Origin of the sequence: Neolewinella antarctica, from assembly GCF_011927835.1 — a bacterium.
Taxonomy (GTDB): Bacteria; Bacteroidota; Bacteroidia; order Chitinophagales; family Saprospiraceae; genus Neolewinella; species Neolewinella antarctica.
In genome coordinates this window covers 111,656-342,341 of the sequence record NZ_JAATJH010000004.1, presented here as the reverse complement: position 1 = coordinate 342,341, position 230,686 = coordinate 111,656, and the positions used below count along the sequence as shown (strand labels likewise).

General features: G+C 55.8%; 204 protein-coding genes, 3 tRNA genes and 2 pseudogenes (1 of these 209 only partly in view). 96 read left to right on the top strand and 113 right to left on the bottom strand.

Annotated elements, in window-relative coordinates; translation table 11 throughout:
* Positions 1–651, top strand: partial view of a M16 family metallopeptidase gene (locus tag GGR27_RS13650; protein WP_168038215.1) — the 3' portion only. 594 nt of this gene lie to the left of the window's left edge; 651 of the gene's 1,245 nt are visible here — the last part of the coding sequence; its start codon lies off the left edge, out of view; the stop codon is at positions 649–651.
* A 324-nt stretch (positions 652–975) separates the two neighbouring features.
* Here the strand turns inward: GGR27_RS13650 and nqrF are convergent, their stop codons facing one another.
* The 7 genes from nqrF to GGR27_RS13615 form a co-directional block, all read right to left on the bottom strand.
* A complete protein-coding gene (nqrF, locus tag GGR27_RS13645) occupies positions 976–2,241 on the bottom strand; it encodes an NADH:ubiquinone reductase (Na(+)-transporting) subunit F (protein WP_168038213.1) in 1,266 nt (421 codons plus the stop codon).
* 161 nt (positions 2,242–2,402) lie between these two features.
* Positions 2,403–3,011, bottom strand: a complete 609-nt coding sequence (gene nqrE / locus GGR27_RS13640) for an NADH:ubiquinone reductase (Na(+)-transporting) subunit E (RefSeq protein WP_168038211.1) — start codon at positions 3,009–3,011, stop codon at positions 2,403–2,405.
* Between the two features lie 99 nt (positions 3,012–3,110).
* Positions 3,111–3,848 (bottom strand): NADH:ubiquinone reductase (Na(+)-transporting) subunit D, encoded by a 738-nt coding sequence (locus GGR27_RS13635; protein ID WP_168038209.1) that lies wholly within the window; start codon positions 3,846–3,848, stop codon positions 3,111–3,113.
* Positions 3,849–3,889: 41 nt separating this feature from the next.
* The gene (gene nqrC, locus GGR27_RS13630; protein WP_168038207.1) at positions 3,890–4,642 is read right to left on the bottom strand and encodes an NADH:ubiquinone reductase (Na(+)-transporting) subunit C; all 753 of its coding nucleotides are present in this window, start codon (positions 4,640–4,642) and stop codon (positions 3,890–3,892) included.
* 220 nt (positions 4,643–4,862) lie between these two features.
* Positions 4,863–6,251, bottom strand: coding sequence for an NADH:ubiquinone reductase (Na(+)-transporting) subunit B (gene nqrB / locus GGR27_RS13625; RefSeq protein ID WP_168038205.1), 1,389 nt, complete (start codon positions 6,249–6,251; stop codon positions 4,863–4,865).
* Between the two features lie 60 nt (positions 6,252–6,311).
* Positions 6,312–7,928 (bottom strand): Na(+)-translocating NADH-quinone reductase subunit A, encoded by a 1,617-nt coding sequence (locus tag GGR27_RS13620; protein WP_168038203.1) that lies wholly within the window; start codon positions 7,926–7,928, stop codon positions 6,312–6,314.
* Between the two features lie 410 nt (positions 7,929–8,338).
* Positions 8,339–9,010, bottom strand: a complete 672-nt coding sequence (locus tag GGR27_RS13615) for a hypothetical protein (RefSeq protein WP_168038201.1) — start codon at positions 9,008–9,010, stop codon at positions 8,339–8,341.
* A 155-nt stretch (positions 9,011–9,165) separates the two neighbouring features.
* On the opposite strand from GGR27_RS13615, the gene xerD reads away from it, so the two are divergent.
* Both xerD and GGR27_RS13605 read left to right on the top strand, forming a co-directional pair.
* Positions 9,166–10,089, top strand: a complete 924-nt coding sequence (xerD, locus tag GGR27_RS13610) for a site-specific tyrosine recombinase XerD (protein WP_168038199.1) — start codon at positions 9,166–9,168, stop codon at positions 10,087–10,089.
* A 332-nt stretch (positions 10,090–10,421) separates the two neighbouring features.
* Entirely contained in the window at positions 10,422–11,423 is a 1,002-nt protein-coding gene (locus GGR27_RS13605) for a hypothetical protein (RefSeq protein ID WP_168038197.1), read from the top strand.
* A gap of 88 nt (positions 11,424–11,511) precedes the next feature.
* On the opposite strand, the gene GGR27_RS13600 is transcribed toward GGR27_RS13605, so the two are convergent.
* Positions 11,512–11,584: transfer RNA gene (locus GGR27_RS13600), tRNA-Ile, on the bottom strand.
* Positions 11,585–11,850: 266 nt separating this feature from the next.
* On the opposite strand from GGR27_RS13600, the gene pyk reads away from it, so the two are divergent.
* The 3 genes from pyk to GGR27_RS13585 all read left to right on the top strand — a co-directional run bounded on the left by pyk (position 11,851) and on the right by GGR27_RS13585 (position 15,821).
* Entirely contained in the window at positions 11,851–13,284 is a 1,434-nt protein-coding gene (gene pyk / locus GGR27_RS13595; RefSeq protein ID WP_168038195.1) for a pyruvate kinase, read from the top strand.
* Positions 13,285–13,425: 141 nt separating this feature from the next.
* Entirely contained in the window at positions 13,426–14,976 is a 1,551-nt protein-coding gene (locus tag GGR27_RS13590) for a tetratricopeptide repeat protein (protein WP_168038193.1), read from the top strand.
* An 89-nt stretch (positions 14,977–15,065) separates the two neighbouring features.
* Entirely contained in the window at positions 15,066–15,821 is a 756-nt protein-coding gene (locus GGR27_RS13585; RefSeq protein ID WP_168038191.1) for a DUF4292 domain-containing protein, read from the top strand.
* A 108-nt stretch (positions 15,822–15,929) separates the two neighbouring features.
* Here GGR27_RS13585 and GGR27_RS13580 read toward each other — a convergent pair whose 3' ends face one another.
* From GGR27_RS13580 to corA, 3 genes are all read right to left on the bottom strand, one after another.
* The gene (locus tag GGR27_RS13580; protein ID WP_168038189.1) at positions 15,930–17,276 is read right to left on the bottom strand and encodes an HlyD family secretion protein; all 1,347 of its coding nucleotides are present in this window, start codon (positions 17,274–17,276) and stop codon (positions 15,930–15,932) included.
* Between the two features lie 58 nt (positions 17,277–17,334).
* Positions 17,335–18,786: a TolC family protein gene (locus GGR27_RS13575; RefSeq protein ID WP_168038187.1), complete on the bottom strand. Its 1,452-nt coding sequence runs from the start codon at positions 18,784–18,786 to the stop codon at positions 17,335–17,337.
* Positions 18,787–18,937: 151 nt separating this feature from the next.
* A complete protein-coding gene (gene corA, locus GGR27_RS13570) occupies positions 18,938–20,044 on the bottom strand; it encodes a magnesium/cobalt transporter CorA (RefSeq protein WP_168038185.1) in 1,107 nt (368 codons plus the stop codon).
* Between the two features lie 283 nt (positions 20,045–20,327).
* On the opposite strand from corA, the gene GGR27_RS13565 reads away from it, so the two are divergent.
* The 5 genes from GGR27_RS13565 to GGR27_RS13545 all read left to right on the top strand — a co-directional run bounded on the left by GGR27_RS13565 (position 20,328) and on the right by GGR27_RS13545 (position 25,002).
* Positions 20,328–21,119, top strand: a complete 792-nt coding sequence (locus GGR27_RS13565) for a porin family protein (RefSeq protein WP_168038183.1) — start codon at positions 20,328–20,330, stop codon at positions 21,117–21,119.
* Positions 21,112–21,822: a ComF family protein gene (locus GGR27_RS13560; protein WP_168038181.1), complete on the top strand. Its 711-nt coding sequence runs from the start codon at positions 21,112–21,114 to the stop codon at positions 21,820–21,822. Before GGR27_RS13565 ends, GGR27_RS13560 begins: the two co-directional genes overlap by 8 nt.
* A 210-nt stretch (positions 21,823–22,032) precedes the next feature.
* Positions 22,033–23,514 carry an IMP dehydrogenase gene (gene guaB / locus GGR27_RS13555; RefSeq protein ID WP_168038179.1) on the top strand — a complete coding sequence of 494 codons (1,482 nt, stop codon included), beginning with the start codon at positions 22,033–22,035 and terminating at the stop codon, positions 23,512–23,514.
* Between the two features lie 451 nt (positions 23,515–23,965).
* Positions 23,966–24,460, top strand: coding sequence for an FKBP-type peptidyl-prolyl cis-trans isomerase (locus GGR27_RS13550; protein ID WP_168038177.1), 495 nt, complete (start codon positions 23,966–23,968; stop codon positions 24,458–24,460).
* Between the two features lie 23 nt (positions 24,461–24,483).
* Positions 24,484–25,002: an RNA methyltransferase gene (locus GGR27_RS13545; RefSeq protein WP_168038175.1), complete on the top strand. Its 519-nt coding sequence runs from the start codon at positions 24,484–24,486 to the stop codon at positions 25,000–25,002.
* A 65-nt stretch (positions 25,003–25,067) separates the two neighbouring features.
* Here the strand turns inward: GGR27_RS13545 and GGR27_RS13540 are convergent, their stop codons facing one another.
* Positions 25,068–26,483 carry a tetratricopeptide repeat protein gene (locus GGR27_RS13540; RefSeq protein WP_168038173.1) on the bottom strand — a complete coding sequence of 472 codons (1,416 nt, stop codon included), beginning with the start codon at positions 26,481–26,483 and terminating at the stop codon, positions 25,068–25,070.
* A 320-nt stretch (positions 26,484–26,803) separates the two neighbouring features.
* On the opposite strand from GGR27_RS13540, the gene GGR27_RS13535 reads away from it, so the two are divergent.
* Positions 26,804–28,261, top strand: coding sequence for a peptidoglycan-binding domain-containing protein (locus GGR27_RS13535; protein WP_168038171.1), 1,458 nt, complete (start codon positions 26,804–26,806; stop codon positions 28,259–28,261).
* Between the two features lie 25 nt (positions 28,262–28,286).
* On the opposite strand, the gene obgE is transcribed toward GGR27_RS13535, so the two are convergent.
* The 3 genes from obgE to GGR27_RS13520 form a co-directional block, all read right to left on the bottom strand.
* The gene (gene obgE / locus GGR27_RS13530) at positions 28,287–29,324 is read right to left on the bottom strand and encodes a GTPase ObgE (RefSeq protein WP_168038169.1); all 1,038 of its coding nucleotides are present in this window, start codon (positions 29,322–29,324) and stop codon (positions 28,287–28,289) included.
* A 117-nt stretch (positions 29,325–29,441) separates the two neighbouring features.
* Positions 29,442–30,020: an adenylate kinase gene (locus GGR27_RS13525; RefSeq protein ID WP_168038167.1), complete on the bottom strand. Its 579-nt coding sequence runs from the start codon at positions 30,018–30,020 to the stop codon at positions 29,442–29,444.
* A 217-nt stretch (positions 30,021–30,237) separates the two neighbouring features.
* The gene (locus GGR27_RS13520; protein ID WP_168038165.1) at positions 30,238–30,870 is read right to left on the bottom strand and encodes an NUDIX hydrolase; all 633 of its coding nucleotides are present in this window, start codon (positions 30,868–30,870) and stop codon (positions 30,238–30,240) included.
* Between the two features lie 97 nt (positions 30,871–30,967).
* On the opposite strand from GGR27_RS13520, the gene pyrE reads away from it, so the two are divergent.
* From pyrE to GGR27_RS13505, 3 genes are all read left to right on the top strand, one after another.
* Positions 30,968–31,615, top strand: coding sequence for an orotate phosphoribosyltransferase (pyrE, locus tag GGR27_RS13515; protein WP_168038163.1), 648 nt, complete (start codon positions 30,968–30,970; stop codon positions 31,613–31,615).
* A 92-nt stretch (positions 31,616–31,707) separates the two neighbouring features.
* Positions 31,708–32,793, top strand: coding sequence for a M42 family metallopeptidase (locus tag GGR27_RS13510; protein ID WP_168038161.1), 1,086 nt, complete (start codon positions 31,708–31,710; stop codon positions 32,791–32,793).
* Positions 32,794–32,853: 60 nt separating this feature from the next.
* The gene (locus GGR27_RS13505) at positions 32,854–33,840 is read left to right on the top strand and encodes an alpha/beta hydrolase (protein WP_168038159.1); all 987 of its coding nucleotides are present in this window, start codon (positions 32,854–32,856) and stop codon (positions 33,838–33,840) included.
* Between the two features lie 114 nt (positions 33,841–33,954).
* Here the strand turns inward: GGR27_RS13505 and nadA are convergent, their stop codons facing one another.
* From nadA to GGR27_RS13490, 3 genes are all read right to left on the bottom strand, one after another.
* The gene (gene nadA / locus GGR27_RS13500) at positions 33,955–34,962 is read right to left on the bottom strand and encodes a quinolinate synthase NadA (RefSeq protein ID WP_168038157.1); all 1,008 of its coding nucleotides are present in this window, start codon (positions 34,960–34,962) and stop codon (positions 33,955–33,957) included.
* Positions 34,963–35,168: 206 nt separating this feature from the next.
* Positions 35,169–35,540, bottom strand: a complete 372-nt coding sequence (locus GGR27_RS13495) for a hypothetical protein (protein WP_168038155.1) — start codon at positions 35,538–35,540, stop codon at positions 35,169–35,171.
* A 623-nt stretch (positions 35,541–36,163) separates the two neighbouring features.
* Positions 36,164–36,556, bottom strand: coding sequence for a hypothetical protein (locus tag GGR27_RS13490; protein ID WP_168038153.1), 393 nt, complete (start codon positions 36,554–36,556; stop codon positions 36,164–36,166).
* A 331-nt stretch (positions 36,557–36,887) separates the two neighbouring features.
* Here GGR27_RS13490 and hemB point away from each other — a divergent pair, with 331 nt between their 5' ends.
* Positions 36,888–37,883, top strand: a complete 996-nt coding sequence (gene hemB, locus GGR27_RS13485) for a porphobilinogen synthase (protein ID WP_168038151.1) — start codon at positions 36,888–36,890, stop codon at positions 37,881–37,883.
* 28 nt (positions 37,884–37,911) lie between these two features.
* Here hemB and GGR27_RS13480 read toward each other — a convergent pair whose 3' ends face one another.
* From GGR27_RS13480 to GGR27_RS13470, 3 genes are all read right to left on the bottom strand, one after another.
* Entirely contained in the window at positions 37,912–38,334 is a 423-nt protein-coding gene (locus tag GGR27_RS13480; protein ID WP_168038149.1) for a CBS domain-containing protein, read from the bottom strand.
* 194 nt (positions 38,335–38,528) lie between these two features.
* Positions 38,529–39,452, bottom strand: a complete 924-nt coding sequence (locus GGR27_RS13475; RefSeq protein ID WP_168038147.1) for a nucleotidyltransferase family protein — start codon at positions 39,450–39,452, stop codon at positions 38,529–38,531.
* An 82-nt stretch (positions 39,453–39,534) separates the two neighbouring features.
* Positions 39,535–40,194 carry a hypothetical protein gene (locus GGR27_RS13470; RefSeq protein WP_168038145.1) on the bottom strand — a complete coding sequence of 220 codons (660 nt, stop codon included), beginning with the start codon at positions 40,192–40,194 and terminating at the stop codon, positions 39,535–39,537.
* Positions 40,195–40,393: 199 nt separating this feature from the next.
* Between GGR27_RS13470 and GGR27_RS13465 the strand changes: the two genes are divergently transcribed.
* Entirely contained in the window at positions 40,394–40,975 is a 582-nt protein-coding gene (locus GGR27_RS13465; protein ID WP_168038143.1) for an SH3 domain-containing protein, read from the top strand.
* A gap of 32 nt (positions 40,976–41,007) precedes the next feature.
* Positions 41,008–41,922 carry a DapH/DapD/GlmU-related protein gene (locus GGR27_RS13460; RefSeq protein WP_168038141.1) on the top strand — a complete coding sequence of 305 codons (915 nt, stop codon included), beginning with the start codon at positions 41,008–41,010 and terminating at the stop codon, positions 41,920–41,922.
* Positions 41,923–42,034: 112 nt separating this feature from the next.
* On the opposite strand, the gene mnmE is transcribed toward GGR27_RS13460, so the two are convergent.
* The 5 genes from mnmE to GGR27_RS13435 all read right to left on the bottom strand — a co-directional run bounded on the left by mnmE (position 42,035) and on the right by GGR27_RS13435 (position 47,371).
* On the bottom strand, positions 42,035–43,441 hold the full coding sequence (mnmE, locus tag GGR27_RS13455) for a tRNA uridine-5-carboxymethylaminomethyl(34) synthesis GTPase MnmE (protein WP_168038139.1): 1,407 nt from the start codon (positions 43,439–43,441) through the stop codon (positions 42,035–42,037).
* Positions 43,438–44,601 carry a sensor histidine kinase gene (locus GGR27_RS13450; RefSeq protein WP_168038137.1) on the bottom strand — a complete coding sequence of 388 codons (1,164 nt, stop codon included), beginning with the start codon at positions 44,599–44,601 and terminating at the stop codon, positions 43,438–43,440. Before GGR27_RS13450 ends, mnmE begins: the two co-directional genes overlap by 4 nt.
* A 150-nt stretch (positions 44,602–44,751) precedes the next feature.
* Positions 44,752–45,495: a ribonuclease III gene (rnc, locus tag GGR27_RS13445; protein WP_245184659.1), complete on the bottom strand. Its 744-nt coding sequence runs from the start codon at positions 45,493–45,495 to the stop codon at positions 44,752–44,754.
* A gap of 163 nt (positions 45,496–45,658) precedes the next feature.
* Positions 45,659–46,924 (bottom strand): beta-ketoacyl-ACP synthase II, encoded by a 1,266-nt coding sequence (gene fabF, locus GGR27_RS13440; RefSeq protein ID WP_168038135.1) that lies wholly within the window; start codon positions 46,922–46,924, stop codon positions 45,659–45,661.
* Between the two features lie 207 nt (positions 46,925–47,131).
* The gene (locus tag GGR27_RS13435; RefSeq protein WP_168038133.1) at positions 47,132–47,371 is read right to left on the bottom strand and encodes an acyl carrier protein; all 240 of its coding nucleotides are present in this window, start codon (positions 47,369–47,371) and stop codon (positions 47,132–47,134) included.
* A 234-nt stretch (positions 47,372–47,605) separates the two neighbouring features.
* Between GGR27_RS13435 and GGR27_RS13430 the strand changes: the two genes are divergently transcribed.
* The 3 genes from GGR27_RS13430 to GGR27_RS13420 all read left to right on the top strand — a co-directional run bounded on the left by GGR27_RS13430 (position 47,606) and on the right by GGR27_RS13420 (position 50,890).
* On the top strand, positions 47,606–47,743 hold the full coding sequence (locus GGR27_RS13430) for a hypothetical protein (protein ID WP_168038131.1): 138 nt from the start codon (positions 47,606–47,608) through the stop codon (positions 47,741–47,743).
* 576 nt (positions 47,744–48,319) lie between these two features.
* Positions 48,320–49,663 carry a glucosaminidase domain-containing protein gene (locus GGR27_RS13425; protein WP_168038129.1) on the top strand — a complete coding sequence of 448 codons (1,344 nt, stop codon included), beginning with the start codon at positions 48,320–48,322 and terminating at the stop codon, positions 49,661–49,663.
* 237 nt (positions 49,664–49,900) lie between these two features.
* Positions 49,901–50,890, top strand: coding sequence for a sugar phosphate isomerase/epimerase family protein (locus GGR27_RS13420; RefSeq protein ID WP_168038127.1), 990 nt, complete (start codon positions 49,901–49,903; stop codon positions 50,888–50,890).
* A 117-nt stretch (positions 50,891–51,007) separates the two neighbouring features.
* Here GGR27_RS13420 and accC read toward each other — a convergent pair whose 3' ends face one another.
* The 6 genes from accC to GGR27_RS13390 all read right to left on the bottom strand — a co-directional run bounded on the left by accC (position 51,008) and on the right by GGR27_RS13390 (position 57,669).
* Positions 51,008–52,357, bottom strand: coding sequence for an acetyl-CoA carboxylase biotin carboxylase subunit (accC, locus tag GGR27_RS13415; protein WP_168038125.1), 1,350 nt, complete (start codon positions 52,355–52,357; stop codon positions 51,008–51,010).
* Between the two features lie 95 nt (positions 52,358–52,452).
* Entirely contained in the window at positions 52,453–52,971 is a 519-nt protein-coding gene (gene accB / locus GGR27_RS13410; RefSeq protein WP_168038123.1) for an acetyl-CoA carboxylase biotin carboxyl carrier protein, read from the bottom strand.
* A 142-nt stretch (positions 52,972–53,113) separates the two neighbouring features.
* Positions 53,114–53,680: an elongation factor P gene (gene efp, locus GGR27_RS13405; RefSeq protein ID WP_168038121.1), complete on the bottom strand. Its 567-nt coding sequence runs from the start codon at positions 53,678–53,680 to the stop codon at positions 53,114–53,116.
* Positions 53,681–54,120: 440 nt separating this feature from the next.
* Positions 54,121–54,843: a RadC family protein gene (gene radC / locus GGR27_RS13400; protein WP_168038119.1), complete on the bottom strand. Its 723-nt coding sequence runs from the start codon at positions 54,841–54,843 to the stop codon at positions 54,121–54,123.
* A 282-nt stretch (positions 54,844–55,125) separates the two neighbouring features.
* The gene (locus GGR27_RS13395; RefSeq protein ID WP_168038117.1) at positions 55,126–57,075 is read right to left on the bottom strand and encodes an OmpA family protein; all 1,950 of its coding nucleotides are present in this window, start codon (positions 57,073–57,075) and stop codon (positions 55,126–55,128) included.
* Between the two features lie 132 nt (positions 57,076–57,207).
* A complete protein-coding gene (locus GGR27_RS13390; RefSeq protein ID WP_168038115.1) occupies positions 57,208–57,669 on the bottom strand; it encodes an SRPBCC family protein in 462 nt (153 codons plus the stop codon).
* Between the two features lie 397 nt (positions 57,670–58,066).
* Here GGR27_RS13390 and GGR27_RS13385 point away from each other — a divergent pair, with 397 nt between their 5' ends.
* Positions 58,067–58,435, top strand: a complete 369-nt coding sequence (locus GGR27_RS13385; protein ID WP_168038113.1) for a TraR/DksA family transcriptional regulator — start codon at positions 58,067–58,069, stop codon at positions 58,433–58,435.
* A 126-nt stretch (positions 58,436–58,561) separates the two neighbouring features.
* A complete protein-coding gene (locus GGR27_RS13380; protein WP_168038111.1) occupies positions 58,562–59,281 on the top strand; it encodes a lipoprotein signal peptidase in 720 nt (239 codons plus the stop codon).
* A gap of 65 nt (positions 59,282–59,346) precedes the next feature.
* Here GGR27_RS13380 and GGR27_RS13375 read toward each other — a convergent pair whose 3' ends face one another.
* The gene (locus GGR27_RS13375; protein ID WP_168038110.1) at positions 59,347–59,688 is read right to left on the bottom strand and encodes an ArsR/SmtB family transcription factor; all 342 of its coding nucleotides are present in this window, start codon (positions 59,686–59,688) and stop codon (positions 59,347–59,349) included.
* 450 nt (positions 59,689–60,138) lie between these two features.
* On the opposite strand from GGR27_RS13375, the gene GGR27_RS13370 reads away from it, so the two are divergent.
* Both GGR27_RS13370 and secG read left to right on the top strand, forming a co-directional pair.
* A complete protein-coding gene (locus tag GGR27_RS13370) occupies positions 60,139–61,074 on the top strand; it encodes a hypothetical protein (RefSeq protein ID WP_168038108.1) in 936 nt (311 codons plus the stop codon).
* A 6-nt stretch (positions 61,075–61,080) separates the two neighbouring features.
* Positions 61,081–61,338, top strand: coding sequence for a preprotein translocase subunit SecG (gene secG, locus GGR27_RS13365; protein ID WP_168038106.1), 258 nt, complete (start codon positions 61,081–61,083; stop codon positions 61,336–61,338).
* A 252-nt stretch (positions 61,339–61,590) separates the two neighbouring features.
* Here the strand turns inward: secG and GGR27_RS13360 are convergent, their stop codons facing one another.
* The 4 genes from GGR27_RS13360 to GGR27_RS13345 form a co-directional block, all read right to left on the bottom strand.
* Positions 61,591–62,847, bottom strand: coding sequence for a hypothetical protein (locus GGR27_RS13360; protein ID WP_168038104.1), 1,257 nt, complete (start codon positions 62,845–62,847; stop codon positions 61,591–61,593).
* A gap of 255 nt (positions 62,848–63,102) precedes the next feature.
* Entirely contained in the window at positions 63,103–64,482 is a 1,380-nt protein-coding gene (locus tag GGR27_RS13355) for a cryptochrome/photolyase family protein (protein ID WP_168038102.1), read from the bottom strand.
* A 98-nt stretch (positions 64,483–64,580) separates the two neighbouring features.
* Positions 64,581–64,979: a DUF4345 domain-containing protein gene (locus GGR27_RS13350; RefSeq protein ID WP_168038100.1), complete on the bottom strand. Its 399-nt coding sequence runs from the start codon at positions 64,977–64,979 to the stop codon at positions 64,581–64,583.
* Positions 64,980–65,031: 52 nt separating this feature from the next.
* Positions 65,032–65,613 (bottom strand): GNAT family N-acetyltransferase, encoded by a 582-nt coding sequence (locus tag GGR27_RS13345; RefSeq protein ID WP_168038098.1) that lies wholly within the window; start codon positions 65,611–65,613, stop codon positions 65,032–65,034.
* A gap of 163 nt (positions 65,614–65,776) precedes the next feature.
* On the opposite strand from GGR27_RS13345, the gene lysM reads away from it, so the two are divergent.
* The gene (gene lysM / locus GGR27_RS13340) at positions 65,777–66,232 is read left to right on the top strand and encodes a peptidoglycan-binding protein LysM (protein WP_168038096.1); all 456 of its coding nucleotides are present in this window, start codon (positions 65,777–65,779) and stop codon (positions 66,230–66,232) included.
* Positions 66,233–66,361: 129 nt separating this feature from the next.
* On the opposite strand, the gene GGR27_RS13335 is transcribed toward lysM, so the two are convergent.
* From GGR27_RS13335 to GGR27_RS13325, 3 genes are all read right to left on the bottom strand, one after another.
* On the bottom strand, positions 66,362–67,330 hold the full coding sequence (locus tag GGR27_RS13335) for a transketolase family protein (RefSeq protein WP_168038094.1): 969 nt from the start codon (positions 67,328–67,330) through the stop codon (positions 66,362–66,364).
* A gap of 100 nt (positions 67,331–67,430) precedes the next feature.
* A complete protein-coding gene (locus GGR27_RS13330) occupies positions 67,431–68,294 on the bottom strand; it encodes a transketolase (RefSeq protein WP_168038092.1) in 864 nt (287 codons plus the stop codon).
* Positions 68,295–68,565: 271 nt separating this feature from the next.
* On the bottom strand, positions 68,566–71,010 hold the full coding sequence (locus GGR27_RS13325) for an HRDC domain-containing protein (protein WP_168038090.1): 2,445 nt from the start codon (positions 71,008–71,010) through the stop codon (positions 68,566–68,568).
* 311 nt (positions 71,011–71,321) lie between these two features.
* On the opposite strand from GGR27_RS13325, the gene GGR27_RS13320 reads away from it, so the two are divergent.
* From GGR27_RS13320 to GGR27_RS13295, 9 genes are all read left to right on the top strand, one after another.
* The gene (locus GGR27_RS13320; protein WP_168038089.1) at positions 71,322–73,130 is read left to right on the top strand and encodes an acetate/propionate family kinase; all 1,809 of its coding nucleotides are present in this window, start codon (positions 71,322–71,324) and stop codon (positions 73,128–73,130) included.
* Positions 73,131–73,320: 190 nt separating this feature from the next.
* Positions 73,321–74,148: a carboxypeptidase-like regulatory domain-containing protein gene (locus GGR27_RS13315; protein WP_168038088.1), complete on the top strand. Its 828-nt coding sequence runs from the start codon at positions 73,321–73,323 to the stop codon at positions 74,146–74,148.
* A gap of 363 nt (positions 74,149–74,511) precedes the next feature.
* Positions 74,512–74,823, top strand: a complete 312-nt coding sequence (locus GGR27_RS19860) for a carboxypeptidase-like regulatory domain-containing protein (RefSeq protein WP_209037945.1) — start codon at positions 74,512–74,514, stop codon at positions 74,821–74,823.
* 29 nt (positions 74,824–74,852) lie between these two features.
* Positions 74,853–75,377 (top strand): TonB-dependent receptor plug domain-containing protein, encoded by a 525-nt coding sequence (locus GGR27_RS19855; RefSeq protein WP_209037944.1) that lies wholly within the window; start codon positions 74,853–74,855, stop codon positions 75,375–75,377.
* The gene (locus tag GGR27_RS19850) at positions 75,374–76,948 is read left to right on the top strand and encodes a TonB-dependent receptor plug domain-containing protein (protein ID WP_209037943.1); all 1,575 of its coding nucleotides are present in this window, start codon (positions 75,374–75,376) and stop codon (positions 76,946–76,948) included. Before GGR27_RS19855 ends, GGR27_RS19850 begins: the two co-directional genes overlap by 4 nt.
* Complete coding sequence (locus GGR27_RS20300) at positions 76,924–77,259, top strand: TonB-dependent receptor (protein WP_209037942.1); 336 nt, start codon at positions 76,924–76,926, stop codon at positions 77,257–77,259. The genes GGR27_RS19850 and GGR27_RS20300 overlap by 25 nt, the downstream gene beginning before the upstream one ends.
* A gap of 489 nt (positions 77,260–77,748) precedes the next feature.
* On the top strand, positions 77,749–78,474 hold the full coding sequence (gene recO / locus GGR27_RS13305) for a DNA repair protein RecO (protein ID WP_168038087.1): 726 nt from the start codon (positions 77,749–77,751) through the stop codon (positions 78,472–78,474).
* A gap of 193 nt (positions 78,475–78,667) precedes the next feature.
* On the top strand, positions 78,668–80,494 hold the full coding sequence (lnt, locus tag GGR27_RS13300; protein WP_168038086.1) for an apolipoprotein N-acyltransferase: 1,827 nt from the start codon (positions 78,668–78,670) through the stop codon (positions 80,492–80,494).
* Positions 80,491–82,281, top strand: a complete 1,791-nt coding sequence (locus GGR27_RS13295) for a BamA/TamA family outer membrane protein (protein ID WP_168038085.1) — start codon at positions 80,491–80,493, stop codon at positions 82,279–82,281. The genes lnt and GGR27_RS13295 overlap by 4 nt, the downstream gene beginning before the upstream one ends.
* A gap of 393 nt (positions 82,282–82,674) precedes the next feature.
* On the opposite strand, the gene GGR27_RS13290 is transcribed toward GGR27_RS13295, so the two are convergent.
* The 3 genes from GGR27_RS13290 to bcp form a co-directional block, all read right to left on the bottom strand.
* A complete protein-coding gene (locus tag GGR27_RS13290; protein WP_168038084.1) occupies positions 82,675–83,709 on the bottom strand; it encodes a DUF3500 domain-containing protein in 1,035 nt (344 codons plus the stop codon).
* 272 nt (positions 83,710–83,981) lie between these two features.
* Positions 83,982–84,611 (bottom strand): LysE family translocator, encoded by a 630-nt coding sequence (locus tag GGR27_RS13285; protein ID WP_168038083.1) that lies wholly within the window; start codon positions 84,609–84,611, stop codon positions 83,982–83,984.
* A gap of 105 nt (positions 84,612–84,716) precedes the next feature.
* Positions 84,717–85,178, bottom strand: coding sequence for a thioredoxin-dependent thiol peroxidase (gene bcp, locus GGR27_RS13280; protein WP_168038082.1), 462 nt, complete (start codon positions 85,176–85,178; stop codon positions 84,717–84,719).
* Between the two features lie 126 nt (positions 85,179–85,304).
* On the opposite strand from bcp, the gene GGR27_RS13275 reads away from it, so the two are divergent.
* Complete coding sequence (locus GGR27_RS13275; protein WP_168038081.1) at positions 85,305–85,508, top strand: hypothetical protein; 204 nt, start codon at positions 85,305–85,307, stop codon at positions 85,506–85,508.
* Between the two features lie 97 nt (positions 85,509–85,605).
* Here GGR27_RS13275 and der read toward each other — a convergent pair whose 3' ends face one another.
* Both der and GGR27_RS13265 read right to left on the bottom strand, forming a co-directional pair.
* Positions 85,606–86,907: a ribosome biogenesis GTPase Der gene (gene der, locus GGR27_RS13270; protein WP_168038080.1), complete on the bottom strand. Its 1,302-nt coding sequence runs from the start codon at positions 86,905–86,907 to the stop codon at positions 85,606–85,608.
* Positions 86,908–87,133: 226 nt separating this feature from the next.
* Positions 87,134–88,168: a hypothetical protein gene (locus GGR27_RS13265; protein WP_168038079.1), complete on the bottom strand. Its 1,035-nt coding sequence runs from the start codon at positions 88,166–88,168 to the stop codon at positions 87,134–87,136.
* A 189-nt stretch (positions 88,169–88,357) separates the two neighbouring features.
* Here GGR27_RS13265 and GGR27_RS13260 point away from each other — a divergent pair, with 189 nt between their 5' ends.
* From GGR27_RS13260 to GGR27_RS13250, 3 genes are all read left to right on the top strand, one after another.
* On the top strand, positions 88,358–89,323 hold the full coding sequence (locus tag GGR27_RS13260; RefSeq protein ID WP_168038077.1) for an energy transducer TonB: 966 nt from the start codon (positions 88,358–88,360) through the stop codon (positions 89,321–89,323).
* 59 nt (positions 89,324–89,382) lie between these two features.
* A complete protein-coding gene (locus tag GGR27_RS13255) occupies positions 89,383–90,492 on the top strand; it encodes a lysylphosphatidylglycerol synthase transmembrane domain-containing protein (RefSeq protein WP_168038075.1) in 1,110 nt (369 codons plus the stop codon).
* 66 nt (positions 90,493–90,558) lie between these two features.
* Positions 90,559–91,632: a M50 family metallopeptidase gene (locus GGR27_RS13250; protein WP_168038073.1), complete on the top strand. Its 1,074-nt coding sequence runs from the start codon at positions 90,559–90,561 to the stop codon at positions 91,630–91,632.
* A gap of 204 nt (positions 91,633–91,836) precedes the next feature.
* Here GGR27_RS13250 and GGR27_RS13245 read toward each other — a convergent pair whose 3' ends face one another.
* Both GGR27_RS13245 and GGR27_RS13240 read right to left on the bottom strand, forming a co-directional pair.
* Positions 91,837–92,715 (bottom strand): tetratricopeptide repeat protein, encoded by an 879-nt coding sequence (locus GGR27_RS13245; protein ID WP_168038071.1) that lies wholly within the window; start codon positions 92,713–92,715, stop codon positions 91,837–91,839.
* Between the two features lie 103 nt (positions 92,716–92,818).
* Entirely contained in the window at positions 92,819–93,745 is a 927-nt protein-coding gene (locus tag GGR27_RS13240; protein WP_168038069.1) for a phytanoyl-CoA dioxygenase family protein, read from the bottom strand.
* Positions 93,746–93,980: 235 nt separating this feature from the next.
* Here GGR27_RS13240 and rlmN point away from each other — a divergent pair, with 235 nt between their 5' ends.
* A complete protein-coding gene (gene rlmN, locus GGR27_RS13235) occupies positions 93,981–95,045 on the top strand; it encodes a 23S rRNA (adenine(2503)-C(2))-methyltransferase RlmN (protein WP_168038067.1) in 1,065 nt (354 codons plus the stop codon).
* 178 nt (positions 95,046–95,223) lie between these two features.
* Here rlmN and GGR27_RS13230 read toward each other — a convergent pair whose 3' ends face one another.
* From GGR27_RS13230 to GGR27_RS13220, 3 genes are all read right to left on the bottom strand, one after another.
* The gene (locus GGR27_RS13230; protein WP_168038065.1) at positions 95,224–95,715 is read right to left on the bottom strand and encodes a hypothetical protein; all 492 of its coding nucleotides are present in this window, start codon (positions 95,713–95,715) and stop codon (positions 95,224–95,226) included.
* A gap of 189 nt (positions 95,716–95,904) precedes the next feature.
* Positions 95,905–98,310, bottom strand: a complete 2,406-nt coding sequence (gene porZ, locus GGR27_RS13225) for a type IX secretion system anionic LPS delivery protein PorZ (RefSeq protein ID WP_168038063.1) — start codon at positions 98,308–98,310, stop codon at positions 95,905–95,907.
* Between the two features lie 286 nt (positions 98,311–98,596).
* Positions 98,597–99,010 (bottom strand): BrxA/BrxB family bacilliredoxin, encoded by a 414-nt coding sequence (locus GGR27_RS13220; protein ID WP_168038061.1) that lies wholly within the window; start codon positions 99,008–99,010, stop codon positions 98,597–98,599.
* A gap of 155 nt (positions 99,011–99,165) precedes the next feature.
* Here GGR27_RS13220 and GGR27_RS13215 point away from each other — a divergent pair, with 155 nt between their 5' ends.
* The 5 genes from GGR27_RS13215 (at position 99,166) to GGR27_RS13195 (ending at position 104,495) form a co-directional block, all read left to right on the top strand.
* Positions 99,166–99,552, top strand: a complete 387-nt coding sequence (locus GGR27_RS13215; protein WP_168038058.1) for a hypothetical protein — start codon at positions 99,166–99,168, stop codon at positions 99,550–99,552.
* Between the two features lie 66 nt (positions 99,553–99,618).
* Positions 99,619–100,503 (top strand): DUF5777 family beta-barrel protein, encoded by an 885-nt coding sequence (locus tag GGR27_RS13210; protein ID WP_168038056.1) that lies wholly within the window; start codon positions 99,619–99,621, stop codon positions 100,501–100,503.
* A gap of 185 nt (positions 100,504–100,688) precedes the next feature.
* Positions 100,689–101,699 (top strand): c-type cytochrome, encoded by a 1,011-nt coding sequence (locus tag GGR27_RS13205; protein ID WP_168038054.1) that lies wholly within the window; start codon positions 100,689–100,691, stop codon positions 101,697–101,699.
* 180 nt (positions 101,700–101,879) lie between these two features.
* Positions 101,880–102,848 (top strand): ribose-phosphate pyrophosphokinase, encoded by a 969-nt coding sequence (locus GGR27_RS13200; RefSeq protein ID WP_168038052.1) that lies wholly within the window; start codon positions 101,880–101,882, stop codon positions 102,846–102,848.
* A gap of 576 nt (positions 102,849–103,424) precedes the next feature.
* Positions 103,425–104,495, top strand: coding sequence for a WD40/YVTN/BNR-like repeat-containing protein (locus GGR27_RS13195; protein WP_168038050.1), 1,071 nt, complete (start codon positions 103,425–103,427; stop codon positions 104,493–104,495).
* Between the two features lie 166 nt (positions 104,496–104,661).
* Here GGR27_RS13195 and GGR27_RS20620 read toward each other — a convergent pair whose 3' ends face one another.
* From GGR27_RS20620 to GGR27_RS13175, 4 genes are all read right to left on the bottom strand, one after another.
* Positions 104,662–105,060, bottom strand: coding sequence for a transposase family protein (locus GGR27_RS20620; RefSeq protein ID WP_406603641.1), 399 nt, complete (start codon positions 105,058–105,060; stop codon positions 104,662–104,664).
* Positions 105,061–105,092: 32 nt separating this feature from the next.
* Positions 105,093–105,527 carry a hypothetical protein gene (locus tag GGR27_RS13185; protein WP_168038048.1) on the bottom strand — a complete coding sequence of 145 codons (435 nt, stop codon included), beginning with the start codon at positions 105,525–105,527 and terminating at the stop codon, positions 105,093–105,095.
* A 124-nt stretch (positions 105,528–105,651) separates the two neighbouring features.
* A complete protein-coding gene (locus GGR27_RS13180) occupies positions 105,652–106,491 on the bottom strand; it encodes a class I SAM-dependent methyltransferase (RefSeq protein WP_209037941.1) in 840 nt (279 codons plus the stop codon).
* Between the two features lie 291 nt (positions 106,492–106,782).
* On the bottom strand, positions 106,783–107,124 hold the full coding sequence (locus tag GGR27_RS13175; protein WP_168038046.1) for a hypothetical protein: 342 nt from the start codon (positions 107,122–107,124) through the stop codon (positions 106,783–106,785).
* Between the two features lie 394 nt (positions 107,125–107,518).
* Between GGR27_RS13175 and GGR27_RS20685 the strand changes: the two genes are divergently transcribed.
* The 3 genes and pseudogenes from GGR27_RS20685 to GGR27_RS20610 form a co-directional block, all read left to right on the top strand.
* A complete protein-coding gene (locus tag GGR27_RS20685; RefSeq protein WP_454557397.1) occupies positions 107,519–107,683 on the top strand; it encodes an IS1/IS1595 family N-terminal zinc-binding domain-containing protein in 165 nt (54 codons plus the stop codon).
* A 164-nt stretch (positions 107,684–107,847) separates the two neighbouring features.
* Positions 107,848–108,009: pseudogene (locus tag GGR27_RS20615) on the top strand (IS3 family transposase); the annotation flags it as partial.
* 62 nt (positions 108,010–108,071) lie between these two features.
* Positions 108,072–108,284: pseudogene (locus tag GGR27_RS20610) on the top strand (IS3 family transposase); the annotation flags it as partial.
* Between the two features lie 276 nt (positions 108,285–108,560).
* Here the strand turns inward: GGR27_RS20610 and GGR27_RS13170 are convergent.
* A complete protein-coding gene (locus tag GGR27_RS13170; RefSeq protein ID WP_168038044.1) occupies positions 108,561–109,325 on the bottom strand; it encodes an enoyl-CoA hydratase/isomerase family protein in 765 nt (254 codons plus the stop codon).
* 127 nt (positions 109,326–109,452) lie between these two features.
* Positions 109,453–109,896: an RpiB/LacA/LacB family sugar-phosphate isomerase gene (locus tag GGR27_RS13165; protein WP_168038437.1), complete on the bottom strand. Its 444-nt coding sequence runs from the start codon at positions 109,894–109,896 to the stop codon at positions 109,453–109,455.
* A 210-nt stretch (positions 109,897–110,106) separates the two neighbouring features.
* Between GGR27_RS13165 and zwf the strand changes: the two genes are divergently transcribed.
* Positions 110,107–111,639, top strand: coding sequence for a glucose-6-phosphate dehydrogenase (gene zwf, locus GGR27_RS13160; protein WP_168038042.1), 1,533 nt, complete (start codon positions 110,107–110,109; stop codon positions 111,637–111,639).
* A gap of 251 nt (positions 111,640–111,890) precedes the next feature.
* Here zwf and GGR27_RS13155 read toward each other — a convergent pair whose 3' ends face one another.
* The 8 genes from GGR27_RS13155 to GGR27_RS13120 all read right to left on the bottom strand — a co-directional run bounded on the left by GGR27_RS13155 (position 111,891) and on the right by GGR27_RS13120 (position 119,097).
* Positions 111,891–113,078 carry a hypothetical protein gene (locus GGR27_RS13155; RefSeq protein ID WP_168038040.1) on the bottom strand — a complete coding sequence of 396 codons (1,188 nt, stop codon included), beginning with the start codon at positions 113,076–113,078 and terminating at the stop codon, positions 111,891–111,893.
* Positions 113,079–113,540: 462 nt separating this feature from the next.
* The gene (locus GGR27_RS13150) at positions 113,541–113,987 is read right to left on the bottom strand and encodes a DIP1984 family protein (protein ID WP_168038038.1); all 447 of its coding nucleotides are present in this window, start codon (positions 113,985–113,987) and stop codon (positions 113,541–113,543) included.
* Between the two features lie 47 nt (positions 113,988–114,034).
* Positions 114,035–114,481 carry a DoxX family protein gene (locus GGR27_RS13145; RefSeq protein WP_245184658.1) on the bottom strand — a complete coding sequence of 149 codons (447 nt, stop codon included), beginning with the start codon at positions 114,479–114,481 and terminating at the stop codon, positions 114,035–114,037.
* A 38-nt stretch (positions 114,482–114,519) separates the two neighbouring features.
* The gene (locus GGR27_RS13140) at positions 114,520–115,452 is read right to left on the bottom strand and encodes a DUF5996 family protein (RefSeq protein WP_168038036.1); all 933 of its coding nucleotides are present in this window, start codon (positions 115,450–115,452) and stop codon (positions 114,520–114,522) included.
* A 6-nt stretch (positions 115,453–115,458) separates the two neighbouring features.
* Complete coding sequence (locus tag GGR27_RS13135) at positions 115,459–116,028, bottom strand: MliC family protein (protein ID WP_168038034.1); 570 nt, start codon at positions 116,026–116,028, stop codon at positions 115,459–115,461.
* Positions 116,029–116,354: 326 nt separating this feature from the next.
* Entirely contained in the window at positions 116,355–117,071 is a 717-nt protein-coding gene (locus GGR27_RS13130; RefSeq protein WP_168038032.1) for a pirin family protein, read from the bottom strand.
* A gap of 292 nt (positions 117,072–117,363) precedes the next feature.
* Positions 117,364–118,200 carry a helix-turn-helix domain-containing protein gene (locus GGR27_RS20465; protein ID WP_168038030.1) on the bottom strand — a complete coding sequence of 279 codons (837 nt, stop codon included), beginning with the start codon at positions 118,198–118,200 and terminating at the stop codon, positions 117,364–117,366.
* Positions 118,201–118,206: 6 nt separating this feature from the next.
* Positions 118,207–119,097, bottom strand: coding sequence for a pirin family protein (locus GGR27_RS13120; RefSeq protein WP_168038028.1), 891 nt, complete (start codon positions 119,095–119,097; stop codon positions 118,207–118,209).
* Between the two features lie 410 nt (positions 119,098–119,507).
* Here GGR27_RS13120 and GGR27_RS13115 point away from each other — a divergent pair, with 410 nt between their 5' ends.
* The 4 genes from GGR27_RS13115 (at position 119,508) to GGR27_RS13100 (ending at position 122,119) form a co-directional block, all read left to right on the top strand.
* Positions 119,508–119,960 (top strand): HNH endonuclease, encoded by a 453-nt coding sequence (locus GGR27_RS13115; RefSeq protein WP_168038026.1) that lies wholly within the window; start codon positions 119,508–119,510, stop codon positions 119,958–119,960.
* 19 nt (positions 119,961–119,979) lie between these two features.
* Positions 119,980–120,723 carry a tRNA (guanosine(46)-N7)-methyltransferase TrmB gene (gene trmB / locus GGR27_RS13110; protein ID WP_168038024.1) on the top strand — a complete coding sequence of 248 codons (744 nt, stop codon included), beginning with the start codon at positions 119,980–119,982 and terminating at the stop codon, positions 120,721–120,723.
* 125 nt (positions 120,724–120,848) lie between these two features.
* Positions 120,849–121,385, top strand: coding sequence for a type VI secretion system tube protein Hcp (locus tag GGR27_RS13105; RefSeq protein ID WP_168038022.1), 537 nt, complete (start codon positions 120,849–120,851; stop codon positions 121,383–121,385).
* Positions 121,385–122,119, top strand: coding sequence for a T9SS type A sorting domain-containing protein (locus GGR27_RS13100; RefSeq protein WP_168038020.1), 735 nt, complete (start codon positions 121,385–121,387; stop codon positions 122,117–122,119). Before GGR27_RS13105 ends, GGR27_RS13100 begins: the two co-directional genes overlap by 1 nt.
* 81 nt (positions 122,120–122,200) lie before the next feature.
* Here the strand turns inward: GGR27_RS13100 and GGR27_RS13095 are convergent, their stop codons facing one another.
* On the bottom strand, positions 122,201–123,400 hold the full coding sequence (locus tag GGR27_RS13095; protein WP_168038018.1) for an ATP-grasp domain-containing protein: 1,200 nt from the start codon (positions 123,398–123,400) through the stop codon (positions 122,201–122,203).
* A 195-nt stretch (positions 123,401–123,595) separates the two neighbouring features.
* Here GGR27_RS13095 and GGR27_RS13090 point away from each other — a divergent pair, with 195 nt between their 5' ends.
* Positions 123,596–124,153: a thioredoxin family protein gene (locus GGR27_RS13090; protein WP_168038016.1), complete on the top strand. Its 558-nt coding sequence runs from the start codon at positions 123,596–123,598 to the stop codon at positions 124,151–124,153.
* Between the two features lie 126 nt (positions 124,154–124,279).
* Here the strand turns inward: GGR27_RS13090 and GGR27_RS13085 are convergent, their stop codons facing one another.
* The 5 genes from GGR27_RS13085 to ribA form a co-directional block, all read right to left on the bottom strand.
* Positions 124,280–124,933: a hypothetical protein gene (locus GGR27_RS13085; protein ID WP_168038014.1), complete on the bottom strand. Its 654-nt coding sequence runs from the start codon at positions 124,931–124,933 to the stop codon at positions 124,280–124,282.
* A 449-nt stretch (positions 124,934–125,382) separates the two neighbouring features.
* On the bottom strand, positions 125,383–125,967 hold the full coding sequence (locus GGR27_RS13080; protein WP_168038012.1) for an Abi family protein: 585 nt from the start codon (positions 125,965–125,967) through the stop codon (positions 125,383–125,385).
* A gap of 252 nt (positions 125,968–126,219) precedes the next feature.
* Positions 126,220–126,855: a hypothetical protein gene (locus GGR27_RS13075; protein ID WP_168038010.1), complete on the bottom strand. Its 636-nt coding sequence runs from the start codon at positions 126,853–126,855 to the stop codon at positions 126,220–126,222.
* Positions 126,856–126,977: 122 nt separating this feature from the next.
* A complete protein-coding gene (locus tag GGR27_RS13070) occupies positions 126,978–127,499 on the bottom strand; it encodes a hypothetical protein (RefSeq protein ID WP_168038008.1) in 522 nt (173 codons plus the stop codon).
* Positions 127,500–127,868: 369 nt separating this feature from the next.
* Positions 127,869–128,501 (bottom strand): GTP cyclohydrolase II, encoded by a 633-nt coding sequence (gene ribA / locus GGR27_RS13065; protein WP_168038006.1) that lies wholly within the window; start codon positions 128,499–128,501, stop codon positions 127,869–127,871.
* Positions 128,502–128,699: 198 nt separating this feature from the next.
* On the opposite strand from ribA, the gene GGR27_RS13060 reads away from it, so the two are divergent.
* Positions 128,700–129,251 (top strand): DUF192 domain-containing protein, encoded by a 552-nt coding sequence (locus tag GGR27_RS13060; protein ID WP_168038004.1) that lies wholly within the window; start codon positions 128,700–128,702, stop codon positions 129,249–129,251.
* Between the two features lie 185 nt (positions 129,252–129,436).
* Here the strand turns inward: GGR27_RS13060 and GGR27_RS13055 are convergent, their stop codons facing one another.
* Positions 129,437–131,875 (bottom strand): zinc-dependent metalloprotease, encoded by a 2,439-nt coding sequence (locus GGR27_RS13055; RefSeq protein WP_168038002.1) that lies wholly within the window; start codon positions 131,873–131,875, stop codon positions 129,437–129,439.
* Positions 131,876–132,090: 215 nt separating this feature from the next.
* Here GGR27_RS13055 and GGR27_RS13050 point away from each other — a divergent pair, with 215 nt between their 5' ends.
* The 3 genes from GGR27_RS13050 to thiL all read left to right on the top strand — a co-directional run bounded on the left by GGR27_RS13050 (position 132,091) and on the right by thiL (position 134,447).
* Complete coding sequence (locus GGR27_RS13050; RefSeq protein ID WP_168038000.1) at positions 132,091–132,534, top strand: hypothetical protein; 444 nt, start codon at positions 132,091–132,093, stop codon at positions 132,532–132,534.
* Positions 132,535–132,571: 37 nt separating this feature from the next.
* Positions 132,572–133,249 (top strand): rhomboid family intramembrane serine protease, encoded by a 678-nt coding sequence (locus GGR27_RS13045; RefSeq protein WP_168037998.1) that lies wholly within the window; start codon positions 132,572–132,574, stop codon positions 133,247–133,249.
* A 154-nt stretch (positions 133,250–133,403) separates the two neighbouring features.
* Entirely contained in the window at positions 133,404–134,447 is a 1,044-nt protein-coding gene (gene thiL / locus GGR27_RS13040) for a thiamine-phosphate kinase (protein ID WP_168037996.1), read from the top strand.
* Positions 134,448–134,573: 126 nt separating this feature from the next.
* Here thiL and GGR27_RS13035 read toward each other — a convergent pair whose 3' ends face one another.
* Both GGR27_RS13035 and GGR27_RS13030 read right to left on the bottom strand, forming a co-directional pair.
* On the bottom strand, positions 134,574–135,674 hold the full coding sequence (locus tag GGR27_RS13035; protein WP_168037994.1) for a TlpA family protein disulfide reductase: 1,101 nt from the start codon (positions 135,672–135,674) through the stop codon (positions 134,574–134,576).
* A 715-nt stretch (positions 135,675–136,389) separates the two neighbouring features.
* On the bottom strand, positions 136,390–137,658 hold the full coding sequence (locus GGR27_RS13030; protein ID WP_168037992.1) for an adenylosuccinate synthase: 1,269 nt from the start codon (positions 137,656–137,658) through the stop codon (positions 136,390–136,392).
* A gap of 219 nt (positions 137,659–137,877) precedes the next feature.
* Between GGR27_RS13030 and GGR27_RS13025 the strand changes: the two genes are divergently transcribed.
* Positions 137,878–138,717, top strand: coding sequence for a DUF1206 domain-containing protein (locus GGR27_RS13025; RefSeq protein WP_168037990.1), 840 nt, complete (start codon positions 137,878–137,880; stop codon positions 138,715–138,717).
* Positions 138,718–138,979: 262 nt separating this feature from the next.
* Here the strand turns inward: GGR27_RS13025 and rpmH are convergent, their stop codons facing one another.
* A complete protein-coding gene (gene rpmH, locus GGR27_RS13020) occupies positions 138,980–139,135 on the bottom strand; it encodes a 50S ribosomal protein L34 (RefSeq protein WP_168037988.1) in 156 nt (51 codons plus the stop codon).
* A gap of 213 nt (positions 139,136–139,348) precedes the next feature.
* Here rpmH and GGR27_RS13015 point away from each other — a divergent pair, with 213 nt between their 5' ends.
* The 3 genes from GGR27_RS13015 to GGR27_RS13005 all read left to right on the top strand — a co-directional run bounded on the left by GGR27_RS13015 (position 139,349) and on the right by GGR27_RS13005 (position 146,082).
* Positions 139,349–143,740 (top strand): T9SS type A sorting domain-containing protein, encoded by a 4,392-nt coding sequence (locus tag GGR27_RS13015; RefSeq protein WP_168037986.1) that lies wholly within the window; start codon positions 139,349–139,351, stop codon positions 143,738–143,740.
* 139 nt (positions 143,741–143,879) lie between these two features.
* Complete coding sequence (gene dacB / locus GGR27_RS13010; protein WP_168037984.1) at positions 143,880–145,331, top strand: D-alanyl-D-alanine carboxypeptidase/D-alanyl-D-alanine endopeptidase; 1,452 nt, start codon at positions 143,880–143,882, stop codon at positions 145,329–145,331.
* Positions 145,332–145,425: 94 nt separating this feature from the next.
* The gene (locus GGR27_RS13005; protein ID WP_168037982.1) at positions 145,426–146,082 is read left to right on the top strand and encodes a class I SAM-dependent methyltransferase; all 657 of its coding nucleotides are present in this window, start codon (positions 145,426–145,428) and stop codon (positions 146,080–146,082) included.
* A gap of 129 nt (positions 146,083–146,211) precedes the next feature.
* On the opposite strand, the gene GGR27_RS13000 is transcribed toward GGR27_RS13005, so the two are convergent.
* Positions 146,212–148,479 carry an efflux RND transporter permease subunit gene (locus GGR27_RS13000; RefSeq protein WP_168037980.1) on the bottom strand — a complete coding sequence of 756 codons (2,268 nt, stop codon included), beginning with the start codon at positions 148,477–148,479 and terminating at the stop codon, positions 146,212–146,214.
* Between the two features lie 266 nt (positions 148,480–148,745).
* The gene (pdxA, locus tag GGR27_RS12995; RefSeq protein WP_168037978.1) at positions 148,746–149,876 is read right to left on the bottom strand and encodes a 4-hydroxythreonine-4-phosphate dehydrogenase PdxA; all 1,131 of its coding nucleotides are present in this window, start codon (positions 149,874–149,876) and stop codon (positions 148,746–148,748) included.
* A gap of 124 nt (positions 149,877–150,000) precedes the next feature.
* Here pdxA and GGR27_RS12990 point away from each other — a divergent pair, with 124 nt between their 5' ends.
* The 7 genes from GGR27_RS12990 to GGR27_RS12960 all read left to right on the top strand — a co-directional run bounded on the left by GGR27_RS12990 (position 150,001) and on the right by GGR27_RS12960 (position 154,286).
* Positions 150,001–150,267 (top strand): hypothetical protein, encoded by a 267-nt coding sequence (locus GGR27_RS12990; RefSeq protein ID WP_168037976.1) that lies wholly within the window; start codon positions 150,001–150,003, stop codon positions 150,265–150,267.
* On the top strand, positions 150,264–150,584 hold the full coding sequence (locus GGR27_RS12985; RefSeq protein ID WP_168037974.1) for a type II toxin-antitoxin system RelE/ParE family toxin: 321 nt from the start codon (positions 150,264–150,266) through the stop codon (positions 150,582–150,584). The genes GGR27_RS12990 and GGR27_RS12985 overlap by 4 nt, the downstream gene beginning before the upstream one ends.
* 90 nt (positions 150,585–150,674) lie before the next feature.
* Entirely contained in the window at positions 150,675–151,427 is a 753-nt protein-coding gene (locus GGR27_RS12980) for a CDP-alcohol phosphatidyltransferase family protein (RefSeq protein WP_168037972.1), read from the top strand.
* A complete protein-coding gene (gene purS / locus GGR27_RS12975; protein ID WP_168037970.1) occupies positions 151,424–151,675 on the top strand; it encodes a phosphoribosylformylglycinamidine synthase subunit PurS in 252 nt (83 codons plus the stop codon). The genes GGR27_RS12980 and purS overlap by 4 nt, the downstream gene beginning before the upstream one ends.
* Positions 151,676–151,853: 178 nt before the next feature.
* Entirely contained in the window at positions 151,854–152,255 is a 402-nt protein-coding gene (locus GGR27_RS12970; protein WP_168037968.1) for a methionine-R-sulfoxide reductase, read from the top strand.
* 15 nt (positions 152,256–152,270) lie between these two features.
* Positions 152,271–152,789: a peptide-methionine (S)-S-oxide reductase MsrA gene (msrA, locus tag GGR27_RS20605; protein WP_168038434.1), complete on the top strand. Its 519-nt coding sequence runs from the start codon at positions 152,271–152,273 to the stop codon at positions 152,787–152,789.
* 390 nt (positions 152,790–153,179) lie between these two features.
* Positions 153,180–154,286, top strand: coding sequence for a lytic transglycosylase domain-containing protein (locus GGR27_RS12960; protein ID WP_168037966.1), 1,107 nt, complete (start codon positions 153,180–153,182; stop codon positions 154,284–154,286).
* 61 nt (positions 154,287–154,347) lie between these two features.
* Here the strand turns inward: GGR27_RS12960 and smpB are convergent, their stop codons facing one another.
* A complete protein-coding gene (gene smpB, locus GGR27_RS12955) occupies positions 154,348–154,809 on the bottom strand; it encodes an SsrA-binding protein SmpB (RefSeq protein ID WP_168037964.1) in 462 nt (153 codons plus the stop codon).
* Between the two features lie 70 nt (positions 154,810–154,879).
* Entirely contained in the window at positions 154,880–155,299 is a 420-nt protein-coding gene (locus GGR27_RS12950; protein ID WP_168037962.1) for a DUF2141 domain-containing protein, read from the bottom strand.
* 295 nt (positions 155,300–155,594) lie between these two features.
* Here GGR27_RS12950 and GGR27_RS12945 point away from each other — a divergent pair, with 295 nt between their 5' ends.
* From GGR27_RS12945 to GGR27_RS12925, 5 genes are all read left to right on the top strand, one after another.
* Entirely contained in the window at positions 155,595–156,305 is a 711-nt protein-coding gene (locus GGR27_RS12945) for a ClpP family protease (RefSeq protein WP_168037960.1), read from the top strand.
* Between the two features lie 198 nt (positions 156,306–156,503).
* Positions 156,504–157,778 (top strand): ATP-dependent Clp protease ATP-binding subunit ClpX, encoded by a 1,275-nt coding sequence (gene clpX / locus GGR27_RS12940; RefSeq protein ID WP_168038432.1) that lies wholly within the window; start codon positions 156,504–156,506, stop codon positions 157,776–157,778.
* Between the two features lie 280 nt (positions 157,779–158,058).
* Positions 158,059–158,706, top strand: a complete 648-nt coding sequence (gene pdxH / locus GGR27_RS12935) for a pyridoxamine 5'-phosphate oxidase (RefSeq protein ID WP_168037958.1) — start codon at positions 158,059–158,061, stop codon at positions 158,704–158,706.
* Positions 158,707–158,852: 146 nt separating this feature from the next.
* Entirely contained in the window at positions 158,853–159,227 is a 375-nt protein-coding gene (locus GGR27_RS12930) for a hypothetical protein (protein ID WP_168037956.1), read from the top strand.
* Positions 159,220–159,699: a hypothetical protein gene (locus GGR27_RS12925; protein WP_168037954.1), complete on the top strand. Its 480-nt coding sequence runs from the start codon at positions 159,220–159,222 to the stop codon at positions 159,697–159,699. Before GGR27_RS12930 ends, GGR27_RS12925 begins: the two co-directional genes overlap by 8 nt.
* Here the strand turns inward: GGR27_RS12925 and GGR27_RS12920 are convergent.
* Positions 159,650–160,948, bottom strand: a complete 1,299-nt coding sequence (locus GGR27_RS12920; protein WP_168037952.1) for an MFS transporter — start codon at positions 160,946–160,948, stop codon at positions 159,650–159,652. The genes GGR27_RS12925 and GGR27_RS12920 overlap by 50 nt on opposite strands.
* Positions 160,949–161,107: 159 nt before the next feature.
* Between GGR27_RS12920 and GGR27_RS12915 the strand changes: the two genes are divergently transcribed.
* From GGR27_RS12915 to GGR27_RS12905, 3 genes are all read left to right on the top strand, one after another.
* Positions 161,108–161,965, top strand: coding sequence for an alpha/beta fold hydrolase (locus GGR27_RS12915; protein ID WP_168037950.1), 858 nt, complete (start codon positions 161,108–161,110; stop codon positions 161,963–161,965).
* Between the two features lie 292 nt (positions 161,966–162,257).
* The gene (locus GGR27_RS12910) at positions 162,258–163,787 is read left to right on the top strand and encodes a hydroxymethylglutaryl-CoA synthase family protein (protein WP_245184656.1); all 1,530 of its coding nucleotides are present in this window, start codon (positions 162,258–162,260) and stop codon (positions 163,785–163,787) included.
* A gap of 479 nt (positions 163,788–164,266) precedes the next feature.
* Positions 164,267–164,434 (top strand): hypothetical protein, encoded by a 168-nt coding sequence (locus GGR27_RS12905; RefSeq protein WP_168037946.1) that lies wholly within the window; start codon positions 164,267–164,269, stop codon positions 164,432–164,434.
* A gap of 27 nt (positions 164,435–164,461) precedes the next feature.
* On the opposite strand, the gene GGR27_RS12900 is transcribed toward GGR27_RS12905, so the two are convergent.
* The 3 genes from GGR27_RS12900 to pnuC form a co-directional block, all read right to left on the bottom strand.
* On the bottom strand, positions 164,462–164,911 hold the full coding sequence (locus tag GGR27_RS12900) for a cytochrome B (protein ID WP_168037944.1): 450 nt from the start codon (positions 164,909–164,911) through the stop codon (positions 164,462–164,464).
* A 68-nt stretch (positions 164,912–164,979) separates the two neighbouring features.
* Positions 164,980–166,047 carry an AI-2E family transporter gene (locus GGR27_RS12895; RefSeq protein WP_168037942.1) on the bottom strand — a complete coding sequence of 356 codons (1,068 nt, stop codon included), beginning with the start codon at positions 166,045–166,047 and terminating at the stop codon, positions 164,980–164,982.
* A 40-nt stretch (positions 166,048–166,087) separates the two neighbouring features.
* Positions 166,088–166,702 carry a nicotinamide riboside transporter PnuC gene (gene pnuC / locus GGR27_RS12890; RefSeq protein ID WP_168038430.1) on the bottom strand — a complete coding sequence of 205 codons (615 nt, stop codon included), beginning with the start codon at positions 166,700–166,702 and terminating at the stop codon, positions 166,088–166,090.
* 369 nt (positions 166,703–167,071) lie between these two features.
* Here pnuC and GGR27_RS12885 point away from each other — a divergent pair.
* The 5 genes from GGR27_RS12885 to GGR27_RS12865 all read left to right on the top strand — a co-directional run bounded on the left by GGR27_RS12885 (position 167,072) and on the right by GGR27_RS12865 (position 171,738).
* A tRNA-Asn gene (locus GGR27_RS12885) sits at positions 167,072–167,145 on the top strand.
* Between the two features lie 247 nt (positions 167,146–167,392).
* Positions 167,393–168,310 (top strand): PfkB family carbohydrate kinase, encoded by a 918-nt coding sequence (locus GGR27_RS12880; protein ID WP_168037940.1) that lies wholly within the window; start codon positions 167,393–167,395, stop codon positions 168,308–168,310.
* Between the two features lie 43 nt (positions 168,311–168,353).
* Positions 168,354–169,481: an aminotransferase class I/II-fold pyridoxal phosphate-dependent enzyme gene (locus GGR27_RS12875; RefSeq protein ID WP_168037938.1), complete on the top strand. Its 1,128-nt coding sequence runs from the start codon at positions 168,354–168,356 to the stop codon at positions 169,479–169,481.
* Complete coding sequence (locus tag GGR27_RS12870; RefSeq protein ID WP_168037936.1) at positions 169,478–170,578, top strand: beta-ketoacyl-[acyl-carrier-protein] synthase family protein; 1,101 nt, start codon at positions 169,478–169,480, stop codon at positions 170,576–170,578. The genes GGR27_RS12875 and GGR27_RS12870 overlap by 4 nt, the downstream gene beginning before the upstream one ends.
* A 62-nt stretch (positions 170,579–170,640) precedes the next feature.
* Entirely contained in the window at positions 170,641–171,738 is a 1,098-nt protein-coding gene (locus tag GGR27_RS12865; RefSeq protein WP_168037934.1) for a T9SS type A sorting domain-containing protein, read from the top strand.
* Positions 171,739–171,777: 39 nt separating this feature from the next.
* Here GGR27_RS12865 and GGR27_RS12860 read toward each other — a convergent pair whose 3' ends face one another.
* From GGR27_RS12860 to GGR27_RS12850, 3 genes are all read right to left on the bottom strand, one after another.
* On the bottom strand, positions 171,778–173,088 hold the full coding sequence (locus GGR27_RS12860; RefSeq protein ID WP_168037932.1) for a septal ring lytic transglycosylase RlpA family protein: 1,311 nt from the start codon (positions 173,086–173,088) through the stop codon (positions 171,778–171,780).
* 129 nt (positions 173,089–173,217) lie between these two features.
* Positions 173,218–173,916, bottom strand: a complete 699-nt coding sequence (locus tag GGR27_RS12855; RefSeq protein ID WP_168037930.1) for an NAD-dependent deacylase — start codon at positions 173,914–173,916, stop codon at positions 173,218–173,220.
* 71 nt (positions 173,917–173,987) lie between these two features.
* Positions 173,988–174,947, bottom strand: a complete 960-nt coding sequence (locus GGR27_RS12850; RefSeq protein WP_168037928.1) for a DUF4861 family protein — start codon at positions 174,945–174,947, stop codon at positions 173,988–173,990.
* Positions 174,948–175,405: 458 nt separating this feature from the next.
* On the opposite strand from GGR27_RS12850, the gene rpoN reads away from it, so the two are divergent.
* From rpoN to GGR27_RS12825, 5 genes are all read left to right on the top strand, one after another.
* Positions 175,406–176,905 (top strand): RNA polymerase factor sigma-54, encoded by a 1,500-nt coding sequence (gene rpoN, locus GGR27_RS12845; protein WP_168037926.1) that lies wholly within the window; start codon positions 175,406–175,408, stop codon positions 176,903–176,905.
* Between the two features lie 102 nt (positions 176,906–177,007).
* Positions 177,008–177,298, top strand: coding sequence for a GNAT family N-acetyltransferase (locus tag GGR27_RS12840; protein ID WP_168037924.1), 291 nt, complete (start codon positions 177,008–177,010; stop codon positions 177,296–177,298).
* 17 nt (positions 177,299–177,315) lie between these two features.
* On the top strand, positions 177,316–178,446 hold the full coding sequence (locus GGR27_RS12835; RefSeq protein ID WP_168037922.1) for a glycosyltransferase: 1,131 nt from the start codon (positions 177,316–177,318) through the stop codon (positions 178,444–178,446).
* A 98-nt stretch (positions 178,447–178,544) separates the two neighbouring features.
* Entirely contained in the window at positions 178,545–179,210 is a 666-nt protein-coding gene (locus GGR27_RS12830) for a GIN domain-containing protein (protein WP_168037920.1), read from the top strand.
* A gap of 235 nt (positions 179,211–179,445) precedes the next feature.
* Entirely contained in the window at positions 179,446–182,088 is a 2,643-nt protein-coding gene (locus GGR27_RS12825; RefSeq protein WP_168037918.1) for a DUF5916 domain-containing protein, read from the top strand.
* Positions 182,089–182,180: 92 nt separating this feature from the next.
* Here GGR27_RS12825 and GGR27_RS12820 read toward each other — a convergent pair whose 3' ends face one another.
* On the bottom strand, positions 182,181–184,694 hold the full coding sequence (locus GGR27_RS12820; RefSeq protein ID WP_168037916.1) for a CHAT domain-containing protein: 2,514 nt from the start codon (positions 184,692–184,694) through the stop codon (positions 182,181–182,183).
* A gap of 324 nt (positions 184,695–185,018) precedes the next feature.
* Entirely contained in the window at positions 185,019–185,453 is a 435-nt protein-coding gene (locus GGR27_RS12815; RefSeq protein ID WP_168037914.1) for a GNAT family N-acetyltransferase, read from the bottom strand.
* 508 nt (positions 185,454–185,961) lie between these two features.
* Between GGR27_RS12815 and treS the strand changes: the two genes are divergently transcribed.
* Entirely contained in the window at positions 185,962–189,264 is a 3,303-nt protein-coding gene (treS, locus tag GGR27_RS12810) for a maltose alpha-D-glucosyltransferase (RefSeq protein WP_168037912.1), read from the top strand.
* A gap of 205 nt (positions 189,265–189,469) precedes the next feature.
* On the opposite strand, the gene GGR27_RS12805 is transcribed toward treS, so the two are convergent.
* From GGR27_RS12805 to GGR27_RS12765, 9 genes are all read right to left on the bottom strand, one after another.
* Complete coding sequence (locus GGR27_RS12805; RefSeq protein ID WP_168037910.1) at positions 189,470–191,185, bottom strand: soluble NSF attachment family protein; 1,716 nt, start codon at positions 191,183–191,185, stop codon at positions 189,470–189,472.
* Positions 191,169–193,655 carry a hypothetical protein gene (locus tag GGR27_RS12800; protein WP_168037908.1) on the bottom strand — a complete coding sequence of 829 codons (2,487 nt, stop codon included), beginning with the start codon at positions 193,653–193,655 and terminating at the stop codon, positions 191,169–191,171. Before GGR27_RS12800 ends, GGR27_RS12805 begins: the two co-directional genes overlap by 17 nt.
* Positions 193,655–194,383: a hypothetical protein gene (locus GGR27_RS12795; RefSeq protein ID WP_168037906.1), complete on the bottom strand. Its 729-nt coding sequence runs from the start codon at positions 194,381–194,383 to the stop codon at positions 193,655–193,657. The genes GGR27_RS12800 and GGR27_RS12795 overlap by 1 nt, the downstream gene beginning before the upstream one ends.
* Positions 194,356–195,492: an AAA family ATPase gene (locus tag GGR27_RS12790; protein WP_168037904.1), complete on the bottom strand. Its 1,137-nt coding sequence runs from the start codon at positions 195,490–195,492 to the stop codon at positions 194,356–194,358. Before GGR27_RS12790 ends, GGR27_RS12795 begins: the two co-directional genes overlap by 28 nt.
* A complete protein-coding gene (locus tag GGR27_RS12785; RefSeq protein ID WP_168037902.1) occupies positions 195,489–196,133 on the bottom strand; it encodes a hypothetical protein in 645 nt (214 codons plus the stop codon). The genes GGR27_RS12790 and GGR27_RS12785 overlap by 4 nt, the downstream gene beginning before the upstream one ends.
* A gap of 429 nt (positions 196,134–196,562) precedes the next feature.
* Entirely contained in the window at positions 196,563–197,633 is a 1,071-nt protein-coding gene (locus tag GGR27_RS12780) for an App1 family protein (protein WP_168037900.1), read from the bottom strand.
* A gap of 317 nt (positions 197,634–197,950) precedes the next feature.
* The gene (locus GGR27_RS12775; RefSeq protein ID WP_168037898.1) at positions 197,951–199,147 is read right to left on the bottom strand and encodes a TlpA family protein disulfide reductase; all 1,197 of its coding nucleotides are present in this window, start codon (positions 199,145–199,147) and stop codon (positions 197,951–197,953) included.
* Between the two features lie 116 nt (positions 199,148–199,263).
* Entirely contained in the window at positions 199,264–201,156 is a 1,893-nt protein-coding gene (locus GGR27_RS20460; protein ID WP_168037896.1) for a GIN domain-containing protein, read from the bottom strand.
* On the bottom strand, positions 201,153–201,701 hold the full coding sequence (locus GGR27_RS12765; protein ID WP_168037894.1) for an RNA polymerase sigma factor: 549 nt from the start codon (positions 201,699–201,701) through the stop codon (positions 201,153–201,155). The genes GGR27_RS20460 and GGR27_RS12765 overlap by 4 nt, the downstream gene beginning before the upstream one ends.
* A gap of 219 nt (positions 201,702–201,920) precedes the next feature.
* On the opposite strand from GGR27_RS12765, the gene GGR27_RS12760 reads away from it, so the two are divergent.
* A complete protein-coding gene (locus GGR27_RS12760) occupies positions 201,921–203,480 on the top strand; it encodes a mechanosensitive ion channel family protein (RefSeq protein ID WP_168037893.1) in 1,560 nt (519 codons plus the stop codon).
* Positions 203,481–203,641: 161 nt separating this feature from the next.
* On the opposite strand, the gene GGR27_RS12755 is transcribed toward GGR27_RS12760, so the two are convergent.
* The 4 genes from GGR27_RS12755 to GGR27_RS12740 all read right to left on the bottom strand — a co-directional run bounded on the left by GGR27_RS12755 (position 203,642) and on the right by GGR27_RS12740 (position 208,088).
* A complete protein-coding gene (locus tag GGR27_RS12755) occupies positions 203,642–204,658 on the bottom strand; it encodes a LamG-like jellyroll fold domain-containing protein (RefSeq protein WP_168037891.1) in 1,017 nt (338 codons plus the stop codon).
* Positions 204,659–204,886: 228 nt separating this feature from the next.
* Positions 204,887–205,489 (bottom strand): hypothetical protein, encoded by a 603-nt coding sequence (locus GGR27_RS12750; RefSeq protein ID WP_168037889.1) that lies wholly within the window; start codon positions 205,487–205,489, stop codon positions 204,887–204,889.
* Entirely contained in the window at positions 205,486–206,031 is a 546-nt protein-coding gene (locus GGR27_RS12745; protein ID WP_168037887.1) for an RNA polymerase sigma factor, read from the bottom strand. Before GGR27_RS12745 ends, GGR27_RS12750 begins: the two co-directional genes overlap by 4 nt.
* Before the next feature lie 8 nt (positions 206,032–206,039).
* Positions 206,040–208,088 carry a formylglycine-generating enzyme family protein gene (locus GGR27_RS12740; protein ID WP_168037885.1) on the bottom strand — a complete coding sequence of 683 codons (2,049 nt, stop codon included), beginning with the start codon at positions 208,086–208,088 and terminating at the stop codon, positions 206,040–206,042.
* Positions 208,089–208,398: 310 nt separating this feature from the next.
* On the opposite strand from GGR27_RS12740, the gene lpxK reads away from it, so the two are divergent.
* The 4 genes from lpxK to GGR27_RS12720 all read left to right on the top strand — a co-directional run bounded on the left by lpxK (position 208,399) and on the right by GGR27_RS12720 (position 212,715).
* The gene (lpxK, locus tag GGR27_RS12735; RefSeq protein ID WP_168037876.1) at positions 208,399–209,466 is read left to right on the top strand and encodes a tetraacyldisaccharide 4'-kinase; all 1,068 of its coding nucleotides are present in this window, start codon (positions 208,399–208,401) and stop codon (positions 209,464–209,466) included.
* A gap of 13 nt (positions 209,467–209,479) precedes the next feature.
* Positions 209,480–209,962, top strand: a complete 483-nt coding sequence (locus GGR27_RS12730) for a GNAT family N-acetyltransferase (RefSeq protein WP_168037874.1) — start codon at positions 209,480–209,482, stop codon at positions 209,960–209,962.
* Positions 209,963–210,030: 68 nt separating this feature from the next.
* On the top strand, positions 210,031–211,029 hold the full coding sequence (locus tag GGR27_RS12725) for an NAD-dependent epimerase/dehydratase family protein (protein ID WP_168037872.1): 999 nt from the start codon (positions 210,031–210,033) through the stop codon (positions 211,027–211,029).
* 264 nt (positions 211,030–211,293) lie between these two features.
* On the top strand, positions 211,294–212,715 hold the full coding sequence (locus GGR27_RS12720; protein ID WP_168037871.1) for a TonB-dependent receptor: 1,422 nt from the start codon (positions 211,294–211,296) through the stop codon (positions 212,713–212,715).
* Between the two features lie 69 nt (positions 212,716–212,784).
* Here the strand turns inward: GGR27_RS12720 and GGR27_RS12715 are convergent, their stop codons facing one another.
* The 3 genes from GGR27_RS12715 to GGR27_RS20455 all read right to left on the bottom strand — a co-directional run bounded on the left by GGR27_RS12715 (position 212,785) and on the right by GGR27_RS20455 (position 216,986).
* Positions 212,785–213,306 carry a DUF421 domain-containing protein gene (locus GGR27_RS12715; RefSeq protein WP_168037870.1) on the bottom strand — a complete coding sequence of 174 codons (522 nt, stop codon included), beginning with the start codon at positions 213,304–213,306 and terminating at the stop codon, positions 212,785–212,787.
* 107 nt (positions 213,307–213,413) lie between these two features.
* A complete protein-coding gene (locus GGR27_RS12710) occupies positions 213,414–215,339 on the bottom strand; it encodes a CBS domain-containing protein (protein ID WP_168037869.1) in 1,926 nt (641 codons plus the stop codon).
* A gap of 234 nt (positions 215,340–215,573) precedes the next feature.
* The gene (locus GGR27_RS20455; RefSeq protein ID WP_168037862.1) at positions 215,574–216,986 is read right to left on the bottom strand and encodes a c-type cytochrome; all 1,413 of its coding nucleotides are present in this window, start codon (positions 216,984–216,986) and stop codon (positions 215,574–215,576) included.
* A gap of 216 nt (positions 216,987–217,202) precedes the next feature.
* Here GGR27_RS20455 and GGR27_RS12700 point away from each other — a divergent pair, with 216 nt between their 5' ends.
* The gene (locus GGR27_RS12700) at positions 217,203–217,418 is read left to right on the top strand and encodes a hypothetical protein (RefSeq protein ID WP_168037860.1); all 216 of its coding nucleotides are present in this window, start codon (positions 217,203–217,205) and stop codon (positions 217,416–217,418) included.
* A gap of 11 nt (positions 217,419–217,429) precedes the next feature.
* Here GGR27_RS12700 and GGR27_RS12695 read toward each other — a convergent pair whose 3' ends face one another.
* From GGR27_RS12695 to GGR27_RS12655, 9 genes are all read right to left on the bottom strand, one after another.
* Positions 217,430–217,777 (bottom strand): hypothetical protein, encoded by a 348-nt coding sequence (locus GGR27_RS12695; protein WP_168037859.1) that lies wholly within the window; start codon positions 217,775–217,777, stop codon positions 217,430–217,432.
* A gap of 20 nt (positions 217,778–217,797) precedes the next feature.
* Positions 217,798–218,388 (bottom strand): imidazole glycerol phosphate synthase subunit HisH, encoded by a 591-nt coding sequence (gene hisH / locus GGR27_RS12690; RefSeq protein ID WP_168037857.1) that lies wholly within the window; start codon positions 218,386–218,388, stop codon positions 217,798–217,800.
* Positions 218,389–218,560: 172 nt separating this feature from the next.
* Positions 218,561–219,697 carry a bifunctional histidinol-phosphatase/imidazoleglycerol-phosphate dehydratase HisB gene (gene hisB, locus GGR27_RS12685; protein WP_168037855.1) on the bottom strand — a complete coding sequence of 379 codons (1,137 nt, stop codon included), beginning with the start codon at positions 219,695–219,697 and terminating at the stop codon, positions 218,561–218,563.
* A 55-nt stretch (positions 219,698–219,752) separates the two neighbouring features.
* On the bottom strand, positions 219,753–220,808 hold the full coding sequence (gene hisC, locus GGR27_RS12680) for a histidinol-phosphate transaminase (RefSeq protein ID WP_168037853.1): 1,056 nt from the start codon (positions 220,806–220,808) through the stop codon (positions 219,753–219,755).
* Between the two features lie 150 nt (positions 220,809–220,958).
* On the bottom strand, positions 220,959–221,297 hold the full coding sequence (locus GGR27_RS20600; protein WP_168037851.1) for a type II toxin-antitoxin system RelE/ParE family toxin: 339 nt from the start codon (positions 221,295–221,297) through the stop codon (positions 220,959–220,961).
* Positions 221,276–221,551, bottom strand: coding sequence for a hypothetical protein (locus tag GGR27_RS12670; protein ID WP_168037849.1), 276 nt, complete (start codon positions 221,549–221,551; stop codon positions 221,276–221,278). Before GGR27_RS12670 ends, GGR27_RS20600 begins: the two co-directional genes overlap by 22 nt.
* A gap of 37 nt (positions 221,552–221,588) precedes the next feature.
* Positions 221,589–222,875, bottom strand: a complete 1,287-nt coding sequence (hisD, locus tag GGR27_RS12665; RefSeq protein WP_168037847.1) for a histidinol dehydrogenase — start codon at positions 222,873–222,875, stop codon at positions 221,589–221,591.
* Positions 222,876–222,980: 105 nt separating this feature from the next.
* Complete coding sequence (gene hisG, locus GGR27_RS12660) at positions 222,981–223,844, bottom strand: ATP phosphoribosyltransferase (RefSeq protein ID WP_168037845.1); 864 nt, start codon at positions 223,842–223,844, stop codon at positions 222,981–222,983.
* Between the two features lie 367 nt (positions 223,845–224,211).
* A tRNA-Phe gene (locus GGR27_RS12655) sits at positions 224,212–224,284 on the bottom strand.
* A 484-nt stretch (positions 224,285–224,768) separates the two neighbouring features.
* On the opposite strand from GGR27_RS12655, the gene GGR27_RS12650 reads away from it, so the two are divergent.
* Positions 224,769–225,593 (top strand): zinc-dependent peptidase, encoded by an 825-nt coding sequence (locus GGR27_RS12650; protein ID WP_168037843.1) that lies wholly within the window; start codon positions 224,769–224,771, stop codon positions 225,591–225,593.
* Between the two features lie 122 nt (positions 225,594–225,715).
* On the opposite strand, the gene GGR27_RS12645 is transcribed toward GGR27_RS12650, so the two are convergent.
* A complete protein-coding gene (locus GGR27_RS12645) occupies positions 225,716–228,610 on the bottom strand; it encodes an ATP-dependent Clp protease ATP-binding subunit (RefSeq protein ID WP_168037841.1) in 2,895 nt (964 codons plus the stop codon).
* Between the two features lie 302 nt (positions 228,611–228,912).
* Here GGR27_RS12645 and GGR27_RS12640 point away from each other — a divergent pair, with 302 nt between their 5' ends.
* The gene (locus GGR27_RS12640; RefSeq protein WP_168037839.1) at positions 228,913–230,040 is read left to right on the top strand and encodes an NAD(P)-dependent alcohol dehydrogenase; all 1,128 of its coding nucleotides are present in this window, start codon (positions 228,913–228,915) and stop codon (positions 230,038–230,040) included.
* Positions 230,041–230,686: the final 646 nt, after the last annotated feature.

Genomic DNA, 230,686 nt, shown 5'->3' with positions numbered 1-230,686 from the left:
ATCGCAGGCTTGGTGGATAAGCATTTTGGGGACATTCCCGCCACCGACGCATCGCTCGTCCGCCCTACCCTCCCCGAGGAACCGGAACAGACGGAGCCGCGCGCCAAGGTCGTCCGGGGCGACGTACCCAGCCCCGTCATCTACCTCTACTACCGCACGCCGGGCCGGTTAGACGATTCTTTTCACGCCCTCGACGTAGCCGCCTTCCTACTCGGTGGTGGCCGGTCGTCTTACCTCTACCGCAAACTCATTCGCGATAGCGACCTGTTCGCCGAAGTAGCCGCCGGGATGAACGACACGTACGACTATTCGGGCTTCATGATCGACGCACGACCTTCGGAAGGGGAAGATTACACCGCCGCCAGGACGGCGCTCTTCTCCGCCGTCGACGATTTCGTCCGGGAAGGCATCACGCAGGAACAACTCGACAAAACGATCAACCGGCTGGAACACGTAAACCAGTTCAAACAGCTCTCGGTAAGTAACCGGGCCAACGACCTGGCCTTTTACGCATCGTTCGACCGCCTGGAACTCGTCAATACGGAGACGCAGCGGTACTTGGACCTTACCGTAGAGAGAGTAAATGAGGTAATCAGAAAATACCTGTGTACCGACTGCCTTTCCACGATAGATTATCTGGTGGAAGACTAGCAACTCGTGCCACGCAGTTGATTTTACTACTCGTGATTCTTTAGCAATATAAATCTGAGGGCTATTTCGGACGATGCACCGTCCCGGCGCGAAAGAGATCAACAGTTAGCTAAGTAAGATTTACTCGCGCCGGGACGGCGCGTCGACCGGTGCTCCACCACAGAAAATATCGCTTTAGGAATAGGGTACGTACCGGTTGCCTGACGTCACACATCCCAACCGTTTAGCAACATATTCAATCCAACACTTTGTCCTGAAATCAGAAAACCCCGACAGCTGTTGCTGTCGGGGTTTTCAATGCTAGTGATTCAGAGGCAGTAATAATTAGCTACCGAAATCATCAAAGGCGATATTCTCTTCGGGAACACCCAAATCGTCAAGCATCGTTTGTACGGCGCTGAGCATCATCGGGGGCCCACAAAGGTAGTATTCAATTTCTTCGGGCTCTTCGTGGTCCTTCAGGTAGTTATCGAGAACAGCCTGATGGATGTAACCGGTTAAACCATCCCAGTTGTCTGACTCAAGTGGCTCCGAAAGGGCGACGTGGTAGGAGAAGTTGGGGAACTCTTCTTCAATCTCCGCAAAGTCTTTACCGTAGAAAAGTTCGGCTTTCGAACGGCCACCGTACCAGTAACTAACCTTGCGGTCCGTCTTCATGCTGTGAAACAGGTGGAAGATGTGACTACGAAGTGGGGCCATGCCGGCACCACCACCGATGTAAACCATCTCCTTCTCAGTAGGCTTAATAAAAAACTCACCGTAGGGGCCTGAGATAACAACTTTGTCACCAACCTCCTGGTCGAAAACGTAGCTGGAACAAACACCGGGGTTCACGTCCATCCATCCGCCTTTCTTACGGTCGAAGGGTGGCGTTGCGATCCGAATGTTGAGCATAATAATGTCTCCTTCACCCGGGTGGTTAGCCATGGAGTAAGCACGGAACTGCTCCTCGCTGTTGACCATCTTCAGGTCCCACATCTTGAACTTGTCCCAGTCCGCTTTGTACTTATCCATCACATCGTGGTGATCGGGGTGGGCGTCGACATTGAAGTTCTTAAAGTCGACGGTCACCTTGGGTACGTCGATCTGGATGTAGCCACCAGATTCAAAATCCATGTCTTCTCCCTCGGGGAGTTGAACCACGAATTCTTTGATGAAAGTCGCTACGTTGTAATTAGACTTAACCGTACAGTCGAACTTCTTGATACCGAATATTTCTTCCGGGATCTGCACGTCCATGTCGCCACGCACCTTTACCTGACAAGCTAGACGCTTGTGCTCGGCTACTTCGCGCCGGGTAAGGTGGTTGAGCTCAGTGGGTAGTACATCACCACCACCGGCCGTAATGTGACACTCGCACATTGCGCAGGTACCACCACCGCCACAAGCGGAGGGGAGGAAGATGTTTTGGTCGGAAAGAACGGTCAGCAGTGAGCTACCCGGCTGAACTAGGAGCGGTTTTTCGGTATCGCCGTTGACGGTAATTTTTACTTCCCCCTGGGGGACGAGCTTGCGCCGCGCCACCAGAAGTACGGCCGTCAGAGCCAGAACGATGAGTGAAAAAACGATAACCGCATACAGGATTACCATGTCGGTTGAATTTATAGTGTCCGGGACCGCCAAAAGGGAGGCACCGTATTTTTATTGTTACCCAAATGAAAGCGGAATAAGACCGCTACTGTTTAGGGAAATGTGTCATATTATTGAGATACCCAGCTTTGGGCACCCACCTAGAGTTAGCCAATCAATGACTACTCCGCAGGCTGCCAGCCGGCAAATACGGCGGGGTCGATACCGGAAAGGCTCAAAAACGCGAGCCCCATCAAGCCAGTTAGCAGGAACGCCATGCCGAGGCCACGCAGCCCGGGGGGGACTTTGCTGTAACGAATGCGCTCACGAATAGCGGCGATGGCAATGATGGCCAGGAACCAGCCGAAACCACCACCAAGACCGAAGGCTACGGATTCACTCAGCGAGTACTCCCGGCTAACCATGAATAAGCTACCACCGAGAATGGCGCAGTTTACCGTGATCAACGGAAGAAAAATACCGAGAGCCGCATACAAACCGGGGCTGAACTTCTCTACGATCATCTCCACCAACTGCACCATTGAGGCGATTACCGCAATGAAGACGATGAAGCGTAAAAACTCCAGTTCAAAACTCACCAGCAAGTACTCATTGATGAGCCAATTGATTGGCATCGTAATACCGAGTACGAAAATGACCGCAAGGCCAAGACCGAAAGCGGTAGAAAGAGATTTCGAAACGGCCAGGAAAGAACACATACCCAGGAAGTAAGCCAGGATCATGTTCTCGATGAATGCCGATTTGATGAAAATATTAATTAAGTCACCCATGGGGAGTAGTCTTTTAATCTATTAGAACGGTAGCCTCTTGATCCGGTAGCCTGCTGCGTCTCAACCTCGATCGGGCTAAAAGACGAACGGGCTAAACGACTAGCTTACGTCGACCAGTTTAGGATTGCGGGCGCGCTGGACCCAGATAAGCACGGCAATAATAAACATGGCCGCAACGGACATTACCATCAGGCCGTTGTTGGCGTACCAACCGAAGAAGGTGCTGCCCCACTGGTCCGGTGTAGTTGTGTCGATGGCGTAAGTCGAACCCGCACCGATGATCTTAAATTCAAGTCCGCTACCGGCGAATACGGAACCTTTGCCAAATACCTCACGGATGAAGCCAACGACAATCAGAATGAGACCGTAACCCAGGCCATTACCGATACCATCAACGAAGGAGCGCCAGGGGCGGTTAGCCATTGCGAAAGCCTCCAGACGCCCCATCACGATACAGTTCGTGATGATCAGGCCGATGTACACGGAAAGCTGCTTGTAAACGGGGTAGTTGAGCGCTTTCAGTGCTTCGTTCACCAGGGTTACCAGCGTAGCAATGATTACCAACTGCACGATCAATCGCACGGCCTTTGGGATGGATTTCCGAAGCAAGGAAGTCGTCAAGTTTGCCATTCCGCAAACGAAGACTACCGCAACGGCCATCACGATGGACGGGTAGACGAGCGACGTGACGGCGAGGGCGGAACAAACCCCCAGTACCTGGATGGTAATGGGGTTATTATCCAACAGCGGGTCGACCATCAGTTCGCGCTCTTTCGAGCCAAACCAGGGGTCTTTTTCCTCAATGCGGATTTCCTTCGTTTCAGTGGCGGTAGCCATGTGCTGATATTTTAATTTCGCGCGGTTAGGCGCGGGGTATTTTACTTGAAGTTCATGCTGGTGGAAGTAGTAGCGGACTCTTCCATAAATGGTTCGTAAGCCTGCAGGCCTTCGTACATCATTTTCGTTACGCCGTCGGCCGTAATCGTTGCGCCGCTGAGACCATCAACTTCGTGCTCCGCCCGGCTCTGTAGCGCGCCGCCTTTGCGAACGTAGACGGAGACGTACTTTTCGCCTTCGTAGATCTTCTTACCGACAAACTGAGCGCGCCAGGTAGCGTTGTCCTTAATCTCAGCACCGAGACCGGGTGTTTCACCCGCGTGGTCAAAACTGACGCCAGCGATGGTATTCAGGTCTTGCTCCAGCGCTACGTTGCCCCAAATAGCATCCCAAAGTCCGTTTCCACGAACGCTGAAAATGTAGTAGTTGCTATTATCGACGTTTGCTTTGTAGACGGGATAGTTCCGTTCCGCTTCAGGCTTTTTACGCTCCTTTGCGAGGTCAACGTTGACGGCCAATAACCCTTCCTGATTCACTAGTTCGCCCTGGCTATTGACCACACTCTGTTCGACGTTCTCGTCAAAAAAAGCAAGAACCTCCTCGTCGGTAAGTGCGGCGGCTGGTTGACCGGCCGCTTCGAGCGGGTTAGCGATGGCCAGCAACAACTGACGCTTGTTGAAAATATCCGCGTTCTTTTCGGCAATCGGTGCCAGCCCTACGGCCGAACCTGCAAGAAGGAGGGCCACGACAACCGTCATGGCAACCACGAATAAAATTACTTTCTGCGTACTCATATCGTAAGCTTGTTTAAAGTTTCCTAATTAACCACGCGATCTCATTGGTGGAGTTGGGCGCGGTCGCTGGTGCAGACTTGAATTCCGGGAGTAGCATGGTTTGTGCGATTACTATCCCCGCTCTTCCAAATTGTTTCGCACCCGCGGCCGCGCCCTTAAAATCAAAAGTTGGTCGGAAGCAATAGTCAAATGAAGATGAACCACCGACTAACGATTAATCTTAGTACCCACCGGCGTTTCCGACGGCTTTGTACTCAGAGTCTTCGTCGAATACTTCCATCTCACCGCGTTTGGTGATGATTTCGTCGCGTTGCTTGGCCATGGCGTGGGTCCGCTTAGCGCGGCGCTTCATGTTGGCTTCGTACACGTAGTGGTCGATCAGCGGCGCAAAGGTATTCATCAACAGGATGGATAACATCCAGCCTTCGGGGTAAGCCGGGTTCATTACGCGAATGATCAAACCGATGAATGCGATCAGGAAGCCGTAAATCCACTTACCCATTGGCGTATCCGCGCTGGAAACCGGATCGGTTGCCATGAACGTAATGGCGAACAAGAAGCTGCCCATCGCCATCTGCCGCAGTGGGTGAATGGCCATGAATTTGAAGATACCGGGCGTTTCGGCCGTTAGTTCAGCTGGAGCAATCGCGTTCATCATCAGCGCCGCAACCATGAAACCGATCAGACCACCAAAAATTACGCGGTAGCTGGCAATACGGGTCACGATCAAAAAGATCATACCAACTACGATCAGGGGAACGCTCGACTCACCAATGGACCCGGGGATGGTACCCCAAAAGATCTGAGATTCCGTGTAAACAGCCTCCACTCCGGACCAGCCTTCTTTGGCGGCGATACCGAGTGGCGTAGCGCCCGTCCAACCGTCAACGACGGCCTGGCCACCGAGCCCGAACTGGGTGTAACCGAAGATACCGGAGACGGCATCAAAAGCGTGGTGGGCAAAGTTGTAAGATGCCGCGTAGTATTCCGTGCCGATCTTCTCGATGCCACTCACCCATACCTCGTCACCGGAGATGGTGGTCGGATAGGCAAAGAAGATAAAGACCCTGGCCAGTAGGGCGACGTTCCAGATGTTCATCCCCGTGCCCCCAAACGCTTCCTTACCAAGAACTACGGCAAAGGCGATCGCCACGGCCAACCACAATAGTGGAATATCCGGTGGCATAATGAGGGGGATGAGTGCACCGGAGACAAGAAAGCCTTCCTCAACGGAGTGGCCATTCTTGGCGGCGTAGAGGAACTCGATACCGAGACCGACTACGTGCGTGACGATAAAAATCGGCAGCACTTGAATCAAACCGTAAACCACCTTCAGCAGGAAGCCTTCGAGCAGGCCGCTGTGCAGACCCAGCGCGATGAAGTGCTGGTGGCCAATGTTCCAGGTGCCGAAGACGTACAACAACTGCAACGCCAGGACCACCTGCACCATCAGGCGCTTGAGGTCCATACCGTCCTTGATGTGCGTTCCGTCAACGGTTACTGAATCCGGCTGAAAGAGGAAAGTGTAAAAAGCGTCATAGGTCGTATGCGCGATCTTGTTCTCCTTTGCGGGCTCAAACTTTTTAACGAAATCGTGTAATGCTTTCATATTTAGCGATATAGCTGAGCGTACCCGCCGGATTATCCACCGGGCGCGCGATTTTTTTTATTAACCCTGCTGCTGCATTAGGCGCAGACCGTCGCGCAGGATGTACTGAAGTGGTTGCTTAGAAACACAAGCGAACTCGGCCAGCGCAACGTCTTCCTCCACTAACTCATAAATACCCAGACCTTCCATTGCCTCGAAGTCGCTGATCATGATGGTCTTCATCAACTGAGTCAGGTAGACGTCCATTGGCATCACCCGTTCGTAGTCATTGTTCACAACGAATGCCCGACGTTCACCGTGGGAGTTCGTCGTGGGAGCAAGCTTACCGAAAGTGGGGATCGTACGGGAGATAGAAGCGCGTGGTTTAATGGGTAACAACCAACCGAAGATTTCGGGTTCGTTACCTTCCTCGATTACGGTAACTTGTGTGTCAAAGAAACCAAGGAATCCATCGAAACCTACCTTATGCCCGGTAAGTACGTCACCACTGATGGCGCGGACGTTTTCGAAGTTCGTCCCGGCGTAAAGCTCGCCAATGTTGGCACCGGCGTAAGTCCGTACGTGGCGGGGGTCGGCCATCTCGGCGCCGGTGAGCGCGATGACGCGGCTCGTGTCGTACTTACCCTTCAGAAATAGCGTACCGAGGGTAAGGACGCCGTTAACGTCCATCGTCCAGCAAGTATCCTGAGCGTTACCGATGGGGTGAATGTGGTGGGCCTGGATGCCGACGTTGCCGGCGGGATGTGGGCCTTCGAAATAGTGCTTCTGAGCGTTAGCCACGCGACCGTAGGCGGTGGGGCCATCTTCACGACCGTCGAGGCCGAGGTAGACCAGGCCGTCCGTCAATCGGTTCAGGATATTGATACCGAGTTGGAACTCTTCTTCGCGGCCGGCAATCGATAGTTTGCTGTCGTAGGCGAGGGGGGCGGTACTGAAGGTCGTCACGAAGATATCGCGTGGCGTCAGTTCGGGGTCGGCGACGGTATTGAATGGCCGTTGACGAATGGACGGCCACACACCGGACTCCAACAGGAAATCGACTAGTTCCGAACGCTCGGCGTGGGGGGACGGGAGTTCGTACTCACGGCTCACTTGCTCCTTATCGGCCAGGATGATGATGCTGTCGATCGAGCGCTTCAAGCCACGCTTCACTTCCAGCACCTCACCACTTACGGGGGCGACGAACTTGATCCGGTCTTTCTTCTTATCGTAGAAAACAACGTCACCGGCCTTGACCGCATCGCCTTCTTCCACCGTTACTTTCGGGATCGGCATGAGGCCGTCAAAGTCAGGGGGCATGATGGCAAACCGGGTAGCTTTGGTTTGCACGTCGATGGTCGCTGCCGGAGCGCCCTCCAGGGGAATATCGTAACCTCTGGTGAGCTTATGGTAGTTCTCCCCTTCCAGATACTCCGGGCGGCGCTTACCAAAAAGCTCACTCATGCGGGGATAAAGCCCCATGTTGACCTTGCTCTTATCAATCTTCTTATCACCCAGGTCGAGCACCATGAAGTTATCAGCGACACTGATGATGATGAAAAATAAAAGTAGCAACGCTACGGCGGCGATGCTGTAGATCAGCAAATTATTGCCGGAAGCAGATGCCTGAGATTGAAGTCCGACGCCGCCCACTAATAGTAGCAGAGAGCGTTGAAGTGTTTGCCTGGTAATTTTCATGCGCTAATGTGCGGTTGAAAGCTGGTTTAACGGGGCGGTACGGCCGCGGTGGGGTAAGGAAAGACGGAGATGTACCCCTCTATTCTATCGTCAATCGACGAGCACTCGTCCGGGTAGGTCCAACCTGACGGATGGCTCGGAAAAGTTTGGCAAAGTTACAACACGGTAGGGTACTAATCCAGTGGGCCGAATGACATGTTAGTTACCAAATAGTATTTAGACTTAATCTAATGTAGGTCTCTCAACCACTACTCAGCGCTCATACAACAGATCATTTGCCCTTTGATCTGATGGGCGCAACGAAAGGCTGATGAAACACAGCGCAGCGTCGGGAAAAAGCAACATCCGGCAATTACGTGGACCAACGACTGGTAAAATTCACCACTGCTGAGTTTACGGCCAAAACTTAATTACTCCCGGGGCAAACTACGCTTCACCAATTCACGCGTAGCTAGGCTGAGCAGTAATTGTTCCTCCTTTTCGTTAAGGTCGTCAGGGATGAACTCGAAGGCGCGCTGCCCGAGTGGGTCGCTGGCGGCGGACTGATCGGAAGTGATGGACCCTACCTCCCGGTTGCCGACGCTGATGGGCAAGTAATTTTCCTTTTGCTCGCCGGAAATGCGGGCAATGGGTTGGCCGGAGCGGGCTCCGAGCAAGGTATTGCCGTCGAGATTACCAACGGGCTGGCCGTCGATTTCGAGACTGGTCTTTCCGTCTTCCGTCCAGTACACGTAATCGTGGTCGGCGGTGCGGGCGTAGAGTAGTTCGTTGACTTTACTACCCAGGTAACGCCGGTAGCTGTAGCTGACGACGGGTTCGTGGAAAATGGTCGTAAAAGTGCCCTGGGCACTGGTGCTGGCGCCGGTTTTGACGACTTGCTTGTCCTGCGCGAGGCTAAACAGATCAAGTTCTTCCTTATTTAACGGGACGAGATCGGCACTCCACCCGTCCATTTCCGCCCTGAGTGCTTCGACCTCTTTTTGCCGCTTATTTTTGCCCGGCATCCGGTTGCTGGACCACATCCGGAAGAGCAGTAGCATACCGATGAGCAGAAGAATGCTGATGACGGTTAAAGGGATCATAGACGGGCGGAATTAGTTAGTAACAAGGTAGGTAAATTACGTTTGGGGGCGGCGCATGGTTCGCGCGGTCATTTGGCGCGAATGCGGGTGCCGGGCTTGTGGGAAAAGGAGCAAGGGTTACGGGGCACTACGAACCCGGTCTTATCTTGCCCCCCGTGGACAACTCACCCTGGACTAACACCTTCGAAAGCTTCGCCGCCTACCTGAAACTAACGCGTGGCTACAGTAACCATACGCTTAGTTCTTACCACTCCGACCTGAAGAAGCTCCCGGCCTACTTAGCGCTCCGCGACTGGGATCTTAGCCCGGCGGAAATTGATAATTTCCACCTCGATGGCTTCGTGGTCTACTTGGCGGAGTTGGGCCTGGCCGCCCGTTCGCAGGCCCGCCTGATCTCGGCCCTAAAAACCTACTTTGGGTACTTACTCGACGAGGGAGAGATCAGGGAAGACCCCACCGAACTCCTGCAGGCTCCTAAACTCGGGCGTAAAATCCCGGAAGTACTTACCTACAAAGAAATCCAGTCCCTCCTCGGGGTGATTGACCTGAGCACGGACCACGGCCTGCGCGACCGGGCCATCCTGGAAGTCCTCTACGCCTGTGGATTGCGGGTGAGTGAAGCGACCGGGCTTAAGCTCGGTAACCTCTACCTGGAGGAAGGCTTTCTGCGGGTTACGGGAAAGGGTAACAAGGAGCGCATCGTCCCGATTGGTGGGGAAGCGATTAAGCACGTAGAAATTTATCTCGATTACGTGCGCGCGCAGCAGCCAGTGATTAAGGAGACTGCGGAGAACGTGGTGTTCTTAAACAGAAGGGGTGGATCTCTGAGCCGGATAAGCGTTTTTACCGCCGTGAAAAAATACGCGGCGGCGGCCGGTTTGGTGCAGAACGTAAGCCCGCATACGTTTCGGCACTCCTTTGCGACGCACCTGATCGAGGGCGGGGCGGATCTGCGGGCGGTTCAGGAAATGCTGGGACACGAATCGATCCTGACCACGGAAATCTACACCCACCTCGATACGGACTTTTTGCGGGAGACAATTCTCAGCTTTCACCCGGCCAACGCGGGCACAAACTGATAGCGGACCGCAATCTTTAGAGTAGGCTGGCCAGATTGGGTAGCGTAAAGAGTGCCATTAGGATTAAGAAAAGCGTGACCATAAAAGTTACGCGGCCAAAATTTTGACGAAGTTCCATTATTTGTTTGGGTAAGGTCTTGTTGGAAAGAGTATAATTCTGCGCAGTTGCAATTGCAACTAACGTGGTAACAACATAACCGCTTGCGGGATTAAGGAGTTCGTTTTCGGTGGAAAAGTGTAACGCCTGGGTTTGGCCGTGTATTGAGGGGTGAACACTCCCACTACTGATTATTTCGTGGGGACTACGCTCACCAAAATAATTTCCCTCCACTATGAAGTTTCCTACCCTCCTCACGCTGCTCTCCTTGTTACTACTCTGCACCAGCGTTAGCGCCCAAAATGTCCCCCAGAAAGCTAAGACCCGGGCCACCGAGCGCGCCGAAAGAAAGGCCAACAATAGGGTCGACCAAAAAGTAGACAAGGCCGTCGATGACGCCTTCAACGCCGTCGGGAATCTGTTCAAAAAGCGGAACAAGAAAAAAAACCGCCAGGACTCGACCGGCAACAATGGATCCACGGTCCAAACGGGCAACGAAGAAAGCGGTACCGCGCCCACCAGCGGTGCGCAGACCGATGACGACCGGGCGGCAAACATCCTCGGCAGCCTGTTCGGGGGCAATAAGGATTTCGAACCCTTCACCAACGAAGCCACTTTCAGCGCGGACATGAACGTAATCAGTACCAAACGGAACGGCAAACAGGAGGTGATGAACATGCGCTTAGCCGTAGCCCCCACCCAAATCGGCCAACAAGTAAACATCGTCAAGAAGGGAGAAACCACCACGACGCTATCCATCTTCGACACCCAGACCGGCACGACCACCCTCGTCACGGAAGCCGACGGAGAACGCACGGCCATGCGCATGCGCACACCTAACCTGAGCGGCCTGATGGAAGAAATGGACACCGAAAATTATATGGAGGGCATCACCATCGAGGAAACCAGCGAGACCAAGGTCATCGATGGCTACAACACTCGCAAGTACCTATCCACCAACGAAAACGACGGAAGCGTGACCACCAGCTGGATAACGACCGAAATCCCCCTGCGGCACGAAGCCCTCGCTCAGTCGATGGCCGCCTTCACGGGCGCGAAAATTTCCGCGCCCGACGGTGCACCCGAGATTGGTTTCCCGCTGCGGTCTACGTCCATCACCAAAAAAGGCGAGCGAATTGAGATGACTTACAAAAACGTGAAAGTCGGCGAGGCGGCAATGGACACCAGCATCCTGAACCTGGATGGCGTGGAGATTATGGAGATCCCGGGCTTTTGATTAAGAGTTTACACTTTATTTACTAAGCAACCTTGAAACGAAGAACCCCATCCCGGCACACTGCGGGATGGGGTTGCTTACGTTTTAGTGGGCCCACTAGGATTTGAACCTAGGACCGACGGATTATGAGTCCGGCGCTCTAACCGCTGAGCTATGGGCCCGGAGGGGGAAGGAGAAAGTCTTTGGTCTGCGGTCTGCGGTCTGCGGTCTGCGGTCTGTATTCTTGGGTCATTGCAGACTACAGGCCCTAGACCACGGACCTAGTTTCTTTCTTCCACAAAGGTAGACCACGGGCCAAAAGTTACCTAAGCCATCGGAAAATTTAATCTTACAAACCTTTCCCGGGCGTAGGTACCTGACGTATTCCGCCCGCCATGCCCTACTTTTGCGCTATTATTGTAATTATTAAACTAACCCCCCTGCGCTTATGAAGATTACGGACCACCAGAATACCAAAATTGTCGCCACCGTCGGCCCGGCCTGTAGTTCCTACGACGGGTTGAAGGGACTGATCGAGGCGGGGGTGGACGTATTCCGCTTGAACTTCAGCCACGGCTCGCACGACGTACACGGGGAGACGATCCAGCACATTCTTGCGCTCAATAAGGAGCTCAATACGCACGTCAGTATTCTGGCCGACCTACAAGGCCCGAAACTCCGCGTCGGTAAAATGGAAAACGAGGGCTTGCCCGTGGAGGAAGGGCAGATCGTAACTTTTACCAACACTAAGTGCGTCGGTAACGCCGAGCGCATCTACATGAGTTACCCCGAATTCGCCCGTGACGTAGCCGTCGGTGAAAGGGTATTGGTGGACGACGGTACGCTCGTGTTTGAAGTAGTCGAGACGAACGGCACGGACACCGTAAAACTAAAAACGCTCTTCGGTGGTATCTTGAAGTCCAACAAGGGCGTCAACCTGCCCAACACGAAGATCAGTCTTCCCAGTCTCACCGAGAAGGACCTGAAGGACCTCAAGTACATCCTCACCCAGCCCGTGAACTGGATCGCGCTGAGCTTCGTACGGCAAGCTAAGGACCTCAAGGATCTCCGCGCCCGCATCGACGCCGAGGGCCACCCGGCCAAGATCATTTCCAAGATCGAAAAGCCCGAGGCCATCGAGAACCTCGATAAGATCATCAAGCATTCCAACGCCATCATGGTCGCGCGCGGTGACCTCGGTATCGAGATGCCCATGGAGCGCCTGCCGATCATCCAAAAGGAAATCATCCGCAAGTGCATTCAACGGGCACGCCCGGTGATCGTTGCTACGCAAATGATGGACTCCATGATTAATAACCCCGGCCCGACGCGCGCCGAGGTGACGGACGTAGCCAACGCCGTGCTCGACGGAACGGATGCGGTGATGCTTTCCGGTGAAACGTCCGTCGGCCGCCACCCGGCCCTCGTCGTCAAGGCCATGAACGCCATCATTCACGAAGCGGAGCAGATCTACGAGATCGGCATGAAGCGTCCGAAATCAAATAATAAATCCGGTACGTTCGTCAGCGACGTTGTCTGCTCCGCCGCCGCCTGGGCCGCGCAGAACGTCGGTGCCCGTGGCATCGTCGGGATGACCCGCACGGGGTACACGGCCTTCAAACTATCCAGCTTCCGCCCCAACAGCAAAATATACGTGTTTAGTGATTCGGACCACATGCTCAATACCCTAGGGCTTTGCTGGGGCGTGCGGTGCTTCCGCTACGACAAGTTCACGAGCACGGACGAAACGGTGTCGGACGTAACGCAGATCCTCAAGGACGCGGGCCACGTCAACGTAGGTGACATGCTCGTCAACACCGGCTCCATGCCCCTTAACCGGCGGCGGCGCACGAACATGATGAAGATCACGATCGTCGATTAATGCTGCACCACCCGGTCCCGCGCCGCCACCCAGAAACCCCGCCCCGTACGCAACGAGGCGGGGTTTTGTACGTTTAATGCATGGTCAGTCCAAAAATACCGGACGCCCCTACCCTACCCGGCTCCCCCAGAACACCCCTTCATGCGTCTTTCCCTACTTCTCCTTTTCGGTCTGCTTTCCCTATCCGCAGTGGCGCAGGAAACGTTGACCGTCGCGCAAGTCCAACGACAACGCGCGTTCATTGAAGCGAAACAACAGGCGCTGCTGGGTAAGACCGATGATGCCATCGCCGCTTTCGAGGAACTAGTTGATGCGGAAGGTGGGGATGACGCAATACAGTTCGAGCTGGGTCGCCTTTACCGCGCAAAAGAACAGCCTAACGCAGCCATCGAACACGTGCAGAAGGCGTACGCCGCCAGAAATAATGACATTTACGCCGTGTTTCTGGCTACCCTCTACCAGGAGGCTGGTCGGCACGGGGAGGGCGCGGCGCTGTACGGAAAGTTGCGCAAAGCGGACCCCACCAACGAAGCGCTGTACTTCGAAGAAGCCGCCTTCCTGGTCAGGGCGCAAGACATTAAGGGAGCCATCGGGGTGTACAACGAGCTGGAGGAGCGGACCGGCGTGAACGCAGAACTGGCCCGGCTCAAGCATTCTCTTTACCTGGGCTCCGGCGACGCTAAGCGGGCGGAGAAAGAGCTAGTGGCGCTGGTCGAGGCGCAACCCTACCTGACGGAACACCGGCACTTGCTCGCGGGCTTTTACACCGCACAGAATGATAAAAAGAGCGCGGAGAAGGTCTACGAGGAAATTCTTCGGCGGGAACCTTCGGACGTACGCGCGCAACTGGCCCTGCAGAACACTGCATCTTCGGCCAGCCCGGGTGGTGAAAGCGACGACGAGTTGATGGCCCTCCTCGGCCGCGCGGACGTGGGCATTGACCTCAAGATTGGCAAATTACTCCCTTTGGTGCAGCAGATTGCGCGGTCGCTGGTGCCGGGGGAAGTGGGTAGGGCCGTGAGCCTGGCCACGGAGCTCCGCCGCGTCCACCCCGACGAGCCGAAGGCAACTGCCCTGCTCGGTGATATTTACTTCCAAACCGACCAACTTAACGAAGCGGCTGACGCTTACATCGCCACCCTGGCCCTCGACGACAATGTTTACCCCGTTTGGGAGCAGCTGCTCGGAACGCTCTACTTGGCCAACCGGTCCGTCGACCTACGAAAATATGCGGAAGAAGCGCTCGATCTCTACCCCAATCGGCCGGCCGTTTACGTACACTACGCGATCGGTGAAGCCATGCGGGCGGATTTTGCCGAGGCGAACGCGTTGCTGGATCAGGCCAAGTTAATGGTGTCTTCCCAGGCGGAAGCTACACGGTCGCTGGATGAGCTTTCCCGGGCGTTTCTGGCGCTGGCGGGCACGAGTTCGACTGACGCCATTAACAAGAACGTTTTACCCGGGGGACCAACTGGGCCAGTAGCTTTACTAATCGATAACGGTAAAAACCTCTCCGAGCTTAAAAAATACGACTCCCCTAGTAACACCAACGCCCTTTACTTAGAATTGCTGGGCGATCAGCTATCCGCAGCGGGGGATAGCGACGCAGCGACGAGGGCTTACGGACGGGCGAAAGCGGCTGGGAGCACTTCTAAAGAGCTTGCCCGCAAGGCAAGTAAAATCGGAAGCTGAGCGAACGGACGCTGCTCTTCCCGGTTTCTCCCTGCATCTATCCCGATAGCTATCGGGGCGCTCCTTCCTGTCCATAAATTTCTGACTCCATGCGTAATTTACTTTTCCTGATGGCCTTTCTCACGCTCGTCACCAGTGGCTGCGGCGCGCGCAAGGGTGCGGGCAAGACCGGTGGCGCGGGCACTGCGAGCAAGGCGAAAGCCAGCCAGGTCATTAAGGCCATGGAGCAGAATGCTTTCACCACTCAGTATATGGAGGGCAGCGCCAGGATCAAGCTCGCAAGCGAAAAACTCAATATCAGCGGTACGGCTACCATCCGGTTGGAGCGCGACAAGGCCATCTGGATGAGCGTCAAGAAGTTCGGCCTCGAAGGCGCGCGGGCGCTCATTCGCCCGGATTCATTTTTTGTGTACAACCGCCTCAATGGCGATTACACGGCCGAGCCCCTGAGCTACATTACGGAGAAGTACAAAGTGCCCGCCCGCTTTGACTTGCTGCAGGAAATTGTACTCGGTAACGCCGTGTTTTTCACCCGTAACCTCGACCTGAAAACCGTTGATGGGTATTACGAACTGCGCGGAGCCGACACGCGCTACGTCACGGACTACGTCGTCGCGGCCGGTAATTATCAATTACAGCGCATGAGCCTGGCCGAAAAAGGAACGGACCGCCGCGTGAGCATTACCAATGCTGACTTTAAAGCCGTGCCCAGAGGAAAAGGCGCTTTTGCGTACGAGCGCAAAGTAATGGTTGACTCCGAAGATTCGGGCGAGGCGTCCGTAGAATTAGACTTCAATCGGATAGAACTGGGTGGCCCGTTTGCGATGCCTTTCCGCCAGCGTTAGTAAATTTTATTGTTCGCACTGGATACCTAACACGTTGACGCTACACGAAACCTTAGGCCCGTAGTAGCCCCAGGTCCCGGAGGGGCTTACCTTGGTGTAAATCAAAGATTAGTCCTTGCCTTCTTCGTAGTAATCTTCCTTGTCGACGACCGTTACCTTTTTTCCGCTCTTCAGATTACGTAGCTCCGAATAGGGCCCGGCCACGATTTTATCGTTGGCGGCTAGTCCGCTCGTTACTTCAATGACAGAACTGTTCTGGAGGCCCGTAGACACGATCACTTTCTGCAGCGTATCGCCGCGTACCAGGAAGACTACCTCATCCAAATCGTCAATTGACACTACGTCGGCGTCCTCCGTTTCTTTCTGCCGGGTAGTAACCGCTTCCACCGGTACCGTGACAACCCCGTTGGCGGCCTTGGTGGAGATGTCTACCCCGGCGGACATGCCCGGACGGAAGGGATAGACATTGCCCTCCCGGACCAGGTCGGCGTAACTCTCCGGCTCAATGCTGATTCTTACTTCAAAGTTGGTGACCTGATCGGAGTTGAGGACTTTGTCGGACAGCCCGGCGGTGGTACTCGAATTAGCAATCTGGGTCACAACGCCTTTGAACTTACGCTTCAGGTAAGCATCCACTTCCACTTCGGCGATGTTACCGATTTTGACGGAGGGCACGTCGTTTTCACTCACCTCCACGCGTACCTCCATGGCGTTCAGGTTAGCGATACGCATCAGTTCCGTACCCGTCATCTGGATCGTACCGACCACCCGTTCTCCTTCTTCAACGTTGAGGAGACTTACGACACCGCTCATGGGTGCGTAGATTGTGGTACGACGCAGGGCGGTACGTAGTTCGTCCAGCGTAGCCTGGGCGGATTCAACGCCGTACTGCGCCGCGCGGGCGCTTTCTTCGGCCGCTTTGATGTTGCTCTCGGCGGCACGGAGGTTAGCTTCCAAGCCACGCAGGTTAGCGGAACTTGCTTCCAGTTCCGCCTGGCTGACGGCTCCGTCAGCGGTGAGGCCCTTGTTGCGCTTGTAGATTTCCTGGGCGTTAGCCAACTGGGCTTCGATCTGGGCTTTCTGGGCTTCTTGGCTATTAATTTGCGCGCGCGCATTAGATACTTGCGCTTTGTTACTGTTCACGCCGGCGACCCCACGGGCTACCTGGCTCTGAAAAGCATCGGCGTCGATTTTGGCAAGCAGCTGACCGGCTTGCACACTATCCCCCTCCTCCACGTAGAGCTCGACGACTTCGCCGGAAACGTCGGAGGAGATCTTCACCTCCGTCTGGGGAAATATCTTTCCACTGGCGGAAACTAGCTCCTGAATATCCCGGCTTTTGGCTTCCGAGACGTAGACGCGCGTGCCCTCGGTGTCGTTATTGCCGAAAATAACGGCGGCAATAACGCCAATGATAACGAGGAGGAAAACGCCGATTACAATTTTACGTGCCATGGTGGAAGGGGTAGATAGTAGATATTAAGGGAGGAAAGAGTGAATTGCCGTTAACTGGCTAATCAAGCGTAAGACCGCGGCCGAGGTAAAATTCGATGACCTGACGGTTGAAGATCAACTGGAACTTCGAGCGCGTCAATTCCGTGCGGGCCTGATCGAGCCGGTTGGTGGCCGTCACGACGTCGAGGCTATTCGTCGCGCCGGCGCGGAAGAGCCGGTCGGTATTCTCGAATGCAGCTTCGGAGGCTTCAAAACTCACCTCACTTGCCCGGTAAGACTGACGGGCGGCACGCAGATCGGCCAGCGCCAACTGTACGTCGTTGCGCAGTTGGTTACGGGCTTGTTCGATGTCCAGCCCCGCGTTGAGGCGCTGCACTTCGGCGAGCTGAACGTTTAATTTGTTGGTACCCCGGTTGTATATTGGTACGTTCAGCACCGCGCCGACGGACTGACCGAAGTTGCGGTCGAGCTGATCTACGTAACTGAGGTTGGGGAAGATCAACCCCGACTGACTGAACTGGGCGATCGTTCCGGGCTCGCCGTTGATGACAACGGGCAGATCTGGCCCTTGTACAACCTCCAGGTTACTGTCGTCCGGATTCTGAAAATCTTTGGAGACGCTGGAGTAATTCGTATTCAAATTACCGAACAGCGAGACCGTTGGCCGCATTCCGCCCTTTGCTAAATCCAGCTCCATCTCCGCTGACTTCTGGCGTAACTCCGCCGCGCGGATAGTTGGCTGCGTATTTCTAGCGGATGTCATTACTTCCTGCAGATCATATTCTTGAAACAGTTGTTCTTCCGTCGGATTAAGCTCCGGCGTGGCGATGTCAAAGTCATCGTCTGGGTCCAGCTCCAGAAGAATTTGTAGCGATAGTTTACCCAGCACGACCTGGTTTTCTAATTCAACAATGGTACGCTGATTAGCGGCGACCTGGGCGACTAGGTCAAAACGTTGAGCCGACGCCACCGCACCGGCGTTGATGAGTTTTTCCGTGTTGGACAATTGGTTCTCCACCAAATCTAACTGAGCGCGGGCGTTGGACAACTGTTCTTGTACCAACACGATCGTCAGGTAGCTATTGGCGACCTGGAGGCCGATGTTGTTGCGGGTAACGAGGGCGTCCGTCTTCGCCGCGGCTAAGTCCAATTCCGCCTGTACGAGGCCATTTTTGATACGGCCACCGTTGTAGAGCAGGACGTTACCCTGAAGTCGGTAGTTCTGGAAGCCGATCGTTTGCTGGAGGAAGGTGTTCGTGGTCGGGTCGATGGTCCGGCCGAGTTGTAAGCCCACGTTCGTAGAGCCGTCAAGTGTCGGTAATCGGGCATTTTTTGCCTGCCGCCGCTGTAGCTCAACGATCTCAGTAGTGTTGTCGAGGCGGCGAACTTGCAGGTTGTTGTCGAACGCGTAGTCGACGGCGCGCTCCAGCGTCCAGGGGCCGGAGGCATCCTGCGCGGACAGGCCCGTACAGGACAAAAGAGCAAAGGCTAAGAAGGTTGAGAAGCGCATAGTGGGTCGGATGTAGGATACAAAGCTAAGCCGAAGGTTGGCGGGAGAAAATTATATCTATGAAAGGTGGCTATTTTTAGACGGAACGCCCCCCACCGTCTGCGTTCGGTAGCACCGTAGGCACCCGCGGGCGACAAAACACGGCGCAACGTCAGGCATCACCCGACTGAAGCCAGCCCCGCCGCCGGAACCAAAACAGCATGACGACGACAATCGTGACCATGACCCCCAGCAAGATAAAATAGCCCCGCCGCGCGTGCAGTTCCGGAATGTACTCGAAATTCATCCCATAGATACCCGCCAGGAAACTGAGCGGCATGAAGATGGTGGAGACAATCGTTAGCGTCTGCACCACCGAGTTGGTCCGGAAGCTGATCTCGCTCACGTAAAGGTCGTAAAGACCATTCGTCACGTCGCGGTACGTTTCGATGAGGTCGTTGACCTGGATGACGTGGTCTTTAAGGTCCCGCACGAAAAGCTGCGTGTCCTCGGTAATTAGTTTGTGGTCGGAATCGCCGAAGCTGCCGACCATTTCCCGGAGCGGGCTGATACTTTTGCGCATCGTGAGTAGCGATAGTTTAAGGTCGTGGATCTTCCCCTTCGTTTTCACCTCCGGCCGTTTCAGGATGCCGTCCTCGAGGGCGTCCAGCGTTTCTTCGATTTTGTCGAGCACGTTGAAGTAGCGGTCGGTTACGTTATCCACCAGGGCGTAGGCGAGGTAATCGGCGCTGCGGCTGCGGATGCGCCCGGATTTAGTTTCCAAGCGTTTACGGACGGAGGCGAAAAGATCGCCGGCGTCCTCCTGAAAGGTCAAAACGGTATTTTCGTAGAGGTAGATCGAAACTTGCTCTACGCTCAGTTGCCGTTTCTCTTCGTCGAAGGCGAATGCTTTTAGTTGGAACAGCACGCCGTCCTTATAGGCTTCCATTTTTGGGCGGGCCAGAACGTCAACGATGTCTTCGAGCGCCAGGGGGTGGATGTCGTAACGCTTACCGAGGGTCTCAATGAGTTCGACGTCGTGCAGGCCGCGCACGTCGTACCAGGTGGTGCCGAACGTTTCGTGCACATCGGGGATGGCGTCTTCCGCCATCTGGTGTTCGAACCGGTCCTGCGCGGGGCCATATTGCGTAAGGTGGACGTGGGTTTGGTCCATTTCCTTGCGGCCGGTGTAGACCATCGTCCCCGGGGGCGCACCGGATTTAGCGCGTTTGAAACCGATTTTTTCGGCCTGGCTGCGGAGGAGGTTGGTAGTACGCATGTGTGGTTGGGGTGGTTTTGCGGCGTAATGTAGGGCGCGGCCCCGATAGTTATCGGGGGGGTGCAAGGAACGTTGGCGAGATAAAGCCAGCGCTCATCCGTCATTATGCTTGTCTTTCTCGCTTTAGAATCGGCGCGATCCACCTTGCTCCATCCGCAGCTACCCGGCACTCCCGATAGCTATCGGGACCGCGCCAAAAAGCTACTACCTCGCGCCCAATTTTTGCCGGACCGCTGTTCCTGGCTTACGTACGCTAACTTAGCCCCACCAAGTCACTGCCCCCATGCTCCGTACGTTACCGCTACTTTTCGTCGTGTTCTGCCTGAGCATGGTTTATGGTTCCCCCTTAGCCGCGCAGGATTATGGTGAGTACGGCGAGTACAAAGTCGACTGGGGCGGGTATTTATTCGGCGTGAAGGGCGGCCCCGGCCTGGGTAATCAGGACTGGACGGGCATCGAGACGGAATTCGTGACCGGCTTTCACGGGGCCTTATTTCTGGAATCCATCCCCACCGGCGGCCGCTTTAGTTTTTACGGGCAACTCGGCTACCACACGCGCGGCAGTAAAATTAGCCGCCAGCGAGCGTTCACCTTTTCGGGCAACCGGGTGACACTTCCGGCGGACGACTTTCGGTTTCAAAACATCTCCCTGGGCGTCGGGGCCAAATCGGTGGTGGCCCGCACCGGCTTCACCGACCTTTACTACCTGCTCGGCGTGCGCGTGGAATACAGCGTGAGTAACAACCTGGGGGAGTACGACCAGTTGGCGAACACTTTCGGTAATTCTTTTCGCTCGAATTACCCCTTTGATAGCCCGAACTTCATCAACGAAATCACCTACGGCGCTACGTTTGGCGGCGGCGCTCTTTTCCCGGTGTCCGACAAGGTGGCCGGGTTCATCGAACTCACGGCCCACCCCGACCTCAACTTCCAGTACAACCAGGCGCCAATCGACAACGTCATCGACCCCTTCGGCGGCGGCACGCGCACGATCGGCGAGCGTATGATCCGCAACTTTACCATCGAGTTGTCCGTCGGCATCCGTTTCCTCCGCAAATGGGATTACCTTGATTAAGCGACTGCTCATCGACGCCTACCAGGGCGCGGCCAGCCTCCTCTACCCCACCCTGTGTCTGAACTGTCAGACGACCATACGGCCGGCCGCCGAGCCGCCCCTCTGCCTGCACTGCTTCTCAAACCTGAGCTTTACCAACTACTGGAACTTGCCCGAAAACGACCTGACCGATCGCTTCGCCGGCCGCGTGCCCCTCGTGACGGCCGTCGCGCTGTTGGACTACGGCCACGGCTCCGTTTGCCAAGAATTAATCCACGCGTTGAAGTACCACAACCGGCCCAACGTCGGCGAGCAACTGGGGAAGATGCTGGGCGAGCACCTGAGCAACCACGCGTTTTTATCCGACCTCGACGCCATCGTGCCCGTGCCCATCCACCGCAAACGACTACGCAAACGCGGTTACAATCAGGCGCTGCACATCGCGCGCGGGCTGGCCGCGAAAATGGACCTACCCGTCCGCGAACACGGCCTTATCCGTACGGACTTCAAGGGTTCGCAGACCACGCTCGGTAGTCTCGACCGGCTGAAAAATGTGGCGGACTTGTTTGCCGTCGGCAAGCACGATTTCACCGGCCAGCACGTGCTGTTGGTGGATGACGTGGTCACCACCGGCGCTACGCTGGATTACTGCGCGCAACCGCTTTTGGAAAAATTCCCCGGCCTGCGCATTAGCATTGCCACGCTGGCCGCGGCGCAGTTATGAAAGCAGTTTGGGGATAGGGGAACACAAAACGCACAAAAAGAAAAATACAAGCACGGTAAGGCGGAACTACGACGGGTACTACTAACTTCTCTTTTGTGCTTTTCTACTTCCTTTTGTGCTTTGTGTGTTCAAAACGCGACCCGACTTCGCGGATAATGAGATTAGGCGCTCACCGTTATTGAATAATAACGCGTTTGCATACCTTTGCGCATGGAATCCAACCAAAGCTACCCCGCGAAGTTTGCCGAGCCAGGGCTCACTTTTGACGACGTCCTCCTCCTGCCCGCCTACAGTGAAGTGCTTCCCCGCGAAGTCAGCCTCTCTTCCCAACTCACGCGCGGTCTTCGCCTCAACGCCCCCATCGTCTCCGCCGCCATGGACACCGTCACCGACGGTCGCCTCGCCATCGCCATCGCCCGCCAGGGGGGTATCGGCATCGTCCACAAGAACATGACGATCGCCCAGCAGGCCGGGGAGATTCGGATGGTGAAGCGGTCCGAATCCGGCATGATCGTCGACCCGGTGACGCTAAAGGCGGATGCCCTCGTCGGTGACGCCCGCGCGCTCATGCAGAAGCACCGGATCGGCGGTATCCCCATCATCAATGACCAGAATATACTCGTAGGCATCCTAACCAACCGGGATCTCCGTTTCGAGAAAGACGTCGACCGGGAAATTCGTCAGATCATGACGACGGAAAACCTCATCACGGCCCCCGTCGGCACTACGCTCGACCAGGCAAAAGACATCTTGCAGAGACACAAGATTGAGAAACTGCCCGTCGTCAGTGACCACGGTAAGTTGGAAGGTTTGATTACGTACAAGGACATCATCAAGGTCCAAGATTACCCTAACGCCTGTAAAGATTCCTACGGCCGCCTCGTCGTCGGTGGCGCGATCGGCGTGACGGCGGATATGCTCGAACGCGTCCAGGCACTCGTCAACGTCAACGTGGACGTGATCACCATCGACACCGCGCACGGCCACAGCCGGGGCGTGCTCGAAGCGGTGCGGCGGACGAAAGATGCTTTCCCCGATTTACAGATTATCGGTGGAAACGTCGCCACGGGCGCGGGGGCCAAGGCACTCGCCGACGCGGGCGCGGACGGTGTTAAAGTCGGTGTTGGCCCGGGGTCGATCTGTACGACGCGAATCGTGGCGGGCGTCGGCGTCCCCCAATTATCGGCGATCCTCAACGCGACCGAGGCACTGCGGGGCACGGGCGTTCCGGTCATCGGCGACGGTGGTATCCGGTATTCCGGCGACATCGTCAAGGCGCTGGCGGCGGGTGCTTCGACCATCATGGCGGGCAGTCTTTTCGCCGGGGTGGACGAGAGCCCGGGCGAAACGATTCTGTACGACGGGCGGAAATTCAAGGTGTACCGGGGCATGGGGTCGCTCGGTGCGATGAACCAGGGCAGTAAAGATCGCTACTTTCAGGACGTGGAGGACGACGTCAAAAAGCTCGTCCCCGAAGGCATCGAGGGTCGGATTCCCTACAAGGGGAGTTTGGCGGAGGTCGTCAATCAGTACCTCGGTGGGTTACGGGCCGGCATGGGATACTGTGGTGCGGCGACGATCGAGGAATTGGCCAAGGCCCAATTTACGCGTATTTCCGGGGCGGGCATGGCGGAGTCGCACCCGCACAACATTACGATTACCAAGGAAGCGCCAAATTATTCGCGGCGGTAGGTTGTTACGGGGAGAGTTACGGTACAAGAACCAGAACCGGGTTTAGCCTTTGCTGGATTTCACTTTCTTTTCAAAGCAGCTAAGGGAGTGGGCGCGGTCGCGGGTGCATGGTTGTTTAGTAGAAGCGCGGAGAGATGAACACCATCGCGAACACCTCACTTCACGCGTGTGTCACTGCTTTAGGCTGCTTCGGCAGCAGACCAATTAGATTAGATTGCGAATTTGACTGAGCATACTTGCCGCGCGAGTAGACTGACCTACGGGCAATGAGTAGACTTTGCCAATTCTCCCTGCTCCCCTCCGTCCCTGGCCCGGCACCTGCGTCCACGCCACCTGACACAACTAATGCGAAAAACGGTGATATTGACGGCGATTGTACCGGCGCACGAAAACAGCTACTAGGTGGTGCAGAAAGGAAGTACTTTTGCCGCCCCCAATAAACTGCGCTACTATGAAATACCTTTCTGCACTACTCTTCCTTCCCCTCCTTTTAATGATGGGTTGTGGTGGCGACGAAAATGACTGTGGTGGCGAAGTCCCCACGCTGGAAGAAGCGATTGCTGAAAGAAATACGGATAATCTTCCCGTACAAACTTTCGATGTCCCGAATAGCGACATTTCCTTTCAGTACATCATCGTAGCACCCGGCGATGCTCAGCGGCCTTCGCTTGCTGACAGTGTTACGGTGAACTACAGGGGCTCACTGACGGACCTGACCCAAGTATTTGATGAGACGAACCCCAGCGGTGACGAGCCGGACTCTTTCGGTCTTGGCGGTCTCATTCCCGGTTGGCAACTTGGCATCCCGCTGATCGGAGAAGGCGGCGAGATCATTCTGTTTCTTCCTTCCGAACTCGCTTACGGGGCCCGGGGCGTCCCTGAATCCATCATCTGCCCCGGTGCGGACCTCGTTTTTGACATCGAACTCGTAGGAATAATTAACTGATCCGCCAGCTAGAACACCACGAAGTGAAGACCGCCGCGCGGCGGCACCAACTCGAAATTCTGTGCGCGGACTTTTGCGACCCACGTAACGTAGGCTCCGCCTTCCGGTTAGCTGACGCGGTCGGTGCGTCGCTCGTGCTGTGTGGCGTGAGCCCGGTGCCGCCCAACAATAAAATCAACAAGACGGCGCGCTCCACGGTCCGGTCCGTTGCTTTCAAATACGAACCGTCGGCCGTGGATTACTTACTGGAACGACGGCGAGCGGGGGATTTTCTGCTCGCATTGGAACTGACGGACGAAAGTGTTTCTTTGATCGATTATAACTTGCCCGCAAGCGTGCGGCGGGGCGAACGAAAAACCATCCTGATCCCCGGTAGCGAGGCAAGCGGCGTTGCACAGGAACTACTCGACTTGGTCGACGCCTCCGTTCACTTGCCAATGTACGGGCAGAACAGCTCGCTTAACGTGGCGGTGGCGCTGGGTACGGCGGCTTATCTAGTAGTCGGGCAGCTCGGCAACGAGAACAACCATTCCGCTGGGTAATGAGGTTTTTAACGGAGCTAAAGCCGATTTAAGCCGCCAAACGGGCGATACTTCCCGACAATTCGCTACGACTTATACAGCTCAAAGATCGCATTGATCTCGTGGTCATTCCTCAGGTCCGGGTACCACTCCAGTAACATATCCTGGTCTTCCCGGTAACTGGCCAGGGCTTCATTCAGGTACTCCAAAGCTTGGGACCGCTTGTTGGCGACCAGGCAGACGGCGACCATGCCGTAGAGGAGATTAGCATCTTCGTACTCCTTCAACTTCGACTGCATCAGGTCCAGGCCTTCTCCTTCCCGGCCGTTGTCGACCAGGAAAATAGCGAATGACACGATGGCGTCGCTGTAGCGGGCGTCGGCGGCGATGGCTTTTTGGTAGGCGATCTCGGCGGGCTCCGCTTCGTTCTGGGCGGAAAGACACAGCCCGAGCCCGAGAAAACATTCGGCGGTGTGGCCGGGTAGCTCGACGGCGCGGCCGTAATTGTGGGCCGCCATGCCCCATTTCCCTTCGGCGGCGAAGCACTCACCGAGGTGTTGGAAGCAGTCATACATCTGGGGGTCCGCTTCGGCGGCGCGGAAGTAGGCCTCCTTGGCCAGGTCGAAGTGATCCAGCATCTGGTAAGAGCGGCCTACGCGCATGTAGGTTTCGTAGGTCGTCTCGGCACCGGGCAGTTCGAAGTAAGCTTGGTAAGCGGCCAGGGCTGCTTCGTGGCGGTTGAGGTCGAAGAGCTTATCGGCGTAATCCAGTTCGTAGCGGGCCTCTTTCTGGTTGAGGGAGCGGGCGTTGGCGAAGGCATCCATGGCCTTGAAATCGTTGCCGTAGTCATCGTACCACATTCCGAGATAGTACCAAACGAGGTGGTTGAAGGGGTTTTTGTCGAGGACGTTGCGTAGCTTCTCCCCGAGGCCACCCCGTAGGTGGTCGAACTCTCCGGCGTTGAGGGCTTCGTCGAGGGCGGGCTCCTGGTTGGGGTCGAGTTTGATGGCCTTGAGTAACGCGTGCCAGCTACCCGTTACGTCACCTTCCTGCAGTAGTACCAGCCCCTGAAAGAAAAACAGGAGGCTTTTCTTTTTCCTCCCTTCCACGCGGGCGTAGAGAACATCCAGCAGTTCTTTAGCTTCGGTCGTTTTCCCGAAATGCACATAAATTTCCAGGCGTAGCATCTGACATTCCTCGTCGTTGGGTGCGTAAATGGCCAGCTTTTCCAGGGCGGCGAAAGCCTCGCGTTCCTGCAGGTTAATCTTGTGAATCAGCGCTTTCCATTTGTAGAATTCCGGCGTGTAAGCGTGTTGCTCGATGGCCAGGTCGGCCGCGTGGAGGGTGAGGTCGAAATCATCCCGGTCGAAGTAGTAGCCGAGTAGGTCTTCAAATTGCTCCTGGGACAGGAAAGGCGTCTTTTGCTGACTGAGTTGCTCTTCGAAGTTAGCAACCAGTTGCTTCAGGGCCAGATCGCGCTGTTCGTTTCTTTTGTTGCTCATATAATGTAGGAACCGCCACGGCTTGGGTTGCGGGAGAGTTCGCCCGGGCGGTTGGTTTAAACATACGAATTGAGCGGCAGAAAAGTTGCCCGCAAATAAAATAGTTTGTTGGTTTATGTTTGAAAAACATCTTTCGAGATATTTGTACCTTCCTGCTTTATAGCCTACGAACTACCTTCCATTTGGGAGTAATAAGTTGGGGCGGCGGCATAACTCGCCGGCTAATTTTACGTTACGGTCGCGTTAAGCCGCCGGCTCACCAAAATTTACCGGCCACCACCGTCGTCTCCGCGCGGCACCACCAGAACATCACGATCTCCATGACACACGCACTCCTTCCCCGTACCCTTGCTTTCCTCTGTCTTACTTTTCTGACCGGGCAGTTATTTTCTCAGGATGCTTACACCGTGCGAGCGGGGGTTTTCCGCGACGTGCGGTCCGCCGACTTTGCCGAGATTGGAAATTTGGGCTACCTGTATAACCTGGAGGTGTCACCCAACGAGTCAGAAGTGTACGTCGGTCAGTTCACCGACCAGGCGAAAGCCGTCGCCATTGCGGACCAACTCAACGAGCTCGGTTTCCGCAACGCACGCGTGCTCAACTTACCGGAGGGCGCCGGGCAGACGCAGACGTTCATTCAATTTGCTTTCCAGGCCGCGAATAAGCCGACACCCTGGAAGAAGTACGAGCCCATCGGTTCGCTGCACGTCCAGTCACTCGACGGTAATCTCAAAATCCTGACCGGCCCCTACGATAACGCCGCGGAAGCGAAAGCGAATCTGGCCGTTGTCAAGAAAGCGGGCTACGGCGATGCCTTCATCAAGCAAGTTTCGTCGTTGCGGGCCATCCCGGTAGAAGCCTTTGAGACGGGTCTGAAAAAGCCATTTATTTCCATCCCCGCGGGCGAGCCGGCACGAACGAGTGGTTCAGCGTCAACTAACACCCCCGGTGATTCTCAAAACACCGTTACCCCAACTGCTGCCGGTACGCCTACTAAGCTAACGGGTACGGCAGCCACCCTCGGTGAGGCTAGCCCAAGTACTTACACCAAAGTCCCCACGGCTCCCTCCCCAACCTCCATTGCACCCGCGACCGCGCCCACCCCCGTCGTAAGCACGGCGCAAAAAACAACTAGCACCCTCGTTGCTTCCACCACCCTCCCGGCGGCTGCCGCAGGCGCGGAGCTACCCAAGCTCGACGGCGCCACCAAGCGCCACAGCGTGGCCGAATTGCAGGAAACGCTGAAGCTAAAGGGTTACTATACCGGAGCCATCGACGGCCTTTACGGGCCGGGCACCACGGCGGCGTACACCAAGGCGTGGAACGAACTCCCCGAGATTCGGAAATATCGATTACTCTCCAGCGCGGCCTTCGCACCGGCGGACGCACAGCGCAATGCCGTAAGCCAGTGGCCGGAAGTATCCGTCATGTTGACCATTGTGGAAGACCTTGCCGCCGGCAACACTAACGTCGAACGCGCGCGCCTCCTGGCACAACAACGTGCGCCACTTTTTGCCGCCACGGAGAAACTCAAGGATGCCCCAAGAAACGCCACGACTAAGTGGGCGGAAACAGTCTGGGCTAATTTGAACGACTGGGCGACGGAAGATCCGCTCCACGCGCAAATCGTTACCGCCTACCGAGTGAGTTACCACCAAAGTCAGGCCCGGTTGGAGCAACATTACGCCAACAAAGGACTTGGCAACATCGAGGCGCGCGACCTGGCCATCGCCATGATGGAAAACCTTAACGGCGCCCAACTCGACCGGTTTCTTTAGCTGATAATACAGAGCGGCGGATTCGCTACTCCCCCTCCATCGCCATCTTCTGGTCATCACCATCTTCGCGCTCGGCAATCACCTTCTCGTACAATAAGTCCTTTAGTTCGGTGATCCCTTCGCCGGTGATGGAAGAGATATAGAGGTGTTGCAAATCGGTCGGTATCTCTTCCTTACGCAACTGTTTTAGCTCTTCGTCGACCATGTCCGCCCGCGTCAAAGCGAGGATGCGGGGCTTATCGATAAGCTCGGGGTTGTACTGCCGGAGCTCGTTGAGCAGAATTTGGTACTGGCCACGGATGTCGTCGGCGTCAGCGGGGATGCAGAAGAGTAGCGTCGCGTTGCGCTCGATGTGGCGCAAGAAGCGGTGCCCCAGGCCTTTCCCCTCGTGGGCACCTTCGATGATGCCGGGAATGTCGGCCATGGCGAACGACTTTCCGTCACGGTACTGGACCATGCCGATGTTGGGCACCAACGTCGTGAATTCGTAATTGGCGATCTCCGGCTTAGCCGCAGACATGACGGAGAGCAGGGTCGACTTGCCCACGTTGGGTAAGCCCACCAGCCCCACGTCGGCCAGTAATTTGAGTTCGAGGATACGCCAGACCTCCTCCCCTTCTTCGCCCGGTTGGGCGTAGCGGGGTGTCTGGTGGGTAGAGGATTTAAAGAACGTATTACCCTTCCCGCCCCGGCCGCCGGGGACGATGACCGTTTCCTGGTCGTGCTCCGCAATTTCGAAAAGGACGTCGCCCGTATCCGGGTTGCGCACTAAGGTACCAACCGGGACTTCCAGAATGATGTCGTCGGCGTCCGCTCCGTACTGATTGTTCTCCCGGCCACCACCGCCGTGGGCGGCCTTGGTGTGCTTGCGGTACTTGAAGCCGAGGAGGGTCCAGAGGTTACGATTTCCCTTGAGGATAATGTCGCCACCCCGGCCACCGTCACCACCGTCGGGGCCACCCTTCAGGATGCCCTTCGCGCGGTAGAAGTGAGCGGACCCGGCCCCGCCGTCGCCGGAGCGGAGATAAATTTTTACGTAGTCGACGAAGTTCCCGTTTGCCATGACAGAATTTTACCCGCCGTGGGCGGGTTGCTGTTAGTTAAATTGCACTGCCTCCCCCGGCATAAGCCCGAGTGATAGTGACTGACTGAACGCGCCCGCGGCCACAATGCTCTGTTTCTACTTGAGTTTCGGTGAAACAATGGCGCTCACCGAGGCGCCTACTTCATCAATTGAAGCCATTCCGTTCACTTTGTGCGCCAGGCCGAGCTTATTGTAATACTCGTAAACGGGCGTCGTGTAGGCCAAAAAGTTCTTGAAGCGGGTGCGGATGGTTTCTTCCATTAGGTCGTCGGCGCGGCCACTTGTCGCGCCGCGGCCGAGAATGCGTTTTACTACTTCGCCTTCGTCGATTTCCAGCAGGATGAGGGCGTCAATTTGCGTTCCCATTTCCTCCATCAATTCGTTGAGGGCGACTGCCTGCGGGTCCGTACGGGGAAAGCCATCGAAGATAAACCCCTTGACGCCCGGGTTTTGCTCCACGCGTTTGCGCAACATTGCGACCGTCACTTCGTCCGGCACGAGATCCCCTTTGTCCATGTAGCTACGGGCTTCCTGGCCCAGCGGCGTGTTGTTACTCAGTTCGTAGCGAAACATGTCGCCGGTGCTGATGTGCACGAAGCCGTGCTTGGCTAGTAGTTTGGCGGCCTGGGTGCCTTTTCCGGAGCCTGGGGGGCCGAAGAGAATTAAGTTGTACATAGCGGTGGAGTCGGTTAAACGCAAATATAGCAACCCGTGGGCCGCTGAGGGATTCTGCTTAACGTAATTATTAAACTTACTTAAATGGTGTCCGTCCAGACGGTGGTGGAAGATGGTCCATCTCCGACCAGACTGCGGTGGATTCGCTTGTCGCGAGGGAAATGTTCGGCGATACTTACTGGCTTGAGTAGTGCTCCTTCGCTTCGGCAAGAGTTGCTTAGATGTTTTCCAGCAAATGCCTCAGACTGTGGTAGATGGGAAGCTCGTCGTCCAGGACGGAGCGAATTTCCCGCCATTCAGCCCGCTCAATGCCCTCGGCGGCTTCGGGCCGCAGCTCCAGTTGGTTGCTTTCCATACGGTACCAGTAGGTGGGTTTGAGCACGCGCGCTCCTTTCTTCTTGCGGTAGGTATGGTACGTCGTGGGTAATTGCTCACCCAGGCTTACTTCCTTTAACCCCGTCTCTTCTTGTACTTCCCGCAGGGCCGCGGTCGGGGCGTCTTCGCCGGGGTCGAGCTTGCCCTTCGGGAGGTCCCAAAAACCGCGCCGGTAGATAAACAGGACTTTAGCGCTGTTTTGACGGTTCACTATTCCGCCGGCGGCGGCGATCCATTCGAAATGACCTTTAAAGTCTTTCCAGAGCACTTCCAGGTCGTCGTGCACGATGTCTACCGACTTTACCTTGGGGCTTCCCTTCTCCAGCATGTCCACGTAATTAAGTAACGAGTGGGCCTTGCCGCCGTAGCGAGCGGTGAGGTGAGTACTCGGGGTCTCGACTAAGTCGGGGCTGGTGCTGGGGGTGGAACCGGAGAGCAAGCGAATCGGGCGGTCGTTGACGTAGATTACGTACATTTGCGGGCTATTTGTGTATTTGCTGGTGCGACGAGAACGCTTCATCACGCCCCATGATACTGACTTTCATTCGTTTCTTAGCCACTTACGCCACTAAATGACCACTGCAAAAACCATCGCTCGCCGCCTGCTGGAAGCGGAAGCCGTAAAACTTCGACCGGAAAATCCTTTTACCTGGGCCAGTGGCTTGCGCTCCCCCATCTACTGTGATAACCGGGTACTGCTTTCCTACCCCACCATCCGATGTGAGGTGCTCGACGGCTTCGTCGAATTAGCCAAGCGGTTCGAAAACGTCGAAGGCGTCGCGGGTGTGGCTACCGCCGGCATCCCCCACGGGGCGCTGCTGGCCGACCGCCTCGGCCTACCGTTCATCTACGTGCGGTCGAGCGCGAAAGAACACGGCCGCCGGAACCAGATCGAAGGCCGGCTCGAAAACGGCAAACGCTACCTCGTCGTCGAAGACCTCATTTCCACCGGTGGCTCCTCGTTAAAAGCCATCGAAGCCCTCCGCGCCGCGGGCGGCAAGGTTGCCGGCGCCGTGGCCATTTTTACCTACGAGTTTCCCGCCGCCGCCCGGGCTTTCGAGCAATCGGAAGTTCTTCTGGCGACCATGAGTGGTTACGGTGCTTTGCTGGAAGTAGCCGTCGATCAGGGCCACATTTCCAGTGAAGCGGCGACTACCCTAGCTGCTTGGCGACAGGACCCACGCACCTGGAGCGAAACTTTTACGCGCAGCGGGTCTTAGTAGCGAGTGGTGGACTTTTGCACAGTTAGTCCGCTCCTTCCCAAATCCGCTCGCACCCGCGGCCACGCCTTAAACTTTATACACCATACCATATGCCGATTATCAACCAACAATCAGAAGCCTTTCTTCACAAGTACCTCAATAACGCTTCCCCAACCGGGTTCGAAGCCCCCGGGCAGCAATTGTGGTTGGAGTACGTCCGCCCCTTCGTCGACGAGGTCGGCCTGGATAACTACGGAACGGCGTACGGCGTGATCAACCCCGGCAAAGACTACCGCGTCGTGATCGAAGGCCACGCCGACGAGATCAGTTGGTTCGTGCACCACATTAGCGACAATGGCTTCATCAACGTGATTCGTAACGGCGGTAGCGACCACATGATCGCCCCTTCGAAACGCGTCAATATCCACGGCGACAAGGGCATGGTGCGGGGCGTCTTCGGCTGGCCAGCTATCCACACGCGGCGGGGAGACGACGCTAAACTGCAGACCAAAATCGATAATATCTTTATCGACGTGGGTGCGAAGGATAAGGACGAGGTTCTGGAAATGGGCATCCACGTCGGTACCGTCATCACCTACCCCGACGAGCTCGAAATCCTTAACGACCGCTACTACTGTGGCCGCGCGCTCGACAACCGCATGGGGGGCTTCTGCATCGCGGAGGTCGCGCGAATGATCAAGGAGAACAACATCGAGCTTCCCTACTCCCTGTACGTGGTGAACTCCGTGCAGGAAGAAATCGGCCTGCGGGGCGCGCAGATGATCGCCCACAAGATCAAGCCGCACGTCGCCATCATTACCGACGTGACGCACGACACCGGCACCCCTCTGCTGAGCAAAAAGAAACTCGGCGACGTCAAGGCCGGCCACGGTCCGAGCGTAACCTACGCCCCCGCCGTTCACAACAAATTGCTGAAACTGATCATCGATACCGCCGCCGAGAAAGAGATCGACATTCAACGCGAGGCCAGCAGCCGGGCGACGGGCACCGACACGGACGCCTTCGCTTACTCCAACGAGGGCGTGCCCTCGGCGCTGATTTCCCTGCCGTTGCGCTACATGCACACGACGGTGGAAATGGCCGCAAAGGATGACGTGGAAGGGGTGATTAAACTGATCTACGAGACGCTGCTGAAGATTGAAGACGGGATGAGTTGGAAGTATTTTGAGGTGTAGCCTTCTTATACTGCAAACGGTAGATTAGAACATCGTTTTGGGTGATCCGGTAATAGCTCCATGAAGAAGCGTTACTGGATTCCTGGTGCCGTGGTCGTGGTTTTGGCGATCACTTATTTTACGGGCCCCAAATTGCCGGAGCCAGTGTACGATACGGCGCTGCCGCGGGTGCCGGGTAATTTGGCGGAAATAGCACAGTTGGTGAGTGAGCGCGAAGCGGGCCAACCCATCCGGGAAGGAAACAACGCCCACGTTCGTTTTCATGATTCCGTGCCCTCCAAAACCGAATACGCAGTAATCTACCTACATGGTTTCGGGGGCAGTTTCGGCGACGCTTACCCCGCTAACTACCACCTGGCGGACGGCCTCGAAGCGAACATCTACGTAGCCCGTTGGGGTGCTCACGGACTAGAGCCCCCACACTCCATGGTGGGCTTCACCGCCGAGTCGGCCTGGGCGGAAGCGAAGGAGGCACTGACGATCGGCAAAGCGATCGGCGAGAAAGTAGTCATCCTCAGCACCTCTACCGGCGGAACGCTGGCCCTGAAGTTAGCGGCAGAGTTTCCGCAAGACGTACACGCGCTGGTCAACTTCTCCCCGAACGTCAAGGACGACATGCCCGGGGCCTGGTTACTCGGTACCCCGTGGGGGGCGGAGATCGCCGCGCTGGTGGGGATGACCGACGGGTTGCGCGAAGTAAGCTACGAGGAGCCCGGTGCTAACCAGTACTTCGATACGCTCTTTACCACGACTGCCTTAGTCCATTTACAAACCCTAGTGGCTTCGACCATGACCGAAGCTACCTTCCAAAAAATCACCTGCCCCGTACTCACGCTCTACTATTACGAAGACCGCCTCAACGAGGACGAGCGCGTCGAAGTGGACGTTTATCCGAAAATGCACGCCACCTTCGCTACGGCAAAAGCAGAGAACGTACTGAAAGCACTGCCTACCCCAAAGACGCATTTTTTGGGCTCGGAAATTATGTCGGGGGATACGGAGACTCCGGTTCGGGAGGCGCTTCGCTTTCTGCGGGGGTTGGAGTGAGGCGGTAGGCGTAGAGGCGGTAGGCGGTAGGCAAACGTAAAACAGCGAGGGTTAGCATCGCTTGTTCGCTGATACTAACCCTCGCTGTTATGATTCTGTTAGGTGTAATTTCCTCTACAGACCGGCCCGGGCGGAGATTTCCAACATTCGGTCAATGCTAGCCCGGCCCTTCTCGATTACCCAGTCTTCCAGGTGGATCTCCGGGAGTTCGTACTTCATGCAGGTGTAGAGCTTCTCCATCGTGTTCCGCTTCATGTGCGGGCAGTCGTTGCAGGCGCAGGCATTGTTGGGGGGCGCGGGAATGAACGTTTTGCCGGGGCTATCCTTGATCATCTGGTGCAGGATGCCGGACTCGGTGGCAACGATGAACTCCTGGTACTTACTCTCGCGGGTAAAGCGGAGCAGGCTGGAGGTAGAACCGACGTGGTCAGCTGCGTCCAAAATGTGGGATTCACACTCGGGGTGGGCAATGAAGGCAGCATTGGGGTGCTTGATCTTCAGTTTGGTAATCTTCTCGTGGCTAAAGATCTCGTGCACCATGCAGGAGCCGTTCCAAAGTACCATGTCACGCCCGGTCTCCTTCACGAGCCAGCGACCGAGGTTGATGTCGGGCGCGAAGATTAGCGGCTGGTCGGCGGGGAAAGAGTCAATAATGTACTTGGCGTTCGTGCTCGTACAGCAGACGTCGGTCAGCGTTTTGAGTTCGGCCGTGCAGTTGATGTAACTGACGACTTTGTGGTCGGGGTATTTTTCCTTGAACTTGCGAAAAACGGGCGCGGGGCAGGAATCCGCCAGTGAGCAACCTGCTTTCAAATCGGGAAGCAATACTTTCTTGCTCGGGCTAAGCATCTTAGCCGTTTCCGCCATAAAGTGGACGCCGGCAAAAACGATGATGTCCGCATCCGTGGAGGCCGCCTGCTGGCTAAGACCGAGACTGTCGCCGATGTAATCCGCAACGTCCTGAATCTCCGACTCCTGGTAATAGTGCGCCAAGATGACGGCGTTTTTCTCTTTCTTGAGCTGATTGATGGCCGCGACGAGATCCAGCGAAGGGTCGACGTCAAGGTCGAGGTAACCCATTTTACCGAGTTGCTCAGCGGCGAGGTGGATATCTGCGGACATAATTCAGGGCTTTTGCGGTTCACTAAGGTAACGTCGTGCCGGGACATTGGTTGCTTAGCTTTGTTATTAAACTAAGTCAAACTTACTTGTCGTTATCGGCTTTGCTTTCTTAACACAATCTCGCCCCCGGCGGTTCCGACCCATAAATTATGGCTCACCATGGAAGAGATACGCCAAAACTAATTTACTGTTGACGCCAAACAAAGCTAGCGCGACAATCCTAAATAGTCACCAAGTTTTCGACGGATCTCCCGCTTCTCTTCTTCGAGAATTTCCGATCCGGAATGAGCGATCAGGTTTATTTTCTGAATCGGTAGAATACCATCGATGGCGCAATAATGCGTGCAGTCGAGTTCCGCGCTGCCACCCTCGCGGGGGCTCAGTATTTTGACCCGGATGTCGGATTCAACCGGGCGATTAACGGCGGAAAGGGGAAGAACGGAGAGGGTTTCTTGCTGTCGGCGGTCGGCGAATTGCGGAGCGGTGATGAGCAGGACGCGCTGGGGGCGGGTAGTTGACCCCAAAGATTTGCGCAGGGTGTAAACGTGAAACGGCTTAAAAGAAGTTAGCAAGGACATCGGGCGTAGTCGAGAAATAATGGTGGGCGTCCGCGCACATCCGCGTTGACTCCAGGCAATCTTCTTCGTACACTTCAAACTCCACTTTAGTCATACCGTACCGATTCTCGGTAGGTGACTCCCCAACTGCAACGGTATTAAAAATCGTTCGAGCTGGGGTAGAAAGACGGCGGGCGCCCTGCGGAGTAAATTTGTTCACTTGTTGTAACTTTTGCTGAATGCTCGTAAAAACTAACTCGGTAGAAAGAGATACCGAGCGCAAGCACTGTAGAGAGAACGTGAAAATAGACTTAAGTTTTTAAGCCTGAAAGCGTTACGCAGCCGATACGACCCGGCAGCGTTGAGCAAAATTCACAAATAAGTTACAAAAGGTGGTTGATACTGGGGTGACGGGGGAAGACAGTGTGGTTAATCGTGGATTATGTGCGCAGTAATGAACGCAAATTGTGAACCCTCAAGGAATGTCAAATAAATGAAAGAAGTTGCAAAAAGTTAATTTTTCTCAACTAAGGCCACAAATTTAGAGGCAGCCCGGCTTTTCACCCATCAGCAACGCTTCCATCGCCCCGCACGAGTCAAACGCTCAACAACGACAGATTTCCGTATTTCAAATGCGGATAGTACTAGAGTTCTTCCACTTCCATGGTCGGCGCGTTATCCACCGGTGGCGCTTCCGCGGGTGCCTGGGGGAGTTCGGTATTGAGCCAGCCGGAGAAGTCGGGGAAGTACACCTCGATGGCAAAATAACTAACTACGAGCAGCCCGATGATGACCAAAAACAGCGTCCCGTTCGAGCGTTTAACGCGCTGGTTGCGGTACGTCCCGGCCGCGGCACCACCAGCGCCCTTGCGAAATCCACCGGAGATACGGGTTTTCATAGCGTCGATGCCTCCGTTCTGTAATTGCTCGATCCGTGCGTTGCGCTGCTCGGCTTCCTCCTTTTTGGGGTTCCAGTAGCGGGGCTTGTAGGAGAACTGTTGGTGGGAAGGTGGTTTGAGAAATTTGAAGACACCCATGTCGCGGTAGTTTTTCTTCGGGGAGCTTAGTTCGATCGTGCATCGGTCAACCCCGGGGTGGTAAAAGTTAGCAATCCGTAAACGGTTTGTGGTGCTTTAAAGATGCGTCTTTTGGGTGACATGGTGGGTGGGGGCGGTAGGCGGTAGGCGGTAGGCGGTAGGCGGTAGGCGCGAATGTGGGGCTTGAGTCATAGTTTGTGGAATTATTACAAATCTCGTGTAACTATAATAACTTCCTTCTTCAACCTTGTTGAGTGATCGGGTTATAGTTGTGGGTTATCTACCGCCTACTCATCTACCGCCTAAAAAACTACCGCCTAAAAGCCTCTACATGCTCTCCCGCCCCCGCCGCAACCGCCACTCCGCCACCATCCGTGGCCTCATTCGTGAAACGGAATTATTACCCAGCCACCTCGTGCAGCCAATCTTTCTAATGCCCGACCCAAACGCGCGGCTACCGGTGCAGAGCTTACCGGGTACGTTTCGACTGGGTATCGAGGAAGTAGTGATCGAGGTTGGGGAGTGCATTAAGTTGGGTATTCATTCTTTCATCATGTTCCCCGCCGTCCCGGAAGAGCACAAGAACAAGACGGGGACGTACGCAACGAGCCACGAGAATTTCTACCTCCACGCCGCCACCCGCCTCAAGAAAGAATATCCGGATATCTGCCTGGTTTCCGACGTTGCCCTCGACCCGTACAGCTCCGACGGGCACGACGGCGTGGTCATTAACGGAAAAATCGACAACGACGAGACTTTGCTTTTGCTGGACGCCATGTCCGTCGCCCAGGCAAAAGCCGGCTTCGACATCATCGGCCCCAGCGACATGATGGACGGGCGCATCGGTAGCATCCGCCGGGCGCTCGATGAGGAAGGATTTACCGACGTGGCGATCATGAGTTACTGCGCTAAGTTTGCCAGCGCCTTTTACGGTCCCTTTCGCGACGCACTCGACAGCGCACCCCGCTTACTGGAAGACGTCCCAACCGACAAAAAGTCGTACCAGATGGACCCGGCCAACCGACGGGAAGCCCTCCGCGAGGCAGCGCTCGACGCGGCGGAAGGCGCAGATTACCTGATGGTCAAACCCGCCATCAACTATCTCGACATCATTCGTGACCTTCACCAGGCCCACCCACTGCCCGTAGCGGCGTACCACGTCTCCGGAGAGTGTGCGATGCTCCTGGCCGCCGCCGAGCGGGGTTGGCTGGATTACGAAGCCGCCGCCACGGAAGCCTTACTGAGCATCAAGCGCGCCGGGGCGGACGTAATCATCACGTACTTCGCAAAAGATTATGCTTCCTGGTGGAAGTCCGGGCGGGTGTGAACGGACGCCATTTAAAGTAAACGTGTACTCATTGAAGTCTTTTTCCGTAAAGAATGGGTTCCGGGTATTCCTTTTTAAAACTATACCGAATCACGTCGAAGGCCGTGACCACTCCCTTAAGTTTGTTGTCTAAATTCACTACCGGCAAGGTCTTGAAGCGGCGGTCCATGAATAACTCGGCGGCGGTACCAACCTTGTCTTTCGGCGCAAGTTTGACGACGTCTTTATTCATGAGCTGACCGACGAGCGTGTTCTCGTAATCACGCTGTTGGCAGTTCTGCCACAAATCGTAGGAGGTAATGATGCCAACCAGGCGCTGGTAGTCGTCGACCACGGGGAGTTGCTGCAGCCGCTTGCGCTGCATAATTTTAAGGACCTCGCCAACGGTATGTTGCGGCAGGACGGTGGTAACACGGGTAGACATAATACTCCGTACTTCTTCGTTCATCATAAGATTAAAGAATTTACGGCTCCTTGGGGTGGATGCCCCTAAACTACTCATTTTACGGCACTTGTGCAACCAAAACGCCGCAAATCATCTCCTTCGATACCCACTCACATAAAAATACCGTCCCCCGGAGTTCCTTGCACCTGCGACAGCGCCTGAATCCGGAGGACGGTAAGAGAAAATTTGTTGAATCTGACCTAGCTAAAAAGCGGCGTCGGGTAAGTGTTCTCCGCAACCAGCATCGCAAAGGCTTCCTGTACTTTCGGCTTGTCTTCCTGATAAGTCACGCCGTACCACTTGTCGTCGGTAACGAGGACTTTGACCTTGGCGGAGCCGTCCTTGATCATGCCGTCGATAAGTTCGGGGATGAGGTATTCCGCCCGGGGGTTGCCCGTGTTCTCGCGCGCGAATTCAGCGAACCCTTGCTCGATCGTGTCGAAGATAGAGGGATGAAAACCCCAGAAGTTCATGGAAACGACGTCCTTGTCAGCTAACTCGTAGCGGTGGCCATCTTCACCGAGGTAGGTGACTTTTTTGTCCTTACCACGGGAGATCTTGAGGCGCTCGTTGACGTCCTTCAGGAGGTAGTCTTCGGCCACGACGGCTACGCCACGGTTGACGGTGCCGTGGTCGGAGAGCGTCCGGTGCAGCACGTAGCCACACATGGAAAACAGTGTGGGCGTGGCTTCGGCGACGAGGAATGACGCCATTTTTTGGAAGCCCTTCACACCGTAATAATCATCGGCGTTGATGACGGCAAAAGGCTCGTTAGCGTCGATCACGGTTTTGGCCACGAGCATGGCGTGGGTCGTGCCCCAGGGCTTTTCCCGTTTGGTGTGGTCCACGTCGTTGGGGACAAAGCTATCCATTCCCTGGAAGGCGTACTCGACTTTGATCTTGTCGCCGAACTTACCGTCGAACTTCTCCCGGAAGGGCGCTTCGATGTCCTTACGAATGACAAAAACGACCTTGCCGAAGCCGGCGCGGATCGCGTCGTAAACGGAGTATTCGATGATGCCTTCCTCACTGGGGCCGACGCCGTCGATCTGTTTGAGGCCACCGTAGCGGCTGCCCATTCCGGCGGCGAGAATTACGAGGGCTGGTTTTTTTGCTTTGTCCATTAGTGTTGGGTGAATTTAAGGATGGGGCACGAAGGGTAGTCCCGTCGCGCGGATAGTGCCCTCATAATAGGTAGTTGCCGCCTTATTTGTTCTTTGCGGCCCGCTGAAATCCGTAAGCTGCGTAATGTGCTTTACTGTAGGCGTACCCGTAAAAACCCAGTAGGAGCAAGATGCCCACGGTAAAAGTCCCCGCAATGGCTAGCTGGGAAAACGCGACGAACTCGGGGTAAACGTTGCGCCAGATTAGAATTTCGGCCACGATGAGCGCCGCGGCCACTAGCAAACACGCCACAAAACCCGCCCGCCCGTACTGCAGTATGCGCCCCTGCTGCCGAAACAAACTCGCCCGCAGAAACCGCACGTTCAATTCCCGCCCGGGCAACATACGGACCAACTCCCGCGCAACGTGGCTAGAAACGTCGAAACGCTGCTCCCGAAAAGCGCTGGCGGCTTTCTTGAAAAGGAGGTGGTGAAATACGTCGCCGGTAATCCCTTCCACCTCGTGGATGCTGTGTCGCATGGAGGTCTCGATGACAAGGTCGACCATCATCAGGTGCTGCCGGTGCGCGCCAGTGGCGAAGAGGGCGTCGGCGTAATAAACCGTCAGCTGAAAATTCTCCAACACGTCGAGCCGACCGATCTCCGCCTCACGTTCCTCGTAGGTACGGATGATCCGCTGATAGTCGCGCGGATCATCGTCGCGGATCTGCCGGTAGGTTTGGGAGTAGTGGTTGGCGTGCATTAGGCTCTAATAAAGTTAACGACGGGGTATTTGTTTTTCCGGGTATCGTAATTTTTCCGGTTTTCGCCACGCGTTAAATCTCCCCTCTCACCGGTGTACTGCGGAGAGTGGGGAAAGGGACTGGGACAGGAGGGAGCGAACTACCCTAGCCCGCCGTAACTTCGCCCCACTTTATCCCTACTGATCCACGCCAAGCTAGATGTCAAAAACGAAATACAACAACGCCCGCCTCGTCCCCTTCATCCTCATGTCGATCGTCACGCTCATTTTCCTCTTCTGGGCCATGCGCCAGTGCAGCTCGGCCGATCCGGAATTTGCCCAGCAGACGGAAGAGGCTACGCGGCGCAGTTACTTGGATACGCTCCAGGAGCGCGACAACCAACAGTACTTTCAGCGTAAACTAGACAGCATCGAACAGGCCGCCAAAGCCGCCGCGGTGCTGCGGGGGCTGACGACGCCGATGCCCGGCGACTCGGTCGTGCGCGGCCAGGGAGTCCGGACGGTGATACAAAAGGTAACGACGCTTTACAGCACCATTGACGGGCTTAACGTGCGGTCGGGGCCATCCCTGCGCAACGGGATCGTGGCGCGGCTGCCGCTCTACGGAGAGTCAATTTTTCTGGGCGAGGTGACGGATTCGCTTTATCAAATCGACCTGGGTGACATCACGCCAACGGCGCCCTGGGTAAAAATTGAACTGCCGAACGGCAAGCGGGGCTGGGTCTACGGCGCCCTCGTTTCCTACTACAAGTACAAGCAAGGGGGCGTGATAACGGATTAACTGTTCTCACTCCGGTCCAAAATTCATCCTTCATGCGCCTTTCCCAACCCATCCTCGCCGCCGACCTCGCCGCCCGCCTCGGGGCCGAACTAATCGGTGACGGCACCGTCGAAATCACGGGGCTCAACGAGATCCACCACGTCGAAGCGGGCGATGCCTGCTTCGTTGACCACCCCCGCTACTACGCAAAAACATTGGCTTCGGCCGCTTCGGTGGTCTTGATCGACAAAGCGGCCGTGTGTCCGCCGGGCAAGGCGCTCATCGTCACCCCGAACCCGTTCGGTGCCTACAATGACTTGGTGGGCAATGAGCGGTCGGCAACGAATTGGACGGGCTTCGTGGACCGCAGCGCTTCCATCGGCGCCTTTACGCGGTTTGGTCCGGGCGCGGTCGCGGGTGCCGGGGTCGTGGTGGGGGAGCATTGTTACATCGGCCCCAATGCAGTGTTGTGCGAGGGCGTCCGGCTGGGAGACAATGTCTACGTGGGCGCGGGTGCCGTGATCGGGGAAGAAGCTTTTTACTTTAAAAAAGTCCAGGAGGGCTATCGCTCCTGGCGCAGTGGCGGCACGGTCATCATCGAAGACCACGTCGTAATCGGCGCCAACTGCAACATTTCTCGGGGCGTCTCCTCCCCCACCGTCATTGGCGAGGGAACGAAAATCGATGCCCTAGTCCAGATCGGCCACGACTGCAAAATTGGCAAACACTGTCTCCTCGCCGCTCAGGTAGGTATAGCCGGTAACACTACCCTCGGTGACTGGTGCGTACTGCTGGGTCAGGCGGGTATCGCCCAGAACCTTACCCTGGCGGACAAAACCGTCATCCTCGCTCAGTCCGGCCTCGGGGACGACACCGAAATCGGAAAATCTTACTTCGGCTCCCCGGCGCAGGAATCGCGGGTGGCTTTTCGGGATTTGTTGGCTTTGCGGAAATTGAAGGATTTGTAGGTGGTAGGGAAGCAGTAGGCGGTAGTCTGGTAGGCGGTAGGCGGTAGGCGGAGCTACTCCAACGCGTGTCATACGCGCCTACCGCCTACCCAACTACCGCCTAATCTTCCTACTATTTTCCGATACAGAAATTAGAAAAGATATTCCCCAGAAGATCATCCGTAGTAATCTCTCCCGTGATCTCCCCCAGCTCCCGCAGTGCCTGGCGAATGTCCATCGCTACGAAATCCTGGCTAACGCCCGCGCCCATGCCACCCTGCACCCGCGCCAGCGCCTGATCCGCCCGGTTCAGCACGTCGTAATGCCGCGCGTTGGAAAGGATCACCTGCCCCTGGTCCAGCCCCCCTACCCCGCCGGTGGCCGTCGCTAGCAAGGTTTCCTGCAGGTAGCCCAGGTTGCTCTTGTCCCGCGCGATCATAGGAATAAAGCGGCCCCGCGGGACGGAAAACTTGCCGCCGTAATCTTCCCCGAAGTACTGCTCGTACATAGTGTAGGGGTTCAGGTCCATCTTGTTCCCCACCACGATCAGTTCTAGGCCTTCCCGGTGAAGCTTATCCAAATCCGCCGTCAGAGTAGCCGGGTCCGTTTCCACCACGTCGAATACGTAGACCAGGATGTGGCTCGTCGCCACCCGCTCGATCGCCCGCTCGACGCCGATGGCCTCGATCGTATCCGTCGCCTCCCGGATGCCGGCCGTGTCGACCAGCCGGAAAGTGACGCCGCCGACGTTGACGGTTTCCTCGATCGTGTCGCGCGTCGTGCCGGGGATGTGGGAAACGATGGCCCGTTCTTCGTTGAGCAGCGCGTTGAGCAGCGTTGACTTCCCCGCGTTCGGCCGGCCCGCAATTACGGTGGTTACCCCCATCTTGATGGCGTTACCCAGGCGGAAGGAAGTAACCAGCGCATCGATTTTCGTACGAATCTTTTCCACCAAATGCCGTAAATCATCCCGGTCGGCGAATTCTACGTCTTCTTCCCCAAAATCCAGTTCCAGCTCGATTAACGAAGCGAAATTAATGAGTTGGGTACGAAGGTCTTTGATCTCGTTACTCACCCCGCCGCGTAGCTGCCCGAGCGCAATGCGGTGGGCGGCGGCGGACTGGCTGGCGATGAGGTCGGCAACGGCTTCGGCCTGGCTCAAGTCCAGTTTACCGTTCAAGAACGCCCGCTGGCTGAACTCACCGGGCTGGGCCATTTTGGCACCGGCGTCGATGCAGAGTTGCGTAACCCGGCTGAGAATGTAGGGGCTACCGTGGCAGGAGATCTCCACGGCATCCTCCCCGGTGTAGCTAGCGGGGTTGCGGTAGGTGGTGAGGACTACTTCGTCCACTAGCTCACCGTCGGGGGCGGTGAATTTTCCGAACAGTGCTCTTCTGGGTTTACTTTCTGCTAGCCCAGATTTGGAGGGGCCGGCAAACATGGTGTTAACTAGTTCGATGCACCCCTCACCGGACAGGCGGACGATACCGATGGCGCCCTCCCCGGGCGGGGTGGCGATGGCGACGATGATGTCGTTCATGACGAGACTTTTGGTAGAGAAATAGTGAAGGTCGTCCCCACCCCGGGCTGCGAGCGCGAAACTTGAATTTTACCCTTGTGGTACTCCACGATGATGCGCTTTACGAGGCTCAGCCCCAGCCCCCAACCCCGCTTTTTGGTGGTGAATCCGGGGTTGAACACTTTACGAACGTTCTTCGCTTCGATGCCCTTGCCGGTGTCGGTGATGTCGATGTACACCCGGTTACCGTGCTCACTGATGTGTCCGGAGATTTGCCCCTTCCCGTCCATCGAGTCGAGCGCGTTGCGGAGCAGGTTTTCGATGACCCAGTCGAAAAGGAGGGGGTTGATGGCGACCCGCAAATCGCCCGCGTCCGGCGCGGGAAAGTCGAACATCACTTTACGCGGCGCGCGTTTTTCCATGTATTCCCGGCACCGGTTCAGCTCCCGAAAAATATTGGTGGCCGTCAACTGCGGCGTCGCCCCGATCTTGGAAAACCGGTTGGCAACCATCGAGAGGCGTTCCACGTCGTGCCGGAGTTCGTCGCTCACCTCCATAATGTCCGCATCGTCGGCGTACATCAACTTCAGGTGCTCGACCCAGCCCAGGATGGCGCTGATCGGCGTACCGAGTTGGTGGGCGGTTTCCTTGGCCATGCCGACCCACACGCGGTTCTGCTCGGATTTCCGGGTCTGGTTGAGGCCGATGTACCCCAGTATGATGAAGGCGGCAATCAGAAAAAAGAGTACGAGGGGGAAATACCGCAGTTGGCGCAGTAACCTGCTTTCCCCGAAGTAAACCAGTTGCTGGTCCATTCGGACGGGTACGGTACCCTGGTCGATCCACCGCTCCACCAGCCGTTGTACTTCGTTCGTGTCCCGGGTCCCGATTTGCTCCCAACTGTCCACTTTTCCCGAACCGGCGCTGACCAGTACGCTGGGTACGGTACGCAGCACGGCCAGCAATTCATTTTCTAACGTCACGTCGCGGGAGATGCTTTCGTCGATCCCGAGCGAGTTGATTCGTTCCAGGGCCTGGCCGGATAACATGATCTGCCGCTCCTCGATCTCCGCCAGTTGGGTCGCCAGTTGGTTAGTGTACCAGACGGAAATCAACACGATCGCCAGCCCGGCTATTCCAAGGTAGAGCGGCCAGCGTGAGGGTGTTTTCAGAATATCCATAGCGTAATTTCACCTACTCCAAACGTCGACCCTGGTCGAAAATATACGGAGGCGCGGTCCCGATCCCGATAGCTATCGGGATTAGGAGTGCTGGGCTGATCTGGGAAAGGAGCAAACAGACGCTTAAAACATTACGCTCAGCGACGCCCCTTACTTGCTAACCTTCAACCCCATATCCACCAACGCGCGTTTACTGGCGATTTGCTCCGCTGCTTTCTTGTTGAAGTCTTCCCCCACCGCCAGTTTCTGCCCGTCCACCAGGACGGCTACTTTGAACCGGTCCCGCTTGTCCTGCTTGAAGCGTTTGACGACGGAGTAATCTACCCGCCGTCCGTTCTTCTGACAGTGCTCCAGCAACTGACTTTTGTAGTTGTCGTCGAACGTTTCCAAATGCGTGATATCGACGTAGTTACGCAGCATCTCCTTGACGACGAATCTAGTTGTTCCCTTATAACCCTGCTCGACGTAGATGGCTCCGACCAGTGATTCCACCGCGTTACCGAGCATGGATTTAGCAATGCGGACGTTGTTGTAGGTACTCAGCAACTCATCGAGGCCCATGTTGTCCCCGATCTTATTGAGGCTGTTGCGTTTGACGATCTTGGAGCGCATCTTGGTCAGGAAGCCCTCATCTCCGAGCGGATACTTCTTGTAAAGGTATTCCGCTACGATGGTGCCCAGCACCGCGTCGCCAAGAAATTCCAGGCGCTCGTTGTTCTGCCCACCGTAGGGGTCATTGGGGTCCGTATCTTGGTTGTTACTCTTGTGCTGGAAAGCGAGCTTGAACACCTTCAGGTAGGCGGGGGTGAAGCCGAGGAGACGACGCAGACGCCGGACGAGCTCGCGCTCCGGGGAAAGGTAATAATTGTAGAACCGACGTATTGCCTTAATCAATGGTTACTCGGGGGTTAAATTTCAGGAGCGCAGCGGGCTATTCTAAACGGGAAACAAGGAAAGCGCACGGAGTCATCGACGGTTGAGAAACTAGCAATGCTAATTGCGGTGAGCATCTATAATTCCTTAATCAGGAAAATTCTTTCCGTAAAATTGGTTTGAATCAATCCACGAAGCGCTTAAAAACGGTCGCCGAATTATGACCACCGAATCCAAAGGTATTACTTAATGCGACATCCACCCGCCTGTCCTGCGCTTTATTGAACGTCAGGTTCAGTTTCGGATCGATTGCCGGGTCATCCGTGAAGTGATTAATGGTCGGTGGGATGAAGTTGTGCTGGATGGCCAGGATGCAGGCGACGGACTCGATCGCGGCGGCGGCCCCGAGCAGGTGACCGGTCATTGACTTGGTCGAACTGATGTTAAGGTCGTAGGCCGCCTCGCCGAAAGCGAGTTGGATGGCCTTTAACTCCGCCGTGTCGCCGATTGGCGTCGACGTCCCGTGGGTGTTGATGTAGTCTACGTCCGCAGGCTCGAGCCCGGCGTACTTGAGGGCGTTACCCATGGCCATTTTCGCGCCGGCACCTTCCGGGTGGGGGGCGGAGATATGGTAAGCGTCCGAGCTGGCGGCGTAACCGACGACCTCAGCCAGGATGTTCGCGCCCCGGGCCCGGGCGTGTTCCAGACTTTCGAGAATTAGGATACCGGCACCTTCACCGAGCACGAATCCGTCGCGGTCGGCATCGTAGGGGCGGGAGGCCGTTTTAATGTCGTCGTTACGAGTACTCAGGGCTTTCATCGAGTTGAACCCACCCACTCCTACTTTCGTAACGACGGCTTCACTACCGCCACTGACCATGAAGTCAGCCCGGCCGAGGCGAATATCATCGGCGGCGGCGGCCAGGGCGTGCCCGCCGGAAGCGCAGGCGCTGACCGTGGCGTAGCTCGGGCCCCGCAAATTATGGGCGATACTGATGTGCCCCGCGCCCATGTTGGCGATCATCTTGGGAATCATAAACGGGTTGTAGCGCGGCACGCCACTTCCGTTGGTGAAATCAGTGATTTCCGTTTCCAGGGAACCGAGGCCGCCGATCCCACTGCCGACGATGGCGCCGGAGCGGTCGGGATCGAGCTCGAAAATCTTTTCTCCCGCGTCGTTGTAAATGCCGGCCATGCGCATCGCTTCGTCGGCGGCGTACAGGGCCATCGTGATGTACCGATCCAGGCGGCGGATTTCGCGCTTATCGAGCCGGTCGGTGGGGTCCCAGTCGCTTACTTCGCAGGCGAACTGGGTTTTGAATTGCGTGGCGTCGAATAAAGTGATGGGTTTGGCACCGCTCTTACCCGCACGCAGGCCGGCCAGGTATTCGGGGACGTTATTGCCGATGGCCGTCAGGGCACCAAGACCGGTTACTACTACGCGTTTCATAAGGTAAATTTTCAACAAGAATGGGCAAAAGTAAATGAGCCCGCAGGAAGCGCCGCCCATTTCACCTTCGGGCCGGTACTGGCTGGGTTTGGATGGCCACGGATTGCTATGCTAGCGCCCACGGAGGGCCGGGCAACATAAAACCGCCGCCCGCGGCCCGGAGGGCGCACCGAGCGGCGGTAGTTTTCGTAAAGCGGGCCGGGAGAGTTACTTCTCGACGCTGCTTTCCAGGTAAGTAACCGCCTGGCCGACGGTTTGAATGTTTTCTGCCTGCTCGTCGGGGATGCTGATGTCGAATTCCTTTTCGAATTCCATGATCAGTTCCACGGTGTCGAGTGAATCGGCGCCGAGGTCATTGGTGAAACTGGCCTCCGAGGTGACTTCCGCTTCATCCACGCCGAGTTTATCGACGATGATTTGTTTTACTTTTTCTTCTATGCTAGCCATAATGTAGTTGGCGATTTAATGAACAATTACGGCGCAAAGAAAGGCTTTGAACCTTACTTTAACAAATTTACCCGGCTGGGCGAATTTTCACCGTGGTTTTGATTAGAACGGCGTAAGTATAGGCAAAGATGTTTCGAAACAACCAGCGCTAGCGCGTTTCCCGCTGTTTTTTGAGCGGTTTTGAGTTTTTAAAAGCCGTTTCTTGTGTCGTATTTTTCTGACCTTCAATACTTTATGACGCTGCGCAAAATCCTGGAAGTTATTTTGATCTTCGTGCGTATTGTGGGGGCTGATACGCTTACTGACAGTTACCAAAAAGTAGATTTTGCCCTACGTACCGGCCGTAAGCTGGAAATCACTTTCTCGTGGTAGCCCGCAGACCGTTCGATTTAGTAGACTGGGGGCAAGCGGTCTGATCGCCACCACAAAGTGACGGTACTTTGCCGCTGCCCTGCTCCGCTAACAAGATACCCTTGCACCCGCGGCCGCGCAATCCAGCACCACCTTATGCAATCAGCGTAGGCTGGGCCACTTTACCGTGATTGGTCCCGCACGTGATTATGCTATTGAATCAGGTTACCCACCGCTAGCTGAATAACCAACTTCTGATGACTACCTCAATTACTAATATCACTTTTTTTGCCAGGACGCCACTGCGGAGGCCAACGTATTGACGCGATAAGTTTATACTAACTCGGCGTTATAACATTTTGCTGCTAGCCAAGCGTTTACAAAAATTATATTGTTAATAAGTTGTGGAGAAAATTTAATTTCCCCTTATTCTTTCTTTACTTCGCCTGGCGCCGGATATGTTTTGTTTGGTCCGGACCGTTGATGTTTTACGCGAGTAACCGTTTTAGCGAGCGGAGAAAGCCAACTTTTTAGGAATTTAGTTTTAAGCGCCAGCTCCGACACTCAATAACACACAGAATTTCAAACTTACTGATGATGCCAAAATTTCTTTGTTTGTTCCTGGCCTTGGTGTGCCTGGGCGCTACCGATTTGTCAGCTTCCTCCCGGGTGTACTCCGCGGACCAGGCTGCCTACGTAAAACGCTACAACAAGATTGCCATGCGTGAGATGGAACGCTCCGGCGTTCCGGCGAGCATCAAACTCGCTCAGGGTTTGCTCGAGAGCGACGCCGGCCGCAGCACGCTGGCGCGTACCGCCAACAACCACTTTGGCATCAAGTGCGGTAGAAACTGGAAGGGAGAAGAGTATTACAAAAAGGACGATGATTACAATTCTAAAGGCCAACTGATAAAAAGCTGCTTTCGCCAGTACCGGAACCCGGAAGCGAGCTTCGTAGCCCACTCCGAGTTCCTCCGTGACCCGGCCAAAGCATTTCGCTACGGTTTTCTTTTTCGCCTCAAGCCCACCGACTATAAAGGTTGGGCGCGGGGACTGCGCAAATCTGGTTACGCCACCAACCCGCGCTACCCCGAATTATTAATTTCTCTGATCGACCGGTACAACCTCACCCAGTACGACCGCCCCGGTGCCGTGGACCCGGTTAACGTTGAAGGCCCCGTCAACGAGGTCGTCAGCGGCATTCTCCGCACGAACGACGTCACTTATTTCATCAGCGAGGCACCCGTCTCGGTCGCCGAAGTAGCCAAGCAGGTTGACCTGAGCGTCGAGCGCCTACTTTCGTACAACGAGAACTTAAACAACAATGGCCAGCGCATTAATTCGGGCGAACGGGTCTACTTACAGAAGAAGCGCCGGGCTTACCGGGGTCGTGAAGCATACCACACGGTAGAATCCGGTGAAACCCTTTTCGACGTAGCGCAGCGCTACGGCCTGCGCCTGAAAATTCTGGCTCGCCGTAACCGGCTGAAAGAAAATGCCGACCCGAGCGCGGGCCAACGCATCAAACTACGCGGCAGCAAGGTTAAGGAAGCCCCCCAACTGGAGGGCGCCGCCCGCCAACCGGTTCTTAATCAGCCAAACGTTCCTACTACGCCCAGCGGTCAGGTGGAGATGGACAACAGTGACGGTTCGAATGCTGGCCGGCCCAGCCCCGACGCGGGTCAGGTCGTTACGCCCCGCACGACCCGACCGTCCGTTCCAACAACCCCGGAAACGGAGCCTCGCTTCACCAACCCACCAACCACGGCACCACCCACCGTTGTTACTCCAGGGAATAATCCGACTTACCACAACGTCCGCGCTAAGGATACCCTCTACTCCATCAGCCGCCAGTACGGCCTGACGGTTACCGCCCTGCAACGGTTGAACGGCATGAGCGGCACGAATATCTCCGTGGGTCAGCAGTTACGGGTTAAGTAGTGTAAGAGACTAATTTGGCTGGGCCAGCATTGGCTCAGCCGGGCGGAGAGCAGCAGCGGCAGTATCGTACCGTTTGCTTGTCGCTCCGCACAAAAAGCACTGCCCGAGAATCCGGTACGGGCCACAAATAGTGTACCACTTCCGGTGCAATAACCCGCAGTGGTACGTTAGCCAGCGGTGAGCCTCGCGCGCTGCGACCTCCAACGCGCCCGTGTACCCGAGTACAATTAAACGACTATGCAAAGAAGAAACTTTCTCCAAACCACCTCCCGGGCCGGCGCCGGGCTCTCCTTGCTCGGCCTCGGTTACGCGTGCACCTCAGGCTCCACCAAACCCGCCGTCGCCGACGCTACCGCGGACGTGCCCACGGTTAGAGACTGGTTTCCTACCGACACCTGGTTCGACATCAGCCTCGCCCAGTGGTCACTAAACGAGGCCCTGTTTGCCAAGCAGTTAGACAACCTCGATTTTGCCCGGACGGCCCGCGAGACCTACGGTTTGGGTGGTGTGGAATACGTTAGCCAGTTCTTTAAGGATCGAGCCAAAGACACGGCGTACCTCGCGCAAATGAAGCAGCGGGCCCGTGACCAGGAAGTCAAGTCGCTACTCATCATGATTGACGGGGAAGGCAACTTGGGTGACAAGGATAAGACTGCCCGCAACATCGCCGTAGAAAACCACCACAAATGGGTCGACGCCGCCGCTTTTCTGGGTTGTCACAGCATTCGGGTAAATGCCGCGGGGGAAGGCAGCCGGGCGGAGGTGGCGAAGGGTGCAAGTGAAAGCCTGCGTAAGCTTAGTGAATACGCGGCCAAAGCGAGTGTCAACGTACTTGTAGAAAATCACGGGGGCTACAGCTCCGACGGAAGTTGGCTGGCCGGCGTACTCAAGAACGCGGACGCGAGCAATTGCGGTTCTCTGCCGGATTTCGGAAATTTCTGCATTACCCGCGATGTATCCGGGGAGGGCTGTCGGGAAGAGTACGACCGGTACCTGGGCGTTCGCGAATTGATGCCGTACGCCAGGGCGGTATCCGCAAAAAGCTACGACTTCGACGACACCGGCAACGAGACGACAACGGATTACGCTAAGATGATGACCATCGTTAAGGAAGCGGGCTACAAAGGTTGGGTGGGGATTGAGTACGAAGGGAAACAGCTCTCCGCTGATGCAGGTATTCGCAGGACGATTGACATCCTCCGCAGGAACGGTGGACGTGTGGGGTAGAAAAAGTTGGTCTGTGGTCTGTGGTCTGTGGTCTGTGGTCTGTGGTCTGTGGTCTGTGGAGCTAGTAGCTCAAGACATTAGATCGCAGACCCTAGACCACAAACTTTAGACTGAAAATCACTTCGGTAAATCCTGTTTACCCAACCACGCTGTGTCGAAGTTTCCGGTCCGGAAGTCTTCTTGCTTCATCAGCCACTGGTGGAAGGGAACGGTTGTTTTTACGCCCTCGATGATGAATTCGTTCAGTGCACGCTCCATCTTGGTGATCGCTTCTTTCCGCGTCGGCGCACGCACGATCAACTTGGCGATCATGGAATCGTAGAAGGGGGGAATAGTGTACCCGGCATAAACGTGGGTGTCGACCCGCACGCCCTGCCCCTTAGAGCTGTGGAAACTCGAAATGTTGCCTGGGCTTGGGCGGAAGTTATTCCACGGGTCTTCGGCGTTGATCCGGCACTCGATGGCGTGAGACTTGGGGTAGTAATTTTCTCCGCTCAGCTTTTCACCGTAGGCTACCTTGATCTGTTCTTTAATCAGGTCGCAATCGATGACCTCCTCCGTCACGGGGTGCTCCACCTGGATGCGGGTGTTCATCTCCATGAAGTAGAAATTACGCTCGTCGTCGACGAGAAACTCTACCGTACCTACGCCTTCGTAATTGATGGCTTCACCGGCTTTAATGGCGGCCTGGCCCATTGCCTCGCGTAGTTCGGGCGTGACGAAGGGGCTGGGGCACTCTTCCACTAGTTTCTGGTGCCGCCGCTGAATGGAGCAATCCCGCTCCGAAAGGTGAACGACGGTGCCGTGCTGGTCGCCGATGATCTGGATCTCGATGTGCCGCGGCTTGGTGATGTACTTTTCTAGGTACATGCCGTCGTTGCCGAAGGCGGCCTTGGCCTCCGTGCGGGCGCTTTCCCAGGCTTTCTGAAATTCGCTTTCCGCGTTAATGATTCGCATGCCCTTACCACCGCCGCCGGCGGTCGCTTTGAGCATGACGGGGTAGGTCATTTCTTTGGCTTGCTGGCGACCGTCGTCGGCGCTTTTCAGCAATTCGCCGTTTCCGGGCACGACGGGTACGTTGGCCTTGATCATCGTGTCCTTGGCCGTGATCTTATCGCCCATTTTGCGAATCTGATCCGGGGCGGGGCCAATGAATTTGATTCCGTAGTCCGCGCAAACTTCCGCAAAATCGGCGTTTTCGGAGAGAAATCCGTAACCGGGGTGGACGGCGTCGGCGTTGGTAATCTCTACGGCGGCCATGATGCGGGGGATGCTCAGGTAACTTTCCGAAGATGGTGGCGGTCCGATACAGACGGCCTCATCGGCGAAGCGCACGTGCAGACTATCGCGATCGGCCGTGGAATAAATAGCCACGGTTTTAATCCCCATTTCACGACAGGTACGGATAACGCGCAGGGCAATTTCACCGCGGTTGGCAATGAGGATTTTCTTAAATTTCTCGGCCATTCGGTTGGCTTTTATTCAGGGAAGGGTGCAGGCCGGTGCGGGCCGCGCGTCACTCCCCACGATGTTGAACAGATGGTGGAAACCGGGTAGCTTGGTTAGCTAGGGTCAACGAGGAAAAGCGGCTGGTCGTACTCGATCGGCTGGGCGTCTTCGACGAGTACCTTCACGATTTTACCGGAAATTTCTGATTCGATCTCGTTGAACAGCTTCATGGCCTCGACGACACAAACCGTATCTCCCTTGGTGATGCTGTCTCCGACCTTTACGTAAGCGTCCTTATCCGGGGAGGAAGAACGGTAGAACGTGCCGATCATCGGAGATTTGACGGTCAGGTAATTGCCTTCGTCGTCTGCTTTCTTCTCAGCCTTGGGCGCGGCCGCGGGTGCAGGGTCCTGCTGAACGGCAGCGGCCGCCACGGGCGCTGGCATAGCCGCGTAAGTCGGTGCCGCGGACGGGACGTTAATGATGGAGGGAGGCTGAGCGCTCACGCCGCTACTTTTGGAGTAAGATTTACCCCGGATGTGGAGTTTAATTTCTCCGTTGCTGTACTTGAACTCGGAGAGATCTTTCTTGGCGACAAGTTTGATCAGTTGCTGGATGTCTTCAATAGTCATATTTCGCTTTATCTTGATAAAATTAGGCGGATGTATCTGGTTGGTTGGCGGCGTAGTGCGTCCGTTTGGTCGGAGCCGGCAGTCATAACCGGGTGCTTAATTAGCTTTTTATACGGTGCGCTAAGTTCCGGTAGCTCGCTACTTAGCTTTTAGCCCGCTCGACGTAAGAGTTTGTCCGGGTGTCGATCTTGATGCGGTCGCCGATGTTAATGAAGAGCGGCACGCGGACTTCCGCCCCCGTCTCCACCGTAGCCGGCTTGAGGGTGTTGGTGGCAGTGTCGCCCTTCACGCCGGGTTCCGTGTAGGTGATCTCCATTTCAAGGTAGAGGGGTAAGTCTACCGTTAGCGGCATGTTGTCTTCGGTGTTGTAGAGTACTTCCACCGTATCTCCTTCGCGCATCATGCCGGGGTTTTCGATCATGACCTCCATGATGGTGGCCTGCTCAAAGGTCTCGTTGTTCATGAAGTGATAGCCCATGTCATCTCGGTAAAGGAGCTGCATTTTGTGGCGCTCGACGCGGACTTCCTCCACCTTGTGTCCGCTCGGAAAAGTCTCGCTGAGTACCCGCCCGGTGGAGAGGCTCTTGAATTTTGTCCGTACGAAAGCGGGCCCCTTACCTGGCTTGACGTGCTGAAACTCGGTGATGGTGTACACGTCGTTATTGTGCTTGAAAGTAAAACCGTTCTTAATATCAGAGGTGGTTGCCATACTTAGTTTAATTTTCGATGATCGAGCCGCTTGCGACGGTAGCGACTCATTCATCGGAGCAGAATATTTTTATCCGGCCGCTAAGATAGGTGACCGGACGGTAATGCGTCATAATTTACCCAGCCGTTGTGGCGTACGCTCCGTAACGTAATCACCGCATTATACGCCAAAAATTACTTCCGGCCCGCCCAACAAACGTACGAATATAACCCGATAGATGGTAGGGCCACCCGCACCTAGCGGCTGAAATTAAACCCATCATCATCCTTTCTTATGCCGATGGCCTAACGTATTCGCCTTCGTTAATTGTAGTTGACCCGGGCCACCTCTCGAAAACAGAAACTTCCCCTCGCCAGCTATCCGAAGGCAAGCTGCTGGTTCGCTATGGTGGCACCTAGTGGTGCGGTGTGCCTCCACCGCAGCTTTTAACCAGCGCTGATCTACGAATTGTCACCGAGTAATCCGTCATCGGCAAAACTGTAGTACTTGCGCCCGGCGATGATGAGGTGGTCGAGGATGAACAAGTCTAAGTGCCGGGCGGCGGCGGAGAGTTTGCGCGTCAATTGAATGTCCGCCTCGCTCGGAAAGGGCTGACCGCTCGGGTGGTTGTGCGCCAAAACGACGGACGTAACGCTGGCGTGGCTGAGCGCCTTACGGAAGATGCGCTTCGCATCGGCAATCGTCGCCGTCACGCCGCCGTCGGAAATTTGGTGACAGCCGAGCAGGTGATTCGCCCGGTTGAGGCACAGAATATGGAATTCTTCGTACTCCAGGTCACCGATGATGGGTCGCAGAAAGCGAAACGACTGTTCACTATTTCCGAGGTAAGGCTTGCTAACCACGAAGGCGTTCTCCCGCCGCCGCCCCAACTCCAGGGCGGCGATTAAGCGAATAGCCTTGACTTCGCCGAGGCCGGGGTGGACGGTCAGGTCGTCGATGTCCCGCCGGGCGAGGTCGTGCAGGTCGTGGCCCACGGAGAGCAGGAGGGTGCGGGCGAGGTCCAGGGCGGAAACGCCCCGCTTACCGTTCCCCAGGATAACGGCAACGAGCTCTGAATCGGAAAGCAGCCGGCTGCCGTGCATCCGTAATTTTTCCCGGGGCCGTTCGCTCAGGCCCATGTCCTGAATACGGAGCGTCGGGGCGGGTGTACGATAATCTATCATGGTACTCGTTTGCGGTGGGCAGACGGGTACGCTTCAGTTTGTCCTGACGTGAAGGTAGGTTAAAAAGTTTTTATTTAGCCAGATTACTATTTATTGTTTGTATTTCGCTTGGAAGAATATAGAGAAAAGAGTATAGACGGGCACGCGTTAATGCATGCTGAGGGTCGCAAGTTGCGGTGCACTACGAAGCTCAGCTGAATTTGCGTTCGAAATGGTGTCTTATTACGGAATGCACTTGCTTTCACCGGTCGTATTATTCGTCCCTTCAGGAAGTGAGGTCGATTAGTCCCAGGCAATCACCTTTGCCTCGATCCGGGTGTTGGCGGAATAGTCCGTGGCCTGGCAATCCGTACAGGCATTGAGGCGAAAGCGGTTACCGTAAGCGACCGTACGGATCTGATCCGGGGGCACGCCGTTGACGACCAGGTGGTTGCGGAGGCGAACGGCGCGTTCCTCCGTTAATCGTTGCAGGGTAGATTTGGCTTCGGGGCCATCGGCATGGACGATTAGTAAGATACGGACGCCCGTAAAATTTCGTACGAAACTGACTAATACGTCGAGGTCGGGCGATCTTTCGGGAATGGGGTTGGCGGATAGGTAGGGATACTCGATGTCGGGTAGGGGTAAGACTGCATCCATTAGGTTCCCGTAGAGCGTGTTCCCTTCGCTCGGGAAGGCACCCCGCAGCACCTGACTCGGTACGGACCCGCCGGTAAAAGTATTTTCGGCGAGCGTCAGTACGTCGGAGGTAATGCCCCCTAACGTAGCGCTGGCGGTGTAAGCCCGGCCGGGTTGTAGGCAGACGGTGTAGTAGCCCCCCAGATCGCTAGTCGCTTCACCGGCGGGTTGTGGTTCCTCATTCGGTACTCGCCAAATTACCTTTGCACCCGCGACCGCGCCCATCTTCTCGTTGACGACGCGCCCCACGATTTCCTGACAATCACCGGGTTCCATCGCTAAATCCAGTAGCCCCGGAGACGTGTCTTCTCCCGGCCGGTAATAGAAAGCAAGGCCACGGTAACCGGGCCGGGTTACGGTAAGGTGGTAGCGCCGATCGGGCCGAAATTCGTAGCTGAGCTGGCCGAGCACGCCCGTGTAAAGGGCCTCTTCCGCCCCGTGACCCGGAGGCAGGGGCTGCTGAACGATCATTTTGCGCGCCCGACTTTCCTCCAGCGCAAACGTGGCGAGCGTGGCGGGCAGGCGTCCACTTTCCGACAATTCGGCAATCGTCACCCGCGCGTTATTTAACCGCTTACTGGTCGCCGCGTCGTAGATGGTGATAGGTTTAGTGCTGGCCCGCGAAGCCCGCAAGTCGGACAGCCCGTCACGCAGGGTGACCCGGTAGATATCGTCATTTCCGAGCCCACCGGGGCGGTTACTGGCCAGGTAAGCGGTCGTGGCGGTTGCGTTGAGGACGAACGTGATGTCGTCGGCGGCAGAATTAATCGGAGCGGGCAGCGAGACGAGCTCGCCCCAGGCACGGCCGCCGACGTCAATCCGAAAAAGATCGTACCCGCCCAAACCCGGGTGGCCGTCGGAAGCAAAAAAGAGGTTTCCGCTGAGGTGAACGTGCGGAAACGCTTCGTTACCGTCCGTATTAACTTCCGCACCGAGGTTAATGGCCGCGCCCCAGTTGCCATCCCGGTAGTCAGCAAAGTACAGATCGTACCCACCGAAGCCGCCGGGGCGATTACTGGAGAAAAAAAGGCGGCGACCATCGGGGGTAAGTGTGGGGTGCTGGTTCGTAAAATCAGGATCGTTATGGGGTAGCGGACGGATGGCGGCCCAGTCGGAACCATCGTCGTAAGCGGAAAACAGGCCGACGCTGGCCTTACCTGCGGCACCGTTTTCTGCGCCTCCCGCCAGGGTGCGAGTGAAGTAGATCACCCCATCGTCCTGGGTGAAACAGACCGGCCCCTGCTCACCACTGCCCAGTGCGTCCGTAAAGAGTTCGCCTTGCCCGGTCAATTGATTTTCTTTATGGGGGGCAGCGTAGAGCTCGAAGTCGGGTTGGCGCGAACCGAGGCTCACCCCGCGGCGGGGCTGAGTAAGGTAGACGAGGCGATCGCGGTAGAAGGCGGGGGCAAAGTCCGCACCGGGTGAGTTGATCCCCCGGCAGTTTTCGATGGTGATGGAGCCGGCACCCACGTCGTTCAGTAAAGTACCCTGCCCCGTCACGAATTGAAACGAGAGGAGGTGAAGAAGTAAGTAGAGAAAGAGGGAGCGGATCACGGTCGTAAAGATAGGGGGACGGGAATTCTCCGCCCGGGTGCGCGCCGCCCGCGTGGCGTCAGCAACTAACGGGTAACTCAGCGGCGCGCCGCTCCGTGCTAACACAAAACAGCGCATCAATCACCGTCCAATTTAGGGAAAGAGCCGCTTGATGGCATCTTCCCGCGCCTCAAAGATTCCGGCTACCTGACGGTGGACGAACAGCTTGTCGGCGATCGTCCCGAGGATACCGAGCGGGGCCTGGTAGTGCAGCACGTCACGCATTTCCGTGTGCCCATTGGGGAGTTCGCGGAAATGGTGCTGATGGTGCCAGAGGGCGAAAGGCCCAACGCGCTGGTCATCAATAAAGTGTTTGTGATGCTCGATTTGGGTGATTTCCGTGACCCAGTCGGTAACGAATAGCGGAAACGGACTGACGCGGTACTGGATAACCATGCCTTCGTACATCTCGACGCCCTGCACCGGGCTAGAAATCTTGAAACTCACGTCTTTGGGCGTAAGTTTTTCGAGGTTTTCCGGGCGGCTGAAGAAATCCCAGGTTTCGGACAGGGGGCGGGGGACGATTGAGGTGAACTCGAGGCGGCGGGGCGTCATGTAGCGGTGGCTTTGACTAGGTAAAGCGCGCAGCGGGCGGAAGGGTTGCGGTGGGCAACCAACGTAATTCGTGATGGCGCCGGACCGCCACGGAGAGAAATTTCGTTGCGTACCGCGTTTTCTTACCCGACGCAATATTTGGCCAGGCGAGAATCCTCACTCGTTAACCAAACTAATATTCGCCCATCGAGAATAAAGAAAAGGATAATTCTGCTAGAGCGCAGAATGTAGCACGGGAAGTCGATTTTTTCAAATAACAAATCCGTGAGCAATGGAGAAAGCTACGTCGCTGCCATTATCTTCGCGGTGCCGTAAAGGCAGTCACCGCTACTGCTACGGAGTGGGGCGATGCGAACCGTAGGGTGCCTCAATTTCAGCTTGTAGCTTCTATAATTCTATGCAGACCAAACCACAAACTAGGTACAGTGATCCGGAGCTCGCTGAATTTCGTGCGCTGATCGTAGGTAAACTCGCCGAAGCCAATAAACAGTTGGCGTTTTACGTGGACCAACTCACCGAGCAGACCGACAGTGACGATGGAAAGAAAAACGAGCTCGACGACGGCACCCACACCTCGGTGGTAGAGGAACTGCAAAACCAGGCCAATCGCCAGCGCAAACTGATTCAACACCTCGAATACGCCCTGATTCGGGTCGACAACAAGGCTTACGGGATCTGCCGCGCAACCGGCCTGTTGATTGCTAAGGAGCGGCTTCGCCTCGTCCCCCACGCAACCCTCAGTATTGCGGCCAAGAAGTCACACTGAGGAAGAAAATGCCCCCGGCTACGGCTGGGTTGGCCAACCGCCTACTAGTCGATTATGTAAATTTGTGGCCCTTCTACCTCGTGTGGAGGGGCCATTTTATTCCCCTCCCCTTGCGTTCACCAAGCTATGAACCGTAAAACCCTCGTCTACCTGACGCTCTTTTTGGTACTGCTGGCCGACCAGGCGCTGAAGGTCTGGGTCAAGACGCACATGTCGTACGGGGAGGAGATTCAGTTGCTGGGGTACGACCGCGCGCTGATCCACTTCGTAGAGAATAACGGGATGGCTTTCGGGCTTACGCTGGGCGGCCAGTACGGAAAACTGGCGCTGACCTTGTTCCGAATCGTCGCCGTGAGTTTTCTGTTCGTTTATTTGGCCCGCTTGATCCGCGAGCGGGCGCCCCGCTGGTTGCTGATTGGCTTCGTGCTCATTCAGGCGGGCGCGTTGGGCAACATTATCGACAGCGTCTTTTACGGGCGGTTCTTCTCGGAAAGCTCCTTTCACGGCGGCGTGGCGACTCTTTTTCCGGCAAATGGCGGGTACGCGCCACTACTCTACGGCCGGGTGGTAGACATGTTTTACTTCCCACTCTTCTACGGCACTTACCCCGCCTGGTTCCCGGTGGTTGGGGGGGAGGCATACCTGTTTTTCCGCCCGGTATTTAACCTGGCGGACGTAGCAATTTCGGTGGGGGTATTGATACTACTGGGGTGCTACTTTCGCCCGGGGCAAGAGACTATTCAACGTAAGAAGGGCGCCCCGATAGCTACCGGGGCGGGTGCAACGGAACTACCGGAGGGAGCAGCGTTGAATGAAGGCCGGGAACGACTTCTCACGAATCGCTGAATTCGCACACTACTGAAGCGAGCTAACCTACCGGTTTAGCGACGATTCACCGTGAACGACTTGACTTACGATGCGCTGAGTTCCCGAACAACGTTAGCTAAGTAACCCAGCCTGTTCTGGTTGAGGGAGTAGTAGATGAATTTTCCGTCTCGCCTCGTCCCGACGATGCCCGCCTTACGCAGAATGCCCAGGTGCTGAGAGGCAATCGACTGCTCCACGCGGATGGCAACGAAGATCTCCGTGACCGTCATTTCTCGCTCCGCCCCGAGTAAGTCGATGATCCGCTTACGTAGGTCGTGGTTGATCGCGCGCAGCACGAGCACGGCGGACCGCAGATCGTTAGAGCCGATGTTTATGGTTGCGTCTCCGTCCTGGAGAACTAAATTCTGTTGGGTGTCGTGTTCCATTACGCCTGATATTTTCAAAAAAAGTCAATGTTGTAAAATCTGTTGTTTAGTGTAATTCTGAAGCAAGACTAAAGTAAGTATAACGAATACATCCTTAAATGAATAGTAACTGAAACGCACCGTTCGTTAGTGCATTTCTTTAAAAAACCTTTTGGCTCAATCGCCAAAGATTACCTAAAAGACAATGTGAACTACACAAAGTTCTTCGGTTTGCGCCAGATAGTCGTGATCTTCCAGTTTCGCTGAAAAATCTTCCTTGACCGCTGCCTTTTCTACGGTGGGTTCAGAAAAAAGCGAACCTCTGTCACCAGCGGTAGCGGGCCTGACTGCTGAGTTCCGCTTTCTAACTTGACGCAGCCCCCCCCCGTACCGGAGGCAAGAGTTTTCAGTCGCACGCTAGGTTCCTGCGTAAAACAGCGACCTTTGGCCGGTAATCTAATTTCTGCACGCATGACCAACGTTGAATTCATCCGGCTTTTTCGCAACCCGGAGCTTTTGCTCAGTGCGGACTTTTCAGCCCTCGAACGCGTAGCGGGGCGCTACCCGTACTCCGCCAACGCTCAGTTGTTGCTCGCCATCCGCGCCGAACTTACCGGCCACCCCGAGAGCGGACGTTATTTGGAGCGAGCCGCCAGCACTACTTTCGACCGGGCGCACCTCTACGACTTACTACAAGAACTGACCACAAGCGACCAAGGTACCGGCGTGATTCTCCAAGAAGAGTCCCTCGAACTATTATCCCTCGATGAATTAGAGTCACCGGAAATCATCCTCTCCACGGTCGCGCCACCCGCCGCCGAGCAGCGCCTGGTCGAACCACTTTCGTACCCAAGCTTTGACTTGGAGGAAGCACCCCACCTTGGTCAAGAGCCCGAGCCAGCACCGCATAACACCAACGAAGATCAAATTTTTGCTGATGAACCCGGTACGAAACCCAAACCCGCGCCCGCCGTGGAGCACTCAACCGAAGCACAAGAAGAAGACTCCCCCACGTCCCCGATCGCTGAGATTACGAACCCGGGCTCACCAACACCCGCCGACACCGCTCTCGACCCCAAGGATACTAGACCACTCCGCCCGGACGATCCGGCGAAGTTTAGCGACCGCCAACCCATCAACAGCAAGGAAGAACTTCGCCACCGGCTGGCCATCATCCGCAAGCGGCAGGTAGCGGGAGAGCAGGCCAAGCCCCAATCCGTCAAGAAAGTCGCCCGGCGGAGCCTCGTCGATTCCGACGGTTTGATCAGCCCCACGCTCGCCCAAGTATTCATCAGCCAGGGGCAGTACCAGCACGCCATTCGCATCTACGAACAGCTCGCCTTGGCTAATCCGGAAAAAAGACCGACCTTTGCCTCCCTGATTCAGAATCTGAAGCGTAAACTATAATCCCCCATGGTCAATCTATTAACTATCCTGACCGGTGTTGTCTGCCTGCTCCTCATGCTCGTCGTGCTGATCCAAAACCCCAAGGGTGGTGGCATCGACTCTACTTTTGGTGGCACCCAGGCGAACCAAGTGATCGGCGCGAGCCGCTCCACGGCCGTCATTGAGAAAGTCACCTGGGGCCTCGCCGCGGCGCTTTTCATCCTGTGCATTCTTACCGCTTTAGCGGTTGGCGCGCTCGATGCGGGTGTCTCCGGGGGTATCTAAGACAACTTGGCCCCCCTCTTCGGGGATTAGTCAGTTGCCAAAATATGAAGGCCGAAACCTCCGACCTGGGGGTTTCGGCCTTTTGTCGTTAGCTGGTATTCAACAGCTCGTACGCGCCCACAAAACACTGCTCCTTCCGCACACCTTTGCACCCGTCCCGACTTAGTCGGGAGTAGTTAGTCCCGCACTTAGTCCCGGCGGCCGCACTTCGTGGTTATGACGCCCGGTTGCTGGCAGAGTAAAGCCGCCACCTTAGAGCCGTGTGTTGATGACGTTGTTGAACAGGGAGCCGAACGTGTAGCTCAGGCCAAAACTCAGCTCCGTCTCGAAGTTGGTGGCGAGCTGCGACTGCCCCAGCAGAACATCCTCCACCGAAGCTTCCCCCCGGCGCAGGCTGATCTGATCGTTGATGATCTCGTAGCTGCCACTCACATTGAACGACAGTCCCTTGATGAGACGGACGCTAGCGCTCCCCCGGACCGAGAGGCGGTTTTTCTTAAAGTCATCTAAATAGTTTCCGGCCGCGATGCCGGCAAAAATCTGTCCCCAACGCTGGCGGATTCGCAGGTCGACGTCAATCACCTGCCGCGCGAGGCTCTCTTCCATCTTCAAAAAAATGGTCTGTTCGGTATATACGTTGCGTACCCACCCCAGTCGGTAAGCAATCGTAAACTCTTTGAAGGGGACCTCGTCGTAGTTAAATATATTGTACTCGATCGCCGGGGCGAGCCAGAGGCCGTAGTCAATGTTTCTGAAGGTGGAGGAATTCATGCGGTTGAACACGCCGACGGACCAGTGGTCGCTGATGCTGCGCACGACGGAGGCGTTCATCCATAAATCCTGCCGCACCGAAGTGAGTTCCGAGCCATCACTCTGAGTCACGGCCCGTGTCCGGTACAGCAGATTGGGGTTGAAGCGAATGCGTAGTTTAGGGGTCGTCCGGTCCGCTTCGAAGCCGCCCCGCAGCCGCGTGCTGGAGCGCTGGCTTTCCTTGTCCGTGGAGAAGTTGGCGAAAACGTCAAAAATCCAGTTGTTCCAGTTGTCTTCATTAATGGTGGACAATACTGCGGTGGCTACCGTATCGCTCACCATTTCCGGAGCGGACTGAACGTTGAGCTCGGCCAGGTCACCGTAGGGCGTGCCCGCTAAAAAACCAGCCAGGCCTAGTTTGATTCGCCGGACCAACAACACGTCCCGCTCCATGCCGGTCATGATTGAAGTGGTGGCCACCTGGAACGTAAGCTGGTTACCACTCAGACTTTCCTGGCCTTTAAAGTCCAGGTTATACACCCTCCCGCCGTTACTGAGGTTGGTCGTGACGATGAACAGGTTCACGTCCGCGGTAGTGGGGTCGATCGTGTGGTTGACGTAATTCAGTTCCTGCTTAAGGTAGGTCTGACTGAAATCACACTCCGTGAAGAGATTGAGTCGCCCCTGGCCGGTGGCGGCTAAAGAACAACAGAGCAATAAAAATAGGGGGAACGATCGTACGTAACGGGTCAGAATCATCAGCTTAGCTTGGTCGGCAAAATTAGGCTTTACTTAAAGATTAAGACAACCCCATACCATGGGATGAACCTGCTTTTCAAAGATTTATTTTTAATCGACTGGTGTCATCTTACCTGCAGGTCTTGAGCAGCGCTTTCTTCACGACAAAGGACACGAAGAAAGGTTCCTCTCCGTAACCTTTTGCGCTCCGTAGTCGAATCTTTCGATTAAACCAGTTCTTGCGCGGAACGCGGGCTTAGGGCGGGCCAAGCAACTTTACTCCCGCGCCGCGGTGAGGGCGGTTTTGTACACGTCCAGCGCGCGTTCCCGGCCAACCTTATGCTCGATCAGCGGTTCGGCCGGGTAATCGGGCGTGCCGTATTCGGGCACCCATTCCTTGACGTATTCGTACTTCGCGTCGAATTTTTTCTGCTGGCTGTCGTAGTTGAAGATACGGAAATAGGGTTGCGCGTCCGTACCGCAACCGGCCGCCCACTGCCAGCCGCCGTTGTTGCTGGCGAGTTCGTAGTCGAGCAGCTTGTCCGCAAAATAGCCTTCGCCCCAGCGCCAGTCGATCAGCAGGTGCTTGGTCAGGTAACTGGCGACGATCATCCGGACGCGGTTGTGCATCCAGCCGGATTCGTTGAGTTGCCGCATGCCGGCATCCACGATCGGGACGCCCGTTTTACCGGCGCACCAAAGTTTGAATTCCGCTTCGTCGTTCCGCCAGGGAATATCGGCGTATTCCGGCCGGAAGGGTGCGTCGACTACGTGGGGGAAGGACTGGAGAATGTTGGAGTAGAAATCACGAAAGACCAGTTCCTTAACGAAGGTATCGTTGAGCGCGAGCGCCTTGCGCACTTTTTCGCGAATGGAGATTGTGCCGTGCCGGAGGTGGACACTCAGGCGGGTGGTCCCCTCCATATTGGGGTAGTTGCGCGTCTTGTCGTAGTTTTTGATTAGCCCGGTGGTGACGTGGTCGGGCGGGATGAAGTCGTCGGCGCGTTCGAAGCCCATCTCGTCCAGCGTGGGGACGGGCTGATGGTCTTTAGTCTGTAGTAGCCGGTCGGTGTACTCACCGTTCGGGTACGGCTTGAGGTAGTAGGACACGGGCTCACCGTTCGGTAAGGTGCTCATACGTTCAGCAAGGTTCTTTTTCCAGGTGCGGAAGAAAGGAGTGAAGACCGTGTAGGGGCCGCCAGCTTTCTTCTGTACTTCGTCGCTTTCGAAAACGATCTGGTCCTTGAAGTGGTGGAAGCTGCCGCCGCGGGCTTCGATGAGGTCGGCTACGGCTTTGTCGCGAGCAATGGCGTAGGGCTCGTAGTCGCGGTTCACATAGATAGCTTTTACGTCGTACTCATCGAGCAGTGCTTTCCAGATATCAAGCGGGTGGCCGTAGAATGCTCGCAAGTCACTACCCATTTCGCGGTAGTGATCGGCCAATTTCTGGACGTTATCACGGATAAACATCACCCGGGCGTCCGCCTTTTCGGGTAGCTTATCGAGGATTTCGCGGTCGAAGATAAAGATGGGGAGGACGGCGTTATCCGTATCACTGTCGTTACTTTCTACGGATTTTTGCGCGCGGTAGAGGCCGGCGTTGTCGTCAAAACGGAGGTCGCGGCGGTGCCAGAAGATGGTGACGGTTTGCTTCATGGGTGTTGAAAGATGGCGACTGGAAATTTGTTCGAGGAAAAGGCGGTAGGTGGTAGGCGGTAGGCGGTAGGTGGTAGATACTTAAGTTGGTTGGCGACTTAATTGTTATTCTGGTGAGTCCGTAGGGATTGAACCGCCCAGACGCCGAGGAGGATCTCCGCAACGGTTCCTCCGATGAAGTTGATGGAGGGGAGTCCGTCCACTAAGAAACTTAGTATTCTTCCGGCCGCCAGCCCCAGCATAAATACCGCCAGGCTTACCGTCGCAGCGTGCCAGTAGGCGGGGTTGCGGATGCCCGTCCACCACAGCCCGACCATGCCCAGGTAGAGGCCCGAGATGGCGCGGAAGATGTTTTTCTGGTCGGGCGTATCGGCAACAAAATCAAAGCCAAAAGCGAAGATACCGTCGGCCAGTTCCGGATTCAGCCCGTAGCCCAGGGCAATTGGGATGATGAGCACGACCGCCGTAATCAGTGGATAGTTTTTACGCTCGTTCATACTGCATTATTAAACACCCGCCTACCGCCTATTTTGCCTACCGCCTACCAGCCTACTCCCTCCGCACCCAGTCCCAGCCAACGACCACCCACTCCTGCCCCGTCGTCGCCGTTTGGATGCTCAACTCTTTAAAGCCGATCCGCTCGTGGACCCGGCGCGAGCGGGTGTTGTTGACGTCGATGGAGGTGATCAGGTAAGGATAGTGCAGGCTGTAGCAGGAGCGCATGTATTTATACATCCGGTCGACGACTTTTTGGCCCCGGGCTTCTTCGGCCACGCAGACTTGGCCCATGCCCAGGTAATTTACCCCACCCAATAATTCACCGTTCATCTCGGAGCCGTCCTGCAGCGCCCAGACGGGCGTGAGGGTCGGGATTTTCGCCGCGTAGGGGCGCAGCATGGCCAGGGCGTAGCCGACTACTTTCGTACCTTTCTTGGCGATCACGGCGGCGGTGTTGTTGTTCATATCTTCCAGCACGTCGTAATCGTGGACGGCGGAAAGGAATCCTTGCGTTTCAGCAACTTCGGCACCGACGCTGGTCTTCAGATTGGCGCGCTGTAATTCGATGATCTGCCTGAGTTCGGTCTTTTTGCGGGCCAGGGTGATACGGATCTCATCGGGGTCGTAATACATGTTGGTGTCTTGTGGGATACGCCCAAATATATTGCTCCTCCCCCACTCCCCTGGCATCCAGCGACCGCGCCAACTCCATTTCTGCACAATACCGCGATTTCTTTGTTGTAGGAGTGTACGCGGAACAACTGCGTTTTTAATTTTCTAATAAAAATAATTCCACATGGGACTCATTTCCTTCCTCAAGAACAAAGGCAAGAACATCTTCGGCAAAGAAGAAAAAACGGCGACCAAAGAAGTCACCGTCAGCAAAGAACAACAATTAAAAAAAGAGGTCGAACGCTTCGGATTCAGCGTCGATGACATGAAAGTCCAACTGCAGGGCGAGCAGGTCACCGTCACCGGCAAGGCCAAGGATACGGCAACCGCCGAACGCGTCTCGCTAGCGCTCGGTAACGTCGATGGCATCAGCTCGGTCGATAATCGGCTAACCGTTGCCGCCCCCACCGTGGAGGCGAAATACTATACCGTGAAGGACGGCGACAGTTTGTCCAAAATATCCAAAGCGATGTACGGCGACCCGATGAAGTACGAGCAAATCTTCGAAGCCAACAAGCCGATGCTGGAGCACCCCGATAAGATTTACCCCGGGCAGACTTTGCGGATTCCGCAGGCGTAGGTTTTAGGCGGTAGGCTGGTAGGCGGTAGTTGTACCGTACAGTATTAACCACCATTCAACTGCTGTTCGCTGAATTAGAAATGGCCTCTTTCCTTGCGGAGAGAGGCCATTTTCAATTTGTGGTAGTTGCTACGAACGCTTTGCGGCAACTACTTTTTTGGCGGCGGCGACGATGTCCTTGATGCCGAGGCCGTACTTATCGAGCAGTTGTTCGGCGGTTCCGGACTCACCGAAGGTGTCGTCCGTGGCCACGAATTCCTGGCGGGTCGGCTGGTTTTTGGAGAGGCACTCGGCGATGGCGCTTCCGAGGCCACCGTATTTGTTGTGCTCCTCGCAGGAGACGACGGCGCCGGTCTTTTTGGCGCTGGCGATGACGGCTGCTTCGTCGAGGGGCTTGATCGTGTGGATGTTGATCAGGTCGACGCTGATGCCTTCTTTTTCGAGTTGGCGGGCGGCTTCAACGGCGTACCACACGAGGTGACCGGTGGCGAAGATGGATACGTCGCTGCCTTCGTTCAAGTGCAGGGCCTTGCCGATCTCGAATTTTTGACCTTCAGGAATAAAAATTGGCCAGCTCGGGCGACCGAAACGGAGGTAAACCGGGCCGTGGTGCTCGGCAATTGCCTGGACGGCGGCCTTAGTTTGGTTGTAGTCGCAGGGGTTGATGACGGTCATGCCGGGGAGCATCCGCATCATGCCGATGTCCTCGAGAATCTGGTGCGTGGCACCGTCTTCGCCGAGCGTCAGGCCGGCGTGGCTGGCGCAAATCTTCACGTTCTTATCGCTGTAGGCGATGCTCTGGCGGATCTGGTCGTAGACGCGGCCGGTAGAGAAGTTGGCGAAGGTAGTCGTCATCGGGATCTTGCCGGCGGTGGCCAGTCCGGCGGCAACGCCCATCATGTTGGCCTCGGAAATACCGCACTGGATGAAGCGATCGGGGTAGGCGTTGATGAAGTCTTCGGACTTCATGGAGCCACGGAGGTCGGCGGTGAGCATGATAATGTTGTCGTGCTTGTCGCCGGCGGCTTTGAGGCCGGCACCGAAGCCGTCGCGGGTGGCTTTTTTGCCGGTTTGTTGTAGTTTATCTAGGGTCAGCATAGCTGGGATATTTATGGTTGTGGAACGATGTTGCGCGGACGCAGGTGCAAAGAAATAGGGGAACTAGCCAAGACTGGTTCCCGCCGACGGAATAGCCCGCTCAATTATTTGAGGGCGCGGAGTCGGGATAATCGCCCAGTGTCTCCTCCAATTGATCGAGCGCGGTGACCGTCTGCTCGTCGCTGGGTGCTTTACCGTGCCATTTGTGGGTACCGACCATGAAGTCTACGCCCTGGCCCATCTCGGTTTTCATGACGATGCAGGTCGGTTTGCCGTTCCGTTTCGCGGCGGCTTCCTTGAGCACTTTTACGGTTTCGGCCATGTTATTGCCGTCCATTTTCATGATGTCCCAGCCGAAAGCAGTGTACTTCTCGGTGAAGCTTTCTACTTCAAGGACTTCCTTCGTGGGGCCGTCGATCTGCTGGCCGTTGTCGTCGATGATGAGGACGAGGTTTTCGAGTTTGTTGTGGGGCGCGAAGAGCGCCGCTTCCCAAATCTGACCTTCCTGCTGCTCACCATCGCCGGTGAGTACGAAGACGGTGCGGTCATCTTTATCCATGCGTTTGGCGATGGCCACGCCGCAGGCCACGCTGACGCCCTGCCCCAGGGAGCCCGAGGAAATACGGATGCCGGGAAGACCTTCGTGCGTCGTCGGGTGACCCTGCACGCGGGAGTTGATCTGGCGGAAAGTGGCCAGTTCCTCCACTGGAAAGTAACCGGAGCGCGCCAGCACGCTGTAGAAAACGGGACTGATGTGGCCGTTGGAGAGAAAGAAAACATCTTCCCCCTTCCCTTCCATACTGAAGCTCGGGTCGTGCTTCATCACGTCGAAGTATAGCGCCGTGAGGAGGTCCGCGTTACCGAGGGAGCCACCGGGGTGACCGCTCTGGCAGCCATGAACCTGGCGGATGATGTCGCGCCGGACCTGGCTGGCGATGCGTTCTAATTTGGGGATGTCTGACATAGATGGTATAGTTTTTCCGCACGCGTTGCGGGGCGGCGGAGGGTGTTTTTAGTGAGCCAGGGCAAGATACGGCCTTAGATTGCTTAACGGCAAAGCTAAGTAATGGATTCCCGCACCTAAGCCGGCTAATTGGTAACCAAACCGTGGTTACTTTGTGCGAAACGCGCGCGGCGGTTGGCAAATTCAGTAACGCTACGCACTGCTACCACGGGCTTCTCACCGCAAGAATCATTAGTATGGCTACGGTAGTTTACGTACGGAAAAGACTTTGTCACTCTCGCCCCACCAAGCCGACTTTGATTTCCCCCACCACGAAGCGACCACGCCCGCGCTCGGCCAGCACGCCCATGTCCGTGAGCGTATAACCTTCTAGGAAACTAGCCAGCTCTTCGTGCCGCGCCGACCCGAGTACGCCGCGCGCGGTAAGTTCTCCGTCCCGCACCCAGTTAGCGACGTAGTTGAACATCGTCTCCACCTTGACGCCCCGCCGCTGGGCGACTTCCGCCACGGGGATGCCCTCCTGCAGTAAAGCCAGCGCCGAACCCTGTTTGGTCGGTACGATCCCGTTGCTTTCCGTTCCCGCCCCCCCCGTACGCTGATTCGCGCTACTTCCCTTACGTACGTTATGTAGTTTGACAATCCGCAAAATATCATCCCCGTGTTCCGCGGCCTTCCGTTTCCCGATACCTTTTACTTTGAGTAGCGCACTTTCCGTGACGGGCCGAAAAGTACTAATGGCACCAAGTACGGCATTACTGGCGACGCGGTAGGCGGGGATCTGTAGCTCATCCGCCCGCTCTTTCCGCCACTGCTTAAGCTGGTTCAGTAATTCCGCGTGCTCCCCGTCGTCAGCAGTGGTCCGCACGGGTTTAGTGTCGGTTGATACGGCGCGCCCCAGACGGTCAAAATCGTACCGTGCCTTTAGCCGGGTATTCAGGTACTCCAGGGCGGTGAATCCGGACGCCACCCACGCAAACAATTGTCGTTTGATGAAATACCCGCGCCGCAGCTCTTCCAGGCCTTCGTCTAACCTGGCCTGGACGCTTTTATTCTCACATACGTACGTAAAGCTCGTCAGGCGTTGACCGAGCGGGCCGGCGAGATATTTGTTGAAATACCCTGCGGCGGTTGCGAGCCACTGCTGGACGGATTCATCTTGCTCGGGGTTCTTACCGGCGGCGCGTAGTTTCGCTAAGTGCTTCCGAGATTTCAGCCCCACAATAACCAGGTCCCGGTCCAACTCCTCCCGCAACGTGCGAAAAACTTCTTTCCCGCCCCCCGTGATCACCGTTTGCGGGTGACCAAAGATTGCCGCTACGTGTGTTGCCTGGCGGCTCACTTCGGTGAAGTCGAATAATTGATTGAGGCACACGAACTGAAATTTGAGCCGATCCGCGGCCAGGTCGTCCGGCGTGGGCTTGTTCAACTCGGCCGCTTTGGAATGGTCGGCGACCAATTTATCCGTCCGCACGGAGCGGCGGTTGATCCGGCTGCGGAGCGTAATGCCCCCGAAGGTGCGGCAGCGGCTCAGCGCAACGTAAACCTGCCCGTGGGTAAAGGAGTCGGCGGCGTCGATGGAGAGTTTCTCAAAGGTCAGCCCCTGGCTCTTGTGGATCGTGATGGCCCAGGCTAACCGGAGCGGGTGTTGCCGGTAGGTACCAATCGTTTTATCCTTTAATTCACCCGATAGCTCATCGACCGATTTCTGCATGTTTTCCCAGATGACGGGCAGTACCGAGAGGGCTTCCTCGTCCGGGCACCGCACGGTGATGGTTTCGTCTTCGATGTTGGTGATCCGGCCAATCTTTCCGTTATAGTAGCGCTGCTCCTGGGTATCGTTGCGGTTGAACATTACCTGGGCGCCGACCTTAAATTGCAGTTTACGGTCGTTGGGGAACATGCTCTCGGGAAATTTATCCTTTACCTCCGCGTCAAATACGTATTCCAATCCTGGTTGCCGGGCGAGTTTTTGCTTGTTGATCGTGGTGGCGGTGCGGTTGTGGGAGGTCAGCGTGATGGCGCCTTCCTCGTCGGGCGAACTGCTCTCCGGGCGGTAGCGGGAGTTGAGCAGGCTGACGACTTCGTCATCGAGTTCGTTATTACGGACTTTATTCAGTAGGTCGATAAAATCACCATCCTTTTGGCGGTAAATGTGGGTAAGGGGAATGTTGACCGGCGCGGCGCGGGCCATGACCTTGGCGCTGAAGTAGTAGGGGGAATCGTAGTGTTCGAGCACTTTATCGCCTTCCGGGCCCCTGACGACCGGTGCTAGTTGGTGCAAATCGCCGATCATTAGCAGTTGCACGCCGCCGAAGGGCTGCATATTATTACGTACGGATTGCAGCGTGGTGTCGATGGCGTCCAGCACGTCGGCCCGCACCATGCTGATCTCGTCGATGATGAGCAAGTCGATGTTGCGCAAGACGCCACGCTTCTGCCGGCTCAGCTGATACATCCGCTCAATCTTCTGGCCCGGAGGAATGAAACCGAGCGGCAGGGTAAAGAGGCTGTGAATCGTCTGCGCTCCGGCGTTAATCGCCGCCACTCCGGTCGGAGCGACCACGGCGGTGCGCTTGGTCACTTCACGTTTAACGCGATGCAAAAAGGTGGTTTTGCCCGTACCCGCCTTGCCCGTAAGAAAGACGTGGCGGTTCGTGTAGGCGACGTATTCGAAGGCTAATTCCTGGGCGGCGTTGATGGTAGCGGTGGTGAGCATGGAGAAAACTGTTATTGTGCGTTGGCCACAAGTACCGGATTTAATTATTGGTTACTCGTTGTTTAATCGTTTGTTTGCGAATTTATTCGTTTTGAAACGACTGCACAGTAGAGTATGTAAGCCAAAGGTAAAGCCCCCAATTATTCGCTCCTTACTAATCTTCCTTGCACCCCGCGACCGCGCAAAAAAACCCGGCTAAAGCCAATGCATTTCGGGTATAATCCGCCGCAGAGATTTTACGCAATTAAGGAACCCAACTCAACGCCCCACGTTACCCAGTTGATTATCTAGCCCCCAAGAATTGACTTCCGATGAACATCCTGACCCTGAACGCCGGCTCCTCCTCCCTGAAAGCCGCCCTGCTCGACGCCGCCACCGGCCGCACGCTTTTCGACATGACCGCTGAGCGACTGCTCGACGCGCCCGTGCTCCAATTCTCCGACGGCACCACTATCGAGCTCGAAAGCAAGGGGCCGGAACGCGCCATCGCCGTCTGCCTCGAAGCGCTGGCGGACAAGCTGAAGGACCACCAAGTCGACGGCGTCGCCCACCGCGTCGTCCACGGCGGGGAGGCGTTCGACCGGGCAGTGCGCATTACCGAGGAGGTGGAAGCGACCATCGAAAGCCTGATTCCGCTTGCGCCGCTCCACAATCCGGTGAATTTGAAGGGCATCCGGGTGGCGAAGGACGTGTTTCCGGACGTCGATCATTTCGCCGTTTTCGACACCGCTTTCCACCAGTCGCTGCCCACCCGCGCTAAAACTTATGCGCTACCCAAAGCCCTCGCCAAAAAGTACGGCATCCGGCGCTACGGCTTCCACGGCACAAGCCACAAATACGTTGCCGCCACCGCCGCGGCCTTCCTCGGCGCGGAGCCTTCCGACTTACGGATCATCTCCTGCCACCTCGGTAACGGCTGTTCGGTGACCGCCATCGAGTACGGCCGCTCCATCGAGACGAGCATGGGTATGACGCCGCTCGAAGGTCTCGCAATGGGTACCCGCTCCGGCGACATCGACCCGAGCATTATCGCTTACCTCAACCGGGAAGCTGGCCTGAATCCGCAGGAGATTGACGATATTTTGAATAAGAAATCCGGCCTACTCGGCATGTCCGGCATCAGCAACGACATGCGGGCGATCCTCGACGCCTCCACGCAGGGCAACGCCGACGCGCAGTTGGCCGTGCAGGTATTTACCCACCGCTTGCGCAAGTACATCGGTGCTTACGCCGCGATCATGGGTGGCGTGGACGCGATCGTTTTCACCGGCGGCATCGGCGAAAATAGCCCGATCATCCGTCACCGTGTGGCCCAGCGATTAGACTACCTCGGCGCGGTGATCTACGAAGATTTCAATAACTCGGTGGAGCTGTCGGACACCCACCCCGTCGCCGAATTCAACATGCGCCACAGTCGGGTGAAGCTACTGGCGGTGCGGACGAACGAGCAACTGGCCATGGCGCGGGAGTGCGCGCGATTGATCCAGAAAGAGGATTCCGTCAATACGCTGCCGACGATTCCGGTCGCCATTTCCGCGCGCCACATTCACCTGCGGCAGGAGACGGTGGACGCGCTATTCGGGAAGGGCCACGAGTTACGGGTCAAGAAGTGGCTATCGCAGCCCGGTCAGTTTGCGGCGGAGGAAACGGTGACGGTCGTTGGGCCGCGCAACCAGATCGAGCGGGTGCGGGTGCTCGGACCGGTCCGGACGGTCGACCAACTAGAAATTTCGCGGACGGATGAGTTTTTTCTCGGCATCGACGCGCCGGTGCGCGAATCCGGCAAGGTGGACAATACGCCGGGGTGCAGGATCATCGGCACGGCGGGCAGCTACGACCTCGAAGACGGCGTGATCTGCGCCTGGCGCCACATCCACATGACGCCGCAGGACGCGGAGGTCTTTGCGGTGCAGGACCGGGACGTGGTGGAGGTGACGGTCGGCTCGGGCGAGCGGGCGCTGACATTTGGTAATGTTTTAATTCGGGTTAGCCCGAAGTATAAGTTGGAAATGCACATCGATACGGACGAGGGGAATGCGGCGGAGATTAATTCTGGGGACGAGGGCGTGCTGTCGGAGACGTCTGGGTTGGGGGTGTTAGTGAAGCGGCGGGTTGGGTAGGCGCGCGCGCTTGCCCCGACTAAGTATGAGACTAGCTGCGCGGTCGCGGGTGCCGGGGTGGTTAAATCGTATCAAAGCGAGGATAAAAGTTATCTAGTATTTGCACGGTAGTAGCGGGTTCCCGGTCTGGCGTAAGAAAGTTTAACACATTATGTAGGAAACCCATAAATAGACCGTGATAACTTCCATCATGATTAACACCTCGATAAAGATTCTCCTATTTTTCTTAATTGCACCCATCAGCCTACTTGGTCAAAATAATTGCCAAATAATTGATGAGGACGGACGGGGAATTCCTTACGTAAACGTGTACCTGCCGAGCGAAAGCAGCGGCGTCCTTAGTGACGAAAACGGTCACTTTACGTTCCCGGACGGAGGTCTTAGCGACGCAACGGAAGTAGTCTTCTCCTGCCTGAACTTTAAGGTGCTGACGACTACAGTCGCTGCGGGAAAGTCGAGTGCTACCAGTTGTAGTTTCGCCCTGGAGCAAGAAAACTACGAGTTGGCAGCGATTGAGGTCACGGCATCCACGCCCGAGTATTCCAGCAAATGGTTGGGGGTGCCGGCCCCGCGGTTCTACAGTAGAAGAGGTTATAATCTTGGCGGCTCCGGGAGTGAACGTGCGGTATTGATCGAAAATAAAAAGAAAGGCCGCCTCGATAGAATTAGCGTATTCGTTAGCAACGTAACCGTAGACTCTTTTAACGTAGAGGTCAATATTTATGACTTTAAGGATGGCGTAGCGGGCGGAAAATTACAAAAGGAAAGAATATTCGTAACAATTGCAGAAAGCGACAATAACGAAGCCTACGAGATCTTGGTGAAAGACCTTAATCTGTACGTTACGGGCTCATTTTTAGTCTCGGTAACGATGCTAAACGTGCTGGACGGAGGCGTGGCCATGTTAGAATCCGTTGTTAAAAAGAAACATGAGGGATTTGAACACAGGATGGACGGAAGGTGGGTGATCGCTTCGGATGCGCCCTGTATTTCGGCACTGGTGAGCTATCCGAAATAGACACATCGCGGCTTGCTGTGTTCGCATTTTTTCACCGGCAGTTGGCCCGGTGACGACCCATATCTGGAAGACCACCGCAACCAAATATTAGCGTCAAGTACGGCATCCCTTGCTAATAATTTGAGCGAGAACTTAAGGCAGCGACCACCAAGCAACATCGACGCGCGTACCCCATTCCCCTGCTTCATCCCACCCCGCCTCGCACCCGCGACCGCGCCCACCGCCAGAGGCAGCAGCAAAGCTAAAGACTGGCTAAGTGCGGCTATTTACCCGTTCGAACTCCAAAAATATCCGACGGTAAGCCCCCCGTAAAATTTTCTGGCTAGCTTTAGCTACATTGCCAGCGTATTTAAACTCACTATTATGAAACGACTTCTACTCCTCCTCGCCATCTGCGTCGCGGGCCTCACCGGCCTCCACGCCCAGCGAACCATCACCGGCACCGTCATTGACGACACCGCCATCCCCCTGCCCGGAGCCTCCATCCAGATCAAGGGCACGTCCCTCGGCACGGTGACCGACGTGGACGGCAACTACAACCTATCCGTGCCCGAAAGCGCGCGGACGCTCGTCTACAGCTTTACCGGCTTCGGCACCATCGAAATGCCCATTGGCGAAGCGACCGGATCGACGTTATTCTCCCCACCGGCACGCTCCTCGACGAGGTCGTCCTGATTGGCTCCCGCGCCGCCGGCCGGACCAAATTGACGACGCCCGTACCGGTCGACATCGTAAACGTCTCCGAAGTAGCTTCGGCCAGCGCGCAAACGAACGTGAACCAGTTGCTGAACTACGTGGCCCCGAGTTTTAGCTCCAATACCCAGTCGATCTCCGACGGAACGGACCACATCGACCCGGCTTCCCTGCGTGGCCTCGGCCCGGACCAAGTGCTCGTGCTCATCAACGGCAAGCGGCGCCACAACACCGCACTTGTCAACGTCAACGGTACTTTTGGCCGGGGTAGCGTCGGTACGGACCTCAACGCCATCCCCGTTGCCGCCATCGAGCGCATCGAGATTCTGCGCGACGGCGCCTCGGCTCAGTACGGCTCCGATGCCATTGCCGGCGTGATCAACATCATCCTTAAGGACGACACGGGCCTGACGCTGAACGCCGAGACCGGTGCTTACTTCAGTTCCGAAATCCCGACCAGGACGGCTCCACGGACGGTGAATTCACCCAGCTCAGCGCCAACTACGGCTTACCGATCGGTACGGAAGGTGGCGTGATCAATCTGACTGGCACCTTCGACAACCGCGACTTCACCAACCGGATGCAGCAGTGGGAAGGCAGCATCTTTAGCGGTTACAACGACCCCAACTACACTGGCGAGGCGGGTGACGACATCACCGAGCAGGAATTAGCCCGCCGGGGCTTAGAGCGCAGTGATTTCAACATGCGCGTCGGCCAGTCGGCCATCCGCAACGGTGGCTTGATGGCTAACCTGGAATTGCCTTTGGCGGATGCTTCCGAGATCTACGCCTTCGGTGGCATCAACTACCGCCGGGGCAACGCCGCCGGTTTCTATCGTTTACCGAACCAGAGCCGGACGGTGACGGACATCTACCCCAACGGTTTCCTCCCCGAAATCAATTCCAACATCAACGATGCTTCGCTGGGCGCGGGCATCCGGGGCATGTACAACAAGTGGGAAGTTGATTTTAGTAATGTTTATGGACAGAACAGTTTCAACTACCTGATCACGAATACCCTGAACGCCAGCCTGGAAGGTGCCAGCCCGACTTCCTTTAATTCCGGCGGGTTCAACTTCTCCCAGAACACGGCCAACGTAGACATCCGTCGCTTCTTCGACGATGCACTAGAAGGCCTGAACATCGCCTTCGGAGCGGAGTACCGCTTAGAAAACTACGGCATCACGGCCGGGGAAGTAGGTAGCTATCGAAATTACGGTGCGGCTACGGCCTTTACGACCGCAGGTGGCGACGAAATCGTGATTCCCGACGGCACCGGCCCGCTCAACACGGTATTCGACCCCCTCGGTCGCTCCCGCCCCGGTGGCGCGCAGGTCTTTCCGGGTTTCCGCCCCGAGAACGAGGTGGACGCTTACCGCAATAGTGTCGGTGTTTACGCGGACGTAGAAGCCGACGTAAGCACCAGATTGCTACTTGGTTTGGCCGCTCGCTTTGAGAACTACAGCGACTTCGGTTCCACGGTAAACGCCAAACTGACCGGTCGCTACAAAATCTCGGATAACTGGACGGCACGGGCCGGAGCGAGCACGGGCTTCCGGGCACCTTCGCTGCACCAGCTGAATTACAACGCTACGTCGACCATCTTCGTGGACGGTGTCCCATCCGAAGTCGGTGTTTTCAGCAACGACAGCCGGCCGGCGCAGCTACTCGGCATTCCCCAACTCAAGCAGGAGGAAAGCACCAACTTGAGCGGTGGCTTTACGGGTCGTATTCCGAGCGCCAACCTGAGCATCACGATTGACGGTTACCTGATCGACATTAAAGACCGGGTCGTGCTGACCGGAGAGTTCTCTAGTGATCTCAGCCCTGAGATCGCGGAACTACTCCGCCAGGCCAACGCCAGTAAAGCGACGTTTTTTGCCAACGCGATCGACACGCGGACTTCAGGTATCGACGTGGTCGTGACTTACGACAATCGTTTCAACTCCGAAAGTAGCCTCCGGGCCAGCCTCGCCGCCACGTTCGCGCAGACCAGCCTACAGCAGATCAACGCCGACGGCATTCTGGAAGGTCAGGAGTCGACCTTTTTTGACCGGACGAGCCAGATCTTTTGGAAAGTGCCGTGCCCCAGACCAAGGTCAACCTAACGTTGAACTACAAGCTCAACAAGTTCGATGTCTTTTTCCGTAACGTCTACTTCGGTTCCGTCGACGAGGCTACGAACGAAGAGCTCAACAACCAGGAATTCGCTGGTAAGGTCGTCACCGACCTCAGTCTCGGTTACGCAATTAGTGAGCGGCTGAAGTTTACGCTCGGCGCTAACAACTTGCTGGACGTTTACCCCGATAAGAACATTGAGGCGAACCGGTCTTCCGGGCGCTTCATCTACAGTCGCCGGTCGCAGCAGTTCGGGTCTAACGGGCGGTACATGTTTGGCCGGGTGCAGTTTACGTTGTAAGTATTGTTTGATTTAAGGTTGAGGGCTTGTAGCCCGAACGTGACGGCGGCAGCTACCGCACGTGCGTTCGGGCTACAAGCCCTCAACCTCTTTGTTTTATAGCTGTCGTTCGCAGCAGTTCGGGTCTAATGGGCGGTACTTGTTCGGTCGGGTGCAGTTTACGCCGTAAACATTACGTGATTATAGGTCGAGGCCCTCTGGCCCGAACGTGCAGTGGTTGCTGCCACACGTGCGTTCGGGCCAGAGGCCCTCGACCTATTTGTTTTATAGCTGTCGTTCGGCGCTCAAGGCCAGTATTTATTTAATTGGGCGTAGTTTATATTCTAAGTATCGCGCGGTTTTAGGTTGAGGGCTGCTAGCCCGACCCCGATAGCCACCGAATGCACGTGCGGTAGCTACCGCACGTGCATTCGGGCTAGAAGCCCTCAACCTTTTTTGTACAACTAAGGGCGGGTGAATTGGTGTTCTACTTACTACACGCCCAACCCCATGCTAATCAAAACCCGCGGCCTAATCTTCCGCTCCACTAAGTACGGCGACTCCAGCCTCATCCTGGAAGTCTACACCGAGCAGTACGGCATTCGGAAGTACATTGTCAGTGGCGTCCGGAAGGCGCGGAGCAGCACTCCGGCGAGTTTAGTACAGCCGATGTGCCTGGTGGATTTAGTGGCCTACGAACGGCCGGGGAAAGATTTGCAGCGAATTAAGGAAGTCCGCCCGAGCCACATCTACACCAAAGTACCCTTCGACGTTTTTCGCGGCACCATCGGCCTGTTCATGCTGGAGATGACGCGCAACTCGATCCGGGAGGCGGAGGAGAACCCCACGCTGTTCGAATATCTCCACAACGCCTTCGTCTTCCTCGACGAGACGACCGGACCAATCGGTAACCTGCACATTCACTACCTGCTCGGCCTCACCGAGTACCTCGGCTTCATCCCTTCCGGGGAATACTCTGCCGAGACGCCGCTGTTCGATCTCAAAGCGGGTGAGTTCATCGCCGGCTTCCCCGGGCACACGGAATATTTGGAGGAGTCAAAAGCTAAACTGATGTACGAGTTGCTGCACGTGCTGCCTAATGATTTGGAGCACGTCAAATCTACGCGGGACGACCGACAAAGTCTTTTGACGGATGTGGTTCGGTATTACCGCCACCATATTGAAGGGATGCGGGAGATTAACAGTTTGACGGTTTTGCGGCAGGTTATGAGTTGAGAGGATATGCGATATGCGATATGCGAATCTCGATATGCGATTAGCTGCGCTGCTGCCTGCGGCGGTTGGCTACCGCACGGGAGGCTAAATAACTAGCTACGCTTATCAGAATTATTGACGGTAGATCAGTAGTAGGTTAGAATCCACAGCTAACCATTATGAAAGAAGTCGTGCTCGCCTACCTTTGCCTACGATGAGTCGTACCACCAATAGATTAATGGGTCTCGCTTCCCTCGCCATTGCGTTAGCCGTGGCCGTCTGGATGTACTTCCGGGTGGAGGGGGAAGAGCTCTGGGGGTACGCGCCGCTGTTGCTCTACGCGAGTCTCTATTTTGGCGTTTTCCGGCTAACGCTCTACGATAAAAAAGGGCGGGTCAATCAACGCAACGTAGCGAGTTCGGCAACGGGTTTGCTGCTTGGTCTCGGCTTTCCCGGCTTGGCTCCCCTACCCTTTCTACTCTTGGTCGCCTTCGTACCGCTAATTCTTTTACAGCGACGATTGCAAAAGATCAAAGCGAGTGCCTGGGTGGTTTTTCGCCACGGCTTCAGCGCCTTCGTGCTGTACAACTTACTGGCGACTTACTGGGTGACGAACACCGGCTTTTTCGCCGGGCTTTTCGCCATCGTCGCCAACACGCTGCTGATGTGCATCCCCTGGATGTTCTATTACTGGACGGCCCGGCGCTCACCCAGCATTGGGTATTTAGCCTTTGCCGCCGCCTGGTTGTCATTTGAGTTCCTGCACCACAACTGGTCGCTGAACTGGCCGTGGTTAACGCTCGGTAACGGCTTCATGCAGTTCCCTGAGTTAGTGCAATGGTACGAGTGGACTGGTGTTTTGGGTGGCTCCGCGTGGATCCTGGGCGCGAACTATCTCGCTGGCATGACGGACCTGTGGATCGGCGGCATCGGCTGGGGTGGCATGATTTACAGTGGCACGAAAGCCCAGCGGACGACTTACCCCTTGGCCTTTCTGGCCGTGGTGATGCTGCCAATGACTTACTCGCTCGTCCGTTATTTTACGTACGTAGCACCAGAAGGCCGCACGATCACGGTGGCCGCCATCCAACCCAATTTCGAACCGCACTTCGAAAAATTTTCCGGCAACGCAACCGCGCAACTCGATACGTTCCTGCGGCTCAGTAAATCAGCGCTGGAGGAAGGGCCGGTGGACTACCTGGTTTACCCCGAGACGAGCTTTGGTAACGTCGACGAAGACCTGGCCGCCGACAGTCCCGCGCTCCGGCTTTTGCGCGAGGAACTCAGCGGCAAGGGCGTCGGCCACCTCGTAACCGGCATCGATGCCTACCACATTTTTACCGCCGGGGAGCCCCATTCCGGGGCGGTCCGCTTTTCCAACCAGGGCAGTCGGGGCACCTTCGCTTTCGAGGCGCTCAACGGCGCGGTACAGCTGGATTTCGAGGACCCACCGGGAGATTTCCAGACCTACCGCAAGGGCGTTTTCGTCCCCGGCGCGGAAAGTTTTCCCTTCAAAAAGGTCCTGTTTTTTGCGGAACCCTTCGTCAACTCCCTCGGCGGCACCGTCGCCGGGCGGGGGACGCAGGCGACGCGCGATCCTTTCACTTCCCCGGTGGCTAGCGTTGCGCCGGTCATCTGCTACGAATCCGTTTTTGGGGAATACTTCACGGGCTACGTCAAGCGGGGCGCGCAGGCCGTATTCGTCATTACCAACGACGGTTGGTGGGACAACACGGCCGGTTTTCGCCAGCACCTCTGGCTCAGCAGCCTCCGGGCGGTGGAGACGCGGCGGGCGGTCGTGCGGTCGGCCAACGTCGGTGCCTGCGCCTTCATCGACCAGCGCGGAAAGATCATTTCGCGGACTAAATATGACCAAGCCGGTTTCCTACGCGGTGAGTTGAAGCTTAACGATAAGGTCACTTTGTACGTTCGGACCGGCGATTTCACCGCCCGCGTGGCCGTCCTCGTGTTCCTCATGATCCTGCTGGCCAACGTCGCGCGCACCATTCGCCCCGAAGCTTTTTCGAAGGACAAGGCATGAAAACGCCGCGCCGCATAGTTACCTCAGGGATGCCGGGCAAACCCTTCGTTTTTCGCATACTTTTATTCCTCTGGGCGCTGTCGCAGGTGCCGGGTTGGGGGGAAGTGCAAGCACAGGCCACCCTCCAGACTTCCCTGGACGGCGCTGGGTGGGAAAACTTCGACGGAGAACTACCGGATAGCATCGCCGTCCGGCAGGAGCTCACCGAATGGCGCGACCGCCAACACGCCGACGCCTACTGGGAAGCCGCCGTGGATACTTTCTACCAAGAAACCCCCAACAATTACCGTGCCCGTACTCACCTTGGGCCCCGGTACGTCTGGCGGGAACTTCGCTCCCCCAGGAACCCCGTCACCGCCCGGTGGGCAAAAAAAGCCGGCTTTACGCCCAAACAATTCACCCGCGACCGCGCCCTCGACCCAAATGCCTGGAACGCCCTGCGCGACAGCATCGTCAGCCGCGCCGCGAACGACGGCTATCCCTTCGCCGCCGTCGGTTTGGACAGCATCGCCTGGTCCGGCCCCGGAGAACTGACCGCCAAGATCGACGTACAACCCGGGCCCCTCATTCGGATCGGGGAGGTCCGCTACTCCGAATCCGTCCGCGTCCGCGATGTATTTCTGCGGCGCTACCTCGGCCTCATTCCGGGAGAGCCCTACCGCCAGAAGCGCGTCCGCCGCATGGCCGCCCGCCTCGAGCAACTCCCCTACCTGAGCAACAACGGCCCGCCCCGGATCAGCTTTCAGGATAGCCTGGCTTTCTTCGATCTCCCCCTGCAGAAGCGCTCCGCCAGCCGTTTTGACTTCGTGATCGGCGTCCTCCCCGGCAGCGGCCCGGACGGCGGCATCCTCTTTACCGGAGACCTGAACGGCGAACTCTACAACGGCTTCGGCCAGGGCGAGCGCATCGTGGCTCGCTTTGAGCAACTCCGCCCCCAGACGCAGGAATTAGCGCTCCTCGTCGACTACCCTTACGTCCTCGGCCTCCCCTTCGGCGTGGAGGGCGAGCTGGATCTTTACCGGCGCGATTCCAGCTTCCTCAACCTGAACTGGCGCGTCGCCGCGACCTACCTCCGCGAGGGCAACGACCGCCTGAGTTTCTTCTGGGAAAACCGCCGCACGATCGTGCCGGGCCAGACCGTGCAGGCAATCGAGCAAGCGGGGCAACTCCCGGATACGCTCGGTATTAGCCGCTCCTTTTTCGGCATCAGCGCCAGCCGGACGCGAACGGACCGACGGTTCAGCCCCCGCCGGGGTTATGCCGCACAACTGAGCGTGGCGGCCGGCTTCCGCACTTTGCTCGACGTACCGAGCGTAGATTCCACCCAAAGTAGCCGGGCCCAGTTAAAGATCGAAGGCGAGGCGGATTACTACGTGCCAATTTTTGCGGGGACGGTTCTCTACGGCGGCCTGCGCGGTGCAGCGTTGTTTGGTGACGGCGTCGTGCTACCGAACGAGCAGTACCGGATCGGTGGGGCTAATCTGCTCCGGGGTTTTGACGAGCAGTCCGTCTTTGCGCGGGACTACCTCGTGGCTACTGTGGAACTTCGCTTGCTACTCGGTGGCAATGCCTACCTGTACGCTTTTGCGGACGCCGCAAGAGTGAACGGACGAAACAAAGCACAGCCGGAACTTAAGATCGATTACCCACTGGGCCTGGGGGCGGGCGTAAATTTCGAGACGCGCGCAGGAATTTTTGGGCTGAGCCTGGCGCTGGGGCGCAGTAACGGAATTCCGCTGGACGTGGGTAACCCCAAGGTGCATTTGGGGTATTTGAGTGTGTTTTAGCATACTACTGGACATTGTCCCCGGACGCTTGGAGGATCTCAACAATTTCGCCTTCGGCTTCACGGCAGAGGACGCTCCAAGGTCCTCAAGTAGAATTTTAGAACCTTGGAGCGTCTCGAAACTAAAGCGTAGCGAAGGGTTTCGAGTCCTCCAAGCGTCCAATTTGAAAATGTCCAGTAGTGTGGTGTTTTAGATACTGACTTTTCTCCTTTCTCAGGCACCGGTAGTGGTTAGTCAGCTACCGAATCGGTCCGACGATACGTACTACTGTTCTCTACTGCACCAGACCACTTGGGTTGACGGATTTGACCAGTCGGTCGCTAGTGACTTCTCTTTAGACAAGGTGACGAACCGCAGCATTTATGCTGGACGGACTTAACTCTCCCGCTGACGTTAATCTCCGTCTACTTGGTTTCCAAAGTCATTTCGTAAGTCCCTAAAGATGTAATGAATATGATTGTTTCTGTTTTCAAATTCAATAATAAATTCCTCGCTGAATATTCTGTAATAGATCTTCTTCAGCTCGGCCGATGCATTATGGGCAAATCTTATTTTAGGTAAATCGAGTTCCTCCGGCCTTACTTGATTGAATTTGAAATTGGCGAAGTACACCTTGATCAACGAGTTAACTTGCTCCGATAACTTTTCGTCAAAATCAGCTACCGTAATGAAATTTTCGCGATTCAATTCAGCCAAAATCGAATCCATTTCAACTATAGAATTATCTTCAGCCACTAACCTGGACTCATCCCGTAGCCTGCTTTTCTCCAGCACCGCGGGGCCGGCGTTCCGTAAAAATTCCCGAAACAGTTCGTCTTCTTCGTACAGGACCTGGTAGCCTTCCCGGTACACGTCACTGCTGTCGTAAGGAGAGAATTTACCGTGCTGCATGATGGCTGGATACGCGCCGAACATCTGTGGGCTGTTTGACAGTAAATACTTCCCCCGGAAGGTGAAATTTAGCGACACGTGGTGCCCCTCGAACCTCATGCCCCAGGGTGCATTTTCGGTTGGTTGGCCAAAAAAAGTTATCCAGTAAGCTTCACGACCCAGCAGATCATCCGTTCTCCCCGGTCCGTCTTCGTTCGACGTGATGCCCAGCAACTTTAAGTACCCACTACTACTCAGTAGGTCATTCATTACGTCGTGAAGTTTGATCCGGCCCTCCGTGGTTAATTCTGTAATCCGGGTTCCCTTCCTGGTTTCCGGCCATCTTTTGAAGTTCAATCGCTCCGGGTCATCGTACTCAAACGAAGGACCACCCGCCGCCATCACGTTTGCGTGGAGGTCGATAAACTTAGCCAGCACGACAGAATCCGACGCGACAAAACCAGTGTCGGTAAATGCCTCTGAACATTCCGCCCGTACGGTACCAGTACCGGCAAGGTATAAAGTGACCAGAAAAATCATTTTAACTAATCGAATCATGGTGTAAATTTCTTGGTACGGTAGCTCACTGACGCTTTACTAACGGACGGTACGCAGATTTTCTTACCACATAAGCACCGGAAGGCATTCCCCGGCCACGGCATAACACCTCTCGCCCACGCATTTTGTGCTGCTGTAATTGACTGGGAAAATCTAATTGCTTGAGGCCAGTTATCAAATTTAATTCTGGCCACGGGCGTGTAGCGCGGCCAACGGGACAACAGCTACAAGAACCAACTACCTACCTACCCATCAAATTATCTCGCCCCACCTCACCACCAAACCCGAATGCCGAGCACCAAGCCAAACACCCCGAGCGCGAGCGCCCCGACCCGTTGAATTTTCAACACGATCTCCGGCCGCAACAAATCGCGCAGCTTCTTCGCGCTGACTACTTTTAGCGAATCCGTCAGAATAACCGTGCCGAGGATACCCGCGTAAATGGCCCAGGCGGCGGAACTATCCAGACCGCGATCGTGGACCTGAGTGATCGACAGGAAGGACCAGAAGCCAATGGTAAATGGATTAAACGCATTGACGGCAAAGCCCTGCAAAAAAGCGCCCAGCACGCTCCGCCGCGTACGCAGCGGCCGCTCCTCATCGTCGATGATGATCGGCTTGCGGTACCACATGATGGCGGCGATACCGATGAGGATGAACATCCCCACCGTACCGACTACTTCCGCAAAATAAACGTGCTCTAGGTACGGAGTCAGGTAGGCCATCCCGTAGTGAGAAAGCAGGATGTACGTCAGGTCCGCGGCCCAGATCCCGGTGGCACCGACGAAGGCCAGGTACGTCCCCCGGCGCAAACTTAGCTGTAGCAGTAGCACCAAAATGGGGCCCACCAGCACACTCAGTACCAATCCGGCGCGGATTCCTTCCAGCAGGTAGTTGAGCATGTAGTATTGAAATTGTTGAGGTAGAAACCGACGCAGCATCGCTCTTCGCACAAAAGTGGAAGAAGCGGAATACGGGAAATGGCCTAAAGTGGTGTCCAACGGACGTTAGGCTTCGTCGGCGAGGATTTGTTCGGCGTGTTGCTTGGTCTTGACTTTGTCGTACACCCGGTCGACCACACCGTTTTCGTCGATGACGAAGGTCGTTCGGATCACGCCGTCGTATTCGCGGCCCATAAACTTTTTCGGCCCCCAGGTGCCGTAGGTGTCCATCACGCTGTGCGTTTCGTCGGCCAGGAGGGGCATCGGGAGATCGTACTTCGCGATAAATTTTTGGTGCTTCGCAGGCTTATCGGGGCTGACGCCGAGGAGGGCGTATCCCTTGTCTTTCAATTCCTGAAAGTTATCCCGCAGACTACAGGCCGCGGCGGTGCAACCGGGCGTATCGTCTTTGGGGTAGAAGAAAAGAATGAGCTTCTTGCCCGCAAAGTCGGTGAGGCTGACGGCGGAACCGTCGTGAAGGGTACCGGTAAAATCGGGGGCTTTGTCGCCCGGGGCTGGCTTGATCATGCTGGAGTAACGGCTGCGGTGGAAGACAGGTTTAGCGAGCCGGCCCCAGCACGAATTGCCCGCCCCGAATCCTTGCTTCCGCGTAAACCCTGCACCCGCGGCCGCGTTAAAAAACCAAAAGAAATTATGCGTCAATTCCTGGTCATGTTGGCCGTACTTATCGTGGCCGTGCTGATCTACTGGCCCATCCTGAAAAAAGCCCGCGTGGACCTGGCCGAGCGCTCGCAGGCCGGCCTGAGTAATGGCATCGTGTACGCCGTGCTGCTGTTTCCGCTGGTGGGGCCGGTGGTTTATTTGTTGCTGCGGCGGCACTTTGCGGTGGAGAAGTGAAGTAGGCTGGTAGGCTGGTAGGCTGGTAGGCGGTAGGCGGTAGGCGGTAGGCGAATATCACATCGCTACCGCCTACCGCCTAATTCTTCCTACTCTCCTACTTCTTTCGGAAAAAGATAGAAATCGGCACCCCCGTAAAGTCAAAATTCTCCCGCAACTGGTTTTCCAGATAGTGCTTGTAGCTGTCCTTCATGTGCTGCGGGTGGTTGCAGTAAAAAGCGAAAGCGGGGTAGGCAATCGGTAGCTGCACGACGTACTTGATGGAGATTTCCCGGCCCCGGTGGTTGGGCGGCGCGTAACGCGCCATGGCCGCCTGCATGACGTCGTTGAGCTTGGACGTTGGAATGCGGCGCGTCCGGTTCTCGTAGGTTTTCATGGCCGCCTCGACGGTTTTCATAATGCGCTGCTTTTCCAGCACGGACATGAAAATGATCGGCAAGTCCGTGAAGGGGGCAAAGCGCTCGCGGGTCTTGATCTCGACGTCGCGGGTGGTGTTGGTCTCCTTGTCGAGGACCAAATCCCACTTATTGACGGCGATCACGATGCCCTTATTCCGCTTCTGCGCGATGCGGAAAATAGCCAGGTCCTGACTTTCCACCCCGTCGGCAGCGTCGATGAGCAGCACGACCACGTCCGACTTTTCGATGGCCCTAATGGCACGCATGACGGAGTAGAACTCCAGGTTTTCGTAGACTTTGGCCTTCTTGCGAATCCCGGCCGTGTCGATGAGGTTGAATTCGTGACCGAACTTATTGTAGTAGCTGTTGATCGAGTCGCGCGTCGTGCCGGCGATCTCGGTGACGATGTTGCGCTCCTCGCCCAATAAAGCGTTGATGAAGCTCGATTTACCGGCGTTCGGTTGGCCGACGATGGCGATCTGGGGAATAGTTGACTCTTCCTCCACGAAGTTAGTAATGTGTTCCACGACGGCATCGAGCAAGTCACCCGTGCCGGAGCCGGTGACGGAGCTCAGGTTGTGCGTCTCGGTAAAGCCCATCGACCAAAACTCGGCCGCCTCCAGTTGGCGCGTCTGGTTATCGACTTTATTGACGGCCAGGAAGACGGGCTTATTCGTCTTGCGGAGCATCCGGGCGATCTGCTGGTCGAGGTCGGTGACGCCGGTGGAGACGTCGACCATGAAGATGATGACCTTGGCTTCGTCAATCGCGATTTCGACCTGGTCGCGGATGGCGGCTTCAAAAACGTCCTCACTGTTCCGCACGAAACCGCCCGTGTCGACGACGGCAAACTCCTTACCGTTCCAGTGCGACTGGCCGTACTGGCGGTCGCGCGTCACGCCGCTCTGGTCGTCGACGATGCTCTGTTTTTCACCAATGAGGCGGTTGTAGAGGGTTGATTTGCCTACGTTGGGGCGGCCTACTATTGCGATGATGTCCATGGGGGGCTCGTATTTTGTGCACGTTCTGACTCCTCTCACCACGGCCTTTTAATATTTGGGCGTAGGCGCAGGTGCAGGGTGCGGGGGCGCGAAGATACGGTGGTTTGGCGAGGCTGTTAGCTTAGTTAGTTACGGGCAAGCAATGCCCCGGCCTTTGGCGTTCGGAGAAAGTTTTTTTGGCGTAATGATTTAGTACCAGAGAATACCCATACGGACTAGTAAATTCTCAATCCTTAAAACTCTGGTAAAACTCCTTCTGCAACGCCAACCGCAACTGCGTCTGCAACACGTCCCCCATCGAAGTACACCGGTCGAAGCGCCGCGTCTCGTGGTGCGCGTTGAGCTCTTCCTTCAACTGCTGCGTTTTTGCCGGGGAGGATACCTCGTCCTCCGAAATGATCTTCAGCAAATCCCGGACCCGACGGTTACCGACCCGGATGCGGGCACCGATCATGGCCCGCTCCTCCAGCTGGTACTGCCGGACGGCTGGGGGGCCGATGTGTTGGATACCGAGGTTGATGATCGGGTAATTTTCTTTGAAGTACTGCGGCAGGTAAAACGACTTCTTCCCCTCATAGCACTGCTGGTCGAAGTCGATGGCCCGGAAGCGAAACTGGCTACCCTCGATGTCCGGCGTAATGTCGATCACGTAATTATAGGCCCGCATGTCGCCGAGCAGCCGCACGAAGCACCGCTCGTTGAACTTGACGAACTCCTTCGCCATCCGGATTTGGTTGAAAACGGTATCGTCGAGGTTTGATCTGAAAAAGTCGTCTCCGGGGATGCCGGCGATGTGTTCCTCGATCAGCGTATCGCCGTCGACCATGTAACTGACGGATTCCGGACTGAGGAGTTCTTCCAGCTCCAGCCCGTAGACCCGGTTCGCGTCGGTTTTCTTGACGTAGTAGTGGTCGTAGTTGTCGTTCAGCCGGTTGATGATGCGGACGCGGAACGGGTTGGTATTGCCGAACAGGCAGTAGTCGATCCGGTCGACCTCCAGGTGTTCGAGGGCGGACATGTCGCCGCCCATCCGCAGCAGGGCGTAAATTTCCTTGAGGCCCTTCATGACGGGTGTCCGCTCGTGCTCGTCGTAGAAAATCGTTTGCCAAAGCGTGTCTTCGCCGGCGTGGTTGAGGAGGCTAACGGTCTGCTGGAACCGGTTGAGGTCCTCGTACTGGAGGGGCAGTTTGACTTCGCGGCGGTGCTTGCGCAGGTAGGCGCGCAGGGGCGGGCGGACGGGGACGATCACTTTCTTTTTCATCGGTGCTCGTAAGGTAGGGATTGTGGGTTTACCGGGTTGAAGGCTGAATTACGTCTTCCCTCTGCGTAACAAATGATAAATCAGGTTGAAGTAGCTGGTTATTAGGTACCACAGCCCAGTCAGCCGGTGCCGCAACCCAGTCCGGCTAACGGCTTACCTTTGCGCCCTAATCCATTATTCCTATTTTCGATGCAGTCTCTCTCCTTTTCTCCCCACCCTATTTTCCGCCTCGCTACGGTTGCTTTTCTGTCCATTTGTTGTCTTGCCTGCGCCGTTCGGCCGTCAATTTTGTCCAACGCCCAGTTCAAAGGTCTGTATAACGACGATTTCCAGCCCGGCGAAACAGAAGTCAGCACGACCTACCAAACGGCGATTTCTAAACTCGGCGACCGCTACGTCCGGCGCACCTACTTCCCCAGCACCCGACAGATCATCAGCTACGGTGAGTACACGGACCGGCGCATGACCACCCCGGTGGGTACGTACAAAACTTGGTACGACGACGGCCCGCTCCGGAGTGAAAGTCAGTACGTTGCGGGAAAAAGAGTAGGAATATCCACGGACTACCACCGCAACGGCCGGGTCAAAGAAGTAGGGGAATACGCTGCCGGTGAGAAGTCGGGGCTCTGGAAATCCTACAGCAACGAGGGCGTGCTCCGGCAGACGTACGAATACAAAAGCGACGAGTTGGACGGCACGAGCACCTACTACGAAGACGATGGCTCCGTCACGAAAACAATCGAATACCGGGCGGGGGAAAAAATAACGGACAGCAGTACGCCCGTCAGCGCCAACGACGACGTGGCCCTGCGGCTCCCCGAAAAGATGCCCCTTTTCCCCGGTTGCGAATCCATTAGCGATTACGACGAGCGAAAAGTATGCGCGGATCGGAACATGCTGGAGTTCATCTACAAGAATATCCGCTATCCGAGCCACGCCCGCCAGTTCGGCGTCCAGGGCATTGGCGTCGTTAAATTTGTCGTTGAAAAGGACGGTAGCCTCGGCGACGTCGAAGTTATTCGGGGCCTCGATACCGACGTTTCCGCGGAGCTACTCCGCGTCGTGAGCCTCATGCCCGACTGGGAGGCGGGCGAGCAGGGCGGGGAAAAGGTGCGGGTACTGTTCAACCTACCGGTCAAGTTCAAACTCGAATAGCATCGCGTCGCAGCAACACATCATTTCTTTTCGCCCTACCCCGCTACCTTCGCCGCTCCATGAACAAGCAATTAGCCAACGTCCTCAAATTCCTCCTCTTCATCGGCGTAGGCTTCGGCATTCTCTTCCTTCTCTACCGGAGCCAGCAGGCGGCCTACCTACTGCAGTGCCAGGAAGACGGCATCCCCGCGGACCAGTGCAGCCTGCTCGACAAACTGGCGGCGGACTTCCGGAGCGTCAACGCCTGGTGGCTCCTGATGACGCTGATCGCCTTCTGCGTGAGCAACCTCAGCCGGGCGCTACGGTGGAACATGATGCTGCGGGTGTTCGGCTCCAAACCAAGCCTGAGTAACGCATTTTTGACAATTAACCTCGGCTATTTCGCTAACCTCGGCTTCCCGCGCCTGGGAGAAATATTGCGGTCGGCAACGATGGCGCGCTACGAAAAGATCAGTCTGGAGCGGGTCGTCGGCACGGTCGTCGTGGAACGGATCGTGGACGTAATCATGATCCTGTGCGCCACGGCTTTGGCGCTGTTTCTCGGCCGGGAGACCATCATGGACTGGGTGCTGGAGACCGTCGATTTATCCAAATTCGCCAGTCTGACCTGGGTGCTCGGGGTGGTGGCCGTGATCACTTTGCTCTTCCTGTTTTTGGCCTGGCACCAGCGACAGCGCATCCTGGCAACGACCGTGGGCCAGAAGATTATCAACATTCTGAAGGGCTTCGGCGAGGGCATCCAGACGGCGCTGCAAGTTAAAACCCCCGCCCTCTTCGCCGTCCACACACTCAACATTTGGGTGATGTATTTTCTGATGACGGTCTTCACCTTTTACGCTTTCGCGCCGACGGCCGACCTGCCCTACGTCGCCGCGCTGGTCACCTTCGTCAGCGGCGGTTGGGGCATCGTCATCCCGAGCCCCGGCGGCATGGGGACCTACCACCTCCTCACCGGTGAGGCGCTGCAACTTTACGGCGTGAGCGCACTCAATGCTTTCAGTTGGGCCAACATCAGTTTCTTCTCCATCAGCGTCGGTTGTAACGTGCTCATCGGTGGCCTGGCGCTGCTGATTTTGCCCATTATTAATCGCGGGGGCGAGGTCGCGGGTGCGAAGGTGGTGGGTGAAGAGCCGGGCCCGCACAACAAAAAGCCGCGCGCCAACATCTAACCAGGGTAAATCCAAGCTACTATCCTCAGCAAATCCTGGCGCATCGGCAATGTTTTCGGGGTCCCCGTGGACGTTCACTGGACTTTCCTCCTCGTGCCACCCGCCATCCTGTACTTTTCTTACCGCCCGGGCCAGGGCCTCGTTACCGAAGCCATGACCTGGTACGCGGCCATTGCCATCCTGCTGTTTCTGTTCGTGCTGGTCCACGAGCTCGGCCACGCGCTGATGGCCCGCACCCGCCACGTCCTCGCCGAACGCATCATCATTTTCCCCCTCGGCGGCGGTGCTTACCTGCCCGACCGACCCCAGCGGCGGCTGGATGAAGTACTGATTTATTCCGCCGGACCCCTAGCCAATCTCCTCCTAGCGGCCGTTGCCTTACCGATTTTACTTGCCCAGTCAAATGGCGAACTGATCCTGCGCGGTTTCCTTAACCTGGCCGGCAACTTCGTGGTGGAGCCGAGTCTTTTCGACCAATTACTCGGCGTTACCGTCATCGTAAACGTCCTCCTCGCCCTCGGTAATCTCCTACCCGCCTACCCGCTCGACGGTGGCCGTATCCTCCGCGCCGTCCTCCGTGGCCCCTTCGGCGAACGGCCCGCGACGGTCGTCGTGACCGTTCTCGGCATCGTCATCGGGCTGGCCCTCATCTACGTCAGTTACTTGCTGGGCGACCCGCTGCTCGGGCTCGGCGCGGCGTTCATCGTCACGATGTCCGTCGTCACCTTTCGGGACGGCTGGCAACGGCGGCGGCTGGCGGCCTACCCCATCGAGCACGTTCTGCGCACGAACGACGGCCCCGTGATGGAACAAAGAATTTACGTCGGCACCCCCACACGGGAAGCGGTCGCGCTGTTCGACAAGACCGGCTGGCCCGTTCTGCCCGTTTATAGTCAGTGGAACCAGCTAAGTGGTTTCGTAGCCCGGGAAGTACTTGAAGAAGAGGACCCTAAAGCCAAAGGGCTGATTGGGGAAGTGACTGAATTAGAATTCATTTCCGCCCACCCGGGAGAAAACTTACTGGAAGTGACCGAGCGAATCGTGGACGCCAACGTCTACGGGGCGGCGGTTTACGGGGAGCGGCGGCGCCTGGTTGGGTTTGTTTTTACGGAGGATGTGATGCGGGTGCTGGGGAAGTGAATCACCCCCTTTGAACAGGGGTTTTTTAGCCACAAAAGCACAGAAACACAAAACTTTAAAAAGAGGGAACACAAAATGCACAAAAGGGTACAAAAGCACAAAAGGTATTTGTAGTTCCGTTTGGGCTTGTAGAACAGCTTTTGTTTTCTGTTTCTTTTGTGCTTCGTGTGTTCAAAAAAATCACACCAGCTCATTCAACGCACGCTAGTAGCTTCGTAAATCCGAGAACCCTTCCAACGAGATAATCTCCCAGGTGTTGAGTACCCGCTCCACTTCCGCCTGGTGGATGGCGGCCATGGCGACGAGCGTGGTGCCGTGGTCGGGGCGGGGCACGAGGTCGTTGTAGTATTCCGGGAAGTTGTCTTTTTCCGTTTTTGTCGCTTGCTCGAAATTCATGCGCGTCGTCCGGGAGGCGTTGCTCCAGACTTCAAAACCTAAACCGGCTTCGAAGCAGAGTTTTTCCAGTTGGTTGACCGCGTCGTCCGCACTCGAGTGCAGCAGGCAGCTGAAGGTCAGGTACGGGGATTTTTTGAGCCGGTCGAGCGAGCGGTACACGTTGACCCGTTTGCGGGCGTGGACGTTGCTGCCGACGATGCTGCGCCGGTCGTAAAGCATCATGTCGCGGAAGCGGAGACCGCTGTGGGGGTGGGGAATGCTGAGGATGCGGCCACGGGCGGCGTCGAGGGCCTGCATCCAGAGTATTTCGAAGCCTTTGTCGGTTCTGATCTCCAGGTTGACGGGGCGGTCGAGCCGGATTTTGTCGAAGCCGAACTTCGTCCAGACGCTGCCGGCTACCCCCAGGCGACCGAGGCCGGTGGCGGCAAGGCTCAGTTTCCACCACGCTTCCCGGTCGTTGGCGTCGATGGCGACGGCCTTTTTGAAGTAGTGAAACGCGGGTTTCCATTCCTTCCGCCGGTCGTAGATGGAACCCAGAGCGACGTAGCCTTCCGGCCATTCCGGGGCGAGGCGGATCACTTTTTTGAGCAATTTCACGGCCGTGTATACGTCGCCGACCTTATCGTAGCGAAGGGCTTCTTCGTACAGGGCTAGGTAGTTGGGGTCGATGTAGTGGCCGTCGCGCAAGGGTAGAAAATTGATTGTCGATCGTACTAATTTTGACGACCGGGGTAGCGGTAAGGTGGTTTTAATTTTACCGGAAAAAGGTAACCCGGGCGGGCGGTAAAAGTTACATAAACAGCGCCGGCCGCTGGGTGATTTCGTGGTAGCAGACGCGGTTGGCGTCAAAGTAGTGGAGCACCATGCTTTTACGCGTTCTGTCCGGGTTCAGGTGGGGTTCGCCGCCGTGCAGCAGGTTCGCGTGCCAGATGAAAAGATCGCCTTTTTTGGCGAGGAATACTTTTTTCTCGTAGCTGGTGCCGGCTACTTTGTCGGCGATCATCGTCTCGTAATCCCCGTAGGTTTTCTCGCCCGTCAGCAGCCAGTCGCCTTCGTTACCGTACTCCGTGTTGAGGTAGTAAGGCATTTTGTGGCTGCCGGGGTAGTAGTGGAGCGGGCCGTTGTCGAGTTCGATGTCTTCCAGCGCGAGCCAGACGCCGAGTAGGCCACCGAGGGGGAAGGTGGTCATGTGGATGCTATCCGAGTGGGTTTTCTGCTGGCTACCGTGCAGGAAGTTGATGCTCTGGAAGAGCCGGGCACGACCTTTGATGAGAGTGCTCAGTAAAGTCAGTAGGTCTTCGCCGTTCCACAGCTCGGACAAAAACTCGGACTTTCGGATCGCGAACATCAGCTTTTCGTTGTAGCTGAATTCCAGTTCCCCGGCTGTTTTTAGCTCATCGATTTCGGTGTTGATCCGGTCGGCGGTGGCGGTGTCCAGAAAGCCGGGTAGGACGCAATACCCTCGTTCTTCGAATTCGTCGATCGAATCTTGGGCCGCTTTGTCCAGCCCCGCGTACAGATTGGTAGCCGCCGCTTCCGGAACCTCCTCCGCCCCCCTTAAAAAGTCACCGTCCTTGCCCACGAAATCCGCGCTGGAGACCGGTGAGAAATATGTCTTCTTGATGCCCAGCTTACCGTACGCCTCCAAGTTGTGCTCCAGCGGTTTGCGGTGGAAGAAATTGTAGAGGCTGTAGGCTAGTTTTAATCTGCGGATCATAATGAGTGGTATTTTCCGTCAACGGGGTTCTACTTAGTCAAATATACACAGCCAGCGGCGACCTTTGCTCAACGTTCGGCCTGCACCCGGTGTTGGTGCTATTCCCGGTCCGGCCTCCATCGTGCGGTGTGCCTCTGGGGAGTTGCCTTCACCAGCAAACCACTACCTTCGTATTCCTTTTTGTCCGCCAGAACTGACCATTCCCGATCACCTTCCGGTTACAGAATTATTTCCCATGTCTGCCATCATCGTTCACCCGCCTCAGCTAAAAGACATCCGTGGCCTTTCCGTAGCGGAACTTACTTCCGCAATGGTTTTGCGGGGGGAGAAGCCCTTTCGGGCCAAGCAAGTCTACGAATGGCTGTGGAAGAAGGGCGCGCGGAACTTCGACGAGATGACCAATCTGTCCCTCAAATTACGGGATTCCCTCAAGGAGCAGTTCTCCTTCCCGGTGATGACGGAAGACAAAGTCCAGCGCAGTGCGGACGGCACGATCAAAAACCGCTTCCGCCTGCACGACGGGCACCTAATCGAGTCCGTGCTCATCCCCGTGGAGGACGGTGACCGGTTTACCGTCTGCGTTTCTAGCCAGGTAGGTTGTAGCCTGAGCTGCACCTTTTGCGCCACCGGCCGGATGAAGCGCCTGCGCAACCTCACCGCCGCCGAGATCTACGACCAGGTCTACCTCGTCAACGAGCAGTGCCTGGAAACCTACGGTAAGCCACTGACCAACATCGTCTACATGGGCATGGGGGAGCCACTTTTGGCCTTCCGGGAAGTCGTGCAGAGCATCGACCGTATCACCTCCCATACCGGCCTCCACATGGCCCCGCGCCGCCTGACCGTCTCCACGGCCGGCATCGCCAAGATGATCACCAAGCTCGCCGACGAGGACACCAAGGTCAACCTCGCCATCAGCCTCCACGCCGCCGACGATACGAAGCGGAACGAGATCATGCCCATCAACGAGAGCAACAACCTGGAAGTGCTCGTCGCCAGTCTCAAGTACTTCTACGAAAAGACCAAGAAGCGGATTGGTATCGAGTACATCACCTTCCAGGATTTCAACGACACGCCCGCAGACGCCGAGAACCTTTACCGCATCTGCCGGGAGTTCCCCAGCATGGTCAACATCATCGAGTACAATCCGATCGACAACGCGCCCTTCCGCAAGTCGACGGCGCACCGGATCGACGATTTTGCTACTTATTTGCGCGACCGCGGGGTGATGGTTACCGTGCGGCGGAGCCGGGGGAAGGATATTGATGCGGCTTGTGGACAGTTGGCTAATAAGGAGTAGGTAGGGGAGCCCTCTCCCTCTTATCCCTCCCCGTGGGGGAGGGACGATTCTTTGTCGAAGGGGGGGGGGGTGATTTGACTACGTAGGGGGAACTGACTACCCCGGTTGCCACTTCAACGACTATAGCCATGTGACTGTAGTAGTCTGTCGTAACTCGTCGTTGCCCTCTGTTATAGAATTAACCCTTCGCGACTAGCTTCCGTAAAACGTCCACCAGTTCTTCTTGCTTTTCCTGGTCAGAAATCAGGTAGATGGGCAATACTTTCTCGCCTCCGCCCACGAGTACCAGGCGCAAATCCCGCACGTTGGGTTGCGTGAAAGAAGCGATGTTGGTCAGGGCGACCTCCTCCGTTTCCGGTTGCTGGTGTAGGCTCCAGCTCAGTTTCTTGTCGTCGATACGCACGAACCGTTCCGCGGGGTCGGCGGAGTGGCCTACGTGTTGGGTGCCAGAGTACGCCAGTAGTGCGCTAATCGCCAGGTAAATCAGGGCGAAAACCAAGTGCCAGTAGCTGTGGTCTTCCTCGGTGGCCGTCCAGTCGGTGAAGAACAAGTAGAGTTCGTAGAGGCCGGCCAGGAGCAGCAAGAAAGCGCCGGCGAATTGCAGGAAATGAATCCAGCGGTGTTGCCCGGCGGCTTGGTGTTCGGATTGGTAAGTGTAACGGGGGGTCATGTTGGTAAGTGTCGTGGCGCAAAGGTAGACCAAGTTACGGCACCCCGATGTACGTACTAAGGATAGGTCAATAATCTTCCCGTAGGGTTTCTCACTAGGATGGCCGATTAGCGCAACAAGTAAACCGGTGTGCACTGGCATTCCCAAAAAACACGGCATCCCGCCCCGATAGCTATCGGGGCGCCCGCCTTACCTAACGAAGACAATCTTACCAACCGCGCTGGTTGCATCTTCCCCGCTAAACCGTTGGTTACTGGACGCAAAAACCAAGTAGACGCCCGTCTGCACCCGCCGCCCCGTGTAGTCAGCCCCGCCCCAGACGTACTGCCCACCGATGGCCGTACCCGTGTCGATCAGCTTACCGGATACGTCCGTAATCTTGACCCGCGCGTTGCGGGAAAGTCCCTGGATGGCAATCGGCCCGTCGTACCCAGGCTCCACCGGGTTGGGAAAAACGACCAGCTCCGACGCAAACCCACGCTCGGCGCTCGTCGCGTCGCCCCGGTAACTGATGATGCCCAGTTCCGTGCCGAAGTAGATGACGCCCGTGGTGGGGTCGATGGCGACGTCCCGCACGGTATTGTCGAGCAGGGGGCTGTTGCCCGAGTCGAAGAACAGCAGCTGTTCCTCGCCATTTTCCGACAATAAGTAAGCCCCGCCGTTGGTGCCGATCCACTTGCGGTTGCCCCCGTCAGTGGTGATGCTCAGGACTTCCTCGGTTTCGAGCAAGGAAGCCCCGAAATCATCCGCCGTAGCGACCGGGCGGCGACCCGTACAGCGCTCGGTGTTAAAGACGTCGTTAGCACATTCGAACAGGACGACCCCGGCGGAAGTGCCCACCCAAACGACGCCCTGCAGATCGACTTCAATGCTACGTACGATGTTGTTTGGCAGCTGGCTATTGTTCGTGGTGATCGTCCGGCAACGGTCGTCGGAGGGGTCCATGGGCGTCCCCATCGGGTCGAGAACGGTGATGCCCTCCTTAGCGTGAATGACCCAGAGGTAGCCATTCGGATCGATTTCTACGGCCAGCGCCCGGTTCAGACCACAATTCTTACCGAGGTCCGCCCATTCTCCCTCCGGGCTGCGGACGGCGATGATGGCCCCGTCGTCGGCGGCGCTATTCGCCAGGTAGGTGAAGCCGTTTGCGTCCGTGACCGCACCGGCCACCCGGATGCGGTTCGGGTCGCCATTGGTTTCGCTCAGCGTACTGTTGGTTTCGTCGAACAAGGTGCCCTCGTCGGTGGCCTCGTCGTAGGCAATGGCGCCCTCGTAGAAGGAAGAAAACCAGTGCAGTTTGTTGATGGGGTCGTAGTGTACGTCGACGATCGAAGCCACGTCGTTGTCCCCCCCACGGACGCCGTCTTTACCCAGAAAAGCGGCGGTGTTATCGCGGTTAATCCCCCGCCAGCTACGGTCGTTGAAGCGGTAAACCCCGAAGAAATCGAAAATGGGGCCGAAGTTCTCGTTCAGCACGGACGGGGCGACCCACAGCGAAGTGCCATCGTGCAGTAAGCGGTTGTTCTGGTCGTTCGTCGGGCCGCCGTACCTGACGGTATTACAGTCGGTGCTTTCCGCATCATCAAAGTAGCGGATGCCGGAAATAACGTAATCCTCGCCGAACCAGATGCGACCGCGCGAGTCCTCGATGGCGTAACGGGTGAAGAAGACGCAGGTAGAAAAAGTGCGCCGGGGCCCGCTCTCGTCGAGCAGCGTAATCTGGCGGGCGCTACACCCCTCCTCCAGGTCCGTACACCGGTAGCCGGCGAGGAGAAAATTGGGGCCGACGGTGAGGTACTCGACCCGGTGGGGTTTGTCGTCGTCCTCGTCGAAAAATAGCCGGGCGGTACCGTCCACGTAAACGTAAATGTCCGTGCCGACGCTAAAGTAAAGCCGACCCCGGTAGACGTTGATGACCGTCGAGCTGTAGTCGCCGGGCAGGCTATCCCGCTGGCCGAGGAGCGTCCAGTTACCGAAGTCATTCAGGTTAACGTCGTCGTTGCGGGGCACGCGGTACACGCCTTCTTCGGTCGCTGCGTAGAGGAAGCCTTCGTGCTCCGCGCTGCCGTTGACGCGCACGCCGGTGAAAGTGGTGAAGGGGAAGGTTTCGTCCTTCAGGTCGAGAGCCGTCACGCCGAAGCCGGCGGAGATGTAAACGATGTCGTTTTCGCCGAAGAAGAGGCTGTAGATGGTTTTGTCGCCGTTGAAGTTGAAGTTATCGATCTGGCGGAGCGTCGTGAAGCGGTTGTCGCGCAGCAGGTCGATCACCCCGCTTTCGTAGACGATCAGCAGCGTTTCGGTGGGTTGGTGGTAGCGCAGGAGGCGGATGCGGGCGTCGGCCAGCCCGTCTTCCCGGGCTAGGGTGGTAATGCTCAGGTCGTCCTTGTCGAGGTAAAAAATGGCCCGCCCGGTGGTGTAGATGATGGAGTTTTCGCTCTCCGTTACGTAAGTGCCGCGGGTGTAGGACTGCAGGGTGCGCCATTCGCCAAGGCTATCCGTCGCGCTGCGGGCAAGGGAGTCTTGCGCCCCGATAGCTATCGGGGCGGTAGCGAAGCTGATTAGGATAGCGAAGGCGATGAGGAAGTTGCGAAGCATGGGGTAAAGTTACGCTGCCTGGGTTCGGGTGGCCGGGGAAAGAGACTTGCGGGTGGTGGAACGTGGCCCCGGTGCCGTGCGCTAGTTTCATTTTGTACCCGGGGCGTCAGTTACCGCCCTGGCGGGCGAGAATTAAGTTAGTTCTCTCCCGACAGTAACTCTTTCGGTCGTGACTGATCGGTCGTTCGACCTGAGTGGCTACACAACAAGCTCCGGAGTACAAAAAATCCCGCAACCTCAGTGAAGGGGTTACGGGATTTTCCTGGTGGGGGCTGAGGCGGGCGATCTAGCAGTACCGATCGTAAGCCATCTTGAGGTTCTCGGCGATGATCTCCGCCGAGCGGCCTTCGATGTGGTGGCGCTCGAGGAAGTGCACGAGTTTGCCGTCCTTGAACAGCGCGATCGACGGGCTGCTCGGAGGGTAAGGCAGCAGGTGCTCCCGGGCCTGGGCGGTGGCTTCTTTGTCCACGCCGGCGAAGACGGTGTAGAGGTTAGTCGGGGCTTTTTCGCCCTGGACGGACATTTTCGCGCCGGGCCGGGCCATGCCGGCCGCGCAACCGCAGACGGAATTAACGACGAGCAGGGCGGTGCCTTCTTTTTTGCCGAGGGCGGCGTCGACTTCCGCGGCGCTAGCCAGGCCGGTGAAGCCGAAGGCGGTTAAGTCCTTGGACATGGGGATCGTGAGTTCAACCGGGTACATGGGTGATATTTTTGGGGTTGTGTCAGTAGAATAGCTTACCGAGGGGCTAATTTCCGCTACTTTTTAGCGAGATTTACTCCCCGGTATTTACGCTTTAGTTTACACCTGAGGCCACCGTTTGGTTGGCTAGTCTGGCCACTTCACCGTCTGACCACATGCATAAATACCCATTTACCTTCCTGATTGTCGCCTCCACCTATCTCTTAGGTGGCTGTGCGGCCGACGCCCTCCCCGAGCCGGTAGCGACGCCCTGCGACGGAACGGCGCTGACTTACGAGGCCGACATTCGCCCGATCGTGGAGCAAACTTGTGCGTACAGCGGTTGCCACCTCGGGGGTGCGCCGGGGGTTTACAACGGTTACGAAGGTCTGCTGCCCGCGCTTGAATCCGGCACCTTCCGGCAGCGCGTCGTTCGGCAAAAGGACAACCCCAACGTCGGCATGCCACCGGATTACGCGCCGGAAGGCCGGCCCACCGACCTCACCGCCGAGCAACTCCAAACGATTACCTGCTGGCTCGAAGCCGGTTATCCGCGTGAGTAAGTCGCCACGCCTGGTGTGCCACTCGCAAATCATCCTTGCATCCCGCGACCGCGCAAGAATCTACCCATGAAATTAAACCTCACCCTCCTTTGCTTCCTACTGACCCTGACCGGCCTCAGCGCCCAGCGCGAGCGCGTCAGCCGGGGCTTTAAGGACACGCGGGCGGTGAACGTCCACAGCGTAGAAACCCTGCCGCGGGGCAAACTCGACGTGCGCATCAGCCACCGCTTCGGCGATCTGTTCGGCGACGGCGGCGGCTGGCAAACTTTTTACGGGCTAGAGAACGCCGAGGACGTGGCCATCGGTGCGGAATACGGCATCACGAACCGCCTCACCGCCGGGCTCTACCGCGCGAAAGGTGGCGGGGTGACGCCCTCCGGCCAGACGGGTTTGCGGAGAAATTTGAACGCCGTCGTGAAAGTCCGCGTCCTCCATCAGGAAGAAACGGGCAACCCGGTTTCCGTGGCACTGGTGGGCAATGCGACCTTCAGCACGGAGCAAAAGATTGAGGGCAACGGCAACTTGATCCAGAGCTTTCCACGGTTCAATCACCGCCTGGCGTTCAACGGCAGCGTCGTCGTGGCGCGCAAATTCGGTGAGAAGCTGAGTTTGCAGCTCGTCCCCGGCGTCACGCACCGCAACCTGGTGCCGTTTGCGGGGGAGAACACCCTGGTCAGCCTCGGCGGTGCGGTGCGCTACCAACTCACCCGCGTCCTGGCCGTCCTGGCCGACGCGACCGTGCCGTTCAGCTCCACGATAACGGCTAAGAACGGCTACGCGATCCCCGTCGGCCTCGGCCTGGAGTGGGACACGGGCGGCCACGTTTTTCAGCTTAATTTTACGAACGCGACCGGTATTTTTGAGACGGATTATATTCCCTATACGTCCGATAGTTGGGCGGATGGGGAATTCCGGATGGGGTTTACGATTAGTCGTTGGTTTAATCTTTAGTTTGGGCTTCTTCACTAGGTACGGGATTAGCTTATGCGGCGCGGTCGCGGGTGCCATGTTTGTTCGGAAAGGCGCTTTGCGCAACGAAAACGTGGGGAAGCATCCCCACGCTACGTTAGACGCCCCTCCGGGACTTGATTGAAGGTTGCCGCGTACACGAATGCATAGTTTACTTATTAGAAGCCATGAAATACTTCGTTCCCCTCGTGATTATGCTCGGACTGGCCCTAGCTGGCCGCCCGGAAAAATTACCCGTTGTCGACGGTGATACGCCCGTGGTGGAGGTTTTGCGTGCGTTAGGGGAACCGGTGCGAGAGGATACTCGGGTTCGCGATATTCCTGGCAGCTCCCTGGAGCTCGGCCGGCAGATCGTACTGGAGGGAAGGTTAATGGGCGGAAAAAACCAGAGCGCGCACTTCAAGTGCACCAGTTGCCACAACGTCGTCCGCGAGGACCCCGTGCTCACCGTTTCCGATCCCGAGACCCGGCTGGCTTACGCGGAAGAACATTATTTGCCCTTCCTGCCGGCCACCACCCTCTGGGGCGCCGTCAACCGGGAGACCTATTATAATGGTGATTACGTAAAGAAATACGGTGACCTCGTCAAGCACGCGCGTAATGACCTGCGCGGCGCCATCCAACTCTGCGCCACCGAGTGCGCCCAGGGCGAAGCCTTGTCTACCGCGGAAATGGAATCCGTCGTCACTTACCTGCACACCATCGGCCTCAAACTGAATGACCTCCCCGCGACGGCACCAAGTGTTGAAGACATCAACGAGGAATTACTGGTAAAATCAATGACGCACGTCGCGTTCATCAAAACGCTAAAGGCCAACTATTCACTAGCCAGCCCCGCCGTCTTCGTTCTTCCCCCCACAGACCGTAAAATCGGTTACGCAGTCTCCGCCGCTCCGGACCCACTACGCGGCGCTGCCCTCTACGACCGCGCCTGCATGCACTGCCACGGCGGCCAACGCTACAGTTTTTTCCTGATGGAAAAAAGCGAAGTACACTACCGCTACCTGGCCAAGCACTTTCCGAAGTACGACCGCTACTCTACCTACCAGACCGTCCGCTACGGCACTAGCCCCGTGCCCGGCAAGCGCGCCTATATGCCGCACTACACCGCGAGCCGCATGAGTCATTTACAGGTGGAAGACCTACGGGCCTTCCTGGAGCGGGAAGCTGCTAAATGACACACTGTTCTTTTACCCAGCGGTCATTTTATGTACCCGTCTGGACTTACCTTGCAATTTCTCAGCCACACTCCGTAGTACGAGCGGCAGCGAGCACACACCAGCGGTAGCCACCGCCGTAGGCAGCAACGCAGTTAAATCGCCCATCGAGATTCATATATCGCATATCGCATATCAACCATGTCCCACAAACCCCACCTAACCCCGCTAACCGGCCACGTCACCCTCCTTTCGACGACCCAGACGCAGTACCTCTCCGAGAAGATTGCCACGACTTACGAGCAAGCGCTCACCCCGATGAAGTTTGCCAAGTTCAACGACGGCGAAATGCAACCCATCATCCAGCAGAGTATCCGGGGCGAATACGTATTCATCATCGGCTCCACCTTCCAGCCCCACGATAACCTGATGGAAATGCTGCTGACGATCGACGCGGCGCGGCGGGCTTCGGCGGGCTACATCTGCTGCGTAATGCCTTACTTCGGCTACGCCCGGCAGGACCGCAAGGACCAGCCCCGCGTCCCCATCAGCGCGAAACTGATCGCCAACCTTTTAGTGGAAGCCGGCGCGGACCGCATCATGACGCTCGACCTGCATGCCGACCAGATCCAGGGCTTTTTCGACATCCCCGTCGACCACCTCCAGAGCCAGGCCATCTACATCCCCTACTTCGAAAATCAGGACATGAGCAACGTCACCTTTGCAAGCCCCGACATGGGCGGCGTGAAGCGGGCGCGGGCCTACGCCAAGTACTTCGAGCGGGACATGGTGATCTGTGATAAGTACCGCAAGCGCGCCGGAGAAATCTCGGGCATGACCCTGATCGGTGACGTTAAGGGCGCGGACGTGATCCTCGTCGACGACCTCGTCGATACGGCCGGCACACTCTGTCGCGCGGCGGACCTGATTCTGGAAAAAGGTGCTAAGTCCGTCCAGGCCATCGCTACCCACCCGATCCTGAGCGGCGATGCTTACGAGAAGATTGAGAAGTCAGCGCTGAAGACCTTAATCGTTTGTGACGCGGTGCCGCTGAAGCAGATTAGTCCGAAGATCAAGGTGTTGTCTTCGGCTAAGTTGTTTGCTACGGCGATTCGGAATGTGCATGATAATAAGAGTATTTCTGCGCTTTTTGTGGGGAATGAGAAGTGAGGTTTTTCGAACTGCGCCTCTTCCGATAAAGCAGCATTCAAGCTTCCCGCCGGTAGACAATCAGGCAACCCGAGAGCTATTTGAGTGGGCGCACAAAGTAGCCATAAGGAACAATGATTTCTTACGGGTTTGGGGCTTAGCGGTAACCGTATAGCGGCGCGGCACCGCGCTCCACCAACCTACCCGGCACCGGCGTCCGCGCCCGCTTCCGCCTGCTTTGCAATTAACCTACTGGTCTTCGGCTACCCACTGAATTGACCTTTCTTATTGTCTACCGGAAAAACAGCAAGGACTTAGGCGCGGCGAGTAGTTTGGCCGAATATCGTTTGCCGAACTACGTGAATCACGTTCCCGTACGCAGTCACCTCCGTTGGCGACCAGTGCGGTTACTACCGTAATTAACAGCTCACCGTGTTCTTTTCGCTATCTTAGAAGTTGATACCCCCTTTCCTTTAGCTACCTACTAATCACCTACCCTAACCCGCTACCGGCTTCTCTCCCCAGATTTTCGTAGCTCCTCCCGAAGCAAAAAAGTCAGCCAACACATAAACCCGAAACACCAGTCAGGAAAAACCTATGCACACACACTTTCAAGTAAAAACGAGCGCGCAAAATCACCCACCAGCCAACGCAACGACCCAACTCCTATTCCTCCTCTGCAGCCTCCTATTCCTAACCGACTGCAACGACGATTTCGCCTGTTACGCAGAAATAGGCCCCTTCCCGCCGGAAAACTTCAGCATCACGCTGAACGGGTCCATCGACACCAACGAAATGGTCCAAAACTTTCGGATGGTCGACGCAAAAAACGGTTACGCCGTGGACGACGGCGAACTGTACAAAACCACCGACGGGGGCGTGAGTTGGACGACCCGCCCCGTGCCCTTCACGGGCGCTAGCGAAGCCTACGCATTCACCGACGCGGCAACCGGCTGGCTGATCCGTAGGAAGGATGACACCACCGCCTGCCTGATAAAAACGGAAGACGGGGGCGTATCATTCACGGAGTTCACCTACCCCAACATCAGTAACTACTTCTCCGATTTGGTCGTCGCCGAAGACGGTGATCTCTACGCGGTAATCAACGGTTACGGCCCGGGCGGCGGCATCGCCCGCTCCGTTGACGGTGGCGCGACGTTTGACCGGATCTATACCGCGGCGGAGAACTTTCTCCTCAACCTGACCGTCCGGGGAGATCGCTTGTACTGCGTGGACGACAACCAGTTAAGAACCCTGAACCGCGCCGGAGAACCAATCTCGGCCCACCCACTCGACAACGTATTTTTTGACGGCCAATTTTTCGTCGCCGACGACGATAACCTGCTTTACGCCGGTGACAAGCGGCTCGACCAGTCCACCGACGGCGGCGCAACCTGGACGCTACTGCACGACGCGGAAGCCCAGATTTTCGGCGGAGACCTGGCGACCGACGGCGTCTTGCTATTACTCAAAACCGGTGAGTGCGAGCAGAGTTCCACCGTGCCCCTGGAAGTATCAGCCTTTGCCGTACTGAAAGAAACACTCACGGTAGGCCCCGAAATGCTTGACCTCGAAGTCCCCATTACCTGGATGGGGCATTACGCGGGCGACGGCCGGTGGTTCATGTCGCACTACCGGTCGGACTTTTACGAGATAGTGCGGTTGTGACGCTCGGCGTTCAAATTATGGTGGGTTTTGCTTATTACTTTTAATCATTAGATGCGCGGTCGCGGGTGCAGTGGAGTTTGGGGAAGGAGCAAAGCAAGCTACACCGAGTAATGTAGCTTACCGGGCGGTCAGCTTAACACGACTTTAGAGTTGTTCGGCTTAATTATTAGTGAGTTAGCTGAAAGTTCCAAAGTCCAGCACATACGCCTAGGACTACGGAATAAAAATTAGCATCTCGACATCTAAGACGGTCAGACAGGAACCGATATCGTTTCATTCCTCCGATAGCATGTTCCACATAAATTCGTTTTGAGCTTACTGCTTTGTTATGCGTTTTCTGTTCCTCCGTGAACTCGATTTTAGGATCGGTTTTCTGCTTACGCCGTGGTCGCTTAATCGGAATACTCAAGCTTTTGCTTCCATAATCCTTTTCAAATCCTAGGTAGCCTAAATCAATCCACATCTCCTTGTTTTTGAACCAGTCCGCTCGTTCAGGATCAAATTCATCTTTCACCATTGCGTAATCGTGGACACTGCCACAGTAGGGATGACTTACGTATAAGATCTTTCGTTCTGGTGTTGAAATAATAGTGCTTTTTATCGTGTGGGCTTTTTTTTACCCGAATAGTCTTCTTTCTGATCATCCTGATTTACAGGTCGTTGTCTCCTTTGCTCCGTGCCATCGATGAGTAGTTCGTCATGACCCTTAAGTTGTTTTTCTAAATCTTTGAGTGAATCAAATTGTCGTTGTGGTAGATGCCCATCCTGCTGTAAAGTCATCTGTAGAAGTCTCACCCCGACCGCCTGCTTTTCAAAGGCAACCGAGATGGACAAGTCAAAACTTAGGGCGAGCAAGTCATAGGTTAGTCCACTTTTAAGGGTGTAGAGAACGAAGAAGAGAATGTCTTCGTACGTCTTAAATTTAGGCTCGTCAGTGCGTTCGCTCAACTGCTCCTGTAACGTACTTTCATGAAATTCTTCGTAGGTTTTAGCAAAAGCTAGCGTGAGCTCTTCAAATTGCTTTTGAGTCAAGCCCGTTGCGGCTCTCCACTATCGTTGCGTTCGAATTGATTGGTAGCTAATGGCCATAGTTGTATTTTGGTGCTAAGATAGCTGCTGCTGACAATCAGTCACTTAGCCACAAACAACTCTATTATTACTCTTTTCTTCTAAAAACCACAATATCTTGAAAATCATTCGCCCCGGTCTTACCTATATGTTCCTTCCAGTATCCTTCAATAATTCTGTCAACCATTAAATTTTTACCACATAGTAACTGCTCGAGTGTAAGCTCACTGATCGCAATATTTGCTGATTTTACTTCCTCGTTGAGCAATCGATAGCCATCCTTGAGCCAGGGAAATTTAAAACCTTTTTGGGTAGATATCATGTCCTCATTATCTTCATTATAGAGGAAGAAAGTGGCTAAACAACTACCGTTTTGTTTTAATACTCGATCAATCTCAGCTAGGTAATTATCTATCTCCTCTACCATCATGTGGGTAAATACGGAAAATAAAAAGGCCTTGTCAAATTTTTGTTCAGGATAAGGAAAGGTAAAATTGCTGGCTTGCCCCGTAGAATTATTGTAAAGATCGTTGTGGAGGGGAACATACTGGAAGCGAAAGTTTGGAAACCGAGTCGTTAAGTGATCTTTACACCAATTCACCCCCTTTTGTACTACATCAAAACCCTCATAGTCCCCCTTACTGCTTAGATAAGTAGTCAACGGTATGGCCGTTCTACCGATACCACTACCAATATCTAGTACCGCGTCATCAACTTGGAGTTCCAAGTACTCTCGGAGTTGGCCAACCTGAATCTCTCCATTCTTCAGAAAGTTTCCAGAACCGGTATATATGTCACCCCTGGAAGGCATCATTTCACCTTTCGTCTGGAACAGGGTCTCATAGAGATCTAGTGGCAGGTAAAACATTTTACGTACCCACAGCCTTTGGCCAGGAGTTAATTTATAGTAGAATGAACGCAGAGTCATTAATTTGATTGTTTATCATTGAGACTGTAGATGCAAACTTAACACTCTACTCTTTAACAAAATCACATAAATGGTTTGGCAAAGTATCAGAAGTAATGGTCTAACTAATCAAAATCAGCAGTCTGAATGAGATCAATATCTTAGAGCGTGTCTAAATATTTCAAGGAGCCAAACTAGCAGTTGACGATAGAACATCTCCGAATTAGCCGTTAGTGCGAAGGCCGCAGAATTTTCTACCGTTCGCTCGTAATTCTTGATTATTCTGCGATACCAGTTCCACCAGGCGAGCGATTATTCTACCATCCAGCGCTTAGCCTCAATTACAAAGCCCTTCGGCTGCGGATCACGTACGGGACACTCGAAAACTACCGTACCGAGACGGCCCTTCAACTCGACAAACTGTCCGATGTATGCACTATCCGCTAGTAGCTTTATGGCCCGGAATAGCTGAGCGGCGAAATCAGGATAGATTAGGTCCGGGCCCACTACCCCGTCGTGGACGTTAGCCGTATGAACTTCAACCCGCCAGATACGCCCCCGGGTATTGGTGAGGATACTATTCTTACGTTTACCCCCGTCGAGAACCCTGGGCACGGCCGATCCGAGGCAGCAAACGAACACTCTGAGTGTCAACCATTAACAGACTTAGTGTACACTCGCGTCCCAGGATCAGCTGTCGTTCCTGGCAATTTAGGGCATCGTTTAGCTTGTCTAAGGTATGGTCCCTTGACCACTTACTGAAGTAGTAGTCTACCAACTTCCAGGGCGGGAATTGGCGATCCAGATTGCGCCACTAACAGTCCGTACGCGCCCAACTAGAGGATGGCATTGAAGCTCTCTCGCAGCTCATACTTACACTTACACTTACGCCCAGTAGGCAGGTGTGTCTTAACTTGCTCCTACTGGCTGTCGGTCAACCGAGCGTACTGCTGGGTTATGTTTTGTTGAGTTTGGCGACTTTCAAAACACACTGACGGCCGTTTGCTAACTCATAGTAGAAATCATAGTTTTATACGCGCTCTTAAAGATGACAGAACAAAAAAGAATGCTCACTTGCCCAGACTGCACGAATGGAAAGATAATTATGTACGGCCACACTCACTATGGAAGACAGCGCTACCAGTGCAACAACTGTCAGTGGCAATTCATGGCAACTAACGACTATTGGATCGCCCCTAAAAGAGAATCCTGAGATGGTCCTGAAATACCGGACAGGAAATTTTTGTAATTTTCAGTCCAATGAAACAAGAAGCGAATACAAAGAAGAAGTATCGAAAGTACGATGCGACCTTCAAAGCCGAAGCGATCCGTCAGATGGAACAAGGCCGCTCGGTGACAGAATAGGCGACCTCGTTAGGGGTCAGGCAAAGTCTACTTCACCGATGGAAGAAACAGTCTAAGGGAGTCCCCGCAGGTCCATCTTCGGAGACTCGTCAGCTGCGTAAAGAGATGAAGCGTTTGCGCGAAGAGAACGAGATTTTAAAAAAAGCCTTGAGCATTTTCAGCCGCCTCGATTAGACCGCTACCGGTTTATTAAAAGTCAAGAAGATGCTCACTCTATCACCTTACTTTGTGAGTTGATGAGTGTTAGCAGAAGTAGCTACTACGACCGTTTCGAACGCGATTCGGTCACATCTCCACAAAGTGAGGCCAGTCAAAAAATTATCACTGCGTTTCTCCTCCATAAGCGCCGGTATGGTACGCGCCGCCTCGTTTCAGAGTTAGCTGATGAAGGTATCCTAGCTGGTCGTCAGACGGTACGGACGGTGTTAGCAGACCATGAGTTACGGGCAATTCAGCCTAAATCGTTCGTTCCTAAGACGACTCAAACACACCCGAACCTAAGGCGCAGACCCAATCTATTACTGGAGGGGGAAACAACTTTGGTGTCGGATGAAGTTTACGTTGGTGATATTACCTACCTGCCCTTAGTGAATGGGAAGTTTGCTTTTTTAGCGACCTTCCAAGATGTGTTCACAAAGAATATAGTGGGTTGGGATATTGCTGATCATATGCGAGAAGAGTTGGTACTCAATGCACTTGAGCAAGAACCCACATTACCAACCGTACTAATCTTTAGTCTTAAACCGAGCCAAAGCCGCCTTAGCCGGCGCACTCAACACCAAACCACCAGACACCTCCGCCCGCTCATCCAGCACTTGCGGCCAGTGCTCCGTACCAAACCACAACGTCTCTTTCAACTTCGCCGCAGCTAACTGACTGTGCCCGGCCAGCTTTCCGGCCAGCTCGTCCGTAGCCTGGTGGAGGCTCTTCACGTCCGGCAACAAGCGTTGGTAGAGGCCGTTTTGGTGCGCCCACTTGGCGGAGTGCCATTCAGTATCCAGGCTCATTTCACTAGCGGCGGCGACGCCCATTTTACGCACCAGGGCCGGCAGGATGACGAAGGGCCCGATGGCGATCGACAGCTCACTGAGTTTGATGGCAGCAGCTTCCGTGGCCAGGCAGTAGTCGGCGGCGGCGGCAATGCCCACGCCCCCACCGATGGCTTTACCCTGCACGGCGACGACGATCGGCTTGGGGCAGTTCTTCATCGCCAGGATCAGGCGGGCGAAGCCGAGAAAGAATTCTTTGGCCTGCGCGGGGTTGTCGATGGCGAGGAGCTCGTCGAGGTTGGCGCCGGCGCAGAAGGTCCGGTCGCCCTGGCTGCGGAAGACGATGCAGCTGGTTTCGGGGTCGTCGCCGGCCGTGTCGATGGCGGCCACGGCGGCTTTCAGTTGGCTGGAGGGAAAACTGTTGTGGGCCGGGTGGCCGAAGGTGATTTGCCGGACGCCGTTGGGTTGGAGTTGGCTGGTGATTTCGCCGTTGGGGTTCATGCTTGGTTATTTGGTGGGGGGTTACTTTGCTCTTTTCAAATTTTCCTGGCACCCGCGACCGCGCCCTACTCATTATGCGAGGTCGCGGGTGCCGGGGAGATACGGGTGCAAAATGCTTGAGCTTAAATTACTTTTCTAAATCAGCTACCTTCCCCATACGGCGTAGTTGCCGGGGCAAGCCCTGGTACTCCGCGCCGAGGAAATTATCGAGTAACTCCTGCGCCAGCGCGATGCCGATGACGCGGCCGCCGACGCAGATCATATTCATGTCGTCGTGCTCCACCCCCTGGCGGGCCGAGTACGTTTCAGTGATCAGGCAGGCGCGGACGCCGTTGATCTTGTTGGCGGCGATGCTCGCCCCGACGCCACTGCCGCACACGGCCACGCCGCGCGCCACGTCTCCGGTCGCGACGGCGCGGGCGAGGGGGACGACAAAATCGGGGAAGTCATCCGTCGCGTCGTACTCGTAGGCGCCGAAGTCTTTTACCGAAAACCCTTTTTCTTCCAGGTATTTTTGGAGTTGTTGTTTAAGCTCAATCCCTCCGTGGTCCGTTGCGATGCCGATCTTCATCAAGTCAATTTTTTGTTTGTGGCCGTAAATTACTTCACGGATGCGGTAAACCTTGGTAATAGATGCCACCTTTGGTAGTTAATGGTCTGGTGCTTCGGTGGTCTGGTAGTTCCATAGGCTCAAACCATAGACCACCAGCCTACGAGACCAGCGTACTTTCAGACCAATAGACCACAGTACGACCAGACTACCGTACCAACAAACGACCAGATGACAAAATCAGTAGACCCCCACACCCTCGTCATTTTCGGCGCTTCCGGCGACTTAGCCCAGCGCAAGCTCATTCCCGCGGTGTTCGACCTTTACCGGGGTGGCTACTTACCCGAGAAATTTGCCCTCCTCGGGGCCAGCCGGACGAACATGACCGACGAAGAGTTCCGGGACAAAGTCGTTTTCAACAACGAGCATTTCGACCGGAAAGACTGCACCGACGAGCAAGTCGCCGCCTACGCCGAGGTACTTTTCTACCAGGACCTGGCCTCCTACGACGGCGAAAAAGACATCAACAACCTGGGTAAGCGCCTGAAAAAGCTCGATAAGGACCACGGCGTCGGCTCCAACTATATTTTCTACCTCTCCACGCCACCGAGCCTGTACAGCACCATCCCCCCGGCGCTCGCCAAGGCCGGTCTGAACCAAACGAAAGACGGCTGGTCGCGCCTCATCGTGGAAAAGCCGTTCGGTTATGACCTCGCAACGGCTAAGCAGCTCAACGAAGACATTCAGCGCTATTTCGAAGAAGACACGATCTACCGGATCGACCATTACCTCGGCAAGGAAACCGTTCAGAACCTACTCGTCACCCGCTTCGCCAACGGTTTTTTCGAGCCGTTGTGGAACCGGAATTACATCCAATCCGTCCAGATCACCGCCGCCGAAACGGTGGGCGTTGGCACCCGGGGCGGTTACTACGACGGCAGTGGCGCGTTGCGGGATATGGTCCAGAACCACCTCCTCCAGGTTCTCGCTCACGTAGCCATGGAGCCACCGATCCGGGCCGACGCTAAGAGTATTCGCGGCGAAAAACTCAAGTTGTTCCAATCACTACGCTCCATCAAGCGCGCCGACGTTCGCAACCACGTTATCCGCGCCCAGTACACCGAGGGCCGCACGAAAGGAGGCGATGTCGTCAGCTACCGAGATGCCGAAGGCGTACCGGAAAAAAGCAATACCGAGACCTACGTCGGCATGAAGTTCTTCATCGACAACTGGCGCTGGGCGGGCGTGCCGTTCTTCGTGCGGACGGGCAAGTGCCTCCCCCTCAAACTTACCGAGGTGGTCATCACCTTCAAAAACCCGCCCCAGGCCATCTTTTCCGAGTTCGATAATTACGCGATGAGCAGCGACAACCGCCTCATCATCCGCATCCAGCCCGACGAAGGCATGGCGCTCGAATTCGGCATGAAAGTCCCGGGCGAAGGCTTCCGGGTCAAGAACGTGGACATGGACTTCTTCTACCGCGACCTGACGAGCAACGACGTCCCCGATGCCTACACCCGCCTGCTACTTGACTGCATGAAGGGCGACCCGACGCTCTACGCGCGTGGTGACAGTGTCGAGGCCGCTTGGGATTTCGTCGAGCCGATTCTCCAGGCTTGGAAAGCTAATGAAGTACCGCTCTTTAGCTACCCCGCCGGCACTTGGGGCCCGTTGCAGTCCGACGCACTCTGGTCCGGTGTTGGTGATGGGTGGCGGAATCCTTCTACTTCTTTGACGGAGAAGAAACACTATACGAAGCTTTAGGCGCTTCGCTCGATATGCGATTTGCGATTTGCTGCGCAGTACTTCGTGCACTCGATATGCGATATTTGATTTGCTACCGCTGTTACTTTCGCTGGGCTCAGCTACCGCTGTAACGTGACACGCGAACGAGCAAAGCGAGAGAGTAGAAACAGCGGTAGCCAAATCGCATATCGAGTGCACGAAGTACTGCGCAGCAAATCGCATATCGTATATCGCATATAAAGCGCAGCGCCATAAGTCGCATATCAAAACTAGCCGACAGGCACCTCCGAAACATCCATCATAGCAAAAGCATCCCACTTCGCCCCCGCAACAAGCCCCTTACGGTAAGCAACGTGCACCCGGTGAATCTCCGTGTTCATCTGCCGGCAGGTATCGACCATGAGCTTGTTGTGGCCGCGGATGGTGGCCATGTCGACGTATTTGTAGGTGCGGCTGGTGTGCTTGTTGCCGGATTGAAACATGGCGTCAACCATTAACGGATACACGCCGAGGCGTTGGTGATCCTGGGCGATGCCGAAGGCGATGCCTTTGCAGTTCCGGGGTTGCTTTTGGAACTTTAGTCGGTACAGGAATTTGGGCATGCCGAACAGCCCGAGGATACCGTCGGTGCCGTGGAGGAAGCAGTTGATGTCCGGGATCAGTCCGGCGAGGCCGACGGGGCGGTCGTCCTTGTTGTAAGCCAGGCAGGTCAGGTGCGGGTCCATGATCGGCTTCATCTGCTTGAAGGTAGATAGGATGTCGTCGCCGGTCAGGGGTTTGAAGTAGGGCCAGTGGTTGAAGGCGGCGTTGTAGGCTTCGGCGAAGTCGTTCGCGCCCTGCGGCAAGTTGTTTTTGTCGATCTGTTTGGTGTACAGGCCGTAGCGGTCGCGGACGCGGGCGGCAAGCTTACCCAGTCGTTCGCCGGGGAATTCGCTGACGACGCCGCGCATGGTGAGGCACTGTTCGTGGGGGACGTAGCCGCGGTTTTCGAAGTACGTTTGGTAGTAAGCGGGGTTGTACGTTTCCTGGTAGATCGGGCGGTAGCGGCCGCGGGTGAGGAGGCCCCAGAACTTGTCGCGCTCACCGAAGTTGATCGGACCGTCGACGGCGTGCATACCTTTTTCGCGGAGCCAGTCTTCGGCGATCTGGAGGAGTTCGTTGGCCAACTTCTCGTCCTGGATGCACTCAAAAAAGCCAATGCCACCAGTAGGTAGTGACGTTTCCTGGTGGCGGGACTCGTCGATGAAAGTAGCGATGCGGCCAACGGGTTTTTTGCCCTCTTTCGCTACCCACAGGCGGAGGTTATTTCCCGTGTGGGCGGGGTTTTTTTCGGTCAGGATGTCTTCGATGTCGCTGCGGAGGGGGTGAACGTACAGTGGATCGTCTTTATAAACTACGTCGAGAACTTGGTGAAAATCTTCAAAATCTATGACGGGGGTGATCTGGTAATTGGGCATGGGCGCGAAGATAAGAAGGAGGCGCGGTCGCCGGTGCCGTGGAGAGTGGAAATAGTAGCAGTGCTAGCGTGGCCAACAACTTATCCGCTACTACGCAACCGGTATTCTGAATACCGAAAAAATACACGCTGCGTAGCCGGAACGAAACTGATGTGGATTGTAGGACTAATTCAACGGCCCTCCACAAAGTATAAAAACACTTAGGGCTGGACCCCGAATAGCCTGATTCTACCCATGGAAGATCAACTAATCGAATCTATCAAAACAAAAAGAATGAACGGTCAGTACCCGGTAGTAAGGTTTACAAAGTACGGTTGTAAAAGGTAAGCCGTAAGGGGCCTTAAACAGTACAGGTTTGCCGCAACCCGAGCGGCCGTGCAGTGGGTAGAGTTTTCAATTTGCCCCGAAAACCCACACCCTCAAAAAGGGGCTGGTACTCGCCCCGTCCATTCCGCCTTGCGGCTATTCTATTAAATCGTTCAGCCAATTGGCCTCCTGAATTTTACTATCAACTTCCCGGAATGACCTTCCGGTTTGGTCGATCTCTATCTGTATTTTTTTGATGTCGATGGTGGCGACCTGATCCTTATCGGTAAAATTGTTAACCTGGGCGGACTGGCGGATGTTGCGCAAGCGCTCCGACAGCATTTTGAGCGCGTCGCGCTTAGCCAGGGCTTCCATTAGTGATACATCGCCGCTGATTGTTACGGTGTTGTTTGTCTTGTTGATTTTGACGACAAGCTGGTGTAGCTCCTCAATGGCGTCGCGGAGTTGAGCGATCAGTTTAACCGGGTCTTCCTGCGGCTGTTTACCTGCGGCAACGATGAGAACGGGACGGATGCGGTGCTGCAAGTGTTCTATCTTCTTCTGAAGGTCGGCGCGTAAGAGGAGGGCTTCGGCTAATTTCATTGGGTTTCGGGGTTTTAGGTCGCTAAAGGTGGTAGTGGTACGGAAACTCATCCCTTCCGGTTCAGAAAAGCTTTGATCGCGCCGGTGGACCAGAGTGCCCACAGGACCAGTACCGGCTGAAAAAACAAGCGGTTCCGGCGTTTCCGATCGGTATCCAGACCGAATCCATCCCTTTCGTTGACGTACTGGGAAATATTACCGGGGAAGATCAATACGAAGAAAGTACCCGCTCCCAGTCCCACGAATGCTCTCCATTTGTCCGACAGGATCAAAGCCGAGCCGAGCCCGATCTCCGCAATGCCGGAGAGAATGACCACCTGATCTACGGGCATGGGAACCCAGTCGGGCACCTGGGCGGGGAACTCCTTTCGGTTGAAGGTCAGGTGACTAATGCCGGCGAACAGAAGTGCACCGCCGAGGAGCACTTTCAAAACGGTTTGGGTCTTACTGGTCTTTACGTTTTTGGCCCAGTTCAGTTCTTTGGGTAGTTTCATTATGGGTAGGTTCAAAATTTATGTTTAGCAACCAGGTTTTACAACGCCTCCAGGTCCTTTACGGTAAAGTGCTCGAGGTCCCATCCGGCTAGTTTGGCCCCAGCCTGATAGCTGGTTTCCAGGAATGCCAGTAACGCGCTTCTTGGGTCCTTTTCCTTCAGTAGGTCCGCGTACCCCAGGTAGGCCATTGGGCTCCCGTTATTGTCCACCCACTCCGCGGAGGCGGGGGAGATGGGTTCTTGGTCTAGCCCTTCCGGTGAAGGATAGGTATACGAATAAAAGGCCGGTTCCTTGACCGTGTCGTCGCCCGGCCAGAAGCCGAAACTGATCACTTCGTGGGAGTAGGCGTCCTTATCGGAAATACGCGCATCCTCTGGCATTGGGGGAGCTTCTCTACCGGAGAAGCGGGTGACCGTCAGGTCCATGGAGTGCCAGTAGAGGTGTACGGGGCAGGTCTTACCGTAAAACCGGCCGCTGAACTCTTTGAAAACGGCGTCGATCCAGGTCAGGATTTTCCACAGGCGAAAAGTGTAATCCGGGTCGTAGTGGTGGTAGTCGGTAATCTGGTCGAACCCTTGGTCGATACCTTTCAGGTCGAAGGGTTTGGCCAGAATGTCGTAAGTAATTTCCTGCTTCTCTAGAATACCAGTGAGTTGGCGGTAAAAGTCCGCTACCGTCAGACCGGGCGCGAGGTCGAAAGAATCCTGCGCGCCTTCCGTGTTTTCAACCTCCAGGGTGTGCCGGAGTACGTTCAGCGTGATGGTGAAATTCTTCGTGCCGTTGTCGTAGGGTACCGGTCCGGTGGTCAGGCCCCTGGTACTTATGTATTCGGTGATGTACCACCAGTGGTTTTTCCGCGCGGTCTGGCCCAGGCGGATCTTTCCGATGATCTGCAGGAAAAGGTGGAGGGTCAGCTTACTCTTTTCCTTACCTACGTAAGCCAGTGCGGGGAGGTTGATTGGGTGGTTCATGCTCGCTTAGTTTTTGAAGATACTATTACCGTCTTTCGTCAATTCCATGCTTTCGCCCTTCCCCCTCAGCTCGTACTGGTCATTTTTGTACCAGAAGCCGGAGCCCGCGCGCTCGGCCGTCATGTCGATCTGTTCGCCACCGTTCAGGTAGGCTTGGAGGGTGCCCTGGGTATTATTAAAAGTCAGGTCGAGTACGTCACCGTTGTCACTTTTGGCCTGCGACTGTACGATATCATCTTCGTGCTCGAAAACGGTCTTGCCGTCTTTTTTTAGCTGAAGGTCACTGCTTTTGCCAATCAGTTCGTAGCGGTCGTTCTTGTACCACATGCCGGAAGCGGATTTTTCGCGAGCTAATTCAGCGGTTTCGCCCATGAAATCTACGCTGACTACGTCGCGGTTGTTGTCGAAGGTCAGGTCGAGTTGGTTGCCTGCTTTGTCGGTCAGGGATTGCTTGACCTTATTGTCGGCCATGGTCTCGATGGTGTTAGCGTTAGCCTGGGTCATCTGCTTGTTGCAGGACGTAGCCGTTACGGAGATGACTAGCAGAATGGCTAGTAGTTTGATGATGGTGATCATATCGGTTTGGTTTAGGGGGTTAAATTTTAATGGAAGGATCATCAGTATTCGAAATAATCCACACTACGAGATGTTTTTAAAAACCCGAACGCTCACAGGGGTCGAAACCTTTCGCTGCGCTTTGGTTTCGAGGCGCTCCAAGGTCCTAAGACCTTGAAGCGTCCTCAGCTATGAAGCTAGAGGCGAATTGGTTGAGGTCCTTCAAGCGTCCGGAAAATGCACAGTGGCCCGGCATTTTTAATGACTCCCTTTCCTCCGCTACGCCTTCTCAGTTTTAGGTCTTCTCGACGTTTATTAGTCGGATTAAAAGTGACCTCCGGCTTAACCTAGCCAATTTCCATCGGCACGTCCATCAGCAGGACCTTAGCGTCATCAGTGGTCTTGATGGTGATAGAGTCAGTATCCCAGATGCCAAAGCCGTCGCGCTTGCTTAAATCCTGGCCGGCGATGTTTACTTCGCCTTCGAGGACAAACGCGTAGACGCCGTTACCCTTCTGTTTGATGGTGTACGACTCCTCACTGCCTTTCTCGAGATTGCCCATGTGCCACCAGGCGTTTTGGTATACCCATACGCCCTCGTCGTCCTGATTTGGGGAGAGAATTTGCTGCAGGCCATTTTTACCTTTGGTGGTGTCCAGAGTAACCTGATCGTAACGGGGGCTTACGTTCTTCTTGTTGGGGAACATCCAGATTTGGAGGAAGCGGACGGCTTCATCCGCATTCTTGTTCTTCTCACTGTGCGATACACCGGTGCCAGCGCTCATCACCTGGACGTCGCCCTGCTTGATGATGGTGGTGTTGCCCATGCTATCCTTGTGCTCGAGGTCACCTTCGAGGGGAATAGAAATAATTTCCATATTATCGTGAGGGTGCGTACCGAAGCCCCTACCGCCGGTGACGATGTCGTCATTTAATACCCGCAAGACACCAAAGTGCATTCTTTCCGGGTTGTGGTAGTTAGCAAAAGAAAAAGTGTGGTGGGAGTCTAACCAACCGTGGTTGGCGTGGCCGCGGGTGCCGGCTTTGTGGAGGACGGTTTTCATAGTTTTGATTTCTTTGTTTGGTAAATGATTGAAACCTACCTGCTTCATCATCTTCTCGTAGGTAGAGTTTGTTTTTGCGTGCCGTTTGCGCTCAGTGCGGAACTTCCGGTGGCGACACCGACGGCTCCGAGCAATGACTTCTTAAAAAATTCTTCCTATCCATACTGATATTAGTTGGTGGTTTACCTATGCGTTGATTGCAAAGCAAAGATGCTGGGAGACCGACCCGGGGGAGATACAAAAACGGTGGAGAGATATATAAAAATGTCGGAATGCGCCTAAAATCGCATGATTATTTAGCTTTAAACTGGCTTGCTGATATGCCAACTTGCCTCTTAAAGAAACCACTGAAATGTAATGGTTCTTCAAAGCCGGCAGCATAAGCTATCTCCTTGATACTCATATCCGTGTGCAGCAGTAGTCTTTTGGCTTCCAGGATCAGACGGTCCTGGATGTAGTCCTTGGCGCCTTTACCCGTGATGTTTTTTACGGTCTGGCTCAGGTGCTTGGGGGATACGTGGATTTCGGTAGCGTAATCTTTCACTTTGTGCCATTCCCTAAACTTGTCATCCACTAGCGTCTTAAAATCTCTCAGAATACAGATACCAGCGATTTCCTCGTCAATTTGGGTTTTGTCCAGGTTAGCACTATTGTTACAGTAGATCAGAAAAAGCTGTAATAATGCTCCTACCGCTCTTTTTCCGTAGTTTAAATCAATTGACAAACAGCTGTCCATTTCAGCGACAATGCTGCTCAGCCGCTTAAAGATCGGCTCATCCAACTTTAGTGGTGGCGTAATACCGAAGCTTTGAAAAAGGCTAATGTTGGAGATGAAACCGAGGGGAATATTATTCTCCACCAGGAAGCTTTTAGTGAACGTAATTACCCTACCCCGCGGCTTCTCCGTAGCCATCACCTGGTGCACCTGCCCCGGGCTGACGAAGTGCACCTCCAAATCGCCGAAAGCGAACCCTGTGTAGTCGATAATGTGTGTTCCCGCGGCTTTTTCTATAACTAGTAAAGTATAGTAATCGTGCCGGTGCGGCACGTCGAACTGCCCGCTGGTTCGGTCATAAATTTCGTCCATCTTTTGTAGTCGGAAATCTATTTTTCCTATTCTATTATCCACGAGGGTCTATTTTTTCGATTGTTGGTAATCAGGAATTGGGATGTACGTATTATCTCCCGGCACCTTGGGGAATACCTTATTCTGCCAATCTTCCTTTGCTTTTTGCAACCGCTCCTTACTGTGGGACACAAAATTCCACAGCAGAAAGTGCTCCTCGGGAAATGCCTCGCCACCGAATAGCAGAAGTTGGGTATCGCTGTCGAGGCAGATTTCACACCGATCGTCCGTTTTACTGATCAGCATCTGGCCGGCCTCTACCTTCTGACCGTTGCTGGTGATGGATCCTTTGACGATGACGAAGGCGATCTCCCCCGCTACCTGCCCGGCCAAGTTGATGGTCTTCTCCCGCTCGGTATGAATGTCCACCATAAACAGTGGAGAATACCCCCGCAACGGAGCGGACTTACCGAAAGCCTTACCCGCTACGAGTTTGAAGGCCACCCCGTCTTCCTCCCACTTCGGATTGTCTGCAGCGGGATAAAAGTCGAAATGCGGGTCGATTTCCTCTTTCTCTTTGGGCAGCGCGACCCACACCTGATACCCGTGGAGTTCGATATCCTCACCGGTGCGGTCTTCCTCCGGCGTTCTTTCGGTGTGGGCTACCCCACTGCCGCCGGTCATAAAACCTACGTCGCCGGGGCTGATGATCTGGTGGGCGCCGGTGCTGTCTTTGTGCTCGACGCGTCCCTTGAAAAGATAAGTCAGGGTACTCAGGCCGATGTGGGGGTGCTGATCCACGTCCATGTACCTTCCGGCGCTAAGCGTGGCGGGGCCCATGTGGTCGATGAAAGTAAAGGGGCCTACCTGCCGCTTCTTGCGAAAAGGTAATAGCCGGCCTACCATGAAGTTGCCTACGTCGGATTGGCGTTGGTTTACGGGTAGTTCGTTGTTTGACATAGTTAAGGTGTATTGTTGTGTTTGCAGAAGACAAGGGTGTTAAACCTGACCGAGAAAGGGTAAAATTTGTTGTGGACTTTGCCTGCTCCCAAGCGACATCGTGGATGCTTAATTTTCATGTCGATTATACCACTCACCAAACTCTACTTACCTTATGGTATGTTTTCATCCATCAAACAATCATCACACTATGGTTATCGAACAGTCCATCATGTCGAGGTTCGTAGAGTTTTTAGAGGGTCGACCTACCGATGATAAAATTCTCAAATTTAATGCCAATGAATTCGAGGAAAGACGGTTTCAAGAACTAGTAAGTCGTTCGGTAGAAAACTTAGACTTTAGTGAAAAGTTTGAGTTGGAAGAACTCAAGCGGGCGAATCACTTGATTTCCATGGCTAAAATTCGGGCCTATGGCAGGCTCGAAAGAACTAAAAATGAGTAGCGCTTACATTAGCCCGGCGTTACGCGCTTACGTACGCGAACGTAGCCGGGAGCAGTGTGAATACTGCCTAAGATCTTCGCTCTTCTACAGTTTTGGCTTTCACGTCGATCATATAATCAGCCAGCAACACGGTGGTGATTCTGCGGAAGAAAACTTAGCGTGGAGTTGTCCTGAGTGTAACGTGAGAAAAGGCACTAATCTAGGGACCTACCTAACTGATGGAAACCGCAAAGTTTGGTTGTTCGATCCGAGGAAGCAGGTGTGGCGCAAACACCTCAAACTACTTAACAGTGGGGAAATTTTGGGTAAGTCAGATAGTGGAAAGGGAACTGTCCAGTTACTTCGAATAAATGAGAGAGAACGAGTCGAGGAACGAAAACTGATGATGCTGGAAGGTTATCGTTTCTTTGCGGCTATTTAGTCACTGACCGACACCCAAGATGGCCACCCGCAACAAACTCCAAAAATTCGCCGAGATCCTCCAGATGCCCCACGTCTACGAGAACTTCGACCCCCGCACCCCCCAACTTATCGGCCCCGCCGGCGCGACCTGCGAACGCAAAGGCAACTGGGCGCGCGACCACTTCGGCAACGACCACCCCATCACGCTCGAACTAGCCTGCGGCCGCGGCGAATACACCGTCGACCTCGCCCGTCAGTATCCCGACCGTAATTTCATCGGCGTCGACATCAAGGGTGCCCGCATCTGGAAAGGCGCGAGCATCGCCCAGGAAGAAGGCCTGACCAACGCCGCTTTTCTCCGCACCCGCATTGAAATTATTTCCAACTTCTTCGAGAAAGGAGAGATTGACGAGATTTGGATCACCTTCCCGGACCCGTTCCTCAAGAAAGGCAAGGAAAACCGCCGCCTCACCGCCGCCCAGTACCTTAAGCAGTATCGCCACATCCTGAAAGAAAACGGCATCCTCCACCTAAAGACTGATAGTCGCGATCTCTACGACTGGACGCAAAAGACGTTCGCGCGGCAACCTGCCGTCAAAGTGCTCTATCACGATCACGACATTTATTCCAAGCCGCTACCGATTCCGGAGTTGAGCACGGAAACTTATTATGAGCGCCTACACAAGGGGCTCGGTAAGACGATTACTTACACGCAGTTTCAATTGCTACCGGAGGTAGAGATTATTGGGGGCAAAGGCGTTCCCGGGTTTGAAATCGAGTGATCTTACCGAGTCACCACAACACTGGCCCTATATATTTAGGCCCCTTTAAAGACAAACTAAGTCCACTAAAAAACCATATCGTCACCCATTATGAGTATATTGATGCAATCAAATAAGCTGCACTCATGTACTCAATATTACGATCCGCTACGCTCATAACCCTGCTAGCTACCCTACCTTTTCTCGCGGGTGCGCAGGAGGATTATTTCCTTCAGGTTCCCGACGTACCGGGCGAAGCCGACATCGTGAATTATGAAAGGCAAATCTGTATCAGCAGCTTTTCCTGGGGCGTAGCCAGCTCCACCGAGGGTAGTCAGGGAGGCGGCACCGCGGGTGTAGCGGTTCAGGAGGATTTTCTCTTAGGAAAATCTCTGGACATCGCCACGGTAAAAATCTTCGAGGCTGTCACTCTCGGAAAATCATTTTCAGAAGTTACCCTGACGGTATTGGTGACCGGTAGTGATGGCTCCAAAAGAAGATTGGCGGAATACATCTTTGTAAATTTAAAGTTCAGTTCGATCCAGCCCGGTGGTGATAGCGAGGGGACATTAAAGGAAGTAATTGGAATAGTGAGTGAGCTAGTGACCGTTCGTCATTTTGATGAGAGCGGAAGTTTCACTAATGAATTTACGTGGAACTTCGATAAAAATGCTCCAGGGTAATGAAATACACTTACCTGATTTTGTCTTTCGATTTATTGCTGCTGCTCAGCATTTCTCCACTTGCGGGCCAACCGGAAGCGTTCACCGTCGAGCCGGTCGCCGTTGTTTCACTTGAGGTAATCCCGGACTCGATAACCAACTTTATAGTGGTCCTGAACGAAGTAACCGGAGGCTGTAACGCTACCGGCTCAGTACTGCCCATATCAACTCCGGTCCTCCGCGCGGAGCGGCTCGACCCATCATTCGTCGAACTGAGTTGGCGCGAATTTCAACGCTACCCCGGTAATGATTGGTTTCTCGAACGTCGCTTCGAGCACCTCGCTAACTTTGTAATCGTACGCGAGCTATCGGACAAAACCATGCGAGAGCGCGAGTACTTGGATCGCAATGCATACGAGGACAAGACTTACTACCGCCTCCACGGCATCAGTGTCGAAGGGGAGCATTCGTATAGCCGCACCGTCGTGGTAGGAAATACCACCAATGTTAAACAGTTTGCCATTCACCCCAACCCCGCTTCCGGCTTCACTACGGTTAGCTTGCCTGGGGAGGGAGAGGCTGCCGTGCTTAACGTAGTTGATGGTCTGGGCCGCACCGTGCAACGACGGATTATCCCGGCAAACGGCGTAAATACTTTGTCGCTCGACGTATCAGCCTTGCGCCCCGGTAGTTACCTCCTCGGGTGGACAAACGTGATGGGCCACCGTGCTACCTTGCGTTTTGTAAGATTGTAAACGCCTGCTTTCCGTCCATACCTACTTGGCACCCGCGACCGCGCCCTACCCTCACTCAAATTCCCGAATTCCTAACGCAAATCAGTGCGTAGACTTATCTGGCGCTGGCAACGAAGCGTGATAATCCTGCGCAATGATACTCGCATATTTGTCCAGCAGTGAAAGCACTTTGTCCGTCTCTTCCGCCGCGACAATTACCCCGACGTGTTGCTTCTTATCCATTTTCCACACGATTTCCGGATCATTGAACGGCGACATATCCGGCCGCTCGAACCGCGACAGGCTGACGATAATACCTGATTGACCGTAGCCACGCTTAGGCACCTGATAGCTTTTACCGAGCGCCATCGCCGTCTCCAATTTCGCCCATTCCGCCCAGAGGCTAATGCCCGTAGCAGCCTCGACCATCTCGGCCAAATGAGCACCACCGACGCGGCTGGCCGTTTCGAGGAACACGAATTCGCCCGAAGGCATTCTGATCCATTCGGTATGGCTGGCGCTAAATTGCATATTGAAGGCCTTCATCACTTTACTCGTCAGTGCGCGGAGCATTTGCGCATCCACGTGGTCGTAAGGCACGCTGACGGAGCGGAAAATGCCACCGCCGTGGGCAACCTCAAAGGGCGTATCCAAATAACGCGAAACCTGGCAGAATTCGAGCTCGCCGCCAACACTGATGGCGTCGACGTGGTAGACATCGCCGGGGCGAAATTGCTCGACGAGGTAATTGTGGCGGTTGTCACCGAGGCCGTGCACGGCTTCCCAAAGTTGCTCTTTAGAATGTACTTTTTGGATGCCCGTCGCACTCGCCTCACCGCGCGGTTTCAGCAGGCAGGGGAACTCGATGCGCTCGGCGAATTCAGCGAGCTTTCGGTCATTGAAAAGGCTAGAAAACTGGGGGACGGGAACACCGTCAGACTGAGCCCGAACCCGCATGGCGAGTTTATCCCGAAAGAACCGGGCGGTCGTCTGGCCCATGCCGGGGATGCGAAATTCTTCGCGCAAGAAAGCAGCCTTTTCTACGTCGAAATCATCGATGGCGATGATCCGGTCGATCTGGCGCGAGCGCATGAACCACGCAAAACCCTTAGCCAGGTTCCCCAGGTCGGCGGGGGCATTAGAGTCGGTTTCCATGTAAAACATCTCGTCGATCGCTTCGCGGGGCCAGGCTTCGTGCTCCAGCTTTTTCATCGTGAGCAGGTAAACGGTGTTACCGGCTTCCTTGGCCGCGCGGAGGAAGGCGGAGCCTTTGTAGTAACAGGAGATGCAAAAGAAGGTCATGGGCGGGGTCTTTGGTCTGGAGTCTAAGGTCTTTAGTCTTTAGTCTTTAGTCTTTAGTCTTTAGTCTTTAAGAAACCCTTGAATTTAGGTGATGTTCCCAGGATTTTGGCTCCTTCCCAATTGCCGCGGCATCCACGTCCACGCCTTGTTCGCTTAAACAGATTAAGGGGATAAAGCGTCTGTAAAGAAAAAACTATGGCCCTTAAGGAATCTACCATGCTCGCGATCGGCACCACCGCGCCGGACTTCAATATTCTCGACACGGTATCGGGTGATAAGCGGGCGCTGGCGCAGGTGCAAGGTAAGTCAGGGACGCTCTTCTACTTCATCTGCAATCACTGCCCCTACGTAATCCATACCATCGAAGAGCTTGTCCGGGTGGCCGATGACTACCGCGAGCGGGGCATCGGGGCCGTTGCGATCAGCTCCAACGACGTCGACCGCTACCCCCTCGACAGCCCCGATAATATGGAAGCCTTCGCCCGTAACTACCAAATGAATTTCCCTTACCTCTACGACGAGGACCAATCCGTCGCCCGCGCCTACGCCGCTGCCTGCACGCCGGATATTTACCTCTTCGACGGAGACGGGAAACTCTACTATCGTGGTCGGCTCGACGAAAATCGCCCCGGCTCCGGCAAGGAACCTGACGGGCGGGATCTGCGCGCTGCGCTGGATAGTTTGTTGGCGGGGAAACCGGCGGTGGAGAAGCAGTATCCTAGTGCTGGGTGTGGGATTAAGTGGAAGGGGTAGTAGGCGGTAGGAAGAATTAGGCGGTAGGCGGTTCAAATTTACCGATGCATTCAATCCTAACATTCTCCACCACCACGGCTACGTCGATTCAATACATAGTTATTTCAACTTGGCCCACTAGTCCGACTACCGGTCATGACCTCCCCTTGCCGCGACCGTCTCCGCGGCGGCCCACACGGTATCTTCGTAAATGTAGAACCGGTGGCAGAAAGCGTGGATGGCCGCGCCGTCGAGCTCCAGGTAAGGCGGGGTGGCGGGGGTGCAGGGTAGTTCATCGGCGTCCATATCTTCTTCGAGATTCGCCTCCACCTGCCGCCAGAACAGGTACAAGGCGGTGTAGTCGCCGCTGATGATTGCGTTGCGTATCGGTAGGAGTTCCCGGAGCGCGCCGTCGTTGGCTTCCAGCCAGTAGCCGTCGGCATCTTCTACCTCACTGTCAAAGGTGAGAAAGATCCAGTCCTTCGTGAGCGTCATACTCAGGCTTAGTGGATAGGCGTCGTCACAAACGTAGGGCTGAATATCTTTTGCGCTCACAACGGCGCGGGGTAGGCGGAAGCTTAGGCGGCTGCTTTCCGTATTGTCTTCCCAGAGGGCGGCGTCGAAAGTGGAGGCGAGAAGTTCTTCCGTGTCGTAGCGGAAACTGCCACCGAAGTAGTAGCTGTAGACGGCGGAGGTGGGGGTTACTTTTCCGTGGGAGGATAGGCTGTCGGCCATTGTTTGTTCTTCCCTGGTGAGGGGCGGGTTGTTGCGGAGGAAGATGGTTTGTTCGGCGTAGGACATTTTTTGGTTTTTTAGCTGCGCTGCTGCCGTTGGCAGTGGGCGCGGACGCGGGTGCCAGGAATTGGGGTATTGAGAGCATTGGATGACAACAAAGCATTATCTTAAATCGTCGATGGGTTTATTGGAACATAAACAAAGGGTTCTAATAGAAATTGTCAGACGCAAGGCTCGATATTCTAGGTCCACAAGTCCTGGTCTTTCCAATCAGTAGGGATACCTATCCAAGTAGGATTTGCTTCTGGAAACTCTGCCAAGAGGGCAAAGAGCCGCCGCTTAAATTTGCTATAAGGATTGACTTTTACCGCTAGGAACTGGATAATGCATAAAGCTGCATAGGTTTTCAATCGCTTATCATTAGTGCCTTCATTTCGCGTCTCGTTTTCCCAACGATCGACCCACCCACCTCTTGGCCGCCGCGGCCAAACTGGAGAAATGGTAAGTACTGTATTCTATAACCTGGAATGGTGTGCACAAATGTTTCGTACATATACGAGGGTGTCGATCCAAGAAACGAATACGGTATGATTTAGCCCGAAGTGATCGCCAATCGCTCGTTTATTAGAAGTATCCTTCAGGTTTTTGTAAAGACTGTAGAGCGACCGAAAAGTTAACAATTCAAAGCACTTCCACGCGGGAGGAAGTTGATTAGTATAATTGCTCTTGAATTTGACGATAAAAGGTTGCTTACTGGCTTTGACTGCCTCCTGCACCTTTACCATCGACCGTAAATAAGTTTCTAGACTCGTGTAAGCTTCAAATTCCATGAAACCGTAACCGCCATTATACTGGTGAGAGAGATGATAGATTAGTTGGGTCCGTAAGGCGACCTCTATTTGCTCGATGGCATTGAAGACTAACGACCTGAGTTCACTATCAAACTGATAGATTTTGAAAATGGTGCCGAATTCTACGCCGGGCTTGAACAATTCATCTTCCTTAGGTTCCGCGAGAAAAGGATACCAATAGTTGCTCAGGCGATTGTAGCTGATGTTCTCAAGAATTCGCTCCGCCTTGAGCTCATTCCTGAAATTCAAGCCTCTAGCTTTCAATAACTTAATCTGATCTGGAAATGTCTTCGGAGTTTTGAGGTAGTCGCGTTTGCTCATGGGCAGGCATAAAAAAACCCGCCAAACATGCGCGTTTCTTCCTAGTGGAAGGAGAGGCGAGGCGGGTTTTGATGTTGTAAAGATGCGGAATCGAGGGCAAAAGTTCTAGATATTTAGAAGAAAGTTCAACATTTAACTAACGAAGTTTTGATCTTACTCTACCAAATTTTGGTATCTACACTAGATTAAATGCTTCAGTATTTCCTCCACCATCACCGCCCGCTTCTTCCCCCGCCCCTGCGGATGCGGCATAATCACTAACCCAACTCCCTCTGCCCCCGGAAAGTCAGCCACCCCAGCGTACTCAACGTATTCGCTCTCTTCCGTTCCCGCCTGTCGCTCCGTCCGCGTAGCCCGCGCCAGCAAATACGCCGCGTAGTTCATTCCTGACAAACAGACGATATACCGCGGTTGATACTCTTCGATTTGAGCTAGAAGTAAGTTCATGGTCGCATCCCCCATCACGCTCACCATTCTGGATGTCGGGTTAGCACCGTCTCTACTTAGAGGTTGAAAATTGGTCCAGACGATGCCGTGCCACCACTTTTCCTCAGCTTTTTTACGAACTTCCATTACTTCCCGGATAGTCTGCCAAAATTGAGACCTCTTACTATTGTAGTCTGGGTGGTCAGCGTTGCGCTCATCTACCCACCCCAGTTGTTCTCGCTCCGGAAGGGGCGTATCATTTTCGTGAACGTTTCTTTTGATCCGATTGAGTAAGTCATCTAGATTCGAATCTTTAGTTGGCACGGGGAAATTCCACGTCCAACCGTTCAGCGCTCGGCCAACAAACATGATATCGACTTTATCGGCCAAGCCGCGCATGGGGTAATGGGCTACAAGTGGCCCTCGTTGTTGGAACGGGACTGGCGTTTGAACTATAGATTTGAGGAGTTTCAGGTAGGCAGTATCTACTTTAGTCATTTATGAATAATATCTTATGATTCAAAAAAATATCGTCGATGATTTTCATTGTCTGTATCCAACAATCGGACAAAATAACCTCTCACTTTCTTTTTAACAATTGAGTCTCTGAACCTAGTGGTAGAAACATCATCCCATTCAAATTCATATATGGACTCGATTGTGTAATTATTTTTGAGAATCACAAAAATTAAATGCGTTGGAGGAACTTCTCCGATTTTAGTAAACCCAATCACTCCTGAATTTCGCCAACTGGAACCTGATGTTCGGCGTCTAGTCTTGACTTCTAATCGTTTTTCATCTTCCTTGTCTTCATTAACAATCACGTCATAAGAACTTTCATCTTTTACGATCTCCCCTCCGTAGAACTTCGCAGTGTAGATTTCCCCAAGCCAACCAACTGTTTCGTTACCCTTTAGCTTAAATTTTGGAGCCTGTTTCTGTATCTCCTTATGTACTTTGTCATGAATCTTATACAGCTCGTTAAGAACTGTTTTCAGTTCACTCTGAGCTTTCTCCATTTCCTTCTTAGCCATAATCACTTCTCATGTTTAACTAAATATATAATCATCCCCCAAACCTCCCCCCGACACCCCTCTGCCAACTCCCGCGAAACTTCCCCCGTATGCGCTGTCTCATTCCGATACTCCTTTGTAAACCTAGATAGCTGATTAAGGAATTACTTGCCGAAAAAGCCATTCCTGTGCACGGTCTAGATAATAGCACGAACATCCTACAAGAGCGCATTCGCAGTCAAAGTCCGCTCGATAGGTTTAGCGATCGTTCAAAGACAGTATCTATCTTATCAAGCGTAATCCTCGGATCATTCTTGCACAACGGAATGACCAATGAGCACATTTATCTAGAGCTGACTAGCGTTACTTCTCCCTCCCCCACCCAACCCCCTACTTAAACAAATGCCCCATCAACAACTCCTTAGTCCGCAAATACCCCATATTCTCAGCCACCGGGTCAATCACAATCGGCAACCTGCAGACGACGGTGATCGGGCCTTCATCAAATGCATCGATCTTCTCCGGGTTGTTGGTCAGTAATTGAATGCGATTTACCCCCAAATCTTGAAGAATTCCCTGGGCGACCTCATAGTGCCGCGCGTCAATCTCAAAACCCAGGTGTTCATTTGCCTCAATGGTATCCAGGCCGGTATCCTGTAGCTGGTAAGCTTTAAGCTTATTGATAATACCGATCCCACGCCCTTCCTGGCGGAGGTAGACGACGACACCTTTTTTGGCTGCAGCGATTTGTAAGGCCCGACTAAGTTGTTCCCCACAATCGCAGCGTTTGCTGCCAAACAGATCTCCCGTAATGCATTCCGAGTGGATGCGCACGATCACTTCCGAATCAGGCTTCATATCCGGGTGAACCAAGGCCAGGTGCGGCGTATAGTCCTCCGGCGTAGCGGAATAAGCGATCATCCGAAAATCCCCGTACGGCGTTGGAATGAGCGCTTCGGCGCGGCGGGTGGCGGCGGCGGCGGTGTCAACGGGTAGTGAAATCGGTTGGCCTTCCTGGACCATAACGGGGGGCTTAATTTGCTAGGGAACGCCCCAAGGGACCGGGGGTTGCGCGGAGGGGGTATATTTGGGCTTTGGTCTCTGGTCTGGGGTCTCAAGTCTGGGGTCCCTGGTCTCTAGTCTGAGGTCTCTAGTCTGAGGTCTTTAGTCTCAAGACCACAGACCAGAGACCACAGACTTTAGACCAAAACCCACCAACCCATGTCCGCCCCCAAATACAAAGCAAAGAGCAAGATCAACTGGAGCAAAATATTCATCATCGGCTTGCTGGGCCTCGCGCTCCTCGCCTTTATCCTTCAATCCATCCCGAGTTCCGGTCGCTCCCAGCCAGTGGCTCAGCAACAACCGCCCGCGCAAGCTCCCGCCCCACCGCCCTTTACCGACGAGGGAGACCTGTTCATCACCGACGGCGAAACCGGCGAGCAAAAGGCCCGCGTCGACATTGAACTCGCCCAGAACGCAAACGAAACCGCCCAGGGACTGATGTACCGCGAAGAAATGGGTGAGGACGAAGGAATGCTTTTCTTCATGCCCACTTTCGAGCCCCAGTCGTTCTGGATGCGTAACACGCTCATCTCCCTAGACATTATCTACCTCAACGAGCAGCAGGAGATCGTCAGCATTATGCCTAATACCACCCCACTCAGCGAAGCGCAGGTACCCAGTGGCGTACCAGCCCGCTACGTGCTGGAAGTCAACGCCGGGTTTGCGGAACGGAAAGGGCTCGAGATCGGTGATTTAATGGCTTGGTAGAAGAAGGTGCGGATTTGTATGACACCCGTTTTCACAGCCCGCCGGGCGCTGCTAGCCAACTTACCTTGCACCTGCGGCCGCGCAAAACTATTCCCGCAACTACTTGGGGTAACCACGCCCACCTGACGTGAGAAAGCCACCCCAGACTCCTAAGGTGGCTTTCTTATCTTATGCAATTCGAGAAATTACTTCCCCTGCGTAGTCAAAGCATCCAGGCCTTTTAACGCAATACTAATCTTATTACCGAGCTCCTGTTGGTGACCGGCGACAAGGTCCTTATCCCCTAGTAAACCCTCGGTGGAGATATTTGCCAGCATCCCTTTCATCATGTTGAGACTAACATTGGTGAGCGTAGCACGCGCGGCGGCTTTTACGTCGGCCGTCACGTCATCATTTTCGAGTAGGGAGCTGAGTCCGTCGACGTAGTGTGACTGCAGCGTCCGGCCGTAGCTGGAGTTTGTATTGTCGCTCGTGAAGACGCCATCGCGGGTCTGGTTCATTAGGTCCATCAGTCCGTATGCCTCGCTATTGCGGGATTTCTGCTCGGCAAGGCGGTTAAGCCGATCGTCGTTCATGAGCGTCCGGAGGGCACCCTGCTGGAGGCGTTCGATCTTTTCGGAAACGCCACTCGGGCCGATGCGGTCGAGGATGTCCCCTTCGAGCAACCACTCGGGCGTTTTGAATACCTGGCGGTTGATGAAGTCGACTGAATTGCGCTGCTTGGTGGCATCGACGACTTCGTAAACGAGCTTGTTCTCATCCGACGTTCGCTGCCATTCCTTGACGCCGCCGACGTTGCTGGCCACGTGACCGGTGTAGCGACGAAGCTGGCCGATGACGTTGTCGTAAACTTCTTCGAGGTCCTCGAAATACTTGCCGTCCTCGCTCATCCATTCCACCAGCTGCGGGGTGATGCGCTGGAGGTTTTTGATGCCTAAGTCGGAGGCCATGACGGCGTCACCGCTGAGGTCTTCCGTCTGGGCGCTGGGGTCGTGGCCGTTACCGCGCTGGCGGCCGTAGCGGTATTTCGGGTCGTCGGCCTTGGCCTTAACCATTGCGTTGAGCAATGGCTTTTCCGTTTCCATCGTCTTACCGGGCATGGGCTTGTAGCCGTACTCGATGGCGTAGTAATCGTAGGGGCCGATCTTGGGGTGGAGGCCGGCACCCTTGTCTTCCGGCTGGGCGACGTAGTTGAAGCGGGCGTAATCCATGATGCTCGGCGCGGTACCGTTTTCTTGGACGAAGCCGGGGCTGCGCAGCTGCTCAACGGTGTAGGCGGCGGAGCTACCCATGTTGTGCGGCAGTCCCAGTGTGTGGCCGACTTCGTGGGCGGAAACGAAGCGGATCAGTTCGCCCATCACCTCGCGCTCGAACTTCGGCGTGCGCGCCGCGGGGTTCACGGCGGCCGTCTGGATGAGGTACCAGTTGCGGAGCAGGTTCATCACGTTATGGTACCAAATGATGTCGGATTCGAGGATTTCACCGGTGCGCGGGTCGTGGACGTGCGGACCCATCGCGTTTTGAATATCCGTCGTCACGTAGCGGATGACGGAGTAGCGAACGTCTTCGGGGCTCCAATCTGGATCCTCAGCCTTCGTCGGCGCGCGCTTCGACATGATGGCGTTCTTCAGACCGATCTTCTCGAAAACCTTGGCCCAATCGTCGACGCCCTGCGCAATGTAGGGGGCCCATTCTTCCGGCGTGGCGGGGTCGAGGTAGTAGACGATCGGTTTTTTAACGTCGACCAGTTCACCGCGTTCCCAGGCGGCCATGTCGACGGGTTCGAGACGCCAACGAGTGATGAGGCGGCGCTTTTCGGCGCGTTGGGCGTCGACGCCGTAATCGATCTGGTTGATGCTGAAGTAGCCGACGCGGGGGTCGTACACGCGGGGTTGCATCGGGTCGGCGGGCAGGAGGATGAAGGACTGGTTCATCTCCACGGAAAGCGTACCAGTGACGGCGTTATCGGGTAGTTCGCTGCCGTTGTAGGTCAGGACGTGGCGGATTTCGACGTTGCTCGGAAAAGCCTTGGCGCCCATGACGAGGCTGCGGGATTTGTCGAGGCTTTTGATGCCGAACTTCTTGCGGTCGGCGGTGCTGATGGCGCCGATCATCTCCACGTCGGTGGTGAAAAAGCTCGTCACGTCGGCAACAACGCTCAGGCTGTCGGGGCCGTGGGCCTTGATGTCGAAAGCAGCCACGATGGGCTCGAAGTTGTTGTTGCGTACGGACTGGTAAACGGGCAGGTCCGGGCTGGCGACGCTGTTGTAGCTGACGCTGCGAAGGAGGAGTTTGCCGCCTTTCTTTTGCCAGCGAATAACTTGCTGGGGCCGGCTTCTCATACCCGCGCCGCCAAAATTGAGCCCCTTGACGTGGCCACTGATGCGACTGACGATGAGGATTTCGTCTTCGAGTAGTGTATTGGGGATTTCGAAGTAAGTCTTGTCCTCCTTAGTGATGACGTCGAAAAGCCCTTCGGCGACTACGGCATCCTTCATCAGGTCTTTGTAGGCGTCTTTTTTATCTTTTTCTTCTTTTTTGTCTTCGTCTTTCTCCTCGTCGTCCTGCGCGAATACGGTGGGGGACAGGGCTAAGAAGGCCAGTAGTAACAGTAGCTTCTGCATAGGTTGGTTTTGGTTTGGGATGTGCAAAGTAGGCAATTTGGGGATAGCGGGTCACGGGGCGCGGTCCCGATCCCGATCCCGATAGCTATCGGGATCGGAAGTGCCGGGTTTGAAAAAAGAGAGCAAAGTTAGTCGGCTAAGTAACACGCGCCCACGAATTTCGAACAAGAAAGACTTTATTCGGGCTTGAACTCAGTACGCTAAACTTTCCTACTATGCGTTCGCTAATGTTCCTGCTTTTACTCGCTGCCCTGGGCGTGACCGCCTGCACCCCGAAAGCCGCCGCGCCCACCGGTCAGGCCGCGCTGCCCAACGTCACGTCCGTTGCCTTTAACGAGAAAGTATCGCTGCGCCCCGGCGAAACCGTCATGGTCGAGGGCCAGGTAGGTCGTTTGACTTTCGTCGAGGTCGTCAACGACAGCCGCTGCCCGGAAGGCGTCGACTGTATCCGGGCCGGAGAGGCCGTAGTGGCGGTCGAGCTCGCCAGCGGTAACCAGCAGGAGGTAGCAATCGCCGCCGACTTTCGTACAGCCCAGCGCATCGTTACGGGCGACATCGTCATTAACATCCTGGGGCTCACACCCTACCCCAGAGAAGGCAGCGCCAGCACGCCCGAAGATTACCGGCTGCAAGTGCAAACCAACGCGCCGCGGGACTAACCCCGCTTCCACCCTACCCTTACTTCAACCTTCCCCCATGTTCTTTCCCATCGGTGACGACCAGGTCCACCAGGGCCACAGGCCCATTTTCTCCTGGCTATTCATTGCCATCAACGTTGCGGTGTTCGCCTATCAATTCTCGCTCGGTCCGGAGGTCGGGCAAGCGTTCGTCCTCGATTTCGGTTGCATCCCGGCGGAGATCGAGGCGGGCCAGGATTATTACACCCTGCTCACCAGCATGTTCCTCCACGGCGGCTGGATGCACCTGATCGGCAACATGGTGTACATGTACATTTTCTCCGACAACATCGAAGCTTCGATTGGCAGTGCGCCGTTCGTGATCTTTTACCTACTGGGAGGGCTCGCCGCTGGCCTTTGCCACATTTACTTCAACGCGGGTAGCCCGATTCCGGCCGTCGGGGCGAGTGGGGCGCTTTCGGCGGTGATGGGGGCTTATATCGTGATGTTTCCGCGGTCCAACATTAAAGGTTTCCTATTCTTTTTTCGGATTAGTGTGCCTGCGTTCTTGTTCCTGGGTTTCTGGTTTTACCAGCAGTCTTCGGCTGGCTACGCTAGTATGGGGGACACTTCGGGTGGGATCGCTTGGTGGGCGCACATTGGGGGATTTGTGTTCGGGGTGGTGGCGGGGTTTTTGTTCCGGACTTGGTACGGGGTGCCGGGCTTGCGGGCCAAGACCAGAGCAGCCCGTCGCTAAAGGTTGAGGGCATCCTGCCCGAATGGCCGTGAGCGCTGCCGCTGTTTCGTTCGGGCAGGATGCCCTCAACCTAGGTTAGCACCAACTATTCACGGCTCCTACCGGTTGCCTACTTTGCACCCGCGACCGCGCCACGACCACAATACAAAACACTATGGCAGACCAAGCAAGAACCGACGTCAATACCCTCGGCGAATTTGGCCTCATCGAACACCTCACCAAGAACTTCAAAACCCGCCAAAAGACGACCATCCTCGGCGTGGGCGACGACGCCGCGATCATCGACACCGGCGGCCCGGAGCAACTGGTGGTCAGTACAGACATGCTCGTGGAGGGCATCCATTTCGATTTTGCCTACACGCCTTTAAAGCACCTCGGCTACAAATCCGTCTCCGTCAACGTCAGCGACATCTGCGCAATGAACGCCCGGCCGCAACAGATTACCGTCAGCATCGCCATCTCGAACCGCTTCAGCGTCGAGGCACTCGATGAATTTTACGAGGGCGTCCGCGCGGCCTGCGACAAGTACGGCGTGGACCTCATCGGCGGCGATACGACGAGCTCGCTGAAGGGCCTCATCATCTCCGTCACCGCCATCGGCCGCGCACCCGCTGAGCGAATTACGCGGCGCAGCACCGCCAAAGTCGGCGACATCATCTGCGTCACCGGCCACCTCGGTAGCGCGTACCTCGGCCTCCAACTCCTGGAGCGCGAAAAAGAAGTGTACCTCGCTAACCCCGACATGCAGCCGGAAATGAAGGAGGAAAATAAAGAACTGTACGCCGCTATTCTCCGCCCGGAAGCTCGTACGGATATGGTCGATTTATTTGCTAAGAACAACATCATCCCTACCGCCATGATCGACGTCAGCGACGGGCTGGCCAGCGAGATTTTTCACATTTGCAAGGCAAGCGGCGTGGGGGCTATTCTTGAGGAAGGGAATATTCCCATCAAGCAGGAAGCCCAGCTGCAGGCGTTGGAGTTTAACATGGACCCGGTTACCGTGGCCCTTTCCGGCGGCGAAGATTACGAACTGCTGTTCACCATCGACCCGAAGGACCTGGAGAAGGTGCGTTTCCTACCGAATATTTATATTTCGGGGGAGATCGTGGCGAAGGAGGATGGGGTTAAGCTGCATACGGTGGGGGGGAATATTCATCCGGTGCGGGCGCAGGGGTGGGAGCATTTTGGGGAGTGATTCAGGTTAAGTCTGTCGGTGCGGGTGGGTACTATTATTCCAAGTAGTACCCGCCGCGTTAAGTACATTCTGTAGAACGCGCGATCACAAAATAATTCAGTTTACCGTGAAGGCAAGCAGTCCGAATCAATTGTGATGAGTCGCAATCAATTCCCGAAGAGTGTTACCCGAAGGATTGGGACAATCATCGCACACAATTTCCTCAGCTCCGTCCATCAAAACGTACAAAGGAGCGCCTAACCGCCCCGTGGCCGTCTCAAGATCTTCGCTAGTAACGGAAGGTACGTACACCCCGTACTTTACGTCGACAGATAATTCTTGCTGGTAGTTCAACCAACTACTTTTGGACGAAGAATGGCATACGTACACAATTTCAAGATCAGCGAACTCCTCTAAAAGTCCTTGCTCAAATTCTTGTTGGACTACGCAGGGCCTGCAACCCACAAACCAAAATTTGTATAGGGTGATCTTGTCGATGTCATCGTTTAAGATTTTCCTTTTGCGGTTGTTTTCATCCGCGACAAACTCTCTACCGAAAAATTGAAGGAGGTCGTCTTTTTTAGACGCTGCGACCTTTGTGGCATCGAAAGGATTGACCGAAAGCAATCCCTGGTGGGAAGGGGGCAGAGAATTACGTATTGAATCGTACTGGTCCCGATCTTCGAACTCCGTCCACGATGAGTTATTTACCATGTCTATGTAGTAGGCTACGGCATCGTTGCGGTGCGCTGGCAAAAAGTAAAGGGTTAAAAAATCCCTAAGCACGTAATCCGCACCAGATAAGTTATTGTCGATGCGGTGGTACCAAGAATACTCTCTAAACAAATCGATGTAGGACGGGCGATAGTACAGAGCATTCGTACCGAGTAAGTCAATTATTTTATTTTCAGTTGTTTCTGACAGTAGTAACGTATCCTGACCGATGTAGCGTAAGTAGTTTGCCAAATGTAGGGATCTTGAGTAAGCAAATAATTCGGCTTCTTCTGCACCAAATGCCCGCAGCCAATCCTTCGCTCCATCATTTTTAGAATTCAAGGTATCCGTGACTCGGTATTCCCTCCTAAAATCGTTGACCATGATATCGATTGAAACCAGGTTACTTGGCCACCGGTTACCCCTCACTAGCTCAGTAAATCTATGATCTAGGTAATCATAGCGGCGTTTATTTTCGTCAATATTTTTCACCGTGTCTTCACCAACTGAGATGTGCCTGTCGTAAGTAGGCATCAGGATGTATGTGCCCCATTTTCCCTGTGCATTTAAGTAGAAATATAGTGGTTTGTGAACCCTGACATCAATGGTGTCCGACGCCAGACTACCTAGGCTTATTTTCTTATCCGCAAGATCGTACCGGTAGTTGGTCCTTAAGTTCAGAGAATACTGAATTAGTGAGTCGGTGTTATTCGTGATGATAATTCGCGATTGGTTTGGATGGACGAAATTACTTTTCTGCCACCTTTCGTTTCCCACCAAGGTTTCTTCGCTGCCGCAAGATTGAAGGCAAATGTATAGAATTAGTATTATGGCCTTGGGAATGTGCATCATTGTTTTTTCGTGTGACGAGCGTGGCCATATGGACTACCATCAGCACCAGGATGCACTAATCTACTAATCAGGTGGGTGGGCGGGGAACGGACGAGTTTTCCAATAAGATGCTACTTTTGGCGGATGAGGTAGTTTTCATGAACTGAGAGCGTTTGACCGGCCACTGGGACCACTGTTTCAATCAGCTCATTTGCGTAAAGCGGCAACACACAAAAGACCAACTAAAAATGGGACAAGGAACCGTACACCACTACTTTGGGTCTGAAAGCGCGGCCGGACATTCGACCTGTCCACTGAAAATGCCAATCATTCCTGCCACGATTATCGACATCCTTTAGTAAAGCTGCGACTAAGTCATCGTGATATACACCCCTTCTTGGCATCTGCTTTTAGCTATTTACCGCACCACCAACTCCTCCCGGTCCGGCCCCGTAGAAATCATACTAACCCGCGTCCCCAATTTCTCTTCCAGAAACGTCACGTAATCCAGGCAAGCCTGCGGCAAATTAGCTTCCTCCTTCACCGAAGTCAGGTTAGCGTTCCACCCCTTTACGTCCGTATAAACGGGCTTATAGTTCTCGTGCACCAGATCGAACGGCAAGGTCCGTGAGACTGTCCCGGCCACGTCGTACGCGTCGGCCGCTTTGAGCGTCTCGAATTTATTGAGCACGTCCACCTTAGTCACCACCAGTTGCGTCACGCCGTTGAGCATAATTGTGTAGCGGAGTTGCACCAGGTCGATCCAACCACAGCGGCGCGGCCGACCGGTCGTAGCGCCGAACTCGCCCCCCTCGGCGCGGAGGAATTCACCGGTCTCACCCAGCAGTTCCGTGGGGAAGGGGCCACTGCCCACGCGGGTGCAGTAAGCTTTCGTGATACCGATCACCTCGCCGATCTGCTGCGGCGCGATGCCAAGCCCGGTGCAAACACCGGCGGTGATCGTATTGGAGCTCGTGACAAAAGGGTAGGTACCGAAATCAATATCCAGCATGGAGCCCTGCGCGCCTTCGGCCAGGATCTTTTTCCCGGCCTTCATTGCGTCGTTGATCCAGTACTCCCCGTCGACGAACGTGAGTTTCTTCAACCGCTCGACGGCCTTGAACCAGGCAGCTTCTTCTTTAGCCAGTTCGAATTCCACGAATGGGTAAAGACCAACGAGCTGCTTGTGCTTCTCCTTGAGCTCTTCGTACCGCTCCCGGAAATCCGGCGCTTCCAGGTTACCGACGCGGAGGCCGTTGCGGCCGGTCTTGTCCATGTACGTCGGGCCGATGCCCTTGAGGGTGGAGCCGATCTTGCGGTCGCCCTTGGCGTTCTCGCGCGCGGCGTCCAGCAAGCGGTGGCTGGGGAGGATGAGGTGAGCTTTGCGGGCGACGAACAGGCGGTCGGCGTAGTCGATCCCGGCCTCGTCCAACTTATCCATTTCCTTACCGAGCGTGATGGGGTCGATCACGACGCCGTTGCCGATCAGGTTCAGCAAGCCGGGGCGGAAAATACCGGAGGGGATGGTGTGCAAAACGAACTTCTTCCCGTCGAAAATCAGCGTGTGACCGGCGTTGGGCCCACCCTGAAACCGGGCGATGATGTCGTATTGAGGGGCGAGAACGTCAACGATCTTGCCTTTGCCTTCGTCTCCCCACTGGAGACCGAGTAGTACGTCTACGGCCATGATGCTTGGCTTTGCGAAAGCGGCGTTTGGGAAATTCCGGTGCCCCTTCCTGAAACGTACGCGAAGGTACGGCAAGGGGGTGGTCTTTAGTCTATAGTCTTTGGTCTTTAGTCTGGGGTCTGTAGTCTGGGGTCTGTAGTCTGAAAATCGGAGAACCTCAGACTTAGACCCTAGACCACAGACCACAGACTTCCCCAATCGAACAACCTTTAGCGCCGAATGGTCTTGTTTCAGCAGTCTTCCGAAACGGGGCTATCATTTATGTCAGGACATTCGATCACCGCCAACATTCTTCTACGCGTCGGTAGTGCCGCCAAGGGCCTGGTTTATTTGCTGATGGGGCTATTTTGTTTGGGCACCGTTTTTGGTATTTCCACCAGCACGGGCGGGCCGAAAGAAACCATTACCTGGTTGGGGCAAAATCCATTCGGGCAGTTGATCTATTTGGTGCTGGGGCTCGGTATTTTGGCCTACGCCCTCTGGCGGCTGTACGAAGCGCTTATCGATCCGCACGGGCGGGGCACGTCGTACGGAGCCCTGTTTTACCGACTGAACTGCATCATCGTGGGTGGGGCGTACGCCGCGCTGGCCTTTTACGCCTTCCGTCGGCTCTTTCGGGGCTACGGGGGCGGGGACGCCCGGGAGGACGCCATTCAAATTCTGCTCGGCTTTCCGTACGGTCAGGAGATCACCTACGTCATCGCGGCCTTCGTAGTCTTCGCGGGCATCTCGGCACTCTACACCGGTTTTAGCGAGCAACACATGCGCGACGTGGACAAGTGGGCGCTGACGCAGGTGCAAGAAAAGTGGTTTCGCAGGGTAGGTTTGGTGGGCCTCGGCGGCGTGGCGGCCGTTTACTTCATCATGGCCTACTCGCTCTACGAAGCAGCCAAGTTGTACCGGGGGGATAAGTTTAAGGGCGTCGGGGAATCTCTTTCCTACCTGGAGGGTTGGGGCTGGGGACTCGTCATGATGCTGATCACCGGCGTTGGCCTGGTGGCCTACGGGGTGTTCATGTTTATCAGGTCCTACTACGAGCGACGGCCGGAGGAAGCTTAGACAAACAAAGTGTTCTGAACACATAAAACACAAAATCAAAAAGAGAAACACAAAAAGACGGCTAGCCGCTATCACACGCTTTTTGTGCTTTTGTGCCTCTTTTGTGCATTTTGTGTTCCCCGTTTTTTCTTGCCACGTGGTGCAAGTCCTATCCGCAAAACCCACAACCAGCTTTTCAAACCCAACAAAGCCCTCCCCCGGCAGTGCGGAGAAGGGCTGATTTTGTTACGTAAATCATCGGGCGCCAAGCGCCGTCAGAAGTTTACTTCGTGTACGTAGAGTCGCTAACGGAGAGCTTGTGGCGACCTTTCGCGCGGCGGCGAGCGAGGAGTTTACGGCCATTCTTGGAGCTCATGCGGCTACGAAATCCGTGCTTGTTGACACGCTTACGCTTGGAGGGCTGGTACGTTCTTTTCATCTTGTTGTAGTATTTAAGATCGGAAGCTGCTCAGACCAGGCTGAGCCACCGATGGTTTCTTACGGCCCGCAAAGATAATGCTTTGCCGCCCGCCCTACAAACTAGTAGCTAATATATTTACCCGCCCGGCCGCGCCCTAACTTAGCGGTATTATTAGCCCGCCCCAACGGTACACCTACTCAAACCCAGCGTTCAGACTATTACTACTTCGCCATGACCCGATTCTCTCACGCACTCATTTTGCTCCTCTCCCTCTCGCTGTGCACCAGCGTCCGCGCCCAACACAGTTTTCCCCCGGGGTTTCTGCAGAAATTGGAGGCCCCCGTCCTGCCCCAGCAGGATAATGACCGGCTGCGACGCCAAGAAATCGCCGCGCGCAAGCCCGGCCGGGTGAACACTTTTGCCGTCACGATTCCACAAACGCTCCGGCCCTCGAACTCCGGCACCTGGGTCGAGCGAAGAGATACCTCGATTTGGTACCTCCGCGTGACGAGCCCCGGCGCAAAGACCCTCAATCTGGGCTTTTCAGAGTACAAGCTCCCCGCCGGCGCGGAGCTCTACCTCACCACCACGACCGAAAAATTTGGCCCCTTTACCCCCGCCGATAACGCCGAACACAACCAACTCTGGACGCCCGTCGTCACCGGCGACGACCTCATCGTGGAACTGCGCGTCCCCACCCGGCAAAAAGACTTGGTCCGGCTTTACCTGACGTCCGTCAACCATGATTTTATCGACGTCACCAAGGCCCTTTCCGGTAGCTGTAACCTCGACGTGGCCTGCGGCGCGGCGGACGGCTGGCCGGTCGTCGACCAGTTCCGCAACGTGATTCGTTCCGTTGCCGCCTACACGCTCAACGGCAGAAACCAGTGCACCGGCTTTCTCGTCAACAACACCAACGAAGACGGCACCCCCTTTTTCATGACGGCTAACCACTGCGAGGTTACCAAACAAAATGCGGAGACCGTCGTGGCTTACTGGAATTTTCAGAGCCCCGTCTGCCGCCAACCGGGCTCTCCCGCAAGCGGTGGAGACAACCGCGGCTCCCGCAACGTATTTAATAGGGGGGCTACCCTGCTCGCCCGGGCGGCGAGCACCGACTTTGCCCTGTTGCTACTCGATGAACCGGTGAACCCCGCCGCCGATGCCTTTTACGCCGGTTGGTCCCGCGAGCAAGAAGCACCTTCCGGCACCACCGTCAGCGTACACCACCCCAGCGTTGACGATAAACGTATTGCCGTAACCTACGGCACCGTCCGCCGCGTGAAGGACAATCCGGACATTCCGGACCGCAACGGAAGTTACCTCCGCGTCAATCAGTGGGACATCGGCACCACCGAAAGGGGCTCCTCCGGCGCACCGCTCTTTGATGAGAACAGCCGCGTCCGTGGCCAACTCTGGCGGGGTGCCGCTAATTGCGACACCCCCACCGGGTTCGACCAGTTCGGTTACTTCACGGCCAGTTGGGAGGGCGACGGAACGCCGGCATCGCGGCTCAAGGACTGGCTCGACCCCTGCGGTAAAGACCCCTTAGTGCTGGATGGTTTCGAGGACTCGGACCTCCCCTTTACCCTCACCACGGCATCCAACTGCCTGGATAACTGCGTCGGTGAATTAACTACTTTTTCCGTTCTCGTCCCCGGGGGCTACCCCGCTGCTTCGCAAGTCACCATAGTGGCGAGCTCCTCTGGAATTGACCCCGCCCTGTCCACTACTACCGTGGGGGGTGGCGAAGAAATACAACTTACCGTCCCCGGCAATCCATCCCGGGCAACGGGCACCTACGTCGTGACGCTCCGCGTGGCGGGCGGCGGACGCAGTGACGATATTGACCTGACTTTGAACCTATTCCGTAGCGTCCCCGCCACCCCTACTTTAGTGGGCCCCGCGAACGAAGCCCCGGAAGTGTCCCCCCTCACCACCTTCTCCTGGTCCCCCGTGGCGGAGACCGAAAATTACGACCTCCAAGTGTCCGTTTCGCCAGCTTTTAACGCCTCGCTCATCGACGAGCGGGTGAAGGGAACGACGATCTACGAAAACACAACCGCGCTCCCGGGCGACAGAACCTACTACTGGCGCGTCCGCGCCAACAACGTGTGTGGCAGTGGGGAGTGGACGGAAGCCAGCTTCACGGTGGCCAATCAGTTGTGCGCACGGGCTGCGTACGCTGGCAACCCGGTACCGATTGACGACAACACCGTAAGCGCTACGGTCAATATTACGGAAGACGTAACCATCGACAATCTCGAGATATTTATTCGCGTCGACCATACTTACATTGGTGATCTATTCGGTAGCCTGACGAGCCCCGGTGGCACCGTGGTCGAGCTCTTTACCGGGCCGGGTAACGGGGGCTGCAGCTTCGATAACTTGACGGTCACCTTTGTGGATGACGCACCCAACACCGCGGCTGACTTTGCGAGCACCTGTACGAACAATAATCCATCCATCTCCGGTATTTACCAACCTTTAGCGGCCTTTTCCGCATTAGGGGGCACGAACGCCCGGGGGAGGTGGACCTTGACCATTGACGACCGTGGCGAAGGGGATGCGGGAGAAATTTTGGAGTTCCGGCTCGACGTTTGCGCCCGGGCGAATGCCGCCAGCGACTTTTCCGTCCGGCCCGCGGAAGCTACCTGGGAGGCCTGTCTTGACGGTGCGGCTACTTTCGACCTCGCCCTTGGCACCAGCTACGACGCGACTACCACCGTTAGTATTTCCGCCGGCGACGTAAGCCTTACGGAGTTCTCTACGGAAATAAGGCTTGCCGAACGGACGGCCACGCTTAATTTTACCGGTTGGAATGATCTGCCCGCCGGGAATACCGATTTGACGGTGGAAGTGACGGCCAGCAACGGAAATTTGCGTTTCTTTAATATTCCCCTGACTCTGTCGCAAGCCGCGGCCCCCGCCGTGCTCCTCAGCCCCTCAGCAAACGAACGGGTGCTAAAGGACGAAGAAGTTACCTTCAGTTGGTTACGGCCCATCGGGGCGGAAGATTTCACGCTGGAGTACAGCTTAGCTGCCGACTTTGTGGCCGTGATCGGCCGGGAGGAAACGACCTTTACGGAACTTTCCGTTGCCGATCTTCCCGTTGGGCAGCCAATCTACTGGCGGGTCATCGGTAATAATGAAATTTGCGGATCGGTAAAGAGTGAGGTAGGGACGTTTACCGTCGTCAATGACTATTCCGTCAGGGCAAACAATACCAACTGGCGGGCCTGTCTGGAAGGCGAAACCAGTTTTGCACTCACCCTCGGTGCCAGCTACGACGAGAACACCTCCGTTACCGTTTCCGCCGGCGGGGTACCCATTACGGAGTTTGCTACGGCCCTGGACATCGCCAACCGCACGGCCACCCTCAAATTTACCGGTTGGAACGGACTGCCCGCCGGAGAAACGAACGTAATCGTAGCGGTAACGGCCGCCGACGATAGTTTACGCTCCGTCTCCGTTCCCCTGACCCTGGTCGAGGTGGCGGGCCCGGCAACGCTCCTTAGCCCCGCCGCGGACGCTGAGCTAACTACGGGTGGTGGGATTACGTTCGAATGGTTGCGGCCCGCCGGGGCGGAATCGTTTACGCTGGAATACAGCCTGGACGCTGAATTCACGGTGGTCGCCGGTCAGCAAGAAACGGACGCGACTGAGATTATCGTCAGCACCATTCCCGTTGGCCAACCCGTGTACTGGCGAGTCGTCAGTAATAACGGAGTGTGTGGGCCGGCCGTGAGCGCAACGCGGGTATTTACCATTAATAGCGACTTTTCCGTCCGGGCCGCTACGTCAACGTGGGAGGCTTGTCTCGGGGATACGGCCAACTTCGACCTCACGCTCGGTAGCGGCTACGACGAGAATACCAGCGTGGCGATCTCCGCCGGTGACGTAGTGCTCACGGAATTCTCCACTATTCTGGATCTCGAAAATCGTACGGCTACGATCGGTTTTACCGGCTGGAACGAGCTGCCCGTGGGACGCACGGAGTTAACCGTGGTGGTTACGGCCAGCGACTCAAGCCTACATACCCTCCTGATCCCCCTAACGCTGGGCCAGGCGGCGGGTCCGGCAACACTTTTAAGCCCCACGGCGGATGCCGAGCTGCTAGCAGGTAGCGACATAACGTTCACGTGGTTACGGCCCGTCGGGACGGATTCCTTCACGCTGGAGTATAGTCTGGACGCTGATTTTGCGACCATCGCCGGACAAAAACAAACGGACACTACGGAGATTATGCTCGAGTCCATTCCGGCGGGACAGCCAGTTTACTGGCGGGTCATCAGCAATAACGAAGCCTGTGGGTCGGCCGTGAGTGACGTGCGAACATTTACGCTGCAGAGCACCGCCGTGGGAGATTTTGGGGACGACCGGTCGGTGGCCATTTATCCGAACCCGGTACGCGGGGCGGTGAACGTGGAGTTGCGCGGTAATTGGTCCGAGCGGGTGATGGGTACGTTGCACGACGCTACCGGGCGGGTGCTGCGGGACTACCAAATCGAGCGGGCGGGCCTCAGTCGCTGGGACGTAAGTGGTTTGCCGGAGGGTCTGTATTTCCTCCGGGTCCGGTCCGGTGGGCGGCAGTTTACGGAACGGATTATCGTGGGCCGGTAGGTCTTCGCTGCTCCCGGTCCACTTTCATGGCACCCGCGGCCGCGCCCTTATTTTGCGCAGACGCGGGTGCCGGGGTGGTGATGCCACGAAGCAATGTTAGTTTGGCACCGGCGTTAGCTTTCTCCCCAGTAATGACTTAATGAAACAGGCTTTAATCTTACTTTGCTACCTCTGCCTTGCCGCACCCGTTGCGGCCCAGTTTAACCTGGCCGACCGGGTGTACGCCTTCGCCACCCACCCGGAACTCCGGGGCGCGCAGGTGGGGATTGACGTGCGGGACGTCCGGACGGGCGACCGCGTTGCTGCTTTTCAACCCTATACCGCACTCATTCCGGCTTCCACACTGAAACTAATTACTACCGCAGCCGCCTACGACGTGCTCGGCGCGGACCACGTCTTCACTACCGATTTAGTTATTTCCGGCGAGATCGATAACGGAACACTGCGCGGTAACGTCTACATCATTGGTGGCGGTGACCCGACGCTCGGAAGTCCGTACATGAAAGGTGTTCCCCGCACGGATGCCGTACTCGAGCGCTGGGCGGAGGCCCTCGCCCGGGCGGGCGTGCGTCGGATCGAAGGGCGCGTCGTCGGCGACGGGAGTTATTACGGGACGAACGGCGTGGCCGCCGAGTGGCCCTGGTCAGACCTCGGAAACTACTACGGCGCGGGCGCGTACGGGCTAAACCTTAACGAGAATAGTTACAAACTCGACCTCCTGCAGCGCAAAGTGGTCGGTACACGCCCCGTGGTGCAGGGGACGCGGCCGCGGGTGCCGGGCCTGACCATCACGAGCGAACTGACGAGTGGCCCGAAAGGAAGTGGAGACCAGGCTTACATCTACGCTGCCCCCTTCGGCCGGGAAGCCATCGTGCGGGGAAGCATACCGATTGGCTCAAAACGGTTCACCATCCGCGGCTCCGTGCCCGACCCCGCCCTTTTCGCCGCCGACGCGCTGACCGAACGGTTAGCCCAGCGGGGCATCACCACTTCTTTGCCGCCGGAAACCCACCGCACCGTCGGCGGCGGTCGTTTTCTCGACACTAAACTACTTGACCGCTACACGTCTCCCCCCCTTACCGAAATCATCGACCGGACAAACTTGCGTAGCCTCAACCTCTACGCCGAGGCACTTCTCCGGGAGGTCGGCAAAGCACGGGGCGTGGCGACGGACGACCTCTCCGGGACGGAAACCATCATTAACTGGCTGCAAACGCTGGGTTTATCGACCGCCGGAATGCAGGTGATGGACGGTAGCGGGCTGGCGACCCGGAACTTCTTTTCACCGGCCCTGATGACCTCCTTTCTCCGTACCCAGGCCAGTAACGAGCGCTGGCGCCAGAGCATCCCCGTGGCAGGCCGGACGGGGAGTATGCGTAATTTTTTGCAGAAGCGGACCGCGGCGGGGCGGTTGGCGGCAAAGTCCGGCTCCCTCAATGCCGTCAACTGCTACGCCGGTTACGCCACCGGGCCGGACGGGCGGGAGCTGGCTTTCGCGATCATGGTAAACAACCACGTGATGGAGTCGCGACGCTTACGGAACTTGATGCTGGAGTTGATGGACGACATCTGCGGGGAGGCGCTACCCTGAGATTACTTGGGTCGCCAGCGCTGCGTACTGGTCGCAATCGGAATAGCTCCCAACGATTGACGGTCTATCTTGCGCCACCGTAAATCACCCAACGATGCGTACCCTCTTTTGCCTTTTCGCCGTTGCCCTGGCTCTTTCTTCCTGCCAACCCGATCCGCTGCCCGTGCAGGACCCCGGTTTGTACGTGGAGGATGCGCGGCAGGAAACCAGGGACCGGGGTTTCTGGCAGCGGCCGGGCATCGTCATGGACGCGATGGGTGACTTAGAAGAAAAAGTAGTTGCCGACATCGGTGCCGGCAGTGGGTTCTTCGCCCGCCGCCTCGCTCCGATCGCCGACCGGGTAATTGCAATAGAGCTGACGGACAGTTTGGTGAGTAACCTCGCGGACATCCGCGATGCTGAATTGCCCAGGGGGCGGCGGGGTAGGCTCGAGCCCCGGTTGGGCTTGCCCAATGACCCCAAACTGGCCGACAACGAGGTGGACATCATCTTGTTCGTCAACACGCTGATGTACATTGATTCGCCGGAGCAGTACCTACAAAAAGTACTACCGGCCATGCGTGCCGAGGGGCGGATCGTGGTGGTCGACTGGAAGAAGAAGGACATGCTCATTGGCCCGCCGAAGGATGCCCGGCTCGCCATCGGGGAGTTGGAAGATATGCTCAAACGGGCGGGGTACCACCTGGTCGATAGCGACGATGAGAGTCTGGAGTATCAGTACATCGTGGTGGCGGATAAGATGGGGGGGTAGGGTTAGCGGATAATTTTTCGGCCGATGCACCGTCTCAGCTCGAAGGAACACCAGCATCATCCACTCCGGAGTTACTCGCGCCGGGGACGGCGCATCGCCCGGGGGGAACGGCGGTAGAAACTAGCGAGCCTACTTATCCAACCAACGCAACAGCAGCGGGATCAGCAGCAAATCACTAATCACCGCGCTGGCGAGCGTTAGGCTGATGAGCAGGCCGATCGTGACGCTCGGCGGGTTGACACTGAAGAGCATAACCATGAAGCCGAAAAAGAGCACGATGGACGTAAGCACAATCGCCTTGCCCGCCTCCTTGAAGGTGAGGTGAATGGCGTCTTCCACGTCCAGCCCCTTGCCCCGCGCGAGTTTGTACTTAGCCAGGAAGTGAATGGTATCGTCGACGGCAATGCCGAAGATGATGGCGAAAACAATGCTCACGCCCGCCTCCAGCTCAATGCCCAGAAACCCGAGCATCGCCCCGGCCAGCAACAGCGGCAGAATGTTGGGCACCAAACTGATGAACAGCATCCGCCAACTTTTAAAGAGTATCCCCATGATGACGCAGACGATCACAATGGCCAGCCCCAGCCCCTGGAGGAGGTTGCGCCGGATGTATTCCGAGTTCTTGTCGATAATTACCCCCGTTCCCGTGCTGCGTACGGCGACGAGGCTCGTGTCGACGTTGGCGTTAATCCAGGCGTCGGTGCGGTCCATGAAGACTTTCACGCTGTCCGCGCCGAGGTCGCCGAAGCGGCTGGTGATACGGGCCTTAGTGGCGTCTTCGTTCATCAGGATATTCAGGCTCGAGGCGGGGATCTGGCGGGCGAGCCGCTGGTACTTTTGGTAGGTGGCTTCGTCCGTTGGGAGCTCGTAGGCGTCCGGCCGGTTATTGTTGAACATCTGGTTGATGCTGCGGTAGACGGCCGTGATGCTGGCCGTAGATTGTACCTGGGGGAACTGCTTGACGTAATCTTCAATCTTTCCGATCTGGGTCATGACCTCGAAGTCGGTAATCTTGGCGGTGTCCTTCGTACTGATGGCCATTTCGAAGGGGCGGAAACCACTCAGTTCTTTTTCGAAAAACAGGAAATCATCAGTGAGTTTGCTGCCGATCGGCAAGGCGGATTCGATTCGGTAATTCGTCGTTATCATGCTGATGCCCCAGACGCAGAGGACGGCGACCACGGCGAATCCAATCTTTATTCGCGCCGGGTTCAGACGGCTGAATTTGTAGGTGCGCTCCAGCAAACGGTCCCAAAATGCCTGCTGCCGGCCAATTTTGACAATCTGATCGACGCTCAGGTAAGAGAGCAGCGCGGTAGTAAATAAGATAACCGTTACGAAAGCAACCATGACTCCGAGGGCGGCATTGAGGCCAAAATCGCGGATCGGGTTGACCCGGCTAGTGAGCAGCGTGGCAAAGCCGATGGCGGTGGTGGTACTCGTCAGTAAGGTCGCTAAGCCGATCTCTTTGATCGTAATACGAATGGCCGTTTCCTTGTCCCTGCCCCGCCTCAATTCATCGATGTATTTCGACATGATGTGAATCACGTCCGACGTTCCGACGATGATCATTAGCACCGGGTAGAGCGCGGCGATGGCGTTCAATTCTCGGCCGAGTAGACCCAGTAAGCCCAGGAACAACAGCAAACCGAGCGCAATACTCACCAGCGACACCAAAATCCCCAGCGGCCTGCGGAAGAGAAAGAACATCACCAGCGTCACCAGAATACCGGAAACAATCGCCGAGACAATTACCTCTCGAACCTGCGTCGCGACCATTTCTACCTGGAAGTTAGCCGCCCCGAGGTAGTGATAATCGTCGAACTCATACCGGTCCATGACTTCCTGCACGGAAGCCATCAGTAGTTTAGCCTTGTCGAGACTGGATACCACGTCGACGCTATCCGAATTCAGGTTAACGAGGCTCTGTGTCTTCAGCAAAATGACCAGCGTCGTCGCCTCTTTATTGATCAGGTTGTTAACGAAGCGCTCATCCTGCATGATGCGTGCGCTGTCGGCGGCGTAGCGGGCGGGGTCACTGCGGTGAATGGCCGGAATGGTCGTCACCGCAAAGGGTGTTTTTACCGGGTAGCTGAAGGTGGTCAGTGACTGGACGCCTTCGATCATCTCCAACTCCCGCGCTTCCAGGGCGAAACTGTGAGCGTTCTCCAGGAAGGTAGAATCGAAAACGCCTTCCGGCCGGTCGACAGCGACTAGGAGAAAATTGTCGTCTCCCTCAAACTCCTCGACGAACTCCAGAAAAAAGGCCAGGTCGTCGTCTCCCCGGGGAAAGAACTGGGAAAAATCAAACGTGAATTTTAGCTGGAAACAGCCGTAGATAGCGGCCAGGGAGAAGAAGGCGAAAGCGATCAGAACGGAGAGGCGGTACTTGCGCATGGGCGGGGGGAGAAGAGTCTAGGGTCTGTGGTCTTTAGTCTAGGGTCTTGATGCCTTCGATCTGTAGTCTTGGGGAGCTTTGGTATTCTTAATCTCAATGCTTGACTAAGTGTATTTTACCTACTTAGCACTGTCAGGAATTTGCTGCACGGTGCTTTTTACGGGGCAAAAGAGGAACCTGCTAAGAGCCAATTCAAGCAAGTAGGTAAACCCACGCCACCAATTTGGTTTGACTAGCGCGATGGTAAATTAAATTTATGACCCGGTTAAGACCGTCCCTTGCCGGAGCTTGGTCCTCGGCGTGATTCTCCGCTCTTTGTGGACCGCCGTTCGCTTTCTCCACGGGTGCGCTTTTTATACACGAGATGCATCCGACTTTCTAGCGGGTTGGCGGTGTCTTCTGCGTACTGGGCCCGTAGTTGAAAAGAGTCCCGGGCGCGGAAGAGGGCGGCGATGAAGGAGGCGGGGCTGGCTTTGTCTTGTCCGACGAGGTCGTAAGCAGTGCCGTGGTCGGGGCTGGTGCGGATGGCGGGGAGGCCGGCGGTATAATTGACGCCCTTACCGAAACTGAGGGTTTTGAAGGGGATCAAGCCCTGGTCGTGATACATTGCCAAGACGGCGTCGAAGTCGTGTTGCTTGCCGGCACCGAAGAAGCCATCGGCGGGGAACGGACCCATGGCAAGGATGCCTTCTTTTTTGGCCGCTTCGACGGCGGGGCGGACGATCTTACTGTCTTCCTTACCGATGCGATCGTCGTCACCCGCGTGGGGGTTGAGGCTCAACACGGCGATGACGGGACGTTCGAGACCAAAGTCGGACCGCAGCGCGGCGTCCATGATCTTGAGCTTCTTGAGGATAGCGGCCTTAGTGACGTTGGCGGCCACTTCCGAGACGGGGATGTGGTTGGTGACGATGCCGACGCGCAGTTCGTCCGTGACGAGGAACATCAGGCTTTCTTCCGCGTCCAGTTTCTCGGTGAGCATTTCCGTGTGGCCGGGGTAGGGAAAAGCATCCCGGGGCATGACGGATTTGTTGATGGGTGCGGTGACGAGGGCGTCGATGTTACCTGCTTTGAGGTCGTTCACGGCGGCTTCGAGGGACATCGCGGCGGCGCGGCCTCCGTTCTCAGTGGGGGTGCCGGGGTTTAGTTCCAAGTCTTCGGGAATGGTTAAGACCAGATTTATTCTTCCGTCCTCGGCGTTTTCGGCTTCGTCAATTACGCTGTACTTGAACGTGGCGGCGGCTTCGCCGACGTAGCTGTTCAAGACAGCTTTGGAAGCGTAGATGATGGGAGTGACCAAGTCCAAAATGCCTTCGCGGATGAGACTTTTAATAACTACTTCCGGTCCTATTCCATTAGGGTCGCCTATACTAATACCGATTTGAAATGGAGTCATGATCTTCGCTTTTGGGTCGGGCGAAGATACGCCGTGTGTTGTGCGCTCGAAGTACCGAGCACCACCAGACAACCTGAATAACTGGGAAATCGTTACTTTCAGGTAACCTAACAACACAATAACGATGAGTACTACCGAAATGCGTAGCGAAGTGGCGGGCTGGTTAGAGAACCTGGACGACGAGTTTTTGTCGGCGGTACACACGATCGTTGGTAATTACCTGAGAAAGGACGTAGACAAAAAGGGCGCATTCATCGGCTACGAAACGGACGGGACCGCAGTTTACGCCGGGACCGCTCAAGATCAATTTACCGAAGATCTGAGTAACCCGGAGGACTTCATTACCATTGAAGATTTCGAGCAGGGCCAAGAAATACAAGCCGCTACGTGAAGAAGTACCAAGTAAAGCTGACGCCGCGCGCTAGTAATAGCATCAACGAAATTGTTCGAGACCTGCATCGAACGGTGAACCCTGGTTTCGCAACTAAAATACGGAAAGAGATCATCACCGCAATCAAAGGGCTAGCGACATTTCCTGAAGCTTACCAACAGTCTGATGCACTATCCACGAAAAACACCACGTACCGGAGAGCACTGACGAGCTCACATAAAGTAGTATTCATCGTAAAAGAAAATACACTGGAAGTCATCGTAGTACAAGTTTACCACCAAAGCCGTGGTCGGGAATGGATTGATGATAATGTTTGACGAGAGTGGATTCAAAATCTAAGCGGTGGCAATGAAGTTGCGGACGAGGTTCCTAAGTCAAAATCCCGCCCAAACCCTACCTTCGCGGAAGTGAAAAACCAGATCCCCAACGCAATAACCCTCCTCAACCTCTTCAGCGGTTGCGCCGCCATCATCAACATCCTCGACGGGCAGTTCATCGCCGCGTTCTGGTTCCTGTTTGCGGCCGGGTTGTTTGATTTTGCGGACGGGCTGGTCGCGCGCCTGTTAAACGTCAGTAGCGAGCACGGTAAAGAACTCGATAGTTTGGCCGACATGGTCAGTTTTGGAGCCGTACCGGCCATGATCTACTATACCTTATTAAGCATCGGGTACGCGGGAGGTGCAACGTCCGTTCTCGCGGAAAACCTGGCACCCGCGACCACGCCCGCCATTGTCTGGTCCTGGGCCGCCGCGCCCGCCTTATTGGTCGCCATGTTCTCCTGTCTCCGCCTCGCCAAGTTCAACCTGGACACGCGCCAAACGGAAAATTTTGTCGGCGTCGCTACCCCGACGAGCGCACTTTTCGCCACCGGATTGATGCTGATCTATGCCCTCAACCCCTTCGGCTGGTCCGACGCAGTGCTGAGCCCCTGGGTACTTTACCCCTCCATTCTGGCCTTTTCCTACCTCCTCATCAGCGAGCACCCCATGTTTTCTTTCAAGATCAAAGGCGCCAAGTGGGCCGGCAACGAGACGCGAATTATCTTTGCGGTCCTGGCCGTGCTGTTGCTGATCTTCCTGCAAACGGCCGCTTTTCCGTTCATCGTCGGTGTCTACCTGATCATTAATCTGGTCAGCCCGCCGCAAACTTCCGCCCCATGAAATTTCTGGCCCACATCAACGTCATGCCCAAAGCCGAACTGCTCGACCCCCAGGGCAAAGTCGTCGTCAAGAACCTGCCCAACGTCGGTATCGAAGGCGTTACGGACGTCCGGATCGGTAAGCACATTACCATTGCCGTCGAAGCGCCCACCGAAGATGACGCCTACGAAAAGGTGGATAAAGCTTGTAGCAAGTTGCTCGCTAACTTGATCATGGAGGATTATGATTTTGTGCTGGAAGAGGAGTAGTCCCGATGGTAGGCGCGGTCGCGGGTGCCAGGTAAACGGCAGCGGAAGCAAAATTTTTTTGGCCACAAAAACACAGAAACACAAAAAGCCACGCAAAGCCATTTTTGTGCTTTTGTGTTTTTGTGGCTTACCCTCCAACACCCGCTAAACCCTCCGTGAACTAGCGTGTTTTCTCCCCATGAAAAGTGCAGAAAATTACAACCCCCTAACCAAAGCCGAAACCCGCGTCATCGTCAACAAAGGCACCGAAAGCCCTTTCACCGGCGAGTACGACGACTTCAAAGTAGACGGCGTTTTCGTCTGCCGCCGTTGCGACGCGCCCCTTTACGATAGCAAAGACAAGTTCAGCTCCGGCTGCGGCTGGCCGAGCTTCGACGATGAAGTCCCCGGTGCCATCGAGAAGATCCGCGATGCCGACGGCCGGCGCGTCGAGATCTTATGCAACAACTGCGGCGGCCACCTCGGCCACGTCTTCGAAGGCGAACGACTGACGACTAAGAATACCCGCCACTGCGTCAACTCCCTCAGCATCAAGTTTATCGCCCGCGATAAGTGGAACGCCGAACACCCCGAAGGATGAACTACCGACCGTAGCCTGCTGACGCTCTATCTGGCCAGCGGCTGCTTTTGGGGGAGGGAATACTATTTACGGAAGCTACCCGGCGTCGTTGCTACCCGCACCGGATTCGCCGGTGGCCACCTCCCCCACCCTACCTACCAACAAGTCTGTGAGAAGAAAACCGGCCACGCCGAAGTGGTAGAACTCACCTATGACCCTGCCGTCCTTTCTACCCGGCAGCTCCTGACCGAATTCTTCTCCCTTCACGATTTCTCTCAGGATCGCATTCACGAGAGCGGCGGCCAGTACCGCTCCGCAATCTTCTACCCCGCCGGCGATAACCGATCGTCGGCCGCCCTGCGTATAGCTTACGATTTTGTGGAGACCCTGGAGCAGAACGGCTTCCCGGTAAGCACCCAAATCCGCCCCGTAGAAGCCTTTTACCCCGCCGACCCGCGTCACCAGCAATACTGCGCTGCGAAGGGAATTACCCCGAAAAAACGGGAGGCAAAACACCTTAAGGAAATATTAACGGCTTCTTATCCCCCGAAATAGACACATTTTAGTGTGTCGCCTAGGATGAGATTATTCTGCCTTCACGATCTCTACCGGGTGAAATACGGCTAACCATACGCGTTGCAACGATAAACCTTGCTTTCCACACACTTAGCCAAACCTGACAATTTTACGTCCTCGGTCCTTAAGTATTGAACAACAGTTCCTTACACCCCAAACCCTTGCGCGACGGTGATTAGCGCCCTTACCTTTGCGGCCCTTTTGAAGATAACCGGGCTCACGCGTTCGGTCACCTTCTCGAATAGGCTTTAGTTTCCCCCTATTGACACCTAGCAGCGCGACCCCCAACCGCGCCATTACCCACGCCGACGGCGCTCCCTCATTCACTGAGCCCCGCCCTACGGACATTGTTTGACGAAATTATTCTGGATGAGACAACTAATCGTATGTCTAATACTTTTACTGAGCTTTCTGGCTCCTGAGACCACCACCGCCACGGAAGCGGCCACCGTAGTGGCCAACGAAAACACACTTAACCCAAAAATAGAGCGTCGTATTCAGCGCCTGGCCCTCCCCATACAGGCCCCCGCTAACGACCGCCACCTCCACCGCAAGCTCCGCGACTACCTAAATGGTAACCAGCGTACCGAGCAAATGCTGAGCCGCGCCAGCCGCTACTTTCCCCTTTTCGAAGAAACGCTCTGTAAGTACGATCTCCCCGAAGACCTGAAGTACCTCGCCGTTGTCGAGTCCATGCTCATGCCCCACGTGCATTCCTCCGCGGGTGCCGCCGGCTTGTGGCAGTTGATGCCCGCTACGGCCCGGTCGCTGGGGCTGACCGTGAATAATATGGTCGATGAGCGAATGGATGCCGAACTTGCTACCGACGCCGCCGCGCGGATGCTTAAAGAATTATACGCTGATTTCGGCGACTGGAACCTCGTTGTAGCGGCCTATAACTGTGGCCCCGGTCGTCTGCGCGGCGCAATGCGCCAGGCTAAAGGCCAAAATGATTACGCCAAGATCAAACGCTTTCTCCCGGAGGAGACGCAAAATTACGTTTCCACTTACGTCGCCGCGGCCTACACGCTGAACTACTACGCCAACCACGGCCTCGACCAGAAGGAACACGCCGCCAGGGCCATCACTACCGTCCACCTGTTCAAGGGGGCAAGCTTGCGGAAACTGGCTAAGCTAGCCGGGATGGAATACGGAAACCTCCGCGCACTCAACCGTAGTCTCGTACAGAACTATTTGCCTTCCAGCAAGGACGGTTTCGAGTTGAAAATTCCCAGCCACCGCAAGGAAACACTGCAGACGGCCATCTGGGGCCAAAATAATCTGGTCATGACCCAAACGCAGGAAGAGCTTACCGAAGCAACGGCGCGGGCGCGGGAGCAAGGTTTTCGGGCGGAAGAATGGCTGCTGGGTTGCCGGTCGGGCGTCGTCCTTCTCGAAGGGACTAATCTACCCTGGGTCATCGAAGAGCTCAGCGGGCGTTGGTTGAATAATTACCAGCCGATTGCAATGCTTTAATGTAGCTGGTCTAGAGTCTTTGGTCTGAAGTAAAGACCGCAGACTCTAGACCCTAGACCATTTACTTAAATGCCTTAAGCGCCCGGTCCAATTGCCGCTTATTGTCTTTCTGCTTGATCGATTCACGCTTATCGTAGTTCTTCTTACCCTGCACGAGGACGATCTCCAACTTACAAATGCCCCGCTCGTTGAGGTACATCCGGTAGGGGACGATCGTGAAGCCTTTCTCTTTGGTCTTCTTTAGCCATTTGCCAAGTTCCTGCTTTTTCAGCAACAACTTCCGTGCTCTCCTTTCCTCGTGGTTGAACTGATTGCCCTGCTTGTACTCGCCGATGTAGATCGACCGCACCCAGAGTTCGTCTTTTTCGAAAACGCAGTAGGCATCCCGTAAATTGACCAGCCCGTCACGGATACTTTTGATCTCCGTACCGTACAGTAAAATGCCCGCTTCGACGAGTTCGAGGAAGTGGTATTCGTGCTTCGCCTTACGGTTGACGTATTCTATTTTGCGCTTTTCGGCCATGCTGGAGGGGGAGTCTACGGAGTAAGTTTCCGGTTAGACTAAATGCAACGGCCACCGGCAAAGTTCTTCCCTACTGCTCTTTCCACAATTTAAGCGCGATGCTGGCCGTGGTCCCCCTACCGGCGGGTACTTCCGTAGCAATCTCGCCAAAATCCGGGGCGCGCCATTTCGAGGGGGGCGTTTCCGAAAAGCCATACGGCTCGGTGGGGACGCCGAGAAAATTAGTGTCCAGCTCTCCGTTGCCGTTAAGGTCCTGAAAAGCAGCGAATACGTAGTGGCCGGCACCGGGTAGTTCGATCTTCAGTCGCGTTTGGCCCGTTTCGGTAGGCCTGATGATGTCCATAATGGAACGCTTGGCGACAAAGTCCTCCTTAGAAGCAAACACCGCCACGCAAATTTCTCCTTTCCCGGAGGCGGAGGTAGTGACGTTCAGGGTAACGGCCTGGGGACTGACCGTAGCGACGAGAAACGAAAGAAGAAATGATATCATACGGCTGTAGGAACTTGTGGATGTTGACCAAACGCAGCCGACCACTGATTTGTACGGCACCAGCGCGTTAATCCCCTCCTAAACTTTGCGGAACGCCCGGGCGAACATCACTCGGTGGAAGCAGGCGGATTGGCCTCGGAGGAGTCGACGCGGTCTGTTATCCTTCGCCACTGCTCAACCCAACGTGCACGACGCAAACACTCTCCCGGCGGTCGTTTGCACAACCACCCCGCCCTTAGTGCGTTAACATGCGCAGCGCACCGCACGGTACGCTTCCACCCAAAATTAACTAATTATGATCCCACAGGACGAATTCATGAAGTATGCCACCAAGCATATGGGCATGAGCACCATGCACTTAGAAAATTACGCCCAGGCGATCGGCGGAATGGCCGGCCCCCAGGTCACCGGTTTTTCCCCCAACGTCATCGAAGAGCGGCAGCGCCCCGCCTCCGTCCTCGACGTGTTTAGCCGCCTGATGATGGACCGCATCATCTTTATGGGCGTTCAGGTTACGGACTACGTGGCCAACGTCGTTCAGGCCCAGTTACTGTTTTTGGAGTCCGTCGACCCCAAGCAGGACGTACAGATGTTCATCAATAGCCCGGGCGGTAGCGTCATTGCGGGTATGGGGATGTACGACACGATGAACTACGTCACCCCCCACGTCGCCACCATCTGTACGGGGCTAGCCGCCTCCATGGGCTCGTTGCTCCTCGCCGCCGGTGAGCCGGGCAAACGTTCCATCCTCCCCCACGCCCGGGTCATGATCCACCAGCCCAGCGGTGGTATGCAGGGTCAGTTTTCCGACATGGAAATCAACTACCAGCTCATTTCCAAATTGCGCGAAGAGTTGTACAACATTTACGTTAAGCACACCGGCCAGACTTTCGAAACCATCGAAAAGAGCAGCGACCGCGACAACTGGATGACCGCCCCCGAAGCGGTAGCCTACGGACTCGTTGACGAAGTACTCGTCAGAGAGAAAGCGGGAGAGAAGAAATAGATGATTAACGCTTCGCTAATTATCCATTAGTCTCGAGGGGGCGATTGACGCGGCGTGGTCTATAATTCCACGTTTTCGTTCAACCCCACGAACCAACCCATGCGGGTGGTCGCGCAAATTGCCGGCCGCCCGCTTTTTTTGCGCCATCTTTGCGCCGCCAATTCATTATTTAGACGATTAGAATTCCCCCACCCCATGATGCGAGGTAAACGACAAGAGGTCCATTGTTCCTTCTGCGGCCGTGATAAGGCCGAGGCACTGGTTCTGGTCACCGGTTTGAGTTCCAATATTTGCGAGATCTGCGTCGAGCAGGCCCGCGACATCATTGCCGAAGAGCTCTACGGCGGCGTGATGCCCGACGACGAGAAAGAAGAGAAGCCCGAGCCAGTCAAACGGGAGTTCAGCCTGCCCGCAGGCACGACGCCCCGGCGGATTAAAGAGCATCTGGACAAGTACGTTATCGGACAGGAACGCGCCAAAAAAATTATTTCCGTAGCGGTCTACAACCACTATAAGCGCCTCTCCTTCCCCCCCACGCTGGAGGAGGAAGTACAGATCGAGAAATCCAATTTGTTACTCGTTGGACGGACGGGCACGGGTAAAACGCTCCTGGCCAAGACCATCGCCAAGATGCTCGACGTGCCCTTCGCCATCGTCGACGCCACGGTCTTTACCCAGGCGGGTTACGTGGGTGAAGACGTGGAATCCATCCTTAGTCGTTTGCTCCAGGTTTGTGATTACGACGTCGAGTCCGCCGAGCGCGGCATCGTCTACATTGACGAAATGGATAAAGTCGCCCGCAAGTCCGACAACCCCAGCATTACGCGCGACGTGAGTGGCGAGGGCGTTCAGCAGGCCATGCTCAAGATGCTCGAAGGCACGGAAGTGCTCGTCCCGCCCCAGGGGGGCCGTAAGCACCCGGAGCAGCAGCTCGTCAAGATGAACACGGAGAACATCCTATTCATCTGCGGCGGCGCTTTCGACGGTATCGAAAAGATCATTGCCCGCCGGATGAACTCGCAGGTGATCGGGTTCGGCAGTAAGGACACTAAGCGCGTGGACCAGGAGGAATTACTCAAGTACGTTACCCACAAGGACATTCGCCGGTACGGTATGATCCCCGAGTTGATTGGCCGCCTGCCGGTCGTGACCTACCTCAAGCCCCTCGACCTGACGGCCATGAAGCGCATCCTCACCGAGCCGCGCAATAGCCTCGTCAAGCAGTACCAACACCTCTTCCGGTTGGAAGGCATCAACCTCACTTTTGCCGACGATGTCGTCGAGTACCTGGCACAGACGGCGCTGGAGTACGAACTCGGCGCGCGGGGTCTTCGCTCTATTTGCGAGGCCGTTATGACGGATGCCATGTTCGACACGCCGGATGATAAGGCGATTAAGCACCTTACTATTGACCTTAAGTATGCTAAGGGGAAGTTGGAGGGTGGTATGTTGGAGTTGTTGCGGGCGGCTTAGTATTGCCTCCGGCAGCTTCCGGAAGAAGTAGAAGAAGGTAAAGGAGAGGGAAGAAGGGCGTGATACCGCTAATGCTGCTACATTTACTTTCAGATATTCTTGCTTTTTGCGCTGTCGCGGGCTGGCCACCAGCTAGTCCCGTACTTTATCGGGATGCAAGGTTTAAAGGTTGATGGCATCCTGCCCGAACGTAACAGCGGCAGCGCTACCGCACGGCCGTTCGGGCAGGATGCCCTCAACCTTTTGGATTGATAGACATTCCCAAACAAATAATAAGACTATGGCCATCGACGCTGGCAACCTTCGCGTAGACTACCAAGCAGACGAGCTGCTGGAATCCAACGCAGCCGAAAATCCGTTCGAGCAATTCGATCGGTGGTTTCAGGACGCTAAGAAATCCGATTGCCCGGAACCCAATGCCATGATCGTGGCAACGGTCAACGCAGCGGGGCACCCCGCCGCCCGGGTCGTTTTGCTCAAGCAGGTGACCGATGAAGGCTTTATCTTTTACACCAATTACGACAGCCGTAAGGGTCAGGAATTAAGTGCCCATCCTCACGCCGCAGTCGTTTTCAACTGGTTGGAACTCGAACGTCAAGTCCGCATCGAAGGCTCCGTAGAAAGAGCTTCACCGGAAACATCTACGGACTATTTTCACAGCCGTCCGAAAAAGAGCCAGATCGGTGCCTGGACGAGTCCGCAGAGTGACGTGATTCCCGACCGGGCTTTTTTGGAGCAGCGGAAGGAGGATTTGGAGCAGCAGTACGCCGACGCCGAAGAATTACCCCGTCCGGAGCACTGGGGTGGATTCGTCGTTAAGCCAACGTTGATCGAGTTTTGGCAGGGGCGTAGTAGCCGGTTGCACGATCGACTGGCTTACAGCCTGAGCGCGGACGGTCATTGGGAGCGGGTTCGGTTGGCTCCCTAGTTCACCGTTGTAGGCCGAGGGGTTAGCTACGCTGCTGACTTCGTCGGTCTGGCCCGACCCCGATAGCTATCGGGGTCGGGCGGCAGTGCTACCGCCGTCACATTCGGGCCAGAGGCCCTCGGCCTACGCGACAAAGCAAAAAAAATATGCAATTGAAGAACGACTGGATTCAGCTCCAAACGGACATTACCCCCCACAAAGCCGCGCTCACGGAGGGTGTGACGACCGTGCGGGACGAGGGTGTGAGTAACTACCCCATCCTGTTTGCTTACGCCGGCGAGGAGAACGACCACGCCCCCGGCATCGAGGTAATGCAAATCCCCACCAACCGTGGCGTCGTGTGGAACGTGAATATCAGCACCCTAGAAGAACTCGTCACCAAGCGCATCGTCGCCAACGAAAAAATCGACCCGTTCCGCAAGGTCTACAAGAACAGTCCGGATGCTTTGTGCTTCCTGATCGTCGACGAGGAAGGTGCCCGTTTCGGTTTCGTGGGTGAAAAACAAGACGACAATGATTAAGGAAAGCACCATCGAACGCGTTCTCGACCGGCTGGAAAGTGGCGTCGACGAATACGAGCAGGAGATCCAGGACTTCGCGGAATCACAGCCTCACCTGATGGCTTACGTGGCCAACGAAGACAACGAAGTATTTCAGCAGGAGGAACTAGCCCTGTTGCTCTTCGGTACCCTCGCCGTGTACCAATCAGTGACGGATGAACTGACGGAACCGGAAGTCGCTACACCCGAACAAATCGAGGCGGCGGACGACGCTAATTATGCGGTAGTGAACGCGATTAAAGGCAGTTTTCGCGCCAAACTGGATCCTTTCTTCGCCAAGACAAAGCAGGAAGACCTATTAGCCTTTATCGAAGACTTGGTGTCCGCCGAAGCCGAAGCGGAAGAGGAAGGGATTACCAAGGAAGCTCGCGAACCGCTTTTCGTTACTCTGAAGACGGTAGTGGACGTACTAACCCGGGGCTCCCGGGGCTAGCTTTAATTCTCACCTGATTCACTATGCTCAGTATTCCAATCCCGGCACCCGCGACCGCGCAAGAAGCATAAATGGCGGCGGCGTAACCAAACTTATCCGCGACGCCGAAGCCGATCAATTGCGCGAAAATGAAAGCCAGAGAATAACTCGCACTAAGTACTCCGAGATATTCACCCCGGCGGGCGGGCGGTGCGTATTTAGAAAGATAGGCATTCGTCAGCGGCATGTAGAGAATTTCGCCGAAAGACAGCAGAATCATGGCGGCGGCGAGGGCCAGAAAACCAACGGATACCGCGAGTGGCAGCAACAAAAACGAGCCCATCATAATCGCCCCACCCACCAGCATCACCTTGATGAGCCGGAAGCGAGACTCGATGACGTAAAGCACCGGCATTTCGAAGGCGACGATGACCACGCCGCTGATGGTGAACAGTAATCCGATAATGCGCTCATCATAGCCGGCGGCGTTCAGGTAGGGTGAAAAGACGCTGAACAGGTTGAAAAAGCAAAGCATGATGCAGGTGTTGGCCAGGACGTAGAGCACGAGCCAGAACTGACGAAAAGCCGGTTTGCTAGCCGAAGCATTTCCCTGCGCGTACGCCAGCCGGTCCGCATCCCGATCTTCTTTACTGACCAGCGGAATGGCCGTTTCGTCCTTCGGCAGGAGGTAAAGAAAAAGTAGCCCGGCCAGAATAAAGGTGATGCCATCCCCCCAGAACATGAGGGAATAGCCAAATTTGTAAATCAGGAAACCACCCAACGCAGGACCGATACTGAAGCCCAGGTTAGCGGCCATTCTTTGCAGGCCGTAGGATTGCGTAAGCCGCTCCGGTGGCGCGTAAATAGCGATGGCCGCACGGTTGGCCGGGCGGAAAGCATCCGCGACGACCGAGATCACGAAAGTGAGTGCACAGAGTGCCCAGAACTCGGTGACGTAGGCCAGCCAGATGTGGAGTAGCCCGGAACCGAACAAGCTCACCACCATAATGTGCCAGGAGCCGTAGCGATCGTTGAGCAAACCACCGATGTAGTTGCCCAGCACGCCCCCCGCGCCGAAAGCTGCCATCACGTAACCGGCGTCGAGGGGTGCAAATCCGCGATCGTTGATGAGGTAGACCGACAAAAAAGCGACGACCATTGCCCCGGAGCGGTTGACCAGCATCGTGATGGATAACCACCAAACGCGGCGGGGCAAACCGGTAAATGCCTTGACGTAGAGATCGGCGATGGTGGTCAGGGCGGCGGGCATGGGTGACGATTGAGGACGGACAACAAAGCCGTTCGGGGCGAAGTTGCTGATTTTAGCTTAGTTTTACCCCACGTTTTCGACGCATCACCTTATCTACTAATCGTCAAACTTTTCGCCTTGAATTTGGAAGCCTGACTGGCTTTCGGCGCTATTGTATTTATGTCCGCGAACAAAGAAAGAATCATGATGGGCGGCCTGCGCCGGCTGCTGAACGGCACGGCGCGGATGACCCGGCGGGGCGCCGGCCGGATCGGCTATTACCTGCTGACGAACCCGCGCCGCATTCCGGATGACCCGGGGACGGATGAATTCATTAAGGACGCCGAGGCGGAAACGATCCATTTACTGGGCAACGACATCCGGGCCTACCACTGGCCGGGCACGGGGCCGAGCGTGTTGCTACTGCACGGCTGGGAAAGCTCGACGGCGCGTTGGCACGCCCTGTTTCCACTTCTGCGGGACAATAACTTCGACGTGTACGCCATCGACGCACCGGCGCACGGGCGGAGTGGCGGCAAGCAGTTTACCATCCTGCTGTACACCCAAATTTTGCAGGCTTACTCCGAACACCTGGGGTTCGCACCCGACATCTGGATCGGTCACTCCGGCGGGGGGATGGCGAGCATTTATTATAACTCGCAACCGGAGTATACTTTTCGGCCCAAGGAGATGGTCTGCATGGCCGTGCCGGGAGAACTGGAAAACTTTATCGACAAGTTTTGTGATTTCGTGGGGGCAAACGCGCGGGTGAAATACGGGATCGAGCAGCGGTTCGTCAAGAATCTGCAGGCGCGGTTTTCCGACGTAAACTTTAAAGAGTTCGTGAAAAAGGTGAAGATTCCCGGGCTGATCATCCACGATGAGGAGGACGACGTGGCGCCGATCGAGGGGGCACGGACGATGCACGAGAACTGGTTGGGGTCGCGGCTGGTGACGACGCAGGGGTGTGGGCACAGTTTGACGGGGGGGCTGGTGCCGGTTTTGGTTTTGGGGTATTTGCAGCGGGAGAGGCAGTAGGCTGGTAGGCAGTAGGCGGTAGGCTTTAGACGGGCTTTGCCCTTTTTAGACGGCTTCGCCTTTTAGACGCTGCGCTTTTAGGTGAGCTTCGCTCTTTTTAGAGGCTACACTTTTAGAATGTAAGTTTCCTGTGCGTTCAGATGTCGATGAAGTGTAGAGCAGGTAATAAACTACCCAGGTACTCAGTGGTTAGGTTACGGCAACGGCTTATTTGGCTGAGGCGATTTTAACAATACTAATCTTTTCCTACCGGGATATGCCTTCGGGCGATCCTGTGTTACAACTTCCCTCCATGGCTGCTCCTACCGTCGGCATTGACGACATGTCCGTTTACATTCCTCAGCTTTATCTACCGATTGAAATACTGGCTGAGGAGCGAGGACTGGATTACGGAAAACTGAGTAAAGGCCTGGGTTTGCTGGAGATGGCCGTCACGGACGCTAGGGAAGATGCGGCTACGATGGGCGCTAATGCCGTGCTAGACCTGATGCACAAGAACGATTTGGAACCACAGCAGATCGGTCGAATTTATTTGGGGACGGAATCGGCACTCGACGGAGCAAAGCCAACGGCAACCTACATCCTGGACATGCTGCAGGACCACTTTGCCAACTCCTTCGGCCCGAACTGCTTCCTACACTGTGACGTCGTTGACCTCACGTTTGCGTGCATCGGCGCGGTGGACGCCCTGCAGAATTGCCTGGAATGGGCGGCGGCGAAAGAAGGCCGCATCGGCATCGTCCTGGCCAGCGACGAAGCAAAATACGAAATGGAGTCTCCGGGAGAATACACGCAGGGCGCGGGCGCGGTAGCGATGGTGGTCCGGCGGGAGCCGCGTTTACTGGCCATCGACCCTGACTTCGGGGTGGCGACGCGGCCGGCGCATGATTTCTTTAAGCCACAACGGAAGGTCACCAAGCTAGAGATCATCAAAGAGGTAATCAACCTACTACCCAACCTCACGGATGCGGACTTCGACCTGGCCGAGCTCGAAGCCAAGCTGGCGGAAGGACTCGGGGTTGATGGCATCCTCGACGGCAACGAGCAGCACCTGACGCTGCACAAGTCGACGCCAGTTTTTGACGGGCCTTATTCTACGCAGTCCTACCAGGCGAGGATTCGGGAGGCGCTGATGGATTACCGCCACCGCTCCGGGAAAGAAGTCGGTAACCTCCTGACCGATTTCTCCCACCTCGTTTTCCACCTCCCCTATGCTTTCCAGGCGCGGCGGATGTTCTCGGAGATCTACATGGAGGAACTCAAGGCCAACGGCAAGTGGGAAGCTTTCATCGAGCGCAATGATTTGGAAGTCCCCTGTGCGGACAATTACGAGGACCGGGAAGAATACATCACCAAGTGTGCGGACTTCCTGCGGATGGTCACGAAAGCGGCAGATTACAAGAAGTTCGTCAGTAAGTACATCGCGCCGGGTGAGTGGGCCAGTTCGCGGGTTGGCAACTTATACGCCGGCAGTGTTTTTCTGAGCCTGATGAGCACGCTCGAGTTACTGGATGAGCAGGAAGTCGACGCGGTGGGTAACACCATCGGGGTTTTTGCCTACGGCAGCGGTTCCAAGTCGAAAGTATTTGGAGCTACCGTACAGCCTAACTGGCGCGAAATGGTCACCGGCTTCGACCTCGGTTTGCGGCTGGATTACCGGCAGGAAATTAGTTACGCGGATTACGAGAGCTTGCACCGGTGCTGCGAGGAAAAAGACATTGCGAAGCTTCAGGAAGGTGCCTTCTTCCTGGCGGACGTGCACGACAAGCGGGACAACACGGAAGGCGTACGGCACTACGGATACGCCGCGCGGGCGGTGTGACCATCCTAAAACGCTCAGCAGCCGGGATCCAGGCGCTGACCATAGTGAATTAATCAGCCCGGAGTACGCATCACAATCGTACCCCGGGCTTTTGTTATGGCGAGAATGAGGAAACACAAAAAGAAGCCGACCCTTCCGGTTCAGGAGGAAGGGTCGGCTTCGAAAATAGGGTTGCAAAAAATTAAGCGGGCTTCAGGTGTTCAACTAAGGGAAGTGTGTTTTCCGATGGTGTCACAAATATAGTTACAACCAACCTACTACACAACTATTTGCGTATTATTTAGGTATTATCCCGTTAGTACGCAAATAGGTTATATATTTTGCTCCTGTGTTTATCCTTTGCTTCTACGTCCGCGCCCAAATTCTCTGAAGCAGCCAATCGAAACAAGCATTCCTCCGTTCACTACGCCCGTACGTTCGTGACGGACGCTATCAACATCACTCACCCCTGCGGGGTTTGAGCAAAAAAAGTGAAACCCATGGAAGGCACCCCCGCGAAGAAGTCGAGCGCGCGCACGTTGATCTACCTCATTCTGCTCGGTATTGCCGTACTGGCGGTCCTGCAATTTGCCGGCATCGCAAACGTGCTTGGCAAGGCGGAGTCAGAACACATCATCGACCGGCCGCACGATGGTGACCGGCGGTAAATGGTAAACCCAAAATAGGTGGAGGGGCTAGAACCAGGCCGTCCCCAAACCGCGGCCGGGCCAGGGAATGGACAGCAAAATGATCACCAAACCAATGGAATAGAACACGGCGAGCGTCTTCCAACCTTTATTCAACTCCGCCTGCCGCTTGGCGCGGATGTAGCCGATCGTGATGATGGCAATGGCGATGAGCATCCCCACGAGGTGCTCGACGGTATAGAAACGGGCGACCTTGTCGGACATCACGTCGCTCGTAAACCTGACGTAGGGGCTAAGGAACAAATAGAGCACCAAGCCGAGCACTAACTGGAGGTGCGTGGAGATAAAAGCAAAGAGCGCCAGGCGGTCTTTGCCCGGGTAGACCGTGCCGCCCCGGCGCTTACCGATGGCCTTGACGATGGCGGCCACCAGTAAAATAAGTACGACCCAGCGCAGGCCCGAGTGCGCGTGTTTGACGGCGGTGTAAAGAATGTCCATGGAAAAACCTTGAGGGGGAATGATAGTGGGCCGCAAGGTAAGAATAAGTCCTTTGCCACCCGCTAAAGTCAGTGTCTTTGGGGCAGCTTGGCCTTTTCCTGGCCCATTAAAAAGGCGTAATCTTCCAGACCCCTCACGTGGCTAAAGACGATACGAACGATCCCCGTCAGCGGAATGGCGATGACTGCCCCAATCGGCCCCCAAAGAATGGCGAGCCCCACGACGCAAAGGATGGTCGTCAGCGGATTAAGGTTCACTTCGTCACCGACGACGAGCGGCGTCAGAAAATAACTTTCCAGAAATTGCGCGATGGACATCGTAATGAGCACGCCAAAAATCGCCGTAGAGCCCCCGCCGCCGGCAAAAGCGATGGCAACGGCGATGAGGCCGCCGAGTATGTTACCCAAATAGGGAATCAAACTCATAACCGCCACCAGAATAGCGATGAGGATGGCGTACTCCATGCCGATGATCAGAAAGCCAGCCGAGTAAAGCGCCGCCAGCGTCGCGATGAGAATGAGTTGCCCCCGGAGATATTTCTGGACGACTTCGCGCCCTTCGTTCATGGTTTGGTGCGCAAGACCGCGTTTTTCGTCCGGTGCCAGGCGAATGATGAAACTGCGAAGCCGCTGCTTTTGCGCGAGCATCAAAATAACGTAGACGAGCACCAGGACAAAGTCGCCCATGGTGCTCAGCGTCGCGCTCAGGATCGACATCACGCTTTCGCTCGTCACGGGTAGGTCCTCCATCACCGATTCGTCGTCTTCAAAAGAAGGTAGTTCAGGAATCAGGCCACCCAGGCCGGAGCTTTCCCGAAAGGCATTTATCTGACTGGACAGTGCTCTTTCGAGCTGTGGCCAGCTTTCAACGAGGGAGCTCATTTGCTGGCTGATGGCAAAGAAGAGCCCGACGAAGAAGACCAACAATACGAAGAAGGCACCGAAGATGGCGAAGCCCGGTTTCCAGCCCCAGCTGCGCAGTTTTTCGTCGATGGGGTCAACGATTAGGGACAGTATTCCCGCAACCACGATGGGTAGTAAGAACCCCCTACCAAAAAAGAGGAACGTAACCACACCAATAACGAGAATTAACTGTAGCGTGCTACGTAGAAGTGGGGACCCATCGGAATCAGACATGCGTGTTGTTGAGCGACGCCGTAAACCGGCCGTAACTATGCTAACCTGCCGCCGCAATCTGATGTTCGCGCGTCAGCTCCCGCCGCCAGGTAAAGAAACCGTAAGCCGCCACCATAATGTTGATGACCATCATGAGGGCAAATAAATGCGCACCCTGGCCCCGGTAGATCCAGACGTAAACCGCGTCGATGACGATCCAGTAAAGCCAATTTTCGAGTTTGCGGCGAATCAGCAAAAAGGTCGCCCCGATGCTGAACGCGGTCGTGATCGCGTCCGGGTAGGTAGCGGCCGCCTGGAGGGTCGTGTTAAAAAATAAGCCGAGGGCGCTGCCGCCGGTGCCAGCAAATACGATAAGGGCAAGGTGCTGTGGCATCGTCATGCGAGTGACCGGTAACTGCCCACCTTTATCACCGCCCCGTTGCCACTGCCACACGCCCACCCCGGCCATGATGAGGTAGAACAGTTGTAAAATAGCATCCGATACCAATTCGTACACCACCAACGACTGATACCCCCACACGGCGGTACTCACCGCGGCGAATAGCCAGCACCAGTTGTTGCCCCGCGCGGCGAGGACGACGTAAGCGATGGATGTAATTATAGCTAGCCAGTCTAACGGTTGGGCTGCGGCGAGTTGTTGGAGTAATTCGGTCAGGGTGCTTGTCTTAAATTCCGGACTTTCTTAGGCCCGGAGGGTCGTCTATCGTAGCGTGGGGTGCAGCCCCACGTTTTCGTTGTTAAATTTTAAATCATGCCTAATTCACAAGGGGTCGTCCATCGTAGCGTGGGGACGCCCACTACGTTTTATTATTCAAATTTTAGCTATGGCCAAATCGCCAACCAGCGTAGTCGATCCACCACAACGCACCACAAAGTAAACCCCACGCAACTTCATCCTTCACGGTCAGCGTTAGAAAAATTACCGAACCCCACCAAAAAAAACACCAACGTCCAAAATAAAAACCACCCCACCCTTGCAGGAATAAAACCCCCGGTCGTACATTTGCACCCGCAATGAAAACCTGCCTCAGTAGCTCAGTTGGTTAGAGCGGCGGACTGTTAATCCGTAGGTCGAAGGTTCGAGCCCTTCCTGAGGCGCATCTTTAAAAGCCGAGCACGATATTCGTGCTTGGCTTTTTTTGTCTTGCGGGTTGATTTACACCTCTGATGAACTTTTCTCGATCGCCGCTACGCGCCAATCGAGAAAAGATACATCCGAGGAGAAATCAAATCCTACTTACCTAAAATCCGAGCATTTCTCCTCGGATGTATCTTTTTATTACTACGCGAAGCGGAATAATAAAAAGTTCATCAGAGGTGTAAATGCGGAACAACTCCCAACCCCATGTCCGCCCTCCTCTCCATCGGTACCATCGCCTTCGACGACATCTACACCCCGCACGGGGAAGTAAAAATGATCGAAGCCGGTTCCTGCACCTACATCGCCATGGCCGCTACCCAGCTCTGCCAGCCGGTTCAGCTAGTCTCCATCATTGGTGATGATTACGATCAGGACTTCCTGAACGACCTGAAAAAGCGCGGTGCCGATCTCGATGGCGTCGAAGTCGTTAAAGGCGGCAAATCCTTCTACTGGGCCGGTAAGTACCACGACGACATGATGGGCCGCGATACGCTCGACACGCAGTTGAACGTCCTGGAGCACTTCGAACCCAAACTCCCGCCCGCCTACCGCAAGACGGACTACGTGATGCTCGGCAACCTTAGCCCCGACGTACAATCCTCGGTCATTGACCAAATGGAGACTAAGCCCAAGCTGATCGCCCTCGACACAATGAACTTCTGGATGGACATCGCCATGGAGTCGCTCAAAAAAGTGCTCAAACGCGTGGACGTACTCATCATCAACGACGAGGAAGCCCGCCAGCTTTCGGAAGAGCGTAGCCTGCTGAAGGCCGCCGCCAAAATTGTGGAGATGGGGCCGAAGATTCTCATCATCAAGAAAGGAGAGCACGGTGCCCTGCTTTTTAACGGCGATAAGATCTTTTCCGCCCCCGCATTACTGCTTCCCAAAGTAGTCGACCCCACCGGAGCCGGTGACACCTTCGCCGGTGGCTTCATGGGCTACCTCGCTTCTACGGACGACACTAGTTTCGAAAACCTTAAGCGCGCCATTATTTATGGCTCGGCCATGGCCAGTTTCGTGGTGGAAGACTTCGGTACGCGGCGGATGCAGACGATTACGCGGTCGGACATTGACGGGCGGGTCGGTCAGTTCGTGGAGTTGATGGGGGTTGATCTTTAGGAAGATCGGCACCAATTGCTAGCATCCGAAAAATTAACCTCTGATGGCGGACTTTCTGAATGATCGGTTAGAGAGAATCCGCGCTTCAGGTACCTACCGGGAGTTACCGGGGACGGTAACCGGCGTTGATTTCTGGTCAAATGATTATCTGGGGTTCGCCCGACTGGACAATTCGAAACAACCTTTTGCAGTCGCACGGGGCGCTACCGGGTCCCGCTTGATTTCCGGAGACCGCGACGAGTGGAATAACCTGGAAAAGCTGGCGGCGGAAGTCCACGGCTTCCCGGCGGGCCTGATGTATAACAGCGGATACACCGCCCTCCTCGGCTTACTCGCCGCCTTACTTACCCGGACGGACACCATCATCTACGACGAACTCAGCCACGCCTGTTGCCGGGATGGTATTCGGCTGGGGCATGCCAAATCACTGCGCTTCCGCCACAACGACCTTTTGCACCTGCGCCAGCGCCTCAGTAGCGTGGAGCGGACCGGGCAAGTCTTTGTCCTGACGGAAGGCCGCTTCAGTATGGACGGAGACGTGGCCCCACTAGCCGACATCGTTGCACTCTGCGAAGAATTCAACGCCCAACTCATCGTCGACGAAGCGCACTCGGGCGGCCTGGAGGGTGATAACGGGGAAGGCCTGGTGGCCGGACTTAATCTACAAGACCGCGTTTTCGCCAGTGTGATCACCTACGGTAAGGCTTTCGGAACCCACGGGGCGATCGTGCTCGGTAGTGAAGATCTGCGCGCTTACCTGGTGAATACTTCCCGACCCTTCATCTACACGACGGCCATGGCCGCGACGCAGTGGGTGGAAATTGGCCTGGCCTACAAAAAACTGGGTCGGCACCACTCGTTACAGTACGAGCGGTTGCGCTACAACGTTCGTTACTTCAAAGAACAATTCAACGGAGCCATCTTACGGAACACCGTGAGCGCCAACGACGGGCCGATCCAGACGGTGATGGTGCCCGGTAACGAGGCGGTGATGCAAGTAGAAGCCGCCTGCCGGGACGCAAACTTACTGGTGAAGGGCATTCGTTCCCCAACCGTGCCGGCGGGTTCGGAACGCCTGCGTATTTGCCTGCACGCCTTCAATACTTCCGACGAAATCGAGCAATTAGTTGCCGTGCTCTGCGAGAACCTCCCGAACTTTGGCCGCTCATGAGTCAACGCGTAAAACTGGTCATCAACGGGCGGGGAAGTATATCGGCCGCCGGCAACGACCCGGCTGCTGCCTACCAAACCTGGGGTAAAGACACCGCCACCTGGTCCGTGGAAGCAAGCACCGGGCTACCCGTTTATCGCGTAACTAATATTCCCGAGCACGAAGCCATCGAGCGCTTCGCCCGCCGCCGGTCCGCTGACCGGGCCACCTTGCTCGCCCTCCACGCCGCGGACCAGGCGGTACGCCAAGCCGGGTGGGTCGGGCAAGAATTTGCGATCCTGGTGGGTTGCTCCCGCGGACCGACCGGGAGCTGGGAAGACGGGTACGAGCACTTCCGCGAGACGGGTACCGCCCGCACAAAAACCTCACCACAAACAACCCTCGGCGGCATCGGCTTCGCCCTGGCGGATTACTTCGGTACCCGTTCGCTGACGACCGGCATGAGCGTCACCTGTTCCTCCGGCTTTCACGCACTGGTCCACGCGGTTGCCCTGCTGCGGGCCGGGATGGCGGAGCGGGTACTGGTGGGCGGCGCCGAAGCACCACTCACGCCATTTACGCTCCGGCAGATGGAGGCGATGGGGATTTATGCTTCCGTACCCGAAAGACGGAAACACGCCTGCGACCCGCTCGGCAAGCCGGCTTCCGGGATGGTGATCGGGGAAGGGGCGGCGTTCGTCGCGCTGTCGACGGAAGGTAGTGGCCCCACTTTGATGGGTATTGGATTTGGCCGGGAGCAAGTGGCGAGTGCTACGGGAATTTCCCGTGAAGGTGAAGCACTACAAGCCTCCATGACGGCGGCGCTTGCGGAAGCGGGGATTCCTTGCGCCAACGTCGTCCTACACGCACCCGGAACCGATCGCGGAGACGACGCGGAGCAAAAGGCGATTCACGCGGTCATGGGCAGTTATGACAACGTGGACGGGATTTTCAATAAGCATTTAACGGGTCATACGTTCGGGGCTTCGGGTCCGCTCGGGCTGGATTTTGCGCTGTCCGTGCTGGAAAATGATCGTGGATACCCGCACCACAGCCTGCTGGTTAACGCGACTGGCTTCGGGGGAAATGCCGTATCGGTGGTAGTGAAAGGAGAATAATACTCCTTCCGGGGTATGCAGTGCGACGTGAATTTGCATCCAACCGCCAAATCACCCCCGCCATGGCCTACACGCCCCTCCGTATTTCCGTCCCCGAGCCCTGCCACGAAGACTGGGCCGGCATGACGCCCGTTGACGGGTCGACCGCGCGCCACTGCGACTCCTGCGCGAAAAACGTCGTTGACTTCACCGGCTTTTCGGATGCGCAGTTAGCCGCCTTCACTAAAGAGAATAACAATAAGATTTGTGGCCGCTTTCGACCGGATCAGCTCGGTCGACCGCTGCGTGCCAACCGCAAGTCGAGTTACACGCCGCTAAAAATAGCGGCTACGGCCGCCGGCTTACTACTCAGCGCAACTGGCCTTGACGCACAGCAAGCGCCCGGCAAACCCACCCCGGATATTTTGGAAAGACCCGAGTATCCGGAGATCATGGGAATGGTCGAGCAAATGCCATTCCCGGAGCCGGTAACTCCTCTCGGTCACGATACGATCGTACCGGAAAATTCGGCGGCCGTGGATACCGTAATTTCTTTGCCCGAGGTCCAAGTCATTTCGTACAGCGCCATCAAGGGCCGGGTTGCGATAAACCATACCGTGGCCCCGCTCGAACTGAGTAGTTGTGACGGGGTTGTTTTTATTGATCAAAGCGCTCCGAGCGAGCAAACAATTCAACCCGTCATTTCCGCTGCGGAAGCGACACGCGACACGATCATTCCACTCCCGCCCACTACCGTACACCCATCCGAAATGATCATGGGTGAAGTATACGTAGAAACCCCGCGGCCTACCGGGCTGGATTATGTACTGGATTCCCTCAAAGCGTTCGTCGATAGCGTTTCCCCCGCTCCTTCCCCAAAAGCTTTGCACCCGCGACCGCGCCCAGCCGCCCCCGATTATCTCGAAAACTTTACCGTCTCGCCCAACCCCGCCCGCGAAAAAATTCGCATCAGCGTAAATTCCCCCCTGGCCCAAACGCTGGAACTTAGCTGGACCGACGCCAGCGGTAGGGTGCTCCGCAGCCAAGTCTGGCCCCTCACGGCGGGCGAAAACTGGCTCACGCAGCAAATCGATTTTGAGCCACGCCACGGCATCGTCTTCCTACGGCTGACGGACGAACGGGGTACACGAGCCACGAAGCCAGTGGTACTGAAACGGTAACGCCCACGGTTAGCTCCGCAGTAATGGACTACTCGCAGCTTACTGCACGCGGCGCACGGTCGCATTGGCGTAGCCGGCTTCGCGCACGGTCTCCCGCAGCGTTTCGGCCTGCGACTGGAAGTAAAACTTGCCGGTGTAGACACGGGCGATCTTACCGTCCGTCAACAAAAACGCGGGGGCCAGTCCTTTTTCTTCCAATTCTTTAACCAGCTGTTTTGCGCTGGCTTCGGACCTGAAGGCGCTGACCTGGACGCCGAAAAGCATGGCGTCCGGATCAAAGGTTTGTGGCACGGTGGCGGGGGCAACGGGTTCCACGTCAGTCTTGATGGGTTCGGCATTCGCCTGGATTGCAACCTCGGTTTTTGTGGGGGCCGCGGTCGTAGATGCAGTGCTATCCCGGGCAACGGCCACCGACGGTGCGGTAGCGGCGGGGGGCGTCACGGCTTCTTTGGTCACGACAACTTCAGCCGGTTTGCGGTTACGCGCAGCTTTGCAGGTCGGTCCATCCGTACCCATCTTAATCACGCGGATGTTAATCATCACCGGACCGACGGAGAGCATACCGAGGTCAGCGGCGGCGGAGCGACTTACGTTAAGCAAGCGACCGGACTGAGCGGGTCCGCAGTCGTTCACCCGGACGTCGACGGTCTCCCCACTAACCACGTTCGTGAGCGCGAGCTCGGTGTTGTAGGGATACTGCTTGCTGGCCGCGGTGTATTCCCCGTGGAGGTAGATCTCGCCGGTGCTGGTTTTTCGCTGATTGGCATTTTTTGGGTAAAAGCCAACGATGCCGCTGGTATCGGTAGCGGGGGCGGGCGAACCGGTGACGGGGGCCAGCGGAAGCGTGGTGACGTCGGAATCCACGTCAGTAATGACGTCGGGCGGGAGGGCGGCGGCGGTTTCGACCGGGTCCCAGTCGGCGGGCGGTGGTGGGATGGCTTTGTTGGCGGCGCGCAGTTTTTTGGCCCAGGCACCCCGCTTGCAGGTTGGCCCGGCGGTGCTGCGGCGGACCACGCGGATGGAGACGGGGACGCGGCCGTCCTGCACCATGTCCAGGGACACGGCGGCGGCCTGGGTAAGGTCCAGCGTGGCGTCCGGGTGGTTGGGCCCACAATCGTTGACTTTTACCGTGACGGCCTTGCCGTTGTTCTGGTTGGTGACTTCCAGGATCGTCCCCCAGTTGTACTGCGTGCTGGCGGCGGTGTACAGTTCGGGTTGCAGGGTTTCGCCCGTGCTGGTGAGTTTTCCGTAGTACTTCTGGTTATAAAAGGTAGCCTGGTTCGCCTGGGCGGCGGCGGTGAAGGAGACGGCGAGGAGAAGAAACAGAACGACTGGGAAGCGATTATTCATGGGCCTTGGGCGCTATTGGGGCTCAAACTACAATTCGCCCACCCAAAGGTTGAGGGCATCCTGCCCGAATGGCCGTGCGGTAGCGCTGCCGCTGTTTCCCGATAGCTATCGGGATCGGGCAGGATGCCCTCAACCTTGAAACAGTCTTTGGATCAACTCCACCACCTCCAACATCCCCTCACTACCCCTTTTTTCAATCACGGTAATGTCCCGCCGCGAAAGCTCGTGGTTAATGCTCGGCTTAGGGTCGATATAAATAATTGGCGCGTTCGGCGGCGCGTAGCCCACCAGGCCGGCGGCGGGGTACACCTGCATGGACGTACCGACGATGATGATTAAGTCAGCGCGAGAAACGACGTCGGCGGCGCGCTCGATCTCCGGCACCGCCTCCCCGAACCACACGATGTGGGGGCGAAGTTGCTGGCCACTTTCGGTCAGGTCACCAACGCGGATGTCGCCTTTCCACGCCACCGGCGGCTCCCGGTCGTTGACCGCCCGTGCTTTAAACAACTCTCCGTGCAGGTGGATCACGTTCGTACTGCCCGCCCGCTCGTGCAGGTCGTCGATGTTCTGGGTGACGACGGTGACGTTATGATCTTTCTCCAACCCGGCGATCAATTCGTGGCCCCGGTTGGGTGCTACGGTGTGGAGTTGGGCGCGGCGCTGGTTGTAGAAGTTAAGGACTAATTCGGGGTCGCGCGCGAAGCCCTCGGGGCTCGCGACGTCCTCCACGCGGTGGTTTTCCCACAGGCCGTTGCTGTCGCGGAAAGTAGCGATGCCGGATTCGGCGGATACGCCGGCGCCGGATAGGATGACGATGTTTTTCATGGCTCGTTGCTTGGGGGGGAAAGGATTATCGTTGCGGCGCGCGGGTACGGCTTGCCCGGTGGTGATTTTCCTTACTGAATTACCGCTTCGAAGGCTTCCCGCCGCTCAAATTCGGGGTGGCCCGGCGCCCAGCCCGCCGTAAAGCGGTAGCCAACCGGCTTGCCGTTTTCCAGTTTGGCCCGGACGTAATAAGTGGAAGCCACCGGCTGGGCCTCGGGGGCTAGCTCACCGTGGTCCACGAAGTCCGCCTCGTCGACCGAGACGGCCATACCTAGGTAATACTCTTTCTCCGCCTGCGGGCCGTGCGTGTAAGCGACGAAACGGTCCTCTTTCTCTACCGTATAGAGCGTATCGGAGTGCAGATTGACGATGCCGATGATCAGCGATTCACCGCCGGTGAGTCCGGTAGCCGTCACGGTAGATTCGTAGCCGTGGGTGCCGGCTTCGATGCTGATATTCCAGTCCAGGTCGATGGTCCGCCCGGCAATTTCTAGTCCGTTGTATTCGAGCAAAAAGGCGGAACGTTCCGCGCCTTCTTCCGTGATGGTGATCTTTTCTTCCCGGGCGTCGCCGATGCGATAAACTTCCCCATCGATCATCAGGGCAATGCTACCCGCGCCGAGGGAGTTGCCGGCCTTGAGCACGTCCATGCCCCAGTCGGACATTTCGTGGTAGTTGTTCCCGTCCAGGCCAACGGTGTCCATCACCATGTCGCGCACTTTTTTGCCGTGGATGTCGATGCCGTTACGCTCGTCCCAGTACATCCGAAAACCGATGTTCTCGTTCTCCCAGGCGGGGCCTTCGTTTTGGTAGCGGGCGGGCATGATTTGCCCCACGTGGTCGGCGTCGCGGATAAATTCCGTGCCTTCCACGAACTCGTTCTGGGCGTTGCGCTTGGCCAGGCGGATATTGGTGCGGATGGTTTCGTCGGTAGTAGCCACGTCATTATTTGACGTAGTAGCCTGATCGCCACCGCCGCAGGAGAACAGCATTAGGGCGAGGCCGCAGGTGCCGAGTAAGGGGGCTAGCAAGCAAGGTTTGTTGAGTGTCATCATTAGTGTTGTGCGGCGTTTGGTGAAAATTACCAGCTCGTGAGTTGAGTCGTTAGAAGTACTCCCGGACGGGACGGGGTGCCTCTGCATTCAGCTATTCCGTGCTCACACACGGATTTACTACGGCAAGAAACAAAATTAGCGTACACCCGCCATATGATCAGTCTAATTATTCTCCGCGCAAAAAGAGCTAGAGAGATACCCTGAAAGAAAGTAGCAGTAAGAAAGCGCACTACGCGCACGATTACCGTACAAATGAAAAGCCTCACTAAATTAAACACCCGAGGCTCAGTCCACGACCGGCGGCGTTTATCCGCGTTTCCAGCGATCGCTACGGGCAACTAGATAAACCTAAACCCACCGCCCTGCTTAACTGTACACACAACACCCTACCTTTAAGCAACCCCCAAACCACGCTCCCTTACCCCCCTTTCTTCATGATCGGACAAAATTTCAAGCAAAAACAATCCCAGACCGCCAGCCCCCGGCAGATCCAGCTCATGCAGCTGGTTCAGTTGCCGCTGATGGAACTGGAGAACCGCATCAAGGAGGAGCTCGAACGCAACCCTACCCTCGAAGAAGCCGCCCCGGCCGAGCCCGATACCGACGAGAAAGCGGAAGAGCGCGACGAAAAAGAAAAAGACGAACGCAACTCTGACTACGACGACGACTACTTCCAGCAGTACCTCGAAGACGACCCAACGAGCTACAACCAATCCAAAAAAAGCGACGAAGACTATGCCGCCCCCGGTAGCTATACGGCCGACGAGACGAGTCTTTTACAATACCTGGACAGCCAAATTAGCGGACTCGAACTCCAATCTCACCTGGAGATCCTCATCGCCAGCCAGATCATCGGCAACCTCGACAACGACGGCTACCTGCAGCGCAGCCTCACCGCCATTGCCGACGACCTGCTGATCAACTACAATCTCGACGTTCCGGTGAGTGAGATTCAGGCCGTCCTCAAAAGAGTCCAAACCCTCGACCCGCCCGGTATCGCCGCCCGCGACCTCCGCGAATGTCTTCTCCTCCAGATCAACCACCTGGTGGATTACGGCGACGACATCGAAGACATGCAGTTCGCCGACATCGTGCTGGCCCAGCGCATCCTGAAGGAAAACTTCGAAGCTTTTTCTAAGAAGCACTACGAGAAACTCCAGGAAAAGCTCGACGTCGACGAGGACGACCTCCGCGACGCCCTGCGCGAAATACTGCGCCTCAACCCCAAACCCGCCAGCGGTCTCACCGGCGCGGCCGGCGGCCAAAGCGCGCGCACCGTCGTCCCGGATTTTGTCCTTTCCATTCAGGACGGCAAGCTAAAACTGCAACTCACCGCCCGCAACGCCCCCGACCTGAAAGTGAGCGACCACTACCAGGAGATGCTCAAAAACTTCCGCAAGGAGCAGAAAGAAAGTGGCAAACTCACCGTCGCCCAGAAACAGGCCGCCGGCTTCATCCGCCAGAATATCGACTCCGCCAGTTGGTTCATCGAAGCCATTCAGCAGCGGCAGCAGACCCTCTTCTCCGTTATGCACGCCATCATGCGCTACCAGGAAGCCTTCTTCCGCAGCGGCGACGTCAAGGACCTCCGCCCCATGATCCTCAAGGACATTGGCGAGATCACCGGACTGGACATCAGCACCGTCAGCCGGGTGGCCAGCAGTAAATTCGTCCAAACGGACTATGGCATCCACAGCCTCCGCGAGTTCTTCAGCGAGGGCATGACCAATCAGGAAGGCCAGGAAGTAAGCACGACGGAAATCAAGGACGTGCTCAAAACCATCATCGAAGAAGAAGACAAACGCAAGCCACTCGCCGACGGCACCCTGCAAAAAGAACTCGCCAAAAAAGGCTACGACATTGCCCGGCGGACGGTCGCTAAGTACCGCGAGCAGCTGGGGATGCCGGTGGCTCGGTTGCGGAAGGAGTTCTGAAAAAGTCTAGAGTCTGTGGTCTGTAGTCTGTACGATGAACCACAGACTACAGACCTTAGACCACAGACTACTATCTTCCCCCCCCATAAAAAATAACCAAAGATGACCGACTCCACCGAAGCAGTAACCAACAACCCCGAGAAGTACCGATTTGAAATGGCCAGCGGCGCGCAAACGTCCAAGCTCGATTACCGCCTGGGGCGCGACCGAATTGCGCTCGTACACACCGAAGTACCCGACGATTTGCAGGGACAGGGCATCGGTTCTACGCTGGTCAAGGCCGCCCTCCAGCACGCTAAGGACCACAAATTGACCGTGCTCCCCTACTGCCCGTTCGTGGCGGCCTACATCGAGCGGCACCCGGAGTGGAACGAGATCGTGGGCGAAATATAGGCCAGTAACCCGCCCGCATGCTTACAATACTTTTCACCCTCACCGCCGCGATTCAGCTTCTCTTTTGGGGCTCATGCTTCCGGACCGCGTACCGGGAACGGTGGCGGACGCCGCCGGTCGTGGCTACTCACCCGGCGAGCGTTATCGTTTGTTTTCGCAACGAGGTTGACAACTTAGCCGCCTGCGTGCGGGGGATTCTCGCGCAGGAGTACCCGCCCGGTTTTGAGTTAATTTTGGTGGACGATAATTCTACGGATGGCTCCACGGAGTTGGCGCGGACACTGGAGCGGGGGGATGACCGGGTGCGGGTTTTGTACCCCGGCCGGACGCGACCCGGCAAGAAGGATGCCCTGGCTTACGGAATCGCGCAGGCAAAGCACGAGCGGCTGGTGCTGACGGATGCGGATTGCATACCGGCCTCCCGGTGGTGGCTGTGGGGTATAGCGGGGCGGCTTTATGGTAAGACGGAATTGCTCCTCGGCGTTTCTCCTTACCGAGCGGAAATCGGTGCCGGCCTACTGGCGCGGTGGCAGCAGTTTGAGTCGGTTTACGTTAGCTTGAAGTACCTTTCTTTCTCGCACCGGGGCCTACCGTACATGGGCGTTGGGCGAAACCTCGCTTACACCAAAAGCTTTTTCAACCGGGCGGAAGGCTTTGCCGGGCACACCGATCTGGCGAGCGGAGATGATGACTTACTGGTGAGCTCCGCCGCAACGGTAGTGGGCACGGCGGTAGTCGTCGAGCCGGAAACCTGGACGTACAGCGCGCCGCAGCCGAATTGGGAAAAGTACTTTTTGCAGCGGGCACGGCACCAGTCGACGGGCGGGCGGTATCCACTGGAAGTCTCGGTTTTGCTGACGGTTTTGGCGGCGAGCCACGGTTTTTTTTACGTGCTGGGGGCACTTATGCTTTGGTACGGGGAAGTGCAATTAGTGGCCTATTGTTACTGCATTCGACTGCTCGCCATTACTTACGCTTGCGCACCGGCTTATTATCCGGAAGCATTATTGGGCGAGGACGTGGATGCCGGGTTGGGGTGGAAAATCTGGGGAAAACTACTGGCGAACGTGGCTTTCTTCGACGTCTGGGTGGGGCCCATGTATTTGTACCTTGCCGTGGTGGGGTTGGTGGGTAAAAAGAGTTGGTAGCGGGGTGCAACCCTGATGGTTGAACTTCGTCCCTCTTGTTACAACCGTGGCCACGCCCCGGAATTCACCAGACATCACACATCTACGCCACCCAAATTATGCTACGCACCTCCTTTCTCCTGTTGTTACTCACCTGCTTCACCCTCACCACCTGCGCCCAGCGGCAACGCTCCGTCAAAGCCTCCAACAATACGGTAACCGAAATGCGTGACCACGCTGATTTTACCGGCCTCGACGTCAGCAGCACGATCGAAGCGACCGTGCGTCAGGGCAGTGCATATTCCGTTGAAATCGAGGCGTCCGACAACGTGATCGGTCTCGTGGAGACGAGCGTCCGGTCGGGCGTATTGCAGCTGACGTTAGCGCAGGAAACCCGGTACGAAGACTTGAAAGTCCGGGCCGTCATCACCATGCCGACCCTGACGAGTTTACGGGCCAGCGGTGCCGCCCGCGTGGCGGCTTCCGGGTTTACCGAAGGCTCCGGCGAGATGGATTTTGATTTCTCCGGGGCAGCCTCCGTTAGCGTAAAGGACTCCCGCGCAAAGCGTCTCAACTTGGATGCCTCCGGGGCTTCCAACGTCGACCTTGCCGACTTGAAGGTCGAGCGCGCCGAGATCGACGTGGCCGGGGCAAGCTCGATCAAGTTAGGGGTGAGTGAGCAGCTCAGCGGAAAGGCTTCCGGGGCCAGCTCCGTGAGAAACCGGGGCAGTGCGTCGCTGAACGTACGGACCAGTGGTGCTTCCCGGATCCAGTCGGTGGACTAAGCCGCTCGTTGGATAATCAGTGTTAACACCCCAATGTGACCGGAGCGCATCAGTAACCCTGGGCGCTCCGCTTACCTTTGCCCCCGGCCCGGTAGTCGGTCTTTACCGGGGGTAATGTGCTCTTTTAGGGAACATCAATTCTAGCTTGTTCCCGCTAATTCCCCTGCACCCGTCCCGACTAAGTCGGGACCCCTTTTTATTTCCGCCTTCTCCTAGTATTCAGTTCACCACAATTATGCGTTCATTTCTCTGCCCCTGCCTGGCGCTTTGTTTGGTGTCTTTACCGGCGTTCGGCCAGGACGAAAAACCTGTCTACGAGACGCAGCGGCTCGTTGGTGATGCGCCCACCATCGACGGCAACATCAGCGACACGATCTGGAACCAAGTGCCCTGGGCCGACCTGAACTACCAAGTGCAGCCCAGCGACGCGGAGCCGGTGAGCCAGGAAACGCGGTTCAAAATTCTGTACGACCAGAAGAACCTCTACGTGGCGTTTCGCGCCTTCGACACCAACCCCGAGAAGATTGAAGCCCGCCTCGGCCGCCGCGATGATTTCCCGGGCGACTACGTGGAGATCAACTTCGATAGTTTCAACGATAAACGCACCGGCTTTTCCTTTTCCAGTTCCGTCAGCGGCGTGCGCGGCGACGAGTTCATCAGTAACGACGGGGAGAATTGGGACAGTAACTGGGACCCGTTCTGGTTCATGAAAGCGAAGCAGGATTCGATTGGCTACACCGTCGAAGCGCGCATCCCTTTCTCCCAACTCCGCTTTGGTAAGGCCCCGAGCCAGGAGTGGGGTTTGCAGGTCACACGCCTCAACTTTCGGGAGCAGGAGCGCGACGCGTGGTCGCCCGTCAAGCAGGATCAGAATGGCTGGGTGAGCCGCTTTGGAACCCTGAAGGGCATTGAAAATATCAAGGCCCGCAAGCCGCTGGAACTCCAACCCTACGTACTCGGCCAGGTCCGCACCGGCGGCAAGTTCAACGCCGACGACCCCTTCAGCCGCAAGACGGACACCCGCGCCAGCGTGGGCCTCGACGGGCGGATCGGCCTGACGAACGACATCGCGGTCGACTTCACGATCAACCCCGATTTTGGGCAAGTCGAAGCCGACCCGGGCGCCATTAATCTCGACGGATTTCAAATCTTCTTCCGCGAGCAACGGCCCTTTTTCGTGGAGAACGCCAACATCTTTGATTACCAGTTGACGCAGTCCGAAGCAGGTGGCAATTACACCGGCGACTTGCTTTTTTACAGTCGGCGCATCGGTGGCGTACCGAGCCGGTTCATCCAGGGCGACCCAGTGAATGGCCGCTACGTGCAGCAGCCGGAAAACACGACTATTTTGGGCGCGGCGAAGGTGAGTGGTAAGACGCAGAGCGGTCTTTCGCTGGGCTTGCTTTCTTCTGTCACGGAGCGAGAGTTAGCGGACATCGTGAACGTCAACAACGAGGAAACGGAAGTCGTGGAGCCGCTGACGAGCTACAACGTCGGGCGGGTGCAGCAGGATTTTAACGACCGCAACAGCAGCATCGGCGTAATCCTGACGACGGTTAACCGGGATTTGGAAGGTAACGAAGACCTGGAATTTTTACACAACAGCGCGTACTCCGGCGGCGTGGATTTGGTACACCGCTGGAAGGACCGCGCCTGGCAGATGCGGGTCAACTTACTCGCTAGCCAGGTGCGCGGCTCAGAGCAAGCCATCACCCGAACGCAGCGCTCCTTCGAGCACCTTTTCCAACGGCCCGACGCCAGCCACCTGGGCGTGGATTCCACCCGCACGAGCCTGGAGGGCACGGGCGGCACGGTAACCGTCGGCAACTTTGCCGGCGACTGGATTTTTGAGGCGGGGGCGACCTACCGCAGTCCGGGATTGGAGATCAACGACATCGGCTTTTTAAGTAATACGGACCAGGTTAACGCTTTCGCCTGGGGCTCGCGCGTCTGGCGGAAACCGCAGGGCATTTTTAACCGGCGGCAGTGGAACCACAATATCTTTTTGGGGTGGGATTTTGACGGTTCTTCCCTTGAACGGCGGTACAATACGAACGTCAACGCGACCTTCAAGAATTTCTCATTCTTCAATGCTTTTCTCAATCTGGAGCAGCAGGACATCAGTAAGAATGCGCTCCGGGGCGGCCCGCTGCTGCGGCGCTCCCCGGGCTTCTACACCGGGTTCTATTACCGGACGGACAACCGGAAGAAAATGACGTTCGGGGTGTTCGCCAACGGTGGCGGTTCGTACGACGGCAACACCGAGGGCCGGGGCGCTGGCTTTGAAGTTCGGTACCAACCCCTCGACGCGCTGGCGCTTAGTTTCGAGCCCGAATTCGAATGGGGCGGCCGCAACGACCAGTACATCGACACGCAAACGGACGGGGACCGCACGGCCTACCTACACGGTAGAATCGATCGCCAAACGCTCACGCTGACCCTCCGCGCGATCTACAACCTTACGCCCGACTTCACGATCCAGTACTACGCCCAACCCTTCATCACGAAAGGCGAGTACACACAATTCAACCGCCTCGGCGACCCGGATGCGCGGGACTTCGGGGAGCGCTTTCCGCGCTACGCTGACGAGGAGCTTTCGTTTGACAAAGAATCCAGCGTCTACTCCGTCAACGACGATGCGGATGCGGCCACCGACTTCACCTTCGATGACCCGGATTTTAACTTTATCCAGTTCCGTTCCAACCTCGTTTTCCGCTGGGAGTACCGGCCGAGTTCGACACTGTTTTTCGTTTGGCAACAGGGCGGTAGCGGTGGTGGTGACCCGACTAAGAACTCGTTCGAGACCGTGGGGGATCTTTTTGACCAGGAGATTCGGAATACGTTTTTGGTGAAGGCGGCTTATCGGTGGGTTAGGTAGGAGATTATAGGCGGTAGGCGGTAGGCGGTAGGCGGTAGGCGGTAGGCGGTAGGCGGTAGGCGGTAGGCGGTAGAATATAGGCTAGACTATGCTTATTCTTTTAGTACGTACGCTGCTAATATAGCCAGACTGATGGCACCCAGGAACAGAAGAAAATAATTCCAGTTGAACACGGTAGCCGTTTTGATCACTCCGTCCGCACCCTGTATCAAAAACCCGGCCCAGTAGTAAGGGTGGGTGTAGCGGTTGTCCTGACGGAGTGCAGTTTGGGCGGAGAAGAGGGCCACCGAGCGGTCTTCCCCCCGCGCAAGGGCTTCGTAGAAATGAACCATGAACTCTTTAGTTGCCTCATCATCGACTTGCCAGCGGCTCGACACCGTCGTGCGGACGCCGGCGGCGGTGAAGGCATTGCCGATGCTCAGCACGCCTTCCCCGGGGGCCACTTTACCCAGGCTGGTCTCGCAGGCGGAAAGCACCACCATTTCGTTGAGCATGTTTAGTTTGGATAAGTCCTCGTAGAATAGGAGCTCCTTAGCGTCCAGCGTATCGGTTGTCTGGCGAAAAGCGATGAAGCTACTGCCCGGCTGAGTAGCGTTCACTACGCCGTGGCTGGACACGTGAACCGTCAGGGCCTGAGCACTCCGCGCCAGGAAAGCCGCCAGACTAGCTTCTTCCCCCACCAGTAGCGTAGCGTCCATTACGTCCGCAATGGCCTCAACTTCAGCAAGGTTATGCAGCAGCGGGGGCAGCCCGGGGCCGCCGCGAAAATCTTCCCGCCCCCGCAAAGTGGAGGCAGCCCTTTCGCTCCCGGCAAAGCTGGGGGCAAAGGCGATCAGATTCTCTTCGGTAGCCAGTAAGTTCTCGCGTGTGGCGTGGCGGGCCTGCTGTGCTAACCCGTGGTCGAAACGAACCTTAATTTTATCCCCCAGGTATGCTTGGTTGGTGAAGTCGACGGAAGCCGCGCTACCGTCCCCCCACGGGAGCGCTACGAAGGGCAAATGGTGAAGCGCACCGTCGGGAATGATCAGTAGCTTATCCGTCGCAAGCGTGGCGGGGAGTAGCAGTTTGGCCAGCGTATCGCCCAGGCGTTGGTAGCAGAGATAGAGACTATCCTGCTGCACTGCCGACCGCATACTCACCCGCTGGTAAGCACTTCCGTAGATGCTTTCTTTGAACGCTCCGATTAATTCACCGAGGTTCGTATTCGTCAAATCCAGTCGCTGAACTTCCAGCCGGCCACTCGGCGCGAGGTGAAAATAAAGCTGCGTTTGCCGCCCCACGTGGTAAGCGACAATGTCGGTCCGTTCCCGCGCGGCGTACCGCTGCCAGAACGTGGAGTCGGGTACCGCTACGGGTCCTTTGCCCCGGCGGCGTTCGTATTCCCGCAACAGCGCGGTACTCTTAACGCGGTCGCTGAAGAACAGGGCTTCCCACGGGCGGCCCAACTGAATTAATAACTCAACTGCTCGATCAAAATCATCCTTGTGTTGCCGGCTCCAGTATTGCTGACTGACTTCGTTGATGGAGCGTGCGCGCAGTGCATCACGCACGTCCAGTTGCGCGTAGTGGTCCGCGAGTGCCTGCACGCTATCTCCTATTTCCAGTAAAGCGGCAGCGCGCAGGCCGTAAACTTGGTGGACGTTATTTAAATTAAGTGTTTTGGCGGTATCGAGGTAGGCAAAGGCGTCTTGTAGGTACCAATTCCCTTCCCCGTAGTGACGAATGCTTTCGTTAGCCAATTCCACGACGGCTGCGTAACGTCCAAGCTCGTTCAGGATGTTGGCTTTTTGAAATACGGCGAATTTTAGTCCTTCCTGAATATATTCTTTGTCTGATTCGATCGCCATCTCAATGGCCACCAGGGCCTCCTCAAACTGATCTTGCCGGGAGTAAAAGGTAGAAAGGTTGTGGTAAAGGCCACCGAGTTGGCTGTGGAAGGCAGTGTCCGCCAGCGCAATGTCGATGGCCTGCCGGAAGCCACGTTCGGAAGCGACCTGATCGTCTTCCACGGCCGTAGCAATAATGGCGCGCACCATGATCGCTTCGATGCGCAACTGAGTGTCGTTGCCCGCGATTTGTAGCGCAGTTGTCGCCTCCGCGGCGGCGTCGATGTCGGCTTCCGCATTATACAACCCCATCATGGCCAGGTCGCTGTGCACGTTGACCAGATCGCGGGGCGCGGGGTCGTCCGCTTCGTGCAGGTAGTCGAGCGCTTGGCGGAGCAGGGCTTCCGAGCCACCCATGTCGCCTCGTTGCAGGGCAACCTGGGCGCGGACGCGTACGATCCGGCCCCGTAAAGCGGCGTCGGACGTATCCGTATTCATCGTCACGGTATCCAGGAGGGCGAGGGTGAGGTCGGCGTCCTTGAAAAAATTGCAGGAGGCGATAGCGAGACGTACTTCGTTGCAATGCCGGTTTACACTTTCTCCGCAATTACCGTAGATCGGCGTGAGTATTGCGAGCGCTCCGTCGAAGTCCTGCTGGTAGACTTTTTCCCAGGCGGCCTTCACGCGGCCGTCCCGAAAGTTCATTGGTTCTCCCTGTGCGTGGCCAATCAGGGAAAACAGCGTACACACAGCAACCAGAACCAATCGGATAAGGAGCATACGGGCGGAAGGTTAGCGTTGTTTGTGGCTTACCGCAATCTTGCGGGCCGGCTAATTTAACCTTTTGCATAGCTACGGATCAGTAATAAATGTCTAGCCACCTGTTTTTGGGCGCGGCCGCCCCGACTAAGTACGGGACTAGCTAACGCGTCGCCGGTGCGGGGAAGGTGGAAAAAGAGCGGCCCGAACGTCCTTCACTCGGCAAGTCTTCGAAAATCCAGTAAATAGCTCTGGTAATTCCCACCTCCCCGGATGCCCCGGCACTCCCGATAGCTATCGGGATCGGGACCGCGCTAACCGGCGTATCACGGTGGACTGAGGCTTCTAGTCCACCAGCGCTTTGACAAAATAAAAGGCCCGTAAGTCAAAACCGTGGTCGAAGTAGAATTTATGGGAGCGGGCGTTGGTGACGTAAGTTTTTAGTTCCATGCGGACGCAGTTCTCCGCTCTCGCCCACGCTTGTAGTTGCTCCATAAAATAGCTTCCGGTGCCGCCGCGCGCCGCCGGGTCGACGATCACGTTATCGAGCTCGACGAGTTTGCCGCCGTAAAGGCGTACGCTGACCCAGGCGCTGGCGACGCCGATGAGTTCTTCGGCACGGAAGAGGCCGAAGCAGTAGTAGCCGTCGAAATCCCACTGGGTGACGAGGCGGGCGGCTAGTTCTGCGGTCGGTATGGCGGGGTTGAGGAGGTGGACCAGCTCGACGACGCGGGGGGCGTGGGTGGGATTTAGGGAGCGGAAGGATAGATCGGGCGGCATGGGTTTCTTGGGTATTCGGGTCGAGTTACGGTAATGAGGTAACAACTGAGATCACGGATATGAAGGAGGTCGGTGAGTGAACAATTATTAACTGACCTTACGCAACCGGATTATGCCACATAAACACAAAAACACAAGAGTGAGTAGAAGGTGTTTCGGCGTAGCCGTACACCGATTTTTGTGCTTTTGTGCTGAAATAATCTGCGTGACATCAATTATTAAAATGATACGGGTAAGTGTCTACAAACCTTTCAGTAATTCTTGCAAATCTTTGTTCTTTTTATCGCAGATACAGCGCGGCCGCGGGTGCCGGGGTAATGAGTAATGCTCGGCCTTTAGGTGAATCACCTTGCGGCTCCCCTGATCCCGGCACCGGCGACCGCGCCCATCTCGTGAACAGCGACCCCACCTATTTTCAACATCTTCCCAAAAAAATTTGCACATCCCACCTAACAGTGCGTTTTTACGGGGTCTACCTTCGTAGACTCAATCTAGCAGACCCCAATCTATGAGCACAACCGCCTACCGTCGCGAGCCTTTATGGTACAAGGACGCCATCATTTACGAGCTGAACATCAAAGGTTTTTACGACAGCAACGCCGATGGCATCGGTGACTTCGCCGGCCTCGAACAGAAGCTCGACTACCTCGAAGAACTCGGCATCACCGCCATCTGGGTCCTCCCCTTCTACCCCAGCCCGCTGCGGGACGATGGCTACGATATTCAGGACTACTACAAAGTCTCGAACGCCTACGGTAACCTCGACGACTTCAAACGCTTCCTCGACGCCGCCCACCAGCGGGGCCTCCAGGTAATCACCGAACTGGTGATCAACCACACGTCGGACCAGCACCCCTGGTTCCAACGCGCGCGCAACGCACCGATCGGCAGCAAGGAACGCGATTACTACGTGTGGAGCGACGACGACCAGAAATACCCCGACGTCCGCATCATCTTTACCGATACCGAGACGAGCAACTGGACTTGGGACCCGGTCGCAAAACAGTACTACTGGCACCGCTTTTTCCACCACCAGCCTGACCTCAACTACGACAGCGAGCACGTCCAACAGGAGATCTTCGACGTGCTGGCTTACTGGATGGACATGGGCATCGATGGGTTCCGCCTCGACGCCATCCCCTACCTTTTCGAGCGCGAAGGCACCAACGGCGAGAACCTGCCGGAAACCCACGTCTTCCTCAAGAAACTACGCAAGTACGTCGATGAGAACTACGACAACGTCCTTTTCCTGGCCGAAGCCAATATGTGGCCGGAGGAAAGCGCCAGCTACTTCGGTGACGGCGACGAGTGTCACATGAATTACCATTTTCCATTGATGCCACGGCTCTACATGAGCGTCAAGATGGAAGACCGCCACCCGATCACGGACATTTTCGACCAGACGCCCGCCATCCCCGAAAACTGCCAGTGGGCTACTTTCCTGCGTAACCACGACGAGCTGACGCTGGAAATGGTAACCGACGAGGAGCGCGACTTCATGTACAACGTCTACGCCAGTGACCGCACGGCCCGCATCAACCTCGGTATCCGCCGCCGCCTCGCGCCGCTGATGGATAACGACCGCAATAAGATCGAGCTGCTGAACGTGCTGCTGATGAGCCTGCCCGGCACGCCCGTCCTTTACTACGGAGACGAGATCGGTATGGGCGACAATTACTACCTCGGTGATCGCGACGGCGTCCGGACACCGATGCAGTGGAACAGTAACGAGAACGCCGGTTTCTCCGAGGCCAACCCGCACTCTCTTTACCTGCCCGTAATTCGCGATACGGAATATTCCTACCGCTGGGTGAACGTCAAGCGCCAGCAGCAGAATCCGAACTCGCTGCTAAATTGGACCAAAAAACTACTCGCCAAACGGAAAACTTCCAAAGTTTTCGGCCGGGGAACGATCCGCTGGCTCACGCCCGACAACAGCCGTATTTTGGCGTTTATCCGGGAGTTTGAAGACGAGGCCGTCGTGGTCGTTGTCAACTTAAGCCGCCACGCTCAGGCGGTAAATCTGGATTTACAGGAATTCGAAGGCAGCAAAGTGCGCGAAGCCTTCGGGCGGACGCACTTCCCGGACGTAAGCCGCGACCCCTACGTCGTCACGGTAGCTTCCCACGGTTACTACTGGCTGCAACTGGAATCTATTAATTTGGGAGGGGACGATCGTCGGCAACTAGTCACGGCGGAACTGAACGCCACCAAGCTAAAAGACTTTTTCGACCGCAAGAACCTGCGTAAGCTGACGGCGGATATTCTACCCAACTACCTGCAAAGCACGAGTTGGTTAGGCGCCCGTTCCGAAGACCTGGAAGAAGTAACCATTCTCGACCACCGGATGCAGACAAATTCGCAGCGGCACTTCGGTTGGATGCTGTTACAGGTTAACTTCCTGGAGGGGTTACCGGAATTAATTCAATTACCCATTGCGTTCCATAATTTCCGGGAGGAAGTCGATTACGCACAGCGGGAAGAAGCGATCGCCCTCGTCAATTACAAGGACGATAAGGTCGTTTTGATCGATGCGCTGTACGACGAAGACTACCGCCGCGGCCTTGTTGACGGGCTAAAAGAATTCGGCGAATTGCCCGGATTTAATTTCGTTGCTCAGGATTCGATGGCCACTACCGGGCCACAGACCGCTAGCTTGCTTCATTCCGGGACGGAGTACATGCTGTTGCAGTCCAAAGACTACACCATCAAGTTCTACCGCCGGGTAGACACTACGGACGTACCCGACCTGGAGATCAAGCGGATGCTTACGCGCCGGGGATTTGCTAACGCACCGACGGTGGTCGGCACCTTGCACTTCGCACCAAAAAACACCCAGAACGCGACGCTCGCCATCTTCGAGCAGCGCATCAGTAGTGGTGGTAGCGCCTGGGATTACGTCGAGAATAACATGCAGCGGTTTGCCGAGGACGTCGTGTCATTGCTGCAACGCGAAAACGGGGAGGCTCCGAAGGCCCAGCCCGACGAAATTGCCGTGACCGACCGAATCATGTACGCAGACATGCCGGAGACGATCCAGGATGTGTTGGGTTCACCTTTCATCACGAAACTAGCTGAACTCGGACGGACGATTGCTTCCTACCACACGGTAATGAGCGACGTTAGTTCGGAAAAGAACTTCGAAAAAGAGGCGCTTAGTCTGCACTACCAGCGCAGCGTTTACGCGGGTTTGAAGGGAGACGTGCGGTCGACGCTCGATCTCCTCCGCAAGTCGATGGGGGAACTCAATGACGACGCCGCCGGTCTGGCCGAGGCACTTCTGGCCCAGGAGGAAAAGATGCACACCAAGCTCAAGCGTCTTTTCGCGCACAAGATCGAGGCGGATAAGATTCGTATTCACGGAGACTTCACATTGATGCAACTGGCGCAGGTCGACGACACCTTTGTGATTCGCAACTTCGACGGCGACCCCGATCGGACCTTTAGCCAGCGTCGTCTGCGTCGGAGCCCGGCCAAGGACATTGCTAACCTGATGCGGAGTATCAGTTACGCTTGCGGCCTGGTCTACGAAGACCTTGCCCCCGGCCTGCGCGACGAAACCGCCGCCCACCTGGAAGACTGGCTGCGCACCGCCAACCGCTATTTATCGGCGGAGTTCCTAACGGCTTACCGGAAGGCAACAACCGGCACGCGCTTGCTTCCTGCGGACGAGCACGATTTGGAAGTGATGCTCGATACGTTCCGGATCGAGAAGGCGCTGCAGGAGTTGCGGTATGATTTGAATTACCGGCCTGGCCAGGCGATTGTTCCTTTGCGGGGGTTGCTTGAGTTGGTGGAGGATGAGGAGTAACCTCTTTTATATGCCGTATGATTACCGAATGCCGGGGGACTTATTGTTCTCCGGCATTTTTTATTGGGGAGGGCGCGGTCGCAGGTGCCGGGTATTAAAGGAAATGCAATGCCTGTTGATTTATCTGTATGGCCACGGTTAAAGTAACGGGCGACGTGAAGTTCGCCCTCACCAAATAAGCAGCGCGAAATATAAAATGCTTCAACTAAGCTGGCGGACGGGTTCTCACCTTATGCTTACTTAGCTCATACCGCAGCGTATCCGCCCTCAAGCGACTATTTTTATCGTTGAAGGCCAGTAACTCGTGTGCGGATATTCTCCCGTCGGAAAGAAGTTTCGAGAGCAGCCCGTATGCCATGTCCTTAACGTCTTCCCGGTGTTCGTCTTTCTTAGCGTACTCACCGCTCAACACCTTTAGAAAGACCCTGTCGTTCTGGGTGTTTAATTGGTGTTCGCTAATTCTTTTGATTTCCCGCCACGCTGCTTCACCGTCGGTAATGTTGGCTAAATAATACTGTAAACAATTGTAGGCGTTGACGTTCTCCTCCCACCCCCGGAGGAGTATTTCCTGCGCCCGGGGAAGGTTACGCAACTTCTCTTTGCTCAACTTAGCGGCCCTGATGAGCGCGTTGTGGAGCAGTTCTTTTTCTAGTTGCCGTTCGTAAGCGGTTTGGGCGGATTCATCGTCGCCCCGCAGTACGTTGAGGTCGCCTGCTTTTTCCCAGTCTTCTAATTTCTCGTACAGTGTGATGGCCTCAGCATAAATTTTTCCGGCTTCGTAGCACTCGGCCGCCGCCCGTTCATTTTTCAGGTAGCGCAGGCATACTACGGCTGCTTTCTCGTAGAACTTTCCTTTTTTCAGCGTCTCCGCGGCCGCAGTGTGATTTTTGAGTAGTTTGAGGTACACGTAGGCGGCTTTTTCGTGTTTACCGCTGTTTTCCAACGCACGAGCCGTAGCTACGTACTGTTGGCGTAAGCGGTGAAGCTCATCCCCTATATCAACGGAACCACCAGCACCACCGGCTCGGCCACCGAAGAGGGAAAAGCCAGAGCCTCGGTCCCGCATTTTGAATGTACCCTTAGGGCCACCGCGCGAAGACCCGTGCTCATCGAGGGGGATGGCGTAACGCAGGGCCGCCTCGGGGTCTTTTTGCATCAAGTCGAGCAATTTATCCACTTCGCGCTTATTTCTATTCTGAAGATCTCTGAAGTCTTCCAGCAAGTGATCATGAGCGTTCGCGCCAGACAAACCAAGCATTACCGCCAGCCGTTGGAGTTTGTCGGCCCTGGGGTTCAACGTGGCCTTATCTCCGTCGCCGGTCATGACGGACTCGTAAAGTTTGAGCCGCAGCTTTTCCGCAAGAGAGAGCGGTGCGTCCGCTAGCTTTTCCCTGGCTACGCCCGCGTCAAGAGCGCTTTCGATGTCCTCGCGCGGGGTAGCGGCGACACTGAACGCCACGACCTCCCCGGACGAAACAACGTAATCCGCCGGGCGCAGACTAGCCAATACCGGCACTTCCTCCACCACCAGGCAGTCACTCATCAGGAGGGGAGACATCAGTTTAAATAGTCCGAAATCGGGGTGCAACACGTACGTGTCTTCCCGAAACAATTGCTTGAGGTCATGATCCGTCAATTCCGGCAGCACCCGTGATTTTGCCGGAACGATTAGTTGGCTTGCCGCCAGGTGGGCGGAAGCAAATGGATCGAGTTTGTCCGCCGGTAATTCACCGGTAGTAATCACCAGATAACCCCACGGCACGTTGGCCCGCCGGGAGGGTAATCCGTACACCCTGATGTGTGCCGGGTCTAATCCCAGGCGGTCAACGGCAGCAATCCATCTCGTCGGGTCCTCCCCTTCGACGAAAAAGCCGCAGCCGGGGTACGGATCTTTTTCGTAGCGTTTAAGCGTTAGTTCCATGGTTGACGATGTGGCTGATGAAGGATTTGATGTACTGATCGTAGAAAACCATTGGAATTTTTTCTTGCTGTTGAAGGCCTCTTTTGTAAATTCGATAGGACAAGCCGCCCAATTTAGATTCTAGCCGGGCGAGCTTACCGGCGCCGTGACAGATGATCATGCCGTCTTTAGCCATTTTTTCCGCTCGCCGCAAGTTTACGTTATCCAAGCATTCATTGATAATTCTGATCAGTTCAGGCTCGTAATCGCTGGCATTATTGATTATGATTTCAATTTGGTATTTCTTTTGATAGTAGGCCGGCCCCGAAAAAACATCAGCGGTAGCTCCCGCCAGCGGAACGTCTAGCTGAGTAGGTAGGTGAACGTCCGCCAAGTCTGCGTTTGCCGATACCAACGTCAACATTCCATCGGGGTTATGAACGACGGAGCTTCCGTCGGGAAAGGTCCAAGTTCCCGGCGTAATTTCATCAGCCACAACTTTTACGCTTCCCTCAAGGTATTGCCGATGGTGTAAATATATTTTGTCGTCCGTACAAACCAAGTCGTGTTTTCTTATACGCAGGAGTTCATCGTCGGTAATCAGCACTTGATTAATCTTCCGGAAAAAGTTATTAGAATTTTCGTGGAACTTCTGTTTTTTAGTGCGTTCACGCGTGGTTACATTTTGTTGAGAGATATGTCCCAAAGTGTCAATGCAGAGGGTACTATCCGGCAAGATGGACTTAAAAAGCTCTTGCTCAACGTAGAAGGTGCGCTTGGTGGTTAAGCGCCGATCTAACGCAATCGTGATCGGCTCGCCACCGGGGTAACTGACGACGGTGTAGGTTTGGTTATCGGTTGTAAATAAAGCAGTAACGGAAAGATCTTCGTGGGTAATAACGGCTTTCAAAATGTCTGTTGATCGACCTCCGTCACTCAGAAATTCCCAGCCACTATCAGCGCTAACTTTGCCCGAGTACAACCGCATTAGGGCATTGTTAACCGTTAGTCCATACACGAAGCGATCTCCCGCCCAGGTATGTTTTATCTTCATTTCCGGAAATAGGATGGGATAATTCGTAGTCCCAAAAAAGGTACTGACCACCTTATTGTTCTTTAGTGTCGACTCAGACCACAATTTATCCAGCGGCACCTTCAACTCCTGTACGAAGCGCTTTCCCCGCCTCAGATTCTTGTACACTTTAATCACCCCCCGCTCATCCGGGTGAATCCAGTGGTCGATACGTTTACCCAACTCCTCTGACATCCGTTGCATACCCGGGGTCTTCAAAGAGGCCGCGGTACCCAGGAAAAACAGCTCACCCGCTTTAATATCTTCACGGGAGAACAGTTGCTCAATACCAATTCCGGGGTCCAGCGTATCGTCCAGCACGTTTAGTCCGTCGATAACGTCAACCAGGGTGTTGAAAGCTATTTCCCGGTAAGACTTACCCACCAGAAAGACGCGGTAGGGCTGCTTATTTTTTGGGTGTTGCGCGATGGCGAGCGCCGCGGCAAAGGAGATGGTCCGAATATCGCCCCAGTTTTTCAGCGTAGCGTCGATGAGCAGTACGCGGGGGTAAACATTATCCGCCGGCGGGATTTCCCGGTGCTTGTACAGTGCTTCGCCGTTAGCCAGGCGGGAAAGCAGGACGTGGTCGTCGAGCGCGTATTCGGAGGTCAGGAGCTTATCAAAGCTGCCCTTGTTGGTAATGTCCGCTACGCCACCCAGCGGCTGCTCGCTCGGCAGGCTAGCGTGGAAGGGGATTTGTAAACCACTGATGAGACTGGCCACCAGCGCACCGACGTGGATAGTTTCGGGGTGATTGATTAGCTGGTTGATAAGGCTTTTTTCTTGTTCTTGCTGTTCGGGTTCCAGCTCGAGTGCTGCGAGCGCTTGCACCGGCGGCAGGTCCGCTATCCGCTTCAGAATGGCCTGCACGCTGGTCAGTTCTCGCCCGATAATGGCCAGGGTCTTAAAATCTCTGGCTATTTGGGTAATCCTCTGCTGCTCCGTCAGCGCCAAACCCCGCCCTGCGTTCGCGTACTGTTCCGTGAAAGGAGCCGCTTTCAGCTCCGACAGAATTTCGTGGGACCTTTTCACGCTCACCGCGTTGTGACTATTTTTAAAAATAGCCCGGAGTAATTGAATGCGTAAATCCCCTTTTTTAAATTGGGCTGGGACCTCGGTCAGCAGCTTCGCGAACCAAATCCCCTCATTTATTTCTTCGGTGAGTTCAACGCAGGACGACACGATCGCCATCACGTCATTGAGCGTATGGACGCCCTGGGAGGTGGTGGCGGCGGTTGCTAGCAGCAGCGAGCCGAAGCGGGGCAGGCCGTGCGGGGCGAGAGACAACACCAATTCACCGATCACCTGGTCGGTGTAGCCTAGGGTACAGCCACCGGGCACGGCAATGACTTTCCCCTGGTCTTCGTAGCGCCAAAAGTTATTCTCGGAAGACTGTAAGTACCTGCTTGCTACACTCATCAGAGTTGTTTGGTATTGACGAAAGAACCTTTGCTCAGGTGGTTAAAATCGGATCTTCTTAATTTGTACCGCTCCCCTTTTTCGTTCAGGATGTACCAGTATTCGTGGCCATCCCCCAGTGCTTCCTGGTAGCTATTCGCCATGCTCGCAAACCGTAATGCCCAACCGGCGGGAATCAGAAAGCAAGCCCGGATGTAGTAATCCTGCCCCCGAATGGGCAGTAGTGGCGTACCGATGAGCAGCGCGCGCTCGCCTTCGAGCACCGTCCACCGCAACGGAGCCAGCCGGACGCGCGGCGCGTCGTAGAGGTACTCCCCCAGCGTGGGCAGGCTGACGACGGTAGCGGTAACCGCCCGCTGAATTTCGGAAGGAACGAGGGATAAGCGGTGCGCCCGGGCCACACCGAAATAGTTGAAATTTTCTTCGGGTAGCGTAATTTTTAAACCGCGCTGCGGGTCAGTCCAGAGCAGACTGGGCTCGACCAGCGCGGGTAAAGATTTGCCGAGGGGGTACAGGCGCGTCTCCAGCAGATAATACCTTTTAAGCAAGGGAATACTGACTACGTTGACCGACTCCACGCCTTCCCGGGAAAAACCCCGGAGCCAGATCAGCCCGTCCGCGGTCGCCATCTTTAGCCCCGGCCATTTTCTGAGCGCGTAGAGCGACTGAACGTACCGGGCGGGGGCGGCTACCCAGTATTCTACGTGGTCTCCAGCATGGTCTGCCATAACGCGTCTGCTTTTTCGGTTAATACCTTTTTGTGTTCGGGGTTACGCACCCATTTGCCCCTGGTCTGTACGTACCGAAGTTTATCCTTAATGACGTTCCGCTCTTCCAGGGAGGTATTTTCGTTCGTCCATTTATTCCGTAGGTCGGCCAGTTCCCGCAGAAGCTGTTCCGCATCGGGTTGCCGCCGGGCTTTCGCTTGCGGGTGTTGTTTTTCTTCGGGGTCATTTTCGATGACGGTGCTGACCATTCCGGCCAGGATGTCGATCTGTTCTTCCGTATCCCAGGTATGTTGCAATACCCACAGGTCGGAGATAACTGCGTGGCCCCTCCCGGCAACGTGCGCGCTGGCCGCGATGAGGTACTGAAACTTTACGGCCCGCCGGTCGGAGACTTTCACACCGGCGTTCCGCATGCCGTGAACGAGGTTGAGGTAATCCCCCCGAATGGCGCTCAGATCGACCGCGCGTGCGGCTGCCTGCATTTCTTTGATTTCGCCCGGCGTGAGCGATGGCTTTTCCGCCGTCACTTTCCGCCCGTCCAGTTGCCAACCGGCCAGGAGGACTTTTTCCAGGTCCTGCGGATCGACGTTATCACACTTTATCCGGATCAGGAAACGATCCAGCAGGGCTTCGAGCGTTTCTTCCTCCGGCAGCAGATTGCTGGCCCCGACGAAAGCCAGGACGGGGAGTTGAATAAGTTGCTTTCCCCGGCGGAAGATTTTTTCGTTCAACGCCGTAAGCAGACTGTTCAAAATGGCGCTGTTGGCGTTAAAGATTTCGTCCAGAAACACGACGGAGGCTTCCGGCAACATCCCTTCGGTGTTGGTGACCAAATCCCCTTCCTTGAGTTTCCGAATGTCGAAGGGGCCAAAAATTTCGCTGGGTTCGGTAAACCTAGTAAGCAAGTATTCAAAGTTCTTACCGTTCTCAATGCACGAAGAAAGTAACCGTACAATGGCGCTTTTGGCGGTGCCGGGCGGCCCGAGCAGAAAGGCGTTTTCCCCCGCCACCAGGCAAATACCGAGCAGGTCGATGACGTCGTCCTTCCCCACGAAGGTATTCTTGACGAAGGTCAGCACTTCGTTAAGTTTATCCACTGGCTTATTCATGATATTAGTTTTAATTCTTTCCAATAGGTGGCTCCGTGATTCCCCAACACCGCGAGAACCATTCCCCGTAGCTCCTCCCGCCCAGCCATTACTTCATTCCCCGTCTCAATAACTCGGTCCACGTAGAGCCGGACGAGACATTCATTTTCTAAGATCAAATTTAAGTTCGCTGGTTCTGGAGGCAGATCGGCGAGTAGTCCGGTGTAGTGCCACTCCCGTAGTATTTCTTTCAGGATCAGAATCAACTCATCCTCCACGTCGATCACCTCCAGGTGCCGCACGATAGTGGGCAAATAGCGGAGGCAGATATCCGCGGAAATAATGGCCGCGGCGGTCCGATGTTGGCCAAAACGAGGAAAGTAGTGGGCCAAGGCATCCGCTTCGTGACTTCGGTACATTAACAATTGCGCGGCGTGAAAGACCACTTTTACCGCCCAGCCGGTAGCGGCCGAATCCCAGGCGGGAGCGGTTGCGGGATACCCCGTGGCTTCCTTTACGAATCGTTCCTCTAGCAGCTTCAGCACCGCCTTCATTTCCATTTCCGGCACCTCGTCGATTCTTCCGTACAGCACCAATTTGTTCGTCAACACCAGTTGCTCGATCGCTTGCAGGAAAGGCATTTTTTGGGTGTAGTCGATCATAATATTTACTTAGTCAAAATTGGCTTAGTGCTTAGTAGTCCAAGTCGCAAGTAACGAGGATTTATCTCATTCGGAATGCCAACAACGACGATGGAAGCGGGAATAGTTGCGGATTGAATGGCTCTTGATAATCAGCGCGGCTGAGGAGTGCTGGTTTACGGCGCGCTTAAATTTTACCGAGGCTAAATGTAAAGAATTAGCTCCGCTACTCCTCCGGTGTCGCGTTTTCAGCTACAAGAAACTGCGCGCCTAAAGAGCCAAACAAGTCATTCTCCCTAGCTACGTTTGTAAAGGGTGAATATTCGGGAAGTCGGTAATTTGAATACGCTATGAGCGTAAAATCATTTTTGCGCGGCCGCGGGTGCCGTGGATAGTACCAAACAAATGAAACCGCGGTGATTACGGGGCGGTAGCCGGGGATAACCTCGCTCAAACCACCCAACCCTGCACCCGCGCGTGCGCCGCCGCCTCTTCATAAGTCCCGACCAACTTAACGTTAATGCCAGAAACCCCCTCAATCAAAGACTCGATCCGCTGCGCCCGCGCCTCGTGCTGCACGTCGCGGATGTAGATGCAGAGAATGCGTTCCGGGTTATTGCGGGCGGCTTCGATGTAAATGTCTGTGTCGTGCTCGCCGGAGTCGCCCAGGAGGATGAACTTCATGTGGGGGTAGGTGCTCAGGACGCGGTCGACCATGTCCGCCTTGTGGGTCTTGTAACTGAAGGTGGTGTCTTCGCTCGGCAGGCCGAAGTCGCGCAGCAAGATGGGCCCCTTCGGGAAGTGGTTGATAAATAGGAAGTCCTTCAGCAGGTCGTAGAGGTTCCAGGGGGAGTTGGAGACGTAGAAGAAGGGGTTGACGCCCCGTTCGTCCGGCCCCAAGCTGAGCGCCTGGTAAAAGTCCGACACCCCGGCGAAGGCGCGGCGGTTGCTGGCGTTCTTCAGGATGGTGTGGAGCATCGTTTTGATCTTGAAGCGGCTCGTCACGTCGGTTTGTAGGATGGTGTCGTCGATGTCGCTGATGATGCCGAACTCGGCTTCGGTGGGCACGACGATGGCGGAGTGGGTGACGAAATTCACGTCAGGCTCGTCGGGAATACTGACGACGGTGATCTCGGCTTCTTCCCAGAGACCGTCTTCATTATGGACGTGGCGATCCGGGGGGCAGGTGTGCTCGACGTGAAAATAGCCCTCGTCGTTGGTCGTCCGCTCGAAGGTGTAATCGCCCCAGGTAATCTTGACCTTTGCGCCCGGTATCTCGCGGGAGTTGAAGCGTTTGAAGTTATTAGAGATATTGTCCCACAGCTTATCGCGCTCGTCGCGGCGGATGCCCCGGTCGCGGAGGACACGGCCGGTGAGGAACAAGTAATCTTCGCGGCCGAAACCGACGTAGTTAGCGACGGTAATCGGTTTGTCGTTGCCCCAGTCGAGGCGGTCGACGAGGTCGTCCCACTCGCGGTGGGCTAATTTTCCGATGGATCTTAGGGCGGAGGATATGGGCATGGTGGGGTAACGCAGCTTCCCCGGTTGGATGTTCTTTGGTTCGTCCCCGCTAGCTTTAACAAACCTAGTATCCTGCTAAACATTTTCCCCGGACGCTTGGAGGACCTCAACAATTTCGCCTTCGGCTTCACGGCAGAGGACGCTCCAAGGTCCTCAAATAGGATTTTAGAACCTTGGAGCGTCTCGAAACTAAAGCGTAGCGAAGGGTTTCGAGTCCTCCAAGCGTCCGATTTGAAAATGTCCAGTAGTGTACAAATCTGGCACCCGCGACCGCGCCCCCCAATCCTACTCATTCGTTATGCGCCCCGCGGGGGTATTTATTTCTTATAATACTGCTCAACGAATTTTACCAACTCTTCCCCTCTAATATTCTTCGCAAGGATATCCATTCCTTCTTTATCAATCAGGTACGTTGTTGGTATCGATTCAATCTTGTAAGTAGTATAAACAGGCGAGTCGGTACCCAGTAAATCTGAGACATTAATCCAGGTCATTTTGTCTTTTTCAATTGCTTTGAGCCACTGATCCCTACTTTTGTCCAACGAAACACTGAATACCTCGAACCCTGCGTCCTTAAAACGATCGTAAAGTGGCTTGACAAATTCTCTGTTTTCGTACCGACAAGGGGAGCACCAGGAAGCCCAAAAGTCCACTAGCACCAAGTTCTTCCCCGTACTATCCAAACTTACCATCTTTCCTTCGCTGTCGATTATCCGTAAATCAGGCGCTACACTACCTACTGGCAGCACGTACTTGACTTCATTTATTTTCTCAGCGAGTTGCCTGTAATACGGATGATTCACGTAAGTCGAATCAATGCCGTTAAATACTTCCTCATAGTATTCAATGTCGTTGTCAGCACTTTGGTCGTAATCATACACACTCAAACCGATTGTTCGGTCGTAGATGTTAGCGGAACGGTCGATGAAGTCCGCCAATAGTTTATTGTTATCGTTTATTACTGCTTCCAATTTACCGAGGAAAACCGACTGCAGCGAATCAATATCTTTCCCCCGCAAATATTCTTCGTCGGTAAACTTAGCGTTGACTTCATCACCTACCGCGTACACGGGTTCCCGAATTTTTCTGATTTCTTCATAACTCCAACTAGCATCTCCACCGTTTATAGAAAACGATTTTGTGAGGTTCGATACACTTCCCGTTAGATAATACGACCCGTTATTTTGGAGTTCGAACAACGCGTAGTTCTCTTTACTTGTCCCTCCGTAAATAAATGCTCCCTCAGCATCCGCTGGTCTAACGTCGATTCTGTACAAGCAGTCAGTGCAGGGGAGTTCACCTAACGAAAATTCAAAATTCCCGTTACTATCGAGTGATGTGGTATCAATATTATACCGTTCGGTTGAGGCGAAGACTGAATTATAATCCGTAATCGCTAATAGGTAGACCTCCCGTGACCACCCTTCCGCTGATTCAAAGTGCCCGTTAATTTTAGTTTGCCCAGCTACGTAAGCTGACAGTAACAGTAATGTGGTTACGAGTAAGCTTTTCATTTTCTATTATTTTCGACCAATGTGTTGATAAAAGAATTCTTTCATCGTCAATCCAATCAACGCGGTGGTTCCGATCCCGATAGCCAGCGGGATCGGGACCGCGCGCCTTTCAGCAACTACCGAATTATCTTAGGCCGTTTACCCTCCTTAACGGTAAGCTGACCCACGTCGCCACTGACTTTGAACTTGGTAAAGTCGTCCTTCACCAGCACGACCGCGCGACCCCGGGCTTCTATCGACCGTAAAGCGGTCGCCGTAAGCCTGATCTCCGCCTGGATGAAACCTCTGTAAATAATGTTCCAGGGCAGGCGCTTGCGGATGCGGAGCGTACCGTTCCGGCTTACTTCCAACTCGATGCGCAACTCGTCGTTATCCGGTTTACTGATGACGGCGCTGTTCTGCTCCCCACGCACGACCACGACCCGGATGTCGCCGGCAACGTCCAATTTGGTGAAGGGTGGCAGGCTTTGCGTGGACCTCACCCACCCTTCTTTTTCTGCCGGATAATCGTCGCCGTAGCGGAGGTACGGGACGTCCGCCGCCCCCGTGGCCTCACCGTTCGTCGGTTCCCGGTATTCTTCGATCAGGACACTGATGGACCCGCCTCCGTAGCCATTCGGGTAGGCGCGGTTGATGTCCTGGGCCGTAATGCCGGCTTCCTGAAGGGCGAGTAGCTCGGCCACGTTGAGTTCTCGGCCCGTGGCCTTCGCCAAGATGCTCGCTTCGTACGCCTCGAAATTCGCAGCGTGCAACCGCGCTAGTTCCGGGGCGGTAAATAATTCTTCGCGCTCCTTGTTGATCCGTTCGACGTACCAGGGTTTAATGTCGGTAGTCGTGAGTTGGCGCCAAGCTTCGACGTCTAACTCGTAATCCAGTTCTTCCATTTTGGTGAGGAGACTGCGGTTTTTGTGCAGACTTACGATCACGTCGACCGTGATGCCGTCAGTGTTGAAAGAGGCTTGGTCGAGCAGCCCGGCCAACTTCTCCAGGCGCGGCACGTCAAGTCCGACGTTGACGAGCTGCCAGGTATTGACGAGCTCGGAGCGGCTCAGGCCCAGGTTAGCCAGCGCGTTTTGGTATTCGACGCCCACGTGGCTGGTGAAGTAGCGCAGCCAGAGCACGTCGGCCGGCCGGTCGGTAAACACTGCCGGTTTAAACGACACCCCCTGCTGAGCGCCGTGGAGGTTTAGCGCGGCGGCGGGTACGTCACTGGTCCCCCAGCCGAGGTCTTCGTAGCGGTCGCGCAGGGCGGTGCGGGGCTGGAAGGAGAACTCTTTGCTGTCCTTCATCAAGATCACGCGGCCGGTTTCGCGCTCCAGGCTGCTCGTCGTTGCGCCCCGGGGGAAGAGTAGATCCCGTTCGGTGGCGGTCATTTTGGCGGGCAGCATCCAGGTGATCTTACGCCCGTTCACGCGCTCTACGTATTCGAGGAGGACGTCCGATCGCTTCCCGTCCGTCCACCGCCAGGTGCCGCTGATGATTGTTGCGCCGAAGGGAAAGGAGGTCACTGCTTCTTCGGCGGGTGGGGCGATTTTCTGCGGTGCTTGGTAGCTAAGGGGGGCCGGCGGATTATTGGGCGCGGCCGCGGGTGCCGGGGCAATTGGTTGGGGCGTGAAGATGGGTTCGGTTATTCCGAAGGCGGGGGGCGCTACGGACTCGGTAATAAGTTGGGGGACGGGTGCCGCAAGCGCCGGCGCGGGTACGTCTACTTCCTCCACGACCGGCGGGAGCACGGCTAATCGCTCCGTCGGCGGCGTAGGGTCACCGGGGAAAATACCGCTCAGCGCGGGTGCTTCCCCCGTGCGGCCGAAATAAGTCACCAACAAAGCGGCGGTGACGACGAGGACGATAATGGTCAGTAGTTTCGGTAAAACGCCGGACGGGGCGGGCGCGGGGCCACCGTGCGGGAAGTCCGCCACGAGTTGTTCCACCCGTTCGCGGGATAGTTCGGTGGGGAGCTTGCGGGTCGTACCGAGGAGGGTATCGAGATTTGGGTCGGTCGGTTTCACAGGGCGATGCTTTTGGCGGTTTGCAGGAGGGCGGTGAGGTTGGTACCGGGTTCGGTGAGGATAGCCGTGAGTTTTTTGCGGGCGCGCTGGAGGAGCATTTTGACGGCCGGCTCGGAGACGCCGAGGAGCTCGGCGATTTCTCGCTGCGGGTAGCCGCTGATTTCGTAGAGCAGCACGGCGTCGCGCTGTTTAGCGGGGAGTTTGTGGATGGCGCGGTAGAGGAGGTGGACGTCGGCCAGTTCCTCGGGGCCGGCGCCGCGGGCGGTGAGGCGTTGGGCGTGAAGGTCGGTCAGTTCGGCCTTTTGTCGGCTAGAACGGAAGAAGCTAACGGAGCGGTTGCGGGCCACGCGGATGAGGTAGCCCTGGAGTTTGGCGGGCTCGGTCAGCTCGTCGAACTTCTTGTAGGCGGCCAGGAGGGCGTCCTGAACGAGATCCTCCACGTCCATCCGCTCAAAAGCCAGCGCCGAGCAGTAGCGGAGAAACCCTTCGTGGACCTGCGCGTAGGCGGCCAGGAAGCGGGTTTGTTTGTCTTTTTCCGGGTGCATAATTGGGGTAGGTGCGTTTTGTGGGTACTCGCGCCGGGGCTAGTAAGGTAACGGTGATGGAGAAATAAATTTTTCTGCCGATGAGATGGTCTGCGGAAGCAACGCTCTTCCCGTACTTCCCCGGCACCCGTCCCGTACTTTGTCGGGGCGCATCCTCCTACCCAACGACCGCAACCACGAGGTGTCAAGAATACCCGCCCCCGGGGCTACATTTGCTAGATGCAACTACGCCACCTTCTCACCTGCATTTTCCTGTCGATCGCGGGATTCCTGAACGCCCAGGCTACCCCCGCCCCGGTTGTTTTTAAATCGGATACGCTTTTCTACATCAGCAATAAGATCGGAACGTTTCAACCCCAGCAACGCGCCGACCGGGTCGGTAAGATCATTGGCCGCCTGAGTAAGCTGCCCCGGCGCGATTACGATTCCCTCACGGTGGCCACCCTCGACAACGGGGGCGCGGAAGTGCTGCTGCGCGACGAGATCGTGACGAGCATCTCCCCGCGCGACTCAGCCACCCTGGGCGTGAGCGCCGCACAAATTGCCAACGAACGGCTGGTGATCATCCGCACCGCCCTCATCAAAGATTTCGACGACTCGTCGCTACAGACCATCGCGACGGACGTGGGGCTGTTCCTCCTCGCCTCCCTCGTGCTACTGGCCGTGTTTTACCTCGTCAACAAAGCCTTCAACTACGCCCGCAACCGGCTGAGAAACGTCGACAGCGAAAAGGCCTTCAGCCGCAACTGGTTCGTCCGCCGCTTCGACCTGATCACCCCCACCACCGAACAAAAGTTCCTGCTCTTCGGCCTGCGCATGCTGCGCTACGCGGTGCTGTTCCTCTTTCTTTACCTCTACCTCCCCTGGCTATTTAGCCACCTGACGTACACGCGTGGTTTCGGCGAACGGCTACTGGAGTACGTCCTCCGCCCCCTCCAATTTTTGTTCGACGGTATTACCGGCTTCCTCCCCGGTCTGCTGTTCATCATCGTTATCATCGTGGCGGTCCGCTACCTGATCGGGGCGATGAAACAGATCGCCTTCCAGGTCAAAACCGGCAAGACGAAGCTGGACGGTTTCTACCCCGACTGGGCGCTTCCGACCTTCAACATCGCGCGCGTCCTGGTCATCATTTTCACGCTGGTCATCATCTTCCCCTACCTGCCCGGCTCCGGGTCGGATGCCTTTCAGGGCGTGTCCGTGTTCGTCGGTTTGCTGCTGTCCCTCGGCTCGGCCGGCATCATCGGCAACGTCATCTCGGGCGTCATCCTGACCTACATGCGCCCCTTCGTCGTCGGCGACCGCGTCAAGATCGGCGAAGTGACCGGCGACGTGATCGGCAAAACCCTGCTCGTAACTCGTATCAAAACCGTCCGCAACGAAGAAGTTACCATCCCGAACGGCATCCTCATGGGCGGCGGCGTAGTCAACTACAGCGCGCTGGCGGAAGCCGAAGGGCTCGTGCTGCACACCTCCATCACGATCGGCTACGACGTGCCGTGGCCGCAGGTGCACGAACTGATGATCGCGGCGGCGATGCAAACGGACTTGATTGCGACCACCCCGCCACCCTTCGTGCTGCAAAAAGCGCTCAACGACTGGTACGTCGAATACGAGCTGAACGCCTATACCCACGAGAGCCACAAGATCGCCCGGATGTACTCCGACCTCCACGCTAACATCCAGGATGTATTTAACGCAGCCGGGGTGGAGATCATGAGCTCGCATTATATGGCGGTGCGGGATGGGAACGGGAGTACGATTCCGGTGAAGAAGTGAGCGGCAAAAGCTCTCCGTTGATGATACTTTGAAACCAGGGAAAGGGATCCTGCTAAAATTTTAGCTGACGCCTCGTGCCCACGAAAAACGCCCCCGCTCGTCAATTGAGCGAAGGCGTCTTCGTAGCTAATCCCGGTAAGGGATGTTTACTACTTGCCGGACTACTTGACCAACACCGGTAGTGAAGTAGAACGCGCTCCGTTAGACAGGAACACCGTATAAACACCAGCCTTCAGCGGCTGGTTCAGCGTGATCCGGGCGGGGGTGGTGTTGAATGCCTGCGTCAAAACGGCGCGGCCCACGGCGTCGAATACCCGTACCTGGACGGATTCGCCGGGAGTGAACACGGTGTGGTCGACGTTCAAATTGATTGCCTCGCCGATACCGACCGGGTTGGGAAACAATTTCATCCCACCCCGAACGAGCGCCGGGCGCGTGCTCACGATGTTGCTGAGGGCAGCGATCTCCGCTACTTCTTCGGCGGTGATGACGCGGTTGTAGAGCCGTAGATCGTCCATGACGCCGTCAAAAGTGAGCTCGTCATTCGTAAGGCTTTTGTGGTGGCCGACGATGTAGGAGCCACAGGCGGCTTCTACGGCTTTGTTGCCGGTGAGCGTATCCTGGCTGGTTTCTACGCCGTCCCGGTAAAAGGTAAAAATGCCGGTTGCGGGGTCGATGGTCAGGGCCAGGTGCGTCCACTCGTCCGCTGTCGGTAGGCCGATGCCGCTTTTGCTGGTTGCGTTGCCGACGAAGGAGATGATGCTATCGGCATTCGTGGGGCTGTCGGGGCCCTGTAAGTAAAGCGTGGTGCGGCCGGTCGCGTCACAACCGTTCAACTGCTGGAGGTAGTTCTGACGTTGCGCGCCCAGTTCCGCGGCGTCGTGCTTGACGAAAAGTGCGAAACTGACGGGGGTGCCGCCTACGTCCGGGGTGCCGGGGGTAAGGGTCGTGTCCGGCGTGAGAAAGTAGCTGTCGTCGTCCGAGTAGCGTACGCCGCGGCCAATGATGCCTTCGTCGTAGCTTAGGTTGCCAACCGCTTCGGCGGTTGCGTCGGACACCTCGTCCGTCAGGTTATCTTCGAATTGGTAGTGGACCACTAGACCGGAGTCAATGACCTGCGCGGTGAGGCCGGCGGAACAGGTGACGGCGAAGGCCAGGAGGGTAAAAAATTGTTTCATGTTAAAGCGATTAGGGGGCACCCGCGTTGTGAGAATAGTCAGTGGTGCAACGGCGCCCGGTTAAGGAAATAAGACTACTAAGGTAAGGCCGGTGGAATCCTCACCCCACTAATCCGCCTAAAAACAAGACGTACCCACGAATAATTAACGTTTGTGGTTATGCCGGAAAATTTCTTACCCGTAAGTAGTCACTTCAAATTAGGTAATCAGTTTAGGGTTGGGTGTGCATCAGTCCGTCCCGTGCAGGAACTGGAGCACGTTTTCCCGGCCCTCCAGGCTGGCGCTGCGGGTCAGTAGCACTGGTGGGGGGGCGATTACGTAGATGGTGTCTCTAATCAGAACTAATCTTTCCGGGTGCAGTTTTTCTATTTCTACCGTATCGATCACGGTTACGTAACTGGTTTTGTAGCGGACTTTTTCTACGTAGAGCGTATCGACTTGGGTGATGTATTTGAGCGCCCCGATAGCTATCGGGGCAGGTGCAGGGATTTTTCGGTAGACGAACTCGGTGGGGACTGGCCGGAGCGCCGTCCACATACCGACCGATAAAAATAGTAACCAACCTGCAGCGGCTAGCCAGGGAAGTGGCGTCCGGACCAACTCACCTTTGCTTTTTACTGATTTACCCGGCACCCGTCCCGTACTTTGTCGGGACGCACCTACTGCTTTACTGAAAGCAGCGGCCAACACGGGCGGCAAGCCTTGCTCCGGGGCAGGAAAGGCCAACGCGACCGCCCGAGCCTCCTCGTAGGTCTGACGATCCACCTCCGCCCGCACCTCGGCCGGTAAGTCCGCATATTCACAGTCCGGTAAATAGTCTAAATAATTCATGGTAAGTCTTTGACGGATGTTTGGAGGAGGCTGGCGAGTTTGCGCAATCCGTAGTGTAACCGGCTCTTGACGGTACCCGGCGCGCAATCCGTAGCCATAGCAATCTCCGCAACCGACAGGCCACGTCGGAAGCGAAGATCGACGCAGACACGCTGTTTTTCCGGTAGTCGGGCCAAGGCATTAGCGAGGCGGTGGTCCTTTTCGGAAGTGGCCCCGACCGTAGTGAAACCGGGTTGGTGCTTAGCGAACGCAGTTTCCCGATCAGCTTTGCGCTCGCGGCTACGGTGGGCGTTCTTGAGCAAGTTAGCCGCGATGGTGAACAGCAAGGGAGACAGATCGTCCGGCCCCTCTTCGGGGTACTGAAATGCTTTAGATTCAAGTAGATTGAGGAAAACCTGCTGAGTCAGGTCGTCCGCTTCCGCCGCCCGCCCCGTTCGGTGCAGGAAATAACCGTAGAGCCGACCGGCGTAGCGCTGGTGGAGGATGGTAAAGGCGGGCTCGTCGCCCGTGGCGGCCCGGACGAGTAATTGGCGGTCGGTCATCGGCGTCCCTAATTTACTACGTCCATGACGAGACGGAACCCGGTGCTGGGGTGTGGTTGGGCGCGCTCAACCAGGACACCGATCTTCATGTCTTCGGCCGGGTCGAGCCAGCTGCCGCCCATTATTTTTCCGGGTTCGGAGATCATTTCGGCGGCGTTGCCACTCATGTTGTAGAGGCCGTAGTCGTTGGGAAAGTAAGTGCCCGTAGCGGTGGTTAGCCAGGCGCCGTCGTCGTTGTCGGCGCAGTCTCGCTTCGCCTTCAGCCTGGCCCAGCGCCTCGCAAATCGAGTACCGGGGCGATCGTTGGCGGCGTTCGCTTCTTCCTCGGTTTCCCGCCCGGCGATGCCGCGGTAATCTTTTGACTTCCCATCGAGCTCCCACAACAGCGTATTCGTGTTGGCCAGCCAGCAGCCGGCGGCATTACGCACGTAGGGACCGCCCCAGGGGTAGGGGGCATAACGCTGGCCACCACGGGCGGCGTGTTCAAACTCCCGCGCCGTCGACAGGCGAAAATTGACGCGGCGTTTTGCGGCCGGGTCGGCGTTGTACGCTTGCGTAAGCCAGAGCGCGTACAACTCGGCCGCCCGGTGAGAGATATTCACGATGGGGTGATTGCCGGCATCCGGACGACCGGCTTGGTAGAGGACGTCCGGCGGCCAGTTGCGAACGCTATCGGGTAACAAGGCCAGCCAGTCGGTTTTGGCGACCTCGGCGGAGTCGATGTAATTAAACTTACGCTGGCGAAGGAGGTCCTGGAGGAACAGTTGGTAATCGGCGTTAGAGACCTCGGTTTCTTGCGCGTGGAAAGCGGGCAGGTAGGCAGTATCGACCCACGCTTCACTTTCGCCCTGCATGGTGTTGATCGCCAGTATTTTTGACGGGATAAAGCTGAGGTTTTTGTCGATCTCCTTCGCCGTAACCCCCGGTTTCGCGCTGGCCAGTTGGGGTTCTTCCAACGAATTCAAGTACTCTATCACGTCAATTTCCCGCCCCGCGCGGCGGGCGATGGTTTCGATCAGGTCCCTCACCTGGATGCCGGGGAGAAGACGACTCAACCTGGCCTCGGCGACAAAAACGTCCAGCAGGGCGGGCAAGTAATTTTGGTTGAGTCGGTCGGCGACGGCCTGGGCGGGGGAGTTGTCCAGGGGTTGCAGGAGGCGTTCCAGTCGCCATTTTCGTTGTAGGGTGGTGGTGCGGGACCAGTCGCTGACGACCGCAACGTCGCTGTACCGGAAGGTGAGGCCGGTAAGATAGAGTTTGTCTTTCGGTAGTTCCTGGATCAATCGGTCGTTCGTGGCGGCGAGGCAAAGCGGGCGGTCCTGCTTGCTCAGTTGGTTCACCAGGTCTAACCCCGTGACTTCCCCCGCCGCGCCCGGTAGTACACTCAGGCGTTCAAAAGTAGCTTGGCGAAAATCCGGGTAAGCGACCAGCAGCGCCACGTTCAGCACCAACACGTCCGGCCGGACCCCAAAAGTAGTTTGCAGTAGCCAACTCGGGTACGTGTCGGCATCCCCGGCCGTGAGCAGAATACCTTTTTCGGGGGCGGACATGAGTTGGTTGTAGTTATAATCCATCAGGCCGGTGGGAATGGGGTCGGTGGCGTGCAATTGCTGGAGCACGGCGTCGCGCTTATCCGGCGCTCCGGTAACTTCGTAGTAGGCGGCCATGGCCGGCCAGGCTTCCGGCCAGTCGGGGTCGAGCGCGTAGGCGCGCAGCAGTTCCGTCCACCGTTCCGTGGGTCGTTTGTCGGCGGCGAAGCGGAGGTAGTGGCGGTAGTGGCTGTTCTCCGGAAGTTGATCCTCCGCGGCGGCCAAAATTGCGGGGAGCCCGTAGGTGCCGGTGCCGAAGCGATTGCTGTAAAGGGCCGCCTTATAGTACTGGTACCAGGCATCGACGGCGGCGCAGTCGCCCTCCGTTTCTTGCCGCCAACCGGCTGCCTGTTCGTCGTAGTACGCCCCCGGGTGCTCGGCGTGCAGCACGTCGACGAAAGGTGCGGGCTGGGCGGTCGCCAGACTGGTTACGAAACCCAGTAGTAAGCATAATCCGATCGGGTGCATGGTGTTTTTGTTGGGGTATAAACCGCCGGATGGTGAACGTTCATATTAGATTGTAATAAAAAATACCTAGGGCACGGAGCGACCCGTCGGCCGACTCCGTACCCTTAGCTAGCTAGTTTACCCTTTCAAGGCATTCATTAGTTTACGTATCACCTGAAAAGATAGACCAGTTAGCCCGGGATGTGGGTTCGTCATAGACGATCCGTGCCCTGGGTTCTCATTACGTCCAATAATTCCATCAGCATTGCTCTGGCACGTATCTTGCTAACCACAGACCAGAGACCCTAGACCAAAAGACCCCAGACCAAAAATGGTCCAATCCACCATCGCCAAAGCCCTCCTATCCCCCTTCTCCCTCCTCTACGGACTGGGCGTAGGCTTTCGCAACTGGACCTACCGGCAACGCATCCAAAAATCAATCTCCTTCTCCGTTCCCGTCATCTCGGTTGGCAACCTCAGCGTGGGCGGGGCGGGCAAGACGCCGCACATCGAATACCTGATCCGGGGGCTGGATCCCTACCTGAACCTCGCTACACTCAGCCGGGGCTACCGGCGTAAGACGCGGGGGTTCCTGGAAGTGACCGCGAATATGAACGCCGAGCAGGTGGGCGACGAGCCTTTACAGTACGCCCGCAAATTTCCCGAAGTGATGGTGACCGTCGCCGAGGAGCGCGCCTTCGCCATCCCCGAGCTCATGGGACGGCGGCCGGAGACGCAGTTGGTGCTGCTCGACGATGCCTTTCAGCACCGCGCCGTCAAGCCCGGGCTGAATATTTTACTTACCGAATTCAGTAAGCCCTACACGCGCGATTATTTGCTGCCCAGCGGTCGTTTGCGCGAATGGCGGTCCGGAGCCGAGCGGGCGGACGTCATTATTGTCTCAAAATGCCCCAAAGTTCTCGACCGCGCCGCCGCCGACGCCCTCGTCGCGGAAATTAATCCCCTCCCCCACCAGCGCGTCTTCTTCAGCTACTACGACTATGCCGCGCCCTATTACCTGCTCGACCACCGCTACCGCCTCAAAATGGACGAGGGCGTGAAGATGCTGCTCATCTCCGCCATTGCAAACACGGATTATTTAATCGACCACCTCAAGAACCAGAGCCCGCACGTGCAAAGCTTGGAATTCGAGGACCACCACTACTTCGACCGCCGCGATTTAGCTACGCTAAAATCTCGCTTCCACGCCATGCCAGACGGCCACAAGGCGATCGTTACGACGGAAAAAGATGCTACTCGGCTGGAACTCCACGAGGCGTTCATCGCGGAAGAAAAGCTGCCGATTTTTGTGCTGCCGCTAGCCGTGCGCTTTCACTTTGGGGAAGGGCCGGATTTTGATCGATTGGTGCGGGATTATCTCTTAGAGTTCAAAGCTTAACCAGCACAGAATCATGACTATTCGCATTGCGACCGCCGCCGACCATCCTGCTGTCTGGGCCATCTTTTCCGAGGTGATCGCCGGCGGCGACACTTACGCCTTCGCGCCGGATACGTCGCGAGAAGCGTTCGCTACGCTGTGGTTCGCCGATTACATCACCACGTTCGTCGCGGAGGAAGATGGGATAATCCTGGGTACCTACATCCTGAAAGCTAACCAGCCCGGGCTCGGTGACCACGTCGCGAATTGTGGCTACATGGTTAGTTCACGGGCGCGCGGACGGGGCGTTGGCGGGGCGCTTTGCACACACTCTTTGGACTACGCCAGGGCGGCGGGGTTTCTGGGGATGCAATTCAACTTCGTGGTGAGCACCAATACCGGGGCAGTTAGGCTGTGGGAAAAATTTGGCTTCGAAATCGTGGGGCGGACGCCGAACGGGTTTCGGCACGCGCAACTGGGCTACGTCGATACCTTGATCATGTACCGGGCGCTTTAGCCTGGCCTGCATACGCTTACTACCGTAACTTTGCCACATCGGAAGACTGATCTGAACCCCCGCAACGTATGCTCCTTCTAACCGGCGCCACCGGCTTTCTCGGCCAACACCTTACGCGTGAATTACAGAATCGCAATATCCCGTTTCAGGCACTGTCCCGGCGAGCGCTATCGCCCCAACTAAGTAGGGCGCGGTCGCAGGTGCACGGTGAAGGGGAAAAGAGCATAGATTGGGTGCCCGGAGATGTGAACGACCCGGAAAGCCTGGTCGAAGCCTTTACTGGCATCACCACCGTCATCCATGCCGCTGCCAAGGTAAGTTTTCAGTACGAGGACCGCGATGAATTACTGCTCGTCAACGGCGAAGGGACGGCCAACGTCGTCAACGCCGCCCTGGAAGCCGGGGTGCGGCACGTCGTCTACGTCAGCTCCGTTTCCGTGCTGAATCGTGCGCCCGACGGACCCGTCGTCACCCTCGCGGACCGGTGGCCGGCCGAGCGGCCCAACTCCGCCTACGCCGAGAGTAAATTCGACGCCGAGCGCGAAATTTGGCGGGGGCAGGCGGAGGGATTATCCGTCAGCGTCGTCTACCCCAGTACCATCATCGGCCCGGGAGATTTTAATGGGTCCAACACGCCCAGCCTCTGGCGCCACGCCGCCAAGGAACGGGGCTTCTACCCCACCGGCCGCGCCGGCTTCGTGGCCGTACACGACGTAGTGGACGCCATTCTCTACCTAGCCGATCAACGGGAAGACGGTCAACGTCTTCTCCTCAACGCCGCTAACCTGACCTGGAAAGACTTCCTCGAACGGTCCGCCGCCAGCATCGGTGCCGCGCCGCCCACCCGCTCGATGCCCGCCTGGCAATCCGCCTTCCTCTGGCCGGTCGACAAAGTCCGCACGATGGTTACCGGGCAGAAACCCATCATCACCCGGGAGACGCACCGCTCTACCCAGTCGGACTTCCGTTACAATGGCTCCAGCTACGAAAGCGCCCTCGGCAAACCTTACCGGGATATTTACGATACTATAAAACGGGTTGGTGAAGCCTACTCCCGTTTGAATTAGACATCTGATGAGTTTTTGCAACCATCGCTTCGCATCGGTTTCAAAAAACACATCCGATGACAATTCAAACTAGTGGGTAAATCAATAGCAATTAAATTATCTTCACTGTCCGAGTGGTTGTCATCGGATGTATCTTTTGGCTTACGTAGCGCAGCGGAGTAAGTTAAAAGTTCATCAGATGTCTAACCGTTCCTTCCCCACCTCCCTTGCACCTGCGGCCACGCCAAAAATAGCAGACCACAGACTATAGACCACAGACCACCCATGGCCCGCCAACTCCTAGAAACCGACCAAAAAGCCCTAGAAATAAACCTAAATCCCCACATCTACGGCACCTTCGCCGAGATCGGGGCCGGCCAGGAAGTAGCCCGCTATTTCTTCCAGGTCGGAGCCGCTGCCGGGACGATCGCCAAGACGATGAGCGCCTACGACAAGGTATATTCCGACCAGATCTACGGCGTCGAACCCACCGGCCGTTACGTCTGCGAAAGCCGCATCCACAAGATGGTTGACCACGAATACAACCTGATGGTGGAGCGCCTGCGCCACGACCGGCCGGATTCCACCTTCTTCGTTTTTGCCGACACCGTGGCGGCCATCAATTACAGCCGAACCATCCGGGGCAACGGCTGGCTGGGCCTCCGTTTTCAACTCGACCCGGCGGCGGGCACGCACAACGATTTGTTGCTGCACGTGCGGATGCTGGACAACGACAACCAGCTGCAACAACAGGCGATCGGCATCCTGGGCGTCAACATGATTTACGGTGCGTTCAATTACCACGAGGACCCGGAGACGCTGGTCCAGAGCTTACTCGACGGACTGAAAGGCCGCGTTGCGATCGACATGATCGTGCTGGAAGGCCCCGAGTTTCCGGTTGATAACCGGCTACTTAGTCTCTGGCTCGTCAAGCACGGGCTGACGGACATCACGATGTTTAACCCCGCCGGACGCAGCATTCACGCTAGCGAATTTCTGTACCGGAAGGCGGTAATGGTCGTGCGCGGCAGTTTCCGCCCGATCACGCTCGTGAACGAAGACATGATCCGCGCCGGCTACAAACAGTTCCGCGAAGGGGAGCACATCGACCCCGCCAAAAGCTTCTTGCTGACGGAACTGACGCTGGATAACCTGCAGGAAAGCACCGAGCTTAACGTCCGCGACTACCTGCACCGCGCCCGGTTACTCAACGCGATGGGCCACACGGTGATCATCTCTAACTACCACCGCTACGGCGACCTGATCGATTACCTCAACAACTACAAGGTGTCGCCCGTCGGCATCGTGCTCGGCGTCAACGAACTACTGCAACTCATCAGCGAAAAATTCAACCACAATCAGGACGGCCGCCTGCTGGCTTCCTTCGGCGAGATCTTTACCCGCAACGTCAAAATTTACGTTTACCCCGCTCAGCAGGAAGGCTCCGCCGATTTGATGACGGCCCAGAACGTACCCATCCCCGAAGGCGTAAAGTTTCTCTACAAGCACCTGCTCGACAGCGGCCAGATCGTCGACATCACCGACGCGCACACCGCCAACCTCAGTATTTACTCCCGCGACGTGCTGCACGCCATCGAGTCCGGTGACGAAGGCTGGGAGAAGCAGGTCCCGGAAAAAGTGGCGCGCTTGATCAAAGACGAAAACCTATTTGGCTTCCCGGCGGAGAAGTTATCGTTTGAGTATTAGTCCGGGGCAGGATATTTTATCACCGCTACGAACCCGAGCCCCGGCCACGTTGTCGCTCGGGCACCGCTTTTACCGCTCCACGCCACTCAAGATTTCTTCATCAACGGTACTGCTCCCCTCACCGTGCAGCACGCTGATGTCGCCGGTGGTTTCGAAGATAACCGCCTTTACGTTAGTTAAACTGAGCACGTTGGCCTCCCGCAATTTGGCCATGAGGTCGCTGTGGGTTACCCCACTGGAGGCCATGTTCTCTTCAATAATCTCCGTACCGATCATCAGGTACTTCGGGCTATTCTCCGTTAATTCCTCAATCGTGTCGGATTTACGTTTGAGCCAGGAAAAAAATTGTTGAAAGCCAATCACTACAATTACCGCGATGGCTCCCTTCAGCAGGGATTGTCCCGTATTCATCACTACGGTCGCCAGGATGGATCCAGTTGCGACCGTGGAGGCAAAGTCAACGCTCGACATCTTAGCAAAAGAACGTAGTCCGTACACGCGCACGATCACCAATAGGGCGCACATGATCAGTACGGTAGAAGCGGCCGTCTTCCAGATTTCGGGCCAGGGGGCGGTTAGCCAAGTTTCCATGGGTTGGGGTTTATCAGGTTAGGCCAGTGCGTCACCACCCCGCACAAAGTCAGTAATGGCGCCGGGTCGGCTGCTTCCTTAAGCGCAACGAAATCCTGCTTTGTTCCCTATTTCAGCCGCTCGATCAGCCGGCCACTTACGCGTAGAAAGTCCATTTCGGTAATGATGCCCACGAGTTCTTTGTCCTTCAGCACGGGCAGGCACCCTAGTTTTTCTCCGCGCATGACGTACATCGCCTCCTTCATCGTGTGCTGCGGGGAGATCGTGGCCGGGTTGGGGATCATGAGGTCCTTTACGGTCAGGTACTTTCCTTCCGGCGAGTCCGGGCGGTCTTTGTGCGTGTAGTAGCGCAGTAGTCTGCGCGTGGTGATCAAGCCGGTCAGGTGGCCGTCGCCGTCTTCGACTGGGACGTAGCGCAGCTTGCGCCAGTCCATCAGGTCGGAGACCAAGTCGATCAGATCGTCTTCGTGCACGGTGAAAAGGTCCGTTTCCATAAATTCTTCAATGCGCAAGCCGACCGGTTTGTACGCTTTCAGGTCCTCCGCTTTGGGCATGGGCCAGGTGTGTACCGGCTTTTCCGACATCTGGTGCTTAATCATCGTGGAGGTGATCACCGTCAGGCCTTCATCCTGGTTAACTTGGGTATCCAGTTGGGTGTACGCTTTGAGCAACCAACGCGCACCATTTTGCTTGGCTTCGGCCCGGGCCTGGATAACGCCGAGGTAACGGTCGATGTCCTCCTGTACGATCCCCTGTAGTTGGAGACCTTTCCGAGCGATAGGCAGCAATTTGTGTAATACCAGGTCGCAACAAGAGATTTTCTCGTTGTCGAACCAGGTGAACTGGGTGTCCATACCGAATTGTGCGGCCTTGACGAAGTTGTCTTTCACGTCCGCGAAGCTCATGTGCTCGCGAATATCTTTAAATTCGTGGGCCATTCCGACCACGGAGCCCAGCCAGAAAGCAGCGTTGGCCATTTGGTCCAGTACGGTCGGGCCGGCGGGGATCACCCGTGCTTCGATCCGCAGGTGAGGCATGCCATTATCGCTGATGCCGTAGCAGGGGCGGTTCCAGCGGTAGACGGTGCCGTTGTGGATTTGTAGGGCACGGAGTTTAGGTACTTCCTTTTTCCCAACCGCTTCCAGGCTATTTTCCTCGATGTGGTCACCAAGGAGAACACGGTAACGTGCGATATCCTCTTTGTAGATCTCCATGATGCTACAATCCAGCCAGTCGTTACCGAAGCTTACCCGAGGTTCCGCCTGGCGAAGATGATCCTGGCTGGTGCGGACGTCGAGGGATTGTTGGAAAAGCGCGATCCTGCTCTCGTGCCAAAGGCGCTTGCCGAAGACCAGCGGGCTGTTGGCCGCCATGCCCAGGATCGGGGCGGTGATGGCCTGGGCAATGTTGTACAGTGGCGCGAAGGTTTTCGGCGTCACTTGCAGGTGAACTTGGTAGCTGGTGTTACAAGCTTCCATCAGGGGACTATCGTGGCGAATTCTTAACTCGTCGATGCCGGAAAGCCGTAGTTCGAAGCCCCGGTCGGATTTTTGGAGAGCGGTAATCGCGTCGATCAGGGCGCGGTAGCGGGGTTTGGGCGTCAGGTTCTCCAGGCTCAGGTCGAACTTACGCAGCGTGGGTAGAATACCCGTCAGGACCACTTTGGCATTGCTCTGCTTCGCTGATTTACTGATCGCGTCGAGTTGGTAGCGGTTCTCCGTTTCCATGAGCCGCAGGGCGTGACCCGTAAATTCCTGGGGGCTGAGGTTACTTTCGAGGTTGAACCGGGCGATCTCCGTCGTCGCCCAGGAGTGGTCCTTGAGGCGATTGAGCACGTTGATGTTCTTAGGCGTCGGCTTTAAGGTTTTCGAATCCACCAGGCACATTTCCTGCTCGGCACCGATCCGGATTGTATCCGTTTCGAACCACTCATTTTTCAGCATGTATTCCAACGCTTGCACGTCCTGGAGTAGATGGCGCGTAAACTCTGCGCGGCTTTTTTCGGTGGGTACGTTTACTCTTTCTTCTCCCATGTTGCGTGGCGTGTCTAGTCGGTTTCTTACTAGCCGCTAAGGTAAGCGATGGGGCGGGTGTTTTACGGGGAATTATATGGGTTACGGTCGCATTTGCCGAAAATGATTCCGAAGAGCTCGATTGTCCCCCAAATTTTCCACTTTGGGGCGCAGTCGCGGGTGCCGGGTTTCTGAGGGAGAAGCAGTGTGCCGGGGGCACCACCCGGAAGGATTTTGTAACCACCGCGGCTCCCTTTATAGTGTCTTCAAGTACTCCACCACCGCCCAGCGTTCCTCGTCGGTCAGCTTATCTCCGAAGTAATGCCCGACGTTGCTAAAACCCGGCAGCGTGGTGTCGAAAGTCCATTTCTTGTTCTTCGGTTCGGGGTCGTAGTTCCAGCCCATCTTGTCCCAGTCAACGTCTTTGGCGTCACCCGTGCGCGTCCACCGCTCGGTGCGGGCTTCGGAGTTAAGTACTTCGTAAAGGTTAGGAACGGATCCGTTGTGGAAATAAGGTGCACTCGCCCAGACGCCGTCGAGCGGTGGTGCTACGTAGCCCTGGTTGGGGGTGAAGGCGGATTTCGGTTCCGACGTGGCGAACCAACTTTTGTTGTACCAGTCTACGATACCGGACTGTTGGATGTAGTCGGAATACAGCCGGTCAGTCTTAATCACGTCAAGGTTGACGACCTTGTTGGGGTAAGTATCTTCGTCGTCCGTAGCCCCGTAAGTACCGTGGCAGCCGGCGCACTTTTTCCCGAAAATCGGCTCGCCCGCCGCGGCGAGTGGTTGGTCCACCTCCCGGGGAAACGGGGGCGATTCCAACTCGAGTAACCAAGCGTACACGTCCTTAAAAGCATTGACGGACTGGCGGGATTGGCTACTGTCCGGCACGCCCAGTACGCTAGCCTGCAGTAGCAACTTGGGCATACTCCCCCGTCCGATTCCCGTATAGTAGAGCGTATTCTTTTTCTTCACCTGCCAGAGCGGCGGGGTGTCGGTGGCGATGTTGTAGTCCCACATCTCAAACTGTGGCTCCTCGGTAAAGGTCAGATCGTCCGGGTCGCGGTGCATCATGCAGGCTTCGGCCAGGCGGAAGGCGGGGTTGGCACCGGGTTGGTTGGTCTTGATGCGGGGGGCCATTACTTGAAAGTAGTTGCCGAAGTCTTCCCACGCTTCGACGACCTTGTCTTTTTTCTTGTTGTACTTCAGTGCCATCCCGATCCGCATGCCTTTACCTGCCAGGACCATGCTGCTTTCGTAGTCCGAAAAGCTCTCCCCTAGTCCGATTACCAACTGATCATCCACGTGCCCCGCGTGGCAGGTAAAGCAGTTTCCGTTAACGATCTCCGAGCCGTTGGCGGATACGAAAGCGGTCATGTTGTAGGGAATGCCCTGGTTCAGAGAGTCCCGATCGTAAGGTTGCTCCTTGGTCATCCGCTTGGCGGCGCTGCGCATGATTTCGATGGGGACGCCGCTGCCGATGTAATCGCCGTGCAGCAAATAGTCGAAGCCCGCGGCTGGGTCGCCGGTCGTATCCTGCGGGCTGGCGGGCAGGACGCGCGTTTTCCAGAGGTCACCGTTCACGTTCGTGACCTGGGCGATGGGTTGGTAGGCGGTACAGGCCACAAAAAGTAGCAGGGTAGCAAAGATGAATAGGTTACGCACTCGGTTTCGGGGGGGATGGTGTGTTTACTAAAGGAACGGGAACGGAAAGGGTTTACTTTATTTTACAAAGTTCTTTGTTTTGTTTGAATCTTTGCTCTTTTCCCGATTCCATTGCACCCGCGACCGCGCCCAAAACCGATAGAATTCACCCTACTTTACAATAGTGAGCAACTAATTAACTTCGTGAAACTGTTTCACGTGAAATACTTATACCGGATGGACCTAAACAAAATGAGATTACAGTATCCCGACATAGTCACAACCTTAGAAGAAATCGTGCGTAAAGATATTTCCCGCCGCTTAGCTAAATTTCCGAATGGTCCAACGCGTGAGGATTTAGAACTGACCGATCATGAGTTTGATCGAATCGCTTCAGAAATAATGGAATCGCACAAAGATGTGCTAGATGCTTTGGCAAAGGGGCCAGCGTAAATTACTTAGCATCACCAGTCCCGGTAATCCTCCGTAATATCACCCGATGGGGGAACGGTGAATCCTTTTTCGACGAATGCGGCTTGTAGTAATTCAGCAATATCTTCACGCTGGCCAGTCTCGATCAACGCGCCCTGGCACGCATCATTCAAATCATTTAACTTCAGGACCGCAACCTTGACGGTCTCCATAGCTTGATCCTGCGATTGAGCTGTCTTTATTTCCTGCAAGTAATCACGTAAAATGACTATACATTTGGCAACGTCCTTTTCAGTGTAGGCGTCATCCAAACCATCGGCAATGAAGTCGTTCATGTCCTTCGGAATGCGGCTTATTAACTCTGAGATATACTTATTCATGGTTGATATTTAATTGTAACTCAAACCCCCAAAAAATCCCGCAAAATCCGCTCCCCCACCCCAGCGGATTTCTCCGGATGAAACTGCGCCGCGTAAAAGTTCCCCCGCCGCATCATCGACGCGTATTCCTTCCCGCAATACTCTGTCGTCGCCACCGTATCCGAGCCCGCCTCCACGTAATAGCTGTGGACGTAATAACAGTATTCCCCGTCTATTTCAGGGCTAACCCAATCGTTGCGTTCGTTCAGCCGCACGGTATTCCAGCCCATGTGCGGCACCTTATCCCCATTCTCCGGCCGGAAGCGTTTTACCTTTTCGGGGAAAACGCCGATACAGTCCACGTCACCTTCTTCACTGTGGCTGCACAATAATTGCATTCCGACACAGATACCGAAAACGGGTTGTTTAAGCGAACGAATTAACTCCGTCAGGCCCGTTTCGTTGAGGTGCTTCATCGTACTCGCTGCCGCGCCGACACCCGGGAAGATTACTTTATCCGCCTTGCGAATCACGTCGTGATCGTCCGTCAGTACGTGCTCGACGCCAATGCGTTCGAGGGCGTAGAGGACGGAGCGAATGTTGCCAGCGTTGTAGTTGATTACTGCGACCATTTGGGAAGGGAGTATAGAGGAAAGAATAAAGAGAATAGAGTTATGACTTTTTAGTTGGCCGGTAAATATTTGGATTTAGTCCGATTAAAATCGATAACAATAAACCGAGTTCGGAGCCGTCTTTATTCTTTACTCTTTCAGTGCGAAGCACGGTCTATACTCCAAACTCCAGCTACAGTAATCCCTTAGTCGAAGGCAACCGCATATTATCAACATCCCGGCGCTTGGCCATTTTAATAGACTTAGCTAATGCTTTAAATGTCGCTTCAATCATATGATGCTCATTCTGCCCCTCCGCCTTAATCGCCAGGTTACACTTAGCCCCATCGCTGAAGGACTTGAAGAAGTGGTGGAACATCTCCGTCGGCATATCGCCGATCTTTTCGCGTTTGTAGTCACAATCCCAGACAAGCCAGGGGCGGCCGCCGAAGTCGAGGCGGACGTCGACTGTAGACTCGTCCATCACTAGGTTGAAGCCGTAGCGTTCGATGCCGAGTTTGTCGCCCAGCGCGGTGGCGAAGGCTTCGCCGAGGGCAATGGCGGTATCTTCGATCGTGTGGTGCTCGTCGATGTGGAGATCGCCTTTTACGTGGACTTTTAAGTCACAACCGGAGTGGCGGCCGAGCTGGTCGAGCATGTGGTCGAAAAAGCCGAGGCCGGTTTCCATGTCGGTTTTGCCGGTGCCGTCGAGGTCCAGTTCGATTTGGATGTCGGTTTCCTTGGTGGTGCGCCGGACGCTGGCAGTGCGGGATTCTAGGCGTAAAAGACGATAAATATCTTCCCAGTCGGTGGTACGTAGAGCGATGGTTTCGGTGAGGCCTGCAAGCTGATCGGCGTTGAGTTCTTCGACGCCGAGTTCGGGATCGGTAGCGATCCAGATACCTTTTGCCCCCATATTCTTGGCTAATTGAATATCCGTCAGCCGATCACCGACGACGTAGCTATTCGCTAGATCGTAATCGTCGGTCAGGTAGTGCTCGACGAGTTTGGTTCCCGGCTTGCGCGTCGGCTGATTGTCGGCGGCGAAGGTGCGGTCGATGATCTGCTCGGAAAAAGTGATGCCTTCCGCTTCGAGGGCGCGAAGCATGGCGTTGTGCGTCGGCCAGAAATTCGTTTCCGGGTAGCTCTCCGTTCCCAACCCGTCCTGATTCGTCACCATTACTAGCTCGTAATCCAGTTCCCGGACGATCCGCCCGAGCCAGCGGAAGACGCCGGGGTAGAAATTGAGTTTGTCCACGTGGTCGACCTGGTAATCGGCGGGTTCGAGGATGAGGGTGCCGTCGCGGTCGAGGAAGAGAATCTTTTTCATTGGAATATTTATGCGCTAGCGCAGATGCCGGGTAGATAGGAATGGAGCCGCAAAATTACAACTCCCGCAGCGCCGCCAGTAAGCGATCGTTCTCTTCACTCAAACCCGCCGTGATGCGCAAGCAATTCTCCGCGTTCGGCTGGTAAGCCTGGTTACGAACGACGATGGCTTTATCCAGTAAATGCTGGTACACCTTGGCGGAGTCTTTGAACCGAACCAACATAAAATTCGTCACGGAAGGAAAGACGTGTTCAACTAGGTCCATCTCCCATAATCCCCGTTCCAACCGCTTCCGCTCGGAGATCATTGTAGCCACCTTCTGTTCCATCTCCGCTGGCTTACTTAGCATCTCCAGCGCGACGCCGGTCGTCAAGACATTGATGTTGTAAGGCATCTTGATCGTATTCAACATCCGGATGATGAAGGGCGAAGCGAAGGCGGCGCCACAACGAATACCGGCCATGCCCCACCCTTTGCTTAGGGTCTGGGTGATGATGAGATTTGGAAATTTTTCGAGTCTGGATACGAAGCTTAATTCCGGTACGAAGTCAATGTACGCTTCATCCAGCACGACGATTCCGGGGAAGCTGCGGATCAGATCTTCCAGCACTTCTCCGTCAATGGCGTTTCCGCTCGGGTTGTTGGGGCTACAGAGCCAGAGCACTTTGCTCTTCTTATCCCAGCTCGCTTTCAGTTCTTCGACCGGGATGGTGAAATTCTCGGTTAGCGTCGTTGCTCGGAACTCCGCATCGGCAATCCCGGCTGCAACTTTATACATCCCGAAGGTGGGCGGCAGGGCGTGGACGGCGTCTCCCGCATTACAGAAAATCCGGGTGATTTGGTCGACGAGTTCGTCCGAGCCGTTGCCCCAAACGATTTGATCCGGATTGAAGCCACGGAGTTTACCGAAAGCTTTCCGGAGCTCGGTGGATTGGGGGTCGGGGTACCGGTTGCGACCGGTTTCCCAGGGGCTTTCGTTGGCGTCGAGGAGTACTTCGGCGGGGCCTTTGAATTCGGCGCGGGCGCTGGAGTAGGGTTTTAGCTGGAGTAAATTGGGGCGGACTAGGGCGGTGATTTTGGCTGGCGTCCAGTTAATGAGTGTATTGGTCATGAATAGTTAAGTTGATGGTAAGGAGAGGAGAAGCGGATCGAGTTTAACGATCGCTCACTTGCCTTTATCTACCAGTACTTTGGCGAACATTTCCGGTTGGCCGGTGGGGGTTTGCTTGCTCATGATTGTTTTAATGCTTAGCTGCTAAGTTTATTCCTCTTCCAATAGACCGACTAACGTAGATTCGCTAATTCTTGGGTGCACGACAACGTGGATCATTAGTAGCTTTTCAACCTGACTGTAAGAATACACGATTCGACAGCTCTTACCGATCAGCAAATACCTCAGTCCAGATTTCTCAGGTTGACTACGCAAGATGAGTGGAGATCCCATTCGGGGCATTGTCTCCAACTGATTTATCTTTTTACGGTACTTTCCGAAGAATTCCGTGGCGGATTTCTTTCCCGAATTGGTCAGATAGAAATGTATTATTCCATCAAGGCCTTTGTCTGCTACCTTGGAATACCTTAATTTGATTGGTCCAGCCATTTCTCAATTTTCTGGTTTACCACTTCGGCGGGGATTCCTCCGGTAGCCTCAAAATCCTGTTCTGACTTTCGCAGCGCTTCGGCTAAATTTTCCTCGCCCACTCCCCAATCCGACAGATCGGTCGGGTTAGCGTGATCCTCCGTAGATACAGCACCGATAAATATGTCCAGTAGGTTCTCAACAGCTTCCATCGCAGATTCGGGAACCCGATCTAGTTTATCGTAAATAACCGCCTTTCTTTCCGCGACACTCATGACTAAGTATTTGTAATTAAAGGTAACGAATCTTCCTTCAGCTAGGTTGCCCCAGCCGCACCGACACCGCCCGCCCGTGCCCCACCAACTCCTCCGCCTCCGCCATCAACATGACGGCCGGGCCGAGCTGCTCCAGACCCGCCCGCGTCAGCTCCTGAAACGTGATCTGCTTCACAAAACTATCCAGGCTCACGCCGCTGTAATTCCGGGCGTAGCCGTAAGTCGGTAAGGTGTGGTTCGTGCCGGAAGCGTAGTCGCCGACGGATTCCGGAGTGTGGTAACCGAGGAAAATGGAGCCGGCGTTTTTAATACCGGCAGCAAATTTCCGTGGTTCGGCCATACTGAGAATGAGGTGTTCCGGAGCGTACTCGTTGATGTAATCCAGTTGGTCTTGCCGCTCGGGTAACACTAAAATGAAGCTGTTGTCGATGCTTTTGCCAGCCATCTCCTTGCGGGGAAGGTCGGCCAGTTGCCGATCGACTTCTTGTTTGATCGTATTCGCCTGCTCTTCCGTACCCACGACGAGCACCACCTGGCTATCCGCCCCGTGTTCGGCCTGGGCGAGGAGGTCGGCCGCTACGGCTTCTTTCCCGGCACCTGCGTCCGCGCAAACTAAGACTTCACTCGGTCCCGCGGGCATGTCGATCGCTAATCCGTCCAGTTGCGCGAGTTGCTTGGCGACCGTCACGTAAGCGTTGCCCGGGCCGAATAATTTGTAGACGCTCGGAACGGATTCGGTGCCGTACGTCATGGCCGCGATGGCTTGTGCGCCGCCGACGCGAAAGACTTTCGTTACGCCGCAAAGACCTGCTGTATAAAGGACAGCCGGATGAATCTCACCCGTTTCTCGATTGGGCGGGGAGCACAAAACGACTTCCTCACACCCAGCAATATGGGCCGGCGTGGCGAGCATTAAAACTGTGGAAAACAGCGGTGCCGTGCCGCCGGGGATGTACAAACCGACCTTCTGAATCGGCCGGGCCTCCCGCCAGCAAGTGACGCCGGGCATGGTTTCGATCTCGTCTATTCTACTTCTTTGAGCGAGGTGAAACCGCTCGATGTTACTTTTAGCAAGCCGAATAGCTTCGCGCAACTTTGGATCCAACTTCTCCCCGGCTGCGTCGATGACCTGTTGATCGACTTGGATAGATTGCAGCTCGATGCCGTCAAATTTCGCCGTCAATTCCTTAATCGCCGCATCTCCATTAGCGCGCACGTTTTCCATGATGGCGCTGACGCTGGTGCGCAAGCTGGTGAGGTCCTTAGCCGGCCGTTTAGTAAGCTCGGCCCAGTCGCTCCGGGACGGATTATCGTAAATATTCATGGTCTCCAAGATTAAAGTATTTCTCCTCGGATGTATCTTTTTATCTGCCACGAAGTGCAGATAAAAAGTTCATCAGAGGTGTAAATACGGTTGAGCTATTTCCGTTTACAAAATCATCTTATCAATAGGAACAATCAAAATCCCCTCCGCGCCGGTAGTCCGTAACTGGTCAATAATATCCCAAAACTTATCTTCGGCAATCACCGTATGCACACTGCTCCAACCTTCTTCTACGAGCGGCAGAACGGTCGGAGAACGCATCCCCGGAAGAAGATTGGTTACCTCACTAACCTTATCCGTCGGGACGTTCATCAACAGATATTTCTTGTTTTTGGCAGCGAGGACGGACTTTACCCGGAACAATAATTTGTCCAGAATAGCCTGCCGCTCAGCGTCGATCTTCGGGCTGGCGGCGACGACAGCTTCGGATTTTAAGACGATGTCTTGCTCCTCCAGTCCATTCTTGAATAAGGTCGAACCGGTAGAAACGAGGTCGCAGATGGCGTCGGCTAAGCCGATATTGGGGGCAATCTCTACGGAGCCGGAGATTTCGTGGATCTCCGCTGTAATGCCTTCCCGATCCAAAAATTGTTGCAGGCTAATGGGGTAGCTCGTCGCGATCCGCTTGCCGTTGAGACTCTTGGGGCCGTCGTATTGCTCCCCCTTTGGCGTCGCCAGGCTCAGACGACACTTACTGAACCCGAGTTGCTGAACCACACGAACGTCCTTATTTTTCTCAATCACCGTATTCTCCCCGATAATGCCGATGTCAGCCACTCCGTCCTGGATGTACTGCGGAATATCGCTGTTGCGGAGGTACAATACTTCAACGGGAAAATTGCGCGCGGACGCCTTGAGCTGGTCGCGGCCGTTATCGATGCGAATGCCACATTCCTTTAGTAGTTGAATGGATTCATCGAGCAAGCGACCGGATTTTTGGACGGCAATCCTAAGTTTGGGGGTAGACATACAAGTAAAGATTTTCAGTTTATCGGGGTAATAAATATGGCGTCCCGACTAAGTCGGGACGGGTGCAAGGTTAACTAGAAAGAGCGCAGAGCAGAGAGCGATTACACTACACCACTTCTTCCACCTCTTTTCCCCTCTTCCCACCTCCTCCGGCAACCCGCGGAGCGAGAAACAAAAAAAAGGTCCGCCGGCAACATGCCAACGGACCTCGAGGATAATTTTGCGGAACAACTACGCCATCCACCCAACTACCGCTCGCCGACGTGGCAAGTTTGTGTAGCGTGATGATGATGAATAAAGTTGATCATGTAGAATTTGATCTTAAGTAGTTCCTCTAGCTCGCAAGCCAAAAGAACTTCCCTAGAAGTGGTGTAGGGCGGAATCGAACCGCCGACACATGGATTTTCAGTCCATTGCTCTACCAACTGAGCTACTGCACCCTGGTTGTTGTCTGAGATTTAGAATTTTCCGCTGGTAGCTTCACGGTTAGCCCGTAAAATTCTCCCTTCGGTCATATTTTCCAGCCTAACCGTGAAGCGCGGAAAATATCTAAACCTCAGCTCCTCCGATGATGACCTATTAAAAAAGAATACGTCAGTATCGAAATAACTTGCAAAGCAGGCATTCCTACTAAAGCGCTGCAAATCTACGACGGGAGCCGGCAATGTTGCAAGCTTTCGCCGGTTCTTTTAACGCTGCCGGGTTTCAACCCGTGGATACACAATTAGTTAGCTGATGGAAAAGTTTCCCTAGCGCGTAATTTGTGCCCTACTGATCTAACTATTCCGCACTATTCAAATGCTGGTTCGCTAGTTTACGGGACTAAAATTTGTACTAACCATCACGAACTACTCCACATCACCACCTACTACAGACCGAAGACTCTAGACCTCAGACTACAGACCCTATACCAAAGACCCAAAAGTGAATCCCGTAAGAGCAACCTACCTAAGCTGCGCCGCCCTAATTGCCATGGGCATCCTCCTGACCGTCTCCACCAACGAGGTATACTCCGCCCTGATGCTCCTCCCCGCCGTCGCCGCCGCAGGTGTCTACTCCCTCTCCCCACAAATCATGTGGTGGTGGTGGCAGCGCAACCCGCCCGACTTACCGACGGAGCTGGCCTCGCTCCTGGACCGGTTTGACCTCTACCGCAAGCTGGACGTAGCGGGTAAACGTGAATTCCGCCGCCGGACTTTCATGATCAAGGAAGGCACTTACCTACACGGGCAGGCCATCGACGAGTTTCCCGAGGACGTCCGCATCATGGTCGCCGCCTCGGCCGCTACGATTACCTACCACCGGCCCGAGTTTCTGCTGGAGCACTTCGATACAATCATTTTTTACCGCCACCGCTTTCCTACCCCGCTGCACGAAGTACTACACAGCAGCGAGCTGCATACGGAAGATGGCGCGATTATCTGGACTTTGAATATCTTCCTCCGCTCGGTGATCGAGCCGCGGAAGTATCTGCACTTGGGTCTGTACGAATACAGCCGGGCACTTTTTTATACGGAACCGAAGTTGGCGGAGGTGATGGCGGAAACGGCACTTACTTACTCGGAGATCGAGGCAATCACGCAGTTTTCTGAGACGGCGCTGAAGGAATTTATCGGATTGCCAGAACTAGACCTCAGCGCACTGACTAACGTACTTTACCACACACACGCTGATAATTTTGCGGCTGCGTATCCGACACGATATGAAAAACTTGACGAACTAGTCCAACGAAAAGTAGTGCCCATCTAAAGGTTGAGGGCATCCTGCCCGAACGCTCGTGCGGTAGCGCTGCCACTGTTACATCATCTAAAGGTTGAGAATATCCCGCCCGAACGGCTGTGCTACCGCCGGTACTTTCGGGCAGGATGCCCTCAACCTTTCTTCAGTTCGTCCGTAGCGTCCAGCAAATCCTGGGTCGCTTTCTTCAACTCGGCAATATCTTCTTCCTTTTCCTTCTGCTCTGGTTCTGACTCTTCCGGAGCGGATTTAGATTTCCCCCGGCGGCTACGCTTGCGACCAGGAGAAGCTTCTTCCTCAGTAGCAGCCTTAGCCTTGGCTTTTTCCGCCAGCACGGCTTTAGCTTCAGCCGCAGCTTCCGCATCAACTTCCGGAGAAGGCTCCTGCGCGGGGAAGGGGGTTTTACTAAACACCAACTTTCCTTCACCTTTCCCAGTCAACGCGTCCCCTTTCTCAACGTCCGTATAGATCGTATCACCGGCGATAAACTTGTTAGAAATCAAGTCTTTGGAAAGTTCATCCGACAGGTCGGACTGCAACACCCGCTTCATCGGACGGGCACCAAACTGGGGGTCGTAACCCCGGTCGGCCAACCAGTCCAGGGCGCGGTCGCTGATCTTGAGGACCATCCCCTGCTTGGCGAGCATCTTTTCGATCTTGCGCAGTAGGAGGCGGGCGATTTGCTTGATCTCATTGCGGTCCAGGGGTAAGAACATGATCCGCTCGTCGATCCGGTTCAGAAATTCCGGACGGAGTTCCTCTTTCAGCGTTTCGAATACTTCTTCGCGCGTGGTGGCGATGATGTCTTCTCGATGCTCCGGTCCGACGCTGGCCAGATCTTCGAAGTTCTCCAATATCTTGTCCGACCCCATGTTGGAGGTCATGATGATAATGGTGTTCTTGAAGTTGGCGACGCGGCCCCGGTTGTCCGTCAAACGGCCATCATCGAGTACTTGTAGGAGGATGTTGAAGGTGTCCGGGTGGGCTTTTTCGATCTCATCCAGCAGGACGATCGAGTAGGGGCGCTGGCGGACGGCTTCAGTGAGTTGCCCACCTTCGTCGTACCCGACGTATCCCGGAGGCGCGCCGACGAGGCGGCTGACCGTGTGGCGCTCCTGATATTCACTCATGTCGATCCGGGTGATCGCTTGCTCGTCGTTAAACAGCACTTCGGCCAAAGCCTTGGCTAGTTCCGTTTTACCGACACCGGTTGAGCCGAGGAAGATGAAACTGCCGATGGGGCGGTTCTCATCCTGCAACCCAGCGCGGCTACGGCGCACGGCGTCGGCTACGGCGCGGACGGCTTCATTCTGACCGATCAAGCGCTTGTGGAGTTCGTCCTCCAGTTTCAATAACTTATCCCGCTCGGATTGTAGCATTCGTTGCACCGGAATACCCGTCCAGCGACCCACTACTTCGGCAATGTCGTTGGCGGTGACTTCTTCGTTCGTGAAGCGTTTTTCGTCGGGTAGTTCTTCGAGCTCCTGTTCAGCCGTGGCGATCTGGGCGCGGAGGTCGGCGAGGTGACCGTAGCGGATTTTAGCGACGGTCTCAAAATCACTGGCCCGTTCGGCCTGCTCGGCGAGGTGCTCCAGTTCCTCCATTTTCTTCTTGAGGTCCTGGCTGTTGTCGACGAGGTTTTTCTCGTTCATCCAGCGGGCGCGGAGGGAATCGCGCTGTTCGCGGGCGTTGGCGATTTGCTGTTCGGCAATCTTTAATTTTGGTGCGCTGCCCTCGCGTTTGATGGCTTCCCGCTCGATTTCGAGTTGGCGGACGGCGCGGTCGGCTTGGTCGATCTCTTCGGGGACGCTGTCGAGTTCCAACCGTAGCCGGCTGGCGGCTTCGTCCATGAGGTCGATAGCTTTGTCGGGCAGAAAGCGGTCGGAGATGTAGCGGTTGGAAAGCTCGGCGGCGGCCACGAGAGCTTCGTCGAGGATCTCGATCTTGTGATATACTTCGTAGCGTTCCTGGAGACCGCGGAGGATGGATATCGTGTCTTCGACGCTCGGCTCCTCGATGCGGACGGTCTGGAAACGGCGAACGAGCGCCTTGTCTTTCTCGAAGTATTTCTGGTACTCGTCGAGCGTCGTCGCGCCGATCGTGCGGAGTTCCCCGCGGGCGAGGGCGGGCTTGAGGATGTTGGCGGCGTCCATCGCGCCGTTGCCACCGCCGGCACCGATCAGGGTGTGAATTTCGTCGACGAAAAGGATGTAGCGACCGTTGGAGTCGTTCACTTCCTTGATGATGCCCTTGAGGCGTTCTTCGAAGTCTCCTTTATACTTCGCACCGGCCAGCATCCCGGCGATATCGAGCACGAAGATCTTCTTGTCGGCCAGCGATTCCGGCACGTCGCCCTTGACGATCCGCCAAGCGATGCCTTCGACAATGGCGGTTTTGCCAACGCCCGGCTCACCAATCAGGAGCGGGTTATTTTTCTTGCGCCGACTCAGGATTTGCAGCAAGCGGCGAATCTCCTCATCCCGTCCGACGATGGGGTCGAGCTTACCGCTTTCGGCGCGCTCGTTGAGGTTCATCGTGTATTTTTCGAGGAGGTTGTAGGTGTTGTCCGTGTTGGGTTCGGTGACGGTTTTGCCCTTGCGTAATTCTTCGATGGCGGTGCGGATGCCGTCGTTCGTGACGCCGAGTTCCTTCAGGATGCGCGCGCCTTTATCGGAAGCGCCCTGGATGATGCCGAGGAGCATCAGTTCGATGGAAATGTACTGATCGCCAAAGTCAATCAGCATCTTTTTCGACTTCGCCAGCGCACGGTTCGCGTCGTTGCTGAGGTATTGCTTGGTAGAGCCTTCTACTTTGGGGTAGTCCTTCAGTGCCGCTTTTACTTCTCTGCGGACGGCATCGCTATCGACGCCTACTTTCTTAAAGATGAAGTCCGCGACGGATTCATCGACGGTCATGATACCGGCAATCAGGTGGGGCGTGTCCACCTGTTGCTGGTCCATTTCTTTGGCGATCTTCTGGGCTTGGATGATGGCCTCCTGGGCTTTGGTGGTGAAGTTTTCGTAGGTCATAAGGTGAAGATAACTTGTGGGGCGGGCTTTGGGTTCTGACTTTTGGGTTGTGGGGGGTATTCGTCGATGAACGACCGGGGAATCTCGACTTTGGGCGCGGTCGCGGGTGCAGGGATAATGGATTAGAACAGAAACACTGGAATTATCACTCAATCTTCTTATCGATGGGTCATAAAGGGAACAAAGCGAGCGGATTACGCCTTCCGTTAGGAAGAAGTTACTGCGACTTCGCAATCACTAGGGCCTAACTTCACTAGGAGATAATCTCCTAATAGTCACGTACCCAAGTAAACAAACACACTATGAAAGTTCACGGATACGGCGCTACCGCCGCTAAGAAAGATTTAGTTCCCGTCACCTTCGAACGGCCGGACCCGCAAGCGGGCGAGATCGGCTTCAAGGTGACCCACTGTGGCGTTTGCCACTCGGACGTGCACCAGGTCAATGACGACTGGGGCAACACCGTTTTCCCCTCCGTTCCGGGCCACGAGATCATCGGCCGCGTTACTTCCGTCGGCGCTGGCGTCACCAAATTCAAGGTCGGCGACCACATCGGCGTAGGCTGCATGGTCAACAGCTGCCAGACGTGCGAGCATTGTCAGAGCGATGAAGAGCAATACTGCATCGGACCCAAAGGTGCCACGCTAACCTACAACGGCCCCACAAAACCGGACGGGACGAACACCTACGGCGGCTACACCACCCACATGGTCGTACGGGAAGAATTCGCCATCACCATCCCCGCCGGTCTGGAGCCGGAATACGGCGGACCGATCATGTGCGCCGGCGTCACCACCTACTCGCCCATGAAACACTGGAACCTGCAAAAAGGCCAGACCCTCGGCGTAGCTGGCATCGGCGGGCTCGGACACATGGCCGTGCAACTCGGTAGGGCGCTGGGCGCTAAGGTAATCGCCTTCACCGGCCACGAAAGTAAGCGGGCGGATATTCTGAAACTCGGTGCCGACGAAGTGGTCGTGACCAGCGACGAAGACGCGATGACGGAACACGCAATGAGCGTAGACCTGATGATCAACACCATCCCCTACCCCTTCGACCCGGCTCCGTTCATTTCCGTGATGAAGAAAAACTCGACGATCGTCATCGTGGGTAACTTCATCTCCATCCCCGAATTCGTTCCGGCGGACTTGGTCTTCAACCGCATCCAGATTGCGGGTTCGTTGATCGGTGGCGTGAAGGATACACAAGAAGTTGTCGACCTCTGCGCGAAGCACGGTATTCGCCCGCAGATCAAGATGATCAAAATGGAGGAGATCAATGAAGTCATGGCAACCCTGAAGGAGAATTCAGCGGATCATGAGTTTCGCCACGTGATCGACATGGAATCCATGCACGCGCAGGTTGACGGTGGCAAGGCTAAAGCCGAGTCGATCGAGCAGCCCGTACGGGGTGAGGTCGTCGGTGCTTAAAGATTGTTTTTAACTATTGAATTAGCCCCCACCTGGTTATGCCGGGTGGGGGCCTTTTGATTTTGGTACGTGGCTATTTGGTGCTCGTACATCTAAAGATACCATCGGTGGGTACCTTGGTAGCTATCGGGGCGGGTGCCGGGTTTTGCTCGCTGGGCGGGGGGCATTGCTCTGGGTCGAGGACCTATGGTCCGAACGCAACGCGGAACTAACCGCCGCGCGTCACGTTCGGGCCGGAGGCCCTCGGCCTAGGGTTGCGTGCTCGCGAATTATTTATAGGTCGAGGACCTCTGGTCCGAACGCAATGCAGCACTAGCCGCCGCGCGTCACGTTCGAACCGGAGGCCCTCGGCCTAGGGTTGCGTGCTCGCGAATTATTTATAGGTCGAGGACCTCTGGTCCGAACGCAACGCAGAAATAGCCGCCGCGCGTCACGTTCGGGCCAGAGGCCCTCGGCCTAGGGTTGCGTGCTCGTGATTTATTTATAGGTTGAGGACCTCTGGTCCGAACGCAACGCAGGACTAACCGCTGCACGTCACGTTCGGGCCGGAGGCCCTCGGCCTAGGGTTGCGTGCTCGTGATTTATTTATAGGTTGAGGACCTCTGGTCCGAACGCAACGCAGGACTAACCGCTGCACGTCACGTTC

What these genes read in the sequence shown, in the direction of transcription:
- nqrF (WP_168038213.1), bottom strand. Translation starts at nt 2,241, where the DNA reads ATGGTAATCCTGTATGCGGTTATCGTTTTTTCACTCATCGTTCTGGCT.
- nqrE (WP_168038211.1), bottom strand. Translation starts at nt 3,011, where the DNA reads ATGGGTGACTTAATTAATATTTTCATCAAATCGGCATTCATCGAGAAC.
- GGR27_RS13635 (WP_168038209.1), bottom strand. Translation starts at nt 3,848, where the DNA reads ATGGCTACCGCCACTGAAACGAAGGAAATCCGCATTGAGGAAAAAGAC.
- nqrC (WP_168038207.1), bottom strand. Translation starts at nt 4,642, where the DNA reads ATGAGTACGCAGAAAGTAATTTTATTCGTGGTTGCCATGACGGTTGTC.
- nqrB (WP_168038205.1), bottom strand. Translation starts at nt 6,251, where the DNA reads ATGAAAGCATTACACGATTTCGTTAAAAAGTTTGAGCCCGCAAAGGAG.
- GGR27_RS13620 (WP_168038203.1), bottom strand. Translation starts at nt 7,928, where the DNA reads ATGAAAATTACCAGGCAAACACTTCAACGCTCTCTGCTACTATTAGTG.
- GGR27_RS13615 (WP_168038201.1), bottom strand. Translation starts at nt 9,010, where the DNA reads ATGATCCCTTTAACCGTCATCAGCATTCTTCTGCTCATCGGTATGCTA.
- GGR27_RS13605 (WP_168038197.1), top strand. Translation starts at nt 10,422, where the DNA reads ATGAAGTTTCCTACCCTCCTCACGCTGCTCTCCTTGTTACTACTCTGC.
- pyk (WP_168038195.1), top strand. Translation starts at nt 11,851, where the DNA reads ATGAAGATTACGGACCACCAGAATACCAAAATTGTCGCCACCGTCGGC.
- GGR27_RS13590 (WP_168038193.1), top strand. Translation starts at nt 13,426, where the DNA reads ATGCGTCTTTCCCTACTTCTCCTTTTCGGTCTGCTTTCCCTATCCGCA.
- GGR27_RS13585 (WP_168038191.1), top strand. Translation starts at nt 15,066, where the DNA reads ATGCGTAATTTACTTTTCCTGATGGCCTTTCTCACGCTCGTCACCAGT.
- GGR27_RS13580 (WP_168038189.1), bottom strand. Translation starts at nt 17,276, where the DNA reads ATGGCACGTAAAATTGTAATCGGCGTTTTCCTCCTCGTTATCATTGGC.
- GGR27_RS13575 (WP_168038187.1), bottom strand. Translation starts at nt 18,786, where the DNA reads ATGCGCTTCTCAACCTTCTTAGCCTTTGCTCTTTTGTCCTGTACGGGC.
- corA (WP_168038185.1), bottom strand. Translation starts at nt 20,044, where the DNA reads ATGCGTACTACCAACCTCCTCCGCAGCCAGGCCGAAAAAATCGGTTTC.
- GGR27_RS13565 (WP_168038183.1), top strand. Translation starts at nt 20,328, where the DNA reads ATGCTCCGTACGTTACCGCTACTTTTCGTCGTGTTCTGCCTGAGCATG.
- guaB (WP_168038179.1), top strand. Translation starts at nt 22,033, where the DNA reads ATGGAATCCAACCAAAGCTACCCCGCGAAGTTTGCCGAGCCAGGGCTC.
- GGR27_RS13550 (WP_168038177.1), top strand. Translation starts at nt 23,966, where the DNA reads ATGAAATACCTTTCTGCACTACTCTTCCTTCCCCTCCTTTTAATGATG.
- GGR27_RS13540 (WP_168038173.1), bottom strand. Translation starts at nt 26,483, where the DNA reads ATGAGCAACAAAAGAAACGAACAGCGCGATCTGGCCCTGAAGCAACTG.
- GGR27_RS13535 (WP_168038171.1), top strand. Translation starts at nt 26,804, where the DNA reads ATGACACACGCACTCCTTCCCCGTACCCTTGCTTTCCTCTGTCTTACT.
- obgE (WP_168038169.1), bottom strand. Translation starts at nt 29,324, where the DNA reads ATGGCAAACGGGAACTTCGTCGACTACGTAAAAATTTATCTCCGCTCC.
- GGR27_RS13525 (WP_168038167.1), bottom strand. Translation starts at nt 30,020, where the DNA reads ATGTACAACTTAATTCTCTTCGGCCCCCCAGGCTCCGGAAAAGGCACC.
- GGR27_RS13520 (WP_168038165.1), bottom strand. Translation starts at nt 30,870, where the DNA reads ATGTACGTAATCTACGTCAACGACCGCCCGATTCGCTTGCTCTCCGGT.
- pyrE (WP_168038163.1), top strand. Translation starts at nt 30,968, where the DNA reads ATGACCACTGCAAAAACCATCGCTCGCCGCCTGCTGGAAGCGGAAGCC.
- GGR27_RS13510 (WP_168038161.1), top strand. Translation starts at nt 31,708, where the DNA reads ATGCCGATTATCAACCAACAATCAGAAGCCTTTCTTCACAAGTACCTC.
- GGR27_RS13505 (WP_168038159.1), top strand. Translation starts at nt 32,854, where the DNA reads ATGAAGAAGCGTTACTGGATTCCTGGTGCCGTGGTCGTGGTTTTGGCG.
- nadA (WP_168038157.1), bottom strand. Translation starts at nt 34,962, where the DNA reads ATGTCCGCAGATATCCACCTCGCCGCTGAGCAACTCGGTAAAATGGGT.
- GGR27_RS13495 (WP_168038155.1), bottom strand. Translation starts at nt 35,540, where the DNA reads ATGTCCTTGCTAACTTCTTTTAAGCCGTTTCACGTTTACACCCTGCGC.
- GGR27_RS13490 (WP_168038153.1), bottom strand. Translation starts at nt 36,556, where the DNA reads ATGGGTGTCTTCAAATTTCTCAAACCACCTTCCCACCAACAGTTCTCC.
- hemB (WP_168038151.1), top strand. Translation starts at nt 36,888, where the DNA reads ATGCTCTCCCGCCCCCGCCGCAACCGCCACTCCGCCACCATCCGTGGC.
- GGR27_RS13480 (WP_168038149.1), bottom strand. Translation starts at nt 38,334, where the DNA reads ATGATGAACGAAGAAGTACGGAGTATTATGTCTACCCGTGTTACCACC.
- GGR27_RS13475 (WP_168038147.1), bottom strand. Translation starts at nt 39,452, where the DNA reads ATGGACAAAGCAAAAAAACCAGCCCTCGTAATTCTCGCCGCCGGAATG.
- GGR27_RS13470 (WP_168038145.1), bottom strand. Translation starts at nt 40,194, where the DNA reads ATGCACGCCAACCACTACTCCCAAACCTACCGGCAGATCCGCGACGAT.
- GGR27_RS13465 (WP_168038143.1), top strand. Translation starts at nt 40,394, where the DNA reads ATGTCAAAAACGAAATACAACAACGCCCGCCTCGTCCCCTTCATCCTC.
- GGR27_RS13460 (WP_168038141.1), top strand. Translation starts at nt 41,008, where the DNA reads ATGCGCCTTTCCCAACCCATCCTCGCCGCCGACCTCGCCGCCCGCCTC.
- mnmE (WP_168038139.1), bottom strand. Translation starts at nt 43,441, where the DNA reads ATGAACGACATCATCGTCGCCATCGCCACCCCGCCCGGGGAGGGCGCC.
- GGR27_RS13450 (WP_168038137.1), bottom strand. Translation starts at nt 44,601, where the DNA reads ATGGATATTCTGAAAACACCCTCACGCTGGCCGCTCTACCTTGGAATA.
- fabF (WP_168038135.1), bottom strand. Translation starts at nt 46,924, where the DNA reads ATGAAACGCGTAGTAGTAACCGGTCTTGGTGCCCTGACGGCCATCGGC.
- GGR27_RS13435 (WP_168038133.1), bottom strand. Translation starts at nt 47,371, where the DNA reads ATGGCTAGCATAGAAGAAAAAGTAAAACAAATCATCGTCGATAAACTC.
- GGR27_RS13430 (WP_168038131.1), top strand. Translation starts at nt 47,606, where the DNA reads ATGACGCTGCGCAAAATCCTGGAAGTTATTTTGATCTTCGTGCGTATT.
- GGR27_RS13425 (WP_168038129.1), top strand. Translation starts at nt 48,320, where the DNA reads ATGCCAAAATTTCTTTGTTTGTTCCTGGCCTTGGTGTGCCTGGGCGCT.
- GGR27_RS13420 (WP_168038127.1), top strand. Translation starts at nt 49,901, where the DNA reads ATGCAAAGAAGAAACTTTCTCCAAACCACCTCCCGGGCCGGCGCCGGG.
- accC (WP_168038125.1), bottom strand. Translation starts at nt 52,357, where the DNA reads ATGGCCGAGAAATTTAAGAAAATCCTCATTGCCAACCGCGGTGAAATT.
- accB (WP_168038123.1), bottom strand. Translation starts at nt 52,971, where the DNA reads ATGACTATTGAAGACATCCAGCAACTGATCAAACTTGTCGCCAAGAAA.
- efp (WP_168038121.1), bottom strand. Translation starts at nt 53,680, where the DNA reads ATGGCAACCACCTCTGATATTAAGAACGGTTTTACTTTCAAGCACAAT.
- radC (WP_168038119.1), bottom strand. Translation starts at nt 54,843, where the DNA reads ATGATAGATTATCGTACACCCGCCCCGACGCTCCGTATTCAGGACATG.
- GGR27_RS13390 (WP_168038115.1), bottom strand. Translation starts at nt 57,669, where the DNA reads ATGACGCCCCGCCGCCTCGAGTTCACCTCAATCGTCCCCCGCCCCCTG.
- GGR27_RS13385 (WP_168038113.1), top strand. Translation starts at nt 58,067, where the DNA reads ATGCAGACCAAACCACAAACTAGGTACAGTGATCCGGAGCTCGCTGAA.
- GGR27_RS13380 (WP_168038111.1), top strand. Translation starts at nt 58,562, where the DNA reads ATGAACCGTAAAACCCTCGTCTACCTGACGCTCTTTTTGGTACTGCTG.
- GGR27_RS13375 (WP_168038110.1), bottom strand. Translation starts at nt 59,688, where the DNA reads ATGGAACACGACACCCAACAGAATTTAGTTCTCCAGGACGGAGACGCA.
- GGR27_RS13370 (WP_168038108.1), top strand. Translation starts at nt 60,139, where the DNA reads ATGACCAACGTTGAATTCATCCGGCTTTTTCGCAACCCGGAGCTTTTG.
- secG (WP_168038106.1), top strand. Translation starts at nt 61,081, where the DNA reads ATGGTCAATCTATTAACTATCCTGACCGGTGTTGTCTGCCTGCTCCTC.
- GGR27_RS13360 (WP_168038104.1), bottom strand. Translation starts at nt 62,847, where the DNA reads ATGATTCTGACCCGTTACGTACGATCGTTCCCCCTATTTTTATTGCTC.
- GGR27_RS13355 (WP_168038102.1), bottom strand. Translation starts at nt 64,482, where the DNA reads ATGAAGCAAACCGTCACCATCTTCTGGCACCGCCGCGACCTCCGTTTT.
- GGR27_RS13350 (WP_168038100.1), bottom strand. Translation starts at nt 64,979, where the DNA reads ATGAACGAGCGTAAAAACTATCCACTGATTACGGCGGTCGTGCTCATC.
- GGR27_RS13345 (WP_168038098.1), bottom strand. Translation starts at nt 65,613, where the DNA reads ATGTATTACGACCCCGATGAGATCCGTATCACCCTGGCCCGCAAAAAG.
- lysM (WP_168038096.1), top strand. Translation starts at nt 65,777, where the DNA reads ATGGGACTCATTTCCTTCCTCAAGAACAAAGGCAAGAACATCTTCGGC.
- GGR27_RS13335 (WP_168038094.1), bottom strand. Translation starts at nt 67,330, where the DNA reads ATGCTGACCCTAGATAAACTACAACAAACCGGCAAAAAAGCCACCCGC.
- GGR27_RS13330 (WP_168038092.1), bottom strand. Translation starts at nt 68,294, where the DNA reads ATGTCAGACATCCCCAAATTAGAACGCATCGCCAGCCAGGTCCGGCGC.
- GGR27_RS13325 (WP_168038090.1), bottom strand. Translation starts at nt 71,010, where the DNA reads ATGCTCACCACCGCTACCATCAACGCCGCCCAGGAATTAGCCTTCGAA.
- GGR27_RS13320 (WP_168038089.1), top strand. Translation starts at nt 71,322, where the DNA reads ATGAACATCCTGACCCTGAACGCCGGCTCCTCCTCCCTGAAAGCCGCC.
- GGR27_RS13315 (WP_168038088.1), top strand. Translation starts at nt 73,321, where the DNA reads ATGATTAACACCTCGATAAAGATTCTCCTATTTTTCTTAATTGCACCC.
- GGR27_RS19860 (WP_209037945.1), top strand. Translation starts at nt 74,512, where the DNA reads ATGAAACGACTTCTACTCCTCCTCGCCATCTGCGTCGCGGGCCTCACC.
- recO (WP_168038087.1), top strand. Translation starts at nt 77,749, where the DNA reads ATGCTAATCAAAACCCGCGGCCTAATCTTCCGCTCCACTAAGTACGGC.
- lnt (WP_168038086.1), top strand. Translation starts at nt 78,668, where the DNA reads ATGAGTCGTACCACCAATAGATTAATGGGTCTCGCTTCCCTCGCCATT.
- GGR27_RS13295 (WP_168038085.1), top strand. Translation starts at nt 80,491, where the DNA reads ATGAAAACGCCGCGCCGCATAGTTACCTCAGGGATGCCGGGCAAACCC.
- GGR27_RS13290 (WP_168038084.1), bottom strand. Translation starts at nt 83,709, where the DNA reads ATGATTCGATTAGTTAAAATGATTTTTCTGGTCACTTTATACCTTGCC.
- GGR27_RS13285 (WP_168038083.1), bottom strand. Translation starts at nt 84,611, where the DNA reads ATGCTCAACTACCTGCTGGAAGGAATCCGCGCCGGATTGGTACTGAGT.
- bcp (WP_168038082.1), bottom strand. Translation starts at nt 85,178, where the DNA reads ATGATCAAGCCAGCCCCGGGCGACAAAGCCCCCGATTTTACCGGTACC.
- GGR27_RS13275 (WP_168038081.1), top strand. Translation starts at nt 85,305, where the DNA reads ATGCGTCAATTCCTGGTCATGTTGGCCGTACTTATCGTGGCCGTGCTG.
- der (WP_168038080.1), bottom strand. Translation starts at nt 86,907, where the DNA reads ATGGACATCATCGCAATAGTAGGCCGCCCCAACGTAGGCAAATCAACC.
- GGR27_RS13265 (WP_168038079.1), bottom strand. Translation starts at nt 88,168, where the DNA reads ATGAAAAAGAAAGTGATCGTCCCCGTCCGCCCGCCCCTGCGCGCCTAC.
- GGR27_RS13260 (WP_168038077.1), top strand. Translation starts at nt 88,358, where the DNA reads ATGCAGTCTCTCTCCTTTTCTCCCCACCCTATTTTCCGCCTCGCTACG.
- GGR27_RS13255 (WP_168038075.1), top strand. Translation starts at nt 89,383, where the DNA reads ATGAACAAGCAATTAGCCAACGTCCTCAAATTCCTCCTCTTCATCGGC.
- GGR27_RS13240 (WP_168038069.1), bottom strand. Translation starts at nt 93,745, where the DNA reads ATGATCCGCAGATTAAAACTAGCCTACAGCCTCTACAATTTCTTCCAC.
- rlmN (WP_168038067.1), top strand. Translation starts at nt 93,981, where the DNA reads ATGTCTGCCATCATCGTTCACCCGCCTCAGCTAAAAGACATCCGTGGC.
- GGR27_RS13230 (WP_168038065.1), bottom strand. Translation starts at nt 95,715, where the DNA reads ATGACCCCCCGTTACACTTACCAATCCGAACACCAAGCCGCCGGGCAA.
- porZ (WP_168038063.1), bottom strand. Translation starts at nt 98,310, where the DNA reads ATGCTTCGCAACTTCCTCATCGCCTTCGCTATCCTAATCAGCTTCGCT.
- GGR27_RS13220 (WP_168038061.1), bottom strand. Translation starts at nt 99,010, where the DNA reads ATGTACCCGGTTGAACTCACGATCCCCATGTCCAAGGACTTAACCGCC.
- GGR27_RS13215 (WP_168038058.1), top strand. Translation starts at nt 99,166, where the DNA reads ATGCATAAATACCCATTTACCTTCCTGATTGTCGCCTCCACCTATCTC.
- GGR27_RS13210 (WP_168038056.1), top strand. Translation starts at nt 99,619, where the DNA reads ATGAAATTAAACCTCACCCTCCTTTGCTTCCTACTGACCCTGACCGGC.
- GGR27_RS13205 (WP_168038054.1), top strand. Translation starts at nt 100,689, where the DNA reads ATGAAATACTTCGTTCCCCTCGTGATTATGCTCGGACTGGCCCTAGCT.
- GGR27_RS13200 (WP_168038052.1), top strand. Translation starts at nt 101,880, where the DNA reads ATGTCCCACAAACCCCACCTAACCCCGCTAACCGGCCACGTCACCCTC.
- GGR27_RS13195 (WP_168038050.1), top strand. Translation starts at nt 103,425, where the DNA reads ATGCACACACACTTTCAAGTAAAAACGAGCGCGCAAAATCACCCACCA.
- GGR27_RS13180 (WP_209037941.1), bottom strand. Translation starts at nt 106,491, where the DNA reads ATGACTCTGCGTTCATTCTACTATAAATTAACTCCTGGCCAAAGGCTG.
- GGR27_RS20685 (WP_454557397.1), top strand. Translation starts at nt 107,519, where the DNA reads ATGACAGAACAAAAAAGAATGCTCACTTGCCCAGACTGCACGAATGGA.
- GGR27_RS13170 (WP_168038044.1), bottom strand. Translation starts at nt 109,325, where the DNA reads ATGAACCCCAACGGCGAAATCACCAGCCAACTCCAACCCAACGGCGTC.
- GGR27_RS13165 (WP_168038437.1), bottom strand. Translation starts at nt 109,896, where the DNA reads ATGAAGATCGGCATCGCAACGGACCACGGAGGGATTGAGCTTAAACAA.
- zwf (WP_168038042.1), top strand. Translation starts at nt 110,107, where the DNA reads ATGACAAAATCAGTAGACCCCCACACCCTCGTCATTTTCGGCGCTTCC.
- GGR27_RS13155 (WP_168038040.1), bottom strand. Translation starts at nt 113,078, where the DNA reads ATGCCCAATTACCAGATCACCCCCGTCATAGATTTTGAAGATTTTCAC.
- GGR27_RS13150 (WP_168038038.1), bottom strand. Translation starts at nt 113,987, where the DNA reads ATGAAATTAGCCGAAGCCCTCCTCTTACGCGCCGACCTTCAGAAGAAG.
- GGR27_RS13145 (WP_245184658.1), bottom strand. Translation starts at nt 114,481, where the DNA reads ATGAAACTACCCAAAGAACTGAACTGGGCCAAAAACGTAAAGACCAGT.
- GGR27_RS13140 (WP_168038036.1), bottom strand. Translation starts at nt 115,452, where the DNA reads ATGAACCACCCAATCAACCTCCCCGCACTGGCTTACGTAGGTAAGGAA.
- GGR27_RS13135 (WP_168038034.1), bottom strand. Translation starts at nt 116,028, where the DNA reads ATGATCACCATCATCAAACTACTAGCCATTCTGCTAGTCATCTCCGTA.
- GGR27_RS13130 (WP_168038032.1), bottom strand. Translation starts at nt 117,071, where the DNA reads ATGAAAACCGTCCTCCACAAAGCCGGCACCCGCGGCCACGCCAACCAC.
- GGR27_RS13120 (WP_168038028.1), bottom strand. Translation starts at nt 119,097, where the DNA reads ATGTCAAACAACGAACTACCCGTAAACCAACGCCAATCCGACGTAGGC.
- GGR27_RS13115 (WP_168038026.1), top strand. Translation starts at nt 119,508, where the DNA reads ATGGCAGGCTCGAAAGAACTAAAAATGAGTAGCGCTTACATTAGCCCG.
- trmB (WP_168038024.1), top strand. Translation starts at nt 119,980, where the DNA reads ATGGCCACCCGCAACAAACTCCAAAAATTCGCCGAGATCCTCCAGATG.
- GGR27_RS13105 (WP_168038022.1), top strand. Translation starts at nt 120,849, where the DNA reads ATGTACTCAATATTACGATCCGCTACGCTCATAACCCTGCTAGCTACC.
- GGR27_RS13100 (WP_168038020.1), top strand. Translation starts at nt 121,385, where the DNA reads ATGAAATACACTTACCTGATTTTGTCTTTCGATTTATTGCTGCTGCTC.
- GGR27_RS13095 (WP_168038018.1), bottom strand. Translation starts at nt 123,400, where the DNA reads ATGACCTTCTTTTGCATCTCCTGTTACTACAAAGGCTCCGCCTTCCTC.
- GGR27_RS13090 (WP_168038016.1), top strand. Translation starts at nt 123,596, where the DNA reads ATGGCCCTTAAGGAATCTACCATGCTCGCGATCGGCACCACCGCGCCG.
- GGR27_RS13085 (WP_168038014.1), bottom strand. Translation starts at nt 124,933, where the DNA reads ATGTCCTACGCCGAACAAACCATCTTCCTCCGCAACAACCCGCCCCTC.
- GGR27_RS13070 (WP_168038008.1), bottom strand. Translation starts at nt 127,499, where the DNA reads ATGGCTAAGAAGGAAATGGAGAAAGCTCAGAGTGAACTGAAAACAGTT.
- ribA (WP_168038006.1), bottom strand. Translation starts at nt 128,501, where the DNA reads ATGGTCCAGGAAGGCCAACCGATTTCACTACCCGTTGACACCGCCGCC.
- GGR27_RS13060 (WP_168038004.1), top strand. Translation starts at nt 128,700, where the DNA reads ATGTCCGCCCCCAAATACAAAGCAAAGAGCAAGATCAACTGGAGCAAA.
- GGR27_RS13055 (WP_168038002.1), bottom strand. Translation starts at nt 131,875, where the DNA reads ATGCAGAAGCTACTGTTACTACTGGCCTTCTTAGCCCTGTCCCCCACC.
- GGR27_RS13050 (WP_168038000.1), top strand. Translation starts at nt 132,091, where the DNA reads ATGCGTTCGCTAATGTTCCTGCTTTTACTCGCTGCCCTGGGCGTGACC.
- GGR27_RS13045 (WP_168037998.1), top strand. Translation starts at nt 132,572, where the DNA reads ATGTTCTTTCCCATCGGTGACGACCAGGTCCACCAGGGCCACAGGCCC.
- thiL (WP_168037996.1), top strand. Translation starts at nt 133,404, where the DNA reads ATGGCAGACCAAGCAAGAACCGACGTCAATACCCTCGGCGAATTTGGC.
- GGR27_RS13035 (WP_168037994.1), bottom strand. Translation starts at nt 135,674, where the DNA reads ATGCCTACTTACGACAGGCACATCTCAGTTGGTGAAGACACGGTGAAA.
- GGR27_RS13030 (WP_168037992.1), bottom strand. Translation starts at nt 137,658, where the DNA reads ATGGCCGTAGACGTACTACTCGGTCTCCAGTGGGGAGACGAAGGCAAA.
- GGR27_RS13025 (WP_168037990.1), top strand. Translation starts at nt 137,878, where the DNA reads ATGGTCTTGTTTCAGCAGTCTTCCGAAACGGGGCTATCATTTATGTCA.
- rpmH (WP_168037988.1), bottom strand. Translation starts at nt 139,135, where the DNA reads ATGAAAAGAACGTACCAGCCCTCCAAGCGTAAGCGTGTCAACAAGCAC.
- GGR27_RS13015 (WP_168037986.1), top strand. Translation starts at nt 139,349, where the DNA reads ATGACCCGATTCTCTCACGCACTCATTTTGCTCCTCTCCCTCTCGCTG.
- dacB (WP_168037984.1), top strand. Translation starts at nt 143,880, where the DNA reads ATGAAACAGGCTTTAATCTTACTTTGCTACCTCTGCCTTGCCGCACCC.
- GGR27_RS13005 (WP_168037982.1), top strand. Translation starts at nt 145,426, where the DNA reads ATGCGTACCCTCTTTTGCCTTTTCGCCGTTGCCCTGGCTCTTTCTTCC.
- GGR27_RS13000 (WP_168037980.1), bottom strand. Translation starts at nt 148,479, where the DNA reads ATGCGCAAGTACCGCCTCTCCGTTCTGATCGCTTTCGCCTTCTTCTCC.
- pdxA (WP_168037978.1), bottom strand. Translation starts at nt 149,876, where the DNA reads ATGACTCCATTTCAAATCGGTATTAGTATAGGCGACCCTAATGGAATA.
- GGR27_RS12990 (WP_168037976.1), top strand. Translation starts at nt 150,001, where the DNA reads ATGAGTACTACCGAAATGCGTAGCGAAGTGGCGGGCTGGTTAGAGAAC.
- purS (WP_168037970.1), top strand. Translation starts at nt 151,424, where the DNA reads ATGAAATTTCTGGCCCACATCAACGTCATGCCCAAAGCCGAACTGCTC.
- GGR27_RS12970 (WP_168037968.1), top strand. Translation starts at nt 151,854, where the DNA reads ATGAAAAGTGCAGAAAATTACAACCCCCTAACCAAAGCCGAAACCCGC.
- GGR27_RS12960 (WP_168037966.1), top strand. Translation starts at nt 153,180, where the DNA reads ATGAGACAACTAATCGTATGTCTAATACTTTTACTGAGCTTTCTGGCT.
- smpB (WP_168037964.1), bottom strand. Translation starts at nt 154,809, where the DNA reads ATGGCCGAAAAGCGCAAAATAGAATACGTCAACCGTAAGGCGAAGCAC.
- GGR27_RS12950 (WP_168037962.1), bottom strand. Translation starts at nt 155,299, where the DNA reads ATGATATCATTTCTTCTTTCGTTTCTCGTCGCTACGGTCAGTCCCCAG.
- GGR27_RS12945 (WP_168037960.1), top strand. Translation starts at nt 155,595, where the DNA reads ATGATCCCACAGGACGAATTCATGAAGTATGCCACCAAGCATATGGGC.
- clpX (WP_168038432.1), top strand. Translation starts at nt 156,504, where the DNA reads ATGCGAGGTAAACGACAAGAGGTCCATTGTTCCTTCTGCGGCCGTGAT.
- pdxH (WP_168037958.1), top strand. Translation starts at nt 158,059, where the DNA reads ATGGCCATCGACGCTGGCAACCTTCGCGTAGACTACCAAGCAGACGAG.
- GGR27_RS12930 (WP_168037956.1), top strand. Translation starts at nt 158,853, where the DNA reads ATGCAATTGAAGAACGACTGGATTCAGCTCCAAACGGACATTACCCCC.
- GGR27_RS12925 (WP_168037954.1), top strand. Translation starts at nt 159,220, where the DNA reads ATGATTAAGGAAAGCACCATCGAACGCGTTCTCGACCGGCTGGAAAGT.
- GGR27_RS12920 (WP_168037952.1), bottom strand. Translation starts at nt 160,948, where the DNA reads ATGCCCGCCGCCCTGACCACCATCGCCGATCTCTACGTCAAGGCATTT.
- GGR27_RS12915 (WP_168037950.1), top strand. Translation starts at nt 161,108, where the DNA reads ATGTCCGCGAACAAAGAAAGAATCATGATGGGCGGCCTGCGCCGGCTG.
- GGR27_RS12910 (WP_245184656.1), top strand. Translation starts at nt 162,258, where the DNA reads ATGGCTGCTCCTACCGTCGGCATTGACGACATGTCCGTTTACATTCCT.
- GGR27_RS12905 (WP_168037946.1), top strand. Translation starts at nt 164,267, where the DNA reads ATGGAAGGCACCCCCGCGAAGAAGTCGAGCGCGCGCACGTTGATCTAC.
- GGR27_RS12900 (WP_168037944.1), bottom strand. Translation starts at nt 164,911, where the DNA reads ATGGACATTCTTTACACCGCCGTCAAACACGCGCACTCGGGCCTGCGC.
- GGR27_RS12895 (WP_168037942.1), bottom strand. Translation starts at nt 166,047, where the DNA reads ATGTCTGATTCCGATGGGTCCCCACTTCTACGTAGCACGCTACAGTTA.
- GGR27_RS12880 (WP_168037940.1), top strand. Translation starts at nt 167,393, where the DNA reads ATGTCCGCCCTCCTCTCCATCGGTACCATCGCCTTCGACGACATCTAC.
- GGR27_RS12875 (WP_168037938.1), top strand. Translation starts at nt 168,354, where the DNA reads ATGGCGGACTTTCTGAATGATCGGTTAGAGAGAATCCGCGCTTCAGGT.
- GGR27_RS12870 (WP_168037936.1), top strand. Translation starts at nt 169,478, where the DNA reads ATGAGTCAACGCGTAAAACTGGTCATCAACGGGCGGGGAAGTATATCG.
- GGR27_RS12865 (WP_168037934.1), top strand. Translation starts at nt 170,641, where the DNA reads ATGGCCTACACGCCCCTCCGTATTTCCGTCCCCGAGCCCTGCCACGAA.
- GGR27_RS12860 (WP_168037932.1), bottom strand. Translation starts at nt 173,088, where the DNA reads ATGAATAATCGCTTCCCAGTCGTTCTGTTTCTTCTCCTCGCCGTCTCC.
- GGR27_RS12855 (WP_168037930.1), bottom strand. Translation starts at nt 173,916, where the DNA reads ATGAAAAACATCGTCATCCTATCCGGCGCCGGCGTATCCGCCGAATCC.
- rpoN (WP_168037926.1), top strand. Translation starts at nt 175,406, where the DNA reads ATGATCGGACAAAATTTCAAGCAAAAACAATCCCAGACCGCCAGCCCC.
- GGR27_RS12840 (WP_168037924.1), top strand. Translation starts at nt 177,008, where the DNA reads ATGACCGACTCCACCGAAGCAGTAACCAACAACCCCGAGAAGTACCGA.
- GGR27_RS12835 (WP_168037922.1), top strand. Translation starts at nt 177,316, where the DNA reads ATGCTTACAATACTTTTCACCCTCACCGCCGCGATTCAGCTTCTCTTT.
- GGR27_RS12830 (WP_168037920.1), top strand. Translation starts at nt 178,545, where the DNA reads ATGCTACGCACCTCCTTTCTCCTGTTGTTACTCACCTGCTTCACCCTC.
- GGR27_RS12825 (WP_168037918.1), top strand. Translation starts at nt 179,446, where the DNA reads ATGCGTTCATTTCTCTGCCCCTGCCTGGCGCTTTGTTTGGTGTCTTTA.
- GGR27_RS12820 (WP_168037916.1), bottom strand. Translation starts at nt 184,694, where the DNA reads ATGCTCCTTATCCGATTGGTTCTGGTTGCTGTGTGTACGCTGTTTTCC.
- GGR27_RS12815 (WP_168037914.1), bottom strand. Translation starts at nt 185,453, where the DNA reads ATGCCGCCCGATCTATCCTTCCGCTCCCTAAATCCCACCCACGCCCCC.
- treS (WP_168037912.1), top strand. Translation starts at nt 185,962, where the DNA reads ATGAGCACAACCGCCTACCGTCGCGAGCCTTTATGGTACAAGGACGCC.
- GGR27_RS12805 (WP_168037910.1), bottom strand. Translation starts at nt 191,185, where the DNA reads ATGGAACTAACGCTTAAACGCTACGAAAAAGATCCGTACCCCGGCTGC.
- GGR27_RS12800 (WP_168037908.1), bottom strand. Translation starts at nt 193,655, where the DNA reads ATGAGTGTAGCAAGCAGGTACTTACAGTCTTCCGAGAATAACTTTTGG.
- GGR27_RS12795 (WP_168037906.1), bottom strand. Translation starts at nt 194,383, where the DNA reads ATGGCAGACCATGCTGGAGACCACGTAGAATACTGGGTAGCCGCCCCC.
- GGR27_RS12790 (WP_168037904.1), bottom strand. Translation starts at nt 195,492, where the DNA reads ATGAATAAGCCAGTGGATAAACTTAACGAAGTGCTGACCTTCGTCAAG.
- GGR27_RS12785 (WP_168037902.1), bottom strand. Translation starts at nt 196,133, where the DNA reads ATGATCGACTACACCCAAAAAATGCCTTTCCTGCAAGCGATCGAGCAA.
- GGR27_RS12780 (WP_168037900.1), bottom strand. Translation starts at nt 197,633, where the DNA reads ATGCCCATATCCTCCGCCCTAAGATCCATCGGAAAATTAGCCCACCGC.
- GGR27_RS12775 (WP_168037898.1), bottom strand. Translation starts at nt 199,147, where the DNA reads ATGAAAAGCTTACTCGTAACCACATTACTGTTACTGTCAGCTTACGTA.
- GGR27_RS12765 (WP_168037894.1), bottom strand. Translation starts at nt 201,701, where the DNA reads ATGCACCCGGAAAAAGACAAACAAACCCGCTTCCTGGCCGCCTACGCG.
- GGR27_RS12760 (WP_168037893.1), top strand. Translation starts at nt 201,921, where the DNA reads ATGCAACTACGCCACCTTCTCACCTGCATTTTCCTGTCGATCGCGGGA.
- GGR27_RS12755 (WP_168037891.1), bottom strand. Translation starts at nt 204,658, where the DNA reads ATGAAACAATTTTTTACCCTCCTGGCCTTCGCCGTCACCTGTTCCGCC.
- GGR27_RS12750 (WP_168037889.1), bottom strand. Translation starts at nt 205,489, where the DNA reads ATGAATTATTTAGACTATTTACCGGACTGTGAATATGCGGACTTACCG.
- GGR27_RS12745 (WP_168037887.1), bottom strand. Translation starts at nt 206,031, where the DNA reads ATGACCGACCGCCAATTACTCGTCCGGGCCGCCACGGGCGACGAGCCC.
- GGR27_RS12740 (WP_168037885.1), bottom strand. Translation starts at nt 208,088, where the DNA reads ATGCACCCGATCGGATTATGCTTACTACTGGGTTTCGTAACCAGTCTG.
- lpxK (WP_168037876.1), top strand. Translation starts at nt 208,399, where the DNA reads ATGGTCCAATCCACCATCGCCAAAGCCCTCCTATCCCCCTTCTCCCTC.
- GGR27_RS12730 (WP_168037874.1), top strand. Translation starts at nt 209,480, where the DNA reads ATGACTATTCGCATTGCGACCGCCGCCGACCATCCTGCTGTCTGGGCC.
- GGR27_RS12725 (WP_168037872.1), top strand. Translation starts at nt 210,031, where the DNA reads ATGCTCCTTCTAACCGGCGCCACCGGCTTTCTCGGCCAACACCTTACG.
- GGR27_RS12720 (WP_168037871.1), top strand. Translation starts at nt 211,294, where the DNA reads ATGGCCCGCCAACTCCTAGAAACCGACCAAAAAGCCCTAGAAATAAAC.
- GGR27_RS12715 (WP_168037870.1), bottom strand. Translation starts at nt 213,306, where the DNA reads ATGGAAACTTGGCTAACCGCCCCCTGGCCCGAAATCTGGAAGACGGCC.
- GGR27_RS12710 (WP_168037869.1), bottom strand. Translation starts at nt 215,339, where the DNA reads ATGGGAGAAGAAAGAGTAAACGTACCCACCGAAAAAAGCCGCGCAGAG.
- GGR27_RS12700 (WP_168037860.1), top strand. Translation starts at nt 217,203, where the DNA reads ATGGACCTAAACAAAATGAGATTACAGTATCCCGACATAGTCACAACC.
- GGR27_RS12695 (WP_168037859.1), bottom strand. Translation starts at nt 217,777, where the DNA reads ATGAATAAGTATATCTCAGAGTTAATAAGCCGCATTCCGAAGGACATG.
- hisH (WP_168037857.1), bottom strand. Translation starts at nt 218,388, where the DNA reads ATGGTCGCAGTAATCAACTACAACGCTGGCAACATTCGCTCCGTCCTC.
- hisB (WP_168037855.1), bottom strand. Translation starts at nt 219,697, where the DNA reads ATGAAAAAGATTCTCTTCCTCGACCGCGACGGCACCCTCATCCTCGAA.
- hisC (WP_168037853.1), bottom strand. Translation starts at nt 220,808, where the DNA reads ATGACCAATACACTCATTAACTGGACGCCAGCCAAAATCACCGCCCTA.
- GGR27_RS20600 (WP_168037851.1), bottom strand. Translation starts at nt 221,297, where the DNA reads ATGGCTGGACCAATCAAATTAAGGTATTCCAAGGTAGCAGACAAAGGC.
- GGR27_RS12670 (WP_168037849.1), bottom strand. Translation starts at nt 221,551, where the DNA reads ATGAGTGTCGCGGAAAGAAAGGCGGTTATTTACGATAAACTAGATCGG.
- hisD (WP_168037847.1), bottom strand. Translation starts at nt 222,875, where the DNA reads ATGAATATTTACGATAATCCGTCCCGGAGCGACTGGGCCGAGCTTACT.
- hisG (WP_168037845.1), bottom strand. Translation starts at nt 223,844, where the DNA reads ATGTCTACCCCCAAACTTAGGATTGCCGTCCAAAAATCCGGTCGCTTG.
- GGR27_RS12645 (WP_168037841.1), bottom strand. Translation starts at nt 228,610, where the DNA reads ATGACCTACGAAAACTTCACCACCAAAGCCCAGGAGGCCATCATCCAA.
- GGR27_RS12640 (WP_168037839.1), top strand. Translation starts at nt 228,913, where the DNA reads ATGAAAGTTCACGGATACGGCGCTACCGCCGCTAAGAAAGATTTAGTT.